The following is a 222,903-nucleotide window of genomic DNA, read 5'->3' as shown; positions in this document are numbered from 1 at the left end:
ATTAGGCACGCCGCCAGCGTTCGTCCTGAGCCAGGATCAAACTCTCCGATAAATGGATCACAGGTTAAGTTCACCGCTTCCTGCGGCGACACCTGTGTGACCTGCGTCGTGCAGGCCCTAGTTTGACTGACTACGCACATCGCTGTGCGATTTTTTAAAAACTGAATTAACAGGTACGTTTTGTCTTGTTTAGTTTTCAAAGATCATTTTCACTTCTTGTTGAAGCGACTTTATTAATATAACATTTTGAACTTTCTTTTGTCAAATGTTTTTTTGATTTATTTTCCCGCCGCTGTGAGCTTGTTTTCTCAGAAGCGCATCAGCGACGTTTAATAATATAACACGGTCAAGAATCAGAGTCAACACCTTTTTTAAAAGAATATCCTCGGTGATAGACAGCCTGTCCTTTCGTTTCTATCTGGCAGACGTTGATAAGTCCCTTTTCTGTCAAGTAATCAAGCATAACGCCAAGATCTTGGGTAAAGTGCTTTAGGTCATGATGTTGAAGAAGCTCACCGAATTGCCAAATGTCTTTTTCTTTCATTACTTCGAAAAGATGCGCCGAACCGATCTCGGCTTTGGAATGGATGAGAAAATCATTTGCTAAGAATAATAATTCAAGTCTTTTTTCCAGGCTCTCGTGACTTTCAATCAGCTCGGAATATAACTTGTACACTTGCGGCTCCATCTGGCGCACTTGGCTCCACACCGTGGTTTCGGGATGGAATCCTCTGTCGATTACTTCAATACGTGCTAAATGATGCAGCGCATGAACAACGGCGTTGTAGGCATCTAAAAATTGATTGGCTTCAAAAAAAGCTTTCCCTTCAACATACCTTCTGATTAATTTGCCGTATTCGAGTCCGATCTTCAGTTTACGTTCGGCAAACGGAAATGTATTCAGCCTGTCAATCAGTTCAACTACGTATTCATTACGGTCAAACAAGACTCTGCCATTTACAATCCAATCTATGATTCTTCTATTTGTTCCAAGCAAAATCCATTCTTGAATCTGAGAATCTGTTACCACATGCAAAGAAGCTGTTTGATGATCAAATTCATAATGCTTTATAAAAACTGGCTCATCAGCATCCTTTACAATCACCAGCAAAGCTGCATCAAAGTTATCTGTTAAGGAAGATGTTTTGTTTCTTCTCTCAATCATAATGACAGCCAATGTATTGGGGTGACTTGCTCTTTCTTGGTAAATTGGACGGAGAAGATTTTCCATCACTATTCCTCCAATGCAATTGTTCAAATTTTTTTATTCTCTATTTGATTCAATTCTATGGTTAAAACGAAATTCCTTTTTTCTAAACACATTGAACTATTATAAACAATTTCACAGTAACTCTCCATATGTAAATTCCAGTTCAACCGAAAACATGAAGAAAATCCCATCGGGTTTGTGCTATAGTTAAATCAGAGGGGGATGGACATGGCGAAATACTCCAGCAAAATTAATAAAATCAGAACATTTGCGTTAAGTTTGGTTTTCGTTGGGTTTATCATTATGTACATCGGGATCTTTTTCAAAGAGTCGGTTTTGCTTTCTAGTTTGTTTATGATACTTGGGCTTTTATCCATCGGTCTCAGCACGGTAGTTTACTTTTGGATCGGAATGCTTTCGACCAAAGCGGTTCGCGTCATTTGTCCGGACTGTGAAAAAGAGACAAAGGTTTTAGGAAGAGTCGATATGTGCATGCATTGCCGAGAGCCGCTGACTTTAGATAAGGGATTAGAAGGAAAAGAATTTGATGAGTCTTATAATAAAAAGAAAATGTCGAAATAAAATAAGCTGACCGTTTCGTGCGGTCAGCTTATTTTTAATGATTTTCTTTTTTCGAACACTCTTGGCAGACGCCGTAAATTTCTAAACGGTGGTGGCTTACCTTGAAGCCCGTGACGTGGGCAGCGAGCTGCTCCACTTCATCAAGGCCCGGGTAGTGGAAGTCCACAATTTTACCGCAGTTTTCGCAAATCGCGTGATAGTGATCAGATGTCACAAAATCGAATCTGCTGGAAGCATCACCGTATGTGAGCTCTTTTACCAAACCTGATTCTCGGAACACACGCAAATTGTTATATACCGTCGCTACGCTCATGTTAGGAAATTTCCCTTCCAGAGCTTTATATATATCGTCCGCTGTTGGATGAGCCATAGAGTTAACGAGATATTCCAGAATCGCATGACGTTGAGGAGTAATGCGAACTCCGGTTTCCTTCAACGTTTCTAAGGCTTCTTTTAGTTCATGTGCAGCCATCCGTCATGCACCTCTCTTCTAAAAAAAATTCTTACATTGTAATGTTTATAATTAGTGTAACTCTTTCTACGATAATTTGTCAATTGATATCAGGGTAAAAGTAAGCATAGGCTCATAGAGATTTACTTTTCCGACATATCTTTGAGGGTTTGAAGCGCTTCGGCTACATGGTCCTTTACTTTTACTTTTCTCCATTCTTTAATGAGCCGGCCTTCTTTATCAATTAAAAAAGTGGAACGTTCGATTCCCATATACTCTTTTCCGAAGTTTTTCTTCAGCTTCCACACATCAAACGCTTCCGCCAGCTTATGCTCGTCATCAACAAGAAGCAGAAATGGCAGGTTATGCTTCTCTTTAAATTTTCCGTGTTTTTCCTGGCTGTCCGGGCTGACGCCAATAATGACGGCATCCAGTTCGGCGAAGCTTTCGTGACTGTCCCGAAAATCGCATGCTTCAGTTGTACATCCCGGTGTCATGTCCTTTGGATAAAAATAAAGCACGATGTACTTTCCTTTATAATCCGATAATTTTACTGTTTCCCCATGATCGCCTTTTAACTCAAGATCAGGCGCTTTTTGTCCGATTTCTATAGTCATTACGATACCTCCGGATGTTTTTTTATTAAGCGTATCCAATTCTTGTCCGGATTACAACCATCTCAGCTGAATCTGAAGCCCGAAGCCATTGTTCTTGTTCGGAAGCATGCTACAATAGAAAGGACGCATGGAGATATAGGAGGTTTTTATTCTTGCATACAAAATCAATTGAACTTCACAATGAGGCATTACAGCACATTGTCGGCGGTGTAAACAGCCCGTCTAGATCATATAAAGCAGTCGGCGGCGGTTCTCCTGTTGCAATGGAGAAAGCAAGCGGCGCTTATTTTTGGGATGTGGACGGCAACAAATACATCGATTATTTAGCGGCGTACGGTCCGATTATTACAGGACATGCCCACCCACATATTACAGAAGCGATTAAAAAAGCGGCAGAGAACGGTGTATTGTATGGAACACCAACGAAACACGAGGTTACATTTGCAAAGATGCTCAAAGAAGCCATTCCCGCTATGGACAAAGTAAGATTCGTCAATTCGGGTACAGAAGCCGTTATGACGACCATCCGCGTGGCTCGCGCATATACAGGCCGGACAAAAATCATTAAATTTGCGGGCTGCTATCACGGGCATTCGGACCTTGTGCTTGTCGCCGCAGGCTCCGGCCCGTCTACTCTCGGCACACCAGACTCAGCCGGTGTACCGAAAAGCATTGCAAACGAAGTGATCACAGTACCATTTAATGATATCGATAGCTATAAAGCGGCTCTTGATAAATGGGGCAGTGAAATCGCGGCGGTTCTCGTTGAACCGATTGTCGGCAACTTCGGTATCGTCGAGCCTAAAGAGGGCTTCTTAGAAAAAGTAAATGAATTGACACATAATGCAGGCGCTCTCGTTATTTACGATGAAGTCATTACGGCTTTCCGCTTTATGTATGGCGGCGCGCAGGATCTCTTACAGGTGAAACCAGATTTAACAGCACTCGGGAAAATTATCGGCGGCGGACTTCCGATTGGCGCCTATGGCGGCAATCAAGAAATCATGGAGCAGGTAGCTCCGCTAGGGCCTGCTTATCAGGCAGGAACAATGGCAGGGAACCCCGCTTCCATCCTATCAGGCATCGCTTGTCTGGAAGTGCTCAAAGAAAAAGGCGTGTATGAAAAGCTTGATCACCTTGGCGCTATGCTTGAGGAAGGCATTTTGAAGCACGCAGAAACACACGGCATCACCATTACGGTCAACCGGTTAAAAGGTGCGCTCACGGTATACTTCTCTGATGAGAAAGTGGAAAATTACGAGCAGGCTGAACGGAGTGACGGAGAAACATTCGCTACGTTTTTCAAGCTGATGCTGGAACGCGGAATTAATTTAGCACCTTCTAAGTATGAAGCTTGGTTTATTACCACAGCACATACAGAGCAGGATATTAAAGACACGCTTGCAGCGGTCGAGGATGCTTTTAAACATCTTAAAAACTAGAATCAGATACTTTGAACAGGAGCTTTGGGCTCCTGTTTTTTTATGGAATCAAACAACGTGTAAGATTTTGGTCTTTTTCTAGAAAAATAGCTTGAATATTTGTATCGATCCCTGTATATTACTTAATTGTTTAGCAAATAAACTAACCGGGAATTTTAAGGATTAGCCCATTTGCTATGTCACACAATTTACTATAGAAAGGAATGCACGCACAAACCAATGAAACTTGGTGCCCGCATTTTCAAAACCGGGATTGCGATTACACTTGCTCTTTATTTGGCTTCGTGGATCGGGCTTCCCGCGCCGATTTTCGCTGGAATTGCAGCGATATTTGCGATCCAGCCGTCGATTTACCGCTCTTTTCTCATTATTATTGACCAGGTTCAAGCAAATATCATCGGAGCTGTGATTGCCACAGTGTTCGGCCTTATTTTCGGACCCAGCCCGATTATGATCGGGTTAACAGCAGTTATTGTCATTACAATTATGCTGAAACTTAAAATTGAACATACAATTTCAATTGCTCTTGTAACAGTCATTGCGATATTAGAATCTGCCGGTGACGACTTTTTAATGTTCGCGCTGATCAGAACAAGCACAGTCATCTTAGGGGTGCTTTCTTCCTTTATCGTCAACCTTGTGTTTTTGCCTCCTAAGTACGAAACAAAGCTGATTCATAATACCGTCGAAAACACCGAAGAAATTATGAAGTGGATCAGATTGTCCATGCGGCAGTCGACAGAGCATTCGATTTTGAAAGAGGATATTGAAAAACTGAAAGAAAAAATGATCAAGCTTGATCAGACATATCTTCTATATAAAGAAGAAAGAAGTTACTTTAAGAAAACGACTTATGTGAAATCAAGAAAGCTTGTCCTGTTCAGACAGGCCATTATTACTGCAAATCGGGCGCTTGATACATTGAAGAAGCTGCATCGTCTGGAAAACGAGATCTATCATATGCCGGAAGAGTTTCAGGAAACATTGACTGAAGAACTTGATTACCTGCTTTACTGGCACGAACGGATTTTGATGAGGTTTGTCGGAAAAATCAAGCCGCATGATGACGCGGTTGAAGAAGGCATCCGGTATAAGCAGCTTTTAACAAAGTCATTTTTAAAAAATCAGCAGAATACGGATGAGGAGCTTATTGATTACAACATGCTCAATATTATGGCAAGCGCCGTGGAATATCGCGAGCAGCTTGAACATTTAGAAACACTTATCACAAGTTTTCAAACGTATCATCCGAAAGACTGCGAAATAGAAACAGAAGAGTAACCCGGTTAAACAGCCGGGTTTTTTTATATACAAAAAAATCTTATATCCTTCGTTAAAAGGATATAAGATTGATGTTTTAGTTCAAATTTTGAATGGTAAATAAGTGCTTGTACTGGCTCTCATAGTCCATGAGTTCATCATGGGTTCCGATTTCAATGATTGTGCCGTTTTCCATGACAACAATCTTATCCGCATGGGTGATTGTCGATAAACGGTGGGCGACAACAAAAGTTGTTCTATCCTTCGCCAGTTTGTCCATCGCTTCTTGAATGTAATGCTCACTTTCCAAATCCAGAGCTGATGTAGCTTCATCTAAAATGAGGAGCGGCGGATTTTTCAGGAATACCCGCGCAATTGAGATCCGCTGCTTTTGTCCGCCTGAAAGCTTAACGCCACGTTCTCCCACCCGGGTCTCATATCCTTCTGGAAAACTCATGATAAATTCATGGGCATTTGCAGCTTTGGCGGCTTCGATTATCTCTTCAAGTGTGGCATCAGGCTTGCCGATCGCGATATTTTCCCGAATCGTTTCACTAAATAAAAAGGTATCCTGAAGCACCATACCAACCTGGTTGCGAAGGCTTCTTGCTTCATAATCGCGAATATCCGTCCCATCAATCAGCAGTCTGCCGCTTGTTACATCATAAAATCTTGGGATCAGGCTGACGAGCGTTGATTTTCCTCCTCCGCTCATGCCGACGAGAGCTACAGTTTCTCCTCTATTTACTTTTAAGGATACATCATGAAGAATATTTTCTTTGTCCTTCTCATATTGAAACGAAACGTTTTGAAACTCCACTCCTCCGCGAATCTGATCGGCCTTTATCGCATTTGGTTTGTCAGTGAGTTCATAGGGCTCGTCAATAAATTCAAACACCCTGTCCATTGATGCGATTGACTGTGTCAATGTTGTAGAGGAATTGATCAGCCTTCTAACAGGGTTGTACATTCTGTCAATATATCCGACAAACGCGACCATTGTTCCGACTGTCAGCGGTCCATTAATGACAAAATACCCGGCGCACGCTATGACGATGAGCGGCGCCAAATCTGTAATGGTATTAACGACCGCAAAGGTTTTGGCGTTCCAATTCGTGTGGCGGATGGCTTTATCTAAGAAATGCCCGTTTTTCTCATTAAATTGAGCCTGTTCATGATCTTCTATCGCAAAGCTTCTGATGACAGGCATGCCTTGAATGCGTTCGTGCAAATGCCCCTGCACTTGAGCAAGAGCCTGTGAGCGCTCCCTTGTCAGCTTTCGTAAACGGCCGTAAAAATACTTCACTGATATTCCGTATAATGGGAATAATACGATAGAGATCAGCGTTAATTTAACGTCCAGTGTGAGCATGATCGAGATTACAATCAAAATCGTCAGCATATCGAGCCATATATTCATCAGCCCTGTGATGACGAAATCCTTTGTTTGTTCTACATCATTAATCACTCGGGAAATGACTTCCCCTGTTCTTGTATTCGCGTAAAAACGCAGGCTCAGTTTTTGTATATGGTCAAACAGCTTAGCTCTTATATCATAAAGCACCTTGCTGGCAGTCCACTGGGCAAAATATTGCCGGTAATATTCAACAGGCGGGCGCAAAATTAAAAATAAGGCGAACATGATCGCCATAATCGTGAACAATGACGTGGTTTTGTCACTGGACGTGCCGCCTCCTTGAATAATGTCGTCAACTACGTACTTCAGAAGCAATGGGAGAGCAAGCGGAATGGAGAATTTTACGATCCCGATTAACACTGTAACGAAAATTTGCTTCTTATAAGGTTTGACGAATTGCATGTAGCGTTTCATAACCCCCACGTTGATTCCCCCTCTCTCTTTATCATGATGTGTGTGAGCCCATGTGAAAAACCTGTTGTACCCCGCAACAGGTTTTTACGTAACCATTATTTTGTGTAGCGCAAATACCGTTCATACCACATATCGACAAACTCGGGCGCAAACGGTCCCTGACGCTGGTGAATCCAATGGAGCAGCGTATTTAAGTAGTCTCTTAAAATACTGTCGATTTCTTTTGGATAATTCATGGCTTTCCGATGATCATCATATTCGTCTTCATCGAGAATATTGTAGGTCATGTCAGGAAAAACCTTAACATCTAAGTCATAATCAATATATTTAATTGCTTCGCCATCATAGGCAAACGGAGAACTGATGTTGCAATAATAATGAACCCCGTCTTCCCTCAGCATCCCGATGACATTAAACCATTGTCTTGCGTGAAAATAACAGATTGCGGGCTCTCTGGTTATCCATGTCCGGCCGTCTGATTCGGTTACCATCGTCCGGTCATTGGCTCCGATGACACACATTTCTGTACTTTTTAAGATTGTTGTCTCATTCCAAATTCTATGAATCAGCCCGTTGTGCTTATAGCTGTGAATTTGAATGGTTTCTCCTTCCTTGGGATAGCCCATATTTCTCCCCTACTTTCTATAAAGCCCTACAGTTAGTATGTCCAAATTTGCTTACCGACAACGTCTTTTACCTATTATAACGTTACAAATTGAAAAATGAAAATAAAAGAGCCATTCCGGCCGGGGAATGGCACATTCCTGCACTACACAAAGGAAGACGGCTTTTCTGAGCTGCGATATGAACGAATGACCTGCTCTGTCTGCTTCTGAAACATATCCTGTATATCGGCAAGGTGTTTCCGTTTTACCGCAATTTCAGCCTGAATCCCACGCAGCTTTGCATCCCTTTCCAAATGCCGGAGTTCCGCCTCAATTTGTTTGCAGCGGTCGAGCTCTGATTGGAGATCGAGAAGCTTATCCATCGTTTTCATCTGTTCGCTTACCAGCTTTTCAAATTCCGTCATCGGTTCCTCCTTCAGCCTGATGAAAGTATAAACATTTCCTCCTTTAATCATTTCGATCTCCATAAAGCAAACCCTTTGACTCATTCTGTAGACCTTCCACAAGTTTTGTCGTTTTTCAAACAGAAAAAAGCACTTCCACCCGAAGATGAAGTGCTTTTTTCTGTTTCAGTGATTAGCTGTTTTGTTGTTTGTTTTGTTCAGCAGATTGGTTTTGCTGTCTTACCTGCTGTACGTCAGTTTCACTAGCGAATTCAGTGCCGAATTGACCTTGTTGGCCAGCTGATTGCTGGTTTTGTTTTCTGACTTGCTGAGCGTTTGTTTCGCTAGCAAATTCAGTGCCGAATTGACCTTGACCAGCAGCTGATTGTTGGTTTTGTTTTCTAACTTGTTGAGCGTTTGTTTTGCTGAAGTTATTTGAGTTAGCCATTGTTATCACCTCCACGGTCATTAGAATGTGCAGGTGATCGTATAGCTATTCCTCTTTTTTAAAAATTTTTAAACCAGCAGTGAACGTCCGCCGTCAACGATAATTGTCTGTCCGCGGATCATGTCAGCCTTGGAAGACACTAGAAACTCAACAGTATCAACCATGTCTTTAATTTCGACCATGCGTCCCGCCGGCGTGTTTTGGCGCGCATCCTCAAGCAGATCTTCTCTATTCGGGAAGTGTTTCAGCGCATCTGTGTCGATCGCTCCGCCTGAAACAGCATTGACGATAATTTGTTTTGGTGAAAGCTCAACGGCAAGATAACGGGTTAAAGCCTCTAACGCTGCTTTTGATACACCGACCGTGGTGTAGTTTTCAAGATAGCGGATAGAGCCTAATGAACTAATGCTGACAATATGCCCGCCACCGTTCTTCTCCATTAGCTTGGCAGCTTCCTGAGCGCAGAAAAGCAATGCTTTCGCATTAATGTTCATCGTCCAGTCCCAGTGTGTTTCTTCTAATTCCATGACAGGTCTTAGTACTCCTGATGCGGCATTATTGACAAAAACATCAAGTCTGCCGAACGTTTCATCAATTTGCTGAAACATTTCTTTGATTTTTGCAGGCTGTCCTACGTTTGCTTTTACGACAAGCACTTTAACGCCAAGCTTTTCGATTTCTTCCGCTGTTTCTAATGCTGCTTTTTTGCTGCGTGCATAGTTAATAACGATGTTATAGCCGTTCTCAGCAAGTCTGATCGCGGCCGCTTTTCCGACACCGCGGCTGCTTCCTGTTACGAGTGCACATTTATTTTGTTCCATTTTTCCTCATCTCCTTGTAGCGTATAGTTCTTTTATTTCCACAAACAATAATGGCAAGAACTTTAAAGGGGGTCTTCTGTTATGTATGTCGGACGTGATATGAGCGAATTGAACATGGTTTCCAAAAAAGATTGGAAGAACAGTGAACTCGCTTATTTTCATCATGCCTTTCAGCAAATTATGCCTTATTTGAACGAAGAAGGCCAATCAAAATACCGGGAATTAACGCAAGAAATTGAAGCGCGCGGCGGAATGAAGCGCAATGAAGCGGACTACAGCCACGGCACGCGCGTATCTTACGATTAAGAATGGTTTACGGAGCAGCCGAGATGGCGGCTGCTTCTACTGCCATCTTCCAGATTTTTTGATGTGACACCGGGAACGCAAATTGTTCGAGCTCTTCTTTCGTTACTTTTTTCAGCTCGCTGGTATCCGACACTTGTTTTACTTTACCGAAAAACACTGAAATATTCCATACCAGGTGGGTGAAAACATGCTCGACTACACCTTGCAGATCACTGATATCAGCTTGTATGCCATATTCGTTTTCTAAGAAAGCAATGAGCTGTTCACGCTCAGTTTTGATCCCTTTTTGTGTTTCAAGATTAGGGAATTCCCACAGGTTGGCGAGCAAACCTTTAGACGGCCGTTTGTGGATATACACTTGTCCGTCTTCATCAGTCAATACGATCGCGGCCATGGTTTTGATCCCGGGCTTTTTCTTTTTGCTTTTTACCGGAAGCTCCCGTTCAGTGCCTTCTTCAAATGCCGAGCAATGCTGCTGAACCGGGCATAGCAGGCATGAGGGTGATTTTGGCGTACAGATCAAGGCTCCAAGCTCCATCAAGCCCTGATTAAATTCAGATGGTTTTTCTTTGGAAATAAAAGCTCGTATGGCGTCTTCAAAGATCGTTCTTGTTTTTGGTTTGGCAATATCATCCCAAATAGAAAGAATTCTGGACATGACACGCATCACATTTCCGTCAACCGCGGGAATGGGTTTATTGTAGGCAATGCTGAGCACCGCTCCCTTTGTATAAGGGCCGACGCCTTTTAACCCGCCAAAATCTTTCTCGTCTGGAGGGACAATGCCGCCGTATTCCTGTTTCACTTCTTTTACCGCGCTTTGCAGGTTTCTAACTCGCGAATAATAGCCGAGCCCTTCCCATGCTTTGAGCACCTTTTCTTCATCAGCATCAGCGAGCGCTTCCACTGTCGGGAATTGTTCCACAAACCGGAGAAAGTAAGGAATCACTGTCTCTACTCTCGTTTGCTGCAGCATCACTTCAGATACCCACACCTTATATGGATCTTGGTCCTCTCTCCACGGCAGAACGCGCTGCTCTCGTTCAAACCATGAGATTAAATCATCGCGAAATTGCTGTATGTCTTTTTGTTTTAATTTGTCTTCAAGTACGTTCATATGTGTTTCTCCCCAGTCTTTCGCGCCCCGCTTTTCTTTAGACTGTTTTTTGTTGTACACTAAGGGCACAGTACGATAATATGTTACATTAAATAGTAATAAAGAAAAAGCGGAAACATATGAGAACGATTGAATCAGTTTAAAAATTGGGTATATGAAAATGGGGAATTTCTTACAAAGTGAATGTGCAGGATCATCCTGCAAGGAGGTCACCTATGGATACGGGCACACATGTCGTTATGGGCATCGCACTGGGCGGTATTGCGACGCTTGATCCTGTTGTCGGATCAGATCCGGCAATGGCTCACGCTGTTATGATCGCAACGCTTGCGGGCTCTCAGGCTCCGGATATTGATACTGTGTTAAAGCTTAAAAACAATGCTGTTTATATAAGGAATCACAGAGGATTTACCCATTCAATTCCCGCCGTTTTGTTTTGGTCTGTCATCATCCCGGCGATTCTGTATTTATTTTATCCTCAGGCCGATTTTCTGCACCTGTGGCTGTGGACACTGCTGGCAGTCGTTCTACATGTCTTTGTTGATATATTCAACGCCTATGGAACACAAGCCATTCGTCCGTTTTCGAAAAAATGGGTTGCGCTCGGGCTGATTAATACGTTTGATCCGTTTATTTTTATCAGCCATCTGGCAGCTATCGCGATTTGGTATGCAGGCGGGAGTCCCGGCATCACGTTTCTCAGCTTATATATCATATTGGCAGGCTATTATTTGGTGCGCCTGATCATGCAGCTTAGAATTAAACGGAAGCTTCATGAGATGATTCATGATGAGATCGAAAGCATTATTATTTCTCCAACGATGAAATTCAGGCAATGGCGAATCGCAGTGACGACAGCACATGCTTTCTATGTAGGAAGAAGCATGGAAGGACATGTAGTGATTCTGGATACATTTAATCGGGTGCCTGTTCCTGAAACCGATGTAATGCATGCGGCAAAGCAGGATGATAACATCGCGGCGTTTTTGTCCTTTTCTCCGGTTTACCGGTGGGAAGTGGATACGTTTAAAGATCATTATGAGGTGAGATTTATCGACCTGCGTTATCGGAGCAAAGGCCATTATCCGTTTGTCGCAATTGTTCACATCGGCCATGATCTCACGATTCGTTCGTCCTATACGGGATGGATATTCAGCGAAGAAAAACTTCAGAAAAAATTAAAGCTCGGCTCTATATAGAGCCGGGCTTTTTACGTCTTATATAGAAAACAGCAAACAGCAGACTGACGAGAGATATGACTGCCGATATTTTGAAGTATGGCGGATAGTAAGTCAGCTCAATGTGATTGTCTCCCTTTTGCGCCTTGAAGCCTATAAAAGCATAATCCGCTTTTTCGATCTTCTGTGTTTTTCCGTTGATCTTCAGCTCCCAGCCTTTTTCATATGGGATCGGAAGCATGATGTACTGGTCTTTTGAGAGATGATAGGAAAAGGTCAGTCGATTTTTGTTCCAATTCAGTTTGTCTGCTTTCTCTGTTTTATTTTGCATTACAGCGTTTTTCAGCGTTTGGTAATTTTCTTCATAGAGCGCTATGTTTCTCAGCTCATAGGTTCCTTTCGGAAGATTGATTGAGATATGGCCTGATTTAGGCACTCTTACCGTTATATTATTTACTCCGGTTTTATATATCGATTTGTTCGATTTCCTTGTTGTGACATAATCATTTACCTTTAACGTAAATCCTTTGTCTTTTGCTTTGCTTTTCAAATAAAAGCTGACATAGTAGTCTCCCGGAGCGGATGATGGCTGTTTCGGGGTGATGATCAGCTCTCCTCCGTTTTCTCCAGTTACGGTTAGCAGCCCATTTTGATACTGGGCTTGTTTTGCAGTGATGTCCGACTTGGTGATCAAATTGGACGGTTTTGGTGTCTGCTCCGTTTTTCCTGATGGATCTTTTAATATGATTCCTTTCAGCATCGCCTGTTCTTTCGCAAGAGCGGGCAATCGGTCCAGCTCACTTTCGCTGTATATGGCATCCGCTGTTTTGACGAATGGAAGCATGTACTGATTCTCATAAACTGCATAATGCTCTGTTTCTAAATGCTTTTTGAAGCCGTACGGAACGCTGGCTTCGTTTGTTTTTTCGGTCATATAATATTGGCCGTAAAGCAGGCTGTATAAATTCGCCCTGTCTCCCAATGACGCGTAACGGCTGACGCTTTCCCTGCCCATATCGATACTTAAATCATTCCAATAGAAGGCCAGCAGATCTTTGTTTAAAATGCTGGAATAGGCGCTGAAGCCATTAAATCCGTAAATGATTGGCGTATTATTGCGGACCCCGTTCATCCAGTCGATTCTCATGAGCGGATCATCGTCTTCCTTCTGTAAACGTCTGATGAGCTCAGATGATTCCCGCCCTCTGTATTCCTCACTTGTAAGATATTCTTTTGTCACACTATCCAAATCTCCGCCTTCTGAGAGTGCGTATTTTTGATAGGAGTTGGCGACAAACAGCGAAGAAAGAATGATTATACCGTACACAGCCATTTTTGCCCGTTTTTTCGCAAAAGCTGCAGCAAACAAGGCTGCGATTGTCATGAGTAAGAGCAATAGAATACTTTCATTCGCAGGCTTCCATATATCGAGCTTATACCTTTGAATATGATACAAGTAAAGAAGCAGGACGACAGCTGCGGCCGGGAGCAGTTCTTTCCGTTTCAATTCAGACAGCTGTGACAAACCAGCCGCAGCTGCTCCCGCAATGGTAAAGGCCAGAATATATTCAAACCGGTTTTGCGGGGCGGAAAAACCGTTAAAGACGCTTGCCGCATACGGACTGAAATGAAACAGAATAAACAGCAGGCTCAACCCGGCAAAGAGACGAAACACACGGTTTTTGTAAAAAGAAATCATAAACAAAAACAGCAGAAAAGCGGCCGGCACAATGATGATCCGGCTCGAAAATAAGATATTATCATCGAAATTGAGCCACTCTATTTTCTGGCTGTATGGAGGGCGCAGGTTGTTTAAAAAACCGTATACTACCGGCACAAACGCCGCCGCACTGATGCCAAAAGAAATGAAGCCTGAAACGAGAAATAATCTGATTTGAATCCATCTTTTCTCTTCATGTGGTTCCAAACGGATCAGCCATCTGAACAGCACATAGATTCCGATGAATATAAGGTTTATGTATGCAAAGTAAAAGTTATTGATTAACGTCAGCGAACACGCAACGATAAACCACGCCGGACGCCGCTCTCTAATAATTTTTTCTGCGCCAAGCACAAGCAGCGGAAGCCAAACCATTGTATCGGTGAAAAATTCCCAATACGCTTCGTGACGGAAATAAATAATTGAGACGCCGTATAACACAGCTCCCGTGAACGATGCCGCCCTGTGCTTGAGAAGATAATGAAAAACAGAAGCGGACGTAAAGATGATCAAGCTCAATTTAAAAATACTGATAAAAACAGCTGACTCTGCCCAAAAAAGCGTATCCGCTTCTCCGATCAGCTGGACGGCTTGAAGCAGCCAAACAGCGGCGGACACAGCAAGAAAAAGAAAAGACGCAGAAAAATAATAGCCGAGCTGACTGAATGTGCCGCCGCCAAGTCCGAATGAATAATTGTAGAAAAAATTCCCGTGTGTATATTGGTCAAATAATAATTTTTTAAATACGATCATTTGCGCAAGCCCGTCACCCGGACCTGTCATATACCTGCCTTCCGCCCATTCTTTCACAAAAAAAGCGTGTGCCAGAACGGACACCAGCAAACTGGCCGCATAGATCATAATATGTTTTCTTTTCATATGAATTCTCCAGTCTTGCTTTTAAGATAATAGACACGCAAAAAAAGCACTGCCAATGGCGCTTGGTATTTTCAGTGCATTTTTGTCAGACGCCGCATGCTTTTTAATTCGTTCGTTTCAGGCAGGTCTTTGTTCGGGATATTCGCTTCTTTGATCAAATAATGCGGGCGTTTTTTTGTTTCATAATAGATTCGGCCGATATATTCACCTATAATTCCAAGGCTTAACAGCTGTACTCCGCCGAGAAATAACACTGCTGAGATAATGGTGAAATACCCAGGCACAGAAATACCGTTAGTCAAAATTTTAACGAATGTGGCAATGATATAAATGATGGAAAGCAGCAGGATAAAAATGCCTGTATAAAAACATAATCTCAGCGGCTTATGATTAAATGAAACGACGCCGTCCATTCCGTAGTTAAACAGACTGCTGAACGACCATTTGGAGGTGCCGTTTTTTCGTTCGACATTTTCATAAAATACAATTTTCTGATCAAAGCCAATCCAGCAAAAAAGGCCTTTTGAGAAGCGGTTTCCTTCGCTCAGCTTCAAAAGTGCATTCACAGCTTGGCGGCTTAACAATCTGAAGTCACCGACACCGTCACGCAAATCGACTTCCACCGCTTTATTAATGAACTTGTAATACATAGATGATAAGAGTGAGCGGACAAAGCTGTCCCCTTTTCTGTTCCTTTGAGCAATGACTTGGTCATACCCTTCTTCGTAGCCTTTGATAAATTCCTTCAGCAAATATGTCGGATGCTGCAGATCGGCATCCATGACAATAACCGCCTCGCCCTGAACATGCTCAAAGCCCGCCAAAATTGCGGCTTCTTTTCCAAAGTTTCGAGAAAAAGATATATATTTTACCCGGCTGCACGTTGCTGCCAAGTCTTTGATCTGCTGAAGCGTGTCATCAACACTTCCGTCGTTTATGAAGAATATTTCATAGTCATAATGAATGTTTTTAAATTCCTTTTTTAAAGATTCATGAATGAGTTTGACATTATACCCTTCATTGTAAGACGGGATAATAATCGAGATTAATCCTTGCTTCATTAAGGCACCTTCTTTTTATTATTCTTTTTAAGTATTGCCTTAGGGGAGTTTTACACAAATCTTCAGTAAGGCTATTCCTTTTTTTAAAGTCGTTTAAACCTGTTTTTTGTTACAATTTTATGGTGACATTCATGATTTTTAATGTTATTTTGTCATGTTTAAAACAGACTATGAAAAAAACGCACAGAAAAAGTCTGCCATTATGACAGACGGATGGAGAGAAATTTTAGCTTATTGGTTCTTAAGATATTCCAAAATCAGCTGATTGACGATGGCTGGCTTTTCGTGGTTAATCCAATGGGAAGCTTCATCAACAAAGATGAGATGTCCATTCGGGCAATGCCTTTCCGTCTCTTTCGCAAGCTTTCTGCTCAAAAAGCGGTCTTCCATTCCCCAGATCATTCGGTAAGGTACTGTTTCGTAAGAGGGTTTCTCTGCCAAGCTTCCTTTTCTGAGGGCTCTGTACCAGTTCAGCATAGCTGTCAGCGCGCCCGGCTGCTTCCACGCTTCTTTGTACCTGCTGACATCCTCGGATGTAAAAAGCGCGGGACGGTCGGATAATCCAATCGCTTTGTCTAATGTTTCATAATCATTTTCCCTTAGTGATGCCTCCGGTATATCGGGCAGCTGGAAGTATGCGATATACGAGCTTTTCAGCCATTGCGGCGGATAAAGCGGCGTTACGGTTTTCATGACGTGCGGGTGCGGGATATTGATCGCGATCAGTTTTTCAAGATATTCCGGGCGTGTGGAAGCCAAATGCCATGCGACAGCTCCTCCCCAGTCATGACCGATGACAATTGCTTTTTCATCAGTGAATTGCGTAATAAGCCCGATGATATCATCTCTTAATGTATCAATCCGATACGAATCAATTCCTTCCGGTTTGTCACTGAGATTGTAGCCCCGCTGATCAGGAGCAATGACCCGGTAACCCGCATCAACAAGCGGTTTGATTTGATTTTTCCAGCCGTACCAAAACTCAGGAAATCCATGGAGCAGGACAATTAACGGGCCATCTTCCCGTCCTGCGGCTGCAACGTGAAGCGTGATTCCGTTCGTATTGACAAACTGGCATTTAACTCCGTCCACTTCTATCTCCTCCTTGACTGTGCGTCATGATTTTCAGCCTTTTCTCCGTTAGCATAAATGTTATGACACAGGCGGCAATCAGCAGGATAAGCTGAAGAATAAACAAGTTTGATCCCAGCAGCAAACCCATTCCCGCAATCACCAAGCCTGACAGGATCATTAATGATGCACTGTAACGGTTCGCTTCATTCCATAATCTTTGATCTGACATTGAGCGTCTCGTTCTGTATCCGTACACACTGTTGATCGATTTGGGAGGAAACAGTTTGATCAGTATGCCCGCAATGATCATAAGCCCTCCGCCGACTAAACCCGTCATATCATCATCTCCTTTCTCATTGTTACGTGCAGAAAGAAGAAATGTTTCATGCATAGGCAAAAAGACAAGCCTCGGCCTGCCTTTTTATCGCATTTGTAAATCCTTTGTGTGAATATAGCCTTTAACTCCGCCATAATCCACGAACGCCCAAGTGAAGTCAAATCCGCCGTTTTCACTGAATCCCCACCCAAGTATTGTCACCTCTGTTCCAGATGAGAGCTGCTTAGCTTTTCCGTTTTCGGGCGTCGGTGTATAGAAGGCTGTCTGTTTCGTTGTTTTCGCTTGGCTTGCGGTTTTCATTAAAAAGTGAGTTGAAATATATGCTTTCTTTCCTTTGAAATGAATTTGAGCCCAATCGGCATTTACGAACCTATCGACTTTTACCTTTTGTTCTGATGATACAGTGCCGAGAATATCACCTTCATGATTTGGCTCAGTCCGGACATTCAGCTTTCCTGCTTTTATGATGTAAGTATCGGATGATGGCATGCTGACAGATATGTCGTGAAGGGGCGCAGCTTTTGCTGCGGGAGCGGAATGAAGTGCTGTCAAACCCAGTCCTGCGGCAGCTGTTAAAGCGAGCATTACTTGTTTCTTTTTCATATAAAGCTCCTCCTCGCATTTTGACAAGATATAAGTGGTATTCCCTGATTGACAGGCTGGTGAAACATGTTTTGTTTATGATTTCTTCCTGTTAAGGTAATTTTAAGAAAATGAAAAAACCTGCCGGTCGTTAACGGCAGGTTTTTAATGCAAAAGGCCTCTGCTTTGATTTAAGTAATCATTCACGTCGTTACGGGAGCTTTGAAAAAGGTGGAGCTGGCCGCCATAGTTTTCAATCCATTGTGTGACGATTTTTTCAGTCATTTTTTCACCTTGATAGGCGTGTCCGGCTTTTGCGTAGGTTGCTTCGAAATCGCTCCATAACAATTCCACCCACGTTTTTGCCTGTATATAGCTGATCATCTCGTTCTTTTCCAGAAGCAGATTAGTCAGTTTCTCAATGTACATATTCATGTGTGCAGTCTCCTTTCTTCAGGAAAAAAATAACGCTTTATTACGTGGTGTTCTCCATATACTAACCTTACGTCTTCATCTGAAAAGACGCAACTTTTTGATCTCGAACCTAGGGGGATATGACATGGTCCGAAATAAAGAAAAAGGATTTCCTTACGAAAACGAAAACAAATTTCAGGGTGAACCGAGAGCAAAGGACGACTATGCTTCAAAGCGTGCTGACGGATCTATCAATCAGCATCCTCAAGAAAGAATGAGAGCCTCAGGCAAACGGTAAAGAAGAACAGCTGCATACACTGCAGCTGTTTTTTACCCTTTATTGACTTGATATTCGTAGACGCTCTTCTTTTCTGATAAGTGTGCGAAGGTAGAAAGCACAAGTCCGCATGCGGTCATAAGCGCACCTCCTGCAAACAGCCAGGAATAAGAGCCTGTTCCGTTTAAAATCATTCCGCCGATCCATGCACCAAGGGCATTGGCAAGGTTAAATGCTGATACGCTGACAGCTGCGGCAATGGTTGTGCCGCCCTCAGATGAGGAAATGACCTTTGTTTGCAGAAGAGGCGGCGTGCCGAATGCGCATGCCCCGAATAGGAACGTTGCCACAATGGCTGCAGCCGGGTAAATGGCGATGTAAGGAAATACAGCCAGAACACCGATTAAACCGATCATTACGCCGATCATCGTCCGAGTCAGCAAAGGCAGCGGTACCTTTCCAGCAAAGAAATTCCCGGCAACGCCTCCCAATCCATACGCAAAGAGAGCACCTGTAATGCCAACCGTGCTGAATCCGGCTGAATGCCTCAAAATGGGTTCGATAAAGGTGTAGGCGATAAAGACACCGGAATAGCCTAAAATGGTAATCGCGAAGGAAAACAGCACTTGTTTGTGTTTAAAAACACCCCACTCATTCATAAGCATTGGGATCACTTTTGGTTTTCTGTTCGGCACGGCAGCCATAAGGCCTAAAAATCCGATGACACCAAGTGCCGTAATGATGGAAAACACCGCTCTCCAATTCAGGACATCTCCGAGATAAGAGCCGAATGGAACACCAAGCATTAGAGCCACTGTCAGTCCGCCGTTCATTGAAGCAGCAGCTGCAGCACGCTTTTCCGGCGGAACCATTTCACTTGCGAATACCATGGCAATCGCGAAGAAAGCGCCGTGAATGGACGCAGATAAAATTCTTGAAATGGCCAATACCGCAAAATTCGGCGCCAGTGCGCTCATCAGGTTGGAAAGGATAAATATCGCCATCAGCCCAAGAAGCACAGGCTTTCTCGGAAGCTTGACGGAAATGATGGTGACGAGCGGCCCTGTCAAACAAACGCTTGCCGCATAAGCCGTGACAAGAAGCCCTGCGGATGAAACCTGTATATGAAAGTCATTGGCAATCGACGTCAAAATACCCATCACCGCGTATTCTGTATAGCCGATTGAAAATGTACAAATCATAAGAACAAATATAATAAATTTTACAGATGGGTTTTTGATACTCAACGTCATCGCCTCCTTTGATTTTAAAAAACAACGAGTTTCATCTTAAAAGATTTTTCAAGTGAATTCAATGATTTTTTCTTTAAGAATTCGTGTAAATGTGCTGCAAACAAAAAGAGGCTGATCATCAGCCTCCTGTTACGCTTTATTCTTTTTCTTGCAATACTGAGATTGGCAGCGCTTCCTCTTGCTGAGGGGAAGAGGTCCTGTATCCCCATGCGAAAACGCCATTTAAATAACTGATGGTAAACTCGTCCTCAGTGTTTTCCACACGATATGTTTCTCCCGGTGAGTAATCTTCCGGGTTCAGCAAATATGCTTTTGCCATCGTAATTTTCCGTTCGAGCACTGCCAGTTCGTTTATGATTCCATGCTGTTCGGCTTTTCTTGCTTTTTCAGAAAGTAATGCGATTTCGGTATTGAGTTCATGCGGTGTCATTTGACTGTATCGTTTCTCCATTTCAGTACTCCTCTTCCTGCAGTAATTGCTCGATTAAATCGAGTGAGAATCCTTTGCGGAATAAAAATTGTTTGACCTTCATGGCGCTTTCATATGAGCCGTCATAGCGGTATTTTCTAAACGCTTTTTCCGCGTGAAGGCGCAGCGCTTCTTTCTCTGTGTCTTCATCATTTTCATATTCAATCTGATCCATCGCCGCGCTGATAACATCAAATGAGAAGCCCTTGCGCTGAAGCTGCAGCTGGGCGCGCTGTTTGAGTTCTTTCGTCGAAAGCTTTTTATCTTTTTTGAGAAGCTTTTCAACATGCTTGACCGCTTCTCTTGTCTGATCTTCAAAGGAAAAGGAACTTAGCGCCTCCTTAATTGTATCGTCATCAATTCCCTTCGCTCTTAGCTCTCTGAACAAAACATCAGGGCCTTTTCCGTTTGTTTTTTTGTGAGTGCTGACATAGGCTGCGGCAAATTCCTGGTCGTTTAAGTACTTGTAATCGTTAAGCCTATGGATGACTTCCGCAATGACGGGGGGCGAGGTTTCTTTTTTCTTTAAGTGATCCTCGACCTCTTTCGTCGACCGCATTCGATAGGATAAAAAGTCAAGCGCACGGTTGAAGCCTTTCTTCACTTCATCGCCGTATTGAATCTCAATGATGTCAAGATCATCGAGTTCTTTTCCCTTCTTGAGCTCAAATTTCACGAGCACATCCGCGTCCACGCTGAAGGCGTATTTATCATCCAGAAAAATATTGAAGCGTTCCGTATTCTTTTTTTGCGTTGATATTTTTGTAATAAACGGCATCTTAATCTCCCTTCTCAGGCCTGAAACGCGTTTTCTTTTATTACAATGAGGTAAAGTATATTTATTAGAACGATGAGGAGAGATGTTCATGAATATCGCAATGACGGGCGGAACCGGTTTTCTCGGCCAGCATCTGACAGGCGTTCTTACCCGCCAGGGACACCATGTTTATATTTTATCAAGAAACGCAAGGGAAACTGAACAAAAAAATATGACATATGTCCAATGGCTGTCGGAAGGAGCCGCACCGGAGCAGGAACTTCCTCATATTGATGTCTGGATAAATCTTGCGGGAAAATCGATTTTTGGCCGCTGGACAGAAAAAACGAAGCAGCACATTCTCTCCAGCCGTATCAATGCGACGCGTGAAGTGCAGCGGCTTATTCAGAAACAGAAGGAGAAGCCGAAGACATTGATCCAAGCCAGTGCCGTGGGCATTTACGGCACAAGCCTTGAGAAAACTTTCACAGAGGATTCTGCAACGTCAGATGAGGATTTTCTCAGCCATACTGCACACCTGTGGGAAAAGGAAGGACAGCATATTGAAGCGATGGGCATCCGGACAGTTTATGCGAGATTTGGCGTGATGCTTGGAGAAAAAGGCGCTCTCCCGCTCATGATTCTCCCCTATAAGTTTCTGGCCGGCGGAACGATCGGAACGGGAAGGCAGTGGCTGTCATGGATTCATGTCGAGGATGCGGCCCAGATGATCCGATATGCGGTGGAAAACGCCGGCATCTCAGGCCCAATGAATGTCACCGCGCCCAATCCTGTGGACATGAAGCAATTCGGAAAAACGATTGCACGGGTGAAGCACCGCCCGCACTGGCTCCCCGTCCCGGAATTCTTTTTATCAAAAGCATTGGGTGAAATGAGTCTTTTGATTGTGAAAGGACAGCGCGCTCTTCCGAAAAAAGCGATAACCTCTGGATTTCGTTTTACATATTCGGATCTTGAATTTGCACTCTCACAGCTGATAGCGGACCGAAAGACTGTATAAAAACAGCAGGAAGCGTCAACCTTAAGAATAACATGGTTGAAGGAGGTCCTTTTTATGGAAAAAAAGAGGGAGAAGCACCAGCAAGGCGCCAACCTGAAAAAAATGCAGGAAGTTCTTTATTCAGGCGAATTTAAAAAAGCGGAAAAAGCTGCTAAGCGGAAGTAGGAATACATAGCCCCTTAAAACCAAATACTATATTTGTTTGATATCACTTTTTAGGGGGAATTTGATATGGGCAGAAATCATATCCACAAAAACCGTGATAAAAACAAACAAAAGCTTCCACAAGTTCCCGATGCCTTAAAAAGGGAAACTGACGGCGTTTACGAAGAATATTCAACCGAGCTTGCTGATGCAGATGACCGCGAAGCGCAAGAGCGTGCGAAAGCAGCCGACAACAGAGCGAAAAAGAAATCTCGTTAATGAAAAACCCCTTGTCTCCGTTTGAGACAAGGGGTTTTTTACATTTCAGTGAATCGGTCGCGGATCGGTGTGCGTTTTTTCACTTCCGGCGCCTCGTCAGGATAACCTGTTTGTATGATGGCGGCGAAACGCTCATTATCCTGTAAACCAAAGGCCTGATGGACTTCTTTGTCATAAAGGATTTTTCCGCTTTTCCAAACCATGCCGATTCCTTTTTCCCAAGCGAGAAGCTGAAGATTTTGAATCAACGAGCTTGTTGCCGCAAAATCGTCGTCCCGCGCTCTTTCGTTTTCATCTTCCTGAAACACGACGAGGAGAAATCCCGGAACGCGCCCAAGTGTGTTTTTGAAATTTTGAAGCTTTTCCTCTGTCATATCCGGCTTGGATTTCTTAGAGAACGCTGCAAATGTATTAATGAGGTTCGCTTTACCTGTCTCACTGGAAACGTAAATAAATCTCCATGGCTCTGTCACTCTGTGATTTGGCGCATATTTTGCCGTTTCAAGCATGTCAAGAATGACTGCTGAAGGTACTGGCTCTTGTTTAAACTTTCGAATCGATCTTCTGCTGCGTATGATGTCCCGCAGTACTGAATGCTGATGTATTTGTTCGGTTTGAGGCATACCGTCTCACCTTCCTATGCAATTGAAAATGATTATCATTTCATAATGATAACGGAAAGTGCATCTTTTTGTAAACCATCATCCGTATTAGATTTTAAGAATACGGGTTTCTGAGTAAACGGCTGTTCCTGTCATGTTCACTTTCACATGGCCGCCGGCTTCGTTCATTTCGATCTCCACTTTTCCGTCTTTTCCAATTTCCTGCCCTTGTTCAATGATAAATTTATGCTGCTCGGCATTGCCATAATGTTTCATATAAGCCCCCATCACGCCGGATGCTGTGCCGGTCACGGGGTCTTCAATCGTTCCCGAATACGGGGATGAAAAGTGGCGCCCGTGCAGGTCGCTGTCGGGATGGACGGTTTCAAAGGTAAACGGATGGACTGAAGCTTTTGGCAGATCAACTAACACTTCCGGAAATTGTTTGTTATCTGGCACCATTTTTTTGGAAGCCTCCAATGATTTAAGCGGAACGATGGCTGTCCATATCCCAGTGCTGCCAAACACAATCGGAAGGTCTTCATGAAAATCTTCATCGGTGATACCCAGTGCGTCCGCAAGTTTTTTCCGATCGCCTGTAAATGGTTTGAATTGCGGAGAGGCCTGTTCAAGCGTGATATGAATGCGGCCATCTTTTTCAGAAATCTTCACAGGCAGGATACCCGCTTTCGTTTGGATGCTGTACGTTTTACCGCTCTCCAGCATTCCTTTCTCACATAATGCGTAAAGAGAAGCAACTGTCGCATGACCGCACAAATTCATTTCGTGTCCAGGGGTAAAGTAACGGAGTTCAAGATCGGCCGACTCGCTTTTTCGGATAAAGGAGGTTTCTGAATACCCGGCACGTTCAGCTATGATCTGCATCTCGTCTTCCGTATAATCGTCTCCCTGCAAAACGACGCCTGCGGGGTTTCCTTTGCCGGGACTGCTTGTAAATGCTTCATATTTTAATACCTCTGCTTCTTTCATTCATCTGCCGCCCTTTCTTTATCAATGTCTCTGTCAGTATAGCAAAAATAATTACGAATCTTCAGTCATTATCAAAAAAACCCATTTTCTTTTTTAAGAAAATGGGTGTAACGATTAAGAATTTCTTGTTTTATAGAGCAAATAAATAAAATAAGGTGCGCCGATAGCCGCTGTAAAGACGCCGGCCGGCACTTCCACCGGAGCAAATAAGGTTCTGCCGACGATATCAGCTGTTAAAACGAGCAGAGCTCCAATAAGTGCCGACGCTGGGAGCAGCGCGCCATAAGATGAGCCGACAAGCCGTCTTGCAATATGGGGCGCCATCAGCCCGACAAAACCGATTGTGCCGGCAACTGAAACTGCACAACCAGTAAGAGCCGTACTCAAAAGTAGCAAGAAAAAACGATTTCGCTGCACAGCGCTTCCTGCACCCGCCGCAATATCTTCACCCAGCACCTGTATATTCATATTTTTTAGCGCGACAAAACAAATGAATAAGAGAATGACAGATAAGATAATAGCTATTTTTACATGCTGCCAGTTTGACCCATAAACTGACCCAGTGATATACACATTGGCTTGTGATGCCCGGTAAATCGGACCTTTGATCATCAACAGGGTAGTCATCGCCTGCGCCGACATTGAAAATCCGATTCCGATCAGCACCAGCCGAAATGTGGAGGCGCCATTTTTGTATGCCAGTAAATAGACGATGAGCCCGACAGCCGATGCGCCGATAAATGCGGCTGCTGGAAGCCATGACAGACTGATCGTAAGTGAACTGCTGCGGTCTGAGAAGAACATCATTAAAAGCACGACCGCTACCGCCGCTCCTCCTGTTATTCCGATAATATCCGGAGATGCGAGAGGGTTTCTGACGAGCCCCTGCAATATCGCGCCTGCCGCTGCCAAGCAGACACCGGCGCATAAAGCTGTCAAAATTCTTGGCATGCGGAACGACATGATCATCAGTTCATCCAGCTTGGAACCTGCACCAAAGAATGTTTTTGCTACATCCCAGGGAGGAATAAACCTTTGTCCGAGACCTGCGCTTATGATGAGTACAGCAGCTGTTAACCCCAGTAAAATTAAAAAGACGATCCATGCTTTCTTTTCAGCCGCAGTAACGCCAAAACGAAGTTTCATAGCTTCGCCCCCCTTCTTGCGATGTACACAAACACAGGCATTCCGATGATGGCGGTCATGACCCCGACAGGAACTTCCTGAGGCATAATGATATATCGCGCACCGATATCCGCGCAAACAAGCAAAATGGCACCCAAAACAGCGGAAAATGGCAGAACCCAGCGATAATCATTACCAACGACAAAGCGGGCAAAATGCGGAATAATGATGCCGATAAAAGAAATCGGCCCGGCAATGGCGACAGCGGACCCTGCAAGCATGACAACACAAAGCGCCATCACAAATTTCAGCAGGCCCGTTTTTTGGCCGAGTCCTTTTGCCACATCTTCTCCCATAACGAGGAGGTTAATTTTTTGGCCGAGAAAGAAGCAGATTACCAGCGCTGCCGCTGCATATGGAAACATCGTCATCAACAGATCCAGACTCCGGCCCTGCACAGAGCCAGTCAGCCAAAAAAGCACCTGGGCAAGCTCGAGTTCGTTGACAGAAAGCAAGCCTTGTGTCAGAGAAGAAAACATGGCTGCCATGGCAGCTCCCGCCAGCGTCAGTTTGATTGGCGTCAGTCCTTCTCTTCCAAGCGAGCCTGCTGCATAGACGATCGCAGCGGTAAATGCTGCCCCAAGAAACGAGCTCCATACTAGCGCCTGAGGTGACTGAATATGCAGAAAAAACGATCCGGCAACAATAAAAAAACCTGCACCGGCGTTAATCCCGAAAATCCCAGGTGACGCAAGCGGATTTTTTGTGAGCGCCTGCATGAGAGCGCCCGCGGCTGCAAGCGAGGCGCCGACGACTGTCGCAACCAAAGCGCGCGGAAGCCTGACATCCTTGATGATGACATGCTCATTTGTTCCGTTGAAGGAAGTAAACGCCTGATAGACCTGTCTCCATGACGTACCTGTATAGCCGTACACGACGCTTGCGCAGACAGCCGCCAGTAAAATGAAAATCAGACATACTAACACAATCCATTTTGAAGATGCCTTTTTGCAGATCATGATCTAATTCTCCTAGTTATTTACTATGTAATGTTTGTTTTTGAGAATAATCCTCAATTAGGGATTGACACTCTTAACACTGCTTATTATGATCTAAATGATAATGAATTTCAATATTGGGAGGAAAAAGATGAAAAAGCATATCAGCATGCTATTCGTATTTTTAATGGCCGTTATGGTACTTTCTGCCTGTAATAGTTCAGAAAGTTCAAGCAACAGCGAGGGGTCAAGCAGCAAAACAAGAACGGTCAAACATGCAATGGGGACATCAGACAACATTCCCGCCAATCCAAAACGGATTGTTGTTTTAACTAATGAAGGAACAGAGGCGCTCTTAGCGCTTGGCATTAAGCCGGTCGGAGCCGTAAAGTCATGGAAGGGCGACCCGTGGTATGACTATCTGAAAGATGACATGAAAGGTGTTAAAAACGTCGGTCTTGAAACGGAACCGAATGTGGAAGCCATCGCAGAATTAAAGCCTGATTTGATTATTGGAAACAAAGTGCGCCAGGAAAAAATTTATGATCAGTTAAATGCGATTGCGCCGACTGTTTTTGCTGAATCTTTGGCCGGGAACTGGAAGGATAACCTGACTCTATACGCCAACGCGGTGAATAAGGCGGACAAAGGCAAGGAAGTCATTGCCGATTTTGATAAACGCGTTTCTGATTTAAAAAACAAGCTGGGCGACCAGACAAACAAAACAGTTTCAGTCGTACGCTTTTTATCCGGTGAATCAAGAATCTATTATACCGATTCATTCTCGGGGATTATTTTAGACCAGCTTGGCTTCAAACGCCCTGAAAAACAAGTAGAACTGTTCAAGAAACAAAAGGACCAATTTACGTTCTCAACTGACAGTAAAGAATCTATTCCTGATATGGATGCTGATGTGCTGTTTTATTTCACTTATAAAGCCGATAATGCAAAGGAAAATGAAAAATGGACCAATCAGTGGACAAGCAGTTCACTATGGAAAAACCTGAAGGCCGTGAAGTCAGGTAATGCACATGAAGTCGATGACGTCGTATGGACAACCGCAGGCGGAATTAAAGCCGCAAACTACCTGCTTGATGATATTGAAACCTACTTTTTAAAAACGAAATAAAAAAAGACTCCGTCTTATTAGACGGAGTCTTTTTTGCTTTTGCCAATCAGACGTGTAACGAGGAACATGGTGACAGAAAGAGATCTGTTTTTCCGATACGCTAAGTATTTCCCTCGCCACTCCGGTTTGTATTTTTCTTTAAAGGCTCTTAGGCCGCTGAAGCTGTACATGTATCTGACATTATTAAAAATGACAGCGGCAAACCTTTCGGACCAGAAGGATGTAAAGGCAGTGCCGACATTGGCCAAGGGTGCCATCCCCATATTAAATGACGTGCAGCCCTCTTCCTTTGCCCATAAAAACATACGGATAAACAATGCGTCCATAATGCCATTTGGAGCGTCGCCGCGATAGCGCATCAGATCAACCGATATCTCTCCTTCCTGGTACATCGGCATGACATTTGCGAATGCAACGATCTCTCCTTCTGCATTTTTCATATAGGCGATCGGCGCTTTCTGTAAATAGGAAGGATCAAAAAATCCGAGCGAGAATCCCTTCTCTTTTTTCGAGCCGAGCCATTCGTCTGAGATTTGCTTCAGCTCCTCCAAAAACGCATCAGAAAATGGGGGATGATCCACATGGAAAGTATACTCCTCCCGCTCAAAGCGGTTATTGATTGCCCGAAGGCCGGCTTTTTTCTTCCCAGTCAAGGTAAATGTATTTAAATCTACATATGCTTCCTCGCCCAATTTAAAGAAGTTGTAGCCAAAATCGTGATACAGCGCCATGTCCTCTCGTTCAATTTGATAGAACAAAACACTGAATCCCTTCTGATGCGCTTCGTTCAGAAATTCTTCCAGCACGAGCGGGAATGATTCTCTTTGGCCAGACGGATCGCCGAGCACGACCAGCCTTCTGGCGATTTTCCCAAACAGAAGCAGTGCATTCCCATCGCTGGAAAAATAAAACCGCTTATCTCCAAGAAAACCGAGATGGCTCAGCGCGTTGCCGCCTTTTTCATTAAGAAACGCAGCAAGACGCTCAGGGTCAGCTTGCTCTCCGATCGGTTTCGTTCTCTTATGATAGACCACTGTAAATATCAAGAAGAACAGCGGCACAATGATGATCGCCATGATGGTTGCATGTGTAATATGCGAGGTGCTGTGGACGAAATATTCGTGACGCAGCACCTTCTTCATCCGGTCCCAAATAAAGCCCGCGATCAGATTGTAGTTAAAGAGCGCCACAGTAAACAGCGCCACAGCGAATATCAATTGTCCCAGTGTATAGGATGCCTGTTCGCGGACAAATTGTTTTTTCAATAGCACAAGCAATACGATAATCATCGGCAGTACGAATATCGCGCTGATGTTAAGCCCTTTTAAAAAGCTGAACACAAAGCCGCCGACAAGCGCTGTAATGGCCATCGTGTAGGAACGTTTTGTCCGTTTATAAAGCTCGATCGGCAAAATTAGCAGAATGAGTGCTGAGCTTAAGGACAGGCCGTTGAACAGCAAAAGCGCAGGGCGCGGAATGTGCGGTATAACCGTCAGCCTGTCAATCGGCAAGGAAACTGAGGCCAAGACAATCAGACCTGCTACGAACACAATAAGGGAAAGCGAGCCTTGCAAAATTCTCACTAATACCGCACGCTGAACAACAAGCAGAACGTTTGTCGTCTCAATTGCCGGTGCGATGCGCGGGTTCGTTTCGAGCCGCTTCATTGTATTTTCCGTCAGGTCGCCTGCGGCAAAGAACAGTCCCAAGATAAATGGGATAAATGAATAGGCGAGCCTGTACAACACAATAGAAGTAACGATGGCCTCTTGATGATAGCCAAGCTGCTCCATCCCCAGCAAAAATAAAAGGTCAAACGAGCCGAAGCCGCCCGGCACGAGGCTGATCATTCCTCCGATCGCCGCAATGACGAACACCCCGAACACATACCTGATATCTGCATGAATGCCCATAGCGAACAAAGCAAAATAGATGACGGTCCCGGCCATGAGCCATTCAACAACTGAAGCTCCAATATATGCGAAAATCGGATTTTTCACTTTATCCGCATTCTCTTCGTCCCCAGCTTTGCGGTCTTTTATTTTGGACACCGCCAAAGATAGCGGCAATATCAGCGCAAAACCGATAACGACCGCCCATAGCCAAGGCTTCTCATGAATCACTTCATCCACTGGCAGCACTCTCGCAGCGACGAAAATGCTGAAAACAGATAATCCGAGCAGCATAGATGATGTGAGCCAGGCGATTCCTTTCACGAGTGCCTTATGGTCTTTCGTATGCTCCTTATAGAACATCATTCTTAACCCGACTCCGGCTAAACCGCCGAATCCCAACACATTATTAAATGAATTGGCGATCCAGGAAACCCTGAAAACTTTTCCGTTTGTGATCGATAGGCGCAGTGAGTACTTCAGGACGTAATCATACAGCGACATAGCCGCAACAGCCAGCAAGCCGATCAACACAAGCATGAATAAATCCGTTCGTTCCAGTCCGTTGATGACCATAAGCGTACGTTTGAATGACAGATTTGTCAGTTCTTTTTTCGATTGATAAATAACAAATAGCAAAACAGCAATAGGAAAAACGATTTTTAATATTGATAAAGCATTCTTTTTAATCAGCAATGGTCTCTCCAATCATATTCTAGTTCGATCCTCTCCCCCAATAATCTCCAACTCATTATACACTACCGTTATTTTTCGGACAAAGTCCCGCATGCGGTTTCTGCTCACTTTCTTTCAGGAGTGAAAATCGAGTAATATGGTAAGAGGAGTGAATGATGAGGAAGTGATGAAATGGAATATAATTTACACGATACAACAGTATTAAACGAAAACATTCTTTCATCGGAGGAACGGGAAATATGGGTGCTCTATATGAAAGTCTTAACGTCCGCCGGGCTCGGTGATGTGTCCGAGTGGATGAAGCTGGATATGAGCATGCCGCAAATGAAGGTGCTGATGCTATTAAACAACCATGGAACATTGAAAGTGAGCGACATTGCTGAAAAAATGGGGGCTTCCCTGTCCAATACAACTGGGCTGCTTGACCGGCTTGAAAAATCAGGATTTGTCAAACGCTCACATTCTGAAGAGGACCGCCGCTCTGTAGTTGTTCAGTTGACAGAGAATGCGAAAAAGATTTTCCGGGGTTTGTATGAAAAAGGCCACCTGAAATTGAAGCGTTCATTAGAGCTGCTGTCCCCTGAAGAAAAGCAGGCTGTTTCCGAAGGGCTGTCTATCCTTTCAAGAGCATTAGAGAAAGCGAAAAAAGAATAAATCTGTAAGTCTGTCATCCGCAAACTGCGGGAGCAGGCTTTTTTTATTTGACATTTAGTTCATTTAAAATGAATAATATACTTTGAATGAATAAAAAAGGGGTTGATGAATATGTCTGAAGCATTAACAGAGCAGAAAGGCCAAAAGTGGGCGATCAGCCTGTTTACGATTGGTGTATTTATGGCTGCGCTAGATAACGGAATTATTTCAGCTGCCTTAACAACGATAAACGAGTCGTTTTCCGTTTCTCCTTCCTGGGGATCATGGGGCATTACCCTTTATACGCTTGGTCTTAGCGTCAGTGTGCCAATCGTCGGAAAGCTTTCCGACCGCTACGGCAGAAAAAAACTCTTTCTCATTGAGGTTTGCCTGTTCGGACTTGGTTCTTTGCTTGTTGCTTTGAGCCAAAGCTTCCCGCTCTTTCTGATATCGCGGCTGATTCAGGCGCTTGGAGGCGGCGGGATTTTCATCATCGGCAGCTCTCACATTCTCGCGACCCTTCCAAAGGAAAAACAGGGGAAGGCGCTTGGGCTGCTTGGCGCAATGAACGGGATGGCCGCTGTGCTCGGGCCAAATATCGGAAGCTTTCTGCTTGATTGGACCGGGTCTTGGCATTGGCTGTTTTTGATTAATTTGCCGATTGCCGTGCTATTGGTTGTTTTCGGCTCATACTTTATCGCGGAAACAAAAGCACCTGAAGCTAAGCGCCTCGATGCGGCCGGAATCTTCCTTCTGTCCCTGTCGATTTTAGCCGTGATGTACGGCATGACGAACCTTGACGGGGCAAATCTCTTACACAGCTTGGGGAATCCGAAGGTTTATGGATGTATTATTTTTGGCATACTCTGTTTTGCAGCGCTTATCTCGTATGAAAAGATAGTTGAAATGCGAGGAGGCGATCCCATTTTGGCGTATTCTCTGCTGCGAAACCATATGTTTCAGCGCACGCTTATCATCGGTTTGTTATCCGGGGGGCTCTTGGCGGCAGTCATTTTTATCCCGTCATATGTCGAGCAGTATTTGGGTGTCCCTGCCGCAAAAGCAGGCTATTGGATGACACCGCTTGCGTTGGCTTCCGGAATCGGCGCTTGGCTTGGCGGAGCGCTTACCGACAAAAAAGGTCCTGTAAAAACCGTTATTCTTTCGGGAATCATCTCATGTGCGGGGTTTGCTTTATTTCCGCTCTGGGTGACGGAAAAATGGGAGTTTATAATCGCTAGTGTAGTCGCTGGGATCGGTTTTGGCTTTCTGTTAGGCGCTCCGCTGAACGTCCTTGTATCAGAAGCGGCAAAAACAAATAAGGGTACAGCGCTTGGCACGCTTTCATTAGTAAGGCAAATTGGACTGACCTTGGCGCCTACTCTTTATGCAGGTTTTATCACAGCCGGGTTTGACCAAATAGGTGATGAGATCAGCAGCCGCTTATCGGACAGCGGATATTCAGAAAAGGCGATGCAGATGATTTCGGAGATCGACAGTTCTGATGTTTCTTCTTTACAAGAACAAATCGAACGCATTCCCGTTCCTGAAGTCAAAACCGCGATAAGCGACGCCATTCATGCGAGTGTCGCCAGCGGCTATGATCATTTATATGCAGCGGCTGCTGTGATCTCACTTCTGGTGATTGCTGCTATCAGTATTCCGGCTTTCCGCCGGCAAAAGCGTTAAGACCACCCCATCCGTCTGGAAAGCTCCGTAATATGAGCGATATGGTGATGTGAGTGCCAGACATACAGGCCGAGCGCGTTCTCCAGGGTAATGATCTCCTTTGTATCAGGGTGATAAAATCCGCGCTTAAATTGCTGATCCGTCAGGGTGCGGAGCAGAGCCGTCCATCTTCCGTGTAGCTCCTGCAAAAGCGAAAGTGAGCCGCTCGGATCTGCCGTTTTCGAGTCTTTTAGCTCCGACCATGCTTTTTCATCATACGGACGGATAGCCGGTGTCTCCTCCGTCAAGCTCAATTTAAAACGAATATAGCTGTTCATATGACTGTCAGCCAGATGATGAATAACTTGCCGAACGGTCCATCCACCGTCCCGGTACGGTGTGTCAAGCTGGCTGTCCGTCATGACCTCTACAGCTTGCTTCAATTTTGCCGGCACTTCTTCAAGTACTTGAATCCATTTATCTTTTTGCTCCTTCGATATGGATTCCCTCGGCTTGTATTCTCCTATTGGGTAGCTTAGATTGACTGATGTCATGAATGTTCTCCCTTCTATTCAATCTTCTCCTTTATTTTACAAGAAAAAGATTGTGTATACTGTATGATTTAATACACAACAAGCGGCAGGAGCCCCCCTGCCGCTTGTTTTTCACCCTGCGTGATCACGCACTTCGACTGTTACCTTCTTCTGTTTTGGCTGATAAATTTTCCCCACAAATAAATACCCGTATTTGAATTTATTCAGTGCCCACGAGGTCAGAATCGGGCCGGCTGTACACACGGCAAACAACAGGAGAACAGCCGGTACGGCAGGAATGTCGGGCATATTCAAAAGCAACACGTAGCCTATAATCATAAAATAGGCATGAAGCAGATAAATCGAAAAGGAATAGTTGCTGATAAACATCATGATTTTCGGCACATGCTTCATTTTGGAAAACAAGTGAAAACACAGGAAAATCATGCTTGTTGAATACAGCATGATATCAGGCCGCTTCGAGCTGATCATGCCGATTTCACCGACATAAGAAACAGTGACAACCAGCGCCCCGGAAGCAATTGCGCCGCCGTACACCACCCAGCGGTATTGGTTCAGCAGCGCTAAAAAACGCTTGTATTCTTTTCCGCAATAGTAGGCTAGACAAAAGTAGAAAAGCCAGCCTGCGAACGGAACCCAGAAGAACGGAAATGCCCCGCCCTCTTCAGAAGCAGGAGCCGGGCTGGCTGCGGAGAAATAGCCTAAATAAGCGGCTGTCACCACAAATGAGATAGACAGCACCCATTTCGGCGATGCTTTTTTCAAGTACTCATGAAACATCATATGCAGCATGTAAAATTGAAAGATGACGAGAATGAAGTATCCGATAAAGTTTCCTAAGAATACGTTCGCCAGATATTTTTGCACAAACGCGAGAAAGGTTACCTCTCCCCCCATCGCACTGGTCATCAGCAGCGCATCGATGGCCGCGATAAATAAAAAAGGAACAAAAATCACTTTTCCCCGCTTCTTTAAAAAACCGTCAGGCACCCCATCAGGATAAGAACGGGCCAGTAAAAATTCAGAGATGAAAATAAAAGCGGGCGTGCTGAACATCAGGAGTGTTCGGAAAGAATCAACAGTGTGAGAAATATCTGCAAGAGCTTCTGCCTGAAGCATCAGGACCATTGAAATGATATGGAGCAAGACGACACTTAAGCATGAAATGCAGCGGATCATAAAAATTTCTTTAATTTGCATAACAGCGCTCCTTTTATTTCAAATTGATAGAAATCGATGGTTGTACCTTAACATGTCCGCTCTATTTGAAAAAGTGCCTGATGTCATAAATTGACGTATGCATGATAGACTAAGGTCATAAGACCCTATGGCTTTCTCAGACGAAAAAACCCACTGTAACGGAGACAGCAGGTTGTTTTTTGAAGATATTAATTTGTATTGAGGCCTCCGCCATTCAGCCCTTCTTTGATATAGCCGTTCACTTGGCTATTAGAAAGCAAGCCAATATGACCGATGCCATAAAGCTGGATGTTTCGCGCTCCTTGTAACCGAGACAAGCTATTGATGACAATTTGATCATTGAGACTGTAAATAGATGTATAGAGGATCTTTTGATTAGGATCTGTACCCGGCAGCGCCGTTGATGACACTAAACCATTAGCCCCTCCAAGCGTTACGACATTTTGAATCTTATTGCCCCCGTCTAAATATTTAATATAGTACAGCGTATTGGCGCCTCCCATACTATGAGCCACAATATCTACTTTTTTTGCCCCCGTCTCTTTTAAAACACGGTCAACATATGAAGCAAGCTGCGGGCCGTTATTTAGGTTATTTCCTGTTTTATCATAAAAATCAATTGCGTACAGTTTGTTGCTTTGCCAGCCTTGAGAAATTAAGTAGTTTTTAATAGCGAAAAAGTTGTATGATGCACCACTTATTCCATGAACAAGAACGACAGGATTATGTACTGATTCAGCTTTTGCGCCAGACGGCGGAGCGGCTAAAACAGATAGAATCAGCGATAAACAAATAATGAATGCCATAAGTACTTTTTTCACGTTTATTCCCCCTTAAAATGTTGATACCACCAATTTCCTATTATACATAAAAAATCAATATGGTTACTATTTTTTCTGAAAATTAAATTTAAATCTCTTTTATATTGACGGTGATAAATCGGATACCTTCTGACAAACCTTTTATCTTCATTTCCAAAGAGCCCGGTTGTGTTCCCTTCCTCCCTTTTCTATAATAAGGGGAATAGGCAGTTAGAATCACAGTTGAGCACCGGCTCATCTGTTTTGCGAAACGGCCAGACACGGAGGATAGCATGAGAGTATTAAAATACGCCATATTAGGGCTTTTGCGAAAAGGCGAATTGAGTGGATACGATATTACGAGTTATTTTAAAGAGGAGCTCGGCCAGTTTTGGAGCGCCAAGCACAGCCAGATTTACCCTGAGCTCAAAAAGCTGACGGATGAAGGATTTATCACGTTCCGGACAACGATTCAGGGCACAAAGCTGGAGAAAAAGATGTACACCCTGACAGACAGCGGAAAGCAGGAGCTGCATGACTGGCTGATCCGCCACCAGCCGATACCCGAGACGGTGAAGGATGAATTTATGCTGAAGGCTTATTTCATTTCTTGTCTTTCACGCCAAGAGGCTTCTGATTTGTTCACAGACCAGCTGCAAAAACGCCAGGCCAAGCTTTCTGACTTACAGGGAAGCTATGAAAAGCTTATGGCCTCAGCAGAGCCGATGTCATTTTCTTCACCGGACTTCGGCCACTATCTTGTGCTGACGAAAGCGCTGGAGCGGGAGAAAAATTACGTTTCTTGGCTGGAATCAATTTTAGCTATGATAGATAAGGATTAACCGCAGTTCAGGCTACACCCATACGGATGTACCCACATGCAAAAAAACATCTGCCTAAACGGCAGATGTTTTTTAGGCTCGGAGCGCTTTCAGCCCCGCTGCGAAAGTGATTGCTGCAAAAGCAAGCAAGATGCCGCAGATTCCGAGAATATCTGTGACGCGGGCACCGTTAGCGATAATCTCCGTCAGCCCGCTCATCGCCCACTTTTGCGGAAGAAATTCAGCGATGGATTGCATAAATTTCGGTTCAATGTCGATCGGCCAATACATCCCGCTCACCATACATGTTGCGATGACGAACAAGTTGCCGAACGCAAGCTGCTGTTCTGGCGTTCTGACATTGGCCGCAATCATCAATCCAATGCCGACAACGGTCAATAGAAAAAGCGACACCAACACCATAACCGCAGCCGGATTCCCCCAGTTGATGCCAAACAGCCAATGGGTTGCGAGAAGCAATATGCCAAATTGAATCCAGCCAATGACAAAGAAGGACAGCACATACCCAGCACCGATTTCGGCTCGGCTGACAGAGGCTGTAAGCAATCTGGACCATACGCCGTTTTTTCTTGCTTCTAAAATGGTTCCAGCCGCTCCCATCATGGTCAGCATGACAAACAGGATGGAAAAACCTGCTGCTCTGGAGGCTGTGTCACTTGCTTCCGCACCCTCTTTTTTATCACTGAGCGTCTGTCGTTTTACAGCCGGAACTGTATCTTCATGTTTTTTGGCGAAAACGGTTTTATACGCAGCCTTCCAGTTCTCTCCCGCTGTCTGCGATGCCGTTTTTGCCGCGGTCACCTGAATATTGAGCGTTGCCAATGTGCTTTCTGCATATTGTTTGACCATCGGCGCTTCCGACAGTTCAGGGCCGTGACGGAAAATCAGTTCAGGGTTTTTGCCTTTTTCCAGCTGTGTCTGGAACGAGCGGGAAATAACGATGATCCCGGCAATTTTCTTTTGTTTCAGCTTTTCTGACGCTTTGTTTTCAGACATGTTTTCGAATACATACATATCATCGTGTGCCTTAAGCTGCCGAATATAATGCTGTGAGAGAATCGTATCGTCCTGATCAACGATTGCAAGCCGCACCTTATCATCATTGCCGCCGAGCATACTCCCAAATACAAAGGTAAGCAAAAGCGGGGCAGCAAACATGATCAAATAGTTCTGTGGCTTCTTAAAAATGAGAGAAAGCTCAATGCCGCAAATGGCTAGAATTTTTTTCACCTTTTGTACCTCCTTATCTTGTATGAAGCCGTCTGATACCAATTACAAGTGAACAAAAGCCGATCGCCGCAAAAAGAAGCACAGGCTTTTGAAGGTCAGCCCAGCCTCCCCCTTCCATTAAAGAAAGAAAGCCGTCAAGCGCCCAGCGATTTGGCACCGCTTTGGATACAGACTGCAAGACGTCCGGAAATTGGTACAGCGGCAGCATGGACCCGCCGAGAACCGCAAGCAATTGAATGCCGAAGCCGCCTATCGAGTCTGCAGATTTCATATCGCTGATGCACGACGCAAGCAGCATTGAAATACCAGATACAGCTGCGGCGTAAGAAAGCCCGAGTACACTCACAAACAGCAGATTACCGCCCCAGTCCACACCAAATACATTGATTGTGACGATCAGAAATATGAAAAATTGTATGATAGCAAACAGATACGTCCCAAGCCATTTTCCGAAGAGAATGACGGATTTTTGCGCAGGCGTCATCAGCATTCTGGCAAGCGTCTCCATATCCTTTTCCTGTAAAAACGATTTCGCCCCGACTGTGATATGAAACAGCATAAACATGCAAAGCATTGCCGCCGAATAGTATTGAAAACTGGTAACGGCCTTGCTGCCGACAGATTTTTCTGCAATAGTCAGCTTGTCACCTGTTTCTTTTTCAAGCGTCTTTACCAGCTTTTCTGCAAACTGTGCAGGGTCAAGTTTTCCTTGCTTTACAGCTTCCGTTTTGCTGATGTAGTCCATTGAGGCTGACGCGGCTTCCTTTACCGCTTTATATTGCTCTATAAAAGAGCTGGCAGCTGTTTCGATGATGGAACTTTTCAATGTTTGATCAGGTGCGGCATAAACAACAGCTGAGGTTTTGCCGGCTTCCCAATGGTTCGGGATAACGATGCCTACATCGATTTTCTTTTCATCAATCAGTTTTTTCATCTTGTCTTTGCTGCCGACTTTTGTGACCTTTATCGACTTCATTTTTTTGAGAACATCTTTTGTAAACATGTTTGCTGTATCTGACTGGTCTGATTGAATGTAGCCGACTTTGATATCATCAATCCGGCTGCCTCCGTCAACAACTGATCCGAGCGCTGCGCCTAAAATACAGGTTAGGATGAGCGGCATTAGGATAAGCATCATAAACCCTTTTCTGTCCGCGATTCTGATTTTGACATCTTTCCATGCGATCCATATGCTTTTTTTCATTGCCGTCCCTCCTCAATCCCGCAACGTGCGGCCGGTCAGATTCAGAAACAGGCGCTCCAGATTCGGTTCCTGCACCTGAAGGGACAGCAGGTTTATATGATGAGCAGCAGCTTCAGCAAGAAGGCTGGTGACGACTTTCTCATGATGGGCCGGAGAAATGTCAATTTTGAGCTCTGACTCCTGGCCTGTTACATCATTCACATGGGCCAGAGATCGGATCGCCACAAGAAACGCTTCATCGATCCCGCTGACCGTGAGCTGAATGATGGTATCGCCCCCAAGGCGGCTGCACAAATCAGTTTTTGTGCCAATCGCAATCATTTCCCCCTGATCAATTATCCCGATCCGGTCGCATAAAAACTCAACTTCTTCCATGTAATGACTCGTATAGATCACCGTCATGCCCGTTTCGTTGAGCTGTTTGACCGTTTCTAAAATGTGATTTCTCGATTGAGGGTCAATACCGACAGTCGGTTCATCCATAATCAGCAGCTCGGGCTTATGCATTAAAGCCGCACCGATGTTGATTCTTCGTTTCATCCCCCCGGAAAATGTTTCAATCTTATCTTTAGCCCGCTCAGTCAGGCCGACATATTCAAGGACCTCTGCCGATCTTTTTTTGGCCTCACCGTGCGTAAGTCCGTACATTTTCCCCCAAAACATAAGATTCTCATGAGCCGTCAGCGTCGGATATAATGCAATTTCCTGCGGAACAATGCCGATTTTTTGTTTCGCTTTGGCCGTTTCTTTTCCGATAACATAGCCGCCCACCGTGATGTTCCCGCTGTCATGCGGCACAAGGCCGGAAATCATCGAGATGGTTGTGGACTTCCCTGCACCGTTTGGCCCGAGCAGACCGAACGACTCCCCCTTTTGGAGGGAAAAAGAAATACCTTTCACGATTGTTTTTTTTCCATATGCCTTTTTGATGTTTTCTGCTTGCAGCACGTCGTCTCACTCCTTTTTTTGATCCATTGCCATTGTAGAAGAAAGAAAGGCGTGCGGCATGTAGCGGCAGATAGAACATAGGGCATGAAAAAAAGGCCTGTAAAAGGCCTTTTCAGAGAAGTGTATATGCAAAACGTCATATGTCAAAAGACAGATACACCATATCTGACCGAGTAAATGGCGGCTTGGGTTCTGTCCCTGACAGCCAGCTTGCTGATAATATTTGAAACGTGGTTTTTGACTGTGCCTTCTGTAATGTAAAGCTTTTCGGCAATTTCTTTGTTATTCAGCCCGTACCCCAGCTCAGCCAGAACTTCGATTTCGCGCTCGGTCAGGTCGAGCAGCTCCTTAGGTTTTTCTATCTCATTTATTCCTTTCAGCTGTTTTTCACGCTTCCATTCATTCAGCATTTGGGCAGTCAATTCCGGCGGAAGCACCATTCCGCCAGAATGAACAGTCATCACTGCTTTTACAATCGTATCTGCAGACATATCCTTCAGCAGATACCCGCTTGCTCCTTCTTCAAGCGCTTCAGCAATCAGCGCTGAATCCTTAAAGGTTGTCAGCATCAAAACCTTTACGCCTGGCAGCGAGCTTGTGATTAATTTTGTTCCCTCCACCCCGTTGGAAACCGGCATGCGGATGTCCATTAACACGATATCCGGCTCCAGCTCTTTCGCCTTTTCGAAGGCTTCCTGTCCGTTTCGCGCCGTTGCGATCACATCGAGCTCTTCTCGGAGCTGGAGCAGGGATGCCAGCCCTTCTCTGACGATATCCTGATCGTCGGTAATGATGATCTTAATCATGATAAACTCTCCTTTTGCTGTGCGGGCCCGAAGCTCCATTTTTTATTAGCCAGTGAAAATTCGGCGATTACAGTAAACCCTTGATCCCGTTCGCTCTCAAAACGGATCGTTCCGCCATGCTCCGCTGCCCGCTTTTTCATATTCAAGAGACCAAAACCAAGTGCTGCCTCGGGATTGCCTTTGCCGTCATCCTTAATGACAAGGCTGATGCTGTCCGTTGTGCAGGCAAGCTGTATCGAACAAGCTGCGGCGCCGCCGTGCCGTTTGGCATTGGTCAGTGCTTCCTGCGCCGTTCTGATCAGGGTCGGATGGAGAGACAGCGGGATGATTGCAGGATCACCGCTGACCGCAAATTCTGTTGTGACTCCTGCATTTTTGCAAAAGTCCTCTGTCAGCTGTTTCAGCGATTCGATTAGCGAAGGATCGTTTTCAGTTTGCAGAGTGCGTACTGATAAGCGGACATCATCAAGCGCTTCACGGGCAAGTGTTTCACAGACACCTACTGTCTCATCCGCTTTTTGGCTGTCTCTTTTTTGCCATTCACGCAAAAGCTGCAGCTGGACGAGAAGGGCCGTCATTTTATGCCCCACTGTATCATGGATTTCCCGCGCCATTCTGTTCCGCTCGTAAATGGCAGTCAGCTCTTCAACCTGCTTCGCATATAAATGGAGCTCCTGATGTGCAGCAGACAGCGCCAGATGGGACTCCGTCAGTTCCTGAAACTGCTGTTTTGCCGTATCCTGCGCATCCAACAGCTTGCTGATTAATTTGCCCACGACACCGCAGAAGACAACGAATGTCATGCTAGTCAAATGATCAATGACAAATTCATTGCCGAACATCGCATATGTACGGATGAGGACGGTCAAAAATAAAATAGAGGAAAGACATAAGACAGACCATGCTGTTCTTTTAGGAAACCCCCGCAGAAAAAAAGCGACCGCAACCGGACAAAGCATAATAATGAACAAACCTGTGCCGGGAAAGATAAATCCGAACGAAAAGCCGATTGCAATATCAATCAGGCAGAACCAGATGGCATTTGTCTCTTTTGTCAGCAAAACATGATTGGCTGCATACATGGCAGCACCTGCTGCTATAAATACATATCCAAACCAGTTATCCTCTTTCACAATGGACAGATACATTAAACAGCTCACCATCAAGGTGAACATTCTCGTAAAAAAAAGAGCTTTCACGCTCATCACTCCCGATACCCAATTCCCTTCTTATCATACCTGCCTCAGGGCATTTTTGACAGGAGTTTCTGGAAAATAAAAAATCCCCCTGCCGTTTTTTCGGCAAGGGGATTGCAATTAAATCACAAATGTAATATAGGCGCCGGAAACAGGGTCTTTCACACGAAAGCTGTTTTCCGTCTCTTCAATCGAATACCCGGCATGTTTGACTCGGTTTGCCACCAAATCCAGCTCCTCTTGGTGGGGCAGGACAACAGTATAATAATCTAGTCCGCTGGCATTTGTCGGTTTAGGCGGCGCATTTCTTCCCGCCCAAATGTTTAAGCCGATATGATGGTGGTACCCCCCGGCTGAAACGAAGAGGGCGGACATGCCCGCATAGTTTCCGACAATGTCAAAGCCCAGTACATCTGTATAAAACGCCTTTGCTTCTTTCAAATCACTGACATGCAGATGAATGTGTCCGATGATTGTATCGTTCGGAAGCGATGTTTTCCGCTCATCTCCTGCCTCTTCCAGAAGGCCCTCAATGTCAACAGCGGTTGTCGTCATGACATAGTTTCCTTCCAGATCACGCTGCCACGTGCTGCGGGGGCGGTCAGCATACATTTCAATGCCGTTTCCGTCAGGATCAGACAGGTAGAGCGCTTCGCTGACAGCATGGTCCCCATGTCCGATAGCAATGCCGTGTTCAATCAAGCGGGCGAGCGCGATCCCAAGTTCCTTCCTGTCCGGAAGAAGAATCGCAAAGTGATAAAGGCCTGTCACAGACTGTTCAGGCAAGACGACAGCGCTCGGATTTTCTTCAAGAATAAGCAGTACGCGTTTCCCGTCAGCCGTTAATTCAGCTTGGCGATCCGTCTTTTTTAAGACTTGAAAACCGATGACGTTACAGTAGAACTGAAGCGAACGCTCCAGACTGCGAATTGTGAGTTTGGCATAGCCAATGTGTGTATCCTCATGAATGCTGGTCATGCTGCATGCCTCTTTTCTTATGCTGAAACGTTTCCGTTCTTTTTTCCTTTAAACACAAATGGGTCCAGCGCCAGGAATCGACTTCCAGTAAGCGCCAGGTGAATGGATGTCAAAAGCAGAAGGTAATCAAATTCTGCATTGCCCATGAATGGCGCTTTCAGCTTAACAGTGATGATGGCGCCGATCAGTGTAAGAGCGAACAGTACACCGACAATACGTGTAGCCAATCCGAAGAAGACAAGCACTCCGCCAATGAGTTCAATCGCTGCGATGACATACGCCATAAAGCTTGGAAGGCCTATGCTGCCGAAAAATTGGATGGTGCCCTCCATTCCCTGAAACTTTGATAAACCGTGAACAAAAAAGATAATACCTGTAATAACTCTTAAAAGTAATGTGCCAATTTCAAATGATTTATTCATTTTATCCTCCTTGATAAATGTTATCACTTACTTAATGTAAGTTAGTATATATAAATAACTTGTTTACGTCAAGTAATTTTGTTACATTTTACGAAAATGAAATAAAAGTACTATAAAACTGTAACAAAAAAGACCTCTGTGCAGGACAAAGGTCTATTTCTCAAATTGGCTTTCATATAAGTCACTGTAAAATCCTTTTTGCCGAATCAGCTCGTCATGGCTGCCTTTTTCAATCATTTCACCGTCTTTTAGCACCACAATCTGGTCCGCTCTTTGAATGGTGTTCAGCCTGTGGGCAATGATGACGCTTGTTCTTCCTTCCATTAAACGGGCGAGCGCTTCTTGAATGTTGACTTCTGTAACGGTATCAATGTTGCTTGTCGCTTCATCCAAAATGAGAAGAACCGGATCGGCAAGCACCGCCCTCGCTATAGAAATCAACTGCTTCTGTCCTTGACTGATGCCCGAACCGTTTTGCGTCAGCACGGTATCATACCCTTTTGGCAGCCTTTCAATAAAACTATGGGCATTCGCTGTTTTTGCAGCGGCTTCGACTTCCTGATCAGAAGCATCTAGCCTGCCGTAGCGAATGTTTTCTCTGATCGTTCCCTGAAATAAGAAAGAATCCTGAAGAACAAACCCCATGTTTTTTCTCAGGCTTGCTCTAGTAAGGGTTTTAATATCTATACCGTCGATTAAAATTTTTCCATCGTTAGGCTCGTAAAAACGGGCGATAAGGTTAGTGACGGTTGTCTTCCCCGCCCCCGTCGGTCCGACAAACGCGATGGACTGCCCTGCAGGCACGGTAAACTGTAAATGCTTCAGTGTCTGCTGCCCTTTATCGTAACCGAAGGACACATCGCGGAATTCAATGCTGCCTGTTTGGATGGGCTGATGCACGGCGTTCTTTTCATCCTCGCGCTCTTCTTTTTCATCAAGCACGTCAAACACCCGTTCAGCGCCGGCGATTGCGGACAGCATCGTATTAAACTGGTTGGCCAGATCGTTTAAAGGGCGTGTAAATTGTCTTGAATACTCGGCAAAGACGACGATGGAGCCGATCGAGATCCAGCCTTTCAGCGCAAACAAACCGCCGATTGCCGCAATCATTGTAAAACTTAAGTTATTCAAAGAGTTCATGACCTTCGGGATAAACCCGGAAATCGTCTGCGCCCAAAAGCCCGACGTCTTGAGTGCAGCGTTTTTTTCGAGGAATTCAGCAGTAATCTGCTTCTCACGTGAATATGCTTTGATGACCTTTGCGCCTGAAACAGATTCCTCAATATACCCATTCAGATCACCAAGGTTTTTCTGCTGTTCTTTAAACAGCTTTCCCGTTCGGTTGGTGATCCATTTCAGGCTCGCTGCCATCACCGGAATAATGGCCAGCGTAATCAATGTAAGGAGCGGGCTCATGTACAGCATCACCGCAATCGTCCCGACAAAGGTGATCACGCTTGACAAAATTTGAATGACTGACGTGTTTAAGGTAGAACTGACATTTTCGATGTCATTCGTCACCCGGCTCATCAGCTCGCCGTGCCGCTGTTTATCAAAAAATGGAATCGGCAGCTCATGCAGATGGGTGAACAATTCGCTTCTCATTCTGAAAACCGTGCCCTGCGAGATCATAATCATCCAATAGTTTTGAAACCAAAGCGACAGGGACTGAATGATATAGATAGCGAGCAGAAGAAGTAAAACGGGAATCAAGCCGCTGACCGTTTTCCCGACGATAAAATGGTCAATGGCCTTTCCGATCACAAAGGGGCCAAGGAGCCCGAATATCGCGCTGATGACAACCATCAGCATGACAAGTATGAGCAGTCCTTTTCTTTCAGCCAAGTAAGACCAGATTCGTCTCAGTGTGCCCTTTGTATCCTTTGCTTTCGCCCGCTTTTTCGCGCCTTCTTTTTTGTCAATTGGCAGTTTGGGATATTGGAAAGGCTTGCGGATGTCTTTTAGCATGACTCGCTCCCCTCCCTTCCGAATTGTGACTCGTAAATGCGCTTGTATAACTGAGATGCAGAAAGCAGCTCACTATGAGTGCCTTTTTCAATCAGTTCGCCGTCCTCAAGCAGCAAAATCTGATCAGCTTTCATCGCCGTGGTTATTTTTTGTGTAATGATCAAAGTTGTGCAATGGTATGTGCTGATTGCTTCAAGCAGCTTCGCCTCCGTTTGCAGATCAAGTGCGCTTGTGCTGTCATCTAATAGAAGGATAGCCGGTTTTCGAATCAGCGCCCGCGCAATGGAAATTCGCTGTTTCTGGCCGCCGGACAGGTTGACGCCTCTTTGCCCCAAAACTGTGTCATATCCATTTGGGAGCTTCAAAATCGTTTCATGAATTTGCGCATGTTTGGCCGCATCCATTATTTCATCTAGTGAAGCATTTTCTTTGCCCCAAGCGATGTTTTCTTTGATTGTGCCGGAAAACAAGAGGACTTCCTGCGGTACATATCCAATTTGCCTGCGCAGCCCTTCAGCCGGAATATCTTGAACCGGCTTTTCATCTATGTAAATGCGGCCTGAATCCGGCTGATAAAGCCGCGGAATGAGCTGAAAAAGCGTGGACTTGCCCGAGCCCGTCGCACCGAGAATCGCGATCGTTTCTCTTGGCTTTGCGGAAAATGAGACATTCCTGAGCGCTTCTCTGTCCATTTCAGGATAGCGAAAGGATACATGCTGAAACTCAATCCGTCCTGACAAACGATCAGATATGATGCCTTCCTCCCGCTCGTCGCCTTCTGTTTCAAGCACCTCACCGATTCTATCCCCTGAAGCCTTCGCCCGGGTGAAAATCATAATCAAAAACGGAAACATCGAAAGCGCGCCCGTAATTCGTGTTGCGTAGTTAATAATCGCAACAACATCGCCGACCTGAGTGCTTCCGCTCGTGATACTGTAGGACCCCGCCCACAAAATCAAAAGGATGCAGAGATTCATCAAAAGCATCAGTACAGGCATCGTGAATTCCACAAGCTGAAAGGCCGAAACCGTTTTTTCCATCAGCCTTGTGTTGGCTTTGATAAATCGTTTGACTTCGTGGCTGCCGCGAAGCAGCGCTTTGATCAGCTTGATTGCAATTAAATTTTCCTGCATGATGGTGTTCACTTGATCCAGCCTTTTCTGCACTGAGCGGAACAGTGCCCCGCCTTTCCTTAATACCCATAGCAAAAACAAGATCAGGATCGGAATGGTCACAAGCAGAAAAAAGCCGAGTTTCACATTAACGGCAAGCGATAGCACAATGCCGCCTGCAATCATTAAGGGAGCCCGCAGCATAAACCGCAAACTCATAAAAATCATATTTTGAACCTGTGTGACGTCGTTTGTCAGCCTTGTGATATAAGAAGAGGACGAAAACTGTCCAAATGTGGAATAGGAGAAGGACTGGATTTTTTGAAAAAGCCCTTTTCTCGTATCATAGGAAAAGCTTTGGCTGACATGGGCGGCATAAAAGGAATTCAGCATCCCCGCCGCAAAGGATAACACGGTCAGCCCGATCATGACCGTGCCCCATATCCATACATGCCGCAGATCTTGCTTCAATATCCCATCGTCGATGATTTTTGCAATCAATAAAGGCTGCATCAGTTCAACTACAAGCTCCGTCAACATAAGAATCAGAGCAATTCCCGCCAGCAATGAATATGGTTTTAAAAACGACAAAGCCTTTTGCATGTAAAAGCCTCCAAACCCCTTTTTACTCGATTGTCTCTTTCTTTACTTTACTATGGCGGTCTTTTTGACGGCAAACGAAAACCCTCCCGAAAAGGAGGGCAGTCTTTATTGATTCAATATTTTTTCCACACGCTCCCGCATCTGCGGTACGCTTAATCCGATAATCACCTGAAACGCCTTCCCGTTCCTGACGACGCCGTGTGCGCCAAGCGCGCGGAATACGCTGTCGGGTTCAACCTTTGTTTCGTCCTTGACACTGACTCTGAGGCGGGTGGCGCAGTTTGTGACTTCAGTGATGTTGCCTTTTCCGCCCAGCGCTTCAATATACAGAAAAGCGGTGTCATCTGCCGTTTCAGCAGCGGAGGCTGTTTCATCCTTGTTTTTTCGTTCTCTGTATTCCTTTTTCGAATATAGCTTTGTTTCCTGCTGTTCATCCTTTTCCCGTCCTGGTGTAGCGATATTGAATTTGAGGATTAAAAATCTGAAGACGAAAAAATAAATTGCTGTAAACGAGAGCCCGATCAAAATTTGATACACATATGTCATACCGTGGCTGCCAAAGAGCGGAATCCAGTTCAAGGTCACCGCCTCAATCAGTCCGCCTCCCATATTTCCGACGACGCCGGCCATATACATAACTGTCGACATTGTGGCGGCAAGCACGGCGTGAACCGCAAATAAGAAAGGTGAAATGAATAAGAACGTAAACTCAATCGGCTCTGTAATACCGGCGACAATCGCTGTCAGTGTGACAGGAATCAGCAGCCCTGCGACGAGTTTTTTCTTTTCCTTTTTGGCTGTCACATAAAAAGCCAGGGCGATACCCGGAATACCGAAGATTTTCGAGTTGCCGTGAAGCGCGAATCCGCCTTGCGGAAAGAGCTCCTTCAGCGGTTTGGCGCTTTGCGAATATTCGCCGAGATGCTGTGCCCAATACGTGACGATCCCGCCTTCCGCTACAGCCGGGCCATAAATAAACGGCGTGTAAATAAAGTGATGAAGGCCGGTCGGAATTAAAATCCGTTCCAAAAACGTGTATATCCAAACGCCCACCGCCCCAGAAGCAACCAGGAAGCTTTGAAGCGAGCCGATTCCCGATTGAACCATCGGCCAAATATAAGACACAGCCAAGGCAATTGGGATCATAATAAAGAAGGAAATCATCACGATATATGTTGAGCCTTGAAAGATGCCGAGAAAATCGGGCAGTTTTTTATCAAAATAGCGATTATGCAAAAAGACGACAATCGAAGAAATAAAGATGGCTCCGATAATGTTGGTATCGAGCGTTTTTATGCCCGCAATCATCGTTAATCCGCTCGTTCCGCCGACCTCTTGATTCATGTCGACGCCAAATGCTCCTCCCCATACCGTCAATATCGCGCTGACAAAATAGTTGAATGTCAGGTAGACAGTAAGCGCTTCCAAACAAGCGCGTGCCTGAGCTTTCTTCGCCAAAGCAACCGGGATGCCAATGGCGAATAAGAGCGGCATTTGGTTAAAGACAGTCCAGCCGCCCTGCTCAATGATATACCAGCACTGATACCAAAAACCGTCAGGATCGGCGAGCGGTCCCATGAGGGTTTTATTTTTAAAGAGCGTGCTGATACCGACGATAATGCCGGCGAACGCGAATAATAAAACAGGCACAAACATCGCGCTTCCAAAGCGCTGAATTTTTTGCATCATACCAGAACCCCCTGCTACTCATTGTCATTTTTTTCTGCCTCTTTGTAATCAACATATGCGCGGAACAATGCTTCGCCAACGAGAAAAAACGGTGCAAAAGCGACAATTTCCGTTTTATCGCTTAATGTCACAGGTTTGCTTGTCGCATAAAGATTATGCGGAGTCAGCTGGGCGAGGACATTGTTTTTTAAATTCGTAATGGAAATAAAGGGAATACCCTTTGCAGAAAGCATTCTTGCCTGAGGAATCAGCTCCGGTGTTTCTCCGGAAAGAGAAATGATGATAAACAGATCGTTCACTTTAAAATCCCCGCGCATCAGATTAAATTCATTTGTGTCTTCAATTAAAATAAGATAGCGATGACGCGGAATAAACATTCTTTGCAGGTCGCGGGCGCATATCTTTTGCGCATTTCCAGAACCGTAGACGAAAATGCGGTCAGCTTCATCAATCAGCTGGCACATGTCCGTCATGTCCTTTGTCCGTAAGAACTTCAAATTTGCTTCAATATCATCAAGCAGCTTTTCAAAACTCATACTCTCGCCTTCTTCCGGCTGATCTTCCCACTTTAAAAAGACGCGAAATTCACTGTAGCCACTGAAACCGAGCTTTTGGGCAAGCCGTAAAATTGAGGAACGCGATACACTGCAAGCTTTGGCCAGCGCGTCGATTCCAAGGTGATAGCATGTGTGCTTATGATTCAATATATATTTTAAAATATGAAAATCGTTGTCATTCAATTTGCTGTAGTGCTGATTGATCAGTTCTTCGAGCTGCATATCAGATCCCCCCATTTTCTTTCTATTATATACAATTACAGATTCGAAAATGGGGGAATTTCAGTTATGATATACGGGTCGGGCTTTGATCAAGCTCAGGCCAGAAGTCTTTGTTGGCCTCCATTAAATCCTCGAGAATGAGTCTTGCCACACGCGCGTTCGGCACTGTTTTTGACAAAATTAGCGCCTGCCACAGCTTTTGGAACGATTTCTCCGCCCATGCTTCAACAGTCAGCTTCTCAACGGATACCTGCTGCTCCATAAGCCCTTTTTGGAATTGCGGAATGGTGCCGACGGTAATCGGTTCAGGCCCATTTGAGCCGACAATGCATGGCACCTCGACCATCGCAGTCGGGTCAAAGTTCGCAATTGCGCCGTTATTTTCAACGATCAACAGCATTCTTTCACCTGTGTTGTAGGCAATCGCCCGGGCAAGATCAACGATATATGATGCGTGGTCATCTATTTTGATTTCGCTGTTTTCCGTGGACTGCTCACGTGTAATCATGTCACATTGGCTGAAAATAAAAGCTTCGCGACCTTCCATCACTTCATTTGCCCGCGTATGATTCGGATTTGATTTTTTCACCATATCATCCGGGAACAAATAATATTGCAAATACGTATTCGGCAGTGTGTCAGGATCTGCGGCCTGCACGTCACGCGCTTTGGCGAATGTGTCATTCCAGCTCGCCTCCACCGCTTCAGCCTCTGTTTTCGGAATATAGCCGTATTGAGATACATGCTCCTTCAGCTTCGGCATTAAATCGTTGCCCTCTTGATCCTGAATTGATGTCCACCAGCCGAAGTGATTTAATCCGTAATAGCGGACCTTCATTTCTTTTCTTGAAGCTAAGCCAAGAATTTGCGCCATCCGGTCTTCGATCCCAACCGGCATATCACAGATATTGAGAATTTTAGAATTCGGTCTAAGGCGTCTCGTAGCTTCAGCCACAATCGCCGCCGGATTGGAATAATTGAGCATCCAAGCATCAGGCGAGTATTTTTCCATGTAATCTAATATCTCAAGCACACCGCCGATCGAACGCATACCGTATGCGATCCCGCCCGGCCCGCACGTCTCCTGGCCGACAACTCCGTACTTTAACGGAATTTGCTCATCAAGCGCACGCATCGCGTATTTCCCTACTCTGATGTGCGCCATAACAAAATCGACATCTGTAAAAGCTTCTTCCGGGTCAGTCGTCGCTTCAAATTCAATATCCGGCGCTTTTTCTCTGATAAAAACATCACAGGCGCCTGCAATTCGATCCTGTCTCTCCTTATCATTATCATACAGCTTCAGCTTTCTGATCGGAAACTCCTCCAAATGGTCCAAGAGCATGAGTACGATCCCTGGAGTGAAAGTGCTCCCTCCGCCCGCTATTACGATTGAGAATGATTTTTTCTTCATATGACGACCTCCTTGATAACGTTTACAATTCCATTTATACCACGAGATATCCCGTCCCGTAACACGTTTGGCGCACTTAGGTCATTTGATCAACTTTAGTGTTTTTTCCCATAGAGCGGGAAATTTCTCATTTGCCTTATGTCTGAGGGATTTGTTTTTTTTACCTTTTTTGTAATCTTAAAGTCTCACCAACTGTGAATTTTAAGTGAATATACGCCCTTCCAATTCTTATGAAAAGGTTCTTTTGTACGATTCGGATACATGCCGAATTATTTATAATCATTTATATAAAACATCCAATTGTGCGTGAATTTAGAAAAGGCAGGGGACAAAAGTTGGACTCATATAAAGTCATTGAGCTGGCAAACAAGTACAGTGCGGCCGCAGAAGAGGTCAGAAGCTCCAAAATGCTGCTTGAATCCCGGTTATCTGCATTGGGAGATGCTTGGCAGGGCAAATCAAGAGATTCGTTTGACCAGGATTTCGAGGAAACGAAAGCCGCCTACGATCAATTCGAACAGGAGCTGCTTGAAACAAGCCAAGAGCTGAAGGCTGCCGCTGTCAAAATAGAAGAACGAAAAGCTGAAATTGCCAGAATGGAAGAACTGGAGCGTAAAGCAAGAGAGGAAAGACATAAACTCGGGAGGTGAACGGTGTGTCAGGAAACATTGCAGTTGATCCGGATAAGCTCGAACAGCTTGCAAATGATGTAGTCACTGAATTAACTGATATGGAAAACAAATATAAGGACCTGCATGTGGAGCTGGGGCAGATGATTTTGCAATGCGATCCCCGCTACAGCAGCTGTTTTTCCGGAGTGGGCGATGCGTGGAGCTCAGGAAAAGCGCTCGTCACCAAGCTAAGTGACAATGAGATTTTCATCAGAAAAACGGGCGATAAATTTGTGGAACAAGATAATATTTTGCGAAAGCTCTACAATGCCTACGACAAATACGGTACGATGACAAGCTTAACCGCTCTTATGCTGACGCAGGGAAAATATTACGGATTAGGGCTTACGAAATTTGTGAAACAGCCAAGCGGCTTGCATACAGCCCAGCACTCAAAACTGCTCTTGGATATTTCCAGGGCCGTTGACAGCTCACGTTATCAAAAAGCGGCAAGAGTGCTTTTGAATCCTAAATATTTGTTGAAAAAGACAAACCGTCCTTTTTCAGATTTGGTACATAAAAAGTTTACAAAATACTTCCCTCAGGACACGGTGGATTTTTCAAACAGCGTCAGAAGCTACACAAAAGGATTTCTTAATGAAGCCGGCGTACGCTCCACTTTGAAGGATGTGGGAAAAACGGGCTTGAGATTCGCGAAAGGAAATGCCATTACCGCCACACTGATTACTGGTGCGACCGAAACATTCGGAGCAGGCGTGAAAATTGCTGAAAATTATGCAAAATACCAGGACAAACCCGAAGTTCTCAAGCGTGAAAACGCCAAGGCCGTCGGGAATGCTGTGAATAATACGATTTTTGTTGCCGGCGGTGCGACAGCTGGTGCTGTCATTGGCGGTGCAATCGGAAGCTTTGCAGGACCTGTGGGTACTGTCCTTCTTGGGGCAGCAGGTTCATACATTGGCGGAGTCGTCGGAGAACAAATCGCCAAATATACAGCCGGTTTTGCTGAAAAAGCAGCCTTAAAGCTGAAAGAACCGATCCATGCTGTTGTTGATACAGCCAAAAAAGGGCTGGAATCAGCCGGCAAAGTCGTCAAATCAGTGAATGACGGCATAGATGCGGCGAATAAATCGATACATAAAGGGATAGACAGCGCAAAAAAAGGAATGGAAAAAGCAAAGAAAACAGCGGATTCGCTTATACACGGCGCAACCCATTTCCTTAAAGGGAAATTTTCATTTGGATAGGAGAATAAACAATGAAGCAGTTTACAATTAGCATAGAAGAACTCTTATTTTGCTTTTACAGCGAAGGGTTTTTTGAACAGGGGATGGCCTTGAAGCAGGCCTATTTTCCGGAAATAGAAGATGAACAGCTCGGCGCTTTGTTCGAAGCAGCTTGCCGCTCACTCTTAGCTAAGGACGCGGCGGAATATCGGAACCATCAATATCGGTTAAAGGACGAGTACTGTCCGTTTATCCATGTATTAAACGACGCTGACTATACAGTGAAGCTTTCTAAATTTAACGGGCAAGGCGCCGAACAGAATGTGTCCTGCCATGTATCAAAATTCGGCACCTACTCTCACGAACTCCTTTTTGATGAACAAGTCCATCGCATTACAAAAATGGAATCAAGTGAAGGGTTACTTGCTAAGACAGATGAGTTTTTACATATAATAGATACAGAGGATAAAAGAGAATCGATTGTGACATTGACATCAAATGAATTTGAAAAACTCTTGGAGGGCGCTTCAGACAACCCTTCATATCTAAAAGAGTTCCTTGAAAAACATGACCACCAAGAGGACGTTACCCGATTTGCAAATGATCTGGCTTTGCGGAAAGGGAAAATGGATACACTTATGCGTCTGGCATATGGCAAAGATAACACTCCTGAAGTGGCTGACATGGCATTTGTCCTGCCGGGGGCCCACCATACTTGGCTTGTCACAGGCATCACCCAGAATGAATTTTCTATCCTCCCTGCTCATAAGGATGTTGTAAATCAAATCATTTCAAAATGATAAGAATTGAATTAACAAAAGGAGAAAAGCATTGAAAAACCAAGAAATCATTGAAGTCAAAAGCAAAATGTTCCTGAGAATATGGGCTTTTGTCGGATCTGCCGGTATGGGATTAGCATGTTTGTGGCTCTTTTATATGGGTATTACGTTTCAAACGAAATATTACCTATTAGCCATTCCTGCTGGCTTTCTGTTCACCTTGTTTTGTTTATATTTATTTATCATCTTCTTTCCGGCTTTCACCCCGCGGGGAAATACCATTTTCCGCATCAAGACAGGAAAAAATGGAGAAGTGTTCACTGACAAAGTGTCTGTTACGTTTACTGATATCAAGAAAATTGAGATGAGCCGCCATAAATTTAGTCTAAAAGGAATTTTCCAAGAAGATATATTGATCCAAACTGTTGATCAGAAGACCATTCGCATTCCCACTTGGAACATCATTCCGAATCCGTTGTTTTTCGAAGCGGTTGAACGCTATATCCTTCCACATCTGAATGAAGAGGCGAAAAGCAATTGGATCGGACAGTTTACAGACATCCAACGCAGTGCGTATTTGAAGGAATTTGAGAATCATCCGAAGCTTTAGGGGCAGCACATGATTGAAGTAAAAAGCATGATGTTTCTAAGGGCTTGGCTGTTCCTCGCTACAGAGGGCGCCTTTATTGTGGGCGTCTGGCTGGTGTCTGAAGCTCTCACGTTTGAATCTAAATATGCCCTGCTTTATTTGGGCGGCGGATTACTGGCGATGATTTATGGATTGATCACATTCTTTATGGCTTTTCCTGCGTTCACAAGCCGTGGAAATGTCATTTTCACCATAAAGACCGGACCTAGTGGCGAAATCTTCTCGAGAAAGCGCAGCGTGCTGTTTTCCGAGGTGAAGCGGCTTTATATGGGACGCCATCAATACAGTTTGAAAGGGATCTTTTTTGAGGATATTATCATCGAGAAAACAGACGGGAAAATCGTTCGAATCCCGACCTGGAACATCATCGCGAATCCGCTGTTTTTCGAAGCGGTTGAACGCTATATCCTTCCCCATTTGAATGAAGAGGCTCAAAACAATTGGATCAGCCAATTTACAGAGGTTCAGCGAAAAGCGTATTTGAAGGAATTTGAGAATCATCCGAAGCTTTAAAAGCTCTCCTCCTCTATAATGAAAGATAAATGCAAATTGAGGAGTGCTCATGATGCTGATTACCATTCTTTTATTTCTCGCGGCAGGGCTTGCCGAAATTGGCGGCGGATATCTGGTTTGGCTATGGCTGAGAGAGGCAAAGCCAGCCGGCTACGGAATCGCCGGGGCGCTGATCCTCATTGTATACGGCATTCTTCCGACGTTTCAGTCCTTCCCATCTTTCGGCCGTGTATACGCCGCTTATGGCGGAGTATTCATCGTGCTTGCGGTCCTGTGGGGATGGCTTGTTGACCGGAAAACACCTGATCTGTATGACTGGATCGGCGCATTCATTTGTCTCATCGGTGTCTGTGTTATTTTATTTGCGCCGCGCGGATAACAAAATGGCCTGCTTATGAAGCGGGCCATTTTTGTTTAATCCTCTTTTAAGCTGTTCAGCTGCACTTCATGCTCCTCTTGCGGTTCGTCAAGCGGATAAATTCTTGCTGTTCCAGTTTCTTCATTTACGTGCTGAATGTAAATAGGAACGCCGTTGTATGTTACTTTCTTCATGTCGGGAGATTCTACAATTTCTTTCGCCCTTTGAATATTCATCGTAACACCCTCCTTCAATACATAACGTTTCCATTTCCTGAAGGAAGTATGCTTTATGATTCAGCGGACAAGTTGAATTTTTTCAGGCGTTTGTAGAAAGTGCTACGGGGGATCCCGCTGATTTTGGCAGCTTGAGAGACGTTTCCTTTTGCAGATTCAAGTGCTTTGATCATCATATCCTTTTGGATTTGCTCACGAAAGGTAAGCACGCCGGCAGCAGCCGGCTTTTTTTCTACAGAGCTGGCCGGCAATCCAGCGGCTTCCAGTAAAGCGGGTAGCGATTCATCCCTCAGCCGGCCGTCCGGAAATCTGATAGAAAGACGTTCAAACACATTAAACAGCTCACGGATATTCCCCGGCCACTTCCATTGCTTCAGCACATTACAAAAATCAGAAGGAAGTTCGCCTGGCCAATGATTCTTCTGTTTGTAGTACTCAAAGAGATCCGGGATATCCTCGGTGCGATCGCGTAATGGAGGGAGTTCAATTGGATAGACATGAAGACGGTAAAACAAGTCCTCTCTGATTTTTCCGTTTGCGGCAAGCTCGCGTAAATCACAATGTGTGGCGGCAATAACTCTGATATCAACCGGAATTTCTTTCGTCCCGCCGATTGGCGTTATCTTACGTTCCTGAAGCACTCGTAAAAGCGCAACCTGCATCGAGTGGGAAATTTCTCCGATTTCATCTAAAAATAATGTGCCTTGATTCGCTTTTTGAAAGGCGCCCTTATAGCCATTTCGTTTCGCTCCCGTAAAAGCGCCCTCTGCATATCCGAACAGTTCGCTTTCAATCAAATCAGACGGAATCGCTCCGCAATTGACAGCAACAAACGGACCGTGCCGTCTCTCACTGTTCTCATGAAGTGCGCGAGCCGCGACTTCCTTTCCCGTACCAGTTTCGCCCGACAAACAGACCGTTGCATCTGCCGCAGCTGCACGTTCAAGGTTCATCAGCATCGCTTGCGATCGGCCGCTTTTCCCGATCACTCCATTGAATCGAAACACCTTCTTTTTCTTATGTTCCGAAAGATAAAAACAAGTGCCGCCATCTCCTATGGTGACAGCTTTTTCGATTGAGTAGCCCCGTTCCTTCAACTCATACAGGTGCCGGCCCTGCCAATCAGGCATTGAGGTTCGAATCGGTATGCTCGCACTGATGATGTGCTGCTTGATATTGCATAGCACCATCGGCACACTGGATGCAGCCCTCTCTCCAAAACGGCTGATCAGCTCGAGCTCTTTCTCACGGCTTTTAGCTGCGAGCTCCCGTTCAGCTGCATAGGCGATCGCAGTGGCAATACCGAGCATATGAGGATGAGCGCCTGCCGCCGGACACGATATGTCAATCACACCCGCAAGGCTGCCATCCTCATGGTGAATCGGAGCGGCTGAACAGTTCCAAAGATGGGAAGCAATGGAGTAATGCTCTGATCCTTGTATCGCAACCGGCTCGCTAATGTGGAGCGCCGTGCCAATCGCATTTGTTCCGACAGCCGTTTCCGTCCAGCATGCCCCTTCGACAAAGTTGATGCGTTTGGCTTCATAGAGCGCGCGGGAATGGCCGTCCAATGCCAGAACAACACCGTCTGAATCAATTAGCAGCGCCATCATTTCCATTTCTTTTATGGCAGGCAGCAGTTTTTCGAGGTAAGGCTTTGCGGTCGTCAAGAAGAATGAATGTTTTTTTGACTGCTGATCCAGCTCCGTTTGCTGTAAAACCTTCGGGCCTTTTTCTAAATAAGGATTGACCTCAGCTTTTTTGCAGCGATGCCATGACTCGGCAATCCGTTTTCTTAATCGGGCTTCGTCAAGCACACCGTCTTTCACAAAACGTTTCCAGGTTTGCAAATCGTTTGGGACCGAATTCATTTCCTTGATCGCTCCTCCCTTACACGCCGTTTTCATCTATTGTAGGGGAAAAATAAAGCGCTTTCAACAATAAAAAAAAGCAGGCGCCTTATATCCATGCACCTGCTTTTTCCTTTATTATGCATGTACTGCAAGGCCGATCGTGCTTAACAGCGCCTCATGCAATGTTTCCGATAAAGTCGGATGGGCGGCGATAAAATGCTCCGCCATATCTGTCGTCATCTCACCATTCATGATCGCTGCCGCTTGGCCGATGAGCTCGGTTACATCCGGGCCAATCATCGAGACACCTACGATTTCGCCGAATTCCGGTTCAGCCACGATTTTGACCTTTCCTTCCGCTTGCTGTTTAATGAGTGCCTTGCCGTTTGCGGAAAAAGGAAATTCGCCAATTTTCACATCGCCGTATATGCTTCTTGCCTGACGTTCTGTCATTCCGATACACGCGATTTCCGGGGACGTATAGATGCAGCGCGGCACATGTTTCTCATTGATTTTGACATCCCTTCCGGAAGCATGAGAAGCAGCGATGATGCCCTCATGAAAAGCGGCATGCGCGAGCTGAATGCCCCCTATAGCATCTCCGCACGCGTAAATATGAGGCACGTTCGTCTGCATGTGCCCATTCACCGGAATGCCCTTTGGAGAAAAATCAACTTCGGCCTGTTCAAGCTGTAATCCGTCAAGACGGGGTTTTCTGCCGATAGCCACCAGCACATAATCGGCCTTCGTTTTAAACTCTCGCTGACCGCTTTTCCATATTGCCGTTTTGGCCGTCCGATCCACCCGCTCTAATCTGGATGAGGTATGCACTTCGACACCGTCTTCCTCAAGTTTCTCCTGAAAAAGACGGGCAATATCTTCGTCTTCAGCCGGGATCAGCTGGTCCGCTGTTTCAATGATGGTCACCTTCGATCCCAATCTGGCGAACAGCCCTGCATACTCACACCCGATGACACCGCCGCCGACAATGACTAGTGAAGACGGAATCTCGGAAAGAGAAAGCGCGTCTTTGCTGTCGAGGATCCATTCGCCGTCAAACGGGGCAAAAGGCAGCTCGATTGGCTCTGATCCGGAGGCAATCAATACTTGGTCCGCCTCTCTGATTTCTTTTCCTTTTTCTCCTTCGATCAAGAGCTTTCTTTCAGAAAGAAAGGAGGCTGTTCCCTTTACAACCTGTATTTGATTTTTCTTCATTAGGTACTGAACGCCTTGGACAAGCTGACTGACAACCTGTTGTTTCCGGCTTTGCATTTTACTCCAATCGACTGATATCGCACCTGCCGGAAGTTCGATTCCAAAGCTGTCGGCATGCTTGATTTTATCAAGAACGTTTGCGCTTTCTAACAAAGACTTTGTCGGGATGCAGCCTTCATTCAGGCAGGTCCCCCCAAGCTTGCCTTTGTCAATGAGCAGCACGTTTCTGCCCTGCTGTGCCGCGGAAACCGCAGCCGCATAGCCTGCAGGTCCGCCGCCGATAATGGCTAATGTCATGTCGTTTTCACCTGCTTTTCCTATAAAATTAATGCTGCGGGTTCTTCCAAATATGTTTTCATCGCCTTCAGGAATGCAGCGGCTGGGGCGCCGTCACACGCTCTGTGATCAAATGTCAGGCTGAGCGGCAGGATTGTGCTTCTGACGATCTCCTCCCCTTGATACACCGGCGTATCATAGCTTGCTCCGATGCCGAGAATGCCTGTTTCCGGCGGATTTAGTATCGGTGTGAAATGCTCAACTCCAAACACGCCAAGGTTTGTAATGGAGAAGGTAGAGCCTTGCAGTTCTTCGCTTCCCGCACGTCCCTCGCGTGCTTTTTTGGCATTTTCTGAGATAGATTGAGCCAGTTCAATCAGCGATAGCTTTTCAGCATGGCGGATCACAGGCACCACTAAGCCATTTTCCAAGGCTACAGCCATACCAAGGTGCACATGAGGATGTGTGATGATGCGCTCATTTTGATAAAAGCTGTTCAGCACAGGGTGAGCTTGCAGAGCGAGAACGGCGGCTCTTGAGACAAAATGAGTGATCGTCAGTTTTGTGCCGTATCTCTCTTCCGCAGTTGGTGAAAGCTGTTTTTGAAGAGTGGCAAGCTTAGTGATATCAGCCTTCATCGTGATCGTCAGCTGCGCGCTGTTTGCCAGGCTTTCCTGCATTCGGGCAGCGATGACCTTTCTCATGCCTGTCACCGGGATTTCCTGCGCTTTCTGTTCCGAACCAGGCTTTGCCTGATCTTTTTTCTGTTCAGCAAGAGCCTTTGTTACGTCATCCTTCACGATTCGTCCGCCTGGTCCAGTTCCTTTCAGTTGTTTTAGGTCTAATCCTGCTTTTTCTGCTATTTTTCTGGCGACTGGAGATATTTTCATTCGATCTTTTTTGGAGGCTGCGGGTTTGTTTTCTTGTTTGACGGGCTGAACGGCTTGCGGCATATTGTCTTCAGCAACAGGCGCACTCGCCTCTTCCTGCACCGACTCATTGGCGTCCCCGATATAGCAGATAGCTGTGCCGGGCGGAACCTCTTCTCCCTCTTTCACTTTGATATCGATCAGCGTTCCTTTTTCAGGCGCTTCGATCTCCATTTCAATTTTCTCCGATTGAATGCTGGCAATGCTTTCTCCCTTTTCAACCGGGTCGCCTACTTTTTTATTCCATATCGATACTTCCCCTTGTTTCATGGCCATTCCCAATTTTGGCATCACTACTTTTACCGCCATTTGTGTCCCCCCTTTAATTCATTGCCGGCTCGCCAAGCAATTCAAGCGTGACGCTGACAATTTTATCTGGTGTCGGCAAATATTGATCTTCAAGCACTGGTGAAAACGGAACCGGTGTATGCGGCGCTGTAATCCGTTTAATCGGCGCATCAAGCAAATCAAAGCCCTTGTCAGCGACAATCGCAGCAATATCCGTGGCAATGCTGCATCGCGGATTGGCTTCATCAATGATGATCAGACGATTTGTTTTTTCTAACGATGTGAAAATCGCATCCTCATCCAGAGGAGACAGACTGCGCGGATCAAGGACCTCGGCTTCGATGCCCCTCTCTGAAAGCTGTGCAGCCGCTTCAAGCGCAGTATTGACCTGCTTGCCGACTGCAAAGAGCGTAACATCATTACCCTCGCGTTTGATGTCCGCCTTTCCGAGCGGAATTGTATAATAATCTTCCGGCACCTCGCCCTTCATGTTGTAGGACGTTTTGTCTTCAAAGAAGAACACCGGATCATTATCTTCTATTGCTGAAAGCAGAAGACCTTTGGCATCATACGGATTGGATGGAACAACTGTCTTCAGTCCAGGAATGCTCGTGAAAAGGCCATACAGCGCTTGTGAATGCTGGGCAGCGGCCCGGAACCCTGCTCCGTATGTGGTGCGGACGGTAATCGGCACTTGCGCTTTTCCGCCGAACATATAACGGAATTTCGCCCCTTGGTTGATCACCTGGTCAAAGCACGTGCCGATAAAATCGTTAAACATCAGCTCGGCAATCGGTCTCAGCCCGGTTGAAGCCGCAGCCATAGCCGCACCCATGTAACCCGCTTCAGAAATCGGTGTGTCCAGCACTCTTGTGCGCCCGAATTCCTGTACGAGTCCCTTTGTGACCCCTAATACACCGCCCCATGCTTCATCATCCTGCAAATGATCGACCGCCGCTCCCCCGGCGACATCCTCACCGATCAAAAGCACATTTTCGTCTTTTCTCATCGCAAGCTTCATTGCTTCATTGATCGCATCTGACATGCTTATGACTCTCGCCATCTCTTACATTCCTCCTTTTTCATATGACACATACACATCTGTTAGCAGCTCCGAATCTTTTGGATATGGGCTGTCTTCGCTGAACGAGACGGCTTTTTCAATCGATTCGCTGACACGCTGTTCAATGTCTGACAGCTTATTAGCATCTGTTTCTTTTAAAAGGTAGTTTTTAAAACCTTGAATGGCATCTTTTTCTTCAAGGTGCTCAACTCTTTCATCCTTCGTTTTATAGGTTTGGGCATCTCCTTCAAAATGGCCGTAGTTTCTGTAGGTCATACATTCAATCAAAGACGGGCCTCCGCCGTTTCTCGCTCTTTCTATCGCTTCCTCGGCTGCCTGATAAACTGCTAAAATATCTTTGCCGTCAACTGTCACCCCCGGCATGTTATAAGCAGCTGCCCGATCGGCGATTGAATCACAGGCTGATGCATACTCAAATGGAGTGGCTTCACCATAGCCGTTATTTTCGGCGACAAACACGACAGGAAGGTTCCATACAGCCGCTAGATTCAGCCCTTCGTGGAAGGTGCCTTGGTTATTTGCCCCGTCTCCGAAAAAGCAAACGCTTACATTTTTAGTCTGTTTATATTTAGCCGTAAGCGCTGAGCCGCATGCGAGCGTAAAGCCGCCCCCGACGATTCCATTTGCGCCTAACATGCCTTTATCAAGATCCGCAATGTGCATAGAACCACCCTTGCCTTTGCACAATCCGGTCGCTTTCCCGAAAATTTCCGCCATCATGCCGTCCAGATCACAGCCTTTGGCGATACAATGTCCATGTCCCCTGTGGGTGCTTGTAATGCTGTCGCCATCATGTAAATGAGCGCACACCCCTACAGCCACGGCTTCCTCACCGGCATATAAATGAACGAATCCGGGAAGCACTCCCTGAGCGAACAGTTCATGCACTTTGTCTTCAAAGCCCCTGATCTCCAGCATCTTTTGGTACATCCACAGCGCTTTTTCCTCAGTTAATGATAAGCCTTCTCGTTTTAACAATTCCATTTTGTGCGCCTCCTTCTATTTAGGGTTCACCATTAAAAATGCAAGAAGTGTGCCAGTCTTTTGAGCCCGTAAAATCAGTCTTCTCGTCTTCACCTTATAGACAGTTTGAGACGTGTGTCTCGTTTTGTCTCAAACTGATTCATTTGTCTCGTTTTACAGCATGCAAAAAAAGACCGGATATCACCCGGCCTTTGACAATGATCGACTTATTTATTTCCTTGGAAATCTTTTTAACTTCCTAGTTCCTCTGCATCGTTTGACTGAATAGCTGCTTTTGAAAGAAAATCAATTGAATATTTGACATATCCGATACCGCCATCTTTTCGGCATCTGTTTTTGATAACCCGCTGGCACACATGTTCCCACTCTTTTCTTCATATGTACGTGCTACAGTTCATGCTTTTCTTCAACAGCTCGGTTCAGCGCTTGGAGCATGTAGCCTATGCCTTTGTATGATGATAGCGGCCAGCTGATATGCTGGTGTTCTCCGATGACGGCGTTTAGAACGCTTCGATATTTTTTTCCGCCAAGCATGACTAGCTCTTCGATATCAGAAAAGCCTTTTTCGTGAAATTGGCGGCTCAGCTCGTCCGCTGTCATGATTTCCGGATGACCGGTGCCAAAAGTGACATCGTAATTTCCCGAAACGAGATCATTAGGGCGGAGGAACCCGTGCTTCGCAGACAAAATCACCCACTCATCGAAAAATGCTTTCGCATACCGCTCGCACGCCTGATGAAACGGGCTGAGATAAGCGTCCTCTGCTCTTACCGGCCCGGCATCAGGCTGGACGTCCCAGATTTTTTTCTTGCCGCAGGGGATGATGCATAGCCGTTTCATTTTTCTCTCCCCCTTTATAAGATATCTCCACTAAATATACCATTGTTTTCTTGCAATAAATTAGAGAAAAGACAGGCTGAGTAAAAGCTGCGTACAAAAAAGACCCGGATTTACCGAAAATCCAGGTATTTTAGTCAAGAATTGTGTTAGCCTTTTTTGAATCAAGCACTGCAGTTACTCTATCCCATCAAGATACTTTCTCTCAAAGTCGTCGAGCAATGCACGCACTTCATCTGTTGACTTTGTGTTCATGCATTGATTTCTTAATTCACTTGCCCCTCGGAACCCGCGGAGATAAATTTTGAAAAAGCGAGGAAGAGGCTTGTACGGACGGGCTTCTAATGCTGAATATTTATCATGAAGATCCAGATGCAGCCTTAAGAGATCAAGCAATTCCTTGCTGCTATGCTCTTTCGGCTCCTTTTCAAAGGCAAATGGATTTGTAAAAATACCGCGCCCTATCATAATTCCATCGACGCCGTATTGTTCAGCAAGTTTCAAGCCGGTTTGGCGGTCAGGGATATCTCCGTTGATTGTCAAAAGTGTATCTGGTGCCACCTCATCACGAAGTTTCTTAATCTCCGGGATGAGCTCCCAATGCGCATCTACTTTGCTCATTTCTGCCCTTGTACGCAGATGAATAGAAAGATTCGCAATATCCTGTTTCAAAATGTGTGTCAGCCACTCGCGCCATTCATCCACATCCGTGTATCCAAGTCTTGTCTTCACGCTTACAGGCAATCCCCCTGCTTTTGCAGCTTGTATTAATTCTGCCGCCACTGCAGGACGGCAAATAAGGCCGCTTCCCTTTCCATTCCCTGCCACATTAGGTACAGGGCAGCCCATATTGATATCTAAGCCTTTAAATCCTAACTCTGCCATGCCAATACTCATTTTACGGAAGTTTTCAGGCTTATCCCCCCATATGTGGGCTACCATTGGCTGTTCATCCTCTGTAAAAGTCAAACGGCCGCGCACGCTATCCTTCCCATCCGGGTGGCAATAGCTCTCTGAGTTTGTGAACTCTGTAAAAAACACATCCGGTCTGCCTGCTTCACTTACTACATGCCGGAAAACTACATCTGTCACATCTTCCATTGGTGCCAGTACAAAAAACGGCCGTGGTAATTCACGCCAGAAATTTTCTGTCATAACAAAAATCAAATCCTTTCATTAGAGGATACAGCTATACCTGTATCTCAATATTTAAAAACTGACCATGCTTTCTTTTTACACTTATCGCATGCGAAAGCATTTCTTATCAATCTATAGTAAATTTTGAACATTTTCACATGGGATGATTATCTACACCATTTTTTATATTGTGGTTAACACTGGCGCTGACCTTCGTCTTTCTTTGTGGCCTTACTTTTGAACTTTTTGGATAAAAAGAATTCCAACCTAAATAGAATATCATATGAGTTCTCCATATTACCAACGCAAACTAATTGTCCTGTTATTGAGGATAAGATATTTAACGCTACACCATATCCTTATCTCAATATCATATTTGCGGAAAAACTAATTTCAAGAGATAAACTTTGATTAAGCAAATTGAGTTGGGGGTGGTATAACTGAGTACTTTAGAGAATAAAAAAACCTCTACTTAAGCTGCTACCACTTATGAATCACATGGAGTAAAGAGGATGAGAAGAGAAAATAAATCCTTATTTAAAAGAATTCAAGAACTTCAATCTGAATCATTTGGGATTTGCTCATGATTTAGAAAATAACCAACGCAGCAAGTGGCAACCTACTATATATTTGTATAGGGTTATAATTCGGTAATCCTGATCCAGAACCAATAAAATAGACTGCTGACTAAGTGTCGCAGTCTTCACTCATAAGATAATTAAGAAAGTCTTCATTTTCTTTCATCATTAAATAAGGCATCAGAAGTTATTGCTTTAATTTCGAATATCCTTTGTTATCCCTGTAATTATTTGTATAATAGTGAAAACTCCCAAGAAAACAGTAATAATATTAAACCATGGATTATCATAGAATGAAAGATATGTTTGAAAGAAATCTAGTTCAACTATGTTTGCTGGGAATCCATTCATTTCTCTATACTTAGGACCCCATCCCGTTAATTCTACAAAATTAAAATAAAGCTGAGATACTAAAAATGCCAAAAATGTTTGAAACCAACTTCTTTTATATAACGGTCGTTTTTTATATACTTTATCCATTTAGTTATCCATTTCCTTCTCTGCAATACTTTTTAGCTAGTATAACCATTGTTGGTATTACTGTAATAGTTTTTATCGTCTCGGCACTATTATTTTAGTGCTCATACGTTATTCATTTTAAAATGGGGTTGGCCATCATTTTCACCTCTTTCGTTTATTACAATGTTTCAACTTTTTACATCGAATGACTCTTGAAATGATATACGCCATACCTTTCCTTATATTCCTATCATCAATATTTCACACGTAATAACTGCAAGTCAATATATAATTTTACAAATTATGAAAAATATATCTATGATTTCACATCATTCTTCTCATGTATTTTAATCATACTGGAAGGAAATTTTTCCGGTTAAATAACGCTTTTTTTCACCCGCTTTTCAACACGTTTTTTCAATTCTTTTCGCCAGTTAAAATAAAGATCTCCGAGAAAAGAAGGAAGATAAAATTGGGGAAAGACAGTTAGGACAAGGGCTGCGCACGAAAAAGACCCGGAAATCGGAATTGTTTATTTTACCGAAATCCAGGTCTTATTAGGAAAACTATTTTATGACTGGGAAATGTTCTTTTTAGTTAGACGATTTCAATACAAGTCTCGCCACTGCTTCAACATGCGCCGTCTGCGGAAACATATCGACAGGCTGAATATAGTCCACGCGATAGTCCTTCGACAGCGTCTGCAAATCCTTCGCAAGCGTGGATGGATTGCAGGAAACATAGACGAAGCGTTTCGGTTTGACTTTTTTGATCGTGTCCAGGAACGTGCTGTCACAGCCCGTTCTTGGCGGGTCTACAATGACGACGTCCGGGCGGAAGCCTTCTTTCGTCCATTTCGGGAGCCAGTGTTCGGCTGTTCCTGTTACATATGTGGCATTTGCCATGCCGTGTTTTTTGGCGTTTTTCTTAGCATCGTCAATTGATTCCTTGATGACGTCCATGCCGCGGACTTCCTTCGCTCCGTCCGCCACCCACATGCCGATAGTGCCGACGCCGCAATACGCATCAACGACTTTTTCTTTTCCGGTCAGCTGCGCCGCTTTTTTCACTTCATCATACAGCTTGACGGTCTGTTCCGGGTTGAGCTGGAAGAAAGCGCGGGCACTCAATTCAAAAGATACGTCGCCTAGCACTTCTTGAATTACTGTTTTTCCGGCGAGCTGTTTTGTTTTCTCACCAAAAATCACTGAAGTTTTCGCACCATTTACATTCTGAATAATGGATTTGACCTCTGGCAATCGCTTTTGAATCGCTTTGACGATTTCTTCCTTGTGCGGAAGCGTTTCTTTTGCGGTTACAAGCACGACCTGCACTTCGCCTGTTTCAAAGCCGACTCTCGTCACGATCGTGCGAACGTCGCCTTTTCGTTTTCTTTCATTATAAACAGACACATTGAAGTCCTCTAAAATGCGGCGGACGATGCCTGTTGTTTTGTTCGTTGCCGGATGCTGAACGATGCAATCTTTAATCGGCACGATATCATGGGAATCAAGGCCGTATAAGCCGGCGATGATGCTGCCGCTTTGCGAGCGTCCGATCTGGAATTGGCTTTTATTGCGGTAATTCCACGGGTTGTCCATGCCGATCGTTTCTTTGATTTCCATGTTTTCAACTTTAAACTTCGTATGGCGTTCAAGAGACTGAATGACGATATCGCGTTTTTCCCGAAGCTGCTGGCTGTATGCAAGGTGCTGAAGCTGACATCCGCCGCATTGTTCATAAACAGGGCAAGGCGGTGCCACCCGGTGCTCAGATGCCTTGCGGATTTTCTTAATGCGGCCCTCCGAAAACTTCGGCTGGACCTTTGTGGCCTGCACAACAACTTCTTCGCCAGGAAGCGCGCCGGGTACGAAGACGACTTTTTTCTTAAAATAGCCGACACCTTCTCCGTTAATGCCGAGACGCTTAATCGTCAGCGGAAAGGTTTGTCCGACCTTCAGTTCGACGGGCGCCTGTTTCTTTTGTTGGTTCACGTTGTTCTCTCCGTTTCTATATAAAGCTTTCTGCAGATGGCAGAAAGTGAAATGGTTTTTTCACATCTTTCTAGTATAACACGTTTGCAGGATTTCCTTCATTGTCAGATGAATTATTCTATACTCCTCCACAAATATAAAGACGCATAGCTTAAATAAGGCTCCCACTCCTTGCTCATCGCCAGCATGACATCCTTTGCCGGCTTATCGTCCAGCTGAAAATGGCGTTTGATGGCATTTTGGAGGCCGATATCGGCAAGCGGGAATAAATTGGGACGGCCAAGTCCGAACATGAGGACGTTTTGCACAGTCCACGGGCCGATACCCCTAATTTTGATCAGTTTCTTCATAATGTCTTCATCCGCCATATGCGGCAGCTCTGACAAGCTGAGTGTGCCTTCTGCGATCATCCTTGATGTATCAATGGTGTATTCCGCTTTTCTCATGCTGAATTGCAGATCACGCAGATCCTGATAATCGAGTTCTGCAATCGTTTCCGGCTTTGGGTAGCACCACACGCCATCCTTCTGCTCGCCAAACGCATGAACAAACCGTTCTGTTAGCGTGTAAGCGAAGGAAAGATTGAGCTGCTGGTGGATAATGCATTTCATCATGCAGTTGTACACGCTGTAGTCCAGAACAAGCGGAGTCCCTGCATGCTCTTCAAAAATGGCGGACAGGCTCGTTTTTGAAAAATGATCCAGAACGTGCTGCAAATGATTTTCCCATTGAAAAATCCGCTTGATTTCCTTCATCATTTCTCCCTGATCCGTTTCCCCGCTGACGAGGAACTCAGGCTCACCCGCATGGCCTAACGCCTGTATCTTTACAATACATACATCCCCCGCTTGATTTCTGATTGGCACACGGACTTCCCTCGCCTCTCGATCAACAGCATTGAGGGGGTCTAAAGACAGCCTGTCCAGCACGCGGTCAAAATGATACGGAGGCGTGACAGATACTTTTTCCTTCCACATGAGATCCACCCTTTTTCCGTTTTTGTTCAGTATAACATGCCGCTTGAATTAGGCAGAGAGTACCGTATACTTTTCTCATAAAGACCGCATGATATAATGGCAGGTGGAGGGTTGTTTATGATCAACATTACCGCAATCACAACAGAGCATCAGCTGCTGAAAAATATACCGATCGAACGAGTGGAACAGCCTGATATTGCATGGTACTGGGTTGATTTTTACGGCCCGGAGGATACGGAAACGGCGTTATTGAGAGATTTTTTTCATTTTCACCCGCTTGCCATTGAGGATTGCTTCCAGCATATGCAGCGGCCGAAGCTTGACCATTATGACGGCTATCGTTTTTACGTGATTCATGCGCTGAATAAGGAAACACTTGAGACGGAGGAAGTCGATATCTTTCAAGGCGAAAAATTTGTCGTCACCTTTCATTTACACGAAACGCCCGGTATCGCTAAAGTCCGGGAGCGTTTGTATGCTTCACCGGATATATTGAAAAAAGGGCCCGGGCATATTTCTTATATGATCATGGATCAGCTTGTTGATGAATATTTTCCTCTCGTGTATAAAATTGAAGACCGGCTGAATGAAATTGAAGAAAGCCGTCCCCACAAAACGTATGGAACGCTGATGAACGAGGTGTTTGATCTCAGAACAGACCTATTGCATTTGAGACGGACGATTATCCCGATGCGTGATTTGCTCTACCGGATTTTAAGCCTTGACCATGTGAAAGAGCAGCGGGAAACGAAAGCCTACTTCAGTGACATATACGATCATTTGTTAAAGTTGTCTGAAATTGTGGAATCCAACCGTGACATGACGTCCGACTTGCGTGACAGCTACGTGACGCTAAACTCAAACCGGATGAATGCGATTATGATGACACTGACGATCGTATCAACCATTTTCATCCCGCTCACCTTTATTGCTGGTGTATACGGTATGAACTTCGACTTTATGCCGGAGCTGCATTGGAAATACGGATATTTCGCTGTACTTGGCCTGATGGCCGCGCTTGTGATTGGAATGCTGATTTGGTTTGTACATAAAGGATGGTTCAATATTTTTAAATGAGGACAGCGAGCAGCTGTTCTTTTTTGTTGTAAGCCGATCGCTATGCATATTCTGTTCATATTGTTTATAATGGAAAAAATATTCAGGGAGTGATCAGATTGAAAATTGCTGTCATCGGACTCGGCAATATGGGACAGCCCATTGCCCGAAATGTTCTTCAAGCAGGCTACGAATTGACTGTATATAACCGGACGAAACAAAAGACAGAAGAATTTGTCACAAAAGGCGCACAGGCAGCTGATACGCCGCGGCTGGCGGCAAAGTCCGCTGATATTGTCATTACTATGCTTGCAGATGATGATTCTGTCAGCGCCGTGACATTCGGAGAAGACGGGCTGCTTGAAGGATTAGCAGAGAACGGCATTCACATCTCGATGAGCACAATCAGTGTTGAGTTTTCAGAAAAGCTCGCAGCAGCTCATGCAGAGAAAGGACAATTTTTTCTCGCCGCTCCTGTTCTTGGCAGACCGGATGCCGCAGCCAAAGCCGCGCTCCGTATCATAACAGCCGGACCGGCGGAAGCAAAGCAAGCTGCCAAGCCTCTGCTCGACAGCCTGAGCCAGCAGGTATTTGACGTCGGCGAAGAAAGCAAGACGGCAAATGCAGCCAAAATCAGCATCAATTTCTTGCTTGTGTCCATGCTGGAGGCGTTATCTGAATCCTTTTTAATGATGGAGAAATACGGCTTAGAACAAAAACAATTTTTAGAAATCGCCAGCGCGCTCTTTGGTTCTCCAGTCTATCAAAATTACGGAACCATTATGGCCGAGCAGAAATTTGAGCCGGCCGGCTTCAAAATGTCTTTAGGGCTGAAGGATACCAATCTGGCACTCGCCGCCGCAAAACAGGTTTCTGCAAATCTTCCTCTTGCCGAGCTGGCCAAGAGCCATTTTGAATGCGGGATTGAGAAAGGCTTCGGGGATCTGGACTGGGCCGCACTGATTGAATGTATAAAATAAAGAAAAACCTCTCCGTTTAAGGAGAGGTTTTTCTCTTTTACAAAGACGGCAGCCTCATTTCTTTCTCAAACATCAGATCATCAATGCTTTTAAAAGTGTAGCCCTGTTTTTTCAGATCTGTAATCGCGTCATCCAGCGCTTCTGCATTGTCCCTCGATACGGTGTGAAGCAGGTAAATGGCTCCCGGGTGCGCCTGCTTGATCATATGATCGTAGGCATATTTCTTTCCCTTTTGGTTGTTGATTTTCCAATCAACAAAAGCGACCGACCAGAAAACGGTTTGATAGCCGAGGCGTTTCGTTTCTTTCAGTACGTACTCACTGAACACGCCGCGCGGCGGACGCAAGTACAGATTGTCCTGCTTTCCCGTAATTTTATAAACCTCTTCGTTGACTGAATCAAGTTCATCCTGAATCTGATCAGCTGTTTTTGTCGTTAAATCCGGATGGTGAAAGGAATGGTTGCCGATAATATGGCCCTCATCTGACATACGTTTGATCAGCTGAGGCTGGTCCTTTACGAAATGCCCGGTGACAAAAAACGTTCCTGTTACGCGATGTTTTTTTAAGACATCAAGCACTTTTGGCGTATAGCCATTTTCATATCCGTTATCAAACGTTAAGTAAATCGTTTTTTCCTTTGTATTCCCTAAATAAAACGCGTCATATTTTTCAATTAAACGGTTCAGCTGCTTCCCGGCATCTGGCGGCTGATGATTGACACTTCGTTTAAAGCCCCAATTAATCGGCTCATTCGGCACCGCTTCCGCCTGTGCTGCACCTCCGGCAAGCAATACGGCGGCGCAGCATATTGAACACATCCACTTCATGGCCAGCGCTCCTTCTGCATTTTTTCTTATTTTACAGATAGGGGCTTTGTTTTATACTGTTGCTTTATGCCAATAAAAAAACCGCGGCGGGCGCGCGGTTTTATTCCCAATCTTTTTTAAAACGTTCGTATTTGGCTTCCAGGTCATCAAGCATGCTGATAAGCCTGTCTATATCTTCAACGTCGGTTGCTTCAGGGTCTAATGAATCGATGACGTTCATAAACATGTCAAGTCTGTTCTTTAAATAATCAATCTGCTGATCTTTATTGTTTACGGCGTTCCCCATTCTGTTCCTCCATTCATTTTTTATTATGGTAGCTCATTTTTTGCGGTTTTTCAATCGCCGCGCTACTTGCGATCTTGGCAAATCAGGTCTAAAATTAACTGTTGGCAGCGTTAGTATGCCCATTTATAAAGGAGTTAGATAGTCATGACACAAAACACGAAGCTGCGTCCGATTACGCCCGAGTTTGACCCTTGGGAAGCCTATATGGATGTTGACCAATACGGAGACATGCAGCTGACAAACGTTGAATTCACAACGACGACACTGTGCAATATGAGATGCGAGCATTGTGCTGTAGGCTATACATTGCAGCCTAAAGACCCGAATGCTCTGCCAATAGATCTTCTGTTAAAACGGCTGGAGGAAATCCCGCGCCTCAGATCCATCAGCATCACAGGCGGAGAGCCGATGCTTTCGTTGAAATCAGTAAAAGAATATGTTGTTCCTTTATTGAAATATGCCCATGAACGGGGTGTGCGGACACAAATTAATTCAAATCTGACCCTCGACATCGAGCGGTACGAATGGATCATTCCGTATCTCGATGTGCTACATATTTCTCATAACTGGGGTACAGTTGAAGATTTTGCTGAAATCGGCTTTGCCATGATGGACAGAAAACCGACCTTCGAACAGCGCGCGCGCTATTTTGAAAAAATGATCGAAAACAGCCGCACGCTCGTGGATGCCGGAGTAATGGTATCTGCGGAAACGATGCTGAACAAACGAACTCTTCCGCATATTGAGCATATTCACCGCCAAATCACAGAAGATATGAAATGTCAGCGTCACGAGGTCCACCCAATGTATCCAAGCGATTTCGCAAGCGCTCTTGAATCCCTCAGCCTGAAAGAGATGAGACAGGCCATTCACCGCTTGCTGGATATTCGTGATGAAAATACGTGGATGCTGTTCGGAACGCTGCCGTTTTATGCCTGCAGTCCGGACGAAGACGACCAAAAGCTGCTTCGCCGGCTTCGCGCGGCGAAAAACGTCACAGTGCGAAATGACCCTGACGGCCGGTCCCGCCTGAATGTGAACATTTTCGACGGAAACATTATCGTGACCGATTTCGGTGATACCCCGCCGCTTGGCAACATTCAGACGGACAGCCTCCCTTCCGCCTATGAAAAGTGGAGAGAGACCAAGCTTGCGAAAGAACTAAGTTGCCACTGCCCGAATGTCCGGTGCCTCGGACCGAATGTTCTTGTCAAAAACAGTTATTATCAGGATACAGACTTCACAAAACGTCAAACCAGGAGTTAGATGCGGATGAAAGAAACACTTACGGAGATTTTTCAAAATAAAATCGTCGATATTCTCCTCGTTGCGGTTATCCTTTGGATCGGTGTCTTTATCATCAACCGGCTGGTACAACTATTTTTTAAACGGACGGACTTTATTGAAGAAAAAAAGGAAAAAACGATTGAAAGCCTTGTCCGTTCTGTCACCCAGTATACGGCGACAATTGGTTTTATCTTTTACGTTATTTCTTTATTTGTGCATGATTTCGGCAAGATATTGGCCGGGGCGGGCGTAGCAGGTATCGTGATCGGTTTTGGCGCCCAATCGCTGATCAAAGATGTGCTGGCTGGTGTGTTCTTAATATATGAACGCCAGCTGCACAAAGGCGATTATGTCACCGTCAACAACTTGTTCAACGGGACAGTGGAGGAAATCGGCCTCCGCTCGCTGCAAATCCGGGAATGGAGCGGGAAGCTGCTCACCATCAGCAACGGCGAGGTCAGACAAATAGAGAACTATAATATTGATTTTATGCGGATTACCGAATCCTTTCTTATCAGCTTTAAAGAAGATCCGGACCGCGTGTACAGCGTGTTGGAAGAGGCATGTGACATGCTGAATGAAGAGCTTCGTGATTCATTGAAGCGGGATGAATTCGGCAATCCGACAGAACCGTTTCAAATCCACGGCATCACCGCATTGAATAAAATCAATCGCGGCGTCGAATTTACGGTTAAAGGCATGGTGAAAGATGATGATTATTTCAGTGCCAGCCTTGCAGTCAGACGGGTTCTCGTTCGCCAGCTCTACCAAAACAATGTGCAAATGCTTGAGGAAGCGGTCCGAATCGAGAGAACCCAATAAACAAAAAAACTGATTCCGAGTTGGAATCAGTTTTTTATTTATCTTGGCAGTGAGGAAAGCTGAAAGCCAAATGTGACATGATCTTGAACCGGAATCCACGCGCCGATTCCCTGTGACGTGACATTTTTCACGACGAGTTTTCGTTTATTTCCTTTCAGCACTAAGTACACTTCTCCGTAAGTCACTTTTCCTTTTTCATTCACAGCCGGTGCATATGCATGTAGATAACCGATTTTTTTAGGAGCGACCTTATAAATCTGATCCCGTTTTGTGCCAGCCCCAATGACCGTCTCAAATGCAAGCGGGAGGTTCGTTTTCTTCATTGCTTTTTGCATCATCATGCTTTTGACATCTTCAGCATTTGGAACTTTAGCTGTCAAGCCGCCCTTCACTCTGTACTGCTGTTCCTGGGCATAATGCATTTCAGCCGTTTCTTTCCCGCCGCGGTTATCCGCACGGTTTGTATTGATTTTTTTATATTCCCAGTTTGCGACTGTTTCATTTGATTCATAGCCGAGCGCCCATTTCCCGAGAAATATTGTCGCCCGGTACCCTACTGCAAGCGGTGTGCCGGATATGTTGGATTCATTCAGCATTTTGATGAGATGCGGATTTTCAATCTTTACCTCAGAATGATCGAGCAATTCCTTTGCCAGCTTGCTCGGCTGAAGCATTGGCTGATCCTGTGAAGCATTCGGATACGTGTTTTCCTTTGAAATGCTTGCGACAGAATTAGGAACCTTAAACTGCTTTTTCGCGTGGATGGGCTGAACGCCGAAAAAACTAAAGAATAACAACACAATAAGTGTGGAATGAAATAGCTTTTTCATCATATCACTCTTTCTATGGCATTTTCCCTTAGTCTTTTCATCCCGCTTTGTTGTTATCCATCATTTTTTCAGGTTAAAGAAGGAAAAAGCCGATCGCCATAATGATATATGCAGCAAGCAGTGTCGCCCCTTCAAACCAGTTGGAATCCCCGTCATTCGAAATCGCGATCATCAAGAGAACCGCTGATACCATCGCGACGAGCTCAGGCAATGTAAATACAAGCGGCATGCTTGTCGGAAAAAAGATAGAACAGATGACGAGAACCGGTGCGACAAACATAGCGATCTGCAGCGTAGAGCCTACTGCAATTTCAACCGCAATGTCCATTTTATTTTTGAAGGCCATAATAATCGCTGACGCGTGCTCCGCCGCATTTCCTACAATCGCCACGATGATGACCCCGATAAACAGCTCGCTCCACCCGAACTGTTCAGCCACCGAGTGAAAGGTATGGACCAGGTTTTCGGATATGTATGCAACCACAATCGTTGCCGCAAACAAGACAATCGTCGCAACCTTCCCTGACCATTCCGGCTCTTCCTCTTCTTCAGTCTGAGCGGCATTATTCGGCTGATAAACGCCCCGATGCGTGACAAGTTTAAAGTACAGCGCCGCCACATATAACAGAATCATAATGATGCTGATGCCGATGCTTAAATTGAGTTTGCTGGCGTTTCCCATACCAACAGAGAATACCTCCGGAATCACAAAGGCGACAATGATGGCAAAAATCAGAAGCCCGGAATTATGGCGGGCATCATGGATATTAAATTCCTGCCGCTTATATTTTAAACCGCCGACAAAAAACGATAGGCCCGCTACCAGCAACAGGTTCCCCAGCACTGAACCGGTTAAAGAGGCAAGCACGATTCCTGTCAGGCCTTCTTTTAATGCAAAAAGGGAAATAATCAGCTCCACCGCATTCCCGAAGGTTGCATTCAACAAACCGCCGATACGCGGTCCTGCAATGATGGACAGTGATTCTGTCGCCCTCCCCATATAGCTTGCAAGCGCGATAATCGTCACGCAATAAACTGCAAATAGAACCGCGGAAGGCCAATGCATCAAACTGCCAATCACAGAAAGCGGAACACCGGCCGCCACTAAAATAAAAAAGATACGATTCATGGTGAAATAGCTCCTTTTTTATGACTTGTTTTATTTTTATTCTTCACAAAAACCTTCATGATTACACGAGGGCAAATGTATAGCGTGATATAGGCTTTTTTCAGGTTGCCTGCTTTTGGAAAACGTTGTACGATCAACATAGATTCCATATAAGGAGAACTGACACGATGTCACGATTTCATTTCTTTATCCTTGTCTTGCTCGTATCCATTTCCGGGTTTTCACAAGGCATGCTGCTGCCTGTCATTTCAATCATTTTTGAAACAAATGGAGAATCCGCTGCTATCAACGGCCTGCACGCGACCGGGCTGTATATCGGTGTGCTTTTGGCTTCGCCGTTTATGGAAGCGCCGCTCAGAAAGCTCGGGTTCAAGCCGCTGATCGTCATGGGCGGAAGCATTGTCATTTTAAGCTTATTCGGATTTATTTGGCTTCAGTCAGTTTGGGTCTGGTTCCTGCTTCGCCTGTTCATTGGAATCGGCGACCACATGCTTCACTTCTCTACGCAAACGTGGGTGACCTCCATGTCATCAAAACAAAATCGCGGAAGAAACCTGTCTATTTATGGGCTTTCCTTTGGCCTTGGCTTTGCCGCAGGCCCGTTCATGGTGCCGCTTGTCAAGCTGAGTCCGTCGCTTCCTTTTATCGTGTCCGGCTGCATCAGTCTGTTTGCGTGGCTTTTTGTTTTCTTTCTACAAAATGCATACCCGGAAACCAGTCCTCATGAAACCAAATCAGACAATAGTTTCAGGCGATTTTATCAGGCCATGCTGTTTGGGTGGGTTGCCTTTATGCCTACATTTGGCTATGGCTTTCTGGAAACGGCGCTGAACGGAAGCTTTCCGGTGTACGCGCTCCGTTTGGGGATATCAGTAGACGCAGTAGCGATCATCCTTCCCGCATTTGCGATTGGAAGCATTATCTTTCAGTTTCCGCTCGGCATCCTCAGCGATAAATACGGCAGGCGGAATGTGCTGCTGGTGATTTTGCTGACTGGGGCTCTTTGCTTTTTCATCGCCGGTGTATTTCCTTCGCCCTACGTGATCGGCGGCTGCTTTTTTATTGCAGGAATGGCAGTCGGATCAACCTTTACACTTGGCATCAGCTATATGACAGATCTTCTTCCGCCTCACCTCCTGCCGGCGGGAAACCTGCTTTGCGGCATTACATTCAGTCTCGGCAGCATCCTCGGCCCGGTTGCCGGCGGCTGGTATATGCAGACATTTGAAAGCGCAAACTTGTTCTACTTCATTACTCTCACGCTTAGCGCTGTGTGGCTGGCCCTTGTGCTGGGCAAACCGAAAAGCTGGTCACCGGCTGAAACCTATTCTTCATCTTCTTAATCAAAAAGCCTCCCGACATCATGTCAGGAGGCTTTTATGCTAATGGTAGCCGTTTTGTCCGTTGGCGCTTCCGCTTGTTTTATGGCTCGATTTGCTTTTCGAGTTTTGTTTGTTATGGCTTCCGCCTTTTTTCGTATGCTTGGTCATCACGATATCCCCCCGACTTCTTTTTGAACCGAAGTTCGTTTATAGGGTGCGCTAATGGTAGGGATTTTCATCAGGAAGCTTTTTACGTTTATGTAAAAGAGCGTTGATTTCTCCGCCTAGGATAATTAAAATGCCGCTCAAGTAAAACCAAATCATCAGAACGATGATTCCCCCGATGCTCCCGTAAGTGGCGCTATAGTTCGCAAACGTGCTGACGTAAAACGAAAACAATGTGCTGACAACGATCCAGCCGATGGTCGCAAAGACCGCACCCGGCATGACAAACCGGAGAGACAGCTTTTTGTTCGGCGCAATCACATACAGCGCGGAAAAAACAATCAAAAGCACAAGCGGGCTGACACCCCAGCGAATGGCGGCCCAGACGGATAAAAACAGATCCGATGCGCCGACAAAGTCAGAAGCGAGCCTTCCAATCTCCCGGCCAAATACCGGCAGAAGCAAAGCCACTAAAATCGTAAATACCATGGCAATCGTCAAAAAAATAGAGGTTAGACGAACAATGATAAAAGAGCGGTTTTCTTCCACATCATACGCGTGGTTCAGCGACCGGACGATCGCGTTCATTCCATTAGACGCAGACCATAATGCGGCGATAATCCCGAATGACAGCAAACCGCCATTTCGATTATTTAAGGTTTGATGGGTAATGGATTCAACGAGAGACATCGCACTGGCGGGAGCATATTGTTCTATGACTCCTAAAACATCATCGGTAGAAAGCGGAAGATACGCGGTGAGCGTCAGCATAAAAATCAAAAACGGAAACAGTGACAATAGAAAAAAATACGCCAGCTCCGCTGATTTACTTTGTCCTTCATGAAGGGTGTATCTGCTGAAAAGCTCTTTCAAAAAACTCATGTCGTCTCACCTCGCATGTTTGATCATTTTTTTGAAAAATGCTCTTTCGTTTCTTGCACGAGTTCCATCACTTGCGGCGTTGTTTTCTTCAGCTCTTTCACCTGCTGGTTCACAAAGTCGACTTCCTTTGAAAGCGTTCGGGCGAGCTTTTTGGCCTCATCCACTTTTGTGATGACAGTGTTTTTTAACAGCTCTGGGTTGCTTTTGTACAGTGAAAGTTTATGCTTGCATGTCAGCCATCTCATCCCGCACGCCTGTCTTGTCGGCTTATGGAGCAGTGATAACGCCGCGCCTGCCGCAGCTCCGAGAAATATCCCTTTCAGCATTAAACGTTCGTTGTTCATGCAAATTCTCCTTTCACTCACAATTGTTTTTCTTTTTGAATGGATGCAAGCAACTGCTCACAGCCCGTTTTGATTAATTGGCAGACCTCTTCAAAGTTCCCTGTGTAGTAAGGATCGGGTACGTCAGCCAGATCTGAATCTTCAACATAGTCCAAGAGCCTTTTGATATGCGAGGTGTTTTTAAAACCCGCCATGCTTCTGAGACTTCCGATATTTTCTGCATCCATTGCAATGATGTAATCAAAATCGTCCAGATCCTGTTCGCTGACTTGACGCGCCAGCATGCCATCAAAGCTGATTCCTTCTCTGCGCAATATCTCCTGCGTTCCCTCATGCGGGGGGTTGCCGATGTGCCAGCCGCCAATACCGGCTGAGTCCGCCTTGATTTTCCCCTCTAATCCTTTTTTGGCTGCCAGGTCCCTAAAAATCGCTTCCGCCATCGGAGACCGGCAAATGTTACCTAAACAAACAAATAACACGCTTATCATGATGTGCAACCTCCCTATTCTTTGCCCCTATTTCTCTAAAAAGAAACCTTCATGAATATCTTAGTAGGATGTTCATTTTCTTTTCAACTGATGTCTTCACTTTTTTGGAATGAACAGCCTGCTTTTAGAATAGGGTTTTTTTCTGATGGAATTCTGTTAGAATAAAACATACCTATATTGCGCATAGAAAGGATGGAACCCTTTGTCCAGCCCAAATACAGAAACATTAACTCAAATGATTGAAGAGATTTCCCAAAAGCTGAACATGCTGAACGTCGGCGTAATCAAAGCGGAGGATTTCAGTGATGAGAAGATTGAAGACCTCACGTACCTTCACAGAATGGTGATGAAAAAAGAATCATTCAGCCCAAGTGAAATGCAGGCGATTGCTCAAGAATTAGCCTCGCTTCGTAAATAATGGAGACTGGCCGGAAACTCGGCGAGTCTTTTTTATCATTTCCCCAAACCAAAACAGCAAAGTGTTCGAATAAGATTTGAAGGAGTACAAGCATGCAAACGACATCTATCAAAACAGCATCCGGAATGTATATCAACTACTTCTTTCTGGGGATGGTCAACATCATTCTCGCATCCAATATGTCTTCATTAACAAAACAGTGGAATACCGATCCGACCGGCATCAGTTATGTCATTGCCGCTATCGGGTTTGGCAAACTGCTGACATACGGCATTTCCGGCGTTCTATCAGATAAAATCGGCAGAAAGCCGCTTGTTGTCGCTTCTGCGGGAATTATGGCCGTCTTTTTAGTCGGTATTCCTTTATCACCGAGCTATGAGCTGGCGTTTGTGTTCGCTTTATTAGCCGGAGTCGCTAATTCAGCCATGGATGCCGGAACATATCCGGCCCTAACCGAGCTCTTTCCGTCTGCTTCCGGTTCGGCAAATGTCTTGGTTAAAGCCTTTATGTCTGTGGGGGCCGCACTTTTGCCGCTTTTGATCACATTTTTAGCAGACCACAGCATGTTTTACGGATTTGCTTTTTATCTGCCGGCAGCGGTCTATCTCCTGAATATTATTTATTTATCAACGCTTTCGTTTCCTAAAAAACATAAGAAACCAACTAATAGCGGCCAACAGGAATCTCCCGTTTTCTTGTCTGAACCCGTTTTTCAGAAGGAAGGCACCGCACTGATTATCATCGGTTTTACATCCACGGCTTTATTTACGGTTTCTCAAATCTGGCTCCCGAGCTACGCGCAAAAGGCAGCCGGTTTAGCTGAATCAGCATCTGTACAATTGCTGAGCTATTATAGTATAGGATCTCTGGCATCTGTTTTATTATTAGCCGTTTTGCTGAATAGATGGGTCAAACCTGTCTTCATAACGCTCTTATATCCTATTATTACTTTATGTACGCTCGCAGTCATGCTGACCGTTCATATCCCAGTTGTGCTGGACATCACTGCCTTTTTCTTAGGCTTTTCAACTGCGGGTGTGTTTCAAATTACCATTACGTTAATGACAGAGCTTTTCTGGAAGCGAAAAGGAACCGTTACCGGAATTGTAGCGACTGCTTCAAGTCTTGCATCGATTCTGCTGCCGATTGCAACAGGGCTTATCGCAAAAGCGGGGGGCATCGCCCATATTTTCATATTCGACTTCGGCATTGCGGTCATCGGAACGGCTGCAGCTGCTTTCTTGTATTACAGGTACAAGAAACTGACAGGTGCTCAAGCCTAAGCAACAAAAAAACGGACGCCCAAGAGCGTCCGTTTTTTCTTATTTCTCAAGCAATGCCAATGACTCGCGGTTAAATGCCGGTATATCGTCCGGTGTGCGGCTAGTGACCAATTGATCCTGGCAAACAACCACTTCCTTGTCCACAACGTCGGCACCGGCGTTTTCCATGTCAACACGAATGGACGTATAGCCCGTCGCTTTTCGGCCGTCGAGCGCTTTCGCATTGATTAAAAGCTGCGGGCCGTGGCAAATGGCAAATACCGGCTTTTTGTCAGTCATAAACGCTTTTGTAAATTGGACGAAACGATCGTCAGCGCGAAGCTGGTCTGGTGAAAATCCTCCAGGAATCAAAAGCGCATCAAAGTCTGAAGAATTTACGTCGTCAATGGACGCGTCAACCGTCACTTCCGCTGTTCCCTGCTTGCCTTTTACTGTTTTTCCTTTTTCTTTTTCGATGACAGTCAGTTCATGTCCCGCTTCTTTAAAGGCTTTCGCAGGCTCAGTGTACTCGCTGTCCTCAAAATAATATGTTAAAACAACTGCAATTTTTTTCCCCATGATTCATAACCTCCCGCTTTATATGTCTACATAAAACACTCTACCCCAGCCACACTAAAATAAACATTCCGCGATTGTGACAAACGATAAGCATAAATGCCCAGTATTTGTCGTTTGATACTGCTACATAATACTCATTTTTCTCCCTTTTACAATAATCATAAAGAAACACCTACAAATAGTTACAAAATATTCTTACAATAGGAGCTGTAACACAAATTTCGTTGAAAGGTGGAGAACTGGTGAGAATACAGAAAAGACGAACACACGTCGAAAACATTCTCCGTATTCTTTTGCCCCCAATTATGATACTTAGCCTAATCCTCCCAACACCACCCATTCATGCAGAAGAAAGCGCGGCTCCTCAGGTGCATCTGAGTATTTTGGCTACGACTGATATTCATGCCAACATGATGGATTACGATTACTACAGCGACAAAGAAACGGCGGATTTCGGTCTGGCGAGAACAGCGCAATTGATCCAAAAGCACCGCGAGCAAAACCCTAACACCCTGCTTGTGGATAACGGCGACTTGATTCAAGGGAATCCGCTGGGTGAATACGCGGTGAAATATCAAAAAGACGACATTATCTCCGGCACGAAAACCCATCCGATTATCAGCGTCATGAATGCGCTGAAATACGACGCCGGAACGCTTGGCAATCATGAATTCAACTACGGGCTCGACTTTCTCGACGGCACAATCAAAGGAGCCGATTTCCCGATTGTAAATGCCAACGTCAAAACAACTAGCGGCGAAAACCGTTATACGCCGTATGTGATTAATGAAAAAACCCTCATTGATGAAAACGGTAATGAGCAGAAAGTAAAAGTCGGCTACATAGGCTTTGTCCCGCCGCAAATCATGACATGGGACAAAAAGAATCTCGAGGGGCAAGTTCAGGTGCAGGATATCGTAGAATCCGCCAATGAAACGATCCCGAAAATGAAGGCGGAAGGCGCAGATGTCATTATTGCCCTCGCCCACACCGGCATTGAAAAGCAGGCGCAATCATCAGGCGCAGAAAACGCCGTGTTTGACCTTGCCACCAAAACGAAAGGCATTGACGCGATTATCTCGGGCCATCAGCACGGACTCTTTCCTTCCGCCGAGTATGCGGGTGTTGCTCAGTTCAATGTGGAAAAGGGAACAATTAACGGCATTCCTGTCGTCATGCCAAGCAGCTGGGGCAAATATTTAGGCGTGATTGACCTCAAGCTTGAAAAGGCGGACGGCTCATGGAAGGTAGCAGATTCCAAAGGAAGTATTGAATCTATTGCTGGCAACGTCACATCAAGAAACGAAACCGTTACAAACACCATTCAGCAAACACACCAAAACACACTGGAGTATGTCCGAAAGCCAGTCGGCAAAACCGAAGCAGATATTAACAGCTTCTTTGCACAGGTCAAAGATGATCCTTCCATTCAGATCGTGACTGACGCGCAAAAGTGGTACGCTGAAAAAGAAATGAAGGATACCGAGTACAAGAACCTGCCGATTTTATCCGCTGGAGCGCCGTTTAAAGCAGGCGGCAGAAACGGAGCCAATTACTATACAAACATTCCAGCCGGAGATCTTGCGATTAAAAATGTCGGTGACTTGTATCTTTACGATAATACTGTTCAAATCGTCAAGCTGACAGGCAGCGAGGTCAAGGACTGGCTGGAGATGTCAGCAGGCCAATTCAATCAAATTGATCCAGCCAAAGGCGGCGATCAGGCCTTGCTGAACGAGAATTTCCGCTCCTATAATTTTGACGTGATTGACGGTGTCACATATCAGGTCGATGTGACAAAACCGGCTAAATACAATGAGAACGGAAAAGTGATCAATGCGGATTCATCCCGGATCATCAACCTTTCCTATGAAGGCAAGCCGATCAGCCCAAGCCAGGAATTTCTCGTGGTCACCAATAACTATCGTGCGTCAGGAGGCGGCGGGTTCCCTCACTTGACGAGTGATAAAATTGTCCACGGCTCTGCGGTTGAAAACAGGCAGGTGCTGATGGATTACATTATTGAACAAAAAACAGTCAATCCAAAGGCAGACAACAACTGGTCAATCGCGCCTGTTTCCGGCACAAATCTGACGTTTGAATCATCGCTTTTGGCGAAGCCATTTGCCGATAAAGCAGACGACGTCGCTTATGTAGGCAAGTCTGCGAATGAAGGCTATGGTGTGTATAAGCTGCAATTCGATGATGATTCAAATCCAGACCCTCCTAAAGAAGGACTGTGGGATCTGACCGTCATGCACACCAATGATACGCACGCACATCTCGATGATGCAGCGAGACGAATGACGAAAATCAACGAAGTACGCAGCGAAACAAATCACAACATTCTCCTTGATGCGGGAGATGTGTTTTCCGGCGATCTGTATTTTACAAAATGGAACGGTTTGGCCGATCTGAAAATGATGAACATGATGGGCTATGACGCCATGACCTTCGGGAACCATGAATTTGATAAAGGCCCGACAGTGCTTTCTGATTTTCTAAGCGGAAACAGCGCAACCGTTGATCCGGCGAACCGCTATCACTTTGAAGCACCGGAATTTCCGATTGTCAGTGCAAACGTAGATGTGTCAAATGAACCCAAGCTGAAATCATTTGTCAAAAAGCCGCAAACCTTTACGGCAGGTGAAGAGAAAGAGGCCGGCATCCACCCTTACATTCTGTTAGACGTTGACGGGGAGAAAGTCGCCGTATTCGGCCTGACAACGGAAGATACGGCTACCACATCAAGCCCGGGCAAAAGCATCATATTCAATGATGCCTTTGAAACAGCACAAAACACCGTCAAAGCGATTCAGGAAGAAGAAAAAGCAAATAAAATTATTGCATTAACCCATATCGGGCATAACCGGGATCTTGAGCTAGCCAAAAAAGTAAAAGGCATTGACTTGATCATCGGCGGACACACTCACACCCTCGTTGACAAAATGGAGGTCGTAAACAACGAAGAACCGACGATCGTGGCGCAGGCAAAAGAATACGGCCAATTCTTGGGGCGCGTTGATGTCGCGTTTGATGAAAATGGCGTTGTGCAAACAGACAAATCAAATCTGAGCGTGCTGCCAATTGATGAGCATACAGAAGAAAACGCAGAAGCAAAACAAGAGCTTGATCAGTTCAAAAGTGAATTAGAGGACGTGAAAAATGAAAAAGTCGGCTATACGGATGTGGCGCTTGACGGCCAGCGTGAGCATGTGCGCACGAAGGAAACGAATCTCGGAAACTTCATCGCGGACGGTATGCTGGCAAAAGCGAAAGAAGCAGCCGGCGCCAGAATAGCGATAACAAATGGCGGCGGCATCAGAGCAGGCATTGACAAAGGTGATATCACACTCGGCGAGGTGCTCAACGTGATGCCGTTCGGCAATACGCTTTACGTGGCCGATTTAACCGGAAAACAAATTAAAGAAGCCCTTGAACAAGGCCTAAGCAATGTGGAAAATGGCGGCGGCGCTTTCCCTCAGGTGGCCGGAATCGAATATACCTTTACATTAAACAACGAACCTGGACACCGTGTGTTAGAAGTGAAAATTGAATCGCCTAACGGAGACAAAGTTGCTATAAATACGGATGATACCTACCGCGTGGCAACGAATAATTTTGTCGGTGCCGGAGGAGACGGATATTCTGTCTTTACAGAAGCCTCCCATGGTGAAGACCTTGGCTACGTTGATTATGAGATTTTCACCGAACAGCTGAAAAAACTAGGAAACAAGGTCTCTCCTAAAATTGAAGGACGGATCAAAGAAGTATTCCTGCCGACAAAGCAGAAGGACGGCAGCTGGACACTTGATGAAGACAAATTTGCGATTTACGCTAAAAATGCCAACACGCCGTTTGTCTATTATGGAACACATGAAGGATCTCAAGAGAAGCCTATCAATCTTAAAGTGAAAAAAGATCAGGTCAAACTTTTGAAAGAAAGAGAGTCAGATCCTTCATTGACGGTGTTCAACTACTGGTACAGCATGAAGATGCCAATGGCGAACCTTAAAACCGCAGACACTGCAATCGGAATCAAGTCGACGGGAGAATTGGATGTGTCACTGTCAGATGTATATGACTTTACAGTGAAGCAAAAAGGAAAGGAAATAAAATCATTCAAGGAGCCCGTACAGCTTTCGCTTCGCATGTTTGATATTGAAGAAGCCCATAACCCTGCCATTTATCACGTCGATAGAAAAAAGAAAGCTTTCACAAAGACAGGTCACGGATCAGTCGATGATGATATGGTGACAGGATATACAAACCACTTCAGCGAATACACGATCTTAAATTCCGGTTCAAACAACAAACCGCCGGCATTCCCGTCCGACCAACCGACAGGCGGTGATGACGGCAATCATGGCGGAGGCTCCGACAAACCAGGCGGAAAACAGCCAACTGACGGAAACGGAGGAAATGATACGCCTCCCGGCACTCAACTGACTAACGGCTCTGGTGGAAACGGTTCGGGCGGATCAGGAACAGACGGTCCGGCTGGCGGCCTGCTTCCGGACACAGCCACATCCATGTACTCGATCCTGTTGGCCGGATTTCTGATTAGTGCACTCGGAACGGCAATGTACTTACATCAGAGGAGAAAACAGAATAGAGCGAATCAGGCATAAAAAAAGAGCTGCTCGCTTAGCGAGCAGCTTTCTTTATTTAAACCCACTTCACAACATCTTCAACAGCAGATCTTGTTTTCGGACGAGGGTCTCTCACTCGGTAGCCGAATGCCACCATCACAGAAATATCGAAGCTTCCGTTTTCCAGAAGGCCTTCTTCTTCAAGAATACGGTGAATGTGATCGTACTGGAAGCCTTCGATTGGGCAGGAATCAACACCGATTTGCGCAGCGGCAGTCATCATGTTGCCAAGCGCGATATAGGTTTGTTTTGATGCCCAGTCAAACAATGTTCTGTCACTTTCAAGCAAATGCAAATCGTTTTTCTGGAATTCTTCTGTTTTGCTTAAATAGCCCTCGTACACGTCTTGAGGCATTTGTTTTACTTCTTTTAAATGACGTTTGATGTAGTCCGCATTATATTTGATATCCTTCGCTGTACGCGCAAGAATCAGGACGAAATGGCTTGCGGTCGGCAGCTGCTTTTGCGCGCCCCATGTGTATTCACGAAGCTTCTCGCGGAATTCCGGATTTTGGACGACGACAAATTTCCAAGGCTCAAGGCCGAGTGAGCTCGGAGACAGTCTTCCTGTTTCTAAAATAAATTCAAAATCGCTGTCTGACACTTTTTTATTCGGGTCAAATTCCTTAGTCGCATGCCTGAAATTGTATGCATCCAGAATTTGTTTCTTTAGATCTGCCATGTAAAACACCTCTCCTTTAGGTTACTCTCATCTCTATTGTAGCCATTATGATAAAAAGTAAAAGTACGCACATTTTTGTTGGATAGTATCAATTTTGATACCAAACAAAAAAGCGCGCTGCCGCAGGCAGGCGCCTCTCTCATTTCCCCCGCCGCGCAAAATCAACAAATCGGAATTTGTCGAGACGGTGTCTGCTTTCCGTATATTGAAACAAACTGGTATCCTCCAAAAAGACGTAGTTTCTCACCACGACCAAATGGTCATAGCCGCGTAAATCGAGCAGCTCTCTGTCCTCGTCCGTACACGGCTCGGCGACAATTTCTTTTTGGGCGTAACTGATCGAAAGACCGAGCTCTCCTTCTATATACTCATATATGGAGTTTTCACAAATTTCTTTCGTCAGGTGAGGGACATGCTTTCTGAAAAAGTAATCCTTGTCCAAAATCACATGTTCCCCGTCAATCTTTCTAGACCTGATGACTTCCCAGATGTCGTCATCCAGATTGGCCCGGAGCTGTTTTTGGATCAGCTCTGACGGAGGCGCCAGCCCGAATTTGTGTACAGTTGTTTTCGTTTCTTTGCCAAGCGTTTGCGCGAGCTCCTTGAAGCTGACAAGGCCCGAAACGGGAAACTGCATTTTTTCACGGTTGAGCACGACGGAGCCTTTTCCCCTGATTTTCTGGATATAACCGTTTTGCGCGAGCATATGAAGCGCCTTTCGGACCGTTTCTCTTGATGTACCGTACTGTGCGGTCAACTCATGTTCAGACGGAAGAATCTCCTCCGCTTTCCATCGGCCGCCTTCAATTTGCTGTGCGATGTCTTTATAAATTGTGATGAATTTATTCACCTTCATTATGGACCACCCAGCTTAGTTTAACACGGTTTTGTTAAACGATAAACAATGGACTCATACGGGCGGAGCGTCATGTTCTGAAGCCCTTCCCTTGCTTCATCGTTCGTCAACAGCACCTCTGCCTTCCATTCGTCAGGCGCTAAAGAGTCCGGCAGTGTAAAGGCCGCCTCTGTCCCGTAAAAATTATTGATCACGAGCAGCTTTTCATTGCTGCCGTGTCTGAGATACGCAAAAATGTTCGGGTCATCCTTTGCGATTATCTCATACGTTCCCTCTGTCACAATGTCATACATTTTGCGAATCTGAATCAATTTTTGATAATGGTAAAACACCGAATTTTGATCCCTCAGCGCCGCTTCGGCATTGATTTCCCGATAGTTGCCGGCGACCGGTATCCATGGGGTGCCCGTTGTAAAACCGCCATTCTCCGTAGCATCCCACTGAACAGGGGTTCTGGAATTGTCACGGGATTTCGCCTGTAAAATGGCTGTGATCTCTTGATCAGCCATTCCTTTTTCCTTAAAGGCGTGATACATGTTCAGCGATTCGACATCCCGATAGGAGCTGATGTCATTAAACTTCGGATTCGTCATTCCCAGCTCCTCGCCCTGATAAATATAAGGCGTGCCCTGCATCATATGAATGGCCGTAGCAAGCATTTTCGCCGATTTCACCCTATATGCGCCATCATCTCCATATCTTGATACAACGCGCGGCTGATCATGATTGCACCAGAACAGAGCGTTCCATCCCCCTCCTGCGTGCATCCCCGTTTGCCAGTCGGATAGGATCTCCTTCAGCTTCAAAAAGTCAAACGGCGCCAAGGCCCATTTTTCGCCGTTGGGATAGTCAACCTTGAGATGATGGAAGCTGAATGTCATATCAAGTTCTTTATTGTCAGGATTCGTATACCGGATGCAGTGGTCTACGGTTGTTGAAGACATCTCACCGACCGTCATGCTGTCGTAATGCGAAAACACCTTTTCGTTCATTTCATGCAGAAATTCGTGCACCCGCGGCCCATCAGTGTAAAAAGAGCGGCCGTCGCCGCCGTCCTCCGCATTCGGAAAGCGCTGATCTTTAGAAATCAGGTTGATGACATCAAGCCTGAAGCCGTCTATTCCCTTTTCAAACCAAAAATGCATCATGTCATAGACATGCTTTCTGACCTCTTCATTTTCCCAATTCAAATCAGCCTGTGTCACGTCAAACAGATGCAAATAGTATTGGCCCGACGCTTCATCAAGTTCCCATGCCGATCCCCCGAATTTCGATTCCCAGTTCGTCGGAAGAGAACCGTTTTCCTGCGGGTCTTTCCATATATAAAAATCACGATACGGGCTGTCTATGGAAGAGATCGCCTCGCGAAACCATTTGTGCTCTGTTGACGTATGATTGACAACAAGATCCATGACGACTTTCAAGTCTCTTTTATGCGCTTCGGACACTAGCCGCTCAAAATCCTCCATCGTTCCATATTCAGGATAAATCGAGTAATAATCACGAATATCGTACCCATTATCATGCTGAGGAGAATCATAAATCGGTGTCAGCCAAAGCACATCCACTTGAAGTGTTTTTAAGTAATCCAGCTTTTCAATAATGCCGTTCAAATCGCCGACACCGTTTCCCGTCGTATCGTTAAAGCTTTTCGGATAAATTTGATAAACCACAGCTTTTTTCCACCATGGCGTTTGTTCTGTTTTCATCTGTTTCCACCACCATATTTAAATTGAAAACGGGAAAAGGGAACGTTCAACACGTCCCGCTCCCCATTTGTTATTTATGTTTGAATCTCGCATACGCGTATGTTCCGGCAAACGGCACGATCAATACAATAGCCATCCCGATTGCAAACGCGCCCCAGTACTGGCTCATGATTGAGAAAATCCCCGGCACGCCGCCGACACCGACGGAGCTTGCCAGCACACCTTGAGAAGAAATATACATTCCGGCCAGGCCAGAGCTGACCATTGCAATGATAAACGGGAATCTGTATCGCAGATTCACCCCAAAGATGGCAGGCTCTGTAATGCCAAGATAAGCAGAAATCCCTGATGTGAGGGAGAGGCCTTTTTGTTTCTCATCCTTCACGATAAACATCATGGCCAGAGCCGCCGAACCTTGTGCGATATTAGAAAGCGCCAGCATCGGCCATAAAAAGGTGCCGCCGAGCTTTGATCCGATGAGCTGCAGGTCGACTGCAAGAAACGTGTGATGCATACCGGTAATCACGAGCGCTGAGTAGAAACCGCCATATAACAGACCGCCCAGTGCGGCAAAAGAACCGAACACCGAGATAAGCCCTGAAGTCAGTACATTACCGATCGCAAATGTAATCGGGCCGATAATGATAAAAGAGGCAAATCCTGTTAAGAGAAGCGTAATTGGTGCGACAACGAGCAGCTGTATGCCCTCAGGTGTGCGTTTTGTTAAAAATACCTCAATCTTCGCCAGCATATAAGAAGCAAGCAAAATTGGGAGCACCTGGCCCTGATAGCCGACTTTCTGCACCTCTAGGCCGAATAGATTCCATACCGGGATCTCTCCGCTTTGTTCTGCCGCTCCATATCCCCACGCATTCAGCAAATCAGGATGCACGAGCATAACTCCGAGCACAATGCCGAGAAGCGGATTGCCGCCGAACCGCTTGACGGCAGACCATCCGATTAACGCAGGCAAAAACGTAAAGGCCGTGCCTGCAATCAGGTTAATCATATTAGCAAGATCCGCCCACTGCGGATAAACCTGCACAATCGATTTTGTACTGAAGAAAATGCCTTCCGCCGTTAAAATGTTATTGATCCCCATTAAAAGACCCGCCGTGACAATCGCAGGCAATATTGGAATAAAAATATCTGCAAGCGCTTTCACAGCACGCTGCAAAGGATTCATATTTTTTTCTGAGGCCTTCTTCACTTCATCCTTTGTTGACTCGCCAATCCCCGTTTCCTTAACCAGTTCAGCATATACTTTATTGACAGTTCCCTGGCCGATTACGACCTGAAACTGTCCGTTTGTCGAGAATGATCCCTTTACCACATCAATTTGATCAAGCATCTCTTGGTCAACCTTGCTTTCATCTATTAAAGCAAAACGCAAACGTGTAACACAATGAGTTGCCGCTGCAATATTTTCTGCACCGCCGACTGCTTCGACAATCTGACGTGCCGATTTGTTCAGTTCCCCCATGCCAACCCCTCCGTATCCGTTTTTATAACTTGTATATACAACTTATAATCATATTGTATTCCTGTATATACAGGCAGTCAACACTTTTTTATAGCGCTTTCATCCTAGTCTGGATTATATGAAACAGACAAGGTTACCCTAAAAGTCACAAGCACTTATTGAATATGACATTAAAAAGCAGGGTGAGCCTCTATGAATAAACGCGACAAAGCGCTTCAGCTCATCAAAGAGCTTGAAGACAATCAGGACAGACCGATCTCTCCCAATTTGAAGGAAAACCTCGATAATCTGACCCAGCTTACAGAAGGTTGCTCAAACATCGTATTTAGACAATTTGACTTTGGAAATGGGCTGTGCGGATTTATTGTTTATGAAGAAACTTTGAAAAGTTAATAACAGAATCGACCATCAAAGGATCGAGAGAGGGCTTCACTGAAAGCCTCAGGGTATAATGTTCAGCGCGGCGTCTGCCCGCTAGCCGATTTCTTTCCCCGCCATACAGCTGAGGCTCTCCGTGAAGAGGAAGTGCGCCTGCCGAAAACCGTTGGTCAGACGGTCAGCATCCTCGGCGCTCTTGTTATTGGGACAGTACTGATGCGGAAATTGTGTCTGCTCCATGGTAATGATTGTATCTTGGATCGTTCAGGCCTGATCATCACGGCCTTTTGGATTTCCGTCATTATAGTGAAGTATCGTGGTACAGCCTATCGCTCTAAAAACGACCCGAAAGCCATGTATACACCAACCGGCAGCTTTTGGTTCTTCTTACATACAAATCAGCTTCGACTTTAACAGAATCAAACCAATCATTAATGAAGTGATTTCTATTTTGCTGCCTTTACTCATTTATTTGATCATAAAAAGCAAAGCGTTGTTCAGCGCCAAAGCAAAGCACTAGGAATTTTTAGCTTCTTTTGTTTGATAAACAGGATTCTGTTTTGTTTTTCTTATATCTTTCAGGTAGTACTGTTCAGATGTAAAGAATTCGGTGTACAGCGCTTTTACCTTTCTGCTCAATAACAACAGCGCAATCACATTTGGAACGAGAATAAAAGCCAATGCTAAGTCCAAAAAGCCCCAAATGGCTTTTGCTCCGCCTGCGGCACCTATGATAATAGCCGCTAAATAAACGAATTTAATCACGTGTCCTGCCAGCCGCCCGAACAGAAATTCAGCTTGCTTTACACCGTAAAAAATGACAACCATAATGGTTGATACGACAAAGAAGACTAGGGAAACCGAAACGAAGTACCCTCCGCCAGAACCGAAATAATGCTGAAATGCAGCCGTCGTCAGTGCTGCCGGGTCAATTGAGGCGTTCTTCCCTGTCCAGACACCAGATGCAAGAACGACAAAAGCGGTGGTCGTGCAGATGATCAAGGTGTCAATGACAATGCCGATCACAGACCAAAACCCTTGCCGCACAGGATGATCAGTCATTGCTGCCGCATGTGCAATCGAGGCTGTTCCCATTCCGGCTTCATTAGAATACAGCCCGCGGGCAAATCCCCAGCGAACGGTTTCCGCCAACGCAGCACCTGCGAACCCTCCAACTGCTGAAGAAGAGGTAAACGCATTTGAAAAGACGAGAGAGAAAAACGCCGGCACTGATGATAGATTCATGAGAACAATCAGGAGACCGGCACCTGCGTATGCCCCTGCCATAAGAGGCACGACAAACTCTGTTACTTTTCCGATCCGCTTTACCCCTCCTATCACCACTAACCCAATCAAAAATGCAATTCCGATTCCTGCGTATATTTTATTGAAAGAAAACGTCTCGGCAAGCGAGACTGAAACCGAATTTCCCTGAACCATAATGCTGGGAATCAGCTCCACAATCAGCGCAACAGAGAAGAATACGCCGAGCCATTTCATGCGCAGCCCTTTTGTTATGTAATACATCGGTCCCCCGACGTATTCACCCTGCTCATTTTTTTCTCTGTAATGAACAGCAAGAACACTTTCAGAAAACTTAATCGCCATGGCAAATAAGGCAATAAGCCACATCCAAAAAACCGCTCCTGGCCCCCCAAACATAATAGCGGCGGGCACACCGACAATGTTCGCTGCACCGATCGTTGAACTGAGGGCTGAGGTCAATGCCTGAAGCGGTGTGACTGTGCCTTCTCCCTTCGGCTTTTTTCCTACACTGCCGATTGTCTGTTTGAAAATGTATAAAGGATAGCGAAATTGAAAACCTTTCAGCAAAATAGTGAAATACAAGCCCGTCCCCGTCAGCAGGATGATTAGCGGCGGACCCCACAGCCAATCAGATATATGCTCTATCCATACTAATAGTCGTTCCATCCCATCACCCTTTTTTCGTTTATGAATCATTTCCCATAGATGGAAAAACATAAACCTTTTGACATAGAACTTGGAACATAAAAAGGATGGCTTTTATCAATCGCCATCCTGCAGACAAGACAAATCAGCTGGAAGAAGGTCTGTTTCGTCCAAGCCGGTCATATACTTTATTCTTATAAAAAGCGGATGCTGGCTTTGAAAACATGCCTTTTTTGTCGACAAGCTTATCAAGCAGCAATTGCTTTTCAGATTTTTTTCTGATTAATTGCTCGCGTTCTTTTTCGTCATAGCACTTTTCAATTAAATGGTCGATGGTCATAAGCTCTTTTTTGAGCGCGCCCTCGTCCTCTGCCATTCCCGCGTTTTTCAAAATACGATAGCCCATGCGCAGCGATTCCGGCAAGTGTGCCGCGTCATCCTTCGGCAGCGGCTTCCCCATTCCCGGGAGGTTTTGAAAGTCCCCGTCTTTGATGGCGCGCTTAATTTTATCTTCAGACACAATATGGGAAAAATCCATCATTTCACCTCTTTTTATCTATACCTTATATTTTATCATACAATTCTCAATGTACCATTTTATTCCTTTATTTCTAGAAAGATACCTTGTTTTACATTTGGTAATATCAAAGCGAAACGTTGATTCGACGGCGTTTTTCGCCACTTTCTCCATCATACGATTTTCACTTTTCTAATCTGCTGATTCGTGTTATATTGGATACGTTCGTTTTTTCTATCGTTTCGCTCGAACTGGATCGGAAAAAAGGAGTGTAACAATGAAAACATTTATAAAAGAAAGAGGACTGGCCTTCTTCTTAATCGCGGTCGTCCTGTTATGGATCAAAACGTATGTCGGTTATGTCCTGAACTTCAACTTAGGAATAGACAACACGATACAAAAAATATTGCTTTTTGTGAATCCTCTTAGCTCAAGCTTGTTCTTTCTTGGCTTTGGACTCTTGTTCAAGAAAAAATTACAGCAGACAGCCATTATAGTGATTCATTTTTTAATGTCTTTTTTACTGTACGCCAACATTGTGTACTACAGATTTTTCAATGATTTTATTACAATTCCGGTCATTATGCAGGCTAAAACAAACGGCGGCCAACTCGGAGACAGCGCATTTTCGCTGATGAGACCGACTGACGCCTTTTACTTTATCGATACGATCATCCTGATCATCTTGGCGATCAAAGTAAACAAGCCTGCCGAAACGTCAAGCAAAAAATCGTTCCGAATTATTTTTGCGTCTTCAATTCTTGTGTTCTTGATCAACCTGGCAGTTGCGGAATCAGACCGTCCTGAATTGCTGACAAGATCATTCGACCGGAACTATCTTGTGAAATACTTGGGAACATACAATTTCACGATTTATGACGCTGTACAGAATATCAAGTCCAACAGCCAGCGCGCGCTTGCCGATTCCAGCGACGTGACGGAAGTAGAAAACTACATGAAAGCCAATTACGATGTGCCGAATAACGTGTATTTCGGCAAAGCGGAAGGAAAAAACGTCATTTACGTTTCACTTGAATCTTTACAGTCATTTATCATCGACTATAAAATTGACGGCAAAGAAGTGACACCGTTCTTAAATAAACTGGCACATGATAACGAAACGTTCTACTTTGATAACTTTTTCCACCAAACGGGACAAGGTAAAACATCTGATGCTGAATTTATGATGGAAAACTCTCTGTACCCGCTGGCTCAAGGTTCAGTTTTCGTAAACAAAGCGCAAAACACGCTGCAATCCGTTCCGGCGATTCTGAAGTCTAAGAATTACACATCTGCTACTTTCCACGGGAACACGCAGACGTTCTGGAACCGTAACGAAATGTACAAAGCGGAAGGCATTGATAAATTCTTTGATTCTGCCTACTATGACATGAACGAAGAAAACACGAAAAACTACGGCATGAAAGACAAACCGTTCTTCAAAGAATCAATGCCGCTGCTGGAAAGCCTGCCGCAGCCGTTCTATACGAAGTTCATTACCCTTTCCAACCACTTCCCATTCGGAATGGATGAGGGGGATACAGACTTCCCGGCTGGAGACTTTGGTGACTCTGTCGTCGATAACTATTTCCAGTCAGCCCATTACCTTGATCAGTCCATTGAACAATTCTTCAATGATCTGAAAAAAGACGGGTTATATGATAAATCGATTATTGTAATGTACGGAGACCACTACGGCATCTCTGAAAACCACAATAAAGCGATGGCGAAAGTGCTTGGCAAGGATGAAATCACTGATTACGACAACGCCCAGCTTCAACGGGTGCCGCTCTTTATCCACGCTGCCGGCGTGAAGGGCGAGAAAGTTCATAAATATGCCGGAGACGTTGATGTGGCTCCTACCATTCTGCATCTGCTCGGAGTGGATACGAAGGACTATCTGATGTCCGGTTCTGATATTTTATCGAAAGAACACCGTGAAGTGATTCCGTTCCGAAACGGAGACTTTATTTCACCGAAGTACACGAAAATATCCGGTAAGTATTACGACACGAAAACCGGAAAAGAACTCGATGAATCCGAAGTAGACAAGTCAGAAGACTCACTCGTCAAGAAGGAACTTGAAATGTCCGATAAAATCATAAACGGAGACCTGCTGCGGTTCTACGAGCCGAAAGGTTTTAAGAAGGTGAATCCTTCTGATTATGATTACACAAAACATGACGAAGATTCTTCCGAAACGTCAAAGGATAACGAAGATAAATAAGAAAAAGCGGAGAGGTTGCCCTCTCCGCTTTTTTATTTGACAGCAGCCCTCAATTCCTCAGCTGCAAATTCCACATTCGGGCCAATAATGACTTGAACCGATTGCCCGCCCGATTTGACAACCCCTTTTGCGCCTGCTTTCTTTAGCAGCGCTTCATCCACCAAAGCGGTATCCTTCACAGTCAGTCGCAGCCTTGTGGCGCAATGATCAATGGTTTGAAGGTTTTCTTTTCCGCCGAGCCCTTTCAGCATGATGTTTTCATTTACATCCTGAACAGTATTTTCATCCAGCACTTCATCCACATCATCGTCTTCCCGTCCAGGCGTTTTTAAATTCAAAGCCTTAATCAGTACATAAAACACGATAAAGTATACTGCCGCATAGCATATACCTACCAAAAGCAGAAGCAGCGGTTTTTCCGCGATTCCATAGCTGAGCACATAATCGATAGCTCCGGCTGAAAAAGAGAAGCCTGAGCGGATGCCGAGCCAGTTGACGATAAATAAAGATAACCCGGTTAAGACCGCGTGAACAGCGTATAAAAGCGGAGATAAAAACATAAATGCAAACTCAATCGGCTCCGTAATCCCTGTGATAAACGCCGTTAAAGCAAATCCAATCATCATTCCAGCCGTCGCTTTCCGTTTAGACGGCTTCGCAGTCACAACCATAGCCAGACACGCCGCCGGAAGACCGAACATCATGATTGGGAAAAATCCGGTCATATATGTGCCCGCAGTCGGATCTTTCGCGAAAAAGCGCGCCAAATCCCCTGTCACTCCGTTATATTCTCCGAATTGGAACCAGAAAATATTGTTCAGCACATGGTGAAGGCCAAGCGGAATTAACAGCCTGTTGAATAGGCCGAATATGCCTGCCCCGATGCCGCCGAGCCCGAGCATCCACTCTCCAAACGAGTTGATACACGATTGAATCGGCGGCCAGACCACTCCGAATATGCCCGCTAAAATGATCGTAATAATGGCTGTTAAAATCGGCACAAGCCGTCTGCCACTGAAGAACCCGAGATATTCAGGCAGCTTGGTATCCTTGAAGCGGTTATAGGTGTAACCGGCAATTAAACCGGCAATAATTCCCCCAAACACCGCCATGTTATTTGTTTTATCAATTGTCTTTGTTGCCGCGTCAAGCATCAGATACGATATCGCCCCTGATAAACCCGCTGCCCCATTGCTGTCTTTTGAAATGCCGATGGCAATACCGATCGCAAAAATAAGCGGCAGATGATCAAAAACCGCCGTCCCCGCCTGATAGACAAACGGGATATTAAATACATCCTCTCTGCCAAGCGCAAGGATAATTCCAACCGCAGGCAGAACCGCAATCGGGAGCATAAATGACTTCCCGAGTTTTTGTAAAAATGAAAGCATACCCATCCCCCTCATACCCTTTTTTTTCAAATATACCATATAAGATATCTAGTGATCTATACCAATTTTCCCGGGGGTATTTCTTTTTTCCCAGGTCCGTGTGTTTCCTATTTTTAAGACAGTTGTGGTAAGCTTAATCTAGATTATTTAAAAAGAAAGCGGGAATGACAGATGATTGTAACAAACGATCAAGAATTAGAAGGCCTGAAAAAAATCGGAAGAATCGTCGCGCTTGCGCGTGAAGAAATGAAGCGGAAGGCAGAGCCCGGCATGAGCACAAAAGACCTTGACCTTATCGGAAAAGCTGTGCTTGATGAGCATGGCGCCGTTTCAGCTCCTGAGAAGGAATACGATTTTCCAGGTGTGACATGCATCAGCGTAAATGATGAAGTGGCTCACGGCATACCGAGCACTTCCAAGATTTTAAAAGCAGGGGACCTTGTCAACATCGACATCTCCGCTGAATTTGGCGGGTTCTATTCCGACACAGGCATCTCATTTGTGCTCGGTGAAGGAGAAGAACGCCTTCATAAGCTTTGCCAATGCGCGGAAGACGCTTTTCAAAAGGGGCTTCAGCAGGCAAAAGCGGGCAAGCGCCAAAACCAGATCGGAAGAGCCGTTTATCATGAAGCACGCTCTCAAGGCTTTACCGTCATCAAAACCCTGACCGGCCACGGAATCGGCCGAAGCCTGCATGAAGCGCCGAACCACATCATGAACTATTATGATCCGTTTGATAATGCGCTGTTCAAAAATGGCACAGTCATCGCGCTTGAACCGTTTATTTCAACGAAAGCAGAAACGATTGTTGAAGCTGGAGACGGCTGGACGTTCAAGACGCCGGATAAAAGCATGGTTGCCCAAGTTGAACACACGATCGTCATCACAAAAGATGAACCGATTATCCTGACGAAACTGTAAAACACATTCCGGGCTTCCGGCAGGTTTAACCTCCTCCAATAGCAGGTAAAACATCATTATTCTGCACGAGGAGGTCTTGCAATGAACAGAGATCAAGAAAAAATCCAAATTGAAAACGAAATGAACGCGATGCATGGCACAATAAAAGAAGACATTTTAAAAGACTTTGATGAATTTAAAGGCTACCTGAAAAAACAAGTCAACCGAGGCAAAAAGCTGGGATTGGATGACGGCAAGCTTGTAAAAAGCGCTGCGATCTTGGGAGACTACCTCGCAAAGCATGAAGAGCCGCAAAACGGTGAAGAAATGCTGCTGCAAGAGCTTTGGAGCGTTGCAGACGAAGATGAGAAAGAACATTTGGCACAGCTTCTGGTCAAATTGGTTGATAAACAATAAAACATGAGCCGGGCGATATGCGCCCGGCTTTCTTGATATTGTCACAGCCCGGCTCTTTCAGATATGCTACACTACTATTATGTCTGTGAAAGGAGCCTTTATCTGCATGTGGTTTATTATTTTCGGCATCATTTTTTTCATTGAAGGCATCATTATAACCGTTTACGGCGTTAAGAAAAAAAACGGGATGCTCACATATATCGGCATTGTTTTCGCCATTATGACATTTGGCGTTGTCATGATCAAACTAACCGGCCATTAAATCATATTCGGCTTTTGCTCCGCATATACATACAGAAGAACATTCGTACATCTAGTTCGAAAGGCTCAGTTTTCCCCGCATCTCTTTTCAGCATCTTTTTATAGATGTTACAATGCCAATCGTTTCGAAATCAGATAGGGAAAGGAGTTTTCTGACATGCATTACGGCAGTAAAGGCTGGTATGTGGCAGAACTAAAAAAGCAGGGGATCACGCACCATGAAGGAAGAAAGCTTCAAAGCTATAAAACCTATTTTCTTGCCAACCTGCTTGAATCAAAGAAAAAACAATCTTAAATATGGCAAAGCCGCGCACGTTGATATGCGCGGCTTTTTTCTATTCAACCGGCAGCAGCCTGTCCTTTTTTTTCATAAAGGACGCTCTCCAGCTTTCCGATAGTGCAGCCTCACTTAAAATCAGTTCTATGGCGGTGAGATTTTTTGCATCATGGTAGTTGATGCGGTTGGCGAACTGGACGGATATGCCCTTCTCTCCTCTGGACAGCAATTCAAGGTTCGCGCCGGGAGACACCCTGCCCTCCTCCAGCACGCGAAAATAAAACCCTGTATAGCCGGTTTGCTGGACCTTCAGCACCATTTCTTTTACACCAAACTTTTTCGCCAGCTTTACACACGGCTGGCGCGGCTGGCTGACCTGAACAACAGCTTCATCAAGCCTGAACACATCCCCGATGCAAACATTCTCCTCAGTCAGGCCCGCGACCGTCAAATTTTCTCCAAATGCGGCATTTGACAGCGGTCTTGAGAGGAACTCTTCCCAAAACGGATAATGCTCCGCCGGGTAGACACAGACAGCCTTATCAGGTCCGCCGTGGTTGACGAGGTCCGCCTGTCCGTCTCCTTCAAAATTCTCCCGATACAGCATGACGGCTGATTCAGCCGGCCGCTTCATGATGCCGGTTTCGATTTTCTTTCCGTCATATTCAAGCGTCTGCGGTTTTCCCAGATTAAGAGAAAGAACTGAATAGCACTCTGGTTTCATACAAACACATCCCCTTTACAGGTTGTAAAATGATTGATTATCATAAAAAGAAAAGGTGGTTTTTACATGCTTCAATACCGAATCATTGTAAACGGCCGGGTTCAAGGTGTGGGCTTTCGCTATTTTGTTCAAATGGAAGCTGATAAGCGAAAACTGGCCGGCTGGGTCAAAAACCGTGATGACGGGCGTGTCGAGATTTTGGCAGAGGGTCCGGAAAACGCCCTGCAATCGTTTGTTGAGGCTGTAAAGAACGGAAGCCCTTTCTCAAAGGTTACCGACATCTCTGTGACTGAATCCCGCAGCCTTGAAGGCCATCATCGATTTTCTATTGTTTACTCATAAGGCTTATCTTGATAAAAGTAATTCGGCTTAACGATTGAGTTATCATAGGATCGGTGGAAGATATGAGTGGCAGCGGGTGAAATTGGCGGAATCAGCCACGTCCAGTCCCCCGTCAGCTTTCTGCCCGCTTCTTCCTCCTGTTCTTCAAACCGTTTAAACTGGCTTGCCGCTGTATGATGGTCAACGATGCTGACACCCTGCTTTTTATACGAGTGCAGCACTGCTTTATTCAATTCAACTAGCGCTTGATCCTTCCATAAATCCGTATTGTAATCAGCGGCGATGCCGATCACGGACGCTACTTTTTTCAGCTTGTCGTACCGCTTTTCATCTGCGAGGTTTCTCGCTCCGATCTCCGTGCCCATATACCAGCCGTTAAATGGCGCGGCATTATAATGAATGCCCCCGACCTCAAGCTTCATATCAGAAATAATAGGCACGCCGTACCACTTCAGCTCCAAATCAGAAAACGCCTCGATGTCGGGATGTGTGATTGGAACCTCGATCACAAGTGAACGCGGCAGCTCATACCAGACAGGCTGTTCGTCCCCTTTCATGCGAAAAATGAGCGGCAGCAGGTCAAAATCCGTTCGCTCTCCCCGCCAGCCGAGCTCTTCGCAGGCTGCTGTCAGGGAACAGGAAGCCGGGTCGCCGATTCTTTCTCCGTCTGACTCATATCCAGCGTACCGGATCAGCTGATGATTCCAGATCTCGACTTGCTTTTCACCCTTCTCTTCCGGAGGGAAAATCGTAATGGTCGGTCTGATTTTCCCGTTATTGGTGGCGGTTTCAATATGGTGAAAGAGGGCGTCACGCACTTCCTCCTTCGTCCGGACGTCTCGTCTGTCGATAACATTCAGCGAATTCCAGAACAATCTGCCGATGCAGCGGTTGCTGTTTCTCCAAGCCATTTTCGCTCCGTGCTCCAGCTCTTCCTTCGTATGTACATAGCTTCCGGTCAGGTCAATTTCACTTTTAATGTCCTCGAGACGGTCTTTCACTTCCTCCTCCTTTCCCAATTCCTGATAGCATGCGGCAATAAACGCTTTCGCTTCGTTCCAGAGTATTTCTTTTTCTTCCAACAAACTCTCCCCTTCACATCACTTCATGCTTTTCATTGTATCGTTTTTAAGCGGCAAGACAAATGATTTTTCTGCAACTTCCTGGAAAACAATAAAAAACACCCGCGTGGTGCGGGTGTCAAATAGACGATAACCGATTTGCCAATTCAGTTAAGTCACTTCGAAAGTTTTTGCCGGTCATCGGTATGCCGTGCCCTGTCAATAACGCTTCCGGTTCAAGACCGGCCAGCTTTAGAATGGACTCCGCGGCCGTCTCTGTGTCAGGCGTGAAATAAGCCGGCGGCCCGTGAAGCTCCTGTTTTTGTATCAAGACGTCAGCCATTTTCTCCTGTTCCACTGTAATAACAGCATCACCTGCCACAAGCACGCGGCCGTCATCGCGGAATAACGAAATATGGCCCGGCGTGTGTCCTGGTGTCGCGATCCACATCCACTCGTCAAGAAAAGGAACTGAACCGTCTTCCGGCAGTGCCTGGACATGTGAGGAAATATCGATGGAGTGCCGCGGAAACAGCGGCGACAGCTTGGCGACCAGCCCGCTCTTGCTGTCAGGACGAGCCGGAGGATAATCCTCTTTACCTGTTACATAGGGCATTTCCCGAGAATGGACATAAACAGGTACATCCCAATGTTCAAGGATCTCTTCGATTGCCCCAATATGGTCAAAGTGCCCGTGTGTGAAGATAATCGCCTTCAGCTGAAACCCTTCACCGAATCTTTGTTTGGCTTCATTGACAATCATGCCGGCTGATTGAGGCATGCCGGCATCAATTAAAACAAATGAGTGAGGTTCAGAAGGCATCTGAATAAAATAGACATTCGCAATTTGCACAGTCAGGCCGTGCACCCCTTTTGCCGCTTCGAACCCCGTTCCGCTTCTGATTGAAGTCAGCGGCATATAAGGATCACTCATAATGACACCTCCGGAATGTTGTATGCCGTTAGTGTGTGTCATTACGCCTGAATTATCATACGGAAATAGAGATCGCACCGATCAATAGAGCGATAGCCGTCATGACGATCACTGCGAGAACCGCCCATTTCAATGCGAATTTTTGATGGTCATCAATAGAAACTCCGACGAGTCCGACAAGCAAATGAGTGGATGGCACAAGCGGACTCAGCATATGAATCGGCTGGCCGATAATAGAGGCTCTGGCAATTTCCACTTTATCCACACCGTATGCGACAGCTGTTTCTGATAAAATCGGCAGCACCCCGTAGAAATACGCGTCATTCGGCATCAAGAATGTGAAAATGCCGCTTGTTAAGGCAACAATCGCCGGGATCAATCCGCCCATTTGTTCCGGTATCATGGACACGAGCGAGATCGCCATTTCATCAACCATTTTCGTGCCTGTCAAAATCCCCGTGAACACCCCCGCGGCAAAAATCATTGAACCGATAGCCAGCACGTTGCTGGAATGCGCCGCGATGCGCTGTCTCTGATGCTCGAGATTGGGATAATTCACAATCAGCGCAATACAAAACGCAATGACAAACAGTACGGTTAAACTGACTTTACCCGATACTAAACATCCTATTAAAGAAAGCGTTAACAATAAATTGAACCACCAAAGCTTCGGCCGCTTCCACTCATCTTCAACCGCAGCAGCCGGTTCATTGGCATTGGCTGGCTGTTTCAGTTCAATCACACCAAGGCGCTTTCGTTCCGCTTTTCCAAGCACATACGCAACTGCCACCATACAAAGCATCCCGCTTGCAATGACAGGAATCATCGGCCCTGTAAGCTCAGCTGGATCAACCCCCAGCGCACTCGCCGCCCTCGGCGTCGCACCTCCCCATGGAATCGTGTTCATGATTCCCATGCCGACTCCCGCGATTCCTGCCAAGATAATTGGCCGGATGCCTAGCAGCAAATAGAGCGGAAGCATGGCGCTTGTCGTAATCATGTACGTTGTCGAGCCATCTCCGTCCAAGGCGACGAGCATTGTAAGAACCGCTGTCCCGACAACAATTTTTAAAGGGTCTCCTTTGACCATGCTTAAAATTTTGCCAACCATTGGATCAAACAGGCCTGTATCAATCATAATTCCAAAATATAAGATCGCAAACATAATCATGACCGCAGTCGGCGCGACTTGCTGAATCCCGGAAATCATCATGTCCCCAACTTCAGTAAATCCAAATCCGGCGATAAGCGCAAACACAATCGGCGTCAAAACTAATGCTGTTAAAACAGAAAGCCGTTTTGTCATGATCAATGCCATAAACACAAGCATCATGAGAAAGCCTAAGATTGCTAACACATCCATTCCCCCTTAAATGAATCCGCTTACATTTTTTTCTCCCTTACTCCCCTTTTTGTCTTGCCTTTTTGCCATCGTATGGGAAAACCAACCGCAAGTAAATAATTTGGTTTTTTTGTATTTTTAATTTTTTAAAACCGTTTTGTTCTTTTTGATCAATTTTCGGCATGAAAAAAATCCCGGGATGCCGGGATCTTAATTTCCTGTCATGATGCTTTGATAAAAAGCAGATTGCTCTTCTAAAAACCGTTTCGTTTCCCTGCTGTTTAAATAAAAGCTTTCCCAGTCCTGTTCGTTTATTTTCCGCTTCCATTCAGGTGAAGAGGTGACCTTCTTTAGCGCTTGATCCCAGTAAGAAATCTCTTCCTCAGACATATTTTTCGGGCCCAAAATCCCTCTCCAATGAGAAAAAACAAACGGGATTCCCTGCTCCTTCCACGTCGGTACATTTGGAAAACCGGGAAGTCTTTTATCAGATGTTACAGCGGCTAACGTGATATCGCCGTTTCGTTCATATGGTTTCGCTTCAGAAAGTGTCATGGAGGCCGCTTCTATCTCATGTCTGATCAGCGCCTGAATGAGCTGTTCGCTGCTGTCATACTGTGAGAATTGAATGTCAAACGGGTCAATGCCGTACATATCTGCCGCTCTGACGAACGAGAGCTGATCATCATTGCCAAACCCCGGGGCAAAGCCGATTCTCACCTTGCCGGGATGCATGTTGATCTCATTCAGCACATCCTTGCCATTTGTTAACGCTGATCCTTTTGGCAATGCAACCGTCTGCCATTCCTTGGAGAGAATGGCGAGCGGCGTAAAATCGGCCATTTTTAATTTGCTTTGCCCGAGAAGATCATTGCTCAATATTAGGCTGGACGTCATGCTGATGGTTTGTTTGCTGCTTTTGTTGACATATTTCCAGCCTTTCTCTCCCCCGCCGCCGGATTTATAGACAATATGAACATCACCCTTCACGATCTGCTTCTGCCTCAAAACTGATTGGATCGCCTGCGCTGTGACATCCCAGCCGCCAGAAGGTTCGGCAGGGACGACAATTTCTATCGGCCCGTCCGGCAGGCGCGGCGCAGCCGCCTGCCTGATATCACCCTGCATAAAGATCAATAGAATAATCAATAGGATTATAGATTTTTTCATATCTAATCCGCCGCCAAATAATATTTTCTCTCCGGCCTGCCGATAATCCCGTATTCAAGCTCGGCTCTTGCTTCTTCCTTTGACACAAGGTACTCGGCATAACGGCGGGCAGTTGTTCGTGACGCCCCCATTTTTTCCCCAAGTTCCTCCGCTGTCAATCCTTCTGACGCAGTCTGAAGCGCTTCCTTAATTTTTCGCAGTGTAATCGAATTAATGCCAGTCGGCAAATTCTCTGCCGGCAAAGCTGTCTTCACACTGTTCCCAAAAATATGGTCGATCATGGATTGGCTGACCTCCGGCTGAGACATGAGCAGCTTCCTTTTTTCTTTATACTGAAGCAGCACCTGCCTGAACTTGTCAGCTGTTACGGGTTTGATCAAATAGTGGGCAATTCCCGCCCTTAGCGCTTCCTGCAAATGACGGGTTTCTGTTGCCGCTGTGATAATCATAATGTCCACTTCAGGAAATCGGCTTCGTATATCAGGAATCAATGCGGTCCCAAGCTCGTCCGGCATATAAATATCCAGCAGAAGCAAATCAGCCTTGTGTTCCTTCAAAAGCGCCAATGTCTCTTTTGCGTTAGCCGCCTTGCCGATAATCTTGAATCCATCAAGCTGTTTAATCAATCTCTCATGGATTTGCGCAACTCGAAAATCATCCTCCGCAATCGCGATGTGAATCAAATGGATTCCCCCTTTGTTTCTCCTTCGGTATAAACACAGTGAATACCGCCCCGCCAGTTTTTTGATTCGCCAGTTCGATCCAGCCGCCCAGTTCACGCACTGAGTCTTTCACATTGGCCAGACCGTAGCCTCTCCTCATCCCCTTTGAAGAATAGCCTCTCTCAAACACAGCTTCTATTTTCTCTGGCGGCACACCGGGCCCTGTGTCTGATACTTCAATGACAATGTCATGGCCCATATCCGTGATAAAAAACAAAACTTCCTTCACGCTTTGCTCCGCTACAGCTTCGAAAGCGTTATCAATTAAATTGCCAATAATCGTAATAAGATGGGACAAGCCGATATGCGCAGGAAGAGGCGCGAGTGAGCTGTTCTCATCAATCACCAGCTTGACCTTCTTTTCCGATGCCTTGCTTATTTTCCCTAACAAAATGGCCTGCACCTGCTGCGAATGGATGTTATGGAATAAAAGATCATGCTGTTCATTTTGTATCGCATATTCCTCTTTTATCAGATCAATGGCTTCATCATACTCCCCAAGTTCAAGCAGCCCTAAAATCGCATAAAGCTTATTTGAAAATTCATGAGTCTGCGCCCTGAGATCCTCAGAATATTTGCGAACCTCTGTCAATGTGTCGATCAGCTTCTTCAGCTCTGTTTTCTCCCTGAAGCTGACGACAAACCCATACGCCTGCCCGCCTTGATTCATCACTTTCGTATTGATAATAAACACTTGATCGTTGACGCTTACCTCCTGGTTCGGCAGCATTTCTCCTTTTTCAAGCACAGACATCAGCCCTGCTCCCGGCATGACGTCATCTATAGGAAGATGGATCACAGGCTCGGGCAGCTTCAGCATCTCGGCCGCCGATACGTTCATCATGGTGACGACGCCTTCACGATTGGTGGCAATAATCCCTTCTCGAATCGCGAAAAGCATTGCGTTCCTCTCACGATATAGAGCCGCGATCTCATGCGGTTCAAGCCCAAGCGTATCCTTTCTGATGCTTTTCGCCAGCACGGCGGCGCCAATAAATCCGAGCAGCAGTACAAGCACAGCAATCACACTCAAATTTCTCAAATGCTTTTTGATGCTTTGCTCTGTCTCCGTTTGCAGAAAATCAACAGACACGCTGCCGATCACTTGGCTGTATCCCTTCTGTTCTTTTATAATCGGCGCGCTCCCTCTGATCACTCTTCGTCCATCCGCTTTTGTTTCAGAAACATGCGAACCGCCAAACAAAATTTCTCTGCTGCGCTCCAGTTTCTTTAATCCGCTTTTTCCAGAGGCGCTGCGAATGTCTCCTTTTTCGTTCAAAACATAAATGGCAAACGCACCAGTCTGTTCTTTCATTTGTTCAATGACCTCTTGCGTCTGAGCCGCATGTCCGTCTTTTCTCTCAATGAGCTCTTTAACCGGCGGCATATAGGAAATGGTTCTCGCCGTTTGAACCGCCAGCTGCTCTGCCTGTCTCCGTTCTCCCTGTGTATGCTGAACGGCTAACGTAATGGTCAGCACACCAATGACAAAGACCAGCAGAGCCGCAATCAGCCCCATTATTTTTGTTTGCAGGGAAAAATGGAACCGCTTTTTCACCACAGCACCAGCCGTCCTTTCTACCTAGATCATACCATTTTTCACAGGGAATTTTCTCATTTTTCAAAATCCATTTTCTTACGAAGGAGTGAAAATAAAAAAAGGCAGACCGCGTCTGCCTTTTTCTTTCTACCATATTCCTAGTACTTTCCACCATAATCCGCCGATCACAAGCCATACGATGATATGAACAATCGACAGGATAAATCCGATGGACCACCATTTGCCTTGCGGGATGTAGCCTGCTCCGAAGAAGACCGGAGCCGCTCCAGAACCGTAGTGAGTCGTTGACCCGAACAGGTTGCTGATGAACGCGAGGCTCAGCGCTGCTAAAAGCGGCGGTGCGCCCGCTGCCACGACGACAGCCAAAAATGCTGAATACATCGCACTGATGTGGGCTGTCGCACTTGCAAAGAAATAGTGAGAGTAATAATACACAACAATTAAAATGATGAATGCCACAATCCAAGAGAACCCTGATACGGATGATTTCATGGCATTACTGAACCAAGACACCATGCCTAATTCATTCAAGAAGTTGGCGAGCATGACAAGCGCCGCAAACCAAGTGAGCGTATCCCAAGCGCCCTGTTCTTTCTTGATATCATCCCAAGTCAGAACTTGTGATAATAAGAGAACGGCCAAACCGATCAATGCGGTTGTGGTAGCGTCGATGTTGAAGCTGCCGCCAAAAATCCACAGCACAAGCACCAAAAGAAACACGATAACCATGGAAAGCTCCGATTTTTTGAACGGTCCCATTTCTTTCAGTTTTTCTGTTGCGATTTTCGCCGCATCCGGTGTTTCTTTGATTTCCGGCGGATACAGTTTGTAAATCACAAGCGGCGTGATGATTAAGCTTACAAGTCCCGGTACAATCGCGGCAATTGCCCAGCTTGTCCATGTTAAGTCCACCCCTGCGACATCATGGGCCAGCTTGGCAATCAGCGGGTTCGCCGCCATCGCTGTCAGGAACATAGCAGATGTGATCAGATTCCCCTGAAAACCGGTTTTTAATAAGAATGCACCGATTTTTCTCTCTGTTCCATTTGCCGGGCTTGATCCGAATGTTTCGGATAATGATCTGATAATAGGAAATATAATGCCTCCTGCACGCGCCGTATTACTTGGAATAGCAGGTGAAAGTATTAAATCACTGAATAGCAGTGAATAAGAAAGTCCAAGGGTTTTTTTTCCGAATTTCTGAACGAATACATACGAAATTCTCGCACCGAGACCGGTTTTGATAAATCCCCGGGAAATAAAGAATGCGATAACGATAAGCCAAATGGTCTTATTCCCGAATCCGCTTAATGTATCCTCAATTGATAGTGTTCCAGTTAGTGCAGTAACCGCCAATGCAAAAATTGCAATTGCACCCATTGGCAAGGGCTTGGAGATAAAGCCGATAATTGTTGCGACAAAAATCGCAAACAAATGCCAAGCTTTAGGTTCAAGTCCGGACGGAGCGGGAATAAACCAGATGATTAGTCCCACAGCGACAGTAATAAGCAATGGAACAAGCTTTACTGCTGACTGTTTTCCTGCGTCTTTTTCTGAAGCCATAAATAGGTCTCCTCCTATATACTTGTTTTCCGATCCCCTTTTCCATTCTACTCCTTAACTAAGTTAATAAACATTTTAATTAATTAAAAAACACAAAGGTTAGCACCCTTTGTGTTTTTCACTTTCTTAATTTAATTTACCCGCACCCGCTTGATTTATAACATTTGATTTCACATTAGCAGAAGCATCAATCGATCCATGCAGAGACGGCGTCCAGCCGACAGAAGAGCTCAGCCCGTTTGCAGCCGATGCGTTGATCTGTGTGCCGTTCAGCAACGTGCCGGAGTCATATAAAGCCGTTCCCCCGCTGAATACGCTGATCGTTTTAGCAGCTGACAGTCCCGGTACGTCAATGACATTGTTTTGGGCATAGATTTTAGATGACTTTCCGATTCCCCATGCATAGCTAAAAGGATAACTTGAAGAGCTTGTGCTTCCTTCATAATAGTTGTTGTATACGTGCACTTGCCCGAAGCGGACTCTCGGCGCGCGCTGGACAATATTTTGATAGCGGTTATGATGCAGCGTAATTTTTAATTTGCCGTCATCGGAGGTTTTGCTGTCACTTGATCCGAAAATGGAGCTTTTATCATGATCGTGATAATAGTTATAGGACATCGTGATATAGTTAGCACCGTTGGAAGCATCCGTTTGGCCGTCATGGTGCTGATATTTTCTTCCATAATATTTCGGTGATGTGCTGTCCGGACGCGAACCGTCATTAAATGTACAGTGATCAATCCAGATGTGTGTGCCGCCGTTTATCGTGATGTTGTCGTATTGTGAGTTCCAGTTCCCTGAGCTTCCGTCAGTCGGATCCCATTGCGGAAAATAGTCATAGGCATCCTGGAATTCAATGTTGCGAATAATGACGTTATCACTCTTGATTTGGAAGTTTCCTCCCACGACTTTAGCGTTAGTCCCTGAACCGACGATCGTCGTGTTTGCAGGAATATCGACCATGACCCGTGCTTTTTGGTTTTTCTGCGAGCGTGCTCTCGCTTCTTCTTGTGTGCCCGACGGCTCTTTTTTGCCCCATGTGCTAGGATCATAGGCTTTCAAATATTTGTCCAAATCATACTCCGGATCTTTATAGTCATTTAGGCCAAGCGGCTTCAGATTGTCATCCACGTTCATGTCAATCGTTCCCTTGATATAAATGATTTTTGGCGTTGTGTTCGTTTCCTTCCCTAATGCCGAGACAAGCTGGTTTCTGTTGCTGACGGTATACACATTTGAGGAGGATGCTTTTGATCCGCCTGTCGTGCCGGTCGAGTACGCGCCCCAGCCATCATTGGATCCCAACGTCTGGTGGCCTAAATCAGCTGCGTTCGCGCCAGCTGGAGTCAATCCTAAAAACAGAGCCGTAGCTAACATCACTTTTTTCATCCACTATGTACCCCCATTTTCTATTTTGTGAGATTTTATTCCAATTTATCACAAAAATATAATAGCAAATTGAGGGACATGCAGAACCGAAAATGTTCCGCTATCCTATTGCGGCATTCTGCAAAATACCACCGCAAAGACCGCAAAAAAACCAAAAGGCCAACACTGGCCTTTTGGTTTTTTCCCTGCTTTATGCCCAAGCTTTCACTTTTTCGTTATCTGTCACAAAGAGAAGCACTTTTCCTTCATCTAAGCGTTTTTCAAATTGAGCGGCTTCATCTTCAGAAAAACCGATTTCGTGAATTTTATTGCGGAGCTCGTCTCCTTTTTTATTGAAGATATTTCCCACCGCGTGCTTGAAACCTGTTTCTTTGGCTCCGATCGTATTGGCATTCGTGTTGTCTGCCAGGCGTTCCGTTCTGTCATCGTCGTGAGCTAAGACGTATACATCCTCTTTCGCAACACCCATTTTCTGTAATTCCTCTACATCCTTCATGAGCTGTTCGTCATTTGTATACTCTTTTACAACTGGTTTCATGTCGATATTCCTCCTTCATGTTTTCTATATTTCTTCCATACCCGATCGTCTGTACCTGAAACAGATTCCAGAACATTGAATAGAAAAACAGGAAGAATGGTAGTAGCTATTTATTTTCCGTCCATGGTAAAGTGATAGGAACGGGACCATTTTCAGAAAAGTCAAAATTAAAGAGAAGCCGCTGCACGGAGCACACGACCATGAAATGCTGCCTTTATCCGTACGAGCAGGAGGTATGTCTAATGCAATATTTTTCACCAGAACAGCAATACAATGCTTGGATTGTGAGTGATTTAGTCAAACAGATTTTCCATAAGCGTGCCGGATGTTCACCAGGAATTCACGAGCTTGCGGTTTTTGCCGAGGAACATTTTCATATCGATATCGACTTTGTTTTCTCGATTATCATGAATATCGGCGACATTGAATTTGCACTAACAGATGAAATAGAAAAGAAATTGTCCGGTTATCTCAGCACTCTCCTTCCTTATGTCACTGCTGATATGTTCGAAACCTCTAAAGCCAACGCCCATGCGTTTTTGTCTCGAAGACACGGTAACGCTGCATACCACTTATTTGTGTCTGATGATGCTTTCATGAGAAAGCAGTAAAAAACGCAGCTTTCTTTACTAAAAAAATATTGACATGATAAGCCATGCTATTATAGTGTTACATGTGATAATGATTCTCATTACTAAATCTGAAAAAAGGAAGAATGACATGCGCACCTATTCTAACAAGTTGATTGCCATCATGAGTGTTTTATTGCTCGCCTGCCTCATTGTATCCGGCTGTTCATCAAGCCAGAATAACAACGGAAGCGGCGAAAGCAAGTCTAAGGATTCCAGAGTGATCCATGACGAAGAAGGAAAAACGACAGTAAGCGGCACACCTAAGCGGGTGGTTGTGCTTGAGCTTTCATTCTTGGATGCCGTTCACAATCTCGGCATTACGCCGGTGGGCATCGCCGATGACAACAAAAAAGATATGATTAAAAAGCTTGTCGGCAGCTCCATTGATTACACATCTGTAGGCACACGCAGCGAACCCAATCTTGAGGTCATCAGTTCCTTGAAGCCTGATTTAATCATCGCTGACGCTGAGCGCCATAAAAACATTTATAAACAGCTGAAAAAAATCGCCCCGACGATTGAATTAAAAAGCCGTGAAGCGACATATGACGAAACGATCGACAGCTTTACGACCATTGCTAAAGCATTAAATAAAGAAGATGAAGGAAAAGAAAAGCTTGCCGAGCACAAAAAAGTCATCAACGATCTAAAAGCCGAACTTCCGAAAGATGAAAACCGCAACATCGTTCTCGGCGTTGCAAGAGCGGATTCCTTCCAGCTTCATACATCATCATCCTATGACGGAGAAATCTTTAAAATGCTAGGCTTTACACACGCTGTGAAGTCAGATAACGCCTATCAAGAGGTCAGCCTCGAGCAATTGAGCAAAATCGATCCTGATATTTTGTTCATCTCAGCCAACGAAGGTAAAACCATTGTAGACGAGTGGAAAACGAACCCGCTCTGGAAAAATCTCAAAGCGGTGAAAAATGGACAAGTCTATGATGCGGACCGTGACACTTGGACAAGATTCAGAGGCATCAAGTCTAGTGAAACAAGCGCCAAAGATGTGCTTAAAAAAGTGTATAATAAATAGGACAAATGAGAAGCGAGGGGAAATCCTTGCTTCTTCGTTTTTGCAACCAGACGCAGTAAGGAAGTGAGACTGTTGTATCATTCAGCCAAACGGCGCTCATCATCAAGACTGATGATGTTCATCATTGCACTGATTATTTTTATATTTGGGCTTGGGCTGAATCTTTCAGTAGGAGCCTCAGACATCGGCATCATAGATTCATTGAAATATCTTTTTGTATGGGACGGTTCAAAGGAACAGCTCATCATCTCTACTCTTCGCCTTCCCCGCACATTAATCGGCGTTTTTGTCGGCGCCAGCCTAGCTGTAGCAGGGGCGCTGATGCAGGCTATGACCAGAAACCCTCTGGCTTCACCCCAAATTTTCGGTGTGAATGCGGGTGCATCGCTTTTTGTCGTTGCTTCTCTCGTCATTCTGCCGGCATCGCCCTATTCATCTGTTATATTCGCTTTTGCGGGTGCGGCAGCAGGCGGCGCGATTGTGTATATGATTGCCTCATCCGGCGGAATGACACCTGTCAAGCTGGCGCTGTCAGGAATGGCCGTGCACTTGTTCCTCTCCTCTATGACACAGGCCATCATTATTTTAAATGAGTCAGGTGAGGATGTTCTGTACTGGATGACAGGCGCAATCGACGGCAGCAACTGGCAGGACGTCATAACCATCGCTCCGTTTTCTGTCATTGGCATCGGGCTTGCCCTCATATTTTCCGGTTCTGTTTCTGTTCTCGGTCTCGGAGACGAAACAGCAAAAGGGCTTGGACAAAATATGAACGGCATCCGGATTCTGATCAGTTTGATTATTTTAATCCTTTCCGGCGCTTCCGTAGCCGTCGCCGGGCCGATTGGCTTTGTCGGGCTGCTCGTCCCGCATATTGTCCGCAAGCTGATCGGAGAACATTATCAATACGTGCTTCCGTTTTCGGCACTGTTCGGTGCCATTTTGCTGGTGTACGCAGATGTTCTGGCCAGATGGATTGCATTTCCTTATGAATCACCGGTCGGCATTGTCACCGCGATTATCGGAACGCCGTTTTTCTTATATTTGGCAAGGAAAGGGCGGCATCTGAAATGAAGAAAACAACCAGAAAACAAAAACGCCCCTTGCTGGCGATACTCATATTGGCCGTGATTTTGATCGTTCTGTCCGTCATCAGCATTGGAATCGGTGCATTATACATTTCACCTGATGCGGTAGTGACGAATCTGCTGGGATTGGATCATTCCTTTGAATTTATCACCCAGCAATATCGTCTGCCCCGCATCATATTAGCGATTTTGGCCGGGGCTGGGCTTGCCGCTGCCGGAGCGATTTTACAGGGTGTGATCCGAAATCCGCTCGCTTCCCCGGACGTTGTCGGCATTTCAAAAGGCTCCGGACTTGCAGCGATGGCTGTGATTCTCATCTTTCCTGAGTCGCCGGTATACGTGCTTCCGTTCTCCGCATTTGCCGGAGCCGCCATTATTGCTGTACTATTATTAATGATAGCCCGAAAAAAGAGCATTCAGCCCTCTTCACTGGCTTTATCAGGCATTGCTTTAGGCGCGGTCTGCCACGCCGGAATGCAATATATGATGGTCAAGTTTCCAGGCGACGTGAATGCTGCACTCATTTGGCTGACAGGAAGCCTCTGGGGAAGAAACTGGGAGGAAGTCAAGCTGCTTGCGCCATGGCTTTTGATTCTTTTTCCGATCGTCTGCATACTCATACCGAAGCTGGATCTTATGTCACTCGGGGATGAGCTTGCACAGGGTCTCGGAGAAAACGCAAACCGGCTGAGATTCATCCTGATTTTCACCGCGGTGGCGCTGGCGGGAAGCTGTGTAGCCGTCGTCGGCTCAATCGGTTTTATCGGCTTGCTTGCTCCGCATATCGCCAGACGGCTTACCGGAGAAAAAGCTAAATATTTACTGCCTGCATCGGCATTGATTGGTGCTATTATATTATTAATTGCAGATACGTTAGGGCGCGGCATCATGCCTCCGGTTGAAATACCTGCCGGAATACTGACAGCCGTGATCGGCGCGCCTTATTTCTTATATTTATTGAAATTCGAAGCGAGGAAACAGTAGGGAGAGGATACCATGGGAAAACTGGCTGCAGACCAGCTCACTCTTTCATATGACAGTACAGTGATTATTGACGGAGTCGATTTAAAGATAGAAGAAGGAAAAATCACTGCGCTCATCGGCGCTAATGGCTGCGGTAAATCAACAATCCTCAAATCGCTCGCCAGGCTGATGGCCCCGAAAAGCGGTACAGTGCTACTAGAAGGAAAAGACATCCACCGCCAGCCATCAAAAGAAGTCGCAAAAAAACTGGCCATTCTTCCACAATCTCCTCAGGCTCCTGAAGGATTGACGGTAGAGGAATTATGCTATTTTGGCAGACATCCTCACAAAAAGCTGTTATCCAAGCATACCCAAGAGGATCATGACATGGTAGAGTGGGCACTGGAAGCAACGGGCATGATTGAACTGAAGGATCGGACACTTGATGCCCTCTCAGGCGGCCAAAGACAAAGAGCCTGGATTTCCATGGCACTTGCGCAAGGCACTGATTTGCTTTTGCTTGATGAGCCGACCACGTATTTAGACATCTCACACCAGATTGAAGTGCTTGAACTGCTGAAAAAGCTGAACCGCGACCATGGCCGCACCGTTGTCATGGTGCTCCATGATTTAAACCAAGCCGCTCAATATGCTGACTATCTGATCAGTGTGCTGGACGGAAAAATCTACAATGCCGGAACACCGGAAGATGTGTTTACCCAGCCATTTTTCCGTGAAGTCTTCGGCTTGGAATGCTGCATCATGAGAAGCCCGATCGACCAGAAGCCAATGTGCCTGCCGACGGGACTGTGCCCGAAATTACGGGCGAAATGAAAAGGAGAGGAGCCCCCTCTCCTTTTTTGTATGCCAGCTTACCTTTTGTATTTCCTCTCCTGTCCATGTTACAGTGGTGTCAACCAAGTGATAGGAGGATGAAAATGACAGCATCTCAGCAGCAAATTCAATTAGCAAGACGTCCACAAGGTATTCCTGTTCATGAAGACTTTCGCTTTGAAACCATTCCGGTTCCTGAACCCAAGCAAGGGGAAGTGCTTGTCAAAACGCTTTATGTTTCGGTTGACCCTTATATGCGCGGCCGTATGCAGGATACGAAGTCATATGTTGAGCCATTCGCCTTGGATGAAGCGCTTTCTGGCGGGGTTATCGCTGAAGTTGTGTCAGACGGGAATCATCTGAAAAAAGGCGATATCGCCATCGGAAATCTCAGCTGGCAGGAATTTTCCGCTGTGAGCGAGTCTGCCTTGCGAAAAATTGATACAAGCCTTGCTCCCGCTTCGGCCTATCTCGGCATTTTGGGAATGACCGGCTTAACAGCATACTTCGGATTGCTGGACATCGGACGCCCGAAGGAAGGCGAAACCGTGGTTGTCTCAGGAGCTGCCGGAGCCGTCGGTTCAACAGTCGGGCAAATTGCCAAAATCAAAGGCGCGCGAGTCGTCGGCATCGCGGGCTCTGATGAAAAAATCGACTATTTAAAACAGGAGCTTCAGTTTGACGAAGCCATCAATTACAAAACAGCGGATGATATCCAAAAAGCGCTTCAAAACGCTTGTCCTGACGGTGTCGATGTGTATTTTGACAATGTCGGCGGACCGATTTCAGACGCGGTGATGAATCTGCTCAATGAATTTGCCCGCATTCCGGTGTGCGGCGCCATTTCTTCCTATAACGCAGAAAGCGAAGCAGATGACATGGGCCCTCGTGTCCAATCAAAACTCATTAAAACGAAGTCGCTGATGCAAGGCTTTATCGTAAGCGACTACTCCGATCGTTTTTCTGAGGGAGCAAAACAGCTGGCCGAATGGCTGAAGGCTGGTAAACTCCATTACGAGGAAACCATCACAGAAGGCTTCGAAAACATTCCTGACGCGTTTCTCGGTTTATTTAAGGGAGAAAATAAAGGGAAACAGCTGATCAAGGTCAGTGATCCGAGCTGAATGAAGATGAAAACGGGAGGGCTTTTTGCCCTCCTTTTGTGTTTCGATGAGATCAGTTGCGAAGAATCAGCGTAAGAAAACCATCTTCATCAGGTTCCGTGTCTTCTAAAGTGAATCCTGCTGCTTGAAAGCAAGCTAAACTGATTCGATTGTCTTCTTCAATGCATGCCACCCATTCTCGCACGCTAGTAAAATCAGGTTCGGTCATCAGCTTTTGCAGTATCCGTTTTCCGTACCCTTGAAGCCGGTACAAAGGATTGACGATCAATCCAATATACGTCCGCTCCTCTCCGAACTCAATAACGACCATCCCTGCCGGCAGCTGTCCATCATACGCCATGATGACAGTATCGTGTTTATCTTTATTTACTCGTGCGTACCACTCATCTAATGGCAGCATCCCATCCATTCTCCGTCTGGTATCCTCATTCTCAAACCAGTGTTCAAGTATTTTCAGCTCTGGCTCCTGCATTACTTGAAACCTGTCTATTGAAGCCATTTTCCCACCTCCGCGCAAAATCTTTTCTATTATTTTACAACAAAAAAAGGGCTTTCCGCCCTCCTTTTTATTTCGTCTTCAGTTTTCCGCCTGCATACACAGCTTCACTCAGCTCAACACCAAGCTTCTTCGCCATTTTTTTCAGCTTTGATTCCTCCAATTTTGTCACAAGGCTCAGCACGTTGCCTTCTTTTCCGGCCCGGCCTGTTCGTCCTGATCTGTGGACATAGCCATCTTCATCTGGAATATCAGCATGAATCACGTATGGCAGGTTTTCAATGTCTAAACCGCGTGCGGCAATGTCAGTCGCCAATAAAAGAGGAAACTCTCCGTCTTCGAATGCGGAAATGATTTTTGCCCGCTCCATTTTTTTCGCTTCACTGTGCAAAACGCCGAGTTCAACGTGGTGATATGCCAGCTTTTCCGCATATACACTCAGGTTGCCGATGTCTCTCACAAATACGAGTGCCTGCATGCCTTCAAGCCTTGACAGCTTTTGCAGCAGCTTCACTTTGTCGCGCTGGTCGCAAATCAGGTATTGATGTTTCACTTTCCCTGCCTCCGCCTTGCTTCGCTGTACCTTCAACACCTCAGGCTCTTGCGCCAATTCGCGGAGCACATCCTCTGTTTCCTTTTTGAGTGTCGCGGAAAAACATAGAAGCTGGCGGTCTCTTAATGTCGTTTTAATAATTTGTTTGATCGTTTCGCGATGCTCCGGCAGGATAAGCTGATCCGCTTCATCAAGTACAATCGTTTTCACTTCATGCATTTTGAGTTTCTTTGCTTTAATCAGTTCAAATACCCTGCCTGGCGTGCCGACGATGATATGCGGATGTTTCTTCAGCTTTTCGACCTGCTTCTTCACATTCGCCCCGCCGATTAAGGAAGCCGCGCGCAGCTCTGAGCCCGCTTTCCAATCCTGAATCACCTGAAAAATCTGCATGACCAGCTCACGGGAAGGCGCTAAAATCACAGCCTGCGGATGCTTTTGCTCTGGTTTGATCCGCTCCAAGACCGGCAGCGCATACGCCAGCGTCTTCCCTGTACCTGTCGGCGATTCTGCAATGACGTCCTTTCCGTCCATGATCAGCTGGGCTGCCTGCTCTTGAACAGGGGTTGGCGTTTGAAAGCCGGAAGCATTCCAATTCTCTTGTATAAATGATTGTGCATTATGTAAAAATGGCCAAGTTTGCGTCATTTTGTTCTCCTCAATTCCTGAAATCTATTCCATAGTATCTCAAAACCTCGCCCGGAACGCAATTTTTCTTTTTCTTTCCTATACCTTTCAACATTCCGAATCCTCCTTTATAATCAAAAGAGTGAATATTACACGCCGATTGTGCGTGTTTGATAACGATAGAGGTGTAAACATGAGTATTTTATCTGTAAAGGATTTAAGCCACGGTTTCGGGGACCGGGCCATTTTTAATAACGTTTCCTTCCGCCTGTTAAAAGGCGAGCACGTCGGTTTGATCGGCGCAAACGGTGAAGGAAAATCAACCTTCATGAATATTATTACCGGAAAGCTTGAACCTGATGAGGGAAAAGTCGAGTGGTCAAAAAACGTCCGTGTCGGATACCTTGATCAGCATACCGTGCTGGAAAAAGGAAAATCCATTCGAGACGTCCTGAAAGACGCATTCCATTATTTATTTGCGATGGAAGAGGAAATGAACGAGATATACAACAAAATGGGCGAGGCTGATCCCGACGAGCTCGAAAAGCTGCTTGAAGAAGTCGGCGTCATTCAAGACGCGCTGACAAACAATGATTTTTATGTCATTGATTCCAAGGTGGAAGAAATCGCCCGCGGTCTCGGTTTGAGCGATATCGGTTTAGAGCGGGATGTCACCGATTTGAGCGGCGGACAGCGCACAAAGGTCCTTCTCGCTAAGCTTCTCCTTGAAAAGCCGGAAATTCTGCTTCTCGATGAGCCGACCAACTATCTTGATGAACAGCATATTGAATGGCTGAAACGCTACCTGCAGGAATACGAGAACGCGTTCATCCTGATTTCCCACGATATTCCGTTCTTGAATAGTGTCATCAACCTGATTTATCACGTTGAAAATCAAGAGCTGACACGTTATGTCGGCGACTACCATCAGTTTATGGAAGTCTACGAGGTGAAAAAACAGCAGCTTGAAGCGGCCTACAAAAAGCAGCAGCAGGAAGTCGCGGAGCTGAAGGATTTCGTTGCCCGCAACAAAGCGCGTGTCAGCACGAGAAACATGGCGATGTCCCGCCAAAAGAAACTCGATAAGATGGATATGATCGAGCTTGCGGCAGAAAAGCCAAAGCCGGAATTCCACTTTAAGCCGGCGAGAACGTCAGGCAAGCTGATTTTTGAAACGAAGGATCTCGTGATCGGTTACGATTCCCCGCTGTCCCGTCCACTCAACCTCCGCATGGAACGCGGCCAAAAAATCGCCCTTTACGGCGCAAACGGGATCGGAAAAACGACGTTGCTGAAAAGTTTGCTTGGCGAAATCCAGCCGCTTGAGGGCTCTGTTGAACGCGGTGAGCACATCTATACCGGCTATTTCGAGCAAGAGGTCAAGGAAACAAACAACAATACGTGCATCGAAGAAGTATGGAGCGAATTCCCTTCTTATACGCAGTATGAAATCCGTGCCGCTCTGGCAAAATGCGGGCTGACGACAAAGCATATCGAAAGCCGCGTCTCCGTATTAAGCGGAGGCGAAAAAGCGAAAGTCAGATTGTGCAAGCTAATCAACTCAGAAACAAACCTGCTGGTGCTCGATGAGCCGACAAACCACTTGGATGTCGATGCCAAGGAAGAGCTCAAGCGCGCCCTGAAAGAATATAAAGGCTCCATTCTGCTCATTTCCCACGAGCCAGACTTTTATATGGATATCGCGACAGAAACATGGAACTGCGAGTCTTGGACGACGAAAGTGCTTTAATTTATAAAAAAACCCGCCTGCTGAAGGGCGGGTTTTTTACTGCCATTTTTTCTGAACGATTCTCAAAAGCTCTCTGTCTTTTAAAATGAGATGCAATGGAGATGTGAATTCAAACTTTCATTTTAAGATTATCATTCAAAAAAACATCTTTACAAAATTATTTACATTAACAATGAACCCGAGAAACTGTCCTGTTGCTATCATAATACGAAATATAAGCTTTGGTTTTGGTTTATCAGGTTTAGGTTTGTATAGGCGAAGAGCAGATTTCCCGATAAAAAGAAACCCAAATGCAATAATAAATAAAGCCAAAAGATTTGGGAAACTAATAAAAATATCTTTTAGGATTATTGGTATTAACGTAAACCCCAACCCTATACACATCTCTAACGCACCATCGTTAAGGGTTACTTTACTTAATTCGACTCCTAGGCCACAAATACCAAAAATATCATCGATAGCAGTTTCATTGCGGTTTCATTACCAAAAGTATCCCAAGAAAAATATAAAACACAACCCACAAGGATACTAACTGCTGCTAAAACAAAGCCAAAAAATTTATCATCATCTTGCTGAACTGTTTTTGGATTCGTTTCCATCTGACAAAACGCACCTCGTATGTTTTTTTGTAGTATATCATATTAAGGACATAAAGTTAATATTATACAACCTTCTGATACCAATTAGTATTAACAGAAGATGCGTCATAAAAGTGCTGCTAATAGGATAATCATAAGATGATGACCTTACTAGTTAGCTCTAAACAGGACATAAGACATTGTATTATGAAAGAAAAAGAGCTTTTAAAAGATCAAAGATCCTCTCATAAACTAATGTTCGAGAAATGCAATTTTAAAATTTTTATAACAACCTGTCTCTTCAGGGAACTCAACGCGATGAATAGTCCTCTTAGTCCCCTAAAATAAACGAGAATATACTATAACACTATTATGATAAGTAGATTTAGCAACTTAAAAAAGACACTGCATCTGTGCAGTGTCTTTCGTTATTAATGCCCCGCCTTAATTCCAGCAAGATGTTTACGTCCCATGAGAAGGACAAGCATGCCGACAAAAACGACGATTCCGCCTACTGTATATGGTGTGCTTGCAGTAAAGTGTTCTGACAGCATTCCTGCAATCCACGGGGCGAGCGCGCCGCCGATGAAGCGGACTGAGCTGTAGGCTGAAGACGCGATTGAACGTTCAACCGGCGCAGAACCCATCACAGCGGTTGTCATGATCGTATTCACCATACCGAGGACAGCACCGGCGACAACGATACATGTAATAATCAAAGTCTGATGGTCTGTCCAGATCCCCATAATAACGAGAATGGCCGCAAAGGCGATAAAGAGAACGACGAGCGAACGCACTGTGCCCAGCGCTTTGTGCACGAGCGGCGCCGTAAAGACTGACGTAATTGCCAGCAGAAGGCCCCAGCCGAAGAAGACATATCCAAGACCGTGTTCATCTAAATCCAGAACGAACGGAGAATAAGCAAGCAAAATAAAAAATCCAAAGTTGTATAAGAATGCCGATACCGCCATTGTTAAAAGGCCTTTATATTTGAGCGCCTTCATCGCATCAAACACACCGACGCGTTTCGCCGGTTTCGGCAATTTCGGAAGCATGAAAGAAATCGCGATTAACGCAATAAACATCAGGACAGATACTCCGAAAAACGGTGCACGCCATGAAATGCTTCCAAGCTCTCCGCCCGCAAGCGGCCCGACAGAAATCCCGAGACCGAGCGCAGCCTCATACAAAATAATCGCTTGGGCGCTTCCTCCGACTGATACACCGACGATGACCGCAAGCGCTGTTGAAATAAACAAAGCATTCCCTAATCCCCAGCCGCCGCGATAGCCGACTAACTGAGCGATTGAGCTTGAGCTGCCGCCAAACCCCGCAAACACAATAATAAAAATAAGTCCGAGAATTAATGTCCATTTCGCGCCGATGCGGCTGGAAATGGCTCCTGAGAAAAACATCATAAATCCGGTTACAAGCAAATAACTTGTAAACAAGAGTGATACTTCACTAGGTGAAGCATGTAATTGTGCGGCAATGGCCGGAAGAATTGGATCAACCAGCCCGATTCCCATAAAGGAAATCACACAGGCAAACGCGACAGCCCATACCGCTTTCGGCTGGCTGAGCAAGCCTGTTTTCTGATTCACTTGTGTTGTCTTATCCATTTGACCTGACCTCCATCTTTATTCCATTAAAAGAAACGCTACAAAAATAGCGTTTAACAAACTTTTCATTCGATTGATTGAATGGCGCGTTCCGCTTTGCCTTTCATGCCCTGCAGGCGTTCTTTAAAGCTTTGGAATGTGCGGATTTTCTCATCAATCAAATCCAGCTGGTGATTCAGGGTTTCCTGAATTTCCTCCAGTTTTTCTTTCCGTTCCTTAGGATCCAGTGACAACAAATACCCCTCTTTGTTTAACTCTAGCTGGCGGCTGGTTTCCATGAAATGCTGAAGCTCCTGAAGGGAAAAACCGAGCACCTCTTTTGTGCTGATGACTTTCTCAAGCTCCTCCATATCATCCTCTGAATAAAGCCTTACACCGCCGTCTGTCCGTTTCGGCGCCGGAATCAAGCCGATTTCTTCATAAAACCGGATGGTCCGCTTTGTCAGCCCGCTTCTTTTGGCCACTTGATCAATCTTCATCCATTCCAAGGTAAATCCCCCTTCGCCGTTTCTGTTACCATTATACACCTTTTGAACCTTAACGTAAACGTTAAGTTTTAAAAAACAATAAAAAAGACGAGCAGCATACAGCACCCGTCTTTCACTTTCCTGTTTAAGCTAAACTTCCCGCCACTGACAGAGACTCTTTTTGAAGGCTTTCAGAAAGCACTCGATACGCGATCACTTTCTTCTTGTACTGTTTCACGACGTCGATATGGTCGTCGTAGCGGTACACGAACAGCTTCACGTCTTTTTTTCCTTTTTTTGTATCTATCACCAGAGGCGTGCCGCCGTTTTCCGGATGTAAATAACGCTCTTCATCACCTGGATAGATATAATATTTTTCCAGGAAGATAGCTTCGTTAAATTGATCAATCACTTTCTGCTTCTCTGCACCCTCGAGGCGTTTTCCATCTAGAGAGAGACTCGCATTTTCGTCACTCAGCTTGGCGTGCACTTCAAATTTGCCGAGCAGCCATTCTATGACGCCTGTAGGAAGACAGGTTAATACGATTTTCACCAGACTCATGAGAATTAACATCACGATCGCCCATGTCATACTTCATCATCTCCGTTAGTTTTCCATGTGCCGCTGACACACAACTTTATCCTAACATAAGCAGGCCGATTCGTTTTTGTCCATTATGTGAAAAAAAGCGCGGCCTGCTGCGGCCACGCTTTTTAGCTTTCCAGTTCTTCAATCATGAGGGACAATTCTGTCCAGCGGTCCATCGCAGCCTCAAGCTCTTCCGCAGTTTTCGCCTGCTCGGCCATCAGCTCTTGGATTTTGCCAAAATCACTGCCTGCTGCGGCGATGTCAGCTTCGAGCTGTTCATGCTTTTCTTCCAGCTGGGCAATTTTATCTTCGATGCAGTCCCATTCCAGCTGGTCTTTGTAAGAAAGCTTTTTCCGTTTTTTCTTCGGCTCGGCTTCAGCCGATTTTTCCTCAGCTGCCGGTTTTGGGGCCGCTTTTTTCGCTTTTGACTCCTCCATATAGTCGCTGTAGGAGCCTTGAAAGCGGGAAATGACACCATTTCCTTCAAATACAATCAAACGGTCGACGACGCGGTCAAGGAAATAGCGGTCATGGGATACGGTGATGACGATGCCAGGGAACTGGTCAATATAATCCTCAAGAACGCTTAATGTTTCAGTATCCAAATCATTTGTCGGCTCATCGAGAAACAGGACATTCGGCTCCTGCATGAGAACCTGAAGCAAGTATAAACGGCGTTTTTCCCCGCCGGACAGCTTGCGGATATACGTCTGCTGCATCGAACGCGGGAAGAGGAAACGCTCGAGCATTTGTTCAGCTGTAATCATATCGCCATCTGCCGTTTTTACGACCTCCGCCGTTTCTTTTATATAGTCAATGACCTTTAACTCACCGTTCATTTCACTATGATCCTGAGTATAGTAGCCGATTCTGACCGTCTGTCCGATCGTAATATCGCCTCCGTCCGGCGTATGACGGCCGGCAAGGGCATTTAACAGCGTTGTTTTCCCGATGCCGTTCGGCCCGATGATCCCGATCCGTTCACCTGGTATGACAAGTTCATTAAAACGGTCGACGAGCATGCGGCCGTCATAAGCGATCATGACGTTCTCCGCTTCAATAACCTGTTTTCCGAGACGGTGCGAGCCAATGGCAAAATCGAGTGAACCTGATGACTGAGGGCCTTTCTGCTCTTTAAGCGTCTCTACCCGGTCAATTCTCGCCTTTTGTTTTGTTGAGCGGGCTTTCGCTCCTCGTCTGAGCCAGGCCAGCTCGCGGCGCAGCAGGTTTTGCCGCTTCGTTTCCTTTTGCTCAGCCTGCGCTTCCCGTTCCGCGCGTTTTTCTAAAAACACTTCATAGTTGCCTTTGTACGTGTAGAGGCTGCCTCTTTCAAGCTCATAAATGCGGTTGGTGACACGGTTTAAGAAATATCTATCGTGCGTCACCAGCATGACGGCGCCGGGATATTGGCTTAAATACCCTTCAAGCCACTCAATCGTTTCATTATCCAAATGGTTTGTCGGCTCGTCCAAAATGAGCAGATCAGCGGGCTGAATTAAGTTTTTGGCAATGGCTACCCGTTTTTTCTGGCCGCCTGAGAGCTCATTGACCGGTTTTGTTACGTCTTTGACGCCCAGCTTAGACAATACGGTTTTTGCCAAGGTGTTTGCATCCCATGCATTGTTTGCGTCCATTTTCGCTTGTGCTGCCAGCAGGTGTTTCTGGCGCTGTTCATTTTCGGGATCTTTCCCCAGTTCATACAGCGCTTTTTCATATTCACGCAAGGTTTTCATCACAGCCGATTCACCGGAATAGATATGTTCCAGCACTGTTTGCCCCGCAGGCAGCTCCGGGTCTTGATGAAGAAATTCGACCTGCACGCTTCCGGATTTCGTGATTTCTCCTTCTTCGGTAGATTCCAAGCCGGCAATCACTTTCAGCAGCGTTGATTTTCCTGTTCCGTTCGGCCCGATTAATCCGATTCTCTCATTCTCTTCAATATGAAAGGAGATATGGTCAAATAATGTTTTATCTCCGTATGTTTTATAAAGATTTTCCGCTTTTAATATGCTCATGGTTCCTATCAATCCTCACGTAAGTTCATGTGTACATTTTAAATCAGCCGCTGGAATAAAACTAGTAAAACGTCAGACGAATTTCATGGAAATGCAGGATAGAAAAAGACCGGGGACATTTGTCCCCGGTCTCTTACTCTTCCTCAAGCGCTTTTTCGGCCATTTTTGCAAGATGCTGTGCGCTTCCTGAAATCTCCTGCATTGTGGCGGAAATTTGTTCAACAGCAGCGGCTTGTCCGTCTGTATGCTGGTTAATCGACTCAATGGATTCCTCCAGCCCTTTCAGCAGGCTGTGGATTTTTTTCGTAATCTGGTCAATTTGGCCGACATTTTCTTTTGAATGCGTTGCTAGCTTTCTGATCTCATCTGCGACGACAGAGAAGCCTTTTCCGGACTCCCCTGCTCTTGCCGCTTCGATCGCGGCGTTCAAGCCGAGCAGATTGCTTTGGTCAGAGATGCCTTTAACAGTTACTGAAATATCGGCGATTTCACCGGCGCTTTCGCTTACTTTTTTCGCCTGAGAGGAAATGCCCGACATTTGAGTTGAAAACCCGTTAATTGATTCAGAAATGTCAGAAATAGCCGCGGCTGTTTGTTCAACGACAGCTGATAAGCTTTCCGCGACATCATGCAGCTTTGACGACTCCTCAAGGCTCGTTCCGAGGCCGACGCCTCCAATGACTCTTCCATTCTCGTCGTGCAGCGGGATGGCACGCGCGATCAATGGGAAGCCGAACAATTCTTTCGGAACCATGCTCGTCTTCTTCTGATTGCTTCGGATGGCATCTGTGATGATATCCCCTTCCTGCAGCGGATCGCCGGCTTTTACGTTCAGCGAAAAGGTTTTGGCCGGTATATTCACGAGCAGTTTTTCCGTATCATAAATGCCGATTGTAATATCATCCTGAACCAGGCTGTTTAAATAAGGGGCTACTTTGATAAATGCGTCCAGAATATCTGCGGTTTCTTTTTCCGTATTTATGGTCAATTCCATTCACTCCTTTTCATTAATAAGGGAAGCTGCGTTTTTCGTGCTGGACCGAGATCCATTTCAGCGTTGTAAATTCTTCGAGGCTCCACTCACCGTTTAAACGGCCGAGACCTGATTGCTTTTCACCGCCGAAGGCTACATTCGGTTCATCATTGATGGTCGTGTCATTGACGTGAATCATGCCCGTTTCAATGCGTTTCGCAAAAGCCACGCCGCGCTCAAGATTTGACGTATGTACGGCACCGCTCAAGCCAAACGGGGTTTCGTTTGCGATATCCACCGCCTCGTCTTCTGAATCAAACTTCATAAAGGAGACGACTGGTCCGAACAGCTCTTCCTTGGCAATGCTCATGAACGGTTTGACGTCTTTTAAGATCGTCGGTTCCACGATCGTCCCGTTAAATCCGCCAAGCTTCACTGGTACAGCGCCTTCTTCAATTGCTTGCTCTACAGTCTTCATCAGCCCGTCCGTCTGTCTGCTGTTGATTAATGGCCCGATAATCGTATCAGGATCCATTGGGTCGCCGACTTTCAGCGATTCCACTTTTGCCTGGTACAGCTCAAGGAACTTGTCATAAATAGAAGAATGAACAAGCACGCGGTTGGCTGACATGCAAATCTGTCCTTGATGTGTAAATCGGCTGAACACCGCCGCATTGACCGCATATTCTATATCTGCATCCTCAAGTACGATGAAGGCACTGTTCCCGCCAAGCTCAAGAAGCGGCTTTTTAAAATGCTTCATCGCAAGCTGTCCGATGTAGCTGCCGACTTTCGTAGAACCGGTAAATGAGATGATCCGCGGCACTGGATGCTCAACGAAGCTGTCGCCGATTTCAGCAATGTCTGTGACAACAACATTCAGCAGCCCCGCTGGAATTCCCGCGTTCTCAAAAATTTTCGCAATCAGCGTTCCGCCGCAAATCGGCGTTTCCTCATGCGGCTTTAGCACAACGCCATTGCCGGCTCCGAGTGCAGGCGCCACTGATTTCATAGATAAAAAGAATGGGAAGTTAAACGGACTGATGACACCGACAACACCTGCCGGCACGCGATATAATCTGTTTTCCTTGCCATCTATTGTGGACGGAAGAATTTTGCCTTCCATGCGGACAGGGAACGTTGCCGCTTCTTTTATGATGTTTTTGACAAGACCGATTTCAAAAGCTGCTTTGAGCCTTGTTCCGCCAAGCTCTTCCATAATCAAATAAATGATGGCTTCTTCGTTCTCTTCGATATACGTGACGGCTTTTTCTAAAATGGTCCTTTTCTCGAACGGATTGACCGCATCCCATTTTTTCTTCGCCAGCGCCGCTGCCCTGTACGCTTCATCTACATCGTCAGCAGTCGCTTTACGGAATGTTGTGAATGTTTTTTGAGTATAAGGATTTTTGTTTTCCAATACATTTGGGCTGCTGCCCTCCTGCCATTTCCCGCCGATAAACTGTTTATTCAACTCTTCATATTGAAACATGGTCAGCATCTCCTTTATAACCGCAAATCAAAATATGGGCGAATCTATTTTTTCTATCGGTTCATCTTGCATAAAATTGAATATACGATTAGTAAAAATTACTATCCTATGATACGACAACGCTGTTTCGCTTCTATCATTTAAAGCAGAAAAATATTTTATTGACTGCGTCAAATTTCGACAATATAATACAACAAGAACTGCATATAATGATTAGAATATTTTGAATATTTCTAGGAGGAACTTTTGATGAGTTCATTATTTAGAAAAAAACCGCTTGAAACATTGAGTGCGCAGAGCAAGTCAAAAAGCCTTGCCCGTACGTTAAGCGCATTTGATTTAACCTTGCTCGGTATCGGTTGTGTCATCGGTACAGGGATTTTTGTCATTACAGGAACAGTGGCAGCGACCGGTGCAGGTCCCGCCCTCATCATATCGTTTATTTTAGCGGGGCTCGCCTGTGCGCTGGCTGCTTTCTGTTATGCTGAGTTTTCGTCTTCCATTCCGATTTCGGGAAGCGTGTACTCCTACTCATACGTGACACTTGGAGAGCTGCTCGCCTTTTTGATCGGATGGGATCTCATGCTTGAATATGTCATTGCACTGTCGGCGGTTGCCACCGGCTGGTCTTCATACTTTCAATCACTGCTTGCCGGCTTCAATCTTCATATTCCGGCTGCACTGACAGGAGCGCCGGGAAGCACGGCGGGCGCCGTATTTAACCTTCCGGCTGCGGTGATCATTCTCCTCATCACTGCGATTGTCAGCAGAGGCGTCAAGGAAAGCACACGCTTTAACAACGTTATTGTACTGATGAAAATCGCGATCATTTTATTGTTCATTATTGTCGGCATCGGCTATGTGAAACCGGACAACTGGTCTCCTTTTATGCCATTCGGGATGAAAGGCGTCATACTTAGCGCTGCCACTGTATTCTTCGCGTACCTTGGGTTTGACGCGGTTTCAAACGCATCAGAGGAAGTGAAAAATCCGCAAAAAAACATGCCCGTCGGCATTATTTCAGCTCTAGCCGTCTGCACGGTTCTGTACATCGCGGTATCGCTTGTGCTGACAGGCATGATGCCTTATGCCAAATTGAATGTCGGAGATCCTGTATCTTTTGCGCTGAAATTCGTCGGACAGGACGCTGTTGCCGGAATTATTTCTGTCGGTGCGATTATCGGGATTACGACGGTGATGCTCGCTTTGCTGTACGCACAGGTCCGCTTGACATTTGCCATGAGCAGAGACGGCCTTCTGCCTGGATTGTTCGCAAAGGTTCATCCGTCATTTAAAACCCCGTTCCGCAACACATGGCTGACAGGGATCGTTGCAGCGGGAATCGCCGGCTTTATTAACCTCGGAACGCTGGCCCATCTGGTGAACATGGGAACACTTGCCGCGTTTACGGTCATTTCCATTGCTGTCATTGTGTTAAGAAAGAAACATCCTGAAATCAAAGCGTCCTTCAGAGTGCCATTCGTTCCGGTTGTGCCGATTATCAGCGCAGGCATCTGCCTTTGGTTCATGTACAGCCTTCCCGGCGTCACATGGCTTTCATTTGTCATCTGGATCGCTGTCGGAACGCTGGTTTACTTCCTATATTCGAGAAAACACAGCTTATTAAACAAATAATCTCTTTTCAGCCGGCGGTGCCTCACCCGCCGGCTTTTTCCTTTTTTTATGTGCTATACTTTGAATACATATGAGAAAGGGAGACACACAGATGAAGCGATACCGCACTTTATTATTTGATGTAGATGATACCATCCTTGATTTTCAAGCGGCAGAAGCTTTAGCCCTGCGTTTGCTGTTTGAAGATCAGAATATTCCTTTAACAAATGACATGAAGGCGCAGTATAAAACCATCAATCAAGGTCTCTGGAGAGTCTTTGAAGAAGGTAAGATGACACGGGATGAAGTCGTAAACACACGTTTCTCCGCTTTGCTCAAGGAGTACGGTTACGAGGCGGACGGCGCCTTGCTTGAGCAAAAATACCGCCGCTTTCTTGAAGAAGGACATCAGCTTATTGACGGTGCATTTGATCTCATCTCAAATCTGCAGCAACAGTTTGATTTGTACATCGTGACAAACGGTGTGTCTAACACACAATATAAGCGTCTCCGTGATTCAGGATTATTTCCATTCTTCAAGGACATTTTCGTTTCTGAAGACACAGGCTTCCAAAAGCCGATGAAGGAATATTTCGATTACGTGTTTGAACGGATTCCTCAATTTTCAGCAGAGCACACATTAATCATCGGGGATTCACTAACTGCTGATATCAAAGGCGGACAGCTCGCCGGGCTTGATACTTGCTGGATGAACCCTGACATGAAGCCGAATGTGCCAGAGATCATACCAACCTATGAGATTCGTAAGCTTGAAGAGCTATATCACATTTTGAATATCGAAAATACCGTCAGCTGCTAATCAGGCTGACGGCGTTTCTTTCATAAGAGTCTTTTTTCCTCTTGATAAATTCTTCACCTTATGAATAATATGGTGGTATGCTTTGGTTATATATGTAAGGAGGAGACTCAATTGGCTATCGCCGCCCCGTTAAAAGAAAAAACAGTTCAAAAACCAGGCACCACGGTGTATCCGATTTTGATTATTATCGGAATCTGCCATATGCTCAACGATTCGCTTCAAGCTGTGATTCCGGCCATGTTCCCTATTTTGGAACGCTCCATGAGCCTGACGTTTACACAGCTCGGCATCATCGCTTTCACATTAAACATGGTGTCATCCGTCATGCAGCCTGTTGTCGGCTGGTATACCGATAAACGGCCGCGGCCGTATGCGCTGCCAGTCGGTTTGACCGCCAGCATGCTTGGCATTTTGGGCCTTGCATTTGCCCCGTCATTCGCAACGATCTTATGCTGTGTGTTTTTCATTGGATTAGGCTCGGCCATTTTCCATCCGGAGGGCTCCCGTGTGGCGTATATGGCCGCCGGCACAAAACGCGGGCTCGCCCAGTCGATTTATCAGGTGGGCGGAAACTCAGGCCAGGCGATGGCGCCGCTGATCACCGCGCTGATCCTTGTGCCGCTCGGGCAATTCGGCGCTGTTTGGTTCACGCTCGTCGCCGCGCTTGCTGTTATGTTTCTCATGTATATTGCGAAATGGTACGCCTCACGTCTCGGCAGCCTTGCCCAGAAATCAGGCAAACAAAAGAAAACGGCTGAAAACACGGCCATCACCAAATCTGTTGTATCTGCTCTTATTATTATTATATTTCTCATTTTTGCTCGTTCTTGGTATACGAGTGCGATCGGTAACTTTTACACGTTTTACGCGATGGATACCTATCACGTAAGCATTCAGCAGGCACAAAGCTATATTTTTGTCTTCTTGCTGTTCGGCGCGATCGGCACGTTTCTCGGTGGCCCGCTTGCAGACCGTTTTGGAAAACGCTTCGTTATCCTCGGTTCGCTGTTATGCTCGGCGCCGCTGGCGATTGTGCTGCCATTTGCCGGCCCGGTTCTCGCCTATGGCGTGCTCGCATTGATTGGCTTGGTTCTGATGTCGAGCTTTTCTGTAACGGTCGTCTACGCACAGGAGCTAGTTCCTGGAAAAATCGGCACAATGTCCGGTTTAACCGTCGGGCTTGCCTTCGGGATGGGCGCAATCGGCGCTGTGGCGCTGGGCGCTCTGATTGACGCCGCGGGACTGACCCCGACGATGATCGCCATTGCCTTTCTCCCTGTTCTCGGCATCCTTGCCTTCCTATTGCCGAGTGACCAGAAGCTGAGAGAATGGCATAGCTGAAAAAACCCCTGCCAGGCGGCAGGGTTTTTTTAATCCAGTTGGATAAAATGAGTGTCAGGCACTGCGTGCTTCGGGATAAAGCCATCCGCAAAGTCCGGAAACGCCGACTGTATTTCATCAATCCATCTTTTCAGATTTAATATATACGGCATATAAATCATCTCAATTGTCGCTTCGTCTTCAATCCGGTAGTACCAGCAAAGATTAAACTCTTTTTCTGTCACCAGTGTAAACCCTGAGAAATGATAGAAAATCAGCGGCGTTTCATCTATATACACGCGGCCGTCCTTTTGCCCGACCTTATAGTTTTCGATATTCCAAAGCGCTGTATTGGCTCCTATTGATTTGACAACATGAACACCTTTAAACTGCGCCGGCCATTTCTCCACATACCTTTGATCACCATATGTCTTTCGTTCCGTATCCATTTCGACCGTGCAAAATTCAATACAGTCCTGTCTCCACTGCCACACCGCTTCATATGCTTCCTTTGTATTACCGGCACCGACAAAGCCTGTATTAAAGCGTCCGGTTCGGTCGTAGTAGGACATGAAGCGCGGCGAATTACGATGATCAGTCAAATACAGAGACGCCGTTGGGTTTTCTGCAAAAATACGTGCCGGATCAGAAAAGAAAAATAGATCCGTATCCATATGGGCAAAGTATTCAGCGTCATCCCACTTGCTCATCACATGAAACAAAAAGGCGGGCTTTAACGTCCAGCAATATTCATGAAACGTTCTGTTGCTTTTCGCTTTCAGCAGCTCCGGGTCTTCCATTTCATGCAGCTGCACAAAGGTTACATGCTCCCATGGAACATGCTGAAGCAATTCATACGCTTTCTGGTCGACACACAGCACATATAAATGAAAATCATCGCAATGCTCATGGAGAGAATGAATCATAGGCATGAGCTTAAAGATATGTGTCCTTGACACTATCGTTGAAAAATGAAATGTACTCACTTATACCACATCCAATGATCTAAGATCCACGTGCAGCAAATCGTTGACAAGCGCATACAGTGCGTTGGCAAAATCGTTCACGCCTAGCTTTTTCTTCGCTTTCGGCAGAAGCTTGCGGACAGTTTGTAAATCAAAGCTTTTCGCCGTCACCCTTGGGGATTTCTTTCTCCAATCCGGATCAATGTTGCGCTCTTTAACAACATGCAGAAGCTCAAGAAACAGATTCAGCAGCATATCATATTTCTGTGATTCCAGCAGCTTTTGAATATCAGCCATGATTCTGTTCGTCATGTCAGGCGGGAACGGCCCATTAAATGCGAGATGAACGTCTAAGGAGCGGATGTTATTGTATTTATCGCACATATAGGCAATGTTTGCCCGAATATCGTCTACAGACTTACAATTGCTTGGATGTTCCTGATGAACACTGACAATATCGCGACGAAGCCTGAAGGTCAATCCGGCCTGATGAAGCCTGATCCCGAGGTCATAATCCTCAAACCCGTACCGCACAATGCCTTCGTCAAATAAACCGAGGTCAACCACATGCTTGCGTTTCACAGAGGAATTATTCGTGATAAAAAAGCGCCATGGCATATGATAGCCTTTCAAGTCATCGCCGTACTCATCTAAAATCTTCTTGAGCACGTCTATAAAGTCAGTATCGAGGTCAAAGCTTTTATCAAGAAAGCTTCCGTTTTTGATGTCCGCTTCCTCCAGCAGCTTTTGTTTGTCTTTCTTCGGCATTTCACCTGTGAGCTTTGCGAGCTGTTCCTTATGTTCTTCTTCAAACCGTTCATAATAAAAACTGTAGATCCGTTTCCAAAACAACCCGCACACGACGAGATTCTCTTCGTTCTCATGGGCTTTAATATGTTTTGCCACAAGGTCCTTTGCCGCAAGCATATCGCTGTCATGGAAAATCAGGATGTCTCCTCTGGCATTGCGAAGCGCCTGATTTCGTCCGTACGCAATGCCCCTGTTTTCTTTAATCCGTGTAAAGATCAGCGGAAAATCAGCTTGAAATGACTCAAGCATCGAGAGCGTCCCGTCCTCAGAGCCATTGTCCGCTACAATGACTTCGAATTCTTCATCGCACTCCTGCTGGTTTAATGACAGAAGGCTGTTGTAAAGACGCTCCTTCGAATTATATGCAGGAATAATAACGCTTGCTTTCACTTCATTTTCACTTCCTGTATTTACTCATTTATTTGTTGTCATCTTTTGAAGCAAAACCGTTAAATTCAGGGTCTAACGTTTTCATGTGCTGAATGATATGCGGCAGTGTCTCTTGATACAGTTCATGCACAAACGGCAGATCTGTGCGGGTTGTTTCATGAATCTGTTTGATTTCATTGATGCTGACGATTCGGTATCCGCTGAAATGATAAAAGATCAGCGGACTGCCATCCTCCAGCACGATCCGGCCATCTTTCCAGGAAAACGTATGCTGCCCATAATTCCAATGCCCAATGTTCACGCCGGGTGTTGTAATGTCACACACATTCGGAAACAGCTCAGACATATAATCCAAATAGCCCTGATCACCGAATTTCCCTTCACCCGGTGCATTTTTGCATTCCTCAAGACAGCGTTCCTTCCACCACTCCAAGCAATCCGTGCCTGCATCATCATGCTTGAAGCTGATAAACCCGGAATTATATCTGCCTAAAAGACGCTGCAGCATGTCAATCTGCTCTTTCTCAAAAGAAGGGATTACAATATCCCCCCGTGAAAGCAGCACCGAGCAGTCCGGCTGGTTTTCAAAAATCGGCGATGGATCTGCATAGAAAAAGAGATCCCCGTCAATATACGTCACACGCTCCAGCTCAGGATTGCTGTTCAGCACAGCTTGCAGAAAGATCGGCTTCATCGTCCAGCAATACTCACTTTGATCTCTAGTTTCCTTCAACTTCAGTAGCAATTCATTTTCAAGAGCGGCCACCGGCACAAGGTTCAGCTGCTTCATCTTCAGCTTCTGTAACACGCGGTGCGTATCTTCATCCATGCAAAGTATAAAAATGGGACTGTCTTGATCAACTTGCTCTAACGACTTAAACAAAGCGACTGCCTGATATAATCTTCCTTTTGATAAAACGGTGCAATACGCGCTGGTCACAGTCTTGTTCACCTCGTTTCACATTACTTTTTGAAGAATTCCGTATACCACTCAATCGTTTTTTCAAGTCCCTCATCAATAGTGTAGGCCGGTGTCCAATTCAGTAGCTTTCTTGCTTTTTCCGCGGATAAATATTGATGTTTGATTTCATTGCTTCCCTGATTCAGCACCTTAGGTTTCAGATTACTGTTCATTTTCTTTAATATTTTCTCTACCAGTTCAAGTACGGTCAGCTGGATCTCATTGCTGAAGTTAAAGGCCTCTCCGGCAAGATTGTTTTCTTCCATTTTTTCTGCAAGAAGAAGATAAGCCTGAACGGCGTCTTCAATATAGAAGTAGTCCCGTACAAATGTGCCGTCGCTTCGGATTTCCGGCGCTTCCCCGTTCAGCACAAGCTGAATCGTCTGAGGAATGATGCGATTGAAGTTCAAATCTCCGCCGCCGTATAAGTTTCCGCAGCGCGTAATGCAGACCGGAAGCCCGTACGTGTGAAAATAGGTGTGGCTGATCAGATCTGCGCAGCTTTTTGAGACGTCGTACGGGTGCTTGCCTTGCAGCGGCATGTTTTCATCGTATGGAAGGTTTTCTTGATCGCCGTAAGCTTTATCACTTGAAGCGACAATGACCCGCTTAATTAACGGATGCTTGCGGCAGGCTTCGAGAATATTCCAGGTACCGAGGATATTCGCTTCAAAGGTAGAAATCGGGTTGCGGTTTGCTACGCCGACAATCGCTTGTGCAGCGAGATGAAAGACAGTGTCGATCTCATACTCGCCAAGCGCGCGTTCAATCACAGCCAAGTCCTCAAGAGAGCCCCGCACGATATTCATTTTCTTGATATGTTCTCCCTGATAAAGATTGGATTGAGGCACATGATCCCTGACAAGCCCCGTAACATTTGCGCCCTGATCGATCAGCTCTTTCACCAAATAGCTTCCTAAAAGACCTGTGCATCCCGTGACAAATACGTTTTTATTTTTCCAGAAACTCAAATCGATTCACCATACCTTCCATACTTGTTGTCCTTGATTCCACATTTTGTTGACTTCTAAGAGATTTTTATACGTATCGATGGCCGTCCAAAATCCATAATGGCGGTACACAGCAAGCTCCCCGTCTTTGGCAAGGTTCTTCAGCGGTTCATCTTCGAACATCGCGTTCCCGTCCTTCGGCAAATACTCGAAAACCTTTGGACTGAGAACGAAGAATCCGCCGTTGATGATTCCGTCACTTGATGTCTTCTCAGAAAATGTTTTCGCCATGCCGTCCTCAACCGTCAAGGTGCCAAACTGCGAGACTTTGTCAATGCCGGTGACAGTCGCGGCAACACCTTTTGTCTGATGATAGCTGATGAGATGGAAAAGATTGATATTGGCCAGCCCGTCCCCATAGGTGAGCAGAAATGTTTCATCACCGATATAGTCTTTCGCCTGCAAGATTCTTCCGGCTGTCAGCGTATCTTCCCCAGTCTCCAAAAACGTAATTTTCCACGTTTCAGGCTGCCCCAGGATCTGTACCTCTCCCGTAGAGCTGTCGAGTGTCAGGCTGTTGTGCTTCCATTCATAGTCGAGAAAGTATTCCTTGATTTTTTCTCCTTTATAGCCCAACAGCAGAATAAACTCGTTTACTCCGTAGTACTGATAAATTTTCATAATATGCCATAGAATCGGTTTGCCGCCTATCATGGCGAGCGGTTTAGGAATGTCATTCGTGACTTCACTCATTCTCGTTCCTTTTCCGCCGCAGAGAATGACCGCTTTCATCTCTACCCCTCATCTCTATGAATATTGAGTTCGAAACCTGGTACATCTTCACAATCTATCAAGGCATTTCCCCGATAATTTGTCCGATTTCAATACCGGTTTCAAAATCTACTGTAATGATATGAGAGAAAGCCAGCCTTGGTGACCAAATGGAATCTATTTTTTCAAGTTGGTTGTATAACCAAAAAAAAGAGCCTTGAGCGAAGGCAATGCGCCCGCTCAAGGCTCTTTTTCATCTTATTTGATTTCTTTCTCCTTGCCGTAATGATAGTCTGACGGATCAACGGCTTTGAAATCATTTAGTTTATGGAACCTCAGCAAGTCTTTGTACAGGACACTGTCTGAAAGGCTCAGCTGCTGGTTCACTCTTGTTTTCAGATTCTTCGTTTCTTCATTCGCTTTCAGTTTTTCACCAGTCTTCGTATCATAAATGACATTGTCGACTGATGTGTACTTCGGCGTTACGAAGTCTCCGTTTCTGAATGCCACTGTATCGTCGTGGTCTTTAGAGAATAAGTCAGTACCAAAGTTGATGTATTTCTGAGAATCAATTCCTTCTAAGTGCAGAAGTGTCGGCATGACGTCAATTTCGCCGCCATACGTATGGTTCACTCCGCCTTTTTTGCCAGGAACGCGGATCATCAGCGGCACACGCTGGTTCTGTGCGTTTTGATAATCTGTGATCTCTTTTCCAAGAATCTCTTTCATCGCTCGGTTATGGTTTTCAGAAATACCGTTATGGTCACCGTAAATCATGATGACTGAGTTGTCATACAGGCCGGCTTCCTTCAGCTCCTTGAAGAATTGCTCAAGCGCTTCGTCAAGGTAACGCGCTGTCTGGAAGTAGCTGTCAACTGTGTTATCGCCAGTTGTCGCTTTTTTAAGAGACGCGTCTTTTTCATCCAGGTTAAACGGATAATGGTTTGTCAAAGTAATCAAATGCGCGTAAAACGGCTGTTTAAGAGACTCAAGCTTTGGAATCGATTCTGTAAAGAACGGCTTATCCTTAAGTCCCATGTTAATCACATTTTCATCTGACATATCATACGTGCTTGCGTCGAAGAACTTGTCATATCCGATATGTTTGTAAATCTGGTCACGGTTCCAGAACGATTTGTAATCACCATGCAGGACGGCGCTTGTATAGCCTTCCTTCTGGTCTAAAATCGCAGGAAGCGATTGGTAAGTGTTTTCGCCTTTCGTCACAAACGCGGAGCCTTCAGGAAGACCGAAGATCGAGTTATCCATTGTCAGCTCGGCATCAGATGTTTTTCCCTGGCCTGTCTGATGGAAGAAGTTATCAAAATACGTCACATCTTCCCCGCCGTGCGCAAGTTTATTTAAGAAAGGCGTCACCTCTTCACCGTTTAGCTTGTAGTCAATCAGGAATGACTGGAAGCTTTCGAGGTGAATTTTAATGATATTTTTGCCTTTGGCAGAGCCGAAGTACTCGGCGTTTGGTTTCGCATAATGAGACGTCGTGTAATTCTCGACGCTTGTTAAATCATCGCTGCTTGCATAGGCCCGTTGCGTTTCTGTTTGAGCCGTCTGCACACCGTCATAAATGGTGTAGTTGTAAAGACCTAAATACTTCACGATATAATTGCGGTCAAACGTTCTTGTCAGCAGCTGCGGACGGTCTTTTTCCGCATAGTGCAGGTTGATGAAAAACAGTGCGATCCCAGAAAGGATCACTAAAGACGCAAAGCGTTTTTTCATTTTGTATTCTTTTAATTCAGGTCTCCAGATCAATACCGCAATCAAAATGATAATATCTAAGAAATAGAAAATATCATGACCGGCCATGATACTGAAAATCCCGTCTCCCATGTTTCCAACGTTTCCGGACTGTTTAATGTTCGGGAACGTCAAGAAATCGTCAAAGAAACGATAGAATAAAATATTTGCATATAACACAAATGTCATCAAGAAATCGATAATCAGCATAATAATGGCTGATTTACGCCCTTTCGCCAGCAAAGCCAGTCCTAAAAAGAAGACGGCGCTTGAGAATGGGTTAAATATCAGGAGGATCTCCTGAGTTGTGCCTTTTACCCCAAGATTAAACTCAGTCTTGTAGGATAAATACGTTTTTGCCCAAAACAGTATAACAGCCAGCACAAAAAAGCTAAGTTTGTAAGAAAAAAGTTTCTTCATGGCAACCTCTACTTTCTTAAACACTTTAAGTTCTTCATTCATATTTACCTGCTCTTTATATCCTGCCTTCCAATTCCTTCTTTCCAAACAAAATCAAGGCATCACACAACAAGAAATACACCGCGGCAAGCCGGAATATTTATGTTTCGCACCATATCATTTTTATTACAACCATTTGGAAACCAATCACTGGACGAAAGAAACCTTCATTTCGTTTCACATTTTTTTCTCGGAAATAAAAAAAGGATTTCTTTTGTCATGTGTGCCTTTGAAAAAAGAAATAGATACCGAGTATAAGAATAACATAAACTAGCAAAAACGAAAAATAGGTTTTGCAGACAGCCCGCCCTTCCGGCGGACTGAAGTTATTGTATGCATCAATGTTTAGCGCGATCACTATTTTTTCTAAAGGGCAAAAAAGACTGGATGTCTCCAGTCTTCTTTATCTATATCCCTGCCCAGACATCCTTAGCGTACATACCGGTATCCTGCAGATGTCTCAGCCAGTTTTGCGCTTCTTGCTCCCCGGTGCCATGAACAGACTGATACGCCTTTTGCAGTGCCGCCTCCACATCCGGGGCCATTTTGCTGCCGTCACCACATACATAAAGCCTGCCTCCGTGGTCAAGGATCGATATTAACGTTTCTGTATGGTCAGCCATGACATGCTGGACATACGTTTTCGGCATGCCTTCTTTGCGGGAAAAGGCTGTGTGGACAGTGACAATTCCGTCTTTTTCAAACTGCTCAAGCTCATCGCGGTATATAAAATCACGATCGTTTCTGCATCCAAAATAGAGATGAGCTTCACCGAGCGTTTTCCCCTCCCGCTTTAAAACTTCGCGGGCTTGAAGGAAACCGCGAAATGGCGCGACTCCCGTGCCAGGTCCGACCATAATGATTGGCGTTTCAGGGTCTTCTGGAAGCTGAAACCGAGATTCTGGTGTGCGTACAAACATCACGAGATCATCACCGGCTTGGCGCTCAGCTAAATCATTTGAAGCCACGCCCCTGTATTCGCCACGGCCGCTCCACGCAGGGCCGCGCACGACGCCGACTGTGATCGATGCTAGCCGCGGATTCACTCTTGGAGAGCTTGAAATTGAATAATATCTCGGTTTTAACGGACGTAAAAGCTCTAAAAATCGTTCAAACGGCATGTCGCACGCTTCGTACTTTTCAAGCAGATCCAGCATGGAAATTCGTTTTTTCAATATTTGCTCCTGATAAACACCCTCTGCTGACAGTTCTTCTAATTCGCGCCTATGCGGCGGACACACTGTAAATGCCGCCAGTTCACGTATTTGCGCTCTTGTGGCTGCTTCCTGCACCTCGACGCTGTAGCTGAGAAGATCATGCAGGCTGACAGGACGGCCCAATGGCAGATGCCCCGCACTGCGGCCGCTTGCCGACAATGTCACTTGGTCGGTTTCCTTCAGACCGAATCTGTGGAGAATCCGGCTGACATTGGTTTGGCTGTTTTTTGGCAATACGCCAAGATGGTCGCCCTCTTGATATTCAACATCCGGCGGCAATGCGATTTCGATATGGCGGGTGCTTCGATCGCTGTCTGCGGACTGGAGTTCACGATTTTCAGCAATGGATGCGTGAGAGGCTTCGTACGATCTAGCCAGCGGAGACTCGCCCAGCCCTCTGACAAACTGAAGGCTTAGCGTGCTTCGTTCCTTATCGGCGTTTTCATTCAGCTCCAGTCCGAATGCCTTAATGGCGTCCGCCCACATGCTTTTTTTCCACTCGTCAAGCTGCCCTTCAAAATCACCGCTGACATCACCTTCTCCGCGCGCAGAAAACCGAGTCGCGCCTTTCTCCGCAAGCTGCTCATCAATGAATCTCGGCACGTATTGATACGTGCTCGCCCAGTTGTGGTCGCCGCAGCCAAATACCGCGTAATGGACGCCCTCAAGCTCACCCGGTTTGATTTCTTGAAGCCACTGCACGAATTGTCCGGCATTGCTTGGCGGTTTTCCATTATAAGACGAGGTCACAATGACAACCGCTCCCTCTTTCGGCAGCTTTCCAATCCGGTCGTTCAGAGGTGCTGTCTCTGTCCTTACGCCGTGAAGACTGGCAGTATCCGCAAGCTCCCGGGCGACGCCTTCTGCGGTGCCGGTATCTGAGCCGTATAGCACGAGAAGCGGGCGGTTGTTAAGACCGATGACTGATGCGCCCTTTGCTTCCGTTTTCTCCTTTTGCTCATCAGACGCGGCTTTTTCAGCTGCCTGGACGTCTGCATGAATGGCATCCTGATTACGGCTTTGAACCCTGATGTGAAAATCGCCCGGCTTAAGTGTTAAGGTTTGTTTGATATCAAGCTCATAATTCTCATGATCAATCAATGTGAAATATTTTAGAATCATGCCTAACACAAGTGTGGCTTCATGAAGGGCAAACTGCATGCCGATACAGGCCCGTTGTCCATTTCCGAATGGTTTGTACGCATGATGAGGCACTTGGTCCTGATGCTCAAACCGTTCCGGCCGGAATTCTTCTGCGTCCTTTCCCCAAGCGTCTCGATCACGATGAAGCTGCGGAATCAGCACAGAAATTCTGTCATTCGTCGTGATCGGAAATTTCCCGCCAATGACTGTGTCTTCTTTTGGATAAAGGCTGAAAGCCGGAGCTGTCGGCCATAAGCGCAGTGATTCATTTAAAATCATCCGTATGTATGTAAGCTCCAGCACTTGTTTATAGGTCGGCGCTGCATCTGTCAGCACCCGATCGACCTCTTCATACGCCTTTTTCAGTTTGTCAGGATGCTTCAATAAAAAATAAGTCGCAAAGGAAAGCAGGCCACTCGTTGTTTCATGGCCGGCAATCAAAAACGTAATAATTTGAAAGCGGATATTTTCGTCGTCGAGCTTTTCACCCGTTTCCGGATCTTCCACATTCAGCATGCGGGCGAGCAAATCTTTTTCATCCTGGTCTCCATTCGATCTGCGCTCTGCAATAATGCTGTCGACTAACGAAAACATCGTTTGAATATCATGGTGGAATTGCCGCTTTGTTCTGACCATAAGCTTATCTTGAACATCAAGCCGCTGCATTTGATGCATCGCTTCATCAAGCGCCCGCACCATGCTGTTGATAAACGGGTGGGGCGTTTCTCTGTAGTAACTGTTAAAGCGGTAGTTAAACCCGCATAGCCCAATGGTGTCGAGCGTCAGCCGGGTCATATCTCCCGGGACATCGACTGCTTCATTCGGGTTGAGCCTTGCCCATTTTTGAATGAGCTGAACAGCGATATCGACCATTTTCTCATGATAGTCCTTCATGGCCCGCTGGCTGAACGTCGGCATCAAAATGTTGTGCGCTTTTCTCCAGTTAGGCTCATGCGTCCAGCTCGTAAACAATCCGTCACCGGAAAATGCGCGAACCTTTTCCAAGGCGCCTTCAATGCTTTTATCAAACCGTTCTTCATCACAAACCTCTTTCACCAATTCGTGGCCGGACACTACAATGGTCGTGCCCGCGGGTGTATGGATTTGAAAAATCGGGCCCTGTTCTTCCGCCAGTTTGATCAGCGAAAGCGTCGGCTTGTCTTTATCGATTAAAGGCAAATTGCCGAGCGGCCCAAACGTCTTCGGTTGAGGAATCGGGCTTGTTTCCTTCATCGAACCATTCCTTTCCGTATGAGATGCCTTCTATTTGACTACATTTCCCTTTCATGGTCATGATTATTCCGTTCTCCCAATTGACGCATGATCGCTGTTTTTTCTATACTTGAGAAGCTGTACAATACGCGAATAAGGTGAGTTTATATATGGATTTTGAAATTCGGTTTTTATCCTTTTATGTCATACAGGTGGAAGGCAAAGATGAGCAGGCGAACAAGCAGTTCAAGCACTTCCAGACCCTTGATACGGGCGAATTTGAAGAAAGCGAGCTGAAGGACTTTCTCGACGGGGAACTGAAAAAAATCGTCAAACGGAAAGCAGACCGCCATCCGCAGTCCGAGCAGGTCCCGACGAAAATCGGCCATTTTATCGTCGAGCCCGGCCACGAGCTCGATTCTAACCCAAACTACAACATGTTCAACCGCGCGCGTCTGGCGGAAACAAAAGAAGACTTCAATGAGCTGAGCGAGCAGTTCGTCCGCACGTACCTTGACACAAGCGCGGTTCGCGGCGGCGTGTTTCTCGTCGCTTCGGCCGTACCGAGAAAATACTTTGACGAGTCATTTGTCTTTATTATGAAATGTGATTTTGAGCCGAAGGTCGCCCGCATCTCTGACGCGTCTTCTCTCATTAAAAAAGTCGAAATGGCGATCACGACAAAAAACATGAAAAGCATCCAATACCCGTACATGCCAGAGGAAGGAATGGTCGAGGAAGGTGAACTGAAAATCCACCAGGCCTCACACGCCCGCTATTTTGAGGACTTTCTGAAATTCGTCGAGTACGGAGAATCAATGCCAGAAATCATGAAAAATCAGGTCATGAACATGGTACAAGAGCACGTCTACGAGACATTTGAAGACAACAGCGAAGAACTCAAGCAGTTCGAGCACGACATTGAGATTTGGGAAGCAAGCGAAAAACGGGAAATCCAAGAGCGCCTCGACACCCATCAAGTCATCGAAGCCTCCGCCCAAATCATCGAGCACACGCCAGAGGCCCAGCTGAAAATGAAAGTCGGAGAAACAGAGATTAAGGGATTGCTAGCGGATTTTGGCGATTCTATTCATCTCGCAAAAGTAAACGGGCGCTATGTCGCGCTGATTGAAGCCGAGACGATTTCGTTTGAGAAAGGCAGTTCACCGGTGGAGTTTTATAAGCCTGAGGGGCTGCATGAGGTGATTGAGCGGATAAGGAATAAAACAGAGCAAGAATAAAAAAGTCCAGAAATCACTTTCTGGACTTTTCCTATTTAATACCCTTCCCTCAACACCGCATAGCACTCCCCAATCAGTTCTTCCGCTCCCGGCTCTCCTTTCAGCCCGCGGCGGACGATTTCCGATGATAGGTTCTGGACTTTGAGCGCTCGTGGGGCTCTTCTTTTGTAGTACGCCTGTAATGCTGTTTCGTGGTCGGCGTGGTTTTGGAGTTCTTCGGCGAGGACGATGGCATCCTCGATCGCCATTGCCGCTCCTTGCGCCAGGGTCGGCGCGCCGGCGTGGGCAGCGTCTCCTCCGATGACAACGCGGCCTTTATGCCATGGCTCCTGCACGGCGACCTGCTCCAGTTTGTTAAAGATGACAGGATGCTGTTTTGACATGTGCTTTGTGACAAAATCCAGCCCCCGAAAACCAGAAAGAATCTCTTTTACTCTATCAAACCGGGTATCTTCCTCATCCCAGTAATCGCTCGTGCAAGGCTGGAGGACGAAGACATAGCCAGCGTGTTCTGCCAATGGCACCACCCCGATTTGTGTGTCTCCGCTTCTATACATGAATGTTGCGTCCTCGAATGTGTAATCAGGAAGTTCGATATAAAAGCGCCACGCTCCCATGCCGAGATGCTCTTTTTCCGTCTCCTTTTGCAGCATTATATCGCGAACAACGGAGTGAATGCCGTCAAAGCCCGCCAGAATGTCAGCCTGCATCTTTTCCCCATCTTCACATACGGCAGTGACCGATTCAGCTGTTTCTTCATAAGCGACAACCTTTTTCCCCCACTTGATGTCTACACCCACTGCCTCGGCATGCTTCATGAGAATGTCATTTAACGTTTTGCGCAGGATATTATTGCGTCCCGGAAGTGAATCGTCTAAAAAGGATTCACTGACTTGAAACAGCAAATTCCCCTGTTCATCAAACGTTTTAAACCATTCTGTTTGAAAGCCGTGCTTACAGCACTCTTCGAATACGCCCAGTTCTTTCAACACCGCCAGTGCGTTTTGCGGCTGAAGAATCCCCGCACCTGTTTTTCGGTTTTCTGAAGCCGCTTCACATAAGGTGACGGAAAACCCTGCCTTACGGAGAGAAATGGCCGCTGACAAGCCGCCGATGCCGCCTCCTGCAATTAACATATGTTTCATATCAATAACCACCTTTTCAGCTCTATATGTATTAGTTAGGCACCTAACTATATTACCTTACTATGTCCCAAGAAAATCTGTCAATCATCTCCAAGCCAAGTTGCGTTATGGTTTTCCCTCCTTTATAATCGTGTCACAACGAATGTACGGGAGCTACTTGCGATGGAATTAAAACATTTACCGAAATATAAGCATATAACAGAGCACGCCGAAACGTATGCCAATATTGACGCCGGCTCTCTTGAATTGTTTTTATCTCTTTTTGATATTTCAAAAAAAATGAATCATGTGATGGAGCATTACTTTGCTGGCCGAGGGCTGTCAGAAGGAAAATTCAAAATCCTGATGCTGCTCTTTGATGCCAAGGATCATAGGTTAAGTCCGACAGAGCTTGCCAAGCGGTCAAATGTCACGAAAGCAACAATTACAGGCCTGCTGGACGGGCTGGCGAGGGACGGTTTTGTCAGCCGCAGGCATCACACAGAGGATAAACGAAAAATCAGCATTGAATTGACAACGGAAGGCAAAGCACGCCTTGAGGAATTTCTGCCCGGCCATTTCAGCAAAATCTCCGCGGTTATGGAAAACTACAGCGTCGAGGAAAAAGACATGTTCGTGAAGATGCTTGGTGATCTTTTTGAAAGGCTGAGCGTGTTTAAAGACTAAAAAACCCGTCCGATCTGGACAGGCTACAGCGTCTTTCTGCAGCTGGATACGCATTGGCTGTTTTTTCTTTATAGCCGTCACAAATATGCCGCCGATGACACATGCAATGTGCACAAGCTCAAACGGCTCCTTCAATAGCACGCCTGACAACATGACAGACGCACGACTCCACCTGCCTTTTTATGTATAGCAAAAAGCGCCTATCCAAAGACAGGCGCTTTTTCATTAATCATCACTGCTCAAAATGCCGAAGAAGCGGAGCAGGTTGATGAACAAGTTGATAAAGTCAAGGTACAGCGATAACGCCATAACCGGAATCAAGTCTTCCGTAATGTGGCGGTGTTTGATTTGGTTCAAATCATACAAAATGTAAAGGGAAAAGACGATGGTTCCGATCACGGAATACGCCATCATCGCCGCTGAGTTTAACGGGCTGAAAATGTTGAAAATCCCTACCACTGCGAGTGCGAGCACCGCAACCAGCAGAAATGACCACAGGAAGGATAAATCCTTCTTCATTTTTGCGCCGATTGTACCCAAGACGGCAAAAATGACAAATGTAGAGCCAAAGGCTTCGAGCACGACATAGGCGCCGGCGATGGAAGCGTAATGGCTGACGATCGGAAATAAGGTAATGCCGGAAACGAACGCGAATGTATATACAAACGCATACCCGACCGCTTTTCTTCTGCGCATCCAGAAGGCCAGAATAATCATCGCCACTTCAAGAATAGAAAGCGGCAGCATCAAAGCGGCAGGAACAAATTGGCCGATAAAAAGGCCGACAGTCGCGATCAGCAAAGTGAAGACAAAGACTGTCAAAATGCGTTGCATGATCGATTGCTTACTCTCGTGAACCGTAGCTTGCATGTCAAAAATCCTCCTAAAAAATGATCTTAAAGGTCTATTATATAAAAATTGGATGAAATATGTATATGTTTTAAGGAGAATTTAATGAAAACAAACGCCCTTTACATTATCATTTTGATTCTTTCCTTTTCAGCGAAAAACGGTGCTTTTCTATTTTCTCAATTTGGGTAATCTGAGAATCATGAACCGTAATCTGAACCGTGCCGAAATCGAGTGTTTCCAGCGAGCTGATGATTTTTTCAATCACTTCCGGATCAATCGTTGATTTAGAAACCAAAAGACCTTCCCCCCTGTTGAATAGGTTTTAATTCACAGTATTCTTATAAGAATTATAATATTATGTTTTTTTCGATAAATCAATGGTGATTTCTGTTCAAATCAAAAAGGCATATGATCACCCGGTGACGGACAATCATATGCCTGGAAACTTCCTATTTGTTTTCTTCCAATTCCTCAACAATACAGCGGACACCCATGTTTTCTAATGCCTGCTTCAGCGTGCCGTACGTTTCATATTCACTAAAATCAAGCCCCAATTGAATCGATGTTTGGGCCACATCCGGGCGAATCCCTGAAAATACGGCTTTGACGCCTAATAAGAAAAGCGTTTTAGACAGGTTGTACAATTGCTGAGCCACCATGGTATCCACAATCGGAACACCCGAAAGATCAACGACGAGGCTTGTGATTTTTCTCTCGACACAGCGGACCGGCACTGTTTCTAAAATGACCTGTGCCCGTTTTGTATCAATTGAGCCGATAAGCGGCAATATCCCGATTCCATCGGCAATGGAAATAACCGGGCAGCCAAGCTCTGAGATCAATTCCTGCTGAGATGTGAGCCTCATCAGCATGAATTTTTGGTACTGCTCGGAGAATTCAATAATCAGCTTATCGAACGACTGATTCACAATGCGGTTCCATCGGTCTGCATCCTCATTTGTCACAATCTCCTGATTCTCTTTTATAAATGTGACGACTGCGTCCCAGAATGAGATTCTTGAATTGGATATGGCTTCTACGACCTCATGAACTTGAACATCCTGCTCTACCCTGTTTTTCGCAACGTTTTGCGCCCATTTTGTCATGTTTTCTTGAAAATCGGTTTGATCCTCCAGAAATGCGCTTGCGATTGTTATATTGGTAAATGTATGCTACTCGGTTAAAAGTGTTTTCGTTTCTTCACTTAAATGGCTGGCGGAATATAGCTCGCCTTTTAGCTGGCAACGCAAACTGAACCATTTCTCAGTAATATCCGCAGTGTTGTCTATGATATATTGATATAATAATTGATCGATATTCACGGTCTGTCTCCTTTTTCGTAATAGAAGCACTTTCATTATAAAATGATAAATCGGAATTGTGAATAAGACTAGAGAAAAATCAAATGATTCTGCTCTCTGAGAGCATTTCAGCTTCATATCCTTAGGCGAATGCACCAATAAGAGTCCGCCCGCATAAACTGCAGTGTACAGTTTACAATGAGAAAGGACGTTATCACATGTATTATGTTGATCCTTATATGTTTGCGGGGCATTTTTATGAGCCTTGGCCTGCTTTTGAATATGAATACCGATATCCATGGCCTGGCATTGGCAGCGGCGCTGTTCCGGGCTTCGGCGGCGGCTCCGGCCCTGGCATTGGCAGCGGTGCTGTTCCGGGCTTCGGCGGCGGCTCCGGCCCTGGTATTGGCGGCGGCGCTGTTCCAGGCTTTGGCGGCGGCTCCGGCCCTGGTATTGGCAGCGGTGCCAGCCCAGGCTTCGGCGGTGCGCCGCAGGGACCTCCTCCTTCCCAAATACCAGCGAAACCCCAAAAACCGCAGGGTTCTCAAGGAGCCGTTTTGTTAGTTGAACCAATCACCATTCGTCCTTGCCTTTTCCGATTTACCTATGTCTGGTTAACCAATGGCCGCTCATTTTGGTTTTACCCGATCATCCTTGGCAGAAGATCCGTCGGCGGCTTTTATTGGGATTCCTCACGGCGCCGCTGGGTTTATTTCGCCTTAGACACAAATCACATCGATGTTGTCAGCTGCTCATTTTAATAATCAGCCGGTTTCCCGGCTGATTTTTTTATGTTACTTCGGCCGTAAACAGGTTATAGTATTATTATCTTTTCAACTTGGAGGTTTCCCTATGATCAAACAAATTGGCACTGTTGCTGTATATGTCGAGGACCAGCAGAAAGCGAAGCAATTTTGGACAGAGAAGGTAGGCTTTGATATTGCAGCGGATCACCCAATGGGACCTGAAGCAAGCTGGCTGGAGGTTGCGCCAAAAGGAGCCGAGACTCGTTTAGTCATTTACCCGAAAGCCATGATGAAAGGCTCAGAGCAAATGAAGGCTTCTATTGTGTTTGAATGCGAAGACATCTTTGGTACATACGAGAAAATGAAGACAAACGGTGTAGAATTTCTCGGTGAGCCCAATCAAATGGAGTGGGGCACCTTCGTTCAATTTAAGGACGAAGACGGAAATGTGTTTTTATTAAAAGAATAAACTGTTGCGCACGGCGGTTCGATTCCGCCCTGCGCTTTCTTTGACATTGAGAATGAATTTCATTTACAATTATTCATATGTGAGAATGATTGGAGTGGGACAAATGTTTGTACAGTTGAGAAAAATGACGGTTAAAGAAGGCTATGCAGATAAAGTCATAGAACGTTTCAGCGCTGAAGGAATCATTGAAAAACAAGAAGGTTTAATTGATGTGACAGTGCTTGAGAAAAATGTACGCCGCGGTGATGAAGAAGTTGTTGTCATGATTCGCTGGGAATCAGAGGATCGCTGGAAGCAATGGGAAAAAAGCGATGCGCATATCGCCGGCCATAAAGCAAACAAAGGCAAACCAAAGCCTGACTATCTGATCAGCACTGAAGTGAGCATGTACCATGTACGTGCTGTCAAACAAGGGACATACAATCAATAAAAAGCTTGCGCCTTGCTGCAAGCTTTTTTCTAAGAGTCATGTTGATCTGCTTTGTTCGTACGTTACAGTATACAGCGGCTTATTTTTATGCCATTCTGCAAATAACACGTCCTCTGTCTTATCAATGTTCTTCTTTTTCAATTCTTGTTTCAGCCACTGTTCATCCACACCTGCTTCCTTCAAATTATCCCGCACAATCTCTCCATCTATGATTAACGTGATCGGCAGAGAAACGGACTTCGAAGGAATCTGCAAATCCTTATTTGTCGGTTTGTCAAAGTCTGATTTTGGAAGCACGCTGACCATCCCGTTTGTTTCAAGAATCGCATATTCTACTTCTTGGATCGAAAAACTCCCCGCTTGCCTCAATAGGCTTTGCAGCTGGTTAATGTCTATCTTATTTTTCTTCATTACTTTATATTGAAGCTCCCCTTTGCGGATGACGATATTCGGCTCGCCCTCCAAGAACTTTCGCGATGATTTCATTTTTTGCGTGATAAATTCAATAATATAAATCAGCACGCCCCACAATAGCGAAGCAAAAATAATTTCTTTGATTTTGATTTCATGATCGTAGACGGCATTTCCGACCAATTCACCTAAAATTAAAGCAGAAATAAAGTCAAACGGCGTAATTTGAGAAAATTGGGTTTTCCCGAGAAGCTTTAAGATGATAAATAAAATGCCTAAACCGCAGACCAGTTCTACCGCAACACTTAAATAATTTCCCATATTGATAGCACCTACTTCTTGATTATACTATCAGTATGGTCAATGCTTTCCTTTCTAAACCGGAAAGAGCTAATCGGCAAGCTCAACGTTGCATGGTGAATTGGAGCATGTCATTGAAAAGCTGCTCTGCATCACTGCGGTCAATCTTGACAAGCGGGTCATTGAGGAAGGCTTGAAACGCGAGGCCAGTGTCCTTTGTTAAACCTGCGTCCGCCACTGCCTCCTGATTGGATATATGCCTAGCCGCCAGCATTTCCACACCTTTCGGAAGCGCTCCGGACAAAATCGGCTGGACACGGTTCCTTGTGATGAATGCGTTTGTTTCGACAATGGCTTGTATAGGAAGGTTTGAGACCTGGCCTTGATTCGGCATATTTACATTTGTGACGAGTTCACCCAATCCGAGAAGAGCCGCTATGATGTTCACGCCTTCTTCTCCCGAAGCTTTCTCAGCAACGCCCCGTTGTTGCACGATCAACCGTTCTGTTTCTTGTCGTTTCTCAGCTCTGTCTTGTTTTCTGAATGATATAGGTGTGAGATGAAATTTCCATACTTCAGGCTGTTTGAGGTATGGGCCGGGAAGAAACTCTGCCAGATGCCTGTCTCCCGCAGCAGGGATGGAGCCATACGTTTCAAATAAATCAAACGCAACACGGTGTGCCGAACAAAAGACGCTGTCCCTCCAGCTTTCCCCCTCCAGCTCATATCCTGATTCCCCATAGTGCGCGCTGAATTCACGGAATATAGGCAGCAGGTCAATATGGCGGTAAGAGGCTTTTGTGATCCATGTAAAATGGTTAATGCCGAGCACATTAACGCGGATATCCTCCCGCCGCGGCACCTCTATCCCCAGCCTTTCCGTGACCATTTCCGCCAATAGCTTTTGCGTCCCGAATACCTCGTGGCAGCAGCCAATCGCTTTGATTCCGGGAAACACTTTATACAGCACTCTTGTACAGACAGACATCGGGTTTGTATAATTAATGACCCATGATTCAGGTGCGTAGTCTCTTATTGCCCGGGCAATTTCCGCAAATATCGGCACAGCACGCAAGCCCCTGATGATCCCTCCAGGCCCGACAGTATCACCTACAGACTGATAAATACCGCAGCGCTCAGGCAAGTGGACATCGACTTCCATATCATCCAGTGATCCCGGCAAAATGGAAATAATGACGATATCCGCGGCTGATAACGCCTTTTTCAAAGTAGAAACAGCCTCATATCTCCATCTGCCGTTCCCGCTGTGATTGCCGATCACTTCATTTTTCTGAGCGGCTTCAAAATCAAGATCATAGAGCGCCACCGTGCCTGACATCCGTTCATCAATCGACAAATCACTCATCAGGCTTCTGGCCCAGCCTTGGGACCCCCCGCCAATATAGGCAATCTTAATCTGATCTAATGTACTGATATGAAACACTCCCTTTCTCAGCCTTTCACCGAACCGATCAGCATTCCCTTTGCAAAGTGTTTTTGTAAAAATGGATAGACCGCCAAAATCGGCAGCGTCGCAATGACAATGACAGCGAGTTTAATTCCCTGCTCCGGCGGAACGGCATTTTGCATCGTATCGCCATTGGTCGCCGTTAAATCCGATAAAATCGTGACTTGGCGAAGCACCATTTGCAGCGGCCATTTTGCACTGTCATTGATATATAAGAGAGCGTGGAAGAAATCATTCCAAATCCCGACCGCATAAAACAGTGCAAAGGTCGCTATGACTGGCTTTGACAGTGGCAGGGCGATCCGCCAGAAGACGCCGATTTCGGAACAGCCGTCAATTTTTGCTGATTCCTCCAGCTCGCGCGGCAGCTGCTGAAAGAAGTTTTTGATAATAATAAGGTTGAACGGATTAATCGCCATCGGCAGAATCAATGCCCAATACGTATCCAAAAGGCCAAGTGATTTTACGACAAGGTACGTCGGAATCATGCCGCCTGAAAACAGCATGGAGAAAATCACCAGATTCAACAGCAGATTCCGTCCCTTCACATGCCGCTTCGCCAGCGGATACGCCATCGTGAAGGTAAAAAACAGCTGTACAGCCGTCCCAACCACCGTGATGAAGATGGACACGCCCATGCTTCGAAGGAACGTCGGTGTCGAAAACACATACTTGTAAGCATCAAGTGTAAAGGTTTTCGGGAAAATAAAGAAGCTCCGCTGGGCGAGTTCCGCTTCTGTCGCAAAGGAACCGGCGATAATATATAAAAACGGCAAAATGGTAATCGCGCCGACACCGCCGAGAAACAGAATGTTGCAGACGTCAAACACCCGTCCGGCTTTGGTGTTATGCATCGTGTGAATTTCAGCCATACCTCTCCCTCCTCTAAAACAATCCTTCCTGATCAAACTTTTTCGCAATGTAATTGGCGCCAAAAATCAAGATAATCCCGACAACTGATTTAAACAAACCGACCGCCGTGCTGTAGCTATACGCCCCTTGGGTAATCCCCATCATGTACACATACGTGTCGAAGATGTCAGCCACACTGCGGTTGAGCGAGTTCGTCATCAAATACACCTGTTCAAAGCCAAGATTCAAAAAACTGCCGATTCTTAAAATCAACAAAACGATAATAGTGCTTCTAATCGCCGGCAGCGTAATATGCCACATTCTCCTGAACCGCCCCGCTCCGTCCATGATGGCCGCTTCATACTGCTCTTGATCAACCGTAGCAAGCGCTGCCGAAAATAGAATCGATCCCCAGCCCGTCTCCTTCCAAATGCTTTGCATCACAATCATTGGCCGGAACCAGTCTGCATCCGACAAGAAAGAAATCTGCTCACCTGTCAGGCTCATAATCAATTTGTTGATCACACCTGTATCGACAGTAAAGAAAACGAAAGTGATGCTGACCACAATTGTCCATGATACAAAATGGGGTACGTAAATAAAGGTTTGGATACATCTTTTATACACGGCCTTTCTTACCTCATTCAAAAGCAGGGCCAAAATGAGAGGCGCGGGAAAGGCAAACAAAAGATCCAGGCTCGCCAGCATGAGGGTGTTGCGCAGCAGCCGGAAAAAATCCGGATTCATAAAAAAGTCTTTGAAATAATCAAAGCCGACCCATTCGCTTTTCCAGAAGCCGAGATATGGCGAATAGTCTTTAAAAGCGATCAGCACACCCCACATCGGCAAGTATTTGAAAATCAAGAAATAAAGCAGACCGGGAATAAGAAGAAGATAAAGCCATTTGTCCCGTTTGAGCGCAGCCATCCAGCTGATGCCTTTTCCAGCGGTGAGAACAGGTGCATCTCCCTTCTTCGGCACTGTTTCCATATCTGTTCTCCTTTCGTGATACCGGGGCGCCCGCCGAAAGGCAGGCGCATCGGTTTATTTTGACGATTGGTACAATTTGTTCAAGTCCTTCATCAGGTCATTGCCGCCGCTTTTTTTCCAAAGCTCCACCGCATCATCGAACCCTTTTTCATCAATTTCTCCAATGATAAATTGTGTTCTCGCGTCGAGGATGATGTTGTCAAGCTGGGCTCCTTTTTGGGTATAGACATCAGATACAAGCGACTCAGCAGGGTTAAAGACGGCTATTTCTTCTCCTTCGGTTATGATGTCCTTGCGATGCTGGAAGAGCTTGGTTTTCTGGTCTTCGATGTAATACTCGCTTTTCGGAATCGACATGCTGAACTGTGCCAAGCCTTCATGCTCATACAGGAGAGATTTATTGTTTTTTTCAAGTGAGGTGAATACGCCGTCCTTGAGCTCGTAATTGCGGCCCTTCACTCCGTTGTTCGTGAGAATCTGCGCTTCCTTATCATTCATCTTATCGAGGAAGGACAGCACCTCTTTCAGCTCTTTTTCGGTTTTGACGCTTGATTTTGGTATCGTGATCATGCCTGAATAACCAGATGTCGGGAAGGTGCGCTTGCCATTCGGTCCCTCAAGCGAGCCGACGATATCAATGATATCCTTGTTCGACTCATCCGCCTCCTCCATCGCGCTTTGGATTTGAGACGCTCTTGAGCCTGTATCAACGATGACACCCGCTTTTCCTTTTACAACCGGATCATTCCACTTCGCAGAATCCATGACAGCAAAGTCCTTATTGATCAATCCCTCATCATAGAGCTTTTTAAAAAACGTGAGCGCATCCATGTATTCCTTCGTTGTAAAATCCGGAATCAGCTTTCCGTTTTCAACACCGTAGCGGTTCGGAGCGCCGAACCAGATTTGCAGAACATCCCATGGGCTTCCGTTGCCGAGTCCCATCCATTTCGGCACGACCATGCCGTACGTATCATCCTTGCCGTTTCCGTCAGGATCTTTTTCCTTAAAGGCTTTCAGCACTTCATAGAAATCATCAAGCGTTTCCGGCATATCCAGACCGACATTTTTCAGCCAGTCGGTTCTGATGATCATACACGCCCTGATCAGATCCCTCGTTCTGTAGATTCCGTACACCTCGCCGTTCACCGAGCTGTTCTTCAAAATCTTTTCATCTGCCTGGCTTAAATTCTTGTATTCTTTTAAATAAGGAGACAGCTCCCAAAACGCCCCTGCTTTGACAGATTTGATAAAGCCGGCTGACTTATCTTTAATGACAATCGCGTGAGGCATCTCTCCTGAAGCCATGACGATGTTGAATTTGTCGTTGTAGGATGAATCAGGCACCCATGTGACCTTAATCTCTTTGCCTGTGTATTTTTCGAGCGCTTTTAATGAAGGGCTTTTATCACTCGGGCTTTCCGGCGATAAAAGCGGCGCCATAATTTTGATCGTATCTTTCGAACCGCTTGCTGAATTGGATGTTTCCGAATGGCTGCATCCGGCGATCATCATGGCAGCAAGCGGCAAGGCCATCCATTTTTTGCGCATTCTTATTTTCATGTTGCGTAAGTCCCCCTTTTTTCAATTTGCATTTCCCCTTTGCCCCTCTCAATATAAAGCGCTTACATAAATTCTTGCAATCTTCATTTTTTGCACCATTTCTCCTATGAAATTCCGGCTGTTATCCTTTTTTGCCCGATGTTTCTTTTTTTGCCGGAAGGGAATCTCCGATCAGTTCCAGTGCCGCTATGACATTTAAACACCATTGAGAGACAGTGTTCGTTGTCACCCATGGAAGCTCCTCTAGATGCGTCCATGTCTCGATGCGCTCCGGTTTGATCGGAAGCGGCGTATGGCTGAGCTTATCATCGAGCAAAAGATTCCACGCTTTGGCGGCGAGATGAGGATCTTGTTTTTTTCTCGCGGCGTAGGCTGTCATACCGGCGGCGAACATCGGCCAGTGAAAATGCCCGTCATGAAGAGCGCCTCCGCTTTTTTTCCGTTTTTCCTCATCACTTAGTGTGTAAAATTCGCCGAATTCACTCAGCATATCTTCCCATTCCCGGTCATCAAGAAGCTCAGCCAGCTCCATCCACACTTGCGGCGCGCCGAAGGCAATGATCATATGATATCCGCCCGCAATGCCGTCTCCCATGTGATGAAGCATCGAGGTCGCCGGGTCATATTCAAATGTCGGGCCGGATAATAAGCGGAGCGGCAGCCGCTTCAGACAGTTGATTCCCGTTTCGATTTTTTTGAGATATTCTGGATTTTCGGTCCGCTCCCATTCCGCCAGCCAGTTCGAGCAAAACGCCGCCCAGTCCGGTCCCGTTCTGGCGTGAGTCGGGTGCTTGCCTTTCTCGTAAAAAGCGCGCATCGGATCGGTTTTGACGAGGGCATAATCGGCATCCTTCACTTCTGTCAAAAGATCTCCCGTCCGCTCATCACCCGTCAGATAATAATAGAATTTATAAAGCCCGGCCATGCTGATTCTCGCTTCCTTGCAGCCGCATCCCCAGTGCACAACGTTATGCCGTGAACCAAGTCCTGCGTATTCACCGAGGTGAAAGCTGTCCGTTTCGCTCGTATGGCGGGTCATGGCTTCTGCCATGCGAAAGATATCCTCTCTGCCTGAGCGGAAAAACGCCTGCCACAGCCATAGGGTCGGAACGAGCTCATTGTTTTGCCATGCGTATCCGCCGAGATCGTACCGCCACATATGCCGGATCGGGTCATACGTATGCATGACATCGCCATAATGCCAAAAACCGTACCATCTGCGTTGCTCTACTTCCTTTTTATAAAACAGAAAGGCCGCATCGAGCTGTTCTTCCAGCTCTTTTTTGAGCGGATGGGATGTGTCAATGATGCTCCAAACCCCGAGTGCTTTTGATTCGTAATAGACGTCCGGCTCGCATACAATGAGCGGCGGCGCCTGCCATTTGTCAGCGAGCGCATTGAGGACTTCGTCAGACGGCATGTGCGAAAAGCACGCCAGGCTGGTTTCATTTGTGTTCGCAATGCCTGTCGGATCAGAGCGCATTTCATCAAAGCCTTCATACGCGCTGGCCACGTGGGTGTTTCCTGTATAATGCCGCAAATCCATCGCTTCGCCGTCCGGGGGCCAAAGCCAGACGGTCATTTTGGGGCGGCTACCGGCAAGACCTGTGATTTCCAGTGCTGAAGGGTATTTCTCAAAGAAATACCGCAGGCCGAGAGCCACACCGCCATTTTCGCCGCCCGCATAGCAAAGCCCCTTCGCCCGACAGCCATGCAGCATGCCGATCCACGCATAATCTTTTCCGGTCCGTTTTGACAGGCTGTAATGATCGCTTGAATCCTGAACAAGCTTCACATCGTCCCAAACCGCATTCTGTGTGCCATGTGTAAACCATTCCTTATGCTCTTCATCTGGAGACAGCATTTCGCCATTGATTTGTTTTTCATAAAGCGGATATCGTTCATTGAATTTCCGTGTGCCAAACAGCTGGGCGGGTTCTTTGTACATCCCCTTCTCTGCCGCAAAGCGGAAATGGCGGTTGTACGGCTCCCCCTCCAAAAAAAGGTCAAATTCGATGCCGAGCCCCTTAATGAATTCTTGTTTACCGTTCCTGTCAATCAGCTGCGTGTGCACAAGGCCGATCTCAGACAGCCCGGCATAAAACACCAATCGGATGACAAACGGCAGCCATTCTTCATTCGTTTTATGGAGCACATGCACTCCCTCGATTTTGACTACTGCTTTGACAGGACCACTCTGCTCAATCGTCGCCCGTTTGATAAAGCTGACAGATGCTTCTTGAAATAGAACCGTTTCCACCGCCGACTCTTTTCTCGTTTCTCTTATGGCAACGAGCCTCCCGCCTGCGGCGATCGGCTTTCCATTGATCTGGAATGATTGAATGAAATCAGATCCTGTTTTATGAATGGTACAAACGAGTGCTCCTGTATCCACTTGGATATCATGCTCTGTCTCATGAATGCTGAGCGATTCAGTTGGCTGCGGCACTTCTCTTTTGTGCACTGTAAAGCTTTGGTTTTCCTGACCGCCAAACACCGCCGCGTGCTTCGTCCACTTGATGCTCCCGTCCGGCCAATAGGCCGACGGTTCGCTTTGCACATATCGCGTTTCCGCGTTTTCATTCATAAGCGCCAGACGGTCACCCTTTTTTAATTCTCCTTTTTTCCATGGCACGCCCCACGTCACACCGCTTATCACCTTTGGCTGTCCTGATAACCATTTGATCTTTTTCATCGGTCTCTCCCTCCATAGAAAAAAGCTGATTCGATGCAAAGAATCAGCTGGGATTGTCAAATTGAATCACACGGTATTCATGCGGTCCGACCGCCAGCCTCCCCGCCTTTTCCAAGCGGTGCGTCAACAGATCTGTTCCCGCTTCCGGCAGTGTCACACTTCCTCCTTTTCCATCCATATTCACGATGATCCACACAAGGCCGTTATCGCCTTTGCGCGGGGCAACGATTGTGCCGGGCGTAACATCCGACCGGCTGGAAATAACAGCTTCCTCCGCGTAATGCCTAACGAGCGCTTCCAGCATCGCATCCCCTTCTTTCCCGGATGGAAGCGAGCCCAGCATGACAATTTTCCCCTCGCCGTAATTCCGTTCCGTCAGAAATGCATGGCCCGCCCCCGGTCCTGATTCAACCGTGCCAAGGGTGTTTCCGCTCTCTGTGTCAAACACCGCGCTCCATAGTCCGAGCGGCGCCGTGATGCCAAACGCTTTTCCTGTATTCACGTTCTCATTCATCGGAAAGGTAAAAAGTGTTTTGATCCCTGACGTTTTCTCAAGTTCGCCAAGTCCGCAATCGGTATGAATGGTATGCTCGCATGTGCGCCCTCCTGTCAGCGGCCCCGTGATCCAGATGCCGCCCGCTTCAGCGAATGCCGAAGCTTTTTTGATAAATTCAGAAGACAAATACGGCACAAATGGCGTAAACAGCAAGCGATAGCCGTCCAGTGGAGCGCCTTCCGGAATAAGGTCACGGTGAATCCCCGTGTTGAGAATACGTTCATAAAAATGCGTCACAAGCGAACGATGCCGGAGTCCCCGGTGAGGCTCAGTTTTAATAAATGCTTTTGCTCTGTCAGAGTAAGTCATCGCCGCCTCGGCTTGAACGGGTTCAGTCGATAGAATAATAGGCTCGATTTCCTTTCTTGCCCGCTCAACCGCCAGCACATTTTGGTAGCCAATGGCGGGTTCGCCCCAGGCACTGAGAACCGAACCGTGGGAAATCTCGCTGCCTGAACGCTGCTGTCGCCATAGCCAGTAGCAAAATCCCTGGCTTCCTAAGGCGTAGGACGATACGGCTTCGGCCTGCAAATACCCGTCTGCGTGCGGGTAAGCGGAGCTTTCAAGCGAGGCGGCATACGACGGACTCGTTTCCAAAATCCAAAACGGGCGCCCCTGTTTCAGATTTCTCCATAAATCACAGTTCAATAAAAAGGCAGAGGCGTTTTCCTGCGAAGCGTACGTGTCATAGGAGGCAAAATCGAGATTCTGAAACATTCGCTCATTGTCCACGCTGAACATGACTGATCCGTTATGCGTGATCGGCGCATCTGAATAGCAGCGGATGATTTTGGCCTGTTCATCCGCAAACGAAGCGATCATCTCCATCGAAAACAGCTGATACATAGTGCGTAAAGAGGCGTGATGCAGAAACGGGGCCGGTCCCGGCTGCGGGACTTGCTCAAACGTCTGATAGGTTTCGCTCCACACATCGGTTCCCCAAGCTTCGTTTAACCGCTCAATCACCCCGTAGCGATTTTTGAGCCAGTCATGCCATAAGCGCAAACATGTCTCACACATGCATTCTGCAACATGGCATTTAAACTCATTGTCTAGCTGCCAGCCGATCAGCCCCGGGAGCCGGCCAAGCTCCTTGGCGATGGCTGTGGTGATGATGGCGGCTTTTTTTCGGAAATACGGGTTGTTCGTACAGGCATGCTGACGGGAGCCATGCCCCATGATCTCTCTTTTTTCATTGACATGCATGCGTTCGGGCCGGCCGTGTGAGAACCAAATTGGCGGGGTAGGCGTCGGCGTGCACATAATCGTTTCGATCCCGCTTTCATACAGCCGGGCAATGATTTCTTTGAAAAAACCGACGTCAATTTTTCCTTCTTCAGGTTCCATGACAGACCAGGCAAATTCGCCGATCCGCACAACATTTACGCCAACTTCACGCATGATGTCAATGTCCTGCTGAATCGTCTCTTCATCCCATAATTCCGGATAATAGCAAGCGCCATGATACAGTTTTCTCATCCCATTTTCACCTTTCTTTGATGATCGATTCTGTCAATGGCAGGCCGAGCTCCTTTATGCCTTTTGCCACAAGTTTCGCCATTTCATTTGCGCCTTTTTTTGTAAAATGCGTGTAATCATTAATCCCTTCTGAAATCATAAAATAGGTGTACACTTTTTCCTCGCCCTTCTCAGTAAAGAAAGCGAGACTTTTCTCCATCAGATCAATGAGCTGGACATTCTCCTCTTCAGCCGTCTGCTTCATGGCAATGCAGTAATCAGGAAAATCGTTCAAAAACACGCCGTTTTCGTAATGAAAGCGGGCTACGGGGGTAATGAGAAGCGGATGGGCGCCTTTTTCCCGCGCGCCTGCGATATACTGTTTTAAATATTGTTTATAGGTCGTGTAGGGCTCGGTATAGCGCTCCGGCTTATTTTTCGACGCGTCATTATGGCCCATCTGCACGAACAGCCAATCATCCGGCTCAATCACATCGAGGATTGCCTGAAGCCTGCCCTCTTCCACAAATGTTTTCGAGCTTCTTCCCCCGATCGCTCTGTTGATCACTTGAATATGCTCCGGCAGATGCGAGCCGAGAAACTGCCCCCAGCCCCCTTGATTTGTGCTGTCTCCATACGTTTGAACAGTCGAATCGCCGGCAAGATAAATATGATTTGCCATTTTTCATTCCCCCTCGTTTTTTATACGGCTGCTTCTTATCCTTAGTCCTCCTACAGCGGCGCCTCCGCTTTACTTCCCGCTATGTACAGGGCGGGCTTCGGCGTTTTTTTCATTCCCGTTCCGAGGTAAAAGCTCGTGTGCGGCGGCTGGTTGTAGGCGGTATTCTGCCAGGCGATGCCGAGCCTGTAAACTGGATCATGCATCAGCGTGTAAAAGCGGTGGCGGGTGAGATGTGTCGTTGTATAGATACGGAGCGCGCTGCTGTCTTCCGTTCTCCATATCACTTCTTCCCGCCAGTCTCCGAACAGGTTGGCCTGAAGAACCGGGTTTCCTTTCGTGCCATTGTTGGACAGCACGCCGGCCGGCTGAAATATCGTCTTCAGACAGCCGGTTTCAGCATCCCATTTTTCAATCTTTGGCCTGCCGATCGTTCCGTCCCAGTCATGATCAAGCAGTTCTCTGACCAAATCACCGTCCCACCAGATGGCGAAATTGGCTGAAGCGGGCGCTTTGTCGCTGATTTTTTCGCCTTTGCTCGTGAAAAGCCCATACGACATGCCATCATTGCCCGGCGGATCAATTCCCCAGACGAGCGATCCTTTGTAGCTTGGATCAATATGAGCCGCCATGCCCCGGCCAACGTCAGTTCCAGCATGGACGCCCCATAATATCTCACCGGTTCCGGCATCTCGCAGCGACAGTCCGTACGGCTTCGTGGCGTCCTCATGCACCTGGAACACTTCAAGCCCTTTTCGTGACGGGTCCAGATCCCCTACATGCATCGCGTCTCCGTGCCCGAGCCCCGTTGAGTACAGGCCGGTTCCGTCATGATCGACAGCCATTGCGCCGTATATGATTTCATCTTTTCCGTCTCCGTCGACGTCCGCCACGCTTAAACTGTGGTTCCCCTGTCCTGCGTACGCTTCATGTCCCGGATGGTTGGAGTCAAATACCCAGCGTTTTTTGAGCCTTCCGTTTCTGAAATCGTATGCCACGAGCACGGCTCTCGTATAGTAGCCGCGTGCCATTACAAGGCTCGGCCGCTCCCCATCCAAATAAGCGATTCCAGCGAGAAAACGGTCCATCCGGTTTCCATATCCGTCTCCCCAATCCTCCAGCTTGCCGCGGGGCGGTTCATATTCCACGGTCGTGAGTGCCTCACCGGTTTCTCCTTTAAACACGGTCAAATATTCCGGACCGGACAAAATTCTGCCCTGTTCGTTTCTAAAATCGGCATGCTCATCACCGATGATATGTCCTTTCCCGTCTGTTGTGCCGTCAGCTGTTTTCATGGCGATTTCTGCTTTTCCGTCACCGTCAAGGTCATACACCATAAATTGCGTGTAATGAGCACCCGCTCTGATGTTTCTGCCGAGGTTGATGCGCCACAAAAAGGTGCCGTCCAGTTTATAGGCATCTATGAGCACCTCCCCGGTATAACCGTCATGAGCGTTGTCTTTTGAATTGGACGGGTCCCACTTCAGGATCATTTCATATTCTCCATCCCCGTCTATATCCCCGACACTGGCATCATTGGCGCTGTAAGTGTACGGCTTTCCGTCCGGCGTCACACCGCCTTCCGGTTTGGCAAGAGGAACCTCCAGGACATTTTCCTGCCAAACACGAGCTTTCTTGGAAAGCTTTTCTTCCCGTCCTTTATTGACAGCCGCCACTTGATAAACAGAGTCAGCCGTTCCGTTTTGATCGAGAAAATTAGTGCTTTCAGCGATTGGATCGCGGGTGATCCGCTTTCCATCCCGATAAAGGTGAAAAGCCGTCGTCTCATGATCCGTGCCGAGAATACGCCAGCTGACAAACACGCCCTGTTCTGTCTGTACCGCAATCAAACCTCTGGTCAGGTATTCCATTTGCCTCTTTTTTGGTTTCATTTGATGGGAACGGGCTGCGCGCAGCCCGTTCCTTCCCCCTTTCAGTTAAGGCGTATACATATTTGGTTTTGGCTGTTCCGCCATGCCGTCTCCTAAAAAGAAGCTTGTGTGCGGCGGCTGGTTATAGGCGATATTTTGCCAGGCGATGCCAAGCCGGTACACCGGATCGTGCATCAGCGTATACAGCCTGTGCTCAGTCGGAATGGTCGTCGTGTAAATGCGCAGAGCACTGCTGTCCTCCGTTCTCCACACCACTTCCTCGCGCCAGTCACCGAGCAGATCAGCCTGAAGCGTTGGTGTTGCTTTTGTGCCGTTGTTAGCCGCTGCGCCTGATGCAGTCAGCATATTTTTCGATACGCCGTTTTGATAATCCCACTTATCAATTCGGTTGCTGTCCAGCTGTTCCCGGAGCAGATCGCCGTCCCACCAGATGCCGAAGTTGGTCGAGGACGGAACCCCGCTTCCGATTTTGACCCCTTTCGCTGAGTAGAGAGAACCGTTTGCCCACACCTCCTGTCCCGGATAACGCGGGTCAATATCAGCAGCCATTCCCCGGCCTACATCCTTGCCGGCATAAACGCCCCAAAGGATTTTTCCAGTTGCAGCATCCCGGAAAGATAAGCCGTATTTTGCATTTTTGTCCTCATGAACTTGAAACACCTCAAGCCCCGGCCGGCCCGGATCAAGATCTCCTGTATGGAGGGCATCCCCATGGCCTAAGCCGGTCGAGTACATGCCTTTCCCGTCATGATCAACAGCCATTGAGCCGAAAATAATCTCATCTTTTCCATCCCCGTCAACGTCCGCGATGCTCAGGTTGTGATTCCCCTGTCCGGCAAACGCTTCATTTCCTGACTTTGAGGAGTCCAGCGTCCAAAGCTTTGACAGCTTTCCGTCCCTGAAGTTATAGGCAACTAGCATGGTTTTAGCGTAATACCCTCTGGTCATGATCAGGCTCGGCCGCTGTCCATCAAGGTAGGCAATGCCGGCGAGAAAACGGTCAACACGGTTGCCGTAGCTGTCTCCCCAATCCGACACATTGCCGCGCGCCGGTTCAAAATTTGCGGTGACAAGCTCTTTCCCGGTTGAACCTTGAAACACAGTGAGATATTCAGGGCCTGAAAGCACACGCCCCTGTTCATTTCTGTAATCTGCATTGGCATTTCCAATTACTTTGCCCGTGCCGTCTTTTGTCCCGTCTGCCGTTTTCATTGCCACTTCTGCTTTTCCGTCACCATCAAGGTCATACACCATAAACTGGGTGTAGTGCGCGCCCGCTCTGATGTTTTTGCCGAGATTGATCCGCCATAACTTTGTGCCGTCCAGTTTATACGCGTCAATCAGCACGTCACCCGTATAGCCATCCTGTGAATTGTCTTTTGAGTTGGACGGGTCCCATTTCAGGATCAGCTCGTATTGCCCGTCACCATCCACATCGCCAACACTTGCGTCATTAGCGCTGTACGTGTAAGATTCACCCTTTGGCGTCGTGCCGCCAGCCGGTTTATCCAGCGGGACGGAATGATACGGCTGCGCCCATACGGAGGCTTTTTCAGAAGCCGGCTGTTCGGTACCGTTTACAACAGCCCGAACCGTATACGTTGAGCCCGCCGAACCGTTTTTATCCACATAGTTCGTTGTTTTGACAGGCGCAGCATTCAGTTTTTGCCCGTCTCTGTACACATTGAACAAAACAGATGCGTTTTCGGTTCCAAGAAACCGCCAGCTGACAAAAATGCCCCCGTCCGTCTTGACCGCTACAAGCCCCCGGTTCAGCGCTTCCATCTGCCGCGCTGCCCCTTCAGCTTTCACAGGACATACAGAGGTTCCCATCACCAACAAGACCAGCAACGTAACAGCGGTAAACATGCGTTTCCTTCGTCTAATCATCAGACAGCTCCTTCTTATTTATCTGTAAGCGCTTACTTAAATTGGATTTTATGCGCTTTGTGAGCTGTCTTCAATTTCACTTTTTTGCATCTGCCTATTTCGGACACTGCACTTTTTTGCTTATTTGTCATTTTTTTGTTACCCGGCTTGATGGTGCTGGGCCTCCGTCTTTTGAAATCCCCTAAGAGCAAAAAACATCAACACAAGCCCAAATAAACACGGGCCGTAAAATGGGATCAGGCCAGGAAGCGTATACAGCAAATAAAGGACAAATCCGCACCCGATCAGCATACAGCCAGTTGTCAGCGGTCTCATGGCGCCAAACAGCAGTGCCTGCGGAATATATTTGCGAAGCGGGAGCTGGTAATGCACATAAAGGGGAAACACATACATCAGCGCGATGATATACAAAAGCCCTGCAAGCAGCGTGCAGCTTGTTACGGCAAAGGACAGCCAATTCGTACTGGCAGAAAAATAATGATAGTTGGCAGACAATATGAGCAAAAGAGCCGAAAACGCCAATCCGATCGCATTAACCTTGAGAAACTCTTTTTTATAGGTATCGAGAAATAACGAAAATATCGGGACATCCTTTTGCCCCATCAGCCATTTCCTTATAACGGCACACATCGCAGCTGTGCTCGGCGCCCATCCGAAAAGAACGCCGCCCAAAAGTGTAAACAACAGCCACAGCCCGTTGAGCCATGCTATTTTCACCACCGCTTCGCAGCCTGCATAAAGCGCATCCGTTACAGTCGTCTTCATCTTCTCACCGCTTGATGCACGGCAAAATCCCTGTAAACGGCTTTCATGGGGGCCATCTGCCGGAACCCGATTTTTCCTTTTGTTAACACAGGCCCATATGTGCTGCCGTCGTCCATCCACTCAAGAATGGGCAGACCATTGATTGAAAAGTGCACATAGCCTTTGTCTTTGATCAGCTTCATACGATACGGAGAATCAGCGTCGTCTGGAGAAGGCAGCGGATCGGCCCCCATTGCGGCGAGATGGAAACCGCGGCTTTTTCTTAAATTGCAGGTGCGGAACGCTCTTTCCTCCGCGTATTTTCTGCGGAAATACGACAGGTGGAGGGCATTGATATCTCCTGAATGATACTCAGGGTATGTTCCTGTTCTTTTCCTGAGACTTGGGTCAAACAAATCCTCGCCGCGAATACCCGCAGCGGCAAAAAACAGCATACACAGTCCAGGCTGCTCGATCGGAGAGAAGTCCCATGTCACAATGATGCCGTCTGGAAAGGTTTCCGGACACCAAAAGACAAAGTGCGCTTCATCCTGGACATGTGACAGGTGCAAGCTGTGATCGTCAAATGAGATCTGTCCGCCTCCCTCCATCCGCCAATCCTTCACATCGCTTTTAGACCGGAGCGGATTGCGGTACAAGCAAGCGCCTTCCTTATACATGTTCTTTTCCCTCCCGGCTCACAAGGTGGTCCTTAAGCGGAAGTCCGAGCTCTTCAATGCCTTCTGCCACAAGCTTCGCAACCTCCATTGCACCTTTTTCCGAAAAATGCGTATTGTCCTCAATGCCGTCCGGGTAATTCGGATGTTCATTCGGCTGAAACCAAACGAACAATCGCTTCGACTCCTCCGGCCCGTATGCTTCATACAGCACCTTTGTTTTCGCAAGCAGATCAATCACAGGTACATCGAGCTCCTTCGCCAGTGCTTTCATCGCATCGGGATACTCACCGAGCGTATGCTCGATCCGTCCGTTTTCATCAAAGCGGCGGCGCTGCACCGATGTGACGAACACAGGATGCGCGCCCTTTTCGCGTGCCGTATCTGCAAACAAGGTAAGAAACTGCTGAAATGTGGAGTACGGCTTCGTCCCCCGCGGTTTTTGGTCATTGTGGCCGAATTGAATCAACAAATAATCGCCTTGTGTGATGTGCTCGGCAATTGCTTGAAGCCTTCCTTCCTCCACAAAAGAATTGGTGCTCGCTCCTCCTTTGGCATGATTGCGGACCAGCACACCTTCAGAAAACAATTGCCCGAATACCTGCCCCCACCCCGCCATCGGCGCTTCATGAGGCGGGCAGTCACTCACAGTGGAATCCCCCGCTAAAAATACTTGAATCGGTTTCTTCATCACATGTTCTCTCCTTTCACGGCGTTTCCTGATACATTTGCCTGAAGACACCCGGCGGCATGCCGACCTGTTTTTTAAAAATCCGATTGAAATAATTGTGGCGATAGCCGACTTCTTCAGACACATCATGAATTTTTTTATTCGTATTGACCAGCAGTTCTTTCGCCTTTTCGATTCTGATCTGGGTCACATAATCGATAAAATTAATGCCGGTCACTTGCTTAAATGCCTTGCTTAACGTATAGGAATTCATGCCAAGCGCATCGGCACAGCTTTCCAATGAAATGTCCGCCATATACTGTTCGTGAATCATCGCAATCACACGTTCTGCCAGCTGCTTTTGCTGTCTGTTTTTTCTGCCCTCAAGCTTGGAAAGGTAAGGCGTCACCACTACATCCATCAGCCAGGCCGCCGCTTCGTTAGGTTCGCGCAATTCTGAAATATCAAGAAACGGATTCCGGTGCTGAAACAGTTCGCTGGGATTGAGCCCGGAATGCAAAATATCCTCCTGAATGCGGGAAAACAGCTGAATCAGGGCGGAATGCACATGCCTGTCTATGGCCGCTTTTTCCGACAGTTCCTTCATACATCCATCTATCAGTTCCTTGGCTTCCTGTTTTCTTTCCAGCCGGATGGTCTGAACAATTTGTTTTTCCAGCTCAAAAGGGTAATAAGGAGCGAACTGCTCATCCCGAGGGAAGTCGGCCTGCAAATCAATGACCTGATCCCGGTTAGCAAACTTCCTGCGGGATTTGCCGCATTTCACATCCTGAAATAAAGAAGGAATTTCCGTGACACGCTCCGTCTTGCTGCTCAATGTCGAGGTCAGGCATAGTCCGGTTACATCTCCAAATTGGCGTGCCAGCTCCGTTATATACGCCTTCAGATCAGAGCTGTTTGTTTTCATCACAAGAACGGTGACAGAAAGCCGGCCGATATCAAGTATGGAGAGCTGAAAAACGCGTTTAGCCGCCAATTCCTCAGCGATATTAGTCAGTGTAAACACGGCAAGCTGTTCATCACCTTCACGGAAGATGCTTTTTTCACAGCGGAGCCCTGTCACCTGTAGATCAAGCACATGAAACACGTTTCCGCCGATGTTCCAGCCAGCCTCCTCCATCCGAAATCTGAGGCTTTCCTCGTTGTCATAGTAAAAATCGCTCTGTAAGAGATGCTGCAAAAAACTCTTTTTCATATGGGGCGTCTGCCGCAGGAGCTGCTGTTGGAGCTTCCGGCTTTCAAGGGATAGATCCTGCCATCTCTTTTCAATCCATTTGAATTCATCCTGCCCGGACGCCTGCCATGTTTTCTTCTCTCCTCCGGTAAACAAGCCAAGCAAATGCTGGATGGGACGATAGATTTTTTTTGATGCATACCATGTCATGCACACCGCCAAACCGATGCAAATGACCAGCATCACGATGATCACTTTTGATAAAAACACCATCGGCGCTGTAATAGCTGAAAGAGGCGCCGCTGACACAAAGGTCCATTGCTGATGCATCCGGTTCATTTCTCCAAAGGAGACAGAATACACCTTGCCTTCCCATTCCATCTGAAAATGGCCGTTCTCAGCAGGCTGTTTTTTTATCTCATGAAGTAAAGTCTTTTCAAAATCTTTTTCCCCCTCATGAAACAGCACCTCTCGATTTTGATCTAAAAGCAACGCACTGCCATCAGGATAGGGGGACAAGCTTTGCAGGATTGATTCCATTTCTTTCGGATCAACCGCCAGCATGATCGCGCCGAACGGTTTCTCCGCCGCGCCCGGAATGAGCTGGATCAGCATCGCTTGGTTTCCCGACCGTTTCCAATAAATGCTGTGGTCTGAGGCAAGCAGCGAGCGATACTTGCGAAGCGCCTCCTGTTCTGTCAAAGCGCTGTATTCAGGGCTCAGCACAAGTGGCCGGGGGCTGTTCAGAAAGATGGAAGCCTGCTCGATCAGCGGCTGCTGATCCCGCAAAAGAAACAGCTTTTTCGTTAATTGATAGGAGAACGTAAAGTCTTTCTCCAAATCCCTCTCGGCCAATCCGTTCATCAGTGAAGAATCGTAGGCCATCTGGGTGAGTGCCAGTTCAAGCACTCCCAGCTTCTCATCCATTCGGCTGACCTCACGCGCCACCTGTGTTTCATGCGATCTCTGCAGCTCTTTCTCCACCTTGTCGATCGAAAGAAAGTAGATTGCGCCGCCAGTCAGCAATCCGGGAATACAGGCAATCAGCAAAATGAAGACAAAGTTTCTTTTGAAATACGTTCCCTTCCAGCGAGAAACCCGTTCCTTCTGTTGAGGCTGTTTTTTCATCCCTCTCCCCCCGCCGCTATCTTTACTGATACACGCGTTTTTTCGTTTTCAAAACATCAGCAAGAAACGTCAGCGCAAGTCCCTGCCCCCATCCTTGTATTCGTTTGTAAGGCACCTGTTTGTATCCTTCGGCATTTTTCATGACGGCTGTCCCGGCCGATACCCTGCTGACCCGTCCGTCCTCTTCCACTGCATCCAAAATGGCGGCAAGCGATTTCTGCACATATTTTGTATACAGCTTTCCGCTCGACATCAGAGCAGAAGCAATACCCGCTGATGCCGAAACCTCCAGATAAGAATCCGGATCATCCAAAATTGTATGCCACAGCCCTGATTCATCCTGAAGCCGGACAAGCGCGCTCAGCTGGTCTCTGAGCGATCCGTCGATGATCATAAAGGAAGGATGTGTCACCTCAATAAGCGGGAGCGCCTTTGCCATCGTGAGTGCCGCCCAGCCGTTCGCCCTGCCCCAATAAATCCCCGACAGATGATTTTGCGCTTTGTTGTCCCAGGCGTGGTAGTACAAATTCGTGACAGGGTCCTGAAGCACATCCTCATGTCCGTGAAACTGGCGCAGGCCGTCTTCAAAATAATCCTCACGCTCCATGACCCGCCCGATTCTCAGCATAAACAGCCCAGCCATCATCAGCGTATCCGCCCATGCCTGTTCAGGGAATACGTATTCTGCCGCATTCACCGTATGCTGAAGGATACCCTCGCCAAAGCGCGGCGCCTTATGCAGCACATATTCCGCCATCTCGGCCGCTGTTTCCAAATACACGTCATCACCTGTCACCTTGTGGAGGAACAAAAGCGTATGCCCAATGGAAACTCCGTTGATCGAAAGCGGCGGCAGCCCATCCTCCAGCTGTTCATCCACCCACGTTTTTAACAGATTGATATATTCCTCGTTTTCCGTCGCTTCATAGGCCTCCGCCACACCGTAAAACGCAACGCCGCCCGGCCAATCCCACGCAAAATCCATCTGAAATGTCCGTTTCACGATCCGGTCAATAACCGACGTCACCTTTTCTTCATCAAAGATAAGCTGTGCCATCTGCAACACTCCTTTTTATTTTAATCCGGTCGTACTGATGCCCTGAACGATATATTTCTGAAACAAAAAGAAAACAAGAATCACAGGCAATAACGAGACGGCTGACATGGCAAACATCGCGCCCCAGTTCGAAGCCGACTCTGTATCGAGAAAAAGCTTCAGCGCAAGTGAAACAGGGTAAAGCTCCGGCTTATTCAAATACAAGAGCGGCTGAATCAGCTCCTCCCACTTCCAATAGAAGGAGAAAATCGCAGACGTCGCAAGCGCGGGGGCAATCAGCGGGAGAATGATCCGCCAAAAGCAGGCAAAGCGTCCGCATCCGTCGATTCGCGCGGCTTCATCCAGCTCCTCGGGAATCGTCCGGATAAACTGGATCATCAGAAAGATAAAAAACGCATGCCCGAAAAATTGCGGAACGACAATTGGTTTAAAGGAATTCAGCCAGTCTAATTTCGCAAACATAATATACTGCGGAATCATCAACACTTCATGAGGCAGCATTAACGTCCCCATCATGCACGCAAACCAAAATTTTTTTCCCTTAAACGGTATACGCGCAAATCCGTACGCAATGACAGCCGATGACATGACGGCACCGATTGTTGACAGCCCGACAATAATCGCCGAGTTTTTAATAAACGTCAGAAACGGCTGTCCCGCAATGCCCTTCCACCCTTCAGCATAGTTACTGAGAATAAAAGGGTCTGGAATGAGAGAATGTGAGGTTGTAAAAATACTGGCGCTTTCTTTAAACGAGCTGACAAACAGCCAAATAACCGGGTACAGCAGCAACACCGCCAGCGTTGCCGTAAAAACATGGAACAGTATGCGTTTGGGACTGACGCGCCCGGCTTTTTTTCTCTCAAAAACCGGGGCTTCTCTGACAGGCTGGTTGACCGGCTCCATCCGTCATTCCTCCTTTGACTCGTAATGAACCCAATATGACGATGTTTTAAACAATATGAGCGTAATCAGCCCGACAATGACAAGCATGACCCACGCCATCGCCGATGCGTAGCCCATTTGAAAATAGTTAAACGCACGCTGGAACAAATAGAGCGAATAGAGAAGTGTCCCGTCAAGCGGCCCGCCCTCGCCCTTCGAAATGATATAGGCAGGTGTAAATGTCATAAAAGCAGAAATCGTCTGCATCACTAGGTTAAAGAAAATAATCGGTGTAAGGATCGGAAGCGTGATCTTGAAGAAACGCTGCACCCGATTTGCCCCATCCACACTTGCCGCTTCCAAATACGAAGACGGAATGTTTTTCAGCCCGGCCAAAAAAATCAGCATTGACGACCCGAACTGCCAGACGGACAGCAGAATCAATGTCCACAGCGCACTTGTCGGATTCTGGTACCAAAGAATTTTTTGATCAATCCCGACAAAAAACAGCAGCGCATTGATGACCCCGTCATTGCCAAAAATATTTCGCCACATAATCGCCACGGCGACGCTCCCGCCGATGATCGAAGGCAGATAAAAGAGCGTTCTGTAAATGGCCGTTCCTTTTGCTGCATTGTTTAAAATGACAGCGATAAAAAGCGCGAAGCCGAGGCGGAGCGGAACCCCGGCAAGCACATACGTAAACGTCACCTTCAGAGACTGCCAATACTTTTCGTCACCCGTAAACATTTCCTTAAAGTTGTCGAGCCCGATCCATTTCGGCGCCGTAAACAAGTCATAGCTCGTGAAGGACAGAAACAGGGACGCCCCCATCGGAATCACCGTAAAGCATAGGAACCCGATGATAAACGGAGAAATAAAAGCATATCCCGCCAGATTGTCTTTTCTTATACTCCGGCTTTTTTTCATTGCGTCAGCCCCATTTCCCGTCAATTATTCCTCTCTAATATCTCATTGGCCTTTTTCCGGAACGTTTTGGCGGCTTTTTCCGGCGATACCTTCTGATACAGAATCTGATCTGACGTATCTTTCAGCAGCTTGATGACCTCCGCGCTTCCCACAGGCTCTGGCGGATCGGCTTTGCTGATGTTTTTTGACGCGGTTTCTACATACTCCACGATGTTGGTTTCTTCCTCATTCAGCTTCGGTTTAATCGCATCCGCCACCTTGTCGGAGACTGGAACGCCTCGCTCGCCTTTAATCAGCTGGTTCGCTTCCTCATTATTCACGAAGAAATTAATAAATTTCGCTGCCTCTTTTTTATGCTCAGAGCTTTTCGGAATGGAAAACAGCATACTGGGCTTCAGTGTCAGCGCCTTTTCCTGCATTTGCTCCGGCGGCAGATAGAGAGACAGCGGCGAGTCTGTCAGCCGGGCAAAGCCCAAATATTGATTGGAGTAGTTCCATGTAATCGCTGATTTGCCTTTGACGATAAAATCGTCTTCCATCCCTTTAATCTGTGCGCTTTCATCAGGTGTTGGGGACGTTTTCGCTTTCACTAGCCTCAGCTGCCGTTCAAAGTAATCGACAAACAGCTGATCATCTTGATACGCGAGGCCAGTGCCGTCTTCTTTATAAAAACGCTCACCCTTTGTGCGCAAATAATAAGGGAAGAAAATATCAGGCGGATGCATTCCGTTGGAACCGTAGACACCGGCTTTTTCCTGAAGATCATACGCCAGCTTCTCGTAATCCTCCCACGTCCAGTTTTCCTGATTGATAGACACACCGGCTTTTTTCAGCAAATCTTCATTGGCAATCACAGACAGCACGTTGACACCTAGCGTAAATCCATAAAGCTTATTGTCGATTTTTCCGCCCGACAGCATATTCTCGTCGATTGAACTGACGTCAATCGTTCCATCCTTTGTATACGGCGTTAAATCCTCCAGCTGGTTCTTCTTTCCGTATTGGGCTAAGTAAGCGGTATCCATTTGAATGACATCCGGAAGCTGGCCGGCGGCAGACATGGGCGCGAGCTTTTTCCAGTAGTCATCCCAGTTCGCAAATTCCGCTTCAATATGGACGTGCGGATTCTTTTTCTCGTAAAGTTCAATTACCTTTGTCGTATAATCATGCCTTGGCTGCCCGCCCCACCACGCGATTCTGAGCGTAATGTCTTCTTTTTTCCCCGAGGCCTCTTCGCCCACAGAACACCCGCTGAAAATAAAGACACAGACAAGCGATAACAGAACGTAACAAATCTTCTTCAAACCAATCCCCCCTTTTAATGTAAGTGCTTACATTTTATTTTAAAGCGTTCGGATAGGGCGAAACACTCAAAAAACAGTGGCGAAAGTCAAAAAAACAGAGATGGCTATCCTGCGGAAGCGCCTCCCTGTTTTCTTCTGAATTCTGACGGTGTCAGACCGGTATATTTTTTAAAAACAAGACTGAAATACTTCGGATTATCGCCAAATCCGATTTCTTCAGCAATTTCTGATACACTCGCGTCCCGCCTCATTTTCATCTGTTTCATCGCATGTTCAAGACGCACTCGTGTAACATATTGGGAAAATTTCTCGCCTGTTTCCTGCTTAAATAACTTCCCGAGATAATCAGGATTCATAAACAGCATATCCTTCGCCGCCCATTTTAAGGACAGATTCGGATTTCCGAGCTCGTCGGCAATGAGCCTGATCATTTTTGAAATCACTGCGCTCCCGTGCAGGTCACCAGACGCTTCGGCTGTGTCACGAAACAGCTGCCCCGCGTTCCGGAGTTCTCCCGCCTGACTGATGGCCATCTTGCGGTCCGCAAAAACCTCCGCCGCCTTTTCAGTGGCGTTCTCCACTACGGCGAGCACGGTCCATTCTCCGCTGCTGCTAACCGCTGTCAGTGCCGACCCGAGTGCCTCTCTGGCTGTGGCATCAATAGATTGTTCCCCTTTTAAGATCAAGAGGCGGATCTTTTTTCCGGCAAGTGAAGGCGGTGGAGACAGCTGGGCCACACCGGCGATCAAGCCTTCCAAGTATTGATCAGCTGCAAAGGAACGGATATGGTCCAGCTCGTGTTTCAGATGGGCTGTTTTCTTTTTGTGCACATCTTGCCGCTTCAGCTCAGCAATGATTTCCTCCAGCGAGCTGATAATCTGCTGTTCATTGCAGGGTTTCAGCAAATAATGCTTCACCCCATATTTCATGGCTTCCTTTGCGTACTCAAACTCTCCAAACCCGGACAGGACGATAAATTGCACCGACGGGCTGATGGCTGACACCTTTTTGATCAGCTCAAGCCCGTCCATGCCGGGCATTTTGACGTCTGTGATGACGATATGCGGCTGCTTATGTACAATCTTTTCATATGCTTCATGTCCGTTCTGCGCTTTACCGATCAATGAGGCGCCAAGCGACTCCCACTCAATGATTCCTGCCATTCCATCAAGGATAATCCTCTCATCATCAGCCAGCAGTATTTTATACATCACACCACCTCATTTCGGCACGGTATTGTGATCACAATCCTCGTCCCCTTTTCATGCTCACTATGAATCCGCAAGCCGTATGGCTCTCCGAATGTCAGGCTGATGCGCTCGCGAATATTCCAAAGTCCGATTCCTCTTCCGCCCGTTGATTCAAGAATCCGTCCATCCATGCCAGGACCGTTATCTTCGACCGTAATACAGACACATTCCTTTGCCTTTTTCGCCTGAATCCGGATGGCGCACGGTCTTGTAAAGGGTTCAAGCGCGTATTGAATCGCATTTTCCGCAAGCGGCTGGAGCGTCAGTTTCGGAATGAGGCAATGCTTCACCTCATCGTCAATATCCAACGTGAAATTCAGGCGCTCTTCAAATCGAAATCGCTGAATGGTCATATAGTGACGTAAAATGTCCGCCTCCTCCTGAATGGTCACGATATCCTTTTTCATATGTATGCTGTTTCTCAGAAGAAAACCGAGCGATTCCACCATTTTTGAGATTTGCTTTTGCTGATTCGCCTTGGCCAGCCAATTGATGGACTCGAGCGTGTTATATAAAAAATGCGGATTGATCTGGGCTTGCAGTGCTTTCAATTCGGTTTCTTTAATAATGAGCTGTTTTTCCACATTTTCTTCCATCAGCTCATTAATCCGTTTCATCATGACAGTAAAATGGCGGTTCAGCATGCCGGCCTCATCCTGTGTATGTTCCGGCAGAGAAAGCGACACACCTGCTTCAATACCGCCGTGCTGTACCGATTTCATCGCGGTCACAAGCTGTTCAATCGGCTCCGTGATGCTGTTGGCGATTTTCCTTCCGAAAAGCAAAACCACACAGAAAAAGAGGAGAAAGCATGTGCCGATCACTGTTTTCATAAAGGAAATTTTCGCGAACATCTGATCAAAGGGGATAACGTTATAGTAGCTCCAATTTTGGTAGGATGATTGAAGATAAGAAATAAAGTAACGTTTGCCATTCTTTTTTATCAAGTCATAACCGGGGTGCTTCAGCGTCTCTTTTGCTGCCTCAGGAATATGCGCTGATGCATGTGCCGTATACACCAAATTCCCGCCTTGGTCAGCAATCATAATGTCTCCGACTGAATCGCCCCAATCCTTCGGCACATCACGAATCATTTGTTTTACATTGACTTGGATCAGCACCATGCCCAAGCCGTTCAGACTCAGCTGGTGATAGGACCTGATCTGCCGTGCTGAAATCAGGACAGGATCTGACCCGCCGAGCGTCATCCAAAGATTTCTTCCATTTTTCGCTTTCGCTCGCTTAAATACCTCTTCCTGCTCCTGCTGCAAAAGATCTGAAGAACTGCTTCCGGCTGAATACTCTGAGCCGCGGGCATCAATCAAATGAATGGAATCGATGTACTTTTCATCACTGGCATATCCCGCAAGCTGATCCCAAAGCTCCTGCTTCATTTGATATTGATCATACGTATCATCCCGATTTTGCATGCTCAGGATGCGCTGAATCTGTTCGTCTGTAATGATTTCATATGACACATCCTCTATCTTCTTCAGCTCGTCTTCGATCCTTTCAGAAGACATGCGAAGCACCTCCGAGGACTTGCGGTAAATCTGCTCATCATACACATGAAAGGCATACTGGACCCCGCTGTATACAAATAGAAAGGATACGGCCATAATCAACGATAGAAACACAAACAGCTTATCCTTAATCTTCATCCGCCTGTACCAGCCAGCAACTCTTTTCTTCATGCCGCCTTTTCTTTCTCCTGCCGCTGATCCATTGACCGAAACGCTTTAAAGGACAGCTTCGTTAAGATCAGACTGAGTAAACTCCCGCTGAAAAACAATAGAAACGTGACATGAAACAGAACGAGACAAAGCACACCGACAGCGCCCGCCGCCATCAAAAGCGTCACCGCCGGACGGCTGAAGGCAATGATAAAGCTGATGCTCAGCACCTCTCTGATTTTTACGTCAAAATGAGAAAATACCGGGAACACATACAGCACAACAAACGCGAAAATCAAACTAATGCTCAGGAATACATTGACGAGCACAGGCTGGTCCATCTGAGCCGCTATCCGCATATCCGCAAACAGAAACAGGGCAGCCGTCACAACGATAAGCCCGAGGATCTGTGATGCCCGCCATTCCTTTTTAAACGTCCGAAAAAAGACAGAAAATACCGGGGCATCTGTATTCCCCTTCGCCCATTCTCTCGCCACTGTAAACATCGCGGCAGTAGCGGGCATCAGCCCAAACACAACCAGGCCTGCAAGAGAAAACAAAATCCAAAGCACATTCAAATAGGCCAGTCTCATCACCCACGTACAAAAACGATTCAGCCCATTTGTCACACTGTGTATCATCAACATCACCTTCCCGCCTCGGAAAACGCTTTCATTTTAAAGTAATATGTATTTCTCCTTTCGAAAGAAAATTCCTGCCGGTCTGTGAAAATTTCGACATGATGAGAGACGGCAGCAGCCTTATCTTTTCCTATAACGCCGGATGGCCTTATCGATCAAATATCCGGCAATGGCTCCGAAAATGACATTGAATCCAAGCATTCCGAGCGCAGCCCCTTCCCAGCCGCGTACATACACGAGGCTGTACCAGATCACAAACACACCAAGGACGATCAGCCCGGCCAACATCCATTCCGGCCGACTTTTGTCAGGAAATCTCATCCGCATCAAAACGGATACGCCAGCAAACAGACAAGCCGTCACAATCCCTGTCACAAATAAATTGGCCACAACATCGCCTGCCCTCCCTTTTAGAAAAGACAAAAAAGCCCCCTGCAAAGGACGCTTATTCTGCCGTAATCTCTTTCTCAAACAAATGATATCCGGACGCATCAGCACCCATGAATTCATATCCCATACGCCGATAAAAGGAATGCAGGGCGTCGTTATCAGCGACACAGTCAAGCCGGATCCGTGTTTTTCCCGGAAAGTGTATGCCCGTCTCCGCCCATTGAAGGACGCGGGCTCCAAGCCCCTGTCCCGCAAACCGGCGGCTTACTGCGAGGCGGTGCAAATAAATGGACTCCTCATGCCCATCGTCTCCCCAAAGCGTCCGGTCCCACTCGCTCGGTTCAGGCAGCAGCATCACGACAGCCGCAAGCTCTTCATCTTTTTTAAACACAAACACATGTCCCTTTTCAATTGACCCCGTGATATCATGTATATCTTGCCCTTTGAGAAGTCCGCTCCATTGGTTAGAACCCCGATCCCGGAGCCATTCAGCTGTTCGGACGAGCAACCCGGTAATCGATTCTGCATCCTCATAGACGGCCGGACACGCGTAAAATCCATCTGCAATCGTTTCGTTCTCAATCTTAAAAGCTGACATAAAGGCCTCCCAATCAAAAAGTAAGCTTGCACACACATCTTGATTATAATGCAGACCAAACTGCAAAAACAGACCATTTTCTCTGTATGTAAAAGGGTGTATGAAAGAGAGGCCAATCTGCCTATTAGAAAATCTTCTTTTTATCCCGTTCTTCTTTTAAAATTTCAACCGCTTCTCTGAAGCGCATAGAGTGTACGATTTCACGCTCACGCAAAAAACGCAGGGAATCGTTTAAATCAGGATCATCCGAAATATCAATCAGCCATTGATACGTCGCCCGCGCCTTTTCTTCTGCGGCAATATCTTCGTATAAATCGGCAATCGGATCGCCCTTCGCTTGGATATAGCTCGCGGTAAACGGCACGCCCGCCGCATTATGATAAAAAAGCGCGCTGTCGTGATTGACGTAATGATCGCCAAGCCCAGCTTCACGCAGCTGCTCCGGTGTGGCGTCTTTTGTTAACTTATAGACCATGGTCGCAATCATTTCCAAATGGGCAAACTCCTCCGTGCCGATATCTGTTAAAAGGCCGATGACCTTATCAGGAATCGTATAACGCTGGTTCAAATACCGGAGAGCTGCGGCCAGCTCGCCGTCCGCTCCGCCATACTGCTCAATCAAATACTTCGCCAGCGTCGGGTTGCACGTACTGACCTTGACAGGGTATTGCAGCTTCTTTTCATACACCCACATTCAGGCATTCCTCCTTATACTTGCCACGGCCATGGCCCTTTTCCCCAATCCCAATCCTTGCCCGCGGGGCTGTTTCCGAACTGCAGAAGCGGTCCGTAAGAGGATTCGAACTGTCTTTTTAAGTGCCTTGAATAGCCGGAATATTGATTGAATTGCTTCAGCGCATCTTCATCATGAGGATGTGTATTTAAATAAAGACTCAGCTCAACAAGCACAAAATCAGCAGCCTGTATTTGCTCAAGCTGACGATAATATTCGGCGTCAACCTTTTTTGCCATGTGCGTCTCCCCCTCGATAAGGGTTTTCATAAAAATCATAGAGATCCTTCCAAAGGGTGCCTTTCCTCAAAGCCTCCATCGGCGAAAACTGCTCCATGTGCTCAGGCTGAAAGGTCATATAAAGGTTAGGGGGCGTTCTGTAATATTTCTTCCCTATAGGCGGACAGGGATCAAAACGGCTGTGAAAGGGCGTATATGATTTGACAGGCGTAAACGGCTGCATATCCTTCATTCCGGCTCCTCCTTTCTCAAAAACAATGACCTTAATAGGTATGAGGCAGGAGGCAGGATTATGACTGAAACACGACTTAGCTTTTTCAATAAGAAGACCTTCGGAAGCGCCGAAGGTCTTTCTAGACTATTTAGTCTGAAATAAGATCAGTGTTTCCAATACACAGCATGAGCAGCCGCAAACTCTGACAGCGAACGAGGTTCTTTTCCCGTCACACGCTTCACTGTATCCGTTACCCGATGTTCCGCACCATGGCTGATTGCCTCATCAAGCTTCGCCATAAAATGGGCATAATCCGCGGGCAAACCTCCTGCCTCCATTTTATGCTGCAGCTCGGAACGAGAAATGCTGACATGCTCCACCCGGCGTCCCGCCGCAGCTCCAATGATCTCCGCCGCTTCGGCATAGCTCAGCGCCTCGGGACCTGTCAGAATATGATGTGTTTGATGAGGAACATCATCAATCAAAGCCCTGACGGCTGTTTCTGCGATGTCATCAGCGTCAATAAACCCAAGTTTTCCTTCACCCGAAGCCGTTGTGATGCGCCCCTCCGTTTGAATAGACATGCGATGCTGGACATTGATGAAATTTTGCATAAAGTATGAGGGCCGCAGCACCGTCCATTCTGGAAACTCGCGCACTGCCTGGTGAAGCGCGCCAAACACGGGACCGTTCTCGGAGACAACAGACGCACTTTGCATCACTACCCGCTTTGCGCCGAGACGCTTTGCTTCCTTTAAAAAGGGAAGCACATAGGGAGCCGGATCAAGTACACCAACCGGAGCAACAAGATAGATGTCTTTTACCTGTTCCAGAGCAAGCGTAAAACTAGAGGCATCCTTCCAATCAAAATACACATACTCCGCACTTGCAAGCGCGCCCTTTTTTCGGCTTGCAATACGCACTCTGTATCCCAGCTTTATTAAACGGCTGGCGATTCGACTGCCGACTGTGCCAGTCCCGCCCGTGATTAAAATCGGATTCTGTTTCATCATTTCCCACTCTCCTCTGTTTGCAAAAATGATCCTCCAAAGGCCTCTTTTACAACAAGCGGATTCCAATAATCCTTATAACGCACAATGCAGCCGTCTCTCGTTTCGATGACACTGATATAACTTTGGCGATAAGGCAGTCCAGTCTCAATCACATGGCCGTCACATTGAAACTCCGCAATCACCGTATTCGAGTCTGCTGAACGGTACACTGTCGGAGTGGTAAATGAAGAAAGATGAATCTGCTTAGGATAATCCTTAATATAGTTGTAAATGGCCGCTTTTCCTTCTATTTTTTTTGGTGATCCCTCCGGCGCATAAGGAAACTCAAATACAGCATCCTCATCCCAAAGCTCCATCCAGCTCTTCATGTCCTTCTCAAGCATATAAGCCATAAACTTTCTCAATGTTTCACATGCTTTTTCAAACTCATTCATCAACATTCATCATCACCTCATTTTTATTTCTAGACTATTCAGTCCAAAAAGTACATACATGGGCAAAGAATCCTTTACCACATGTTAATCAAGCACTGATAAACTCACGTCAACATGGTCCTGAAGCCGATCCATATCAGCCGTCACTTTCGCAACAAATGTCAGAGACAGCCTGCTTTGATTCAGGTACCGGGCAAGCGCAGATATATCAGTATCTTCGCCATTCAATTCTCCTTGGTCCTTCGCTCTTAAAAGCGCCTGATAAAAAGCGTCCTCAAGCTGCTTGGATTGTCTTTCAAAATACAGGGCAAGCTCAGGGTCATGCGGAATCTGTTCAATCGCGCTGTTAATGATATAGCACGCCTTCGCCCGTTCCGGGTCCCTCAGAGCATTGACACCTTCCTGAAAAATATCACGAATGGCTTCCTTTACAGCTCCTGGCGCTTCAAGCCTTTCCATAACGGCAGCGTTTTTCCCTTCAAGATACGATTTCACCGCGGACAAAAACAAATCACTCTTCGTGCCATACGTATCATACAAGCTCTGGCGCGCAATGCCTAAATGAGAGAGCAGATCCTGAAGAGACGTTCCTTCGTAGCCATACTCTCCGAAGACCTCTATCGCCCTGTGAAGAACAAGCGCCGTATCAAATTCTTTATTCCTCCCCAAAAAATGATCACCTCCTGAAACAAATGTTACCAGTTTCCAGACTGAACAGTCAAGAAAAAAGATAAAAAAACACTCTTGATCTGCAAGAGTGTCCTCTTTATACCATCATCTTCTTTATTTATAACCGTCTTTTCCCCAGTGGCCCATATGGTGGTGATGGTGGCCATAATGACCATCATGATGGTGGTGATAATTATCCTTTCCAACATGGTGATGATGGTGATGAAGATTATCTTTTCCATCATGATGATGGTGATAATAGTGGTGATGGCCATCATTTTCATGGTGCATGTTCGGATAATTTACAGTTCCCGGAGAGCCTCCATAGCTGCCGCTTGGGTAACCGCCGGATCCTCCGTATCCTCCGTACGTTCCATATCCCGGATAGCCGCCGACACCTCCATGTATGCCGTGATCTGGGTAGCCTCCATACATGCCATAACCCGGGTGGCCAATACCAAAGCCCTGATAATGACCAAAACCAGGTCCGCCATACATATGTCTTGTATCAGTCATATTCACTCTCTCCTTCACATAGGTTACAGTCCAGAGTATGAGAATATCTTATAGATCGTATAGGCGGCCGCCTACATACAGCTAAAACAATTTCCGGGACAAAAAAAGCAGGCCATAACAGCCTGCTCACTCCTTACTCACCTAAATCAACGTTATGATATACCTGCTGAACATCTTCCAAATCTTCTAATGCATCAATTAATTTTTCAAACTGTTCCTTTGCATCATCCGGAAGCGTTACTTCACTTTGCGCAAGCATTGTCAGCTCCGCTACTGTAAATTCCTCGACACCCGCGTTTTTAAACGCCTCTTGCACCGCATGGAATTGATCAGGCTCAGCATATACGATCACGCTGTCATCCTCTTCTAAAATGTCACGTACATCAACATCCGCTTCCATCAGGATTTCAAGCGCTTCGTCAGCAGTTTTGCCTTCCACACCGATTACAGCCGTCGCGTCAAACATGTAAGCAACAGATCCGCTCACACCCATGTTTCCGCCGTTTTTCCCGAACGCCGCACGCACTTCCGGCGCCGTACGGTTTACATTATTCGTCAGCGCATCAACGATAATCATTGATCCGTTCGGCCCGAAGCCCTCATAACGAAGCTCATCGTAATTCTCTTCCGCTCCGCCCTTCGCCTTCTCGATCGCACGTTCAATGATGTTTTTCGGCACGCTATAAGTCTTCGCACGCTCAAGCACAACCTTCAGCGCCTGGTTGGATTCCGGATCAGGCTCGCCCTGTTTCGCCGCCACATAAATCTCACGGCCAAACTTCGCATAAATTCGACTCGTATTTGCGTCCTTAGACGCCTTCTTCTCTTTAATATTGTTCCACTTACGGCCCATGATGTTCCACTCTCTTTCATATATATCAATCTAAATACTGTTATTCACTTTATCCATTATACCTCAAATGGTTTGGTTGTTTCGAGTGTCTTGCGTTAGAAATAGAAGGAATGCCGCGATGTGGAAAATGGAACGTCTTCCGTAAAGCAAGAAAAAGCCCTAGCTAAGGGCTTTCTTCTGATCACTAAGTTTGTAAGGGGAATGATCGATATACGTCGTATTTCGATCTGTTGATTCCTTAAATCCACCGGAGTTTGTCAGGAATGGAAACGACATGCTTCCGAAAACTAGAGTAACAGCCAGGCACATCATCACTTTTTTCTTAATAGGCATATAAACACTCTCCTTTTAGAATATCTTCTTGGGCTTTCAGCACTTTCCGATAAAACGCAGCGGCTTGTTCAAAGTGACAGCTGCTTTCAAAAACAGCGGCAGCACTCCGGGCACATGCTTCAATGTACGCGTGCAGGTTCTTTTTTTCGAAATAGCTTAAAAGATCATGAATTTTTCGTTCGTCAACAGTCTCCTTGTACACGGCCTGCAAGAACAGAAACAATTCTTTATAAAATTTGTGAGAACGTGCTGTGATATGGTCTAATCCTTCCTCTATGAACTGAAACGCCTTCTGTGTTTGGCCCGCTTTACATAATGTCCAGCTTAATCCAAACAAGACTTTCGGAAGCAGATCAGGGACTTTCTCTCTGCTTACTTTCGCCGCTTTTTGGAAATGTTCTACAGCCATCTGATCGTCTCCTGATCTGTCATAGCTGTTTGCAATGTTTAATAGAGAAATGGCGATAAACCTGTCATTTTGAATGTCCATTGCCAAATCTAGCGCCGCCTCTAAATGCGGGAGCGCTTTATCATAATGTTTGAAATCATCATAGTTGCCGGCGATCACAAACAAGCTTTGTATCGTTCTAATGCTGTATAGAGGATGGTTTTGATAAATGTCCAAGGCTTGAAGAATATGATGCATCGACACATGGGTTTGCTTCATGTGATAATACGCTTCTGCCACTTTAAAATGGAATTCGGCTTTCTCAATATCATCTGACACAAACGGCAGTTCTTTCTCCGCCTCGCGATAATATCCGATCGCTTCCACATATTCTTTTTGGTCAAATTCATACATGCCGCGGAAAAACAAAGAGTAGTATTTCAAAAGGCCTGTGAGTTTTTTCTGAGGGGTCTCAATCGTTTCAAGAAGCTCTGTCACTGTAGGGCGATTCCCGTATGTTTGTCCCGGCTCCAAATAATCAAGCATCAGCTGGTGCCGAAAACACATCAGAGAATAATAGATCAGCAAATCCTGGTCTTCTTCCATTTGCTGAATGTCCTGCTCCACCTCCGCTTTCAGAATCTCAGCATCCGGAACACTGAACTGGCGAATCATTTTATACCATTCATTAATCTTAACACCAACACGCGAAGACGGTATGGCTTGACTCAACGGCTTCCCTCCTTCTCTATGAGATATGTCATATTCTATCAATCCCAAATTTTGAAAACAATACAGAAGGAAGAAATTGCTTTTTCATCCTGTCAATTTGTTTTTCTCCGCAAAAAAGACCCTTTACGCAAGGATCCATGCTTATTTCATATACGCATTCACTAGCTCGTAACAGCGCTGATTCTTCGTTTTACTTGTTCTATAAAAGCAAACACATCTTCAGCAGGCATCAGGTTTTCCAGCAATTGAATGACATTCTCTTTCCCCACAATTAACTCCTGATCTTTTAACATCACAGGCGTTTCCTTAAACACATGCCAAGGATAAAATAACCTGAGAAAAGGATCTGAAAAATAAATCCCTTTGTCCGTTAATGTGATGCCATCTGTTTGCTTCACGGGAAAAGTACTCCAGAAGGAGATCATCTCTTGATCCTTAGGAATGTGCAGCCGTTTTCTCAATCGCACCTCTCTCTTTTCAGAAATCTCGTTACCGACCAGTAGCCCATTGGTCAAACCGAACATCTTGTCATGTTTGTTCTGAAACAAAATACTGATTTCCCTCAATTCACTGGCAGAAACAGATACATGATCTATCCGGGGTTCCGTAAGCAAATCCAAGCCATTTTCACTAAGAGATTGCTGAATTATCCTCAACAGCTCTGCCAACAGATCCGCAGGATATGAACTGAAGCCGACATCAAAAACCTCTACTCCATCAAACCAAATCTCATAATCATCCGTCGATTTAATCGATTGGATATCAGTGAATGCTTCCCAAGTCACACATCCCTCTTGTTCTCCAAATCTCTTCCAGTACAATCCCTTACTCGTAAACATAACAAAACTTTTCGCTTTACTTCCCATGGAACAATTCAGTAAGGCCGTCACCGTTTCTTTCTCCGATGACGGGAATAACTCATACGCATATGTCAAAAGCTCCTCAGGGACAAATCCGGTAAAGAACTTATCTTTTTGATACATTGAACACAAATCACTCAAATATAAACCACCCATTGCTTCATCGTCCTCCTTTTGGTTCATATACGCGTACTTTGAATGAAAGTTTCACAGAATTTCGACACTGTTATCAGCAAAGATCAACTCTTGAACAAAAAAGAAAAAGACGCTAAGAGCTTTCACTTTAATCAACCACAACAAAATCCTGCACCTTCACCTGTTCCTCAGGCAAATCAAACTGATAAAGCATCTTCTTAGAATGGATATCAAACACACCCACATACCCGCCGATGCCCTTTTTATGCTCTTCCTGGGCAACTATATACAATAGATTCCCCTTAAACTTTGCTTCCATATAAGGGAAATTCAAACTATATGTATGAAAAGAAAATTCCTCCCCATACTCCAGCAAGTTCGCCTCACCCTCTTTGTCCTCGTACGCCACGTAAAAACTGCCGCTTTCTTTGTCATAGTATACGGTATCAGCGTATTCAAGATCATCAGGATACGGAATATATGTCGTTTTCCATGTCCCTTTTTCAATCACAGTCAATTTATGATCCGAGCTCGCGACAATAAATTCCTTCGAGTCTGCGAATTGATCAGCGTATGAGGCTAAGCTCAGGGTCTCAATCATTTCCTCTGTTTTTCTGTCAATCACGTAAATAGACATACTTTGAATGATATAAATATAGTTCTCATCACTGGCCCCAATCGTGACAAGCGAAGGCAAAGTAAGGGTATATTCCTTTTTCGTTTTTCTGTCGTTTATGTGGATCTCATTTCCCGTCGTATCAACATTATAGGCCTTAACAGAGACATCCTTCCCCTCATGCCAAAACGCAAATGGATCTGAAAGCGGATGCTCTTTGATCGCATCCTTCTCCCAGCGTGTAGTAAAAAGGCTCGTGTTCCGCCAATAATACAAGGTCTGTTGATGCATAAGATTTCGTTTGAATATAAGGCACATCCGCCACCTTAAACGTACGCCTGTTAAACCGTTCGCCTGTAGAGGTTGAAAGCAGCACGCTTTCTTTTATGAAAGGATTGGAGTAAATAAAAAAGATCCGGTCTTCATCGGGGTGGATGGTGGAAGATTGGACAGGAATACTGTCTTTATTGCGTAACTGAACAAACAGTATGATGCATATCATTAACCCTAATAAACCAAATGTAATCCATTTTTTCTTCATCACCATGCTCCTTAAAAAATAATATAGAATACAAACTTCCAAAAAATGTGTAGCGACAATACATTTCGACCATGTTTCTGCCAATCCTTCCACGAATAAAGACACATGCCAAATGACTCATTTTTCCACCAAAACACGTTCTCACACCCACCCTCATCCCGCCCCGTGGTAAAATTTTGATATCGAGCGAACAAAAGAAGGGAAATGGTCATGAAAGTATTTGAAGCGAAAACACTGCTTTCGGAAGCGACAGACCGTGCAAAAGAGTACAAAGAACTAAGAACGCAAATGGTGAACTTGAGAAAAGCATTAAAAGGAGTCGCTGATCTCAGTGACAGTGAATTCTCGGGAAAAGGCGCCAGCAACATCAAAGCCTTCTACCACGACCACGTCGGCGTCACCGACCAGTGGATCGACTACATCGACATGAAAATCGCATTTTTCAACAGCATCGCCGGAGCCGCCGAAGACAAAGGCCTCTCAGACGCATACATCGAAGAATCCTTCCTGGAGCACGAACTGGCAAATGCCAATAAAAAATCAAAATCCATCATGTCCGAACAGAAAAAAGCGATGAAAGACATCCTAAACGATATCGACGACATCCTCCCGCTCGACCTGTTTTCAACAGAAACCTTCAAAGACGATCTGGCCGATGCCAACGACAAACGCAAAAAAACACTGGAAAAATTGGACGCCTTGGACGAAGACCTGAAGTCAGAATACGCCCTGTCTGAACCAAACGAACAATTCATCAAATCCGACTTCCAAAAGCTCCAAGAAGCAACGGGCAAAGGCAAAAACGCCACACCCATCCACTACAACGCCAAGGCGTACCGTGAGAGCGACATACATAAGAAAAAAGGCGACATTGAAAAGCGGACGGATGCTTACTTGAAGATTAAGAAAGAGGAAGCGAAGGAACGCGAGATTGAAAAATTGAAGAAAAAGCTTGCGGATGGGGTATCTGACCCTGATGAATATTTAGAAATTGCGAAGAAGATTGGGTATGAGAACCTTGAGCCTGCACAGTTACAGTATGTGGTGCAGCTTGAGCAAGCAAAACAGCTCGAAGAAGTTGGTGAAACCACATGGGAAGTTCTGAAAGGAGTTGGAGTCGGTCTCTACGATGTCGCTAAGGATACTGTGACTGGTGTTAAAGATTTAGCTGTCGGAGCGTGGGAGTTTTCCCAGCTCTCCGAAGAACAAAAATTAGCCAAAACAATTTCAACTGTATTGAAGATACCTTCTTATGCAAAAATCATATGGACAAACATAGCAGATTCATGGAATGATAAAATGGTTAACGGTGATGCATACTCACGATCTCATTATATTACCTATGTGGTCGGGAGCCTCGTCGGACTAAAAGGTGCTGGCTCTGTTGTGAAAGTAACAAGTAAACTTGGTAAAGCAGGTGCTGCCAAAATCGATAAAGTGCTTGAAGCTGGAGAAAAAGCTACTACTAAACATGTAAAGACAGGAATCCAGAAAACAAAAGATTTCAGCAGTGCTTTAAAAGGTAAAAATCAAGTCGCTTTTGCAGGGATTGCTCAGGATATTGAGAATACGCATAATGTAAAGAATACATCGCTTCTGAAAAAAGAAATTGAAGAACAGAAATCAAATGCCTTACAAAAAACTGAAAGAAAAACACAGAACATAAAGAAACCTAGAAAAACAATAATTCCTACAGTAAAAAGTGGTGAATTTAATAATTGGTTCAACTCATTAACAACGAAGCAACTTGATGAGCTTTGGACAGATAAGAAAATTAGAAGAGCAATTGAAAGACAATTGAGAGCACCCGGCGGCATGCACGAATGGCATTTAGTTTCTCGGGCCCCTACTTTCAAACATTGGGGAGTTACAGCTGAACAAATTAGAGATTTAAGAACTGCCATAAACAAAGTCGAGTTTGTGAATCCAGTTGGTAAACACGGAGGATTGGGTTCAACCGCTGCTCATAATGAATTGCTAGGAATTATTGATTCATCCTTAAACTATAATATGTTTGTCCGAAGATTAAACAATTGGGCAAACTATAGGCTAAAAGGTGGAGCGGCAGCCCTGCCAGAAGGATTAAGGATTAAATAATAGGAGGTTAATATGGAACGTCAAAATTTCGTATCATTGTGGATCGGAAGTATAAATGATGATGAATCATTAAGTAAATATGTTGAATTAGATTACAATGAAGATGAAGGTGATTTTATCCCTTCCCAATTTTTAATTGATTTTGATATAGATATCGATGAATTAGATGAAGATTTTATAGAAAAAGTTGCACATGAAAAAAATTGTAATAATTTATCTGAACTAATTGGCGGCTGTTCGTACGATAGTGTCATCTTACCTCGATTTGAGAACATAGTAGGTACCGCAATTCCTGAACAAATCAATGCTGCTGTTCTTTTGTATAATTTTGAATATGACGGCAGGGAGAAAGAAATAAACGCAAAAAATTATACATTTAAATTTATTGGTGCAGTACCCTATGTTTAAGTAAAAAATTCTAAATAAAAATAAAGCCCTCTTACTTGAGGGCTTTATTTTTATCTCATCTCACTTTATAAAAGGAGCATCACCTTGACAGTAAGAAAAGAATTAATAAAACAAATAATTTAACAATCACTGTAATAAAAACAATAAATCAAAAGAATCCAACTCCAATGGTGAAAAACATATTAAAAAGATATGAAGAGGCAAAAGAATTTATCAAACATTCAACAGAGGAACAATTCGAAGAAGACCTCTCTAAAGTTAGAAATAAACTAGACACTTTGACAAGAGCATACCTAGAATCAGCTAGCGACTACATGAATCCGATGCTCAGAGAAATGCATAAGACAGAAAAGCTTTTAAAAGAATATGATGAACTGGATTAAATACCCTAGAATTACACTACCCCTTCAAAAAAACTAACGCAAAAGCCCAAACTTCCATTTGCGGGACTTCAACAAAAATTTTTCTAAAAGAAAAAGATGGTCTCTAAACTTTTGTCTGGCTTATTTAAGCTACTTACCTCACAAAAAACTTATTGATTTTTTGTAACTAGAATTTTTTAATAATTCAAGAATGGAAATCTCTATCTAGTATTTTCAACAAAAATATTTCGGGAGATTACAATAAATTATATTTTATTGTAATCTCCTTTGTACTGTAACTAACCAATATTTATGTAGTATCAAAAAGACAGTGATTGACCGTCCCATGCCTTAATAATTTTTCTTTTTTGGCAAAACGCACATTTACTTGGTGCTACTAAATTTTTATTTGAGCAAGTCTTTAGTGCACATCGCATAGCTATTATAAAGTAATCGTTTATGATTTGGTAAGTCCTTAGTTATTTTCTTAGGGATTCTTTTGACATAAATATTCTTCCTCACTCATACAGCTTGACCTACCACCGTTTATGGTTATTAATGTGTACAAAAGTGTAATAAAGAATTACCCCTTATTTTCTTTATCCCTTAGAACTAGTAGCATATGACATGCTACTTTTGTATAACTCTACTTCATTATTGTCTTTGTTGCTACTTCTTAATAAAGGATCAGGTCCCTATAAAAGATTACTTACATTTATTGTGTCTTCATTTATGTTCAAATGTCTAACAATTCTATTTTAAATCCAATTCCCAAGAAAATATAATAATCTCTCATCTTTTATATTCACCAGTCACATATCGTAACTCTATTAATCTTACCCCAATAAGCCAATTGTTGGTTCCATAAAGCTATCCAGAAACTCTTCTGTCACTCCCCGTATTTTTCTCCTTTGACACAATGAGTACAATTCTTCTACTGCTGAATAAGGGAAATATCGGACATTTAATTCGTGAAACTGTGGCCGATTCGCTTCCCTTAATACTTTGCTACGATCCTCATCAGGTGCGACGATGACATATCTTGTAGGAAATGGTGGCAGTGCCTCTTGAAGTCCTTTCATTCGGGTTAGGCCACTTGTTACACCTGTACTGTGTTCAACTTCCATGACAGCAGGCATTAATTTCCCATTTTTAAACCAAATGCAATCTATTAATTTAGCTGCATTATACGCACCATCAAATGCTGCAATTAATCTTTCATCCTGTAACGAATTTACTACTCCAGACATTTCCCCAACCCGCTTGTTGTTATACATAATTCCTTTATCATTTTGAGCTATCCATGTACGAAATCCTAATTGTTGGCCGATCATAATTAAAGCTACTTGAATCTGCGAATGACGTCTTTTAATTTCAATATCAATTTCATTATGAACAATTCCCTCTGGTAGAATCAGCGAATCGTAAAATGCATCTGCATTTGGGATTTCCGATATAACAATATCCGTTTCGATTTGTACCATTAATCCTAGTTCGTGAGGTCTTTCAGGGCACCACATAAGATGCTTGTGTCCATTCCTTATAGTAGAATTCGACATGGTACTTTCAATTCGTCCTGGATAACAATAGTAAAACTGTGGTGTGTGGGCGATAAGAGCCTCCAATACCGAGCGGGTGTTATAACTGCCACCTAAAACACGATCTAAGTTAATTGGTTGGTTCGGAAAAAAAGCGTTGGCGACTCTCCATATCATTTCAGCTGAAATAGATTCATCTTTAGCTGTAAAAGGTGTCCCTCCTTTACTTGGATCATAACGTTTAATAACAATAGGTCCTTCTGGCTTTGTAACACTCACTATTTTAATAAGACCTTTTGTTCTTGGATTGATATATGGGAATGATCTATTTTTCGGCAATTGATCAATATAAGCAACAATGTCAGCTGCGGTTAATCTCATTTCTCTTGTATCCCCCTAAAAAATCCTTAATGGTTTCTGCAATTCCCAAAGATGCTAAATATGGAACTCCATTCCCAACCGTTTTAAAGGCATCAGTTAAAGAAATATCCGTCGGAATTTCAAAATTCTTTGGTAATGACTGTATGGCTAATGCTTCTGCTACTGTCAGCCTTCTAGCTTTGTACGGATGTAAATGAACTTCGTTATTCCCGTATGCAGCCGTAGGTGAATATCTCCAGCGATGAAGGCGTTTGTAGGATTTTTTCGAGTCATCACCCTCTTCAATAACAAGAAATTTGGCTAAACCAGCCCTTGGAGTGAAAAATTGTTTGCTATTTGGATGATTGTCTACATCATTCTTACGGAACCAATGCTCAACAGTTAATTCCTCAATAATATCTTCTGGTTTTGGTATTACTGAATCCTCCTCAAATTCATTCACTATAGGCCAAGGGATATTTTCGATTTTTTCCATAGAGTATTTCAAATGATTCTCCCAAGGGAAAAGACCGTTAGGAAGAATGGCATCGATACCTTTATCTTCAATGTTGTAACCCACTTGATCTAATAGTTCACGTCGGAAACCAAGCAAGATAATCCGTTCCCTATGTTGAGCTGAGCCATACTCTAGAGAATTAATTAATCTTTCCGTTGTTACGTATCCATTTGCATGTAACTTACTTTTCATTTCTTCAAAAAACTCTCTATGTCTCTTGGTTCGCCATAATCCCTTTACATTTTCAAATAAGAAAAATGAAGGTTTATGCTGGCATATCAAATCCACATAGGTCCCTGACAGCTTTCCATTTTCTCCTTCTCTTCCTCTGTTCTTACCACCGACTGAAAAATCAGGACAAGGAGGTCCACCGATAAATCCAAAAACGCTATTTTCAGCCTTAATTATGTCTATATATTCACGTAAATGCTCTTGCTCTAGTAATTCCGTTATATCACCATTGTGGTAGCCAAACCGTGGCTCTTCTATTTTAAGCATGTTTCTAGAATGTTTGTATGACTTTAAAAACGGTGTATGAATTTCATTTACATACACTACATCGAAACCGCTATTTTCAAATCCAAGATCTAAAAAACCTGAACCTGAAAAAAACGAAAATATTGGGTAACTCATTTTATTTGCAACCTTTCTGCATCTAATAATTGTGTTTTTGGCTATATCGAATTATATCATATTAGTACATTTTTTAATGTAAAAACAAAACAGGCAGTGCACTGTTTTCTTCAAGTAAACTAATGTATACATCACTATATCTTGTAAAGAAAGAAAGGAATGAAGTAGTAGAGAATCTTTAATCAATATTTGCGGACATACCATAGAGTAATAAAAGAAGGCATCAGAAACTATAGAGGATTTTTATTAAGGATTACGGATACATTAATTTCAAGTATTAAATCCTAATAATTCCACACCACATAATAGAAAGAATTGAAATAAAATAGATGGAGGCCCAGAATCGATAAAAGGTTCTCGGGCCCCTCTGCCTATTCCTTAATATTCTCTATCAACACACAGCACTCCACATGATTCGTATGCGGAAACATATCCACAGGCTGCACTTCGCGCGTCACGTACCCGCCATCCTCAAGCACCCGCAAATCCCTCGCAAGCGTGCCAGGATTACAGGACACGTACACAACCCGCTTCGGTTTCATCTCCATAATCGTACGCAGGAGGGCTTCGTCGCAGCCTTTTCTTGGCGGATCGACGACTAGTGTATCAGCTGCAATGCCTTCTTCATACCATTTTGGAATCACGGTTTCCGCTTCTCCGACCGCGAACTCTGCGTTTGTGATGCCGTTGAGCTCGGCATTTCGTTTGGCGTCTTCAATCGCTTCCGGCACAATCTCTACTCCGTACACTTTTTTCGCTTGCTTCGCCAAGAAGAGAGAAATCGTTCCGATTCCGCAGTAGGCGTCGATGACGGTTTCTTCACCTTGAAGCTCCGCATATTCAAGCGCTTTGTCGTAGAGCACTTTTGTTTGCTCCGGATTAACCTGATAGAACGATCTGGCGGAGATGGCGAATTTGACGTCTCCGATGAGGTCGTAGATATATTCTTCTCCCCAGATGACGTTTGTTTCGTTGCCAAAAATGACGTTTGTTTTGTTTGGGTTGATGTTTTGCACGATGGATTTGACGTGCGGGAATTGCGCTGTGATGTCTTCGATGATCTTCGCTTTGTGCGGAAAATCGTTCGTTCTTGTGATGAAGACGATCATCATTTCTCCCGTTACCACACCGTATCTGACCATGATGTGTCGGAGCCAGCCTTTGTGGCGTTCTTCGTTGTAGGCTTTGACACCGTAGTTTGCGCAAATGTCTTTGACGGCTTGGACGGCTTCGTCGTTTTTGGATTGCTGGATCAGGCAGGCGCTCATGTCGATGATGTCATGGCTTCTTTGTTGATAGAATCCCGCGACGAGTCCGCCTTCCCGTTCTCCTACCGGCACCTGTGCTTTGTTTCTGTAGTTCCACGGGTCTTGCATGCCGAGTGTCGGGTGCACGGTGACGTTGGACAGGTCCAGCTTGCCGATCCGTTCCAAGACGTCTTTGACTTGTTTTTGTTTAAACAAGAGTTGTCCTTCGTAGGTCATGTGCTGAAGCTGGCAACCGCCGCATTGCTTGTAAATTGGGCATGGGGCGTCCGTTCTATGCGGGCTTTCTTCCTTCAGCTCAATCAAGCGTCCGAAAGCAAAACCTTTTTTGACGCGTGTCACTTTGATTTGCGCTTTTTCCTCGGGCAGGGCATTCGGCACAAAGATCGGGAATCCTTGAACCTTTGCGACGCCCGCTCCTTCGTGCGTCAAATCCTCAAATGTCACGTCATAGTATTCGTTTTTTTCTACTGGGGGTTTCATTTTCATGTATGTTCACCTCTTGTTTTAAGCGAAAGAAAAACTTGGCTTACAAAGCCAAGTTTTAGTCATCCAGCTGTTCCGCTTTCTCCTTCGGCATGACGACGTGAATGTGTCGATACAGATTCACGAATTCGCCCGGCAGCATGCCGCCGTACTCGCCGTCCAGGTTCAGCTGCATCTTTTCTGATACATTGACTTTCACGCGGTTCGCTTTTGTATAAATAATGTGCTGGTCGTTGATGTGTTCGCCGCGAAGCGCCATCGTAGCGACCCTGATAAATTCAGCAAGGTTTGCTTTCTTTAGTATCATCAAATCAAACATGCCGTCATTCAGGCTGGAATCCGGCGCGAGTTTTTCGAACCCGCCGACGGAGTTTGTCAGCGTGACCAAAAACAGCATGATTTCACCCTGAAACAGCTTGCCGTCATATTCAATCTCGACTTCTGTCGGACGAAGTGAAGGCAGCATTTCCATTCCTTTTAAATAATAAGCAAGCTGGCCTAGCATTGTTTTGAGTTTGCTTGGCACGTCGTACGTCAGCTCCGTCAGACGGCCTCCGCCGGCGATATTGATAAAATACTGGCCGTTGACCTGTCCGATATCAATCGGGCGGGCAACGCCGTTAATGACCGTATCTGCCGCTTTTAAAATATCCTCTCGCGGAATGCCGAGCGCTCTGGCGAAGTCGTTCGTTGTGCCGACAGGAATCACACCGAGTGTCGGACGGTTGTCTAAAGGCGCAAGCCCGTTGACGACCTCGTTGATCGTTCCGTCTCCACCTGCCGCAATGATCAGGTCAAACTCACGCAATGCCGCTTCCTTGGCAGCGTGTGTAGCGTCTCCTGCGCATGTCGTCGCATGGGTGGAGGTTTCATAGCCGGCTTGTTCAAATTTTTGCAGGACCTGGGCAAGATGCTTTTTAAAGATCTCCCGTCCTGAAGTCGGATTGTATATTATGCGTGCACGTTTCATTATCTCATCATCCTACTTAAGAGTATCCGATCCATTTTTACACTAACAACCTTTAATTATACTATGAGTTAAAAAAATCGCAACAAAATGTACATAATCTTACAGGTGAAAACGCACAAAAGCCCCAGCAGAGCTGAGGCTTTTAGTTTTTTTACTCTTCTTCCGTTCCCGGTTTTTTCTTGCGGAACTTCGCCAATACTTCATATACGATTGGCACGATCAAGAGCGTCAGAAGCGTTGAACTGATCAAACCGCCGATAACCGTGACGCCGAGTCCTTTTGAAATGACCTGGCTTCCGCCTTCGAAGCCGAGGGCTAATGGAATCAAGGCACCGATTGTCGCAATGGCTGTCATCAGGATCGGACGGAGTCGTGTAGAGCCGGCTTCCAAGAGCGCTTCTCTCGTAGACAGGCCTTCCGCTTCCTTATGAATCACGCGGTCAATTAAGACAATCGCATTCGTGACAACGATACCGATCAGCATGAGCATACCGATCATGGCGTTCAGACTGATCGTTTCACCTGATACGTAAAGTCCGACCAGGGCACCGATGACTGTGAACGGCAATGAGAACAGAATCGCAAATGGCGCTAGTGCTCCGCCGAAGGTAATCACGAGCACAAGGTAAACGATCGCTATTGCTGCCAGCATCGCTAAACCGAGCTTCGTGAAGGAATCAGCGATATCCGCTGATACGCCGCCTGTGTCAATCGATACGTTATCAGGATGGTCTAGCTTATCGATTTTCTTCTGGATAGCAGTTGATACGGCTGTGACGTTGTCAGATGTAACCTCACCTGTGACATCCGCATAGACTTTTCCGTCACGTTTTGACACGGTATCTGATGTTGATCCTTCCTTCACTTTTGCCACATCGCCGATTTTGACTTCCTGGCCAGTCGCGGAAGTGATCTTTTTATTCTCTAAATCTTTCACACTCTTATACTCGTCTTTTTCTGTCTTAATGTTCACATCAAGCTCTTTGCCGTCTTTTTTCACAGTTGTGAGCGGTTCTTGTGATGTTTGTGACATTAAGGCCTGAGAAATTTGAGACGCAGTTAAACCGAGTTTGCTTAGTTTTTCTTGGTCAGCGACAAATGTGTACTCATCATATGTGCTGGAAAGGCCTGAATTTACGTTTTTCAGATCCTTTTCATCTTTCATGATTTTTTCAATGTCTTTAACCGTGTCTTTAATATCGTTTTCAGAATCGCCATACACATAGTATGTTAATTGGTTGTTATTGCCTGAAGAGCTGAAGTCCTGTGACTTCCATTCTCCGCGGTCAGATTGCTTTTGGATTTCCTTCAGAACGTTATCTTTTTCTTTATCAAAGTCAGGTGTGTCGCTTTCATATTTGATATAGAATAACGCACCGTTAGAATCTCCTCCGGCAAGCGGGCTGCCAGAGCCTAATGAATACTGAACCGTATCGACATGCTTGCGGTCAAGCAGGATTTTTTCTGCTTTTTCAGCTTCATTTTCGGCTTCTTTTTTCGTTTCACCCGGTTCTGGGCTGTATGTGAGCTGCATCGTTTTTTCTTCCTCGGACGGCAGGTAGCTGGCACCGATTAGCGGTACAAGGAACAAGCTTCCAAGGAGCATCAGAACAGCGATGATAGACGTGATCCATTTGTGGCTCAGCGCCCAGTTCAATACTTTTTTATAGATGTTTGCAAGTCTGCCAGGTTTGTGTTCTTTCGCTTTAATCGGCGCGCCCGTTAATGATTTTTTGAACAGGCTGTGTGCGAGCATCGGCACAAGCGTGATTGAAATCACCAGGGATGCGGCAAGCGCAAAAACAATCGTTAAGGCAAATGGAATAAACAATTCACCGATTTGTCCGCCAACAAGTGCGAGCGGCAGGAATACCGCGATTGTCACGATCGTCGATGACATGATCGGTTTAAACATTTCCTTCGTCGCTTCACGAACCAATGCTTTTCCGCGGAGCGGCTCATCTTTGAGTCTCATGCGGCGGTAAATGTTCTCGATGACAACGATGGAGTCATCGACTACACGTCCGATGGCAACGGTCATTGCGCCGAGCGTCATAATATTCAATGTGATATCAAGCTGCTGCAGCACAAGGAGTGCGATCAGCAATGATAATGGAATTGAAACAACAGAAATTAATGTTGATTTGATATCTCTTAAGAATAAGAGAATAATCACAATCGCAAAAATAGCACCGAAGATGGCTTTGCTTAACATCGTGTCAACTGACTGTGTGATCGGCTCCGCCATGTCGAGAGTTGCGCTGTAATTGAAGCCTTTATGGTCTTCTTTGAACTTCTTCAGCTCAGCTTTGACATTGTCGGCAACCTCTACCGTATTCGCATCGTTTGCTTTGACGATGTTGATGCCGATGCTGTCTTTGCCATTTGTGCGTGAAACGGATTCAGCTTTTTTCACATCTTTAATTGTGGCAATGTCAGAAAGCTTGACCGTCGGCACTGCTGTGCTTGCGCTTTGCTGCGCCTGTGCTGCCGCTTGTGCGCTTTGGGCTGCCTGTGCACTCTGCGCCGCCGCTTGAGATGCTGCGCTGCTGCCTGCACTTGAAGCTGATGCCGTCGGGATTCTCATATTCTTCAAATCTTTAATTGTTTCAATATCGCCGCTGACGACGACAGATTTTTCTTCATTTCCGAATGTGTACAATCCAAGCGGAGTTGTCACATCTGAACCTTGAATCACTTTCTTCACAGTATCTTCATCAAGGCCGTATTCCTTCAGTTTGTCTTCTTTGAAAGAGAATTCAACCTCTTCCACCTGCTGGCCCGATACTTGGACGGACGCAACGCCTTCTATGCCTTCAAGTTTAGAAACGAGGCTGTCCTCCACTTGTTTCGTCAGCTCTTGCAGGTTATCTTTATCACTGGACACGCTCAGCGTCAGAATCGGGAATGAGTTCAAGCTGTAGCGTGAAATCTCCGGATCTTTCGCGTCATCAGGCAGGTTGACGTTTTCTAACGCTTCAGCTGCTTCTGTTTTCGCTTTGTCCATATCTTTCTCATAATCATATTCAATCATGACCGACGATGCGTTTTCATAGGACGTCGAAGTCACAACACTGACACCGTCCAAGTTCTGCACGGCTTGTTCAACCGGTTTGGTCACTTCATCAGCCACTTGGCTTGGTGTCGCACCCGGATATGTCGTGCTGATCGTCAAGTAAGGCATGTTCACGTCAGGAATAGACTCTTGCTTCATATTCATACCCGCATACAAGCCGGCTGCCGTTACAATAATCGTCATCAGCCATACGGCGAATTTGTTTTTCAGAACGAAATTAATAACGTGATTCATCATATCCTCCATTACATTTTTTATTGACTGACTGGTCATTCTATATAATACTAAACGTTATAACGCAACAACGTCAACTCATATACCAGAAAATTTTACTAAATTTTTCAAGGATTAAGGGGAAGCACGTCATGAATGAAAAAAAAGAGAGAATCATAAAAACCAGCATTCGTTTATTTGCGAAAAAAGGATTCGCAGCTACGACGATCCAAGAAATCGCCAGTGAATGCGGCATTTCGAAGGGCGCTTTTTATTTGCACTTCAAATCGAAAGAAGCGCTGCTGTTATCTGCCTGTGAATATTATATCGGTATGTCTATGAACAAAATGAAAAATATAGAAGAAGATCTCGCCGGAAAGCCCCCTAAGGAAGTGTTAAAAAAGCAAATTGGCGCTCAATTTGAGGATTTTCGCGATCATAAAGATTTTATCGTTCTTTTGCTTACCGAAAATATCATTCCGGAAAATCAAGAAATCAAGCAATACTTTTACAAAGTAACCATGGAGACGGATAAGCTGTACCGGAACGCCTTGCTGGTATCCTATGGCGAAGGAATCGAGCGGTATGTCGCAGATCTGTCCATCATGGCAAGAGGCATTGTGCATTCCTATATGAACGTGATGGTATTTAACGGTGAGCTTAATATCGATGCAGAAGAAATCTCAGCCTTTATTATTGAGAGACTGAATGATCTTGTACAGGGGCTGAGCCGTTCTGCACTCAATCCGATTGTATCAAAAGACATTTTCAACCCGATGCCTGCGGGAAAAGACCAGCTGCTTGAGGACATTCAGAAAGTGAAAGAAAACAGCACGCTGCCCGAGGATATCACCGTGTCACTTGATGTTATCGAGGAAGAATTGACTCAGGATAAACCGCGCAAGCCGATTATTAAAGGCATGCTGTCCAATTTGACCGGAACCAACGACAAAGAAGTTGAAAGGCTTCGGGCCCTCATCTCTGTCTTTATCTCAATTTGACCATAAAAAAAGCAGCCTCTAAGGGCTGCTTTTTTATTAGCGTTTTTTAATTTCTTCAAGCAGAATTTTGTTGACCATCGGCGGGTTGGCTTGTCCTTTGGACGCTTTCATAATCTGTCCGACTAGGAAGCCGATCGCGCGGTCTTTTCCGTTTTTAAAGTCTTCGATTGATTGAGGATTGTTGTCAAGCGCCTCAGTGACAAGCTTCAGAAGCACGCCTTCGTCAGAAATCTGAACAAGGCCTTTCTCTTTCACAATCTTCTCAGCGTCGCCGCCTTTTTCAATCAATTCTTTAAACACTTTCTTCGCGATCTTAGAAGAAATGGTTCCTTTTTCAATCAATTTGATCATGCCGGCAAGGCCTTCAGGTGTCAGGGCAACATCGGCAAGCTCTTTTTGCTCAGCGTTTAGGTAAGCTGACACTTCACCCATCAGCCAGTTAGACGCTTGTTTGGCTTCAGCGCCTTTTTGAACGGTTTCTTCGAAGAAATCAGCCATTTCTTTTGTCAGCGTCAGAACCATCGCGTCATATGCAGGCAAGCCAAGCTCTTCGATATAACGCTTGCGGCGCTCATCCGGAAGCTCAGGAATGCTTGCTTTTACGCGTTCCTTCCATTCATCATCAATGTAGAGCTCGACTAGATCCGGCTCTGGGAAGTAACGGTAGTCGTCAGATCCCTCTTTGACACGCATAAGAATGGTTTTCTTCGTTGCTTCATCATAACGGCGAGTTTCTTGCTGGATGACGCCGCCGGAAAGAAGAACCTGCTCCTGGCGTTTTTCTTCATGCTCAAGGCCTTTTTGAACAAACGCAAAGGAGTTCAAGTTTTTTAATTCTGTTTTTGTGCCGAATTCCTCTTGGCCGATCGGACGAAGAGAGATATTGGCGTCACAGCGAAGTGAGCCTTCTTCCATTTTACAGTCAGAAACGCCTGTATACTGGATGATGGATTTCAGCTTTTCAAGATACGCGTACGCTTCTTCCGGCGTGCGGATATCCGGCTCTGATACGATCTCAACAAGCGGCGTTCCTTGGCGGTTGAAGTCAACAAGAGAATAGCCGTCGCCTGTGTGTGTCAGTTTTCCGGCATCTTCTTCAAGGTGAAGGCGCGTGATGCCGATGCGTTTTGTTTTTCCGCCGACTTCAATTTCGATCCAGCCGTTTTCGCCGATTGGCTTATCAAATTGAGAAATCTGATACGCTTTCGGGTTGTCAGGATAGAAATAGTTTTTGCGGTCAAACTTCGTATCCGTTGCGATCTCACAGTTGAGCGCCATAGCGGCTTTCATTGCGAATTCAACGGCTTCTTTGTTCAGAACAGGCAGGACGCCCGGATATCCGAGGTCAATAACGCTTGTCTGCGTATTCGCCTCCGCGCCGAATGGCGTTGGAGAGCTTGAGAAAATTTTTGATTTTGTTTTTAACTCAACGTGGACTTCAAGTCCGATTACCGTTTCAAAGTTCAATTCTTTTCACCCCTTACAGTTCAGGTTTTGCTTTATGATGGTCTGTCGCTTGTTCAAATGCATGAGCAACGCGGTATACAGTGCTTTCATCAAAGTGTTTTCCGATGATTTGCAGGCCGAGCGGAAGTCCGTCTGCTAATCCGCATGGCACGCTGATTCCCGGTACGCCGGCAAGGTTGACCGGAATCGTTAAGATATCGTTTGCGTACATTGTGAGCGGATCCTTCGTGTTTTCACCGATTTTAAACGCAGGTGTCGGTGTAGTCGGTCCAACAATAACATCATATTTTTCAAATACGTCCTCGAAATCCTTCTTAATCAACGTACGCACTTTTTGCGCTTTTTTGTAGTACGCATCGTAGTAGCCTGAGCTTAAAGCAAACGTTCCGAGCATGATGCGGCGTTTGACTTCATTTCCGAAACCTTCAGCGCGCGTTTGCTTGTAAAGGTCGATCAGGTTATCCGCGTTGTCTGTGCGGTAGCCGTAACGGATGCCGTCAAAGCGTGCAAGGTTCGCTGACGCTTCAGAAGATGACAGCAGGTAATATGTCGCAAGCGCGTATTTACTGTGCGGAAGAGACACTTCTTCCCATGTAGCGCCGAGACCTTCAAGGACTTTCAGCGCTGCCAGGACAGATTCTCTCGCTTCTTTGCCGACACCTTCACCAAGGTATTCTTTCGGAACGGCGATTTTCAGTCCTTTGATGTCGCCAGTTAATGAAGAAAGAAAATCAGGCACGTCCACATTTGCACTCGTGGAGTCCATTTTGTCTACGCCGGAAATCGCTTGAAGTAAAAACGCGTTATCCTCAACCGTACGTGTAATCGGCCCGATTTGGTCTAATGAAGACGCAAATGCGACCAGACCGTAACGAGATACACGTCCGTATGTAGGTTTTAATCCGACAACGCCGCAGAAAGATGCCGGCTGACGGATGGAGCCGCCTGTGTCAGATCCAAGAGAAAACGGAACTTCTCCCGCAGCAACCGCAGCCGCAGATCCGCCGCTTGAACCGCCGGGAACTGTTTCTAAGTTCCAAGGGTTTTTCGTCAGCTTGTAAGCTGAGTTTTCGGTAGATGATCCCATGGCGAATTCGTCCATGTTCAGTTTTCCGATTGTGACCGCTTCAGCGTCTTGAAGGCGCTGAACGACAGTAGCGTCATAGATCGGATCAAAGTTTTCGAGAATTTTGCTGGAGCATGTTGTGCGCAGCCCTTTTGTTACGATATTATCTTTTACGCCGATCGGCATACCGAAAAGAAGACCGTGCTCAGAACGCCCGTCAACCGCCTCATCAAGCTCCTTCGCGTATGCGCGCGCTCTTTCTTCATCTAATGCCAAAAAGGCTTGTACCTTATCATCAACCGCTTGGATGCGTTTATAAGATTCGTCAACCAGATCAGAAATCTTAATCTCTTTTTTATGTATGAGCTGTTTTAATTCTGTGATTTTATGATCAAATAATGACATTCTTGTGTCCCTCCTTTAGTCCAGAATTGATGGCACACGAATATAGCCGTCTTTATGGTCAGGCGCATTTTTCATGACATCCTCAACCGGAAGACCTTTACCCGCTTCATCTTCTCTCATGACATTTTTCATTTTCAGCACGTGAGTTGTAGGCTCCACATTGTCTGTGTTAACCTCATTAAGCTCCTCGGCAAATGAAATGATACTGTCGAGCTGTTCAGTGAACATTTTTGCTTCTTCTTCAGTAATTGCAAGTCTTGCAAGGTGCGCAACGTGCTTTACTTCTTCTATTGAAATTCGTGACATATGATCCACCTCCACATATTTCTCCGTTAAGTCATATAATACTGATCATATCAAAAACAAGCCCTTTAAAGCAACAAACCGCCTTGAGACAGGCCTGTGTTTTCGAAACAATACCCTATATATTTTATACTAAAATGAGGAGAAGGAGAAACGAAATATTTTTCTGAATATTTTTACTTTAATTATTTCTTGAAAGCGTTTTATTCTTTATTCCCTTCTAGGTTTGCAACGGTTTTCCCCGCTCATGATCAAGGTTTCATCGCTTGAATGGCCGGGAATACTTTGTTAGGTTAAGTTACCAAGTGCACCCGCAAAGGAATTTCTTTTGTTTTGCACTTACGCCAGGCTGCTTAACTGGCACCATCAATTTGAGAGGTGATGCAACATTATTAGAAATGAAGAGAGGGTAAAACGTGAGTATTGAAATTATTATATCTTTAGGAATTTACTTTATTGCCATGCTGTTAATCGGCTGGTATGCATTCAAGAAAACCACTGACATCAATGATTACATGCTTGGAGGAAGAGGCCTCGGACCATTCGTTACTGCTTTGTCTGCCGGTGCGGCCGATATGAGCGGATGGATGCTGATGGGTGTTCCCGGCGCGATGTTTGCGACAGGGCTGTCCACCTTATGGCTTGCTTTAGGTCTTACAATCGGGGCGTACTCAAATTACTTGCTGCTGGCTCCAAGGCTGCGTGCTTATACGGAAGCGGCGGATGATGCGATTACGATTCCTGATTTCTTTGATAAACGATTCCAGCATTCTTCATCACTGCTGAAAATCGTATCTGCATTGATCATCATGATCTTTTTCACATTGTATACCTCTTCCGGTATGGTATCTGGCGGACGGCTGTTTGAATCTGCTTTTGGTGCGGATTACAAATTAGGCCTGTTTCTGACCACCGCAGTTGTCGTGTTATACACACTGTTTGGCGGTTTCCTTGCTGTCAGTCTGACTGACTTCGTGCAGGGTGCGATCATGTTTGCAGCACTAGTGCTTGTGCCGATCGTTGCTTTTACCCATGTGGGCGGCGTTGCTCCGACTCTCCATGAAATCGGCGCTGTTAACCCACACTTATTGGATATTTTTAAAGGCGCGAGCGTCATTAGCATTATTTCCTATTTAGCCTGGGGCTTGGGCTACTACGGCCAGCCTCATATCATCGTCCGATTTATGGCGATTAAAAACATTAAAGATTTGAAGCCTGCACGCCGAATCGGCATGAGCTGGATGATCATTACAGTTCTAGGTTCCGTGCTGACGGGTTTAATCGGTGTTGCATACGCCCATAAATTCGGAGTTGCTGTAAAAGATCCGGAGATGATCTTCATTATCTTCTCTAAAATCTTGTTCCACCCATTAATTACAGGGTTCTTATTGTCAGCTATTTTGGCTGCCATCATGAGTTCGATTTCCTCACAGCTCTTGGTTACAGCAAGTGCTGTAACAGAGGATTTATACCGGTCATTTTTCAGACGAAAAGCTTCTGATAAAGAATTGGTCATGATCGGGCGATTGTCCGTCTTAGTCATTGCCGTTATCGCGGTACTCTTGTCATTGAACCCGAACAGCACCATTCTTGATTTGGTCGGATACGCTTGGGCCGGCTTCGGTTCAGCTTTCGGACCTGCGATTCTGCTCAGTCTATATTGGAAGCGAATGAACGAATGGGGCGCGCTTGCTGCCATGATTGTCGGGGCTGCGACCGTGTTGATCTGGATTACAACCGGCCTGGCAAAATCAACCGGTGTGTACGAAATCATCCCTGGGTTTATTCTCAGTATGATTGCCGGCATCATTGTCAGCATGATCACAAAACGTCCTGCAAAAGCCTCTTACCGATTATTCGGTGTCATGGAAAAGCTGTTAAAACGCAAAAAGTAAGCAATAAGCCATCAAGCGCAGCTTGGTGGCTTTTGTGCTCTTGTTTTGCGATAAATACTGTGAGAAAATCATATTTATTTAAAAACACCATAGAGAAGGGGGAAGTTGCTGTTGAGCTGGTATATTGATCCTGATATTTTATTGAAATTGGGCATTGCCACATTGATTGGCATGGTCATCGGGCTTGAACGCGAATTAAAAAATAAGCCGCTCGGATTAAAAACCTGTATTGTCATCGCAGTCAGCTCATGCATGCTGACGATCGTCAGTATTAATGCGGCATATCATTTCCCTAAATACTACCGCATCATGATGGATCCGCTTCGTCTGCCGGCACAAATCATCTCCGGCGTCGGGTTTATCGGAGCCGGTGTCATCCTGCGAAAAAGCAATGATGTCATTTCCGGCCTGACGACATCGGCCATGATCTGGGGGGCAGCGGGGCTCGGGCTTGCTACGGGAGCCGGTTTTTATAAAGAAGCGTTTGCCAGTCTTCTGTTCATCCTGATCAGCGTGGAATTTCTCCCATGGGTGGTCAGAAAAATAGGCCCCGACCGCCTGCAGGAAAAAGACATCCGCATCAGAATGTCGCTTTCTGATAAAGACAAAATGACAGAGATTTTAAAAGAAATGAAAAGAAGAGATATCAAAGCACACTCCGTTCGGATCGACGACCTGGGCGAAAAGGATTTTCCAATTATGGAAGTGAAGGTCCGCGTCCATAAAAACAGATACACGACCGATGTCTACTATGACATTAAAGCCATTGAAGGCGTAGTCGGCGTGAAGTGTGATACATTATAAAAGCCAATGGGACTGGAATCCCATTGGCTTTTTCTATCTACACCAGTGCTGAAAAATCAAATGCTGTAATCGGCGTGCCATTCTCTATATCTCTTCTGAAACCGGCCAGCATTTCTTTTTCTTCTTCTCCTATTGTGTTAAGGTCAAACATCTGATGCAGCAATCCGTAAATCAGCATATGGCGAAGGCGGAGGAAATCAGGTATTATCATCAGCCATGCAGGGTCAAGCTCATTTTCCTCCCAGTACCCTTTCATAAAATGCGTCATAAATTCTTCTGTAAACGCAGCTTTATCATCATATGGCACAACAGGATACCACAGGACATTGTAGAGAAGAATGCTAATATCGTTAACAAACCAGTTGTAGCCGATATCATCAAAATCAAATGCCGTGATTTTGCCATGATCCCAGTTAAAATTGCCATGGTGCAGATCCGCATGCACCAAGCCGTAGCTGTCCTGGCTTTTCGGGAGCCTCCGCAGTTCATTCATCAAAGAATCGGCTTGCTGAAACACCTTTATCTGATCTTCAGGCACATATTTTCTCAGCTTTAATTGCTCCTCTTCATCCCATTCCTGTCTTTTGAAAGCGGGATTGCTCAATTTGTAGCTTTTTGTCAGGCTGTGCATGCTGCCTGTGTATCTGCCAAGCTCATAAAATAGCGTTTCATTCCAGTCCGATTCATCCACTTTTTGCCCCGGAGCTTTCTCATACACTCTCAATAAAAATGACCCGCCGTTTCCGTCCGGCACTGCTTCTACGTCTTTTCCGTTCAGCGACGGGAGCGGTTTGGCTACTGAAATTCCCCCTATTGCAAGGTGACGGAGCCATTCCATCTCTCCCATTATATAATCAGAAGATCTCCGAATCGTATGGGTAATCTTTAAAATATAAGGTTGATTGTCTTTCATACATTCATATACATAGTTTTCCGCATCAGCCAGAAAACGCACCTGATCTTTTGAGAAACCGTATCTCGCTGCAGCTTCTGCCAAAACCTGCTCTTCATGAAATATTTTTTTGATATCTTTATGCACGTCTAACATCCTTTCATTGCTATAGATTTGATAATGATTGTTTTCACACGATTTCCAGCATCAACATACCTCCCCTTGATTTGTGTTTCGGCAGAAGCGGAAACAATTTCCCTTTTCCTGTTAATTGTAACATAAAAACCCTTGTGCCAATATGGCACAAGGGTTTTCTATCAGTCATAAATGTGAACAGTCGGCTCTTTATCTCCGGCATTGCGGATAATGACCGCTTCCTGTCCGTCTGAGGACGTGATATTGACTTCGACATCAACTGAGCTCTTAGAGTAGTAGTCCATCACTTCACCCGTTAAGAACTGGGTAAACGCGACAACTTCACTTTTTCCGTAGAATTGCATTGGTATGTCAATCTTCATTTTCTTCATTTCATCATTTTCATACAGCGCTGTACCGACAACGCCTGTATAGTTCGGGAAATATTCTTCAATTGAGTTTTTGAACCGCTTAAAGACCTCGGTGTCATCCGGGTATTTTTCTGCTGTGGTTGTATCTGCCGGATAGAATACATATTTTTCATTAATATCATCCCAATTTGAGATATCAGTAGAGCCTGCTTTGACCTCTGTTTTGGCGATGAAGTTCCCCGGCACAATCGATGTTTTTGACGCCTGCTTGTAGAGTGCGACAGTAATCGGCACATTCTTCAAGTTATCTTTTTTACGGAGGCGGTTAATAACCTCCTGTGCAATTTTTTCTCCCTGCTGGCGGAGCGTGCTGTCCTTAATCTCCACTTCTTTTTGCGGGTCGCCAGTTTTTTCACGATAGTAATACACGGAGTTTAACGCCAGTCCGATCATGACGCCGCCAAGCTGGATAGAATTCTTGTCTTTTCTGACTAAATAATCGTGCTCAAGCATGGATGCTAAATAAATCGGGCTGCTTTCGTTCTTTTCTTCTGTTGAACCAGAACTCGGGAGCGCCGGGTTCAAGCCTTCATTTTTGAAGTTCTTATCTTCTTTTTCGGCTTTTTTCAAATCAGAGCCCGTTTTTTTCCGTGCCAGCCAGCTTAATACTGTATCCTCATCTAAATATTGTCCTTCTTGGAACAGATAATCGTCAGTTGAGAAAGAATCTTGGGCAAGGCGCATCAGCCCTGTTTCAAATTCGTCAATGTCCAGCCTTGTATTCAGCTGTTCCGTTGTTAAGCCGCGCGCTTTGCCTGCCTTAAACGGCAGCACCATTTTGTAATAGGAGTCAGAGATATTATATTTCGGGACAATCGCTTTTTCTGACGATTTCGCCGTCTTTTGCGTAATCTCTTCCTCCTTCTCCCCCCCGAAACCTGACGAGCAGGCAGACAGCATTAATACTGCCGCCGTTGCCGCCAATGCCAACGTCTTTTTCAATAGAAAACACTCCTCTTATTTCTTTAGCTCTCCCATTAACTGTTCTTCATTCCACACTTCAATGTTCAGCTCTTGTGCTTTTGTCAGCTTGCTTCCCGCCGCTTCTCCGGCGATGACTAAGTCTGTGTTTTTGCTGACGCTTCCAGTCAGCTTTCCGCCCAGCGCTTCGATTTGCGCTTTGGCTTCGTTTCTTGACAGCTCTTCCAGCTTTCCTGTCAGAACAATTGTTTTACCAGCAAAGTAAGAGTCGCTGTCCTCTGCTTTTACTTTTTTCGGGCCTTTGTAGAGCGTGTTTACGCCCAGCTCCTGAAGTTCATTCAAGAGTTCAAGCATTTCTTCTTTATGAAAATAGGTGATCACAGCATCAGCCATTTTTTCACCGATTTCATCTACCGCGAGAAGTTCCTCTTTAGAGGCTTTTTTCAGGTTCTCCAAGCTTTCAAAATGCATGGCAAGCGTCTTTGCGGCCTTTGATCCGATAAAACGGATGCCAAGCCCAAACAGCAGGCGCTCTAACGAATTTTCTTTTGATTTTTGGATGGAGCTGATCAGGTTTTCAGTGGACTTTTCGCCCATGCGCTCGAGCTGGATGACTCGTTCCTTCGTCAGCTTATATAAATCTGCCACATTGCGGACAAGGTTTTCCTCAAACAGCTGTGTGATCACTCGTTCGCCGAGCCCATCAATGTTCATGGCATTCCGGGAAACGAAATGGATAAGCCCTTCCCGGATTTGCGCCGGACATTCAGGGTTAATGCAGCGAAGCGCCACTTCTCCTTCGATCCGGACGAGTTCACTGCCGCATTCAGGACATTCCGTCGGCATGCTGAATTCCTTTTCTTCTCCTGTGCGCTGGTCAACGAGGACATTCACAACTTCCGGGATGATATCGCCCGCTTTTTTGACGACAACCTTATCCAAAATCCGAATGTCCTTCTCTTTAATTAAATCTTCGTTATGAAGGGATGCTCTTGAGACCGTTGTGCCGGCAACTTTTACCGGCTCAAGAATCGCAGTCGGCGTAATCACACCCGTTCTGCCGACATTTAATTCGATATCGAGAAGCTTCGTCACGACCTCTTCAGCAGGAAACTTATACGCGATGGCCCAGCGCGGGCTTTTCGCCGTAAAACCGAGCTCCTCCTGTTGATCGAGAGAATCGACTTTAATGACAATGCCGTCTATTTCGTACGGCAGGTCCGCGCGCTTCGCCTGAAGCTCATCGATCAGCGTAATGACTTCTTCTATGCTGCCGCATTTTTTTCGTTCCTGATTCGTTTTAAATCCGAGTTCGTCGAGAAAATCAAGCCCTTGGCTTTGCGTCTCTACACCCATCTCGTCAAGCTCCGCTATACTGTAGACGAAGATATCGAGGTTTCGTTTCGCTGCAATTTTCGGATCGAGCTGTCTGAGAGATCCCGCCGCGGCATTTCGCGGATTGGCGAACGGTTCTTCCTCATTTTTAATCCGTTCCTCATTGAGTGCTTCAAACGAACGCTTCGGCATATACGCCTCGCCGCGCACTTCGATCGACAGCTCACGGTTCATTTTAAGCGGGATATTGCGGATCGTCTTCAGATTCTCCGTAATATCCTCTCCCGTCGTTCCGTCACCTCTTGTGGCCCCTCTGACAAAATAGCCGTCTTCATAACGGAGAGAAACAGCAAGACCGTCTATTTTCAGCTCCACATTATACGCCACATCGTCACCGACGGCTTGGCGCACACGGCGGTCGAAATCACGAAGATCATCAGCATTAAAGGCGTTGCCCAGACTGAGCATCGGTGTGCCGTGGGTGACTTTCTGAAACGCTTCAAGCACAGCTCCGCCGACGCGCTGCGTAGGAGAGTCAGGCGTTCTGAGGTCTGGGTGCTCCTCCTCAATCGCAATCAGCTCCTGCATCAATCTGTCGTATTCGGCATCTGGGACGCTCGGTTCATCTAAGGTGTAATATTCATAGCTATACTTGTTGATGGTGCGGCGCAGTTCTTCTGCCCGCTGCTTCGCTGTTTCTTTGTCCATCTGCTTCTTCCTTTCCTCTTCAATTACTGCTTTTCAATAGGAGCAAATGCTGCTAACAGGCGTTTCACGCCGACAGGGCTCGGGAAGGCAATATCGAGCTCCGTCCCTTCTCCTTCGCCTTTCACGCTGACGACAGTTCCTGTTCCCCATTTTTTATGGCCCGCCTTATCTCCGACTGCCCAGTTCAAGGTGTCGCCGCCTGTTTTGCTGGCGTAGGATACCGGGCGTGAAACAGGGCCGCGTCTCGGCTGCATTTTTCTCGCAGACGTCGCTCTCGTTTCTTTTTTCTCATTTAGGTTTTCCAATAAATCATCCGGTATTTCAGCAATGAAGCGAGATTCCGGGTTCATATTTGTCCGGCCAAACAAGGTGCGCATTTTAGCATTGGTCAGATAAAGCTCCTGTTCAGCCCTTGTAATCCCAACGTACGCAAGGCGGCGTTCTTCTTCCATTTCCGCTTCCTCCATGAGTGAACGGCTATGCGGGAAGACGCCTTCTTCAAGCCCCATCAAGAAAACAACCGGGAACTCCAGTCCTTTCGCGGCGTGCAGTGTCATCAGCGTGATTGCATCCTTGCCGCCTGACTCTTCCTCCTTCTGGTCGAGCTGATCAATATCTGCGATTAACGCCAAGTCTGTCAGGAACGCAACGAGTGTCTTGTCTTCACTTTTCTGTTCAAAGTTTTTCGTAACAGACAGGAACTCGTCGATGTTTTCTAAACGGCTTTGGGCTTCGATCGATTTCTCGGCCTTCAGCATTTCTCTGTATTCCGTCTTATCAAGAATTTCTTCTGTCAGCTCTGTAATGGATAAGTAATCCTGCATATTGGTCAGGTTTTCAATCATCTGTCTAAAGCTGTCAAGCGCGTTTGCCGCTTTGGCACTGACGCCGATAAAATCAACCTGCTGAATCGCTTGGAAAAAGGACAAGCCGTTTATGGCCGCATACGAAGCGATTTTTTCAAGTGATGTCGCGCCGACTCCGCGCTTCGGCACATTGACAATGCGCGTGAAACTGATATCGTCATCCGGATTGGATACGAGGCGCAGGTACGCAAGAATGTCTTTAATTTCTTTTCTGTCATAGAACTTTGTGCCGCCGACAATGTTATAGTTCAAACCCGCTTTGAGAAGCGTTTCCTCAATCACACGGGACTGCGCGTTTGTCCGGTATAAAATGGCGATATCCGACAGCTTCCGCTTGCCTGAGCTGTGAAGCTGATGAATTTTACCGGCCACAAATTGTCCTTCACCGAATTCATTATCACCGCGATAATAGGAAATTTTGATGCCCTCGTCGTTTTCCGTCCACAAATTTTTCGGTTTGCGGTTAGAGTTGTTTTTAATGACCTCGTTTGCCGCGCGCAAAATCCGTTTCGTTGAACGATAGTTTTGTTCTAGCAAAATCACGCTTGCATTCGGATAATCTTTTTCAAATGAAAGGATGTTGGTGATATCCGCGCCGCGCCATCTGTAGATTGACTGATCAGAATCCCCCACAACGCAAAGGTTCTGGAAACGCTCGGCAAGCTGCTTAACGAGCATGTATTGCGCCCTGTTCGTATCCTGATACTCATCAACATGGATGTACTGGAATTTGCGCTGATAAAATTCAAGCACTTCAGGCACTCGGTCAAACAGTTTAATCGTCGTCATAATCAAATCGTCAAAATCGAGCGACTGGTTTTTCAATAGCTTCTTCTGATAATCAGCATATACATCGCTGACCACCTGATCGTAGTAGCCGCCAGCAACTTTAGAGAATTCCTCCGGTTCGGTCAATTCGTTTTTCGCACTGCTGATCGTACCGAGGATGCTTCTCGGGTCAAACTTCTTCGGATCAAGATTGCGCTCCTTCAAAATCCCCTTGATCACTGAAAGCTGGTCAGCCGTATCAAGGATGGAGAAATTTCGGTTGATCCCAATCCGGTCGATATCTCTGCGCAAGATCCGCACGCACATGCTGTGGAATGTGGAAATCCAGATATCGTCCGCGCCGGGTCCAAGGATGCTTTCCACACGTTCTTTCATTTCGCGTGCCGCTTTATTTGTAAATGTGATCGCCAGAATGTTCCACGGCGCCACATGCTTCTCTGCCATTAAATAAGCAATTCTGTGTGTCAGGACACGCGTCTTTCCGCTTCCCGCTCCCGCCATCAGCAAAAGGGGCCCGTCCGTTGTTTTGACTGCTTCCTGCTGAACGGGGTTTAAACCGCTTAGTAATTGATTGCTAATATAATTCAAAATTTGTTCACCCGCCTATACAAAACATATGTTCTATCATAAACCAAATCCGTACAATTTACTACTCGCCTTTCACAGCCGCTACTGTTTTCAAAGCCCTGTCAAAATCTTCATACACCGCATTGCCTACAACGATCACGTCCGCATGCTCTGCATACTGTTTGGCCATTTCCGCATCCTTGATGCCGCCGCCGTAAAACAAGGTGGACGTTTCCAATACAGCCTTCGTTTTCTTGACAGCTTCTATGTCTCCAAGCACGCCGCTGTATTCTAAATAAAAAATCGGCAGTTGCAGCAGCTCCGACACACGCGCATAGGCGACAATATCATCCATATTCAGATCGGCGTCCGCTTCAGTCAGTGCCGCGGCTTTGCAATCTGGATTTGCGATGCAGTAGCCCTCCGCCACGATTTCTTCCATAGACATCAGTTCTCCGTATTCCTTCATGGCTTTCTGGTGCATTCCGACAATCCAATCCGCGTTTTTGCTGTTTAATACACTCGGAATAAAATATAAGTCAAAGCCGGGAACGATCGCTTCAATCGCTGATACCTCTAGGACACACGGCACCAAAAACCGTCTTACCTTAGACATCATCCGCAGGACATTATCCTCTGTCACACCATCACTGCCTCCGATAATGACCGCATCCGTTCCTGATTCGCAAAGAATCTCCAGCTGTTCGTCAGGCAAATCTTTATTTGGATCGAGTTTAAAGACATGCTTCCACTCCGTTACATCGTACACGTCATACGTTCCTCCATTCGTTTGTTACCATTTAAACATTATAACAAATTCACATAGCGCGGAAAAACGGAAAAAGCCGTTAATCTCGTTATTCACTGAAAAAGGTGTTTTGATTCTTTTTTCATAAAAAAAGAGAGCAGGAGGCAGACCTGCATGGTGAGTCCTGTATCGGCAGAAGCACACATTTTTCACCAGATTCCTTCTGCTATTGTTTGGAAAGTGTTCAACTGTGGAAATGGTTACATAAAAAGGGAGGCTGAGAGATGGAAACCATCATAATAGCACTCATCGCATTTATCATAGGGATCATCGCTATCCCGATCGTCTTGTTTGCCTGGATCTACATAAAGGATGAAAAACAGCAGGAGCACTCAATTCTTCGCAACTATCCCGTCATCGGAAGGTTTCGGTATATCCTTGAAAAAATCGGGCCGGAGCTCAGACAGTATTTATACAGCAATGACAATGAGGAGCAGCCTTTTTCACGAAAGGAATATGAGCAAACCGTCATCTCCGGCAAATACAAAAGCAGAATGATGGGCTTTGGATCTGTAAGAGATTTTGATAAACCTGGCTATTATATCCGTAACGCTATGTTTCCAAAACAAAGGGAAGAAATGCACGTAAATCAAACGCCAAAAATTGAAACCCAAATCTATAAAATGGATGCTGACAATCTGTTCAAACGCAAGGAGCATGCCGAACATATCAAGGCAGACCCGTATTTTCTCCATCCTGATGATGTACAGGTGATTGGCGAGCATACATGCGAGAAGCCATTTTATGTGAAGGGCTTAGTCGGCCAGTCTGCCATGAGCTACGGTTCTCTTGGAGAACGGGCTGTTACGGCGCTCTCAAAAGGGCTCCATCTGGCAGGCGGCACCTGGATGAATACAGGTGAAGGGGGATTGTCTGAATATCACTTAAAGGGCGGCGCCGATATCATTTGCCAAATCGGACCGGGCCTATTCGGCGTGCGCAAAAGAAACGGGGAATTTTCGTGGGAGGAATTTAAAAGAAAAAGCAGGATTGACCAGATTAAAGCGTTTGAGCTAAAGCTGGCACAAGGAGCGAAAACCCGCGGCGGCCATGTGGACGGCGCCAAAGTATCAGAGGAAGTGGCAGACATTCGGAATGTCGAACCTGGAAAGTCGATTGACAGCCCGAACCGCTTTTATGAATTCTCAAACCCTCCTGAAATGCTCGACTTTATTGAAAAACTTAGAGATGTCGGACAAAAGCCAGTCGGCATCAAACTGGTCGCAGGGCATCCTGAAGAATTGCATGAGCTTTTCTCTCATATGCAGAAAAGCGGAAAGCATCCGGATTTTATCACGATCGACGGAAGTGAAGGCGGTACCGGAGCTTCCTTTTACGAGCTCGCGGATACAGTCGGCCTTCCGATTATGACAGCGCTGCCTATTGTGGACACGCTTCTTAAACAGTACGGCTTGCGCAGCCAGCTGAAAATCTTTGCTTCCGGAAAGCTCCTGACTCCTGATAAAATCGCGGTCGCCTTAGCCCTCGGCGCTGACTTTGTTAACATCGCACGCGGCATGATGTTTTCCGTTGGCTGCATCCGCGCTCTCGTCTGCCACACCAACACCTGTCCGGCAGGTGTGGCGACGACAGATCCGAAATTGCAAAAAGCACTGAGCGTTGAGGAAAAACAGCATCGTGTCTGCAACTACGTTATTTCATTGCGCGAGGGACTATTTAACCTTGCAGCCGCAGCAGGGATTAATTCGCCGATTCATTTTTCCAAGGAGCATGTTGTCTATCGGAAAGAGGATGGCAGTATCATCAATATCGACAACCTGATCCATCAATTTGTTTCATAAAGAAACCGCCCTTGCCGAACGGCAGGGCGGTTCTATGTTATTTTGAAGAAGACTCAGTTTCCGTCTCTTTCACACGGTCAAGCGCCATTTCATAAGCGTCATTCCCGTAATTTAAGCAGCGTTTCACACGGGAAATCGTAGCCGTGGAAGCGCCTGTTTCTGTTTCAATCTTATGATACGTGTTTCCTTCGCGAAGCATGCGCGCCACTTCAAGGCGCTGAGCCAGCGATTGAATTTCGTTAATTGTGCATAGATCATCGAAGAATCGGTAACATTCCTCCAGGTCTTTCAGCGATAAGATCGAGTTAAATAACTGGTCCAGCTCTTTGCCGCGTAATTTATCGATTTGCATCGTTACACACCTTCTCCTTTACTAATGGAAGCCGCATCAAGATCAGGTACGATATTGATCCAAGTCTTTCCTGGCACAAACGGAAGCCACTTGCCGTCTTTTACCGGCACAATTCTGCCATTCACTTGTTTCCAGTCTGTTTCAATGACGTTTCCGTGCTGAAACAACAGACCTTTTCCTCCTGATTCCAAGTCGATGTCCCGCCTTCCATCTTGATCAATAATATGATGGCTGGCTTCAACAATGAAAATATTTTGCATTGCAACCGGCTTTCCGGTTTCCCGGTCTGTCGTTATGACACCATCAGAGCTTCTTGTATAAGATTCAGCTTTTTTATCATAGTTGTATTCGACAAGATTTGTAACGTTATTTGTTCCATAATCTACCCGAACATTGTAAGATTCATTTGCAGGTTTTGCATCTGATGTTTGAAACAGCAGCGGATTTGTTTCCTGCTTCAGCTTATAACCCTTTTGTTCCGCCGCCTTTTTTATGTAATCATAAGACGTATAGGAATTATGGGGCGGTTTGCTGAAATCAGCTCTCCAAAATAAGCTTCCGTCAAAATCCAATCCGTTCATATAATCAGCAGCTCCGGATTCCAGCTGCTCTTTGGCGCCGGGACTCCAGCCGTGATGGACAAATATGCTGTCAAAGCCATTGCTGAGAGTGACGAAATATTCCCGCGCGCTCCGCACAGGTCCGACAGTTTCAGGCATCTGGCTTTGGAAAATGGCCAGAAATCTTGTGATTTGCCCTTCGGCTAGCGCTTCTATGACTATGTCGGCTTTAGACAGACCCGACTGCGGCCTCGCCTTCGGGTGATTGTTCACCACAACAGCAACAGGCCGGCGTTCAGTCACCTTCTGTTCAGTCTTTAGCCCCGTTAAAGGAGCTTTCAGCTTCTTTGCAGTATCCGGGACAGCATCCTTCTGCTGGCAGGATACCAGCAGAAAAAACACGAAACACAGCGCGCAAACTGTCATCCATTTTTTCATATGTCGGCTCCCTGCTCTTTTATATTTTAACGCATTATCGATGGAAAGAGTACAGTTTTTTTCATGACGTCGAAGATTCCTCTTGGCGTAATGCGTATATACGGAAGGTGCGTACTTTGCAAAAAGAGCAGCGTATAGATAGGATCGCAAAACTCATAGCCTCTTTCAGTCAAAAGATCTCTCAGCTTTTGTTCCTTCTCAAGCACGTCTTCATACGCTTCCGAAGAGGCGCAGCCGCACAGCGCAAGCGGGATTTCATGCAGAATGTTTCCGTTCTCCGCTAAAACAATTCCTCCTCCGATTTCTTTCATGCGAGCGAAAGCGAGCAGCATATCCGCTTTATTTTTTCCAATCGCGACAATGTCGCCCGTCGTCGTAAAGGAGCTTACAAATCCCTGCACGCTTGAGGCAAACCCTTTTATCATCGTATTGACGCGCCATTTCCCGTGTCTGTCGAGCATCGTCAAATAACTTTCATCATGGTCAAACGAGAGCTGTTCCATCGAATTGTCGATCTCAATCATATATGGCTCCATAATAACCGCATTCCGCATTTTCACGCCCATCGGCATAGAAAACTGCAAGTCATCCATCGTCATATCATATGAAAGCTCAAGCGGGACAAGACCGCCTTTGTGCCAGTCCGTCTTTGTAAACGCCTTCAAATCACAGCCGTCTTCACGCAGAATGGTCCCTTTTGACAGAACAGTCACGGGATTCGGATTTAACGGATCTTCCAGTATGTTGAGCGATGCCAGTCTACCCGGTCCGACAACTCCTAAATAATCATCCATTTGGTAATACTTTGCGATATTAAATGATGCCATATTGTAGGCGTCGATTGCAGGTACGCCTTCTTCTAAAGCGATGCGAATCAGCTCGTTTGTCATGCCGCCTTTATAGAAATTCGGGGTTGCGCCATCTGTCGTGTAAAAGAAGTGGTCATAATAGCGGAAGCCCTTCTCATGCAGCTCCTGCAAGATTTTTCTTACATCAGGGCGAATGGAAGAGTTCCGAAGGGAAACATAATAGCCCAGTTCCAGCCTTCTCATCACTTCATCACCTGTCATCGCTTCATGATCACAATCCGCTCCGAACAGCTTCATTTTTGTAAGCGTTTTATCAGAAGCGCCGGGAAAATGCCCTTCAATGCGTTTTCTCTGTTTCTTTGTAGCTTGCATGCAGTGGAGCATTAAATCATCACCATCTACCAAGCGAGGCCACCCGGTCATTTCTCCGCCTTGAATCACATCCGGATGTTCAATCCACTGTTTTCTGACGTCAAATGGAAGGACGTGGTCCTCGTTCAGAACCTCGGTCTGGAGGTCATAGCGTGACCACCAAAAATACTGGACAGGCTGCTTTTTGAGTTCATTCAAAATCGTAAGCGCTTTCTTTTTTCCGCTTTGCAAAAGCAAAAATAAGTTATCATTCACGAATGTCGTTGTTCCGTATTGAGACACATATTCCGCCAGTGTTTGGGGATTATATATTTGAAAAGGATGTGCGTGCGGTTCAATATAACCTGGCACAATGTATTTTCCTTCACAATCAATCGTATGAATTTCTTCGGCTCTATTCGGAAGTTCATGACCCACATAAACAATGCGGTCCTGATAAATCCAAATGTTTTTTTTCAGCCATTGTTTTACATATGGATTTAAGACGAGAGCATTCCGTAAAAGGAGCGTTGGAAGCAGCTTTGAGTCTACAACATCAACCTGTGCCCTGATGTCTTTGTTTTTCCAGTTAAAGGTGCGTTCGGACATTCACATACTCTCCTTTACATGTATTAGACTCATGGTATCACATCCTTCCTCATCACGCACGATAAAAACGTTACAAATTTTTGAAGGTTCGGTTAAAAAACTTTTTTAAGTAAAAGGAGCGGATTTCCTTGAAGCCAAACATCAGTCTCATCAATGCCGTGTTCAGAATCGCCTGCGGATTGACGATTATGTCAGCCGCCAGTGCAAAGTTTACGAAAAAACCTTGGTGCAGAATGCATCTCTTTTACATCTTTATGGGGGCCATGAAAGCGGGTTCGGGAATCTTGCGCTTCTGTCCTGTGACCTACATGTTTCAACACAGTGATTCTGGAAATAACGAGCATCAAAACGGATAAATGGAAAAGCTTGATCACAAAACGTGATCAAGCTTTTTTTATGCCCACCCTTTGTTTTCATATAGAAATATCCTGCAGCTGCCAGCACTGCCGGATAAAGCAGTGCCCAGCCGCTGAATGAATAAATCACCGCGCACGCCACAAATGCCCCGAGCGCCATCCACCAGCCTATATCTCTCCTGCCCAGCAGTTTCAGTGCTGCCGCCATTGTACATATGTAAGATGCGATAAAAGCCGCGCTCGGCCCTTTCAACAGAGTCGTCAAATCGATTTGAAACAGACCATGCGCCGCAAGCACTAAGCCAAACACTGCGGCCATCGCTGTCAAAACGCGAATAGGCGTACGTTTTGTCGCACTGAGTTTTCCAAAAAATACGGGTATGTGCCCCTCTCTCGCCAATGCGTACACCATTCTTGAAAAACCGGCAATATTGGCATGGATGGTGGCGAATGTAATAAACAGCGCTAAACAAACCGTGACATATACACCGCTTTCCCCTGCTCCTTTTGAGATGAGCATGGCGAGCGATGCAATTTCTCCATTCTCTCCGTATGAATGAGTCCCCACCGTCACAAATGACAGCATGATATACAGCCCTGCCACACAAGACGCTGCCAAAAACAAGCTGAGCGGGACATCTTTTTCAGGGCGATGAAATTCCTCAGCCAACGGGGTAATCATTTCCCAGCCTACAAAAGAGAAAAAAATCATAACAGAAACAGATCCCGCGGCAGACCAGCCATGCGGAAGAAACGGCTTGAATTCTGCTATCGTGACGTGTGGCAATGACACAGCAATAGAAGTGACAAGCAGAAATACGATGACACAAATAACGAGTGTACTGATGTTTGCGGATAGTTGAATGCCTCTCATATGAAGCAAAATAGATATAGCCAGCATGCAACCAGCAATCGATGTAACCTGCCAATCCGCCGCCTCTGTGACGTAACTGACGTAATGCGCGCCAGTCAAAGCGATGATGGGAACGCCGATCGGAACGGACCCTAACATGATCCAGCCCAAAATAGCCCCGGCTTTTTTCTGAAAGGCCAGCTGCACATAAGCCGTGATTCCTCCCGCGCTGGGCGCGATTTTCACAAGCCGGGCCAGCGTGCCGACAAGAAGAAAAGATAAAAAAGACATGAATACCCAGACAAATAAAGAAGCCGGACCGGCCGTGTCCGCGGTGACAGACGGCAGAATTAATATCCCGCAGCCTAAAACCGCCCCAATCGTTAACGCCGTCCCTTGTATCCAAGTAATAGAGCGCTGCAATTCTGGCAACATGATGCCCCCTCTCTGATTGATGGCTTTATTATAGAAAAAATAAGACGGCATCCATATGCTACAATGAAGGTAAATCAACAGCATTACCTTACGATCAAAGGAATTTTCATTCATTCGCCTAAATATGTAAAGGAGCCAGACAAATGGACGATACAGACCTTCAGATTCTCTCGCATTTGCAGCGAAATGGCAGATTAACGATGGTTGAGCTGGGAAAGCTTGTCGGACTCAGTTCGCCAAGCGCGGCGGAGCGTGTCAGGAAGCTTGAAGACAAAGGAGTGATTACCGGGTACAGCGCGAATATCTGTTATGAAAAACTAAACAAGCATGTCACCGCTTTTATTCTCATGGAGCCAAAAAGCTGTAAGCACTACGCCGCCTTTGCAACATCGCATCCTGATGTAGCAGAAAACCACCGCATCACGGGTATGTACAGCTATGTGACAAAGGTCGTGACTGAATCGGTACATACGCTTGAGGATTTTATTGACGCCTCGATGGCCCATGGAAAACCAACCACGCTCGTTGTCCTTTCTTCTTCCAGCTGCCATCCCGCTTTTTGATAACAAAAAACCCGCAGCTATTCTGCGGGTTTTCCTCACTTATTTTTGGGCAGCCTTTAAAGCGCGTGCCCCAATGTCTTTTCTGAAAAAGAGTCCCGGTTTGAAAATTTCATCAACCGCTTTGTACACTCGGTCTCTAGCCGCTTCAAACGATTCATCAAAAGCTGTCACATTGGCGACGCGCCCCCCGTTTGTAACGAACTCTCCGCCTTCTGCTTTCGTTCCGGCATGGAAGACCACGACCTGCTCAGTTTCCGCAGCAAGGCTGCCGATCGGCGTGCCTTTTGCGTAGCTTTCCGGATATCCTTCAGAAGCAAGCACCACACTAACAGCAGCGGTATCCTTCCATCTTAAGTCAACTTCCTTATCATCTAAAAGATCAAGAAGCACCTGTACCAGATCAGATTCCATGCGCGGAAGCACGACCTGTGTTTCCGGATCGCCGAAACGGGCATTAAATTCAATGACCTTCGAGCCGTTTTCAGTAAGCATCAATCCAGCGTACAAAACGCCAGTGAAGGAACGGCCTTCTTGTACCATTGCTTTTGCGGCCGGCTTCACGATCGTTTCTACAGCATGGCGGACCGTTTCATCCGAAATTTGCGGAACTGGAGAGTAAGCGCCCATTCCGCCTGTATTCGGGCCTTTGTCTCCGTCAAACGCACGCTTGTGATCCTGGGCAATCACCATCGGATACACCTTTTCCCCTTTGACAAAGGCCATCAGAGAAAATTCTTCACCAGTAAGATATTCTTCAATGACAACGGACGCGCTCGCATCACCGAACTTTTCATCTTCAAGAAAGTCATGCAGACACGCAATTGCTTCTTCCTCTGTCATAGCAACAGTAACGCCTTTTCCAGCTGCAAGTCCATCTGCTTTTATCACAATCGGAGCACCTTTTTCCTGCACATATGCCTTCGCCTCATCAAAGGATGTAAACGTGTCGTATTCTGCGGTCGGAATGTCGTATTTCTTCATTAAGTCCTTAGCGAACTGTTTGCTTCCTTCGATGATCGCCGCGGCTTTTGACGGGCCGAACACGCGCAGTCCCGCTTTTTTAAATTCATCCACCAGACCTTCAATTAAAGGAACCTCAGGGCCGACAATGGTCAGGCCGGCCTGATTTTGTTTTGCAAATGAGACAAGCCCTGCGTGGTCGCTTTCCTCAATGTTTACAAGCTGTGCGGAAGCTGCCATGCCGTCATTTCCGGGAGCGGCAAATACATTCTCGACGAGGCTGCTTTGCGCTGCCTTCCACGCCAGCGTATGTTCTCTTCCGCCTTTACCGATAATTAATACATTCACGTCGTTTTCATCCCCTTAATGTTTGAAGTGTCTGATGCCGGTGAATACCATGGCAATGCCGTATTCATCCGCTTTTTTGATGGAATCCTCGTCACGCACAGATCCCCCCGGCTGAATGATAGCCGTAACGCCTGCTTTTGCTGCTTCTTCAACAGTATCCGGCATTGGGAAAAATGCATCAGATCCGAGCGCGCTGCCCTTCGCTTTTTCCCCTGCTTGCTCGATTGCGATTTTTGCCGATCCGACGCGGTTCATTTGGCCTGCTCCCACGCCGACTGTCATGTTGTCCTTCGCGAGAACAATCGCATTTGATTTCACATGCTTCACGACTTTCCAAGCAAGCTTCAAGTCTTCCCACTCTTGCTCGTTCGGCTCTCTTTTTGTCGGAATGCTAATCTCAGCATCATCGAAGCCGTGCATATCTAAATCTTGAATCAGCAGCCCGCCTTGAACGGATGTCAGCTGTTTTTCCTTTTGAACAGCGGCGGATACGTCAAGCGTCAGCAGGCGGAGATTTTTCTTCGCAGTCAGGACGTCGAGCGCTTCTTGGCTGAATGAAGGCGCAATGATGATTTCTAAGAAAATGTTGTGAAGCGCTTCGGCAGTTGCCTTGTCCACTTCACGGTTCAGCGCGATAATGCCGCCGAAGATAGATGTTTTATCCGCTTCAAACGCTCTGTCAAACGCTTCGGCGATCGTTTTTCCTGTTCCTACACCGCACGGGTTCATATGCTTCACAGCAACAGCAGCCGGCTCAGTGAATTCACGAACGATTTGAACTGCCGCATCCGCGTCTTTAATGTTGTTGTAAGAAAGCTCTTTTCCGTGAAGCTGTTCTGCTTGCGCAATGGAGCCTTTGACAGGAAGAGCTGTTTGATAGAAAGTTGCTTCCTGATGCGGGTTTTCTCCATAGCGAAGCGATTGTTTTTTCTCAAATGTCACAGTGAATTGCTCTGGTTCTTTTTCACCGACAACATTTGTCAGATAGTCAGCGATCAGTGCATCATATGCCGCAGTATGACGGAATACTTTTGCCGCGAGCTCGCGTTTTTTCTGAAGAGATACGCTGCCTTCTTCTTTGATTTGATTTAGCACTGGGCTGTAATCGGCCGGATCGACGATAACCGTGACATCCTGATGGTTCTTTGATGCCGCACGCAGCATGCCAGGTCCGCCGATGTCGATATTTTCGATCGCTTCTTCATATGTGACGTCTTCCTTAGAAATCGTTTCTTTAAATGGATAGAGGTTGACGACAACGAGGTCAATCGGCTGAATCCCGTGTTCATTGATCTGCGCCATATGCTCTTCATTGCCGCGAACCGCCAGAAGGCCGCCGTGAATATTCGGGTGAAGGGTTTTTAACCGGCCGTCCATAATTTCAGGGAAGCCTGTCACTTCAGAAATTCCGATCACATCCACACCGTTTTCTTGAAGAAGCTTTTTCGTTCCGCCTGTGGAGATGACTTCAATGCCAAGCTCTGTCAGTTCTTTTACGAAAGGAACGAGATTTGTTTTATCTGAAACACTGATTAACGCACGTTTAATGGTCATGCCTTTTCACCTCTGTTATTTAATCCTAATAGCTGTTTAATCACACTCGGATACCATTTATGCTCAAGCTTGTGAATCCGCTGTTCGATTGTTTCCAATGTATCATGTTCATCAATTTCGATTGCCTTTTGAGCGATGATCGGACCTGTATCCATTCCTTCATCGACATAATGCACGGTGATTCCGGCCACCTTCACACCCGCCCGGAACGCCTGTCCGACTGCGTCGATCCCAGGAAACGCCGGAAGAAGCGACGGGTGAATGTTAATGATTTTTCCTCCATATGCTTGAAGGAGCGTATCACCAATTAGCCTCATATAGCCGGCAAGAACAATCAATTCAACCTCGTGAAGACGAAGCTGTTCAATGATGGCTTGTTCAAATGCGGCCTTGTTTTCATAAGACTTCGGCTCAAATGCAAAGGATGGAATGTGGAATGCTTCCGCCCGTTCGATGACTTTCGCCTGCGGTTTGTCGCAAACGAGGAGCGCTGCTGACGCATCCCAGTTCTCCTCCTTCAAACGCGTAACGATGGCTTCGAAGTTTGAACCGTTTCCTGATGCAAATACCGCAAACTTTTTCATGAAAGTGCCGCACCGCCGAATGTGACGCCTTCACCTTTTTTCACACGCCCGATTAAATAGGCTTTTTCGCCATGGCTTTCAAGCGTTCTGATCACATCTGTCAGATGCTCTTCTTTGACAGCCAAAACAAAACCGATCCCCATATTAAAGACGTTGAACATGTCTTCTTCCTTCAGCTTGCCGTACTCTTGCAGGAAAGAGAAAATCGGCGGGATCGGCCATGAGCCATGATCAATTTCCGCACTTAAGCCTTCCGGAAGCATACGCGGAATATTTTCAATAAATCCTCCGCCTGTCACGTGCGCCATGCCGTCGATTTTTCCGCTTTTGACCGCGGCAAGCACAGGCTTCACGTAAATCCTTGTCGGTTCAAGCAATTCCTCGCCAAGCGGGCGTTCAAACGGCTCATATGTTGTATCGAGGTCCAGCTCCGCATCATCCAGAAGCACTTTTCTGACAAGGGAAAAGCCGTTGCTGTGAAGGCCGCTGGAGCTGAGGCCGATCAACAGATGGCCCTCTTCGATATTTTCTCCAGTCACGATTTCGTCCTTTTCTGCCACTCCGACTGAGAAACCGGCAATATCGTATTCATCAGCTGTATAGAGTCCCGGCATTTCAGCCGTTTCACCGCCGACTAAGGCTGAACCTGACTGCTCACAGCCTTCCGCAACACCTTGTACAATCTGTTCAATTTTCACTGGGTCCGCTTTGCCAACCGCTAAATAATCGAGGAAAAACAGCGGCTCTGCACCTTGTGCCAGCACGTCATTGACACACATTGCAACAGCATCCACGCCAATCGTGTCATGCTTATCCATGGAAAAAGCGAGCTTTAATTTTGTGCCGACACCGTCCGTTCCCGAAATGAGAACTGGTTTTTGATAAGAAAGCTCAGACAGGTCAAACATGCCGCCAAAACCGCCAAGGCTGCCCATAACGCCAAGCCGTTTCGTGCGCTCCACGTGTTTTTTCATTCGTTTGACAGCTTCATATCCGGCTTCGATGTCAACTCCTGCGTTTTTATATGCTTCAGACATCCTATTCACTCCTTTAAGGCGCTTTTCAAAATATCTCCCCGAACGAGGGCAGAAAGAGAAAGGCAGCCGAACTGCGCTGCCTTTATGTCATTTTTCAAGTTTTATTTGGTTAATACTGCTTCTTTTACGTGAGGAAGCACTGTATCCTGGTAAATTTCAGTCGGATATTTTCCTGTAAAGCAAGCGAGACACTGTCCGCAATTCGAGTCATCGTATTTTCTGCCGATGCCTTTCAGCAGCCCTTCCACACTCAAAAATGAGAGGGTATCGGCTCCGATTTCCTGACGGATTTCTTCAACAGAATGCGAAGACGCGATCAGTTCTTCATGTGTGGAAGTATCAATGCCATAAAAGCACGGATGAGCGATCGGCGGTGAACTGATTTTCACATGCACCTCTGTCGCACCCGCTTCTCTAAGCATCGTGACAATCCGGCGGCTAGTTGTTCCGCGTACGATAGAGTCATCCACCATCACGACGCGTTTGCCTTCTACAACCCCGCGCACCGCAGACAGCTTCATTCTGACGCCTTGCTCACGCAGAGCCTGGGACGGCTGAATAAACGTTCTGCCAACATAACGGTTTTTGATTAAGCCAAGCTCATACGGAATGCCTGTTGCCTCTGCATAGCCGATCGCCGCTGAAATACTGGAATCCGGAACCCCGGTTACGACGTCAGCTTCAACTGCGGATTCCTGAGCCAGCATTTTCCCAAGGTTTTTACGGGCACTGTGCACATTAATACCGTCAATATTGCTGTCTGGTCTGGAGAAATAAATGTACTCCATGCTGCAAATGGAACGATTGATATTCATGGAAAAACGCTCTGATTTCATGCCTTCATCATTAATGATCAGCATTTCCCCCGGCTCTACCTCGCGAAGGTACGTTGCGCCGACGACGTCAAATGCGCATGTTTCTGATGCGACCACATAAGCATCGCCCATCATGCCGATGGATAGCGGTCTCAGCCCGTTCGGATCAAGTGCGACAATCATTTCTGTTTCGGTCATGATCAGGAACGCGTAGGCGCCTTTCAGCATAGAAAGCGAGTTTTTAATTTGATCCTTCAGCGTGAAGTGTCCGCTTCTTTTGATCAGGTGAGCCAAAACCTCTGTATCCGAAGAGGTTTGAAAGATGCTCCCTTGATTTTCAAGCTGCTGCTTCAGCTGAGTGGCATTGACAAGATTTCCGTTATGAGCAAGCGCCAGGCTGCCGTTGTTTTGGGAACGGAAGAGGAGCGGCTGAACATTTTCGTATCCGCCGCCTCCAGCCGTTGCGTACCGAACGTGCCCGATAGCGCCTTTTCCCTTTACTTTGCTGAGTTCGCCGTTTTGAAATACTTCAGTGATCAGCCCTTGGCCTTTGTGAGCCGTCAGCTTTTCACCGTCAGTCGCTACGATGCCAGCACCCTCCTGTCCTCGGTGCTGAAGGCTGTGGAGACCGTAATACGTGATCTGCGGGGCTTCTTCATGTCCCCAAATCCCAAAAACGCCGCATTCTTCATTTAAGCCTTTGATTTCAGCAAGCATGGGATAGCTCCTTTCCATACGCGTTCAAGCTCTTTCGTTTGCGCATGAATCATTTGTTGTCCGTCTTGGTTTTGAATCGCCAGAATTCCGTCAGCTGTTACCTCACCAATATGAACCGCATCTTTGACAGTTGCTTCAAACGCAGCTTGATGTTCTTTTTTCACTGAAACGACGAAGCGGGATTGAGATTCAGAGAATAATAACGCCGCTTCCCCTTCTACAGTCACATTAGCGCCAAGGTTTTCCGTCGTCATGACACTTTCCGCAATCGCTACGCCTAAGCCGCCTTCAGACACATCATGCGCAGATTGAACGAAGCCTTTTTTAATCGCGTCAAGCAGTGCTTTTTGACGAGACAGCTCGACATCAAGATCGATTTGCGGCGCTTTGCCGTAAATACGGCCTTCTGTCATTTTTTGCAGCTCGCTTCCGGCAAACTCTGGTTTTGTTTCGCCGATCACGTATACGAGATCTCCTGCTTGTT

General features: G+C 45.9%; 207 protein-coding genes and 10 pseudogenes (1 of these 217 cut by a window edge). 60 read left to right on the top strand and 157 right to left on the bottom strand.

Going from position 1 to position 222,903, the window contains the following annotated elements:
• Both SB658_RS19455 and SB658_RS19450 read right to left on the bottom strand, forming a co-directional pair.
• On the bottom strand, window positions 1-200 hold a 200-nt coding region (locus SB658_RS19455; protein WP_410602132.1), incomplete at its 3' end, for a hypothetical protein.
• A gap of 146 nt (window positions 201-346) precedes the next feature.
• Complete coding sequence (locus tag SB658_RS19450; protein WP_003243727.1) at window positions 347-1,231, bottom strand: nucleotidyltransferase-like protein; 885 nt, start codon at window positions 1,229-1,231, stop codon at window positions 347-349.
• A 207-nt stretch (window positions 1,232-1,438) separates the two neighbouring features.
• On the opposite strand from SB658_RS19450, the gene SB658_RS19445 reads away from it, so the two are divergent.
• Window positions 1,439-1,792, top strand: coding sequence for a YgzB family protein (locus SB658_RS19445; RefSeq protein WP_113713065.1), 354 nt, complete (start codon window positions 1,439-1,441; stop codon window positions 1,790-1,792).
• Window positions 1,793-1,826: 34 nt separating this feature from the next.
• On the opposite strand, the gene perR is transcribed toward SB658_RS19445, so the two are convergent.
• Complete coding sequence (gene perR, locus SB658_RS19440) at window positions 1,827-2,264, bottom strand: peroxide-responsive transcriptional repressor PerR (RefSeq protein WP_003223285.1); 438 nt, start codon at window positions 2,262-2,264, stop codon at window positions 1,827-1,829.
• Window positions 2,265-2,386: 122 nt separating this feature from the next.
• Window positions 2,387-2,860: a thioredoxin-dependent thiol peroxidase gene (gene bcp / locus SB658_RS19435; RefSeq protein WP_003233532.1), complete on the bottom strand. Its 474-nt coding sequence runs from the start codon at window positions 2,858-2,860 to the stop codon at window positions 2,387-2,389.
• A 152-nt stretch (window positions 2,861-3,012) separates the two neighbouring features.
• Here bcp and SB658_RS19430 point away from each other — a divergent pair, with 152 nt between their 5' ends.
• Both SB658_RS19430 and SB658_RS19425 read left to right on the top strand, forming a co-directional pair.
• Entirely contained in the window at window positions 3,013-4,302 is a 1,290-nt protein-coding gene (locus SB658_RS19430; protein WP_085187176.1) for a glutamate-1-semialdehyde 2,1-aminomutase, read from the top strand.
• A 219-nt stretch (window positions 4,303-4,521) separates the two neighbouring features.
• Window positions 4,522-5,583, top strand: a complete 1,062-nt coding sequence (locus SB658_RS19425; RefSeq protein WP_003233537.1) for an aromatic acid exporter family protein — start codon at window positions 4,522-4,524, stop codon at window positions 5,581-5,583.
• 76 nt (window positions 5,584-5,659) lie between these two features.
• On the opposite strand, the gene SB658_RS19420 is transcribed toward SB658_RS19425, so the two are convergent.
• The 5 genes from SB658_RS19420 to fabL all read right to left on the bottom strand — a co-directional run bounded on the left by SB658_RS19420 (window position 5,660) and on the right by fabL (window position 9,671).
• Complete coding sequence (locus SB658_RS19420) at window positions 5,660-7,402, bottom strand: ABC transporter ATP-binding protein (RefSeq protein ID WP_101598929.1); 1,743 nt, start codon at window positions 7,400-7,402, stop codon at window positions 5,660-5,662.
• Window positions 7,403-7,488: 86 nt separating this feature from the next.
• On the bottom strand, window positions 7,489-8,019 hold the full coding sequence (gene ntdP / locus SB658_RS19415) for a nucleoside tri-diphosphate phosphatase (protein WP_003223272.1): 531 nt from the start codon (window positions 8,017-8,019) through the stop codon (window positions 7,489-7,491).
• 143 nt (window positions 8,020-8,162) lie between these two features.
• On the bottom strand, window positions 8,163-8,423 hold the full coding sequence (locus SB658_RS19410; protein ID WP_031315502.1) for a YgaB family protein: 261 nt from the start codon (window positions 8,421-8,423) through the stop codon (window positions 8,163-8,165).
• 172 nt (window positions 8,424-8,595) lie between these two features.
• Window positions 8,596-8,850: a gamma type acid-soluble spore protein SspE gene (gene sspE, locus SB658_RS19405; protein WP_014476214.1), complete on the bottom strand. Its 255-nt coding sequence runs from the start codon at window positions 8,848-8,850 to the stop codon at window positions 8,596-8,598.
• Between the two features lie 68 nt (window positions 8,851-8,918).
• Window positions 8,919-9,671, bottom strand: coding sequence for an enoyl-[acyl-carrier-protein] reductase FabL (fabL, locus tag SB658_RS19400; protein ID WP_003223262.1), 753 nt, complete (start codon window positions 9,669-9,671; stop codon window positions 8,919-8,921).
• Between the two features lie 81 nt (window positions 9,672-9,752).
• On the opposite strand from fabL, the gene SB658_RS19395 reads away from it, so the two are divergent.
• Entirely contained in the window at window positions 9,753-9,977 is a 225-nt protein-coding gene (locus SB658_RS19395) for a hypothetical protein (protein ID WP_003233542.1), read from the top strand.
• Between the two features lie 7 nt (window positions 9,978-9,984).
• Here SB658_RS19395 and mutY read toward each other — a convergent pair whose 3' ends face one another.
• Complete coding sequence (gene mutY / locus SB658_RS19390) at window positions 9,985-11,094, bottom strand: A/G-specific adenine glycosylase (protein ID WP_015252513.1); 1,110 nt, start codon at window positions 11,092-11,094, stop codon at window positions 9,985-9,987.
• A 215-nt stretch (window positions 11,095-11,309) separates the two neighbouring features.
• Between mutY and SB658_RS19385 the strand changes: the two genes are divergently transcribed.
• Window positions 11,310-12,293, top strand: coding sequence for a metal-dependent hydrolase (locus tag SB658_RS19385; protein ID WP_014476212.1), 984 nt, complete (start codon window positions 11,310-11,312; stop codon window positions 12,291-12,293).
• Here the strand turns inward: SB658_RS19385 and SB658_RS19380 are convergent.
• The 6 genes from SB658_RS19380 to SB658_RS19355 form a co-directional block, all read right to left on the bottom strand.
• Window positions 12,286-14,871: a YfhO family protein gene (locus SB658_RS19380; RefSeq protein ID WP_085187173.1), complete on the bottom strand. Its 2,586-nt coding sequence runs from the start codon at window positions 14,869-14,871 to the stop codon at window positions 12,286-12,288. The two genes, SB658_RS19385 and SB658_RS19380, sit on opposite strands and share 8 nt — an antisense overlap.
• Window positions 14,872-14,942: 71 nt before the next feature.
• A complete protein-coding gene (locus SB658_RS19375; protein WP_003244113.1) occupies window positions 14,943-15,932 on the bottom strand; it encodes a glycosyltransferase family 2 protein in 990 nt (329 codons plus the stop codon).
• Between the two features lie 231 nt (window positions 15,933-16,163).
• The gene (gene ephM, locus SB658_RS19370; RefSeq protein ID WP_076458543.1) at window positions 16,164-17,024 is read right to left on the bottom strand and encodes an epoxide hydrolase EphM; all 861 of its coding nucleotides are present in this window, start codon (window positions 17,022-17,024) and stop codon (window positions 16,164-16,166) included.
• Window positions 17,011-17,343, bottom strand: a complete 333-nt coding sequence (gene spdL, locus SB658_RS19365; RefSeq protein WP_003242803.1) for an SdpC immunity protein SpdL — start codon at window positions 17,341-17,343, stop codon at window positions 17,011-17,013. Before spdL ends, ephM begins: the two co-directional genes overlap by 14 nt.
• A gap of 84 nt (window positions 17,344-17,427) precedes the next feature.
• Entirely contained in the window at window positions 17,428-17,946 is a 519-nt protein-coding gene (locus SB658_RS19360) for an SH3 domain-containing protein (RefSeq protein WP_003243363.1), read from the bottom strand.
• 144 nt (window positions 17,947-18,090) lie between these two features.
• The gene (locus tag SB658_RS19355) at window positions 18,091-18,360 is read right to left on the bottom strand and encodes a YfhJ family protein (protein WP_003243789.1); all 270 of its coding nucleotides are present in this window, start codon (window positions 18,358-18,360) and stop codon (window positions 18,091-18,093) included.
• Window positions 18,361-18,484: 124 nt separating this feature from the next.
• On the opposite strand from SB658_RS19355, the gene SB658_RS19350 reads away from it, so the two are divergent.
• On the top strand, window positions 18,485-18,637 hold the full coding sequence (locus SB658_RS19350) for a small, acid-soluble spore protein K (RefSeq protein ID WP_003223241.1): 153 nt from the start codon (window positions 18,485-18,487) through the stop codon (window positions 18,635-18,637).
• A 32-nt stretch (window positions 18,638-18,669) separates the two neighbouring features.
• On the opposite strand, the gene SB658_RS19345 is transcribed toward SB658_RS19350, so the two are convergent.
• The 3 genes from SB658_RS19345 to recX all read right to left on the bottom strand — a co-directional run bounded on the left by SB658_RS19345 (window position 18,670) and on the right by recX (window position 21,116).
• Window positions 18,670-19,863, bottom strand: coding sequence for an MFS transporter (locus tag SB658_RS19345; protein WP_003243500.1), 1,194 nt, complete (start codon window positions 19,861-19,863; stop codon window positions 18,670-18,672).
• Between the two features lie 142 nt (window positions 19,864-20,005).
• Complete coding sequence (locus tag SB658_RS19340) at window positions 20,006-20,320, bottom strand: YfhH family protein (RefSeq protein ID WP_003244592.1); 315 nt, start codon at window positions 20,318-20,320, stop codon at window positions 20,006-20,008.
• Between the two features lies 1 nt (window position 20,321).
• Window positions 20,322-21,116 carry a recombination regulator RecX gene (gene recX, locus SB658_RS19335; RefSeq protein ID WP_003243354.1) on the bottom strand — a complete coding sequence of 265 codons (795 nt, stop codon included), beginning with the start codon at window positions 21,114-21,116 and terminating at the stop codon, window positions 20,322-20,324.
• Between the two features lie 88 nt (window positions 21,117-21,204).
• Here recX and SB658_RS19330 point away from each other — a divergent pair, with 88 nt between their 5' ends.
• The 3 genes from SB658_RS19330 (at window position 21,205) to SB658_RS19320 (ending at window position 22,539) form a co-directional block, all read left to right on the top strand.
• Entirely contained in the window at window positions 21,205-22,116 is a 912-nt protein-coding gene (locus SB658_RS19330) for a TIGR01777 family oxidoreductase (RefSeq protein ID WP_003244332.1), read from the top strand.
• Window positions 22,117-22,170: 54 nt separating this feature from the next.
• Window positions 22,171-22,281, top strand: a complete 111-nt coding sequence (locus SB658_RS19325) for a YfhE family protein (protein ID WP_003223230.1) — start codon at window positions 22,171-22,173, stop codon at window positions 22,279-22,281.
• A gap of 66 nt (window positions 22,282-22,347) precedes the next feature.
• A complete protein-coding gene (locus SB658_RS19320; RefSeq protein ID WP_003233561.1) occupies window positions 22,348-22,539 on the top strand; it encodes a YfhD family protein in 192 nt (63 codons plus the stop codon).
• A gap of 38 nt (window positions 22,540-22,577) precedes the next feature.
• Here SB658_RS19320 and SB658_RS19315 read toward each other — a convergent pair whose 3' ends face one another.
• The 4 genes from SB658_RS19315 to SB658_RS19300 form a co-directional block, all read right to left on the bottom strand.
• Window positions 22,578-23,162 carry a nitroreductase family protein gene (locus SB658_RS19315; protein ID WP_003243940.1) on the bottom strand — a complete coding sequence of 195 codons (585 nt, stop codon included), beginning with the start codon at window positions 23,160-23,162 and terminating at the stop codon, window positions 22,578-22,580.
• A gap of 87 nt (window positions 23,163-23,249) precedes the next feature.
• On the bottom strand, window positions 23,250-24,131 hold the full coding sequence (locus SB658_RS19310) for a PhzF family phenazine biosynthesis protein (protein WP_003242763.1): 882 nt from the start codon (window positions 24,129-24,131) through the stop codon (window positions 23,250-23,252).
• 114 nt (window positions 24,132-24,245) lie between these two features.
• Window positions 24,246-25,277 (bottom strand): FecCD family ABC transporter permease, encoded by a 1,032-nt coding sequence (locus SB658_RS19305; RefSeq protein WP_003233568.1) that lies wholly within the window; start codon window positions 25,275-25,277, stop codon window positions 24,246-24,248.
• Window positions 25,274-26,275, bottom strand: coding sequence for a FecCD family ABC transporter permease (locus tag SB658_RS19300; RefSeq protein WP_003233570.1), 1,002 nt, complete (start codon window positions 26,273-26,275; stop codon window positions 25,274-25,276). The genes SB658_RS19305 and SB658_RS19300 overlap by 4 nt, the downstream gene beginning before the upstream one ends.
• 130 nt (window positions 26,276-26,405) lie before the next feature.
• On the opposite strand from SB658_RS19300, the gene SB658_RS19295 reads away from it, so the two are divergent.
• The gene (locus SB658_RS19295; protein ID WP_029726846.1) at window positions 26,406-27,383 is read left to right on the top strand and encodes an ABC transporter substrate-binding protein; all 978 of its coding nucleotides are present in this window, start codon (window positions 26,406-26,408) and stop codon (window positions 27,381-27,383) included.
• A gap of 17 nt (window positions 27,384-27,400) precedes the next feature.
• On the opposite strand, the gene mprF is transcribed toward SB658_RS19295, so the two are convergent.
• Complete coding sequence (gene mprF, locus SB658_RS19290; RefSeq protein WP_003233575.1) at window positions 27,401-29,971, bottom strand: bifunctional lysylphosphatidylglycerol flippase/synthetase MprF; 2,571 nt, start codon at window positions 29,969-29,971, stop codon at window positions 27,401-27,403.
• 171 nt (window positions 29,972-30,142) lie between these two features.
• Here mprF and SB658_RS19285 point away from each other — a divergent pair, with 171 nt between their 5' ends.
• Both SB658_RS19285 and SB658_RS19280 read left to right on the top strand, forming a co-directional pair.
• Entirely contained in the window at window positions 30,143-30,625 is a 483-nt protein-coding gene (locus SB658_RS19285) for a MarR family transcriptional regulator (protein WP_003233577.1), read from the top strand.
• A gap of 111 nt (window positions 30,626-30,736) precedes the next feature.
• Entirely contained in the window at window positions 30,737-32,293 is a 1,557-nt protein-coding gene (locus SB658_RS19280; protein WP_410602122.1) for an MFS transporter, read from the top strand.
• Here the strand turns inward: SB658_RS19280 and bstA are convergent.
• From bstA to estB, 3 genes are all read right to left on the bottom strand, one after another.
• Window positions 32,290-32,826 carry a bacillithiol transferase BstA gene (gene bstA, locus SB658_RS19275; RefSeq protein ID WP_029726848.1) on the bottom strand — a complete coding sequence of 179 codons (537 nt, stop codon included), beginning with the start codon at window positions 32,824-32,826 and terminating at the stop codon, window positions 32,290-32,292. The two genes, SB658_RS19280 and bstA, sit on opposite strands and share 4 nt — an antisense overlap.
• 111 nt (window positions 32,827-32,937) lie before the next feature.
• Entirely contained in the window at window positions 32,938-34,026 is a 1,089-nt protein-coding gene (locus SB658_RS19270; RefSeq protein WP_029726849.1) for an acyltransferase family protein, read from the bottom strand.
• Window positions 34,027-34,214: 188 nt separating this feature from the next.
• Window positions 34,215-34,847 (bottom strand): esterase EstB, encoded by a 633-nt coding sequence (gene estB, locus SB658_RS19265; protein WP_128471741.1) that lies wholly within the window; start codon window positions 34,845-34,847, stop codon window positions 34,215-34,217.
• 272 nt (window positions 34,848-35,119) lie between these two features.
• Here estB and padR point away from each other — a divergent pair, with 272 nt between their 5' ends.
• The gene (padR, locus tag SB658_RS19260; protein ID WP_029726850.1) at window positions 35,120-35,668 is read left to right on the top strand and encodes a transcriptional regulator PadR; all 549 of its coding nucleotides are present in this window, start codon (window positions 35,120-35,122) and stop codon (window positions 35,666-35,668) included.
• A 72-nt stretch (window positions 35,669-35,740) separates the two neighbouring features.
• Here the strand turns inward: padR and lnrN are convergent, their stop codons facing one another.
• The 12 genes from lnrN to glvA all read right to left on the bottom strand — a co-directional run bounded on the left by lnrN (window position 35,741) and on the right by glvA (window position 50,017).
• Window positions 35,741-36,898, bottom strand: coding sequence for a linearmycin resistance permease LnrN (lnrN, locus tag SB658_RS19255; RefSeq protein WP_029726851.1), 1,158 nt, complete (start codon window positions 36,896-36,898; stop codon window positions 35,741-35,743).
• Window positions 36,899-36,911: 13 nt separating this feature from the next.
• Complete coding sequence (lnrM, locus tag SB658_RS19250) at window positions 36,912-38,102, bottom strand: linearmycin resistance permease LnrM (protein ID WP_029726852.1); 1,191 nt, start codon at window positions 38,100-38,102, stop codon at window positions 36,912-36,914.
• 12 nt (window positions 38,103-38,114) lie between these two features.
• On the bottom strand, window positions 38,115-39,050 hold the full coding sequence (lnrL, locus tag SB658_RS19245; protein WP_410602118.1) for a linearmycin resistance ATP-binding protein LnrL: 936 nt from the start codon (window positions 39,048-39,050) through the stop codon (window positions 38,115-38,117).
• Between the two features lie 143 nt (window positions 39,051-39,193).
• A complete protein-coding gene (lnrK, locus tag SB658_RS19240; protein ID WP_021481180.1) occupies window positions 39,194-39,856 on the bottom strand; it encodes a two-component system response regulator LnrK in 663 nt (220 codons plus the stop codon).
• Window positions 39,853-41,055, bottom strand: coding sequence for a two-component system sensor histidine kinase LnrJ (lnrJ, locus tag SB658_RS19235; RefSeq protein WP_029726854.1), 1,203 nt, complete (start codon window positions 41,053-41,055; stop codon window positions 39,853-39,855). The genes lnrK and lnrJ overlap by 4 nt, the downstream gene beginning before the upstream one ends.
• Before the next feature lie 117 nt (window positions 41,056-41,172).
• Window positions 41,173-42,030, bottom strand: a complete 858-nt coding sequence (catE, locus tag SB658_RS19230) for a catechol 2,3-dioxygenase (protein ID WP_410602115.1) — start codon at window positions 42,028-42,030, stop codon at window positions 41,173-41,175.
• A 17-nt stretch (window positions 42,031-42,047) separates the two neighbouring features.
• Window positions 42,048-42,452, bottom strand: coding sequence for a DoxX family oxidoreductase CatD (catD, locus tag SB658_RS19225; RefSeq protein ID WP_003244204.1), 405 nt, complete (start codon window positions 42,450-42,452; stop codon window positions 42,048-42,050).
• A 153-nt stretch (window positions 42,453-42,605) separates the two neighbouring features.
• Entirely contained in the window at window positions 42,606-44,420 is a 1,815-nt protein-coding gene (locus SB658_RS19220) for an ABC transporter ATP-binding protein (protein ID WP_144500846.1), read from the bottom strand.
• Entirely contained in the window at window positions 44,414-46,135 is a 1,722-nt protein-coding gene (locus SB658_RS19215) for an ABC transporter ATP-binding protein (protein WP_144500847.1), read from the bottom strand. Before SB658_RS19215 ends, SB658_RS19220 begins: the two co-directional genes overlap by 7 nt.
• A gap of 105 nt (window positions 46,136-46,240) precedes the next feature.
• Window positions 46,241-47,824 carry a PTS maltose transporter subunit IIBC gene (gene malP, locus SB658_RS19210; protein ID WP_038428632.1) on the bottom strand — a complete coding sequence of 528 codons (1,584 nt, stop codon included), beginning with the start codon at window positions 47,822-47,824 and terminating at the stop codon, window positions 46,241-46,243.
• Window positions 47,825-47,838: 14 nt separating this feature from the next.
• Complete coding sequence (gene glvR / locus SB658_RS19205; protein ID WP_014476181.1) at window positions 47,839-48,603, bottom strand: MurR/RpiR family transcriptional regulator GlvR; 765 nt, start codon at window positions 48,601-48,603, stop codon at window positions 47,839-47,841.
• 64 nt (window positions 48,604-48,667) lie between these two features.
• Entirely contained in the window at window positions 48,668-50,017 is a 1,350-nt protein-coding gene (gene glvA / locus SB658_RS19200) for a maltose-6'-phosphate glucosidase (RefSeq protein ID WP_021481187.1), read from the bottom strand.
• 335 nt (window positions 50,018-50,352) lie between these two features.
• On the opposite strand from glvA, the gene SB658_RS19195 reads away from it, so the two are divergent.
• Genes SB658_RS19195 through SB658_RS19170 form a run of 6 tightly spaced genes read left to right on the top strand, consistent with a single transcriptional unit; the run spans window position 50,353 to window position 54,195 of the window.
• A complete protein-coding gene (locus SB658_RS19195) occupies window positions 50,353-50,667 on the top strand; it encodes a WXG100 family type VII secretion target (protein WP_014476174.1) in 315 nt (104 codons plus the stop codon).
• A gap of 5 nt (window positions 50,668-50,672) precedes the next feature.
• Window positions 50,673-51,896, top strand: coding sequence for a hypothetical protein (locus tag SB658_RS19190; protein ID WP_144500848.1), 1,224 nt, complete (start codon window positions 50,673-50,675; stop codon window positions 51,894-51,896).
• 11 nt (window positions 51,897-51,907) lie between these two features.
• Window positions 51,908-52,675, top strand: a complete 768-nt coding sequence (locus SB658_RS19185; protein WP_003243767.1) for a hypothetical protein — start codon at window positions 51,908-51,910, stop codon at window positions 52,673-52,675.
• 31 nt (window positions 52,676-52,706) lie between these two features.
• A complete protein-coding gene (locus SB658_RS19180; RefSeq protein ID WP_003244496.1) occupies window positions 52,707-53,264 on the top strand; it encodes a YfjD family protein in 558 nt (185 codons plus the stop codon).
• 9 nt (window positions 53,265-53,273) lie between these two features.
• Entirely contained in the window at window positions 53,274-53,816 is a 543-nt protein-coding gene (locus SB658_RS19175; protein WP_186437839.1) for a YfjD family protein, read from the top strand.
• 49 nt (window positions 53,817-53,865) lie between these two features.
• Window positions 53,866-54,195, top strand: coding sequence for a YnfA family protein (locus tag SB658_RS19170; RefSeq protein ID WP_010886445.1), 330 nt, complete (start codon window positions 53,866-53,868; stop codon window positions 54,193-54,195).
• A 35-nt stretch (window positions 54,196-54,230) separates the two neighbouring features.
• On the opposite strand, the gene SB658_RS19165 is transcribed toward SB658_RS19170, so the two are convergent.
• The 12 genes and pseudogenes from SB658_RS19165 to SB658_RS19110 all read right to left on the bottom strand — a co-directional run bounded on the left by SB658_RS19165 (window position 54,231) and on the right by SB658_RS19110 (window position 67,021).
• The gene (locus tag SB658_RS19165; RefSeq protein ID WP_003244276.1) at window positions 54,231-54,410 is read right to left on the bottom strand and encodes a small acid-soluble spore protein H; all 180 of its coding nucleotides are present in this window, start codon (window positions 54,408-54,410) and stop codon (window positions 54,231-54,233) included.
• Window positions 54,411-54,463: 53 nt separating this feature from the next.
• Complete coding sequence (acoR, locus tag SB658_RS19160) at window positions 54,464-56,281, bottom strand: acetoin dehydrogenase operon transcriptional activator AcoR (RefSeq protein ID WP_015715515.1); 1,818 nt, start codon at window positions 56,279-56,281, stop codon at window positions 54,464-54,466.
• 117 nt (window positions 56,282-56,398) lie between these two features.
• A complete protein-coding gene (gene acoL, locus SB658_RS19155) occupies window positions 56,399-57,775 on the bottom strand; it encodes an acetoin dehydrogenase complex dihydrolipoyl dehydrogenase (RefSeq protein ID WP_144500850.1) in 1,377 nt (458 codons plus the stop codon).
• 20 nt (window positions 57,776-57,795) lie between these two features.
• Window positions 57,796-58,992: an acetoin dehydrogenase complex dihydrolipoyllysine-residue acetyltransferase gene (acoC, locus tag SB658_RS19150; RefSeq protein ID WP_144500851.1), complete on the bottom strand. Its 1,197-nt coding sequence runs from the start codon at window positions 58,990-58,992 to the stop codon at window positions 57,796-57,798.
• Between the two features lie 13 nt (window positions 58,993-59,005).
• Window positions 59,006-60,034, bottom strand: a complete 1,029-nt coding sequence (gene acoB, locus SB658_RS19145) for an acetoin:2,6-dichlorophenolindophenol oxidoreductase subunit beta (protein WP_043940071.1) — start codon at window positions 60,032-60,034, stop codon at window positions 59,006-59,008.
• Between the two features lie 3 nt (window positions 60,035-60,037).
• The gene (acoA, locus tag SB658_RS19140) at window positions 60,038-61,039 is read right to left on the bottom strand and encodes an acetoin:2,6-dichlorophenolindophenol oxidoreductase subunit alpha (RefSeq protein ID WP_015383114.1); all 1,002 of its coding nucleotides are present in this window, start codon (window positions 61,037-61,039) and stop codon (window positions 60,038-60,040) included.
• Window positions 61,040-61,269: 230 nt separating this feature from the next.
• Window positions 61,270-61,359: pseudogene (locus SB658_RS19135) on the bottom strand (hypothetical protein); the annotation flags it as partial.
• Window positions 61,360-61,426: 67 nt separating this feature from the next.
• Window positions 61,427-61,879 (bottom strand): DUF6884 domain-containing protein, encoded by a 453-nt coding sequence (locus SB658_RS19130; RefSeq protein WP_043857915.1) that lies wholly within the window; start codon window positions 61,877-61,879, stop codon window positions 61,427-61,429.
• A 174-nt stretch (window positions 61,880-62,053) separates the two neighbouring features.
• Window positions 62,054-63,031, bottom strand: coding sequence for a tRNA dihydrouridine synthase (locus tag SB658_RS19125; protein ID WP_032726644.1), 978 nt, complete (start codon window positions 63,029-63,031; stop codon window positions 62,054-62,056).
• Between the two features lie 755 nt (window positions 63,032-63,786).
• The gene (locus SB658_RS19120) at window positions 63,787-64,071 is read right to left on the bottom strand and encodes a YfzA family protein (protein ID WP_021481197.1); all 285 of its coding nucleotides are present in this window, start codon (window positions 64,069-64,071) and stop codon (window positions 63,787-63,789) included.
• Window positions 64,072-64,643: 572 nt separating this feature from the next.
• Window positions 64,644-66,044, bottom strand: coding sequence for a 23S rRNA (uracil(1939)-C(5))-methyltransferase RlmD (rlmD, locus tag SB658_RS19115; RefSeq protein WP_003233644.1), 1,401 nt, complete (start codon window positions 66,042-66,044; stop codon window positions 64,644-64,646).
• Between the two features lie 113 nt (window positions 66,045-66,157).
• Complete coding sequence (locus tag SB658_RS19110) at window positions 66,158-67,021, bottom strand: DNA-3-methyladenine glycosylase family protein (RefSeq protein ID WP_038427531.1); 864 nt, start codon at window positions 67,019-67,021, stop codon at window positions 66,158-66,160.
• A 117-nt stretch (window positions 67,022-67,138) separates the two neighbouring features.
• Here SB658_RS19110 and corA point away from each other — a divergent pair, with 117 nt between their 5' ends.
• A complete protein-coding gene (corA, locus tag SB658_RS19105; protein WP_003233650.1) occupies window positions 67,139-68,098 on the top strand; it encodes a magnesium/cobalt transporter CorA in 960 nt (319 codons plus the stop codon).
• Between the two features lie 98 nt (window positions 68,099-68,196).
• Window positions 68,197-69,057, top strand: coding sequence for an NAD(P)-dependent oxidoreductase (locus tag SB658_RS19100; RefSeq protein ID WP_069703767.1), 861 nt, complete (start codon window positions 68,197-68,199; stop codon window positions 69,055-69,057).
• A 37-nt stretch (window positions 69,058-69,094) separates the two neighbouring features.
• Here SB658_RS19100 and pdaA read toward each other — a convergent pair whose 3' ends face one another.
• Together pdaA and SB658_RS19090 are read right to left on the bottom strand one after the other, a co-directional pair.
• Entirely contained in the window at window positions 69,095-69,886 is a 792-nt protein-coding gene (gene pdaA, locus SB658_RS19095) for a delta-lactam-biosynthetic de-N-acetylase (protein ID WP_032726648.1), read from the bottom strand.
• A 100-nt stretch (window positions 69,887-69,986) separates the two neighbouring features.
• Window positions 69,987-70,172, bottom strand: a complete 186-nt coding sequence (locus tag SB658_RS19090) for an SE1561 family protein (protein WP_003223132.1) — start codon at window positions 70,170-70,172, stop codon at window positions 69,987-69,989.
• 144 nt (window positions 70,173-70,316) lie between these two features.
• Here SB658_RS19090 and yfkAB point away from each other — a divergent pair, with 144 nt between their 5' ends.
• Complete coding sequence (yfkAB, locus tag SB658_RS19085) at window positions 70,317-71,438, top strand: radical SAM/CxCxxxxC motif protein YfkAB (RefSeq protein ID WP_069703766.1); 1,122 nt, start codon at window positions 70,317-70,319, stop codon at window positions 71,436-71,438.
• The gene (gene mscC / locus SB658_RS19080; protein WP_010886444.1) at window positions 71,439-72,281 is read left to right on the top strand and encodes a mechanosensitive ion channel protein MscC; all 843 of its coding nucleotides are present in this window, start codon (window positions 71,439-71,441) and stop codon (window positions 72,279-72,281) included. It begins immediately after the preceding gene.
• A 38-nt stretch (window positions 72,282-72,319) separates the two neighbouring features.
• Here mscC and SB658_RS19075 read toward each other — a convergent pair whose 3' ends face one another.
• Window positions 72,320-73,114 carry a YfkD famly protein gene (locus tag SB658_RS19075; RefSeq protein WP_003233657.1) on the bottom strand — a complete coding sequence of 265 codons (795 nt, stop codon included), beginning with the start codon at window positions 73,112-73,114 and terminating at the stop codon, window positions 72,320-72,322.
• A gap of 70 nt (window positions 73,115-73,184) precedes the next feature.
• Window positions 73,185-74,240 carry a calcium/proton exchanger gene (gene cax, locus SB658_RS19070; RefSeq protein WP_038427529.1) on the bottom strand — a complete coding sequence of 352 codons (1,056 nt, stop codon included), beginning with the start codon at window positions 74,238-74,240 and terminating at the stop codon, window positions 73,185-73,187.
• Window positions 74,241-74,407: 167 nt separating this feature from the next.
• On the opposite strand from cax, the gene SB658_RS19065 reads away from it, so the two are divergent.
• A complete protein-coding gene (locus SB658_RS19065) occupies window positions 74,408-75,583 on the top strand; it encodes an MFS transporter (RefSeq protein WP_003243008.1) in 1,176 nt (391 codons plus the stop codon).
• A gap of 198 nt (window positions 75,584-75,781) precedes the next feature.
• On the opposite strand, the gene SB658_RS19060 is transcribed toward SB658_RS19065, so the two are convergent.
• Genes SB658_RS19060 through yfkJ form a run of 3 tightly spaced genes read right to left on the bottom strand, consistent with a single transcriptional unit; the run spans window position 75,782 to window position 77,441 of the window.
• A complete protein-coding gene (locus SB658_RS19060) occupies window positions 75,782-76,609 on the bottom strand; it encodes a YihY family inner membrane protein (RefSeq protein ID WP_014479170.1) in 828 nt (275 codons plus the stop codon).
• A 23-nt stretch (window positions 76,610-76,632) separates the two neighbouring features.
• Window positions 76,633-76,953 (bottom strand): hypothetical protein, encoded by a 321-nt coding sequence (locus tag SB658_RS19055; RefSeq protein WP_003242981.1) that lies wholly within the window; start codon window positions 76,951-76,953, stop codon window positions 76,633-76,635.
• A 17-nt stretch (window positions 76,954-76,970) separates the two neighbouring features.
• Window positions 76,971-77,441 carry a protein-tyrosine-phosphatase gene (gene yfkJ, locus SB658_RS19050; protein ID WP_003243480.1) on the bottom strand — a complete coding sequence of 157 codons (471 nt, stop codon included), beginning with the start codon at window positions 77,439-77,441 and terminating at the stop codon, window positions 76,971-76,973.
• Between the two features lie 202 nt (window positions 77,442-77,643).
• Here yfkJ and SB658_RS19045 point away from each other — a divergent pair, with 202 nt between their 5' ends.
• Both SB658_RS19045 and SB658_RS19040 read left to right on the top strand, forming a co-directional pair.
• The gene (locus tag SB658_RS19045) at window positions 77,644-77,859 is read left to right on the top strand and encodes a DUF1128 domain-containing protein (RefSeq protein WP_003243712.1); all 216 of its coding nucleotides are present in this window, start codon (window positions 77,644-77,646) and stop codon (window positions 77,857-77,859) included.
• Window positions 77,860-77,951: 92 nt separating this feature from the next.
• On the top strand, window positions 77,952-79,142 hold the full coding sequence (locus SB658_RS19040; protein WP_003243812.1) for an MFS transporter: 1,191 nt from the start codon (window positions 77,952-77,954) through the stop codon (window positions 79,140-79,142).
• 39 nt (window positions 79,143-79,181) lie between these two features.
• Here SB658_RS19040 and yfkM read toward each other — a convergent pair whose 3' ends face one another.
• Window positions 79,182-79,700: a general stress protein 18 gene (gene yfkM / locus SB658_RS19035; protein ID WP_003243504.1), complete on the bottom strand. Its 519-nt coding sequence runs from the start codon at window positions 79,698-79,700 to the stop codon at window positions 79,182-79,184.
• A gap of 242 nt (window positions 79,701-79,942) precedes the next feature.
• Between yfkM and SB658_RS19030 the strand changes: the two genes are divergently transcribed.
• The gene (locus SB658_RS19030; protein WP_144500852.1) at window positions 79,943-84,331 is read left to right on the top strand and encodes a multifunctional 2',3'-cyclic-nucleotide 2'-phosphodiesterase/3'-nucleotidase/5'-nucleotidase; all 4,389 of its coding nucleotides are present in this window, start codon (window positions 79,943-79,945) and stop codon (window positions 84,329-84,331) included.
• A gap of 37 nt (window positions 84,332-84,368) precedes the next feature.
• On the opposite strand, the gene SB658_RS19025 is transcribed toward SB658_RS19030, so the two are convergent.
• From SB658_RS19025 to treP, 4 genes are all read right to left on the bottom strand, one after another.
• Entirely contained in the window at window positions 84,369-85,034 is a 666-nt protein-coding gene (locus SB658_RS19025) for an NAD(P)H-dependent oxidoreductase (RefSeq protein WP_014476144.1), read from the bottom strand.
• A gap of 139 nt (window positions 85,035-85,173) precedes the next feature.
• Window positions 85,174-85,890 (bottom strand): trehalose operon repressor, encoded by a 717-nt coding sequence (gene treR, locus SB658_RS19020; protein WP_144500853.1) that lies wholly within the window; start codon window positions 85,888-85,890, stop codon window positions 85,174-85,176.
• 20 nt (window positions 85,891-85,910) lie between these two features.
• Entirely contained in the window at window positions 85,911-87,599 is a 1,689-nt protein-coding gene (gene treC, locus SB658_RS19015; RefSeq protein WP_134156905.1) for an alpha,alpha-phosphotrehalase, read from the bottom strand.
• Window positions 87,600-87,669: 70 nt separating this feature from the next.
• Window positions 87,670-89,082, bottom strand: coding sequence for a PTS system trehalose-specific EIIBC component (gene treP, locus SB658_RS19010; RefSeq protein ID WP_144500854.1), 1,413 nt, complete (start codon window positions 89,080-89,082; stop codon window positions 87,670-87,672).
• A 192-nt stretch (window positions 89,083-89,274) separates the two neighbouring features.
• Between treP and SB658_RS19005 the strand changes: the two are divergent.
• From SB658_RS19005 to SB658_RS18995, 3 pseudogenes are all read left to right on the top strand, one after another.
• Window positions 89,275-89,460: pseudogene (locus SB658_RS19005) on the top strand (spore germination protein); the annotation flags it as partial.
• A 126-nt stretch (window positions 89,461-89,586) separates the two neighbouring features.
• Window positions 89,587-89,667 (top strand): annotated as a pseudogene (locus tag SB658_RS19000) (spore germination protein); the annotation flags it as partial.
• Between the two features lie 48 nt (window positions 89,668-89,715).
• Window positions 89,716-89,980, top strand: a pseudogene (locus tag SB658_RS18995) (endospore germination permease); the annotation flags it as partial.
• Here the strand turns inward: SB658_RS18995 and SB658_RS18990 are convergent.
• From SB658_RS18990 to SB658_RS18980, 3 genes are all read right to left on the bottom strand, one after another.
• The gene (locus tag SB658_RS18990) at window positions 89,977-91,392 is read right to left on the bottom strand and encodes an alanine/glycine:cation symporter family protein (protein WP_029726873.1); all 1,416 of its coding nucleotides are present in this window, start codon (window positions 91,390-91,392) and stop codon (window positions 89,977-89,979) included. The pseudogene SB658_RS18995 and the gene SB658_RS18990 sit on opposite strands and share 4 nt — an antisense overlap.
• Window positions 91,393-91,516: 124 nt before the next feature.
• Window positions 91,517-91,909, bottom strand: coding sequence for a DnaJ family domain-containing protein (locus SB658_RS18985; RefSeq protein ID WP_003233692.1), 393 nt, complete (start codon window positions 91,907-91,909; stop codon window positions 91,517-91,519).
• 18 nt (window positions 91,910-91,927) lie between these two features.
• Window positions 91,928-92,065: a hypothetical protein gene (locus SB658_RS18980; RefSeq protein ID WP_072557053.1), complete on the bottom strand. Its 138-nt coding sequence runs from the start codon at window positions 92,063-92,065 to the stop codon at window positions 91,928-91,930.
• 100 nt (window positions 92,066-92,165) lie between these two features.
• Here SB658_RS18980 and ltaS point away from each other — a divergent pair, with 100 nt between their 5' ends.
• A complete protein-coding gene (gene ltaS / locus SB658_RS18975) occupies window positions 92,166-94,115 on the top strand; it encodes a lipoteichoic acid synthase (RefSeq protein WP_003233694.1) in 1,950 nt (649 codons plus the stop codon).
• Window positions 94,116-94,147: 32 nt separating this feature from the next.
• On the opposite strand, the gene nagE is transcribed toward ltaS, so the two are convergent.
• Entirely contained in the window at window positions 94,148-95,506 is a 1,359-nt protein-coding gene (gene nagE, locus SB658_RS18970; protein ID WP_003243372.1) for an N-acetylglucosamine-specific PTS transporter subunit IIBC, read from the bottom strand.
• A gap of 171 nt (window positions 95,507-95,677) precedes the next feature.
• Between nagE and map the strand changes: the two genes are divergently transcribed.
• The 4 genes from map (at window position 95,678) to SB658_RS18950 (ending at window position 97,379) form a co-directional block, all read left to right on the top strand.
• Window positions 95,678-96,427 (top strand): type I methionyl aminopeptidase, encoded by a 750-nt coding sequence (map, locus tag SB658_RS18965; protein ID WP_003223067.1) that lies wholly within the window; start codon window positions 95,678-95,680, stop codon window positions 96,425-96,427.
• An 81-nt stretch (window positions 96,428-96,508) separates the two neighbouring features.
• Window positions 96,509-96,823 carry a DUF3243 domain-containing protein gene (locus SB658_RS18960; RefSeq protein ID WP_003233700.1) on the top strand — a complete coding sequence of 105 codons (315 nt, stop codon included), beginning with the start codon at window positions 96,509-96,511 and terminating at the stop codon, window positions 96,821-96,823.
• A 106-nt stretch (window positions 96,824-96,929) separates the two neighbouring features.
• A complete protein-coding gene (locus SB658_RS18955; protein ID WP_032722995.1) occupies window positions 96,930-97,085 on the top strand; it encodes a hypothetical protein in 156 nt (51 codons plus the stop codon).
• A 156-nt stretch (window positions 97,086-97,241) separates the two neighbouring features.
• Window positions 97,242-97,379, top strand: coding sequence for a YflJ family protein (locus SB658_RS18950; protein WP_003233704.1), 138 nt, complete (start codon window positions 97,242-97,244; stop codon window positions 97,377-97,379).
• 40 nt (window positions 97,380-97,419) lie between these two features.
• Here the strand turns inward: SB658_RS18950 and SB658_RS18945 are convergent, their stop codons facing one another.
• On the bottom strand, window positions 97,420-98,085 hold the full coding sequence (locus tag SB658_RS18945; protein ID WP_038427523.1) for an MOSC domain-containing protein: 666 nt from the start codon (window positions 98,083-98,085) through the stop codon (window positions 97,420-97,422).
• Window positions 98,086-98,151: 66 nt separating this feature from the next.
• Here SB658_RS18945 and SB658_RS18940 point away from each other — a divergent pair, with 66 nt between their 5' ends.
• Window positions 98,152-98,427 carry an acylphosphatase gene (locus SB658_RS18940; RefSeq protein WP_003233709.1) on the top strand — a complete coding sequence of 92 codons (276 nt, stop codon included), beginning with the start codon at window positions 98,152-98,154 and terminating at the stop codon, window positions 98,425-98,427.
• On the opposite strand, the gene nosA is transcribed toward SB658_RS18940, so the two are convergent.
• The 10 genes from nosA to SB658_RS18890 all read right to left on the bottom strand — a co-directional run bounded on the left by nosA (window position 98,418) and on the right by SB658_RS18890 (window position 108,707).
• The gene (gene nosA, locus SB658_RS18935; protein WP_003233711.1) at window positions 98,418-99,509 is read right to left on the bottom strand and encodes a nitric oxide synthase; all 1,092 of its coding nucleotides are present in this window, start codon (window positions 99,507-99,509) and stop codon (window positions 98,418-98,420) included. The two genes, SB658_RS18940 and nosA, sit on opposite strands and share 10 nt — an antisense overlap.
• A 118-nt stretch (window positions 99,510-99,627) precedes the next feature.
• Entirely contained in the window at window positions 99,628-100,422 is a 795-nt protein-coding gene (locus tag SB658_RS18930) for an MBL fold metallo-hydrolase (protein ID WP_003233712.1), read from the bottom strand.
• 55 nt (window positions 100,423-100,477) lie between these two features.
• Window positions 100,478-101,779, bottom strand: coding sequence for an Mg(2+)/citrate complex secondary transporter CitM (gene citM, locus SB658_RS18925; RefSeq protein WP_003242978.1), 1,302 nt, complete (start codon window positions 101,777-101,779; stop codon window positions 100,478-100,480).
• Between the two features lie 43 nt (window positions 101,780-101,822).
• Window positions 101,823-101,948: a hypothetical protein gene (locus SB658_RS18920; RefSeq protein WP_003233716.1), complete on the bottom strand. Its 126-nt coding sequence runs from the start codon at window positions 101,946-101,948 to the stop codon at window positions 101,823-101,825.
• A 26-nt stretch (window positions 101,949-101,974) separates the two neighbouring features.
• The gene (locus SB658_RS18915; protein ID WP_029946126.1) at window positions 101,975-102,934 is read right to left on the bottom strand and encodes a tripartite tricarboxylate transporter substrate binding protein; all 960 of its coding nucleotides are present in this window, start codon (window positions 102,932-102,934) and stop codon (window positions 101,975-101,977) included.
• 2 nt (window positions 102,935-102,936) lie between these two features.
• Window positions 102,937-103,617 (bottom strand): two-component response regulator CitT, encoded by a 681-nt coding sequence (gene citT / locus SB658_RS18910; RefSeq protein ID WP_038428596.1) that lies wholly within the window; start codon window positions 103,615-103,617, stop codon window positions 102,937-102,939.
• On the bottom strand, window positions 103,589-105,217 hold the full coding sequence (yflR, locus tag SB658_RS18905; RefSeq protein ID WP_410602096.1) for a two-component sensor histidine kinase CitS: 1,629 nt from the start codon (window positions 105,215-105,217) through the stop codon (window positions 103,589-103,591). The genes citT and yflR overlap by 29 nt, the downstream gene beginning before the upstream one ends.
• A gap of 126 nt (window positions 105,218-105,343) precedes the next feature.
• Window positions 105,344-106,780, bottom strand: coding sequence for an anion permease (locus SB658_RS18900; protein WP_003233725.1), 1,437 nt, complete (start codon window positions 106,778-106,780; stop codon window positions 105,344-105,346).
• A gap of 126 nt (window positions 106,781-106,906) precedes the next feature.
• Complete coding sequence (locus SB658_RS18895) at window positions 106,907-108,169, bottom strand: pectate lyase (RefSeq protein WP_029726877.1); 1,263 nt, start codon at window positions 108,167-108,169, stop codon at window positions 106,907-106,909.
• 190 nt (window positions 108,170-108,359) lie between these two features.
• A complete protein-coding gene (locus SB658_RS18890) occupies window positions 108,360-108,707 on the bottom strand; it encodes a YflT domain-containing protein (RefSeq protein ID WP_003233729.1) in 348 nt (115 codons plus the stop codon).
• A 242-nt stretch (window positions 108,708-108,949) separates the two neighbouring features.
• Here SB658_RS18890 and SB658_RS18885 point away from each other — a divergent pair, with 242 nt between their 5' ends.
• The 6 genes from SB658_RS18885 to SB658_RS18860 all read left to right on the top strand — a co-directional run bounded on the left by SB658_RS18885 (window position 108,950) and on the right by SB658_RS18860 (window position 114,384).
• Window positions 108,950-109,318 carry a YfmB family protein gene (locus tag SB658_RS18885; RefSeq protein ID WP_003233730.1) on the top strand — a complete coding sequence of 123 codons (369 nt, stop codon included), beginning with the start codon at window positions 108,950-108,952 and terminating at the stop codon, window positions 109,316-109,318.
• Between the two features lie 109 nt (window positions 109,319-109,427).
• On the top strand, window positions 109,428-110,375 hold the full coding sequence (gene yfmC, locus SB658_RS18880) for a Fe(3+)-citrate ABC transporter substrate-binding protein YfmC (protein ID WP_042978069.1): 948 nt from the start codon (window positions 109,428-109,430) through the stop codon (window positions 110,373-110,375).
• Window positions 110,376-110,447: 72 nt separating this feature from the next.
• Window positions 110,448-111,449 (top strand): Fe(3+) dicitrate ABC transporter permease FecD, encoded by a 1,002-nt coding sequence (gene fecD / locus SB658_RS18875; protein ID WP_086343566.1) that lies wholly within the window; start codon window positions 110,448-110,450, stop codon window positions 111,447-111,449.
• The gene (gene yfmE / locus SB658_RS18870; protein WP_086343565.1) at window positions 111,446-112,447 is read left to right on the top strand and encodes a Fe(3+)-citrate ABC transporter permease YfmE; all 1,002 of its coding nucleotides are present in this window, start codon (window positions 111,446-111,448) and stop codon (window positions 112,445-112,447) included. The genes fecD and yfmE overlap by 4 nt, the downstream gene beginning before the upstream one ends.
• Before the next feature lie 12 nt (window positions 112,448-112,459).
• Window positions 112,460-113,260 (top strand): Fe(3+)-citrate ABC transporter ATP-binding protein YfmF, encoded by an 801-nt coding sequence (gene yfmF, locus SB658_RS18865; protein ID WP_003233737.1) that lies wholly within the window; start codon window positions 112,460-112,462, stop codon window positions 113,258-113,260.
• Window positions 113,261-113,364: 104 nt separating this feature from the next.
• Complete coding sequence (locus SB658_RS18860) at window positions 113,365-114,384, top strand: NADP-dependent oxidoreductase (protein ID WP_015715494.1); 1,020 nt, start codon at window positions 113,365-113,367, stop codon at window positions 114,382-114,384.
• Between the two features lie 52 nt (window positions 114,385-114,436).
• On the opposite strand, the gene SB658_RS18855 is transcribed toward SB658_RS18860, so the two are convergent.
• Window positions 114,437-114,883 (bottom strand): GNAT family N-acetyltransferase, encoded by a 447-nt coding sequence (locus tag SB658_RS18855; protein ID WP_015252579.1) that lies wholly within the window; start codon window positions 114,881-114,883, stop codon window positions 114,437-114,439.
• Between the two features lie 67 nt (window positions 114,884-114,950).
• Complete coding sequence (locus SB658_RS18850; protein ID WP_015715493.1) at window positions 114,951-116,081, bottom strand: DEAD/DEAH box helicase; 1,131 nt, start codon at window positions 116,079-116,081, stop codon at window positions 114,951-114,953.
• Between the two features lie 172 nt (window positions 116,082-116,253).
• Between SB658_RS18850 and SB658_RS18845 the strand changes: the two genes are divergently transcribed.
• Window positions 116,254-117,810 carry an ABC-F family ATP-binding cassette domain-containing protein gene (locus SB658_RS18845; RefSeq protein ID WP_014476110.1) on the top strand — a complete coding sequence of 519 codons (1,557 nt, stop codon included), beginning with the start codon at window positions 116,254-116,256 and terminating at the stop codon, window positions 117,808-117,810.
• A gap of 428 nt (window positions 117,811-118,238) precedes the next feature.
• Here SB658_RS18845 and SB658_RS18840 read toward each other — a convergent pair whose 3' ends face one another.
• The 7 genes from SB658_RS18840 to yfmT form a co-directional block, all read right to left on the bottom strand.
• Window positions 118,239-118,409, bottom strand: coding sequence for a hypothetical protein (locus SB658_RS18840; RefSeq protein ID WP_153912164.1), 171 nt, complete (start codon window positions 118,407-118,409; stop codon window positions 118,239-118,241).
• Window positions 118,410-118,819: 410 nt separating this feature from the next.
• A complete protein-coding gene (locus SB658_RS18835; protein WP_015715492.1) occupies window positions 118,820-120,010 on the bottom strand; it encodes an MFS transporter in 1,191 nt (396 codons plus the stop codon).
• 65 nt (window positions 120,011-120,075) lie between these two features.
• Window positions 120,076-120,498, bottom strand: coding sequence for a MerR family transcriptional regulator (locus tag SB658_RS18830; RefSeq protein ID WP_003243655.1), 423 nt, complete (start codon window positions 120,496-120,498; stop codon window positions 120,076-120,078).
• A gap of 124 nt (window positions 120,499-120,622) precedes the next feature.
• The gene (locus SB658_RS18825; protein WP_003243426.1) at window positions 120,623-121,069 is read right to left on the bottom strand and encodes a YfmQ family protein; all 447 of its coding nucleotides are present in this window, start codon (window positions 121,067-121,069) and stop codon (window positions 120,623-120,625) included.
• A gap of 122 nt (window positions 121,070-121,191) precedes the next feature.
• Window positions 121,192-123,081 carry an ABC-F family ATP-binding cassette domain-containing protein gene (locus tag SB658_RS18820; RefSeq protein WP_003233765.1) on the bottom strand — a complete coding sequence of 630 codons (1,890 nt, stop codon included), beginning with the start codon at window positions 123,079-123,081 and terminating at the stop codon, window positions 121,192-121,194.
• A 133-nt stretch (window positions 123,082-123,214) separates the two neighbouring features.
• The gene (locus SB658_RS18815; RefSeq protein ID WP_369888597.1) at window positions 123,215-123,619 is read right to left on the bottom strand and encodes a methyl-accepting chemotaxis protein; all 405 of its coding nucleotides are present in this window, start codon (window positions 123,617-123,619) and stop codon (window positions 123,215-123,217) included.
• A 469-nt stretch (window positions 123,620-124,088) separates the two neighbouring features.
• On the bottom strand, window positions 124,089-125,546 hold the full coding sequence (gene yfmT, locus SB658_RS18810; protein ID WP_019712579.1) for a benzaldehyde dehydrogenase: 1,458 nt from the start codon (window positions 125,544-125,546) through the stop codon (window positions 124,089-124,091).
• Between the two features lie 249 nt (window positions 125,547-125,795).
• Between yfmT and bcaP the strand changes: the two genes are divergently transcribed.
• The 3 genes from bcaP (at window position 125,796) to SB658_RS18795 (ending at window position 129,321) form a co-directional block, all read left to right on the top strand.
• Window positions 125,796-127,181 carry a branched-chain amino acid transporter BcaP gene (gene bcaP, locus SB658_RS18805; protein WP_003233771.1) on the top strand — a complete coding sequence of 462 codons (1,386 nt, stop codon included), beginning with the start codon at window positions 125,796-125,798 and terminating at the stop codon, window positions 127,179-127,181.
• Window positions 127,182-127,272: 91 nt separating this feature from the next.
• A complete protein-coding gene (locus tag SB658_RS18800; protein ID WP_032677442.1) occupies window positions 127,273-127,980 on the top strand; it encodes a YjjG family noncanonical pyrimidine nucleotidase in 708 nt (235 codons plus the stop codon).
• A gap of 111 nt (window positions 127,981-128,091) precedes the next feature.
• Complete coding sequence (locus SB658_RS18795; protein WP_003233775.1) at window positions 128,092-129,321, top strand: MFS transporter; 1,230 nt, start codon at window positions 128,092-128,094, stop codon at window positions 129,319-129,321.
• A gap of 29 nt (window positions 129,322-129,350) precedes the next feature.
• Here the strand turns inward: SB658_RS18795 and SB658_RS18790 are convergent, their stop codons facing one another.
• From SB658_RS18790 to cypD, 7 genes are all read right to left on the bottom strand, one after another.
• The gene (locus tag SB658_RS18790; RefSeq protein WP_015482937.1) at window positions 129,351-130,286 is read right to left on the bottom strand and encodes a putative nucleotide-diphospho-sugar transferase; all 936 of its coding nucleotides are present in this window, start codon (window positions 130,284-130,286) and stop codon (window positions 129,351-129,353) included.
• A complete protein-coding gene (locus SB658_RS18785; protein WP_003233779.1) occupies window positions 130,287-131,465 on the bottom strand; it encodes a glycosyltransferase family 2 protein in 1,179 nt (392 codons plus the stop codon).
• A 28-nt stretch (window positions 131,466-131,493) separates the two neighbouring features.
• Window positions 131,494-132,405, bottom strand: coding sequence for a putative nucleotide-diphospho-sugar transferase (locus SB658_RS18780; RefSeq protein ID WP_017695588.1), 912 nt, complete (start codon window positions 132,403-132,405; stop codon window positions 131,494-131,496).
• A 23-nt stretch (window positions 132,406-132,428) separates the two neighbouring features.
• A complete protein-coding gene (locus tag SB658_RS18775; RefSeq protein WP_003233783.1) occupies window positions 132,429-133,397 on the bottom strand; it encodes a GDP-mannose 4,6-dehydratase in 969 nt (322 codons plus the stop codon).
• A gap of 6 nt (window positions 133,398-133,403) precedes the next feature.
• Window positions 133,404-134,168, bottom strand: a complete 765-nt coding sequence (locus tag SB658_RS18770; RefSeq protein WP_041851194.1) for a glucose-1-phosphate cytidylyltransferase — start codon at window positions 134,166-134,168, stop codon at window positions 133,404-133,406.
• A 237-nt stretch (window positions 134,169-134,405) separates the two neighbouring features.
• Entirely contained in the window at window positions 134,406-136,325 is a 1,920-nt protein-coding gene (gene ltaS1 / locus SB658_RS18765; RefSeq protein ID WP_031315513.1) for a lipoteichoic acid synthase LtaS1, read from the bottom strand.
• A 446-nt stretch (window positions 136,326-136,771) separates the two neighbouring features.
• Window positions 136,772-139,957, bottom strand: a complete 3,186-nt coding sequence (gene cypD / locus SB658_RS18760) for a bifunctional P-450/NADPH--P450 reductase (RefSeq protein WP_410602086.1) — start codon at window positions 139,955-139,957, stop codon at window positions 136,772-136,774.
• 149 nt (window positions 139,958-140,106) lie between these two features.
• Between cypD and SB658_RS18755 the strand changes: the two genes are divergently transcribed.
• Window positions 140,107-141,177, top strand: a complete 1,071-nt coding sequence (locus SB658_RS18755) for a DUF3900 domain-containing protein (RefSeq protein WP_029726663.1) — start codon at window positions 140,107-140,109, stop codon at window positions 141,175-141,177.
• 35 nt (window positions 141,178-141,212) lie between these two features.
• Here SB658_RS18755 and SB658_RS18750 read toward each other — a convergent pair whose 3' ends face one another.
• Window positions 141,213-142,322, bottom strand: a complete 1,110-nt coding sequence (locus tag SB658_RS18750) for an FAD-dependent oxidoreductase (protein WP_125121404.1) — start codon at window positions 142,320-142,322, stop codon at window positions 141,213-141,215.
• A 162-nt stretch (window positions 142,323-142,484) separates the two neighbouring features.
• Between SB658_RS18750 and yetL the strand changes: the two genes are divergently transcribed.
• The gene (gene yetL, locus SB658_RS18745; RefSeq protein WP_128737645.1) at window positions 142,485-142,988 is read left to right on the top strand and encodes a transcriptional regulator YetL; all 504 of its coding nucleotides are present in this window, start codon (window positions 142,485-142,487) and stop codon (window positions 142,986-142,988) included.
• Here yetL and SB658_RS18740 read toward each other — a convergent pair.
• The 4 genes and pseudogenes from SB658_RS18740 to SB658_RS18725 form a co-directional block, all read right to left on the bottom strand.
• Window positions 142,978-143,150: pseudogene (locus tag SB658_RS18740) on the bottom strand (hypothetical protein); the annotation flags it as partial. The gene yetL and the pseudogene SB658_RS18740 overlap by 11 nt on opposite strands.
• A gap of 63 nt (window positions 143,151-143,213) precedes the next feature.
• Window positions 143,214-143,858 carry a Bax inhibitor-1/YccA family protein gene (locus SB658_RS18735; RefSeq protein ID WP_015252597.1) on the bottom strand — a complete coding sequence of 215 codons (645 nt, stop codon included), beginning with the start codon at window positions 143,856-143,858 and terminating at the stop codon, window positions 143,214-143,216.
• 109 nt (window positions 143,859-143,967) lie between these two features.
• Window positions 143,968-144,135, bottom strand: a complete 168-nt coding sequence (locus SB658_RS18730; protein WP_003244522.1) for a YezD family protein — start codon at window positions 144,133-144,135, stop codon at window positions 143,968-143,970.
• Window positions 144,136-144,289: 154 nt separating this feature from the next.
• A pseudogene (locus SB658_RS18725) lies at window positions 144,290-145,162 on the bottom strand (STAS domain-containing protein).
• Window positions 145,163-145,359: 197 nt separating this feature from the next.
• Here SB658_RS18725 and SB658_RS18720 point away from each other — a divergent pair.
• The 3 genes from SB658_RS18720 (at window position 145,360) to hmoA (ending at window position 146,786) form a co-directional block, all read left to right on the top strand.
• Window positions 145,360-145,902: a hypothetical protein gene (locus tag SB658_RS18720; RefSeq protein ID WP_144500856.1), complete on the top strand. Its 543-nt coding sequence runs from the start codon at window positions 145,360-145,362 to the stop codon at window positions 145,900-145,902.
• Between the two features lie 91 nt (window positions 145,903-145,993).
• Window positions 145,994-146,356 carry a VOC family protein gene (locus SB658_RS18715; protein WP_003233803.1) on the top strand — a complete coding sequence of 121 codons (363 nt, stop codon included), beginning with the start codon at window positions 145,994-145,996 and terminating at the stop codon, window positions 146,354-146,356.
• A 103-nt stretch (window positions 146,357-146,459) separates the two neighbouring features.
• Complete coding sequence (gene hmoA / locus SB658_RS18710) at window positions 146,460-146,786, top strand: heme-degrading oxygenase HmoA (RefSeq protein ID WP_124059987.1); 327 nt, start codon at window positions 146,460-146,462, stop codon at window positions 146,784-146,786.
• A 36-nt stretch (window positions 146,787-146,822) separates the two neighbouring features.
• On the opposite strand, the gene SB658_RS18705 is transcribed toward hmoA, so the two are convergent.
• The 35 genes and pseudogenes from SB658_RS18705 to SB658_RS18535 form a co-directional block, all read right to left on the bottom strand.
• Complete coding sequence (locus SB658_RS18705) at window positions 146,823-147,518, bottom strand: DUF421 domain-containing protein (protein WP_003233805.1); 696 nt, start codon at window positions 147,516-147,518, stop codon at window positions 146,823-146,825.
• A gap of 82 nt (window positions 147,519-147,600) precedes the next feature.
• Window positions 147,601-148,941, bottom strand: coding sequence for an alpha-galacturonidase LplD (gene lplD / locus SB658_RS18700; protein ID WP_042978043.1), 1,341 nt, complete (start codon window positions 148,939-148,941; stop codon window positions 147,601-147,603).
• A gap of 8 nt (window positions 148,942-148,949) precedes the next feature.
• Entirely contained in the window at window positions 148,950-149,837 is an 888-nt protein-coding gene (locus SB658_RS18695) for a carbohydrate ABC transporter permease (RefSeq protein ID WP_003242715.1), read from the bottom strand.
• A 13-nt stretch (window positions 149,838-149,850) separates the two neighbouring features.
• On the bottom strand, window positions 149,851-150,807 hold the full coding sequence (locus tag SB658_RS18690) for an ABC transporter permease (RefSeq protein WP_144500857.1): 957 nt from the start codon (window positions 150,805-150,807) through the stop codon (window positions 149,851-149,853).
• Between the two features lie 54 nt (window positions 150,808-150,861).
• Window positions 150,862-152,370, bottom strand: a complete 1,509-nt coding sequence (locus SB658_RS18685; RefSeq protein WP_144500858.1) for an extracellular solute-binding protein — start codon at window positions 152,368-152,370, stop codon at window positions 150,862-150,864.
• 121 nt (window positions 152,371-152,491) lie between these two features.
• A complete protein-coding gene (locus SB658_RS18680) occupies window positions 152,492-155,065 on the bottom strand; it encodes an exo-rhamnogalacturonan lyase family protein (RefSeq protein WP_410602079.1) in 2,574 nt (857 codons plus the stop codon).
• A 43-nt stretch (window positions 155,066-155,108) separates the two neighbouring features.
• Entirely contained in the window at window positions 155,109-157,100 is a 1,992-nt protein-coding gene (gene yesZ, locus SB658_RS18675; protein WP_410602077.1) for a beta-galactosidase YesZ, read from the bottom strand.
• Window positions 157,101-157,107: 7 nt separating this feature from the next.
• Window positions 157,108-157,761 carry a rhamnogalacturonan acetylesterase gene (locus SB658_RS18670; RefSeq protein WP_003233813.1) on the bottom strand — a complete coding sequence of 218 codons (654 nt, stop codon included), beginning with the start codon at window positions 157,759-157,761 and terminating at the stop codon, window positions 157,108-157,110.
• A 50-nt stretch (window positions 157,762-157,811) separates the two neighbouring features.
• Window positions 157,812-159,650, bottom strand: coding sequence for a rhamnogalacturonan exolyase (rhgX, locus tag SB658_RS18665; protein WP_144500861.1), 1,839 nt, complete (start codon window positions 159,648-159,650; stop codon window positions 157,812-157,814).
• Window positions 159,651-159,695: 45 nt separating this feature from the next.
• Window positions 159,696-161,540 (bottom strand): rhamnogalacturonan lyase, encoded by a 1,845-nt coding sequence (rhgW, locus tag SB658_RS18660; protein ID WP_003244011.1) that lies wholly within the window; start codon window positions 161,538-161,540, stop codon window positions 159,696-159,698.
• Window positions 161,541-161,678: 138 nt separating this feature from the next.
• Window positions 161,679-162,305, bottom strand: a complete 627-nt coding sequence (locus tag SB658_RS18655) for a YesL family protein (RefSeq protein ID WP_003233820.1) — start codon at window positions 162,303-162,305, stop codon at window positions 161,679-161,681.
• Complete coding sequence (locus SB658_RS18650) at window positions 162,302-162,964, bottom strand: YesU family protein (protein ID WP_003233822.1); 663 nt, start codon at window positions 162,962-162,964, stop codon at window positions 162,302-162,304. The genes SB658_RS18655 and SB658_RS18650 overlap by 4 nt, the downstream gene beginning before the upstream one ends.
• On the bottom strand, window positions 162,957-163,655 hold the full coding sequence (gene rhgT, locus SB658_RS18645; protein ID WP_003233825.1) for a rhamnogalacturonan acetylesterase: 699 nt from the start codon (window positions 163,653-163,655) through the stop codon (window positions 162,957-162,959). The genes SB658_RS18650 and rhgT overlap by 8 nt, the downstream gene beginning before the upstream one ends.
• 13 nt (window positions 163,656-163,668) lie before the next feature.
• A complete protein-coding gene (gene yesS, locus SB658_RS18640; RefSeq protein WP_003233827.1) occupies window positions 163,669-165,954 on the bottom strand; it encodes a transcriptional regulator YesS in 2,286 nt (761 codons plus the stop codon).
• Between the two features lie 22 nt (window positions 165,955-165,976).
• Entirely contained in the window at window positions 165,977-167,011 is a 1,035-nt protein-coding gene (gene yesR / locus SB658_RS18635; protein WP_032677444.1) for a rhamnogalacturonyl hydrolase YesR, read from the bottom strand.
• A 15-nt stretch (window positions 167,012-167,026) separates the two neighbouring features.
• Window positions 167,027-167,917: a carbohydrate ABC transporter permease gene (locus tag SB658_RS18630; protein WP_003233833.1), complete on the bottom strand. Its 891-nt coding sequence runs from the start codon at window positions 167,915-167,917 to the stop codon at window positions 167,027-167,029.
• Between the two features lie 3 nt (window positions 167,918-167,920).
• Complete coding sequence (locus SB658_RS18625; protein WP_003233835.1) at window positions 167,921-168,850, bottom strand: carbohydrate ABC transporter permease; 930 nt, start codon at window positions 168,848-168,850, stop codon at window positions 167,921-167,923.
• Window positions 168,847-170,130 carry an ABC transporter substrate-binding protein gene (locus SB658_RS18620; protein ID WP_032677445.1) on the bottom strand — a complete coding sequence of 428 codons (1,284 nt, stop codon included), beginning with the start codon at window positions 170,128-170,130 and terminating at the stop codon, window positions 168,847-168,849. Before SB658_RS18620 ends, SB658_RS18625 begins: the two co-directional genes overlap by 4 nt.
• A 104-nt stretch (window positions 170,131-170,234) precedes the next feature.
• The gene (gene yesN, locus SB658_RS18615; protein WP_003233839.1) at window positions 170,235-171,341 is read right to left on the bottom strand and encodes a two-component system response regulator YesN; all 1,107 of its coding nucleotides are present in this window, start codon (window positions 171,339-171,341) and stop codon (window positions 170,235-170,237) included.
• Window positions 171,341-173,074, bottom strand: a complete 1,734-nt coding sequence (gene yesM / locus SB658_RS18610) for a two-component system sensor histidine kinase YesM (RefSeq protein WP_003233842.1) — start codon at window positions 173,072-173,074, stop codon at window positions 171,341-171,343. The genes yesN and yesM overlap by 1 nt, the downstream gene beginning before the upstream one ends.
• Window positions 173,071-173,700, bottom strand: coding sequence for a YesL family protein (locus SB658_RS18605; protein WP_003233844.1), 630 nt, complete (start codon window positions 173,698-173,700; stop codon window positions 173,071-173,073). The genes yesM and SB658_RS18605 overlap by 4 nt, the downstream gene beginning before the upstream one ends.
• A 114-nt stretch (window positions 173,701-173,814) precedes the next feature.
• Complete coding sequence (locus SB658_RS18600) at window positions 173,815-174,117, bottom strand: YesK-like family protein (RefSeq protein WP_032677446.1); 303 nt, start codon at window positions 174,115-174,117, stop codon at window positions 173,815-173,817.
• A gap of 22 nt (window positions 174,118-174,139) precedes the next feature.
• Window positions 174,140-174,682 (bottom strand): GNAT family N-acetyltransferase, encoded by a 543-nt coding sequence (locus tag SB658_RS18595; RefSeq protein ID WP_003233849.1) that lies wholly within the window; start codon window positions 174,680-174,682, stop codon window positions 174,140-174,142.
• 124 nt (window positions 174,683-174,806) lie between these two features.
• Complete coding sequence (gene cotJC, locus SB658_RS18590) at window positions 174,807-175,376, bottom strand: spore coat protein CotJC (RefSeq protein ID WP_003233850.1); 570 nt, start codon at window positions 175,374-175,376, stop codon at window positions 174,807-174,809.
• A 14-nt stretch (window positions 175,377-175,390) separates the two neighbouring features.
• Window positions 175,391-175,654: a spore coat protein CotJB gene (gene cotJB, locus SB658_RS18585; RefSeq protein WP_003219491.1), complete on the bottom strand. Its 264-nt coding sequence runs from the start codon at window positions 175,652-175,654 to the stop codon at window positions 175,391-175,393.
• Window positions 175,638-175,886 carry a spore coat-associated protein CotJA gene (gene cotJA, locus SB658_RS18580; protein WP_003219489.1) on the bottom strand — a complete coding sequence of 83 codons (249 nt, stop codon included), beginning with the start codon at window positions 175,884-175,886 and terminating at the stop codon, window positions 175,638-175,640. Before cotJA ends, cotJB begins: the two co-directional genes overlap by 17 nt.
• 146 nt (window positions 175,887-176,032) lie before the next feature.
• The gene (locus SB658_RS18575; RefSeq protein WP_029726624.1) at window positions 176,033-176,881 is read right to left on the bottom strand and encodes an NmrA family NAD(P)-binding protein; all 849 of its coding nucleotides are present in this window, start codon (window positions 176,879-176,881) and stop codon (window positions 176,033-176,035) included.
• Window positions 176,878-177,321: a nuclear transport factor 2 family protein gene (locus SB658_RS18570; RefSeq protein ID WP_029726623.1), complete on the bottom strand. Its 444-nt coding sequence runs from the start codon at window positions 177,319-177,321 to the stop codon at window positions 176,878-176,880. The genes SB658_RS18575 and SB658_RS18570 overlap by 4 nt, the downstream gene beginning before the upstream one ends.
• Before the next feature lie 78 nt (window positions 177,322-177,399).
• Window positions 177,400-177,984 carry a TetR/AcrR family transcriptional regulator gene (locus SB658_RS18565; protein WP_144500862.1) on the bottom strand — a complete coding sequence of 195 codons (585 nt, stop codon included), beginning with the start codon at window positions 177,982-177,984 and terminating at the stop codon, window positions 177,400-177,402.
• Between the two features lie 114 nt (window positions 177,985-178,098).
• The gene (locus SB658_RS18560) at window positions 178,099-178,500 is read right to left on the bottom strand and encodes a hypothetical protein (protein WP_032677447.1); all 402 of its coding nucleotides are present in this window, start codon (window positions 178,498-178,500) and stop codon (window positions 178,099-178,101) included.
• Window positions 178,501-178,633: 133 nt separating this feature from the next.
• Window positions 178,634-179,353: a YebC/PmpR family DNA-binding transcriptional regulator gene (locus SB658_RS18555; RefSeq protein WP_003233863.1), complete on the bottom strand. Its 720-nt coding sequence runs from the start codon at window positions 179,351-179,353 to the stop codon at window positions 178,634-178,636.
• 159 nt (window positions 179,354-179,512) lie between these two features.
• Window positions 179,513-179,686 (bottom strand): phosphatase RapH inhibitor PhrH, encoded by a 174-nt coding sequence (phrH, locus tag SB658_RS18550; protein WP_029317430.1) that lies wholly within the window; start codon window positions 179,684-179,686, stop codon window positions 179,513-179,515.
• Window positions 179,676-180,806 (bottom strand): response regulator aspartate phosphatase RapH, encoded by a 1,131-nt coding sequence (rapH, locus tag SB658_RS18545; RefSeq protein WP_076458645.1) that lies wholly within the window; start codon window positions 180,804-180,806, stop codon window positions 179,676-179,678. The genes phrH and rapH overlap by 11 nt, the downstream gene beginning before the upstream one ends.
• A 161-nt stretch (window positions 180,807-180,967) precedes the next feature.
• Window positions 180,968-181,822 carry a hypothetical protein gene (locus SB658_RS18540; RefSeq protein WP_120363293.1) on the bottom strand — a complete coding sequence of 285 codons (855 nt, stop codon included), beginning with the start codon at window positions 181,820-181,822 and terminating at the stop codon, window positions 180,968-180,970.
• A gap of 127 nt (window positions 181,823-181,949) precedes the next feature.
• Window positions 181,950-182,958: pseudogene (locus tag SB658_RS18535) on the bottom strand (YncE family protein).
• 210 nt (window positions 182,959-183,168) lie between these two features.
• Here SB658_RS18535 and SB658_RS18530 point away from each other — a divergent pair.
• The 3 genes and pseudogenes from SB658_RS18530 to SB658_RS18520 all read left to right on the top strand — a co-directional run bounded on the left by SB658_RS18530 (window position 183,169) and on the right by SB658_RS18520 (window position 185,846).
• Entirely contained in the window at window positions 183,169-185,055 is a 1,887-nt protein-coding gene (locus tag SB658_RS18530; RefSeq protein ID WP_144500863.1) for a ribonuclease YeeF family protein, read from the top strand.
• Window positions 185,056-185,067: 12 nt separating this feature from the next.
• The gene (locus tag SB658_RS18525; RefSeq protein ID WP_048655144.1) at window positions 185,068-185,463 is read left to right on the top strand and encodes an immunity 22 family protein; all 396 of its coding nucleotides are present in this window, start codon (window positions 185,068-185,070) and stop codon (window positions 185,461-185,463) included.
• 84 nt (window positions 185,464-185,547) lie between these two features.
• Window positions 185,548-185,846: pseudogene (locus tag SB658_RS18520) on the top strand (hypothetical protein).
• Window positions 185,847-186,661: 815 nt separating this feature from the next.
• On the opposite strand, the gene SB658_RS18515 reads toward SB658_RS18520, so the two are convergent.
• The 5 genes from SB658_RS18515 to srfP form a co-directional block, all read right to left on the bottom strand.
• On the bottom strand, window positions 186,662-187,744 hold the full coding sequence (locus tag SB658_RS18515; protein WP_200878692.1) for a restriction endonuclease: 1,083 nt from the start codon (window positions 187,742-187,744) through the stop codon (window positions 186,662-186,664).
• Window positions 187,725-188,873: a DNA cytosine methyltransferase gene (locus SB658_RS18510; RefSeq protein ID WP_048655145.1), complete on the bottom strand. Its 1,149-nt coding sequence runs from the start codon at window positions 188,871-188,873 to the stop codon at window positions 187,725-187,727. Before SB658_RS18510 ends, SB658_RS18515 begins: the two co-directional genes overlap by 20 nt.
• A 371-nt stretch (window positions 188,874-189,244) precedes the next feature.
• The gene (rlmD, locus tag SB658_RS18505) at window positions 189,245-190,627 is read right to left on the bottom strand and encodes a 23S rRNA (uracil(1939)-C(5))-methyltransferase RlmD (protein WP_144500864.1); all 1,383 of its coding nucleotides are present in this window, start codon (window positions 190,625-190,627) and stop codon (window positions 189,245-189,247) included.
• Between the two features lie 55 nt (window positions 190,628-190,682).
• On the bottom strand, window positions 190,683-191,594 hold the full coding sequence (locus SB658_RS18500) for a diacylglycerol kinase (protein ID WP_003233894.1): 912 nt from the start codon (window positions 191,592-191,594) through the stop codon (window positions 190,683-190,685).
• 151 nt (window positions 191,595-191,745) lie between these two features.
• Window positions 191,746-194,904 carry a surfactin resistance protein SrfP gene (gene srfP / locus SB658_RS18495; protein WP_119899097.1) on the bottom strand — a complete coding sequence of 1,053 codons (3,159 nt, stop codon included), beginning with the start codon at window positions 194,902-194,904 and terminating at the stop codon, window positions 191,746-191,748.
• Window positions 194,905-195,035: 131 nt separating this feature from the next.
• Here srfP and SB658_RS18490 point away from each other — a divergent pair.
• Window positions 195,036-195,906 (top strand): annotated as a pseudogene (locus SB658_RS18490) (TetR/AcrR family transcriptional regulator).
• Between the two features lie 14 nt (window positions 195,907-195,920).
• On the opposite strand, the gene gatB reads toward SB658_RS18490, so the two are convergent.
• The 3 genes from gatB to gatC are packed head-to-tail and all read right to left on the bottom strand — an operon-like array spanning window position 195,921 to window position 199,128.
• Entirely contained in the window at window positions 195,921-197,351 is a 1,431-nt protein-coding gene (gene gatB / locus SB658_RS18485; RefSeq protein WP_003219444.1) for an Asp-tRNA(Asn)/Glu-tRNA(Gln) amidotransferase subunit GatB, read from the bottom strand.
• A 13-nt stretch (window positions 197,352-197,364) separates the two neighbouring features.
• Window positions 197,365-198,822 (bottom strand): Asp-tRNA(Asn)/Glu-tRNA(Gln) amidotransferase subunit GatA, encoded by a 1,458-nt coding sequence (gatA, locus tag SB658_RS18480; RefSeq protein WP_003233901.1) that lies wholly within the window; start codon window positions 198,820-198,822, stop codon window positions 197,365-197,367.
• Between the two features lie 15 nt (window positions 198,823-198,837).
• Entirely contained in the window at window positions 198,838-199,128 is a 291-nt protein-coding gene (gatC, locus tag SB658_RS18475; protein WP_003219442.1) for an Asp-tRNA(Asn)/Glu-tRNA(Gln) amidotransferase subunit GatC, read from the bottom strand.
• Window positions 199,129-199,541: 413 nt separating this feature from the next.
• Here gatC and opuE point away from each other — a divergent pair, with 413 nt between their 5' ends.
• Window positions 199,542-201,020: a proline transporter OpuE gene (opuE, locus tag SB658_RS18470; RefSeq protein WP_003233905.1), complete on the top strand. Its 1,479-nt coding sequence runs from the start codon at window positions 199,542-199,544 to the stop codon at window positions 201,018-201,020.
• Between the two features lie 105 nt (window positions 201,021-201,125).
• Complete coding sequence (locus SB658_RS18465; protein WP_010886431.1) at window positions 201,126-201,824, top strand: MgtC/SapB family protein; 699 nt, start codon at window positions 201,126-201,128, stop codon at window positions 201,822-201,824.
• A 37-nt stretch (window positions 201,825-201,861) separates the two neighbouring features.
• Here SB658_RS18465 and SB658_RS18460 read toward each other — a convergent pair whose 3' ends face one another.
• From SB658_RS18460 to pcrB, 5 genes are all read right to left on the bottom strand, one after another.
• Window positions 201,862-202,872, bottom strand: coding sequence for a phosphotransferase enzyme family protein (locus SB658_RS18460; RefSeq protein WP_003233909.1), 1,011 nt, complete (start codon window positions 202,870-202,872; stop codon window positions 201,862-201,864).
• Between the two features lie 161 nt (window positions 202,873-203,033).
• Window positions 203,034-204,224, bottom strand: a complete 1,191-nt coding sequence (locus SB658_RS18455; RefSeq protein ID WP_003242795.1) for a CamS family sex pheromone protein — start codon at window positions 204,222-204,224, stop codon at window positions 203,034-203,036.
• Between the two features lie 15 nt (window positions 204,225-204,239).
• On the bottom strand, window positions 204,240-206,246 hold the full coding sequence (gene ligA, locus SB658_RS18450) for an NAD-dependent DNA ligase LigA (RefSeq protein ID WP_029726605.1): 2,007 nt from the start codon (window positions 206,244-206,246) through the stop codon (window positions 204,240-204,242).
• Between the two features lie 23 nt (window positions 206,247-206,269).
• Complete coding sequence (gene pcrA / locus SB658_RS18445; RefSeq protein ID WP_015383008.1) at window positions 206,270-208,489, bottom strand: DNA helicase PcrA; 2,220 nt, start codon at window positions 208,487-208,489, stop codon at window positions 206,270-206,272.
• Window positions 208,490-208,550: 61 nt separating this feature from the next.
• Window positions 208,551-209,237 (bottom strand): heptaprenylglyceryl phosphate synthase, encoded by a 687-nt coding sequence (gene pcrB, locus SB658_RS18440; RefSeq protein WP_029726604.1) that lies wholly within the window; start codon window positions 209,235-209,237, stop codon window positions 208,551-208,553.
• A 263-nt stretch (window positions 209,238-209,500) separates the two neighbouring features.
• Here pcrB and SB658_RS18435 point away from each other — a divergent pair, with 263 nt between their 5' ends.
• A complete protein-coding gene (locus SB658_RS18435; protein ID WP_003233925.1) occupies window positions 209,501-211,078 on the top strand; it encodes an FMN-binding glutamate synthase family protein in 1,578 nt (525 codons plus the stop codon).
• A gap of 37 nt (window positions 211,079-211,115) precedes the next feature.
• Here the strand turns inward: SB658_RS18435 and SB658_RS18430 are convergent, their stop codons facing one another.
• Genes SB658_RS18430 through SB658_RS18420 form a run of 3 tightly spaced genes read right to left on the bottom strand, consistent with a single transcriptional unit; the run spans window position 211,116 to window position 214,197 of the window.
• Window positions 211,116-211,430, bottom strand: a complete 315-nt coding sequence (locus tag SB658_RS18430; RefSeq protein ID WP_003219429.1) for a YerC/YecD family TrpR-related protein — start codon at window positions 211,428-211,430, stop codon at window positions 211,116-211,118.
• Window positions 211,431-211,432: 2 nt separating this feature from the next.
• Window positions 211,433-212,428 carry a DUF3048 domain-containing protein gene (locus tag SB658_RS18425; RefSeq protein WP_015715446.1) on the bottom strand — a complete coding sequence of 332 codons (996 nt, stop codon included), beginning with the start codon at window positions 212,426-212,428 and terminating at the stop codon, window positions 211,433-211,435.
• 26 nt (window positions 212,429-212,454) lie between these two features.
• Window positions 212,455-214,197, bottom strand: a complete 1,743-nt coding sequence (locus tag SB658_RS18420; protein ID WP_015383004.1) for an adenine deaminase — start codon at window positions 214,195-214,197, stop codon at window positions 212,455-212,457.
• Between the two features lie 128 nt (window positions 214,198-214,325).
• Between SB658_RS18420 and SB658_RS18415 the strand changes: the two genes are divergently transcribed.
• On the top strand, window positions 214,326-214,553 hold the full coding sequence (locus tag SB658_RS18415) for a YgaP family membrane protein (protein WP_003233931.1): 228 nt from the start codon (window positions 214,326-214,328) through the stop codon (window positions 214,551-214,553).
• Window positions 214,554-214,567: 14 nt separating this feature from the next.
• Here SB658_RS18415 and SB658_RS18410 read toward each other — a convergent pair.
• Window positions 214,568-215,841: pseudogene (locus SB658_RS18410) on the bottom strand (APC family permease).
• A gap of 143 nt (window positions 215,842-215,984) precedes the next feature.
• Here SB658_RS18410 and SB658_RS18405 point away from each other — a divergent pair.
• On the top strand, window positions 215,985-216,404 hold the full coding sequence (locus SB658_RS18405; RefSeq protein WP_015252648.1) for an Lrp/AsnC family transcriptional regulator: 420 nt from the start codon (window positions 215,985-215,987) through the stop codon (window positions 216,402-216,404).
• 39 nt (window positions 216,405-216,443) lie between these two features.
• On the opposite strand, the gene purD is transcribed toward SB658_RS18405, so the two are convergent.
• The 6 genes from purD to purL form a co-directional block, all read right to left on the bottom strand.
• Window positions 216,444-217,712 (bottom strand): phosphoribosylamine--glycine ligase, encoded by a 1,269-nt coding sequence (gene purD / locus SB658_RS18400; protein ID WP_015715444.1) that lies wholly within the window; start codon window positions 217,710-217,712, stop codon window positions 216,444-216,446.
• A 15-nt stretch (window positions 217,713-217,727) separates the two neighbouring features.
• Window positions 217,728-219,266, bottom strand: coding sequence for a bifunctional phosphoribosylaminoimidazolecarboxamide formyltransferase/IMP cyclohydrolase (purH, locus tag SB658_RS18395; protein WP_163182150.1), 1,539 nt, complete (start codon window positions 219,264-219,266; stop codon window positions 217,728-217,730).
• The gene (purN, locus tag SB658_RS18390; RefSeq protein WP_015252651.1) at window positions 219,263-219,850 is read right to left on the bottom strand and encodes a phosphoribosylglycinamide formyltransferase; all 588 of its coding nucleotides are present in this window, start codon (window positions 219,848-219,850) and stop codon (window positions 219,263-219,265) included. Before purN ends, purH begins: the two co-directional genes overlap by 4 nt.
• Complete coding sequence (gene purM, locus SB658_RS18385; RefSeq protein ID WP_015715442.1) at window positions 219,847-220,887, bottom strand: phosphoribosylformylglycinamidine cyclo-ligase; 1,041 nt, start codon at window positions 220,885-220,887, stop codon at window positions 219,847-219,849. The genes purN and purM overlap by 4 nt, the downstream gene beginning before the upstream one ends.
• 101 nt (window positions 220,888-220,988) lie before the next feature.
• Entirely contained in the window at window positions 220,989-222,419 is a 1,431-nt protein-coding gene (purF, locus tag SB658_RS18380; RefSeq protein ID WP_003233947.1) for an amidophosphoribosyltransferase, read from the bottom strand.
• Window positions 222,395-222,903, bottom strand: partial view of a phosphoribosylformylglycinamidine synthase subunit PurL gene (gene purL, locus SB658_RS18375; RefSeq protein ID WP_003244429.1) — the end only. Its footprint extends 1,720 nt past the window's final position; the window shows 509 of its 2,229 coding nt (coding positions 1,721-2,229); the start codon falls outside the window, past its right edge; it ends in the stop codon at window positions 222,395-222,397. The genes purF and purL overlap by 25 nt, the downstream gene beginning before the upstream one ends.

It is taken from the genome of Bacillus sp. SIMBA_008, assembly GCF_046535495.1.
GTDB lineage: Bacteria > Bacillota > Bacilli > Bacillales > Bacillaceae > Bacillus > Bacillus subtilis.
This window is presented reverse-complemented; position numbering and strand designations above follow the sequence as displayed.

Excerpts from the sequence above, each read along its gene's own strand:
- SB658_RS19450 (WP_003243727.1), bottom strand. The coding sequence starts at position 1,231 with ATGGAAAATCTTCTCCGTCCAATTTACCAAGAAAGAGCAAGTCACCCC.
- SB658_RS19445 (WP_113713065.1), top strand. The coding sequence starts at position 1,439 with ATGGCGAAATACTCCAGCAAAATTAATAAAATCAGAACATTTGCGTTA.
- perR (WP_003223285.1), bottom strand. The coding sequence starts at position 2,264 with ATGGCTGCACATGAACTAAAAGAAGCCTTAGAAACGTTGAAGGAAACC.
- bcp (WP_003233532.1), bottom strand. The coding sequence starts at position 2,860 with ATGACTATAGAAATCGGACAAAAAGCGCCTGATCTTGAGTTAAAAGGC.
- SB658_RS19425 (WP_003233537.1), top strand. The coding sequence starts at position 4,522 with ATGAAACTTGGTGCCCGCATTTTCAAAACCGGGATTGCGATTACACTT.
- ntdP (WP_003223272.1), bottom strand. The coding sequence starts at position 8,019 with ATGGGCTATCCCAAGGAAGGAGAAACCATTCAAATTCACAGCTATAAG.
- SB658_RS19410 (WP_031315502.1), bottom strand. The coding sequence starts at position 8,423 with ATGACGGAATTTGAAAAGCTGGTAAGCGAACAGATGAAAACGATGGAT.
- sspE (WP_014476214.1), bottom strand. The coding sequence starts at position 8,850 with ATGGCTAACTCAAATAACTTCAGCAAAACAAACGCTCAACAAGTTAGA.
- fabL (WP_003223262.1), bottom strand. The coding sequence starts at position 9,671 with ATGGAACAAAATAAATGTGCACTCGTAACAGGAAGCAGCCGCGGTGTC.
- SB658_RS19395 (WP_003233542.1), top strand. The coding sequence starts at position 9,753 with ATGTATGTCGGACGTGATATGAGCGAATTGAACATGGTTTCCAAAAAA.
- mutY (WP_015252513.1), bottom strand. The coding sequence starts at position 11,094 with ATGAACGTACTTGAAGACAAATTAAAACAAAAAGACATACAGCAATTT.
- SB658_RS19385 (WP_014476212.1), top strand. The coding sequence starts at position 11,310 with ATGGATACGGGCACACATGTCGTTATGGGCATCGCACTGGGCGGTATT.
- SB658_RS19380 (WP_085187173.1), bottom strand. The coding sequence starts at position 14,871 with ATGAAAAGAAAACATATTATGATCTATGCGGCCAGTTTGCTGGTGTCC.
- SB658_RS19375 (WP_003244113.1), bottom strand. The coding sequence starts at position 15,932 with ATGAAGCAAGGATTAATCTCGATTATTATCCCGTCTTACAATGAAGGG.
- spdL (WP_003242803.1), bottom strand. The coding sequence starts at position 17,343 with ATGACGGGTTTAGTCGGCGGAGGGCTTATGATCATTGCGGGCATACTG.
- SB658_RS19360 (WP_003243363.1), bottom strand. The coding sequence starts at position 17,946 with ATGAAAAAGAAACAAGTAATGCTCGCTTTAACAGCTGCCGCAGGACTG.
- SB658_RS19355 (WP_003243789.1), bottom strand. The coding sequence starts at position 18,360 with ATGAATATGTACATTGAGAAACTGACTAATCTGCTTCTGGAAAAGAAC.
- SB658_RS19350 (WP_003223241.1), top strand. The coding sequence starts at position 18,485 with ATGGTCCGAAATAAAGAAAAAGGATTTCCTTACGAAAACGAAAACAAA.
- SB658_RS19340 (WP_003244592.1), bottom strand. The coding sequence starts at position 20,320 with ATGGAGAAACGATACAGTCAAATGACACCGCATGAACTCAATACCGAA.
- recX (WP_003243354.1), bottom strand. The coding sequence starts at position 21,116 with ATGCCGTTTATTACAAAAATATCAACGCAAAAAAAGAATACGGAACGC.
- SB658_RS19330 (WP_003244332.1), top strand. The coding sequence starts at position 21,205 with ATGAATATCGCAATGACGGGCGGAACCGGTTTTCTCGGCCAGCATCTG.
- SB658_RS19325 (WP_003223230.1), top strand. The coding sequence starts at position 22,171 with ATGGAAAAAAAGAGGGAGAAGCACCAGCAAGGCGCCAACCTGAAAAAA.
- SB658_RS19320 (WP_003233561.1), top strand. The coding sequence starts at position 22,348 with ATGGGCAGAAATCATATCCACAAAAACCGTGATAAAAACAAACAAAAG.
- SB658_RS19315 (WP_003243940.1), bottom strand. The coding sequence starts at position 23,162 with ATGCCTCAAACCGAACAAATACATCAGCATTCAGTACTGCGGGACATC.
- SB658_RS19310 (WP_003242763.1), bottom strand. The coding sequence starts at position 24,131 with ATGAAAGAAGCAGAGGTATTAAAATATGAAGCATTTACAAGCAGTCCC.
- SB658_RS19305 (WP_003233568.1), bottom strand. The coding sequence starts at position 25,277 with ATGAAACTTCGTTTTGGCGTTACTGCGGCTGAAAAGAAAGCATGGATC.
- SB658_RS19300 (WP_003233570.1), bottom strand. The coding sequence starts at position 26,275 with ATGATCTGCAAAAAGGCATCTTCAAAATGGATTGTGTTAGTATGTCTG.
- SB658_RS19295 (WP_029726846.1), top strand. The coding sequence starts at position 26,406 with ATGAAAAAGCATATCAGCATGCTATTCGTATTTTTAATGGCCGTTATG.
- SB658_RS19285 (WP_003233577.1), top strand. The coding sequence starts at position 30,143 with ATGGAATATAATTTACACGATACAACAGTATTAAACGAAAACATTCTT.
- SB658_RS19280 (WP_410602122.1), top strand. The coding sequence starts at position 30,737 with ATGTCTGAAGCATTAACAGAGCAGAAAGGCCAAAAGTGGGCGATCAGC.
- bstA (WP_029726848.1), bottom strand. The coding sequence starts at position 32,826 with ATGACATCAGTCAATCTAAGCTACCCAATAGGAGAATACAAGCCGAGG.
- SB658_RS19270 (WP_029726849.1), bottom strand. The coding sequence starts at position 34,026 with ATGCAAATTAAAGAAATTTTTATGATCCGCTGCATTTCATGCTTAAGT.
- padR (WP_029726850.1), top strand. The coding sequence starts at position 35,120 with ATGAGAGTATTAAAATACGCCATATTAGGGCTTTTGCGAAAAGGCGAA.
- lnrM (WP_029726852.1), bottom strand. The coding sequence starts at position 38,102 with ATGAAAAAAAGCATATGGATCGCATGGAAAGATGTCAAAATCAGAATC.
- lnrK (WP_021481180.1), bottom strand. The coding sequence starts at position 39,856 with ATGATTAAGATCATCATTACCGACGATCAGGATATCGTCAGAGAAGGG.
- catE (WP_410602115.1), bottom strand. The coding sequence starts at position 42,030 with ATGACCAGCATTCATGAGGATACACACATTGGCTATGCCAAACTCACA.
- catD (WP_003244204.1), bottom strand. The coding sequence starts at position 42,452 with ATGAATAAATCATTTGAAATTGGCACATTACTTTTAAGAGTTATTACA.
- SB658_RS19220 (WP_144500846.1), bottom strand. The coding sequence starts at position 44,420 with ATGCTAAAAGACATCCGCAAGCCTTTCCAATATCCCAAACTGCCAATT.
- SB658_RS19215 (WP_144500847.1), bottom strand. The coding sequence starts at position 46,135 with ATGCAAAAGGCTTTGTCGTTTTTAAAACCATATTCATTGCTGGCGGGA.
- malP (WP_038428632.1), bottom strand. The coding sequence starts at position 47,824 with ATGATGCAAAAAATTCAGCGCTTTGGAAGCGCGATGTTTGTGCCTGTT.
- glvR (WP_014476181.1), bottom strand. The coding sequence starts at position 48,603 with ATGCAGCTCGAAGAACTGATCAATCAGCACTACAGCAAATTGAATGAC.
- glvA (WP_021481187.1), bottom strand. The coding sequence starts at position 50,017 with ATGAAGAAAAAATCATTCTCAATCGTAATAGCGGGCGGAGGGAGCACT.
- SB658_RS19185 (WP_003243767.1), top strand. The coding sequence starts at position 51,908 with ATGAAGCAGTTTACAATTAGCATAGAAGAACTCTTATTTTGCTTTTAC.
- SB658_RS19175 (WP_186437839.1), top strand. The coding sequence starts at position 53,274 with ATGATTGAAGTAAAAAGCATGATGTTTCTAAGGGCTTGGCTGTTCCTC.
- SB658_RS19170 (WP_010886445.1), top strand. The coding sequence starts at position 53,866 with ATGATGCTGATTACCATTCTTTTATTTCTCGCGGCAGGGCTTGCCGAA.
- SB658_RS19165 (WP_003244276.1), bottom strand. The coding sequence starts at position 54,410 with ATGAATATTCAAAGGGCGAAAGAAATTGTAGAATCTCCCGACATGAAG.
- acoR (WP_015715515.1), bottom strand. The coding sequence starts at position 56,281 with ATGAATTCGGTCCCAAACGATTTGCAAACCTGGAAACGTTTTGTGAAA.
- acoL (WP_144500850.1), bottom strand. The coding sequence starts at position 57,775 with ATGACATTAGCCATTATCGGCGGCGGACCTGCAGGCTATGCGGCTGCG.
- acoC (WP_144500851.1), bottom strand. The coding sequence starts at position 58,992 with ATGGCGGTAAAAGTAGTGATGCCAAAATTGGGAATGGCCATGAAACAA.
- acoB (WP_043940071.1), bottom strand. The coding sequence starts at position 60,034 with ATGGCGAGAGTCATAAGCATGTCAGATGCGATCAATGAAGCAATGAAG.
- acoA (WP_015383114.1), bottom strand. The coding sequence starts at position 61,039 with ATGGAATTGTTAAAACGAGAAGGCTTATCATTAACTGAGGAAAAAGCG.
- SB658_RS19130 (WP_043857915.1), bottom strand. The coding sequence starts at position 61,879 with ATGAAACGGCTATGCATCATCCCCTGCGGCAAGAAAAAAATCTGGGAC.
- SB658_RS19125 (WP_032726644.1), bottom strand. The coding sequence starts at position 63,031 with ATGACAGAAAATTTCTGGCGTGAATTACCACGGCCGTTTTTTGTACTG.
- SB658_RS19120 (WP_021481197.1), bottom strand. The coding sequence starts at position 64,071 with ATGGATAAAGTATATAAAAAACGACCGTTATATAAAAGAAGTTGGTTT.
- SB658_RS19110 (WP_038427531.1), bottom strand. The coding sequence starts at position 67,021 with ATGTGGAAGGAAAAAGTATCTGTCACGCCTCCGTATCATTTTGACCGC.
- corA (WP_003233650.1), top strand. The coding sequence starts at position 67,139 with ATGATCAACATTACCGCAATCACAACAGAGCATCAGCTGCTGAAAAAT.
- pdaA (WP_032726648.1), bottom strand. The coding sequence starts at position 69,886 with ATGAAGTGGATGTGTTCAATATGCTGCGCCGCCGTATTGCTTGCCGGA.
- SB658_RS19090 (WP_003223132.1), bottom strand. The coding sequence starts at position 70,172 with ATGGGGAACGCCGTAAACAATAAAGATCAGCAGATTGATTATTTAAAG.
- yfkAB (WP_069703766.1), top strand. The coding sequence starts at position 70,317 with ATGACACAAAACACGAAGCTGCGTCCGATTACGCCCGAGTTTGACCCT.
- mscC (WP_010886444.1), top strand. The coding sequence starts at position 71,439 with ATGCGGATGAAAGAAACACTTACGGAGATTTTTCAAAATAAAATCGTC.
- SB658_RS19075 (WP_003233657.1), bottom strand. The coding sequence starts at position 73,114 with ATGATGAAAAAGCTATTTCATTCCACACTTATTGTGTTGTTATTCTTT.
- cax (WP_038427529.1), bottom strand. The coding sequence starts at position 74,240 with ATGAATCGTATCTTTTTTATTTTAGTGGCGGCCGGTGTTCCGCTTTCT.
- SB658_RS19065 (WP_003243008.1), top strand. The coding sequence starts at position 74,408 with ATGTCACGATTTCATTTCTTTATCCTTGTCTTGCTCGTATCCATTTCC.
- SB658_RS19060 (WP_014479170.1), bottom strand. The coding sequence starts at position 76,609 with ATGAGTTTTTTGAAAGAGCTTTTCAGCAGATACACCCTTCATGAAGGA.
- SB658_RS19055 (WP_003242981.1), bottom strand. The coding sequence starts at position 76,953 with ATGAACAACGAACGTTTAATGCTGAAAGGGATATTTCTCGGAGCTGCG.
- yfkJ (WP_003243480.1), bottom strand. The coding sequence starts at position 77,441 with ATGATAAGCGTGTTATTTGTTTGTTTAGGTAACATTTGCCGGTCTCCG.
- SB658_RS19040 (WP_003243812.1), top strand. The coding sequence starts at position 77,952 with ATGCAAACGACATCTATCAAAACAGCATCCGGAATGTATATCAACTAC.
- yfkM (WP_003243504.1), bottom strand. The coding sequence starts at position 79,700 with ATGGGGAAAAAAATTGCAGTTGTTTTAACATATTATTTTGAGGACAGC.
- SB658_RS19025 (WP_014476144.1), bottom strand. The coding sequence starts at position 85,034 with ATGGCAGATCTAAAGAAACAAATTCTGGATGCATACAATTTCAGGCAT.
- treR (WP_144500853.1), bottom strand. The coding sequence starts at position 85,890 with ATGAAGGTGAATAAATTCATCACAATTTATAAAGACATCGCACAGCAA.
- treC (WP_134156905.1), bottom strand. The coding sequence starts at position 87,599 with ATGAAAACAGAACAAACGCCATGGTGGAAAAAAGCTGTGGTTTATCAA.
- treP (WP_144500854.1), bottom strand. The coding sequence starts at position 89,082 with ATGGGGGAACTGAACAAATCGGCACGTCAGATTGTCGAAGCAGTCGGC.
- SB658_RS18990 (WP_029726873.1), bottom strand. The coding sequence starts at position 91,392 with ATGGAACGACTATTAGTATGGATAGAGCATATATCTGATTGGCTGTGG.
- SB658_RS18985 (WP_003233692.1), bottom strand. The coding sequence starts at position 91,909 with ATGGATTTTTCCCATATTGTGTCTGAAGATAAAATTAAGCGCGCCATC.
- SB658_RS18980 (WP_072557053.1), bottom strand. The coding sequence starts at position 92,065 with ATGATGGAGAAAGTGGCGAAAAACGCCGTCGAATCAACGTTTCGCTTT.
- ltaS (WP_003233694.1), top strand. The coding sequence starts at position 92,166 with ATGAAAACATTTATAAAAGAAAGAGGACTGGCCTTCTTCTTAATCGCG.
- nagE (WP_003243372.1), bottom strand. The coding sequence starts at position 95,506 with ATGCTTTCATTTTTACAAAAACTCGGGAAGTCATTTATGCTCCCGATT.
- map (WP_003223067.1), top strand. The coding sequence starts at position 95,678 with ATGATTGTAACAAACGATCAAGAATTAGAAGGCCTGAAAAAAATCGGA.
- SB658_RS18960 (WP_003233700.1), top strand. The coding sequence starts at position 96,509 with ATGAACAGAGATCAAGAAAAAATCCAAATTGAAAACGAAATGAACGCG.
- SB658_RS18955 (WP_032722995.1), top strand. The coding sequence starts at position 96,930 with ATGTGGTTTATTATTTTCGGCATCATTTTTTTCATTGAAGGCATCATT.
- SB658_RS18950 (WP_003233704.1), top strand. The coding sequence starts at position 97,242 with ATGCATTACGGCAGTAAAGGCTGGTATGTGGCAGAACTAAAAAAGCAG.
- SB658_RS18945 (WP_038427523.1), bottom strand. The coding sequence starts at position 98,085 with ATGAAACCAGAGTGCTATTCAGTTCTTTCTCTTAATCTGGGAAAACCG.
- SB658_RS18940 (WP_003233709.1), top strand. The coding sequence starts at position 98,152 with ATGCTTCAATACCGAATCATTGTAAACGGCCGGGTTCAAGGTGTGGGC.
- SB658_RS18930 (WP_003233712.1), bottom strand. The coding sequence starts at position 100,422 with ATGAGTGATCCTTATATGCCGCTGACTTCAATCAGAAGCGGAACGGGG.
- SB658_RS18920 (WP_003233716.1), bottom strand. The coding sequence starts at position 101,948 with ATGCCGAAAATTGATCAAAAAGAACAAAACGGTTTTAAAAAATTAAAA.
- SB658_RS18915 (WP_029946126.1), bottom strand. The coding sequence starts at position 102,934 with ATGAAAAAATCTATAATCCTATTGATTATTCTATTGATCTTTATGCAG.
- SB658_RS18900 (WP_003233725.1), bottom strand. The coding sequence starts at position 106,780 with ATGGCTTCAGAAAAAGACGCAGGAAAACAGTCAGCAGTAAAGCTTGTT.
- SB658_RS18895 (WP_029726877.1), bottom strand. The coding sequence starts at position 108,169 with ATGAAAAAAGTGATGTTAGCTACGGCTCTGTTTTTAGGATTGACTCCA.
- SB658_RS18890 (WP_003233729.1), bottom strand. The coding sequence starts at position 108,707 with ATGAAACCAGTTGTAAAAGAGTATACAAATGACGAACAGCTCATGAAG.
- SB658_RS18885 (WP_003233730.1), top strand. The coding sequence starts at position 108,950 with ATGCAATATTTTTCACCAGAACAGCAATACAATGCTTGGATTGTGAGT.
- yfmC (WP_042978069.1), top strand. The coding sequence starts at position 109,428 with ATGCGCACCTATTCTAACAAGTTGATTGCCATCATGAGTGTTTTATTG.
- yfmE (WP_086343565.1), top strand. The coding sequence starts at position 111,446 with ATGAAGAAAACAACCAGAAAACAAAAACGCCCCTTGCTGGCGATACTC.
- yfmF (WP_003233737.1), top strand. The coding sequence starts at position 112,460 with ATGGGAAAACTGGCTGCAGACCAGCTCACTCTTTCATATGACAGTACA.
- SB658_RS18860 (WP_015715494.1), top strand. The coding sequence starts at position 113,365 with ATGACAGCATCTCAGCAGCAAATTCAATTAGCAAGACGTCCACAAGGT.
- SB658_RS18855 (WP_015252579.1), bottom strand. The coding sequence starts at position 114,883 with ATGGCTTCAATAGACAGGTTTCAAGTAATGCAGGAGCCAGAGCTGAAA.
- SB658_RS18850 (WP_015715493.1), bottom strand. The coding sequence starts at position 116,081 with ATGACGCAAACTTGGCCATTTTTACATAATGCACAATCATTTATACAA.
- SB658_RS18845 (WP_014476110.1), top strand. The coding sequence starts at position 116,254 with ATGAGTATTTTATCTGTAAAGGATTTAAGCCACGGTTTCGGGGACCGG.
- SB658_RS18840 (WP_153912164.1), bottom strand. The coding sequence starts at position 118,409 with ATGGAAACGAATCCAAAAACAGTTCAGCAAGATGATGATAAATTTTTT.
- SB658_RS18835 (WP_015715492.1), bottom strand. The coding sequence starts at position 120,010 with ATGGATAAGACAACACAAGTGAATCAGAAAACAGGCTTGCTCAGCCAG.
- SB658_RS18825 (WP_003243426.1), bottom strand. The coding sequence starts at position 121,069 with ATGACATGGGCGATCGTGATGTTAATTCTCATGAGTCTGGTGAAAATC.
- SB658_RS18820 (WP_003233765.1), bottom strand. The coding sequence starts at position 123,081 with ATGAGCATATTAAAAGCGGAAAATCTTTATAAAACATACGGAGATAAA.
- SB658_RS18815 (WP_369888597.1), bottom strand. The coding sequence starts at position 123,619 with ATGTCGGGCATTTCCTCTCAGGCGAAAAAAGTAAGCGAAAGCGCCGGT.
- yfmT (WP_019712579.1), bottom strand. The coding sequence starts at position 125,546 with ATGTTTCAATATGAAGAGTTGAATAAACAGTTTATCGGCGGGAAATGG.
- bcaP (WP_003233771.1), top strand. The coding sequence starts at position 125,796 with ATGAGTTCATTATTTAGAAAAAAACCGCTTGAAACATTGAGTGCGCAG.
- SB658_RS18800 (WP_032677442.1), top strand. The coding sequence starts at position 127,273 with ATGAAGCGATACCGCACTTTATTATTTGATGTAGATGATACCATCCTT.
- SB658_RS18770 (WP_041851194.1), bottom strand. The coding sequence starts at position 134,168 with ATGAAAGCGGTCATTCTCTGCGGCGGAAAAGGAACGAGAATGAGTGAA.
- ltaS1 (WP_031315513.1), bottom strand. The coding sequence starts at position 136,325 with ATGAAGAAACTTTTTTCTTACAAACTTAGCTTTTTTGTGCTGGCTGTT.
- cypD (WP_410602086.1), bottom strand. The coding sequence starts at position 139,957 with ATGAAGGAAACAAGCCCGATTCCTCAACCGAAGACGTTTGGGCCGCTC.
- SB658_RS18755 (WP_029726663.1), top strand. The coding sequence starts at position 140,107 with ATGGATTTTGAAATTCGGTTTTTATCCTTTTATGTCATACAGGTGGAA.
- SB658_RS18750 (WP_125121404.1), bottom strand. The coding sequence starts at position 142,322 with ATGAAACATATGTTAATTGCAGGAGGCGGCATCGGCGGCTTGTCAGCG.
- yetL (WP_128737645.1), top strand. The coding sequence starts at position 142,485 with ATGGAATTAAAACATTTACCGAAATATAAGCATATAACAGAGCACGCC.
- SB658_RS18735 (WP_015252597.1), bottom strand. The coding sequence starts at position 143,858 with ATGCAAGCTACGGTTCACGAGAGTAAGCAATCGATCATGCAACGCATT.
- SB658_RS18720 (WP_144500856.1), top strand. The coding sequence starts at position 145,360 with ATGTATTATGTTGATCCTTATATGTTTGCGGGGCATTTTTATGAGCCT.
- SB658_RS18715 (WP_003233803.1), top strand. The coding sequence starts at position 145,994 with ATGATCAAACAAATTGGCACTGTTGCTGTATATGTCGAGGACCAGCAG.
- hmoA (WP_124059987.1), top strand. The coding sequence starts at position 146,460 with ATGTTTGTACAGTTGAGAAAAATGACGGTTAAAGAAGGCTATGCAGAT.
- SB658_RS18705 (WP_003233805.1), bottom strand. The coding sequence starts at position 147,518 with ATGGGAAATTATTTAAGTGTTGCGGTAGAACTGGTCTGCGGTTTAGGC.
- SB658_RS18695 (WP_003242715.1), bottom strand. The coding sequence starts at position 149,837 with ATGGCTGAAATTCACACGATGCATAACACCAAAGCCGGACGGGTGTTT.
- SB658_RS18690 (WP_144500857.1), bottom strand. The coding sequence starts at position 150,807 with ATGGAAACAGTGCCGAAGAAGGGAGATGCACCTGTTCTCACCGCTGGA.
- SB658_RS18685 (WP_144500858.1), bottom strand. The coding sequence starts at position 152,370 with ATGAAAATAAGAATGCGCAAAAAATGGATGGCCTTGCCGCTTGCTGCC.
- SB658_RS18680 (WP_410602079.1), bottom strand. The coding sequence starts at position 155,065 with ATGAAAAAGATCAAATGGTTATCAGGACAGCCAAAGGTGATAAGCGGT.
- yesZ (WP_410602077.1), bottom strand. The coding sequence starts at position 157,100 with ATGAGAAAACTGTATCATGGCGCTTGCTATTATCCGGAATTATGGGAT.
- SB658_RS18670 (WP_003233813.1), bottom strand. The coding sequence starts at position 157,761 with ATGGCAAATCATATTTATCTTGCCGGCGATTCGACTGTTCAAACGTAT.
- rhgX (WP_144500861.1), bottom strand. The coding sequence starts at position 159,650 with ATGAAACCAAAAAAGAGGCAAATGGAATACCTGACCAGAGGTTTGATT.
- rhgW (WP_003244011.1), bottom strand. The coding sequence starts at position 161,540 with ATGATTAGACGAAGGAAACGCATGTTTACCGCTGTTACGTTGCTGGTC.
- SB658_RS18655 (WP_003233820.1), bottom strand. The coding sequence starts at position 162,305 with ATGAAGACGACTGTAACGGATGCGCTTTATGCAGGCTGCGAAGCGGTG.
- SB658_RS18650 (WP_003233822.1), bottom strand. The coding sequence starts at position 162,964 with ATGTATAAGGAAGGCGCTTGCTTGTACCGCAATCCGCTCCGGTCTAAA.
- yesS (WP_003233827.1), bottom strand. The coding sequence starts at position 165,954 with ATGAAAAAACAGCCTCAACAGAAGGAACGGGTTTCTCGCTGGAAGGGA.
- yesR (WP_032677444.1), bottom strand. The coding sequence starts at position 167,011 with ATGGCACAGCTTATCTTTGATGAAGAAAAGGTGACGTCGGTTATTGAC.
- SB658_RS18630 (WP_003233833.1), bottom strand. The coding sequence starts at position 167,917 with ATGGAGCCGGTCAACCAGCCTGTCAGAGAAGCCCCGGTTTTTGAGAGA.
- yesN (WP_003233839.1), bottom strand. The coding sequence starts at position 171,341 with ATGTATAAAATACTGCTGGCTGATGATGAGAGGATTATCCTTGATGGA.
- yesM (WP_003233842.1), bottom strand. The coding sequence starts at position 173,074 with ATGAAGAAAAGAGTTGCTGGCTGGTACAGGCGGATGAAGATTAAGGAT.
- SB658_RS18605 (WP_003233844.1), bottom strand. The coding sequence starts at position 173,700 with ATGTTGATGATACACAGTGTGACAAATGGGCTGAATCGTTTTTGTACG.
- SB658_RS18595 (WP_003233849.1), bottom strand. The coding sequence starts at position 174,682 with ATGTCAGCTTTTAAGATTGAGAACGAAACGATTGCAGATGGATTTTAC.
- cotJC (WP_003233850.1), bottom strand. The coding sequence starts at position 175,376 with ATGTGGGTGTATGAAAAGAAGCTGCAATACCCTGTCAAGGTCAGTACG.
- cotJB (WP_003219491.1), bottom strand. The coding sequence starts at position 175,654 with ATGGCAAAAAAGGTTGACGCCGAATATTATCGTCAGCTTGAGCAAATA.
- cotJA (WP_003219489.1), bottom strand. The coding sequence starts at position 175,886 with ATGAAGGATATGCAGCCGTTTACGCCTGTCAAATCATATACGCCCTTT.
- SB658_RS18575 (WP_029726624.1), bottom strand. The coding sequence starts at position 176,881 with ATGATGAAACAGAATCCGATTTTAATCACGGGCGGGACTGGCACAGTC.
- SB658_RS18570 (WP_029726623.1), bottom strand. The coding sequence starts at position 177,321 with ATGTTGATGAATGAGTTTGAAAAAGCATGTGAAACATTGAGAAAGTTT.
- SB658_RS18560 (WP_032677447.1), bottom strand. The coding sequence starts at position 178,500 with ATGACTGATACAAGACATATGTATGGCGGACCTGGTTTTGGTCATTAT.
- SB658_RS18555 (WP_003233863.1), bottom strand. The coding sequence starts at position 179,353 with ATGGGCCGTAAGTGGAACAATATTAAAGAGAAGAAGGCGTCTAAGGAC.
- phrH (WP_029317430.1), bottom strand. The coding sequence starts at position 179,686 with ATGCCTATTAAGAAAAAAGTGATGATGTGCCTGGCTGTTACTCTAGTT.
- SB658_RS18540 (WP_120363293.1), bottom strand. The coding sequence starts at position 181,822 with ATGGGTGGTTTATATTTGAGTGATTTGTGTTCAATGTATCAAAAAGAT.
- SB658_RS18530 (WP_144500863.1), top strand. The coding sequence starts at position 183,169 with ATGAAAGTATTTGAAGCGAAAACACTGCTTTCGGAAGCGACAGACCGT.
- SB658_RS18525 (WP_048655144.1), top strand. The coding sequence starts at position 185,068 with ATGGAACGTCAAAATTTCGTATCATTGTGGATCGGAAGTATAAATGAT.
- SB658_RS18515 (WP_200878692.1), bottom strand. The coding sequence starts at position 187,744 with ATGAGATTAACCGCAGCTGACATTGTTGCTTATATTGATCAATTGCCG.
- SB658_RS18510 (WP_048655145.1), bottom strand. The coding sequence starts at position 188,873 with ATGAGTTACCCAATATTTTCGTTTTTTTCAGGTTCAGGTTTTTTAGAT.
- rlmD (WP_144500864.1), bottom strand. The coding sequence starts at position 190,627 with ATGAAAATGAAACCCCCAGTAGAAAAAAACGAATACTATGACGTGACA.
- SB658_RS18500 (WP_003233894.1), bottom strand. The coding sequence starts at position 191,594 with ATGAAACGTGCACGCATAATATACAATCCGACTTCAGGACGGGAGATC.
- srfP (WP_119899097.1), bottom strand. The coding sequence starts at position 194,904 with ATGAATCACGTTATTAATTTCGTTCTGAAAAACAAATTCGCCGTATGG.
- gatA (WP_003233901.1), bottom strand. The coding sequence starts at position 198,822 with ATGTCATTATTTGATCATAAAATCACAGAATTAAAACAGCTCATACAT.
- gatC (WP_003219442.1), bottom strand. The coding sequence starts at position 199,128 with ATGTCACGAATTTCAATAGAAGAAGTAAAGCACGTTGCGCACCTTGCA.
- SB658_RS18460 (WP_003233909.1), bottom strand. The coding sequence starts at position 202,872 with ATGTTAGACGTGCATAAAGATATCAAAAAAATATTTCATGAAGAGCAG.
- ligA (WP_029726605.1), bottom strand. The coding sequence starts at position 206,246 with ATGGACAAAGAAACAGCGAAGCAGCGGGCAGAAGAACTGCGCCGCACC.
- SB658_RS18435 (WP_003233925.1), top strand. The coding sequence starts at position 209,501 with ATGGAAACCATCATAATAGCACTCATCGCATTTATCATAGGGATCATC.
- SB658_RS18430 (WP_003219429.1), bottom strand. The coding sequence starts at position 211,430 with ATGCAAATCGATAAATTACGCGGCAAAGAGCTGGACCAGTTATTTAAC.
- SB658_RS18425 (WP_015715446.1), bottom strand. The coding sequence starts at position 212,428 with ATGAAAAAATGGATGACAGTTTGCGCGCTGTGTTTCGTGTTTTTTCTG.
- SB658_RS18420 (WP_015383004.1), bottom strand. The coding sequence starts at position 214,197 with ATGTCCGAACGCACCTTTAACTGGAAAAACAAAGACATCAGGGCACAG.
- SB658_RS18405 (WP_015252648.1), top strand. The coding sequence starts at position 215,985 with ATGGACGATACAGACCTTCAGATTCTCTCGCATTTGCAGCGAAATGGC.
- purH (WP_163182150.1), bottom strand. The coding sequence starts at position 219,266 with ATGACCATTAAACGTGCGTTAATCAGTGTTTCAGATAAAACAAATCTC.
- purN (WP_015252651.1), bottom strand. The coding sequence starts at position 219,850 with ATGAAAAAGTTTGCGGTATTTGCATCAGGAAACGGTTCAAACTTCGAA.
- purM (WP_015715442.1), bottom strand. The coding sequence starts at position 220,887 with ATGTCTGAAGCATATAAAAACGCAGGAGTTGACATCGAAGCCGGATAT.
- purF (WP_003233947.1), bottom strand. The coding sequence starts at position 222,419 with ATGCTTGCTGAAATCAAAGGCTTAAATGAAGAATGCGGCGTTTTTGGG.